The organism is Dysgonomonas sp. 37-18 (genome assembly GCF_001899125.1).
Lineage (GTDB): Bacteria > Bacteroidota > Bacteroidia > Bacteroidales > Dysgonomonadaceae > Dysgonomonas.
Genome location: NZ_MKVC01000030.1, coordinates 173,015 through 368,914 on the forward strand (window position 1 = coordinate 173,015; position 195,900 = coordinate 368,914).

165 protein-coding genes (1 of these 165 running past the window's edge) are annotated in these 195,900 nt (G+C 37.7%); 91 read left to right on the plus strand and 74 right to left on the minus strand.

Translation table 11 applies throughout. From position 1 onward, the window contains the following. A protein-coding gene (locus BGO84_RS11625) for an alpha/beta hydrolase (protein ID WP_291029367.1) crosses the window boundary here: on the plus strand, window positions 1–793 show its 3' portion. 173 nt of this gene lie to the left of the window's left edge; the window shows 793 of its 966 coding nt (coding positions 174–966); its start codon lies beyond the left edge, outside the window; it ends in the stop codon at window positions 791–793. Window positions 794–814: 21 nt separating this feature from the next. On the opposite strand, the gene BGO84_RS11630 is transcribed toward BGO84_RS11625, so the two are convergent. Beyond that, complete coding sequence (locus BGO84_RS11630; RefSeq protein WP_291029369.1) at window positions 815–2,227, minus strand: AAA family ATPase; 1,413 nt, start codon at window positions 2,225–2,227, stop codon at window positions 815–817. Between the two features lie 83 nt (window positions 2,228–2,310). Between BGO84_RS11630 and BGO84_RS11635 the strand changes: the two genes are divergently transcribed. Then, window positions 2,311–3,120, plus strand: coding sequence for a DUF3822 family protein (locus BGO84_RS11635; RefSeq protein WP_291029371.1), 810 nt, complete (start codon window positions 2,311–2,313; stop codon window positions 3,118–3,120). Beyond that, window positions 3,117–3,662 carry an RsmD family RNA methyltransferase gene (locus BGO84_RS11640; RefSeq protein ID WP_291029373.1) on the plus strand — a complete coding sequence of 182 codons (546 nt, stop codon included), beginning with the start codon at window positions 3,117–3,119 and terminating at the stop codon, window positions 3,660–3,662. Before BGO84_RS11635 ends, BGO84_RS11640 begins: the two co-directional genes overlap by 4 nt. 589 nt (window positions 3,663–4,251) lie before the next feature. Here BGO84_RS11640 and rmuC read toward each other — a convergent pair. Then, window positions 4,252–5,511 carry a DNA recombination protein RmuC gene (rmuC, locus tag BGO84_RS11645; RefSeq protein ID WP_291029375.1) on the minus strand — a complete coding sequence of 420 codons (1,260 nt, stop codon included), beginning with the start codon at window positions 5,509–5,511 and terminating at the stop codon, window positions 4,252–4,254. Window positions 5,512–5,628: 117 nt separating this feature from the next. On the opposite strand from rmuC, the gene BGO84_RS11650 reads away from it, so the two are divergent. From BGO84_RS11650 to BGO84_RS11660, 3 genes are all read left to right on the plus strand, one after another. Beyond that, window positions 5,629–5,967 carry a hypothetical protein gene (locus BGO84_RS11650; protein ID WP_135103752.1) on the plus strand — a complete coding sequence of 113 codons (339 nt, stop codon included), beginning with the start codon at window positions 5,629–5,631 and terminating at the stop codon, window positions 5,965–5,967. Further along, on the plus strand, window positions 5,964–6,908 hold the full coding sequence (locus BGO84_RS11655; RefSeq protein ID WP_291029377.1) for a bifunctional methionine sulfoxide reductase B/A protein: 945 nt from the start codon (window positions 5,964–5,966) through the stop codon (window positions 6,906–6,908). The genes BGO84_RS11650 and BGO84_RS11655 overlap by 4 nt, the downstream gene beginning before the upstream one ends. Window positions 6,909–7,046: 138 nt before the next feature. Beyond that, the gene (locus BGO84_RS11660; RefSeq protein ID WP_291029379.1) at window positions 7,047–7,472 is read left to right on the plus strand and encodes a DUF5606 domain-containing protein; all 426 of its coding nucleotides are present in this window, start codon (window positions 7,047–7,049) and stop codon (window positions 7,470–7,472) included. Window positions 7,473–7,753: 281 nt separating this feature from the next. On the opposite strand, the gene secG is transcribed toward BGO84_RS11660, so the two are convergent. From secG to menA, 7 genes are all read right to left on the minus strand, one after another. After that, window positions 7,754–8,137 carry a preprotein translocase subunit SecG gene (secG, locus tag BGO84_RS11665; RefSeq protein ID WP_135103754.1) on the minus strand — a complete coding sequence of 128 codons (384 nt, stop codon included), beginning with the start codon at window positions 8,135–8,137 and terminating at the stop codon, window positions 7,754–7,756. Next, window positions 8,134–8,913 carry a hypothetical protein gene (locus BGO84_RS11670; protein ID WP_291029381.1) on the minus strand — a complete coding sequence of 260 codons (780 nt, stop codon included), beginning with the start codon at window positions 8,911–8,913 and terminating at the stop codon, window positions 8,134–8,136. The genes secG and BGO84_RS11670 overlap by 4 nt, the downstream gene beginning before the upstream one ends. A 38-nt stretch (window positions 8,914–8,951) precedes the next feature. Further along, window positions 8,952–9,455: an LptE family protein gene (locus tag BGO84_RS11675; protein WP_006842353.1), complete on the minus strand. Its 504-nt coding sequence runs from the start codon at window positions 9,453–9,455 to the stop codon at window positions 8,952–8,954. Continuing rightward, window positions 9,452–10,738, minus strand: coding sequence for a sigma 54-interacting transcriptional regulator (locus BGO84_RS11680; protein WP_291029383.1), 1,287 nt, complete (start codon window positions 10,736–10,738; stop codon window positions 9,452–9,454). Before BGO84_RS11680 ends, BGO84_RS11675 begins: the two co-directional genes overlap by 4 nt. Before the next feature lie 127 nt (window positions 10,739–10,865). Next, entirely contained in the window at window positions 10,866–11,702 is an 837-nt protein-coding gene (locus BGO84_RS11685; RefSeq protein ID WP_252637661.1) for a lysophospholipid acyltransferase family protein, read from the minus strand. A gap of 59 nt (window positions 11,703–11,761) precedes the next feature. Then, window positions 11,762–12,262: a metallophosphoesterase family protein gene (locus BGO84_RS11690; protein ID WP_291029385.1), complete on the minus strand. Its 501-nt coding sequence runs from the start codon at window positions 12,260–12,262 to the stop codon at window positions 11,762–11,764. Then, complete coding sequence (gene menA, locus BGO84_RS11695) at window positions 12,262–13,167, minus strand: 1,4-dihydroxy-2-naphthoate octaprenyltransferase (RefSeq protein WP_291029387.1); 906 nt, start codon at window positions 13,165–13,167, stop codon at window positions 12,262–12,264. Before menA ends, BGO84_RS11690 begins: the two co-directional genes overlap by 1 nt. Window positions 13,168–13,373: 206 nt before the next feature. On the opposite strand from menA, the gene BGO84_RS11700 reads away from it, so the two are divergent. Further along, window positions 13,374–13,967: a hypothetical protein gene (locus BGO84_RS11700; protein WP_291029389.1), complete on the plus strand. Its 594-nt coding sequence runs from the start codon at window positions 13,374–13,376 to the stop codon at window positions 13,965–13,967. A 69-nt stretch (window positions 13,968–14,036) separates the two neighbouring features. Here the strand turns inward: BGO84_RS11700 and BGO84_RS11705 are convergent, their stop codons facing one another. Beyond that, window positions 14,037–16,484, minus strand: a complete 2,448-nt coding sequence (locus BGO84_RS11705; RefSeq protein WP_291029390.1) for a DUF5686 and carboxypeptidase regulatory-like domain-containing protein — start codon at window positions 16,482–16,484, stop codon at window positions 14,037–14,039. Window positions 16,485–16,679: 195 nt separating this feature from the next. Between BGO84_RS11705 and BGO84_RS11710 the strand changes: the two genes are divergently transcribed. The 12 genes from BGO84_RS11710 to BGO84_RS11765 all read left to right on the plus strand — a co-directional run bounded on the left by BGO84_RS11710 (window position 16,680) and on the right by BGO84_RS11765 (window position 28,498). Continuing rightward, window positions 16,680–18,065 carry an aspartate kinase gene (locus tag BGO84_RS11710; protein ID WP_135103762.1) on the plus strand — a complete coding sequence of 462 codons (1,386 nt, stop codon included), beginning with the start codon at window positions 16,680–16,682 and terminating at the stop codon, window positions 18,063–18,065. A 410-nt stretch (window positions 18,066–18,475) separates the two neighbouring features. Further along, window positions 18,476–19,297, plus strand: coding sequence for a MotA/TolQ/ExbB proton channel family protein (locus BGO84_RS11715; RefSeq protein WP_291029392.1), 822 nt, complete (start codon window positions 18,476–18,478; stop codon window positions 19,295–19,297). Between the two features lie 70 nt (window positions 19,298–19,367). Then, window positions 19,368–19,979: a biopolymer transporter ExbD gene (locus tag BGO84_RS11720; RefSeq protein ID WP_135103764.1), complete on the plus strand. Its 612-nt coding sequence runs from the start codon at window positions 19,368–19,370 to the stop codon at window positions 19,977–19,979. Between the two features lie 33 nt (window positions 19,980–20,012). Next, window positions 20,013–20,675, plus strand: coding sequence for a biopolymer transporter ExbD (locus BGO84_RS11725; protein WP_135103765.1), 663 nt, complete (start codon window positions 20,013–20,015; stop codon window positions 20,673–20,675). Between the two features lie 24 nt (window positions 20,676–20,699). Continuing rightward, window positions 20,700–21,536: an energy transducer TonB gene (locus BGO84_RS11730; RefSeq protein ID WP_135103766.1), complete on the plus strand. Its 837-nt coding sequence runs from the start codon at window positions 20,700–20,702 to the stop codon at window positions 21,534–21,536. Window positions 21,537–21,648: 112 nt separating this feature from the next. Next, entirely contained in the window at window positions 21,649–21,843 is a 195-nt protein-coding gene (locus BGO84_RS11735) for a hypothetical protein (protein WP_228093666.1), read from the plus strand. A 21-nt stretch (window positions 21,844–21,864) separates the two neighbouring features. Further along, a complete protein-coding gene (locus BGO84_RS11740; RefSeq protein ID WP_291029393.1) occupies window positions 21,865–22,848 on the plus strand; it encodes a substrate-binding domain-containing protein in 984 nt (327 codons plus the stop codon). A gap of 55 nt (window positions 22,849–22,903) precedes the next feature. Then, window positions 22,904–24,556 carry a tetratricopeptide repeat protein gene (locus tag BGO84_RS11745; RefSeq protein WP_283686242.1) on the plus strand — a complete coding sequence of 551 codons (1,653 nt, stop codon included), beginning with the start codon at window positions 22,904–22,906 and terminating at the stop codon, window positions 24,554–24,556. A gap of 218 nt (window positions 24,557–24,774) precedes the next feature. Beyond that, entirely contained in the window at window positions 24,775–26,043 is a 1,269-nt protein-coding gene (gene metK, locus BGO84_RS11750) for a methionine adenosyltransferase (protein WP_291029395.1), read from the plus strand. Between the two features lie 99 nt (window positions 26,044–26,142). Then, the gene (locus tag BGO84_RS11755) at window positions 26,143–26,982 is read left to right on the plus strand and encodes a DUF4271 domain-containing protein (protein WP_291029397.1); all 840 of its coding nucleotides are present in this window, start codon (window positions 26,143–26,145) and stop codon (window positions 26,980–26,982) included. After that, entirely contained in the window at window positions 26,979–27,737 is a 759-nt protein-coding gene (locus BGO84_RS11760; RefSeq protein ID WP_135103772.1) for a uroporphyrinogen-III synthase, read from the plus strand. Before BGO84_RS11755 ends, BGO84_RS11760 begins: the two co-directional genes overlap by 4 nt. A 62-nt stretch (window positions 27,738–27,799) precedes the next feature. Beyond that, window positions 27,800–28,498 (plus strand): M48 family metallopeptidase, encoded by a 699-nt coding sequence (locus tag BGO84_RS11765; RefSeq protein WP_291029399.1) that lies wholly within the window; start codon window positions 27,800–27,802, stop codon window positions 28,496–28,498. Between the two features lies 1 nt (window position 28,499). Here the strand turns inward: BGO84_RS11765 and BGO84_RS11770 are convergent, their stop codons facing one another. Further along, the gene (locus tag BGO84_RS11770; RefSeq protein ID WP_291029401.1) at window positions 28,500–28,982 is read right to left on the minus strand and encodes a cytidine deaminase; all 483 of its coding nucleotides are present in this window, start codon (window positions 28,980–28,982) and stop codon (window positions 28,500–28,502) included. Between the two features lie 35 nt (window positions 28,983–29,017). Between BGO84_RS11770 and BGO84_RS11775 the strand changes: the two genes are divergently transcribed. The 5 genes from BGO84_RS11775 to trmD all read left to right on the plus strand — a co-directional run bounded on the left by BGO84_RS11775 (window position 29,018) and on the right by trmD (window position 34,414). Continuing rightward, window positions 29,018–29,956, plus strand: coding sequence for a glucosaminidase domain-containing protein (locus BGO84_RS11775; protein ID WP_252637672.1), 939 nt, complete (start codon window positions 29,018–29,020; stop codon window positions 29,954–29,956). 152 nt (window positions 29,957–30,108) lie between these two features. Further along, the gene (locus tag BGO84_RS11780) at window positions 30,109–31,389 is read left to right on the plus strand and encodes a DUF4468 domain-containing protein (RefSeq protein ID WP_291029403.1); all 1,281 of its coding nucleotides are present in this window, start codon (window positions 30,109–30,111) and stop codon (window positions 31,387–31,389) included. Between the two features lie 6 nt (window positions 31,390–31,395). Continuing rightward, window positions 31,396–32,160, plus strand: a complete 765-nt coding sequence (locus tag BGO84_RS11785) for an SDR family oxidoreductase (RefSeq protein WP_283686248.1) — start codon at window positions 31,396–31,398, stop codon at window positions 32,158–32,160. A 234-nt stretch (window positions 32,161–32,394) separates the two neighbouring features. After that, window positions 32,395–33,306, plus strand: a complete 912-nt coding sequence (locus BGO84_RS11790; protein ID WP_291029405.1) for a DMT family transporter — start codon at window positions 32,395–32,397, stop codon at window positions 33,304–33,306. A gap of 424 nt (window positions 33,307–33,730) precedes the next feature. Further along, window positions 33,731–34,414: a tRNA (guanosine(37)-N1)-methyltransferase TrmD gene (trmD, locus tag BGO84_RS11795; RefSeq protein WP_291029407.1), complete on the plus strand. Its 684-nt coding sequence runs from the start codon at window positions 33,731–33,733 to the stop codon at window positions 34,412–34,414. Here trmD and BGO84_RS11800 read toward each other — a convergent pair. Together BGO84_RS11800 and BGO84_RS11805 are read right to left on the minus strand one after the other, a co-directional pair. Next, window positions 34,411–35,229, minus strand: coding sequence for a hypothetical protein (locus tag BGO84_RS11800; RefSeq protein WP_291029409.1), 819 nt, complete (start codon window positions 35,227–35,229; stop codon window positions 34,411–34,413). The two genes, trmD and BGO84_RS11800, sit on opposite strands and share 4 nt — an antisense overlap. Beyond that, window positions 35,226–35,819 carry a sigma-70 family RNA polymerase sigma factor gene (locus BGO84_RS11805; RefSeq protein WP_291029411.1) on the minus strand — a complete coding sequence of 198 codons (594 nt, stop codon included), beginning with the start codon at window positions 35,817–35,819 and terminating at the stop codon, window positions 35,226–35,228. The genes BGO84_RS11800 and BGO84_RS11805 overlap by 4 nt, the downstream gene beginning before the upstream one ends. Window positions 35,820–35,989: 170 nt before the next feature. Here BGO84_RS11805 and BGO84_RS11810 point away from each other — a divergent pair, with 170 nt between their 5' ends. From BGO84_RS11810 to BGO84_RS11865, 12 genes are all read left to right on the plus strand, one after another. Beyond that, window positions 35,990–36,187: a winged helix-turn-helix domain-containing protein gene (locus BGO84_RS11810; protein ID WP_006842379.1), complete on the plus strand. Its 198-nt coding sequence runs from the start codon at window positions 35,990–35,992 to the stop codon at window positions 36,185–36,187. 160 nt (window positions 36,188–36,347) lie between these two features. Then, window positions 36,348–36,644, plus strand: coding sequence for a hypothetical protein (locus tag BGO84_RS11815; protein WP_135103781.1), 297 nt, complete (start codon window positions 36,348–36,350; stop codon window positions 36,642–36,644). Between the two features lie 15 nt (window positions 36,645–36,659). Further along, a complete protein-coding gene (locus BGO84_RS11820) occupies window positions 36,660–36,965 on the plus strand; it encodes a cell division protein ZapA (protein WP_006842381.1) in 306 nt (101 codons plus the stop codon). Between the two features lie 114 nt (window positions 36,966–37,079). Beyond that, a complete protein-coding gene (gene rny, locus BGO84_RS11825) occupies window positions 37,080–38,609 on the plus strand; it encodes a ribonuclease Y (protein ID WP_006842382.1) in 1,530 nt (509 codons plus the stop codon). 252 nt (window positions 38,610–38,861) lie between these two features. Further along, a complete protein-coding gene (locus BGO84_RS11830) occupies window positions 38,862–39,869 on the plus strand; it encodes a 2-hydroxyacid dehydrogenase (RefSeq protein ID WP_135103782.1) in 1,008 nt (335 codons plus the stop codon). A 24-nt stretch (window positions 39,870–39,893) separates the two neighbouring features. After that, the gene (locus BGO84_RS11835; RefSeq protein ID WP_291029413.1) at window positions 39,894–41,063 is read left to right on the plus strand and encodes an N-acetylmuramoyl-L-alanine amidase; all 1,170 of its coding nucleotides are present in this window, start codon (window positions 39,894–39,896) and stop codon (window positions 41,061–41,063) included. Window positions 41,064–41,101: 38 nt separating this feature from the next. Next, window positions 41,102–41,989 (plus strand): MlaD family protein, encoded by an 888-nt coding sequence (locus tag BGO84_RS11840; RefSeq protein ID WP_291029415.1) that lies wholly within the window; start codon window positions 41,102–41,104, stop codon window positions 41,987–41,989. A gap of 322 nt (window positions 41,990–42,311) precedes the next feature. Continuing rightward, window positions 42,312–43,715: a chromosomal replication initiator protein DnaA gene (dnaA, locus tag BGO84_RS11845; RefSeq protein ID WP_252637680.1), complete on the plus strand. Its 1,404-nt coding sequence runs from the start codon at window positions 42,312–42,314 to the stop codon at window positions 43,713–43,715. A 217-nt stretch (window positions 43,716–43,932) separates the two neighbouring features. After that, the gene (smpB, locus tag BGO84_RS11850; protein WP_006842387.1) at window positions 43,933–44,385 is read left to right on the plus strand and encodes an SsrA-binding protein; all 453 of its coding nucleotides are present in this window, start codon (window positions 43,933–43,935) and stop codon (window positions 44,383–44,385) included. A gap of 11 nt (window positions 44,386–44,396) precedes the next feature. Then, window positions 44,397–45,770: a DUF6056 family protein gene (locus BGO84_RS11855; RefSeq protein WP_291029417.1), complete on the plus strand. Its 1,374-nt coding sequence runs from the start codon at window positions 44,397–44,399 to the stop codon at window positions 45,768–45,770. Window positions 45,771–45,774: 4 nt separating this feature from the next. Then, window positions 45,775–49,467 carry a methionine synthase gene (metH, locus tag BGO84_RS11860; RefSeq protein WP_291029419.1) on the plus strand — a complete coding sequence of 1,231 codons (3,693 nt, stop codon included), beginning with the start codon at window positions 45,775–45,777 and terminating at the stop codon, window positions 49,465–49,467. Between the two features lie 137 nt (window positions 49,468–49,604). Then, window positions 49,605–50,438: a metal ABC transporter permease gene (locus tag BGO84_RS11865; RefSeq protein ID WP_291029421.1), complete on the plus strand. Its 834-nt coding sequence runs from the start codon at window positions 49,605–49,607 to the stop codon at window positions 50,436–50,438. Between the two features lie 35 nt (window positions 50,439–50,473). On the opposite strand, the gene BGO84_RS11870 is transcribed toward BGO84_RS11865, so the two are convergent. Beyond that, window positions 50,474–50,983, minus strand: a complete 510-nt coding sequence (locus BGO84_RS11870) for a threonine/serine exporter family protein (RefSeq protein ID WP_006842391.1) — start codon at window positions 50,981–50,983, stop codon at window positions 50,474–50,476. Between the two features lie 8 nt (window positions 50,984–50,991). Next, the gene (locus BGO84_RS11875; RefSeq protein ID WP_291029423.1) at window positions 50,992–51,792 is read right to left on the minus strand and encodes a threonine/serine exporter family protein; all 801 of its coding nucleotides are present in this window, start codon (window positions 51,790–51,792) and stop codon (window positions 50,992–50,994) included. A 130-nt stretch (window positions 51,793–51,922) separates the two neighbouring features. Between BGO84_RS11875 and BGO84_RS11880 the strand changes: the two genes are divergently transcribed. Then, window positions 51,923–53,815, plus strand: a complete 1,893-nt coding sequence (locus BGO84_RS11880) for a beta-galactosidase family protein (protein ID WP_291029425.1) — start codon at window positions 51,923–51,925, stop codon at window positions 53,813–53,815. Window positions 53,816–53,867: 52 nt separating this feature from the next. On the opposite strand, the gene BGO84_RS11885 is transcribed toward BGO84_RS11880, so the two are convergent. After that, window positions 53,868–54,764 carry a LysR family transcriptional regulator gene (locus BGO84_RS11885; protein ID WP_291029427.1) on the minus strand — a complete coding sequence of 299 codons (897 nt, stop codon included), beginning with the start codon at window positions 54,762–54,764 and terminating at the stop codon, window positions 53,868–53,870. 109 nt (window positions 54,765–54,873) lie between these two features. On the opposite strand from BGO84_RS11885, the gene BGO84_RS11890 reads away from it, so the two are divergent. Beyond that, window positions 54,874–55,458 (plus strand): NAD(P)H-dependent oxidoreductase, encoded by a 585-nt coding sequence (locus BGO84_RS11890; RefSeq protein ID WP_291029429.1) that lies wholly within the window; start codon window positions 54,874–54,876, stop codon window positions 55,456–55,458. A gap of 98 nt (window positions 55,459–55,556) precedes the next feature. Here the strand turns inward: BGO84_RS11890 and BGO84_RS11895 are convergent, their stop codons facing one another. From BGO84_RS11895 to recO, 9 genes are all read right to left on the minus strand, one after another. Next, complete coding sequence (locus tag BGO84_RS11895) at window positions 55,557–56,111, minus strand: 2-oxoacid:acceptor oxidoreductase family protein (protein WP_006842394.1); 555 nt, start codon at window positions 56,109–56,111, stop codon at window positions 55,557–55,559. 10 nt (window positions 56,112–56,121) lie between these two features. Next, window positions 56,122–56,880 carry a thiamine pyrophosphate-dependent enzyme gene (locus BGO84_RS11900; protein ID WP_006842395.1) on the minus strand — a complete coding sequence of 253 codons (759 nt, stop codon included), beginning with the start codon at window positions 56,878–56,880 and terminating at the stop codon, window positions 56,122–56,124. A gap of 88 nt (window positions 56,881–56,968) precedes the next feature. After that, window positions 56,969–58,051, minus strand: coding sequence for a 3-methyl-2-oxobutanoate dehydrogenase subunit VorB (locus tag BGO84_RS11905; protein ID WP_006842396.1), 1,083 nt, complete (start codon window positions 58,049–58,051; stop codon window positions 56,969–56,971). Between the two features lie 63 nt (window positions 58,052–58,114). Further along, complete coding sequence (locus tag BGO84_RS11910) at window positions 58,115–58,345, minus strand: 4Fe-4S dicluster domain-containing protein (protein ID WP_006842397.1); 231 nt, start codon at window positions 58,343–58,345, stop codon at window positions 58,115–58,117. Window positions 58,346–58,547: 202 nt separating this feature from the next. Continuing rightward, complete coding sequence (gene ybaK, locus BGO84_RS11915; RefSeq protein ID WP_291029431.1) at window positions 58,548–59,024, minus strand: Cys-tRNA(Pro) deacylase; 477 nt, start codon at window positions 59,022–59,024, stop codon at window positions 58,548–58,550. Window positions 59,025–59,150: 126 nt separating this feature from the next. Next, window positions 59,151–60,365 (minus strand): DUF6051 family protein, encoded by a 1,215-nt coding sequence (locus BGO84_RS11920; protein WP_135103794.1) that lies wholly within the window; start codon window positions 60,363–60,365, stop codon window positions 59,151–59,153. A gap of 7 nt (window positions 60,366–60,372) precedes the next feature. Next, a complete protein-coding gene (locus tag BGO84_RS11925; RefSeq protein ID WP_283686265.1) occupies window positions 60,373–61,638 on the minus strand; it encodes a DUF2851 family protein in 1,266 nt (421 codons plus the stop codon). Between the two features lie 22 nt (window positions 61,639–61,660). After that, the gene (locus BGO84_RS11930) at window positions 61,661–63,454 is read right to left on the minus strand and encodes a MutS family DNA mismatch repair protein (protein WP_291029433.1); all 1,794 of its coding nucleotides are present in this window, start codon (window positions 63,452–63,454) and stop codon (window positions 61,661–61,663) included. 38 nt (window positions 63,455–63,492) lie between these two features. Then, the gene (gene recO, locus BGO84_RS11935; RefSeq protein WP_291029435.1) at window positions 63,493–64,215 is read right to left on the minus strand and encodes a DNA repair protein RecO; all 723 of its coding nucleotides are present in this window, start codon (window positions 64,213–64,215) and stop codon (window positions 63,493–63,495) included. A gap of 322 nt (window positions 64,216–64,537) precedes the next feature. Between recO and BGO84_RS11940 the strand changes: the two genes are divergently transcribed. The 3 genes from BGO84_RS11940 (at window position 64,538) to BGO84_RS11950 (ending at window position 66,699) form a co-directional block, all read left to right on the plus strand. Beyond that, complete coding sequence (locus tag BGO84_RS11940) at window positions 64,538–65,170, plus strand: HAD family phosphatase (protein ID WP_291029437.1); 633 nt, start codon at window positions 64,538–64,540, stop codon at window positions 65,168–65,170. A gap of 15 nt (window positions 65,171–65,185) precedes the next feature. After that, window positions 65,186–66,127, plus strand: a complete 942-nt coding sequence (ribF, locus tag BGO84_RS11945; RefSeq protein WP_291029439.1) for a riboflavin biosynthesis protein RibF — start codon at window positions 65,186–65,188, stop codon at window positions 66,125–66,127. A gap of 251 nt (window positions 66,128–66,378) precedes the next feature. Further along, complete coding sequence (locus BGO84_RS11950) at window positions 66,379–66,699, plus strand: RNA-binding protein (RefSeq protein ID WP_006842405.1); 321 nt, start codon at window positions 66,379–66,381, stop codon at window positions 66,697–66,699. 72 nt (window positions 66,700–66,771) lie between these two features. On the opposite strand, the gene BGO84_RS11955 is transcribed toward BGO84_RS11950, so the two are convergent. From BGO84_RS11955 to mce, 7 genes are all read right to left on the minus strand, one after another. Next, window positions 66,772–67,755 carry a beta-ketoacyl-ACP synthase III gene (locus tag BGO84_RS11955; RefSeq protein WP_135103800.1) on the minus strand — a complete coding sequence of 328 codons (984 nt, stop codon included), beginning with the start codon at window positions 67,753–67,755 and terminating at the stop codon, window positions 66,772–66,774. Between the two features lie 74 nt (window positions 67,756–67,829). Continuing rightward, the gene (rpmF, locus tag BGO84_RS11960) at window positions 67,830–68,015 is read right to left on the minus strand and encodes a 50S ribosomal protein L32 (RefSeq protein WP_006842407.1); all 186 of its coding nucleotides are present in this window, start codon (window positions 68,013–68,015) and stop codon (window positions 67,830–67,832) included. Window positions 68,016–68,077: 62 nt separating this feature from the next. After that, entirely contained in the window at window positions 68,078–68,656 is a 579-nt protein-coding gene (locus tag BGO84_RS11965) for a DUF177 domain-containing protein (RefSeq protein WP_291029441.1), read from the minus strand. Between the two features lie 519 nt (window positions 68,657–69,175). Further along, on the minus strand, window positions 69,176–69,622 hold the full coding sequence (locus BGO84_RS11970) for a biotin/lipoyl-containing protein (RefSeq protein ID WP_252637693.1): 447 nt from the start codon (window positions 69,620–69,622) through the stop codon (window positions 69,176–69,178). A gap of 16 nt (window positions 69,623–69,638) precedes the next feature. Further along, on the minus strand, window positions 69,639–69,815 hold the full coding sequence (locus BGO84_RS11975) for a hypothetical protein (RefSeq protein WP_167755417.1): 177 nt from the start codon (window positions 69,813–69,815) through the stop codon (window positions 69,639–69,641). A 20-nt stretch (window positions 69,816–69,835) separates the two neighbouring features. Next, the gene (locus BGO84_RS11980; RefSeq protein WP_135103803.1) at window positions 69,836–71,386 is read right to left on the minus strand and encodes an acyl-CoA carboxylase subunit beta; all 1,551 of its coding nucleotides are present in this window, start codon (window positions 71,384–71,386) and stop codon (window positions 69,836–69,838) included. A 92-nt stretch (window positions 71,387–71,478) separates the two neighbouring features. Continuing rightward, on the minus strand, window positions 71,479–71,892 hold the full coding sequence (mce, locus tag BGO84_RS11985) for a methylmalonyl-CoA epimerase (protein ID WP_006842412.1): 414 nt from the start codon (window positions 71,890–71,892) through the stop codon (window positions 71,479–71,481). A gap of 342 nt (window positions 71,893–72,234) precedes the next feature. Here mce and BGO84_RS11990 point away from each other — a divergent pair, with 342 nt between their 5' ends. Further along, a complete protein-coding gene (locus BGO84_RS11990; protein ID WP_135103804.1) occupies window positions 72,235–72,498 on the plus strand; it encodes a hypothetical protein in 264 nt (87 codons plus the stop codon). Window positions 72,499–72,590: 92 nt separating this feature from the next. On the opposite strand, the gene BGO84_RS11995 is transcribed toward BGO84_RS11990, so the two are convergent. From BGO84_RS11995 to BGO84_RS12020, 6 genes are all read right to left on the minus strand, one after another. Continuing rightward, window positions 72,591–73,307, minus strand: a complete 717-nt coding sequence (locus BGO84_RS11995; protein WP_135103805.1) for a head GIN domain-containing protein — start codon at window positions 73,305–73,307, stop codon at window positions 72,591–72,593. A gap of 80 nt (window positions 73,308–73,387) precedes the next feature. Continuing rightward, complete coding sequence (locus tag BGO84_RS12000) at window positions 73,388–73,777, minus strand: DUF423 domain-containing protein (protein ID WP_291029443.1); 390 nt, start codon at window positions 73,775–73,777, stop codon at window positions 73,388–73,390. After that, window positions 73,777–75,135, minus strand: coding sequence for a citrate synthase (locus tag BGO84_RS12005; protein WP_291029445.1), 1,359 nt, complete (start codon window positions 75,133–75,135; stop codon window positions 73,777–73,779). Before BGO84_RS12005 ends, BGO84_RS12000 begins: the two co-directional genes overlap by 1 nt. 84 nt (window positions 75,136–75,219) lie before the next feature. Continuing rightward, window positions 75,220–75,657: a GNAT family N-acetyltransferase gene (locus BGO84_RS12010; RefSeq protein WP_291029447.1), complete on the minus strand. Its 438-nt coding sequence runs from the start codon at window positions 75,655–75,657 to the stop codon at window positions 75,220–75,222. Between the two features lie 10 nt (window positions 75,658–75,667). Then, window positions 75,668–76,252 carry a DJ-1/PfpI family protein gene (locus BGO84_RS12015; protein WP_291029449.1) on the minus strand — a complete coding sequence of 195 codons (585 nt, stop codon included), beginning with the start codon at window positions 76,250–76,252 and terminating at the stop codon, window positions 75,668–75,670. Window positions 76,253–76,360: 108 nt separating this feature from the next. Next, on the minus strand, window positions 76,361–78,628 hold the full coding sequence (locus tag BGO84_RS12020; protein WP_291029451.1) for an aconitate hydratase: 2,268 nt from the start codon (window positions 78,626–78,628) through the stop codon (window positions 76,361–76,363). Window positions 78,629–78,916: 288 nt separating this feature from the next. Between BGO84_RS12020 and BGO84_RS12025 the strand changes: the two genes are divergently transcribed. From BGO84_RS12025 to gldN, 21 genes are all read left to right on the plus strand, one after another. Further along, on the plus strand, window positions 78,917–79,951 hold the full coding sequence (locus BGO84_RS12025) for a tetratricopeptide repeat protein (RefSeq protein ID WP_006842420.1): 1,035 nt from the start codon (window positions 78,917–78,919) through the stop codon (window positions 79,949–79,951). A gap of 33 nt (window positions 79,952–79,984) precedes the next feature. After that, window positions 79,985–80,536 (plus strand): sigma-70 family RNA polymerase sigma factor, encoded by a 552-nt coding sequence (locus tag BGO84_RS12030; protein WP_135103811.1) that lies wholly within the window; start codon window positions 79,985–79,987, stop codon window positions 80,534–80,536. A gap of 58 nt (window positions 80,537–80,594) precedes the next feature. Further along, window positions 80,595–80,960 (plus strand): hypothetical protein, encoded by a 366-nt coding sequence (locus BGO84_RS12035; RefSeq protein WP_291029453.1) that lies wholly within the window; start codon window positions 80,595–80,597, stop codon window positions 80,958–80,960. A gap of 2 nt (window positions 80,961–80,962) precedes the next feature. After that, a complete protein-coding gene (locus BGO84_RS12040; RefSeq protein ID WP_291029455.1) occupies window positions 80,963–81,451 on the plus strand; it encodes a hypothetical protein in 489 nt (162 codons plus the stop codon). Window positions 81,452–81,678: 227 nt separating this feature from the next. Next, window positions 81,679–82,533 carry an ATP phosphoribosyltransferase gene (hisG, locus tag BGO84_RS12045; RefSeq protein WP_135103814.1) on the plus strand — a complete coding sequence of 285 codons (855 nt, stop codon included), beginning with the start codon at window positions 81,679–81,681 and terminating at the stop codon, window positions 82,531–82,533. After that, a complete protein-coding gene (locus BGO84_RS12050; protein WP_291029457.1) occupies window positions 82,530–83,057 on the plus strand; it encodes a GNAT family protein in 528 nt (175 codons plus the stop codon). The genes hisG and BGO84_RS12050 overlap by 4 nt, the downstream gene beginning before the upstream one ends. A 3-nt stretch (window positions 83,058–83,060) precedes the next feature. After that, window positions 83,061–84,347: a histidinol dehydrogenase gene (gene hisD / locus BGO84_RS12055; protein ID WP_291029459.1), complete on the plus strand. Its 1,287-nt coding sequence runs from the start codon at window positions 83,061–83,063 to the stop codon at window positions 84,345–84,347. Continuing rightward, window positions 84,344–84,694: a hypothetical protein gene (locus tag BGO84_RS12060; protein ID WP_135103817.1), complete on the plus strand. Its 351-nt coding sequence runs from the start codon at window positions 84,344–84,346 to the stop codon at window positions 84,692–84,694. Before hisD ends, BGO84_RS12060 begins: the two co-directional genes overlap by 4 nt. After that, on the plus strand, window positions 84,691–85,122 hold the full coding sequence (locus tag BGO84_RS12065; RefSeq protein ID WP_291029460.1) for a GNAT family N-acetyltransferase: 432 nt from the start codon (window positions 84,691–84,693) through the stop codon (window positions 85,120–85,122). The genes BGO84_RS12060 and BGO84_RS12065 overlap by 4 nt, the downstream gene beginning before the upstream one ends. A gap of 46 nt (window positions 85,123–85,168) precedes the next feature. Next, entirely contained in the window at window positions 85,169–85,624 is a 456-nt protein-coding gene (locus BGO84_RS12070) for a cupin domain-containing protein (RefSeq protein ID WP_135103819.1), read from the plus strand. Window positions 85,625–85,712: 88 nt separating this feature from the next. After that, window positions 85,713–86,291, plus strand: a complete 579-nt coding sequence (locus tag BGO84_RS12075) for a DJ-1/PfpI family protein (protein WP_135103820.1) — start codon at window positions 85,713–85,715, stop codon at window positions 86,289–86,291. A 148-nt stretch (window positions 86,292–86,439) separates the two neighbouring features. Next, the gene (hisC, locus tag BGO84_RS12080; protein ID WP_291029462.1) at window positions 86,440–87,468 is read left to right on the plus strand and encodes a histidinol-phosphate transaminase; all 1,029 of its coding nucleotides are present in this window, start codon (window positions 86,440–86,442) and stop codon (window positions 87,466–87,468) included. 52 nt (window positions 87,469–87,520) lie between these two features. Further along, window positions 87,521–88,636 carry a bifunctional histidinol-phosphatase/imidazoleglycerol-phosphate dehydratase HisB gene (gene hisB, locus BGO84_RS12085; protein WP_291029464.1) on the plus strand — a complete coding sequence of 372 codons (1,116 nt, stop codon included), beginning with the start codon at window positions 87,521–87,523 and terminating at the stop codon, window positions 88,634–88,636. Window positions 88,637–88,733: 97 nt separating this feature from the next. Then, on the plus strand, window positions 88,734–90,839 hold the full coding sequence (locus BGO84_RS12090) for a putative porin (RefSeq protein WP_291029466.1): 2,106 nt from the start codon (window positions 88,734–88,736) through the stop codon (window positions 90,837–90,839). 7 nt (window positions 90,840–90,846) lie between these two features. Continuing rightward, window positions 90,847–91,659, plus strand: coding sequence for a transporter substrate-binding domain-containing protein (locus BGO84_RS12095; RefSeq protein ID WP_291029468.1), 813 nt, complete (start codon window positions 90,847–90,849; stop codon window positions 91,657–91,659). Between the two features lie 188 nt (window positions 91,660–91,847). Next, the gene (locus BGO84_RS12100) at window positions 91,848–93,041 is read left to right on the plus strand and encodes an AAA family ATPase (RefSeq protein ID WP_291029470.1); all 1,194 of its coding nucleotides are present in this window, start codon (window positions 91,848–91,850) and stop codon (window positions 93,039–93,041) included. Window positions 93,042–93,129: 88 nt separating this feature from the next. Beyond that, window positions 93,130–96,693 (plus strand): pyruvate:ferredoxin (flavodoxin) oxidoreductase, encoded by a 3,564-nt coding sequence (gene nifJ, locus BGO84_RS12105; protein ID WP_135103826.1) that lies wholly within the window; start codon window positions 93,130–93,132, stop codon window positions 96,691–96,693. A gap of 185 nt (window positions 96,694–96,878) precedes the next feature. Next, the gene (locus BGO84_RS12110; protein ID WP_291029474.1) at window positions 96,879–99,041 is read left to right on the plus strand and encodes an SUMF1/EgtB/PvdO family nonheme iron enzyme; all 2,163 of its coding nucleotides are present in this window, start codon (window positions 96,879–96,881) and stop codon (window positions 99,039–99,041) included. A gap of 27 nt (window positions 99,042–99,068) precedes the next feature. Then, window positions 99,069–99,947 carry a gliding motility protein GldL gene (gldL, locus tag BGO84_RS12115; protein WP_291029476.1) on the plus strand — a complete coding sequence of 293 codons (879 nt, stop codon included), beginning with the start codon at window positions 99,069–99,071 and terminating at the stop codon, window positions 99,945–99,947. A gap of 53 nt (window positions 99,948–100,000) precedes the next feature. Further along, window positions 100,001–101,569, plus strand: coding sequence for a gliding motility protein GldM (gldM, locus tag BGO84_RS12120; protein ID WP_291029478.1), 1,569 nt, complete (start codon window positions 100,001–100,003; stop codon window positions 101,567–101,569). Between the two features lie 21 nt (window positions 101,570–101,590). Then, window positions 101,591–102,463 carry a gliding motility protein GldN gene (gene gldN, locus BGO84_RS12125; RefSeq protein WP_291029480.1) on the plus strand — a complete coding sequence of 291 codons (873 nt, stop codon included), beginning with the start codon at window positions 101,591–101,593 and terminating at the stop codon, window positions 102,461–102,463. Between the two features lie 245 nt (window positions 102,464–102,708). On the opposite strand, the gene BGO84_RS12130 is transcribed toward gldN, so the two are convergent. The 16 genes from BGO84_RS12130 to BGO84_RS12205 form a co-directional block, all read right to left on the minus strand. Beyond that, window positions 102,709–104,079: an alpha-amylase family glycosyl hydrolase gene (locus tag BGO84_RS12130; RefSeq protein WP_291029482.1), complete on the minus strand. Its 1,371-nt coding sequence runs from the start codon at window positions 104,077–104,079 to the stop codon at window positions 102,709–102,711. 35 nt (window positions 104,080–104,114) lie between these two features. After that, window positions 104,115–105,452 (minus strand): SLC45 family MFS transporter, encoded by a 1,338-nt coding sequence (locus BGO84_RS12135; RefSeq protein ID WP_283686292.1) that lies wholly within the window; start codon window positions 105,450–105,452, stop codon window positions 104,115–104,117. Window positions 105,453–105,486: 34 nt separating this feature from the next. Beyond that, window positions 105,487–106,512 carry a LacI family DNA-binding transcriptional regulator gene (locus BGO84_RS12140; RefSeq protein ID WP_135103833.1) on the minus strand — a complete coding sequence of 342 codons (1,026 nt, stop codon included), beginning with the start codon at window positions 106,510–106,512 and terminating at the stop codon, window positions 105,487–105,489. Window positions 106,513–106,548: 36 nt separating this feature from the next. After that, entirely contained in the window at window positions 106,549–108,393 is a 1,845-nt protein-coding gene (locus BGO84_RS12145) for a glycoside hydrolase family 13 protein (RefSeq protein ID WP_291029484.1), read from the minus strand. A 22-nt stretch (window positions 108,394–108,415) separates the two neighbouring features. Continuing rightward, window positions 108,416–111,082 (minus strand): 4-alpha-glucanotransferase, encoded by a 2,667-nt coding sequence (locus BGO84_RS12150; RefSeq protein ID WP_291029486.1) that lies wholly within the window; start codon window positions 111,080–111,082, stop codon window positions 108,416–108,418. Between the two features lie 235 nt (window positions 111,083–111,317). Beyond that, on the minus strand, window positions 111,318–112,862 hold the full coding sequence (locus BGO84_RS12155; protein ID WP_291029488.1) for a 4Fe-4S binding protein: 1,545 nt from the start codon (window positions 112,860–112,862) through the stop codon (window positions 111,318–111,320). Between the two features lie 21 nt (window positions 112,863–112,883). Beyond that, window positions 112,884–113,822, minus strand: a complete 939-nt coding sequence (locus BGO84_RS12160; protein WP_291029490.1) for a DUF362 domain-containing protein — start codon at window positions 113,820–113,822, stop codon at window positions 112,884–112,886. A 29-nt stretch (window positions 113,823–113,851) separates the two neighbouring features. Then, a complete protein-coding gene (locus BGO84_RS12165; RefSeq protein ID WP_291029492.1) occupies window positions 113,852–115,753 on the minus strand; it encodes a TonB-dependent receptor in 1,902 nt (633 codons plus the stop codon). Window positions 115,754–115,759: 6 nt separating this feature from the next. Next, window positions 115,760–116,161, minus strand: coding sequence for a phosphoribosyltransferase (locus BGO84_RS12170; protein WP_291029494.1), 402 nt, complete (start codon window positions 116,159–116,161; stop codon window positions 115,760–115,762). Between the two features lie 9 nt (window positions 116,162–116,170). Beyond that, a complete protein-coding gene (locus BGO84_RS12175) occupies window positions 116,171–116,680 on the minus strand; it encodes an ECF transporter S component (RefSeq protein WP_283686300.1) in 510 nt (169 codons plus the stop codon). Window positions 116,681–117,009: 329 nt separating this feature from the next. Then, entirely contained in the window at window positions 117,010–117,648 is a 639-nt protein-coding gene (pdxH, locus tag BGO84_RS12180; RefSeq protein ID WP_291029496.1) for a pyridoxamine 5'-phosphate oxidase, read from the minus strand. Window positions 117,649–117,997: 349 nt separating this feature from the next. Then, entirely contained in the window at window positions 117,998–118,342 is a 345-nt protein-coding gene (locus tag BGO84_RS12185) for a DUF2023 family protein (RefSeq protein WP_006842452.1), read from the minus strand. 14 nt (window positions 118,343–118,356) lie between these two features. Further along, on the minus strand, window positions 118,357–118,857 hold the full coding sequence (gene fldA / locus BGO84_RS12190) for a flavodoxin FldA (RefSeq protein ID WP_291029498.1): 501 nt from the start codon (window positions 118,855–118,857) through the stop codon (window positions 118,357–118,359). A gap of 213 nt (window positions 118,858–119,070) precedes the next feature. Then, complete coding sequence (gene rpmA, locus BGO84_RS12195; RefSeq protein ID WP_006842455.1) at window positions 119,071–119,334, minus strand: 50S ribosomal protein L27; 264 nt, start codon at window positions 119,332–119,334, stop codon at window positions 119,071–119,073. A gap of 20 nt (window positions 119,335–119,354) precedes the next feature. Further along, complete coding sequence (rplU, locus tag BGO84_RS12200; RefSeq protein ID WP_252637731.1) at window positions 119,355–119,666, minus strand: 50S ribosomal protein L21; 312 nt, start codon at window positions 119,664–119,666, stop codon at window positions 119,355–119,357. A gap of 129 nt (window positions 119,667–119,795) precedes the next feature. After that, a complete protein-coding gene (locus BGO84_RS12205; protein WP_291029500.1) occupies window positions 119,796–120,296 on the minus strand; it encodes a hypothetical protein in 501 nt (166 codons plus the stop codon). Between the two features lie 261 nt (window positions 120,297–120,557). Between BGO84_RS12205 and asnB the strand changes: the two genes are divergently transcribed. The 10 genes from asnB to BGO84_RS12255 all read left to right on the plus strand — a co-directional run bounded on the left by asnB (window position 120,558) and on the right by BGO84_RS12255 (window position 136,014). Further along, window positions 120,558–122,228 carry an asparagine synthase B gene (asnB, locus tag BGO84_RS12210; protein WP_291029502.1) on the plus strand — a complete coding sequence of 557 codons (1,671 nt, stop codon included), beginning with the start codon at window positions 120,558–120,560 and terminating at the stop codon, window positions 122,226–122,228. 406 nt (window positions 122,229–122,634) lie between these two features. Then, the gene (gene dapF, locus BGO84_RS12215) at window positions 122,635–123,474 is read left to right on the plus strand and encodes a diaminopimelate epimerase (RefSeq protein WP_291029504.1); all 840 of its coding nucleotides are present in this window, start codon (window positions 122,635–122,637) and stop codon (window positions 123,472–123,474) included. A 47-nt stretch (window positions 123,475–123,521) separates the two neighbouring features. Further along, entirely contained in the window at window positions 123,522–124,754 is a 1,233-nt protein-coding gene (locus BGO84_RS12220; protein ID WP_135103847.1) for an LL-diaminopimelate aminotransferase, read from the plus strand. Window positions 124,755–124,787: 33 nt separating this feature from the next. Next, window positions 124,788–126,965, plus strand: a complete 2,178-nt coding sequence (locus BGO84_RS12225) for a glutamine synthetase III (protein ID WP_135103848.1) — start codon at window positions 124,788–124,790, stop codon at window positions 126,963–126,965. A gap of 307 nt (window positions 126,966–127,272) precedes the next feature. Continuing rightward, on the plus strand, window positions 127,273–131,790 hold the full coding sequence (gltB, locus tag BGO84_RS12230) for a glutamate synthase large subunit (RefSeq protein ID WP_291029506.1): 4,518 nt from the start codon (window positions 127,273–127,275) through the stop codon (window positions 131,788–131,790). 17 nt (window positions 131,791–131,807) lie between these two features. Next, window positions 131,808–133,235 carry a glutamate synthase subunit beta gene (locus BGO84_RS12235; RefSeq protein WP_291029508.1) on the plus strand — a complete coding sequence of 476 codons (1,428 nt, stop codon included), beginning with the start codon at window positions 131,808–131,810 and terminating at the stop codon, window positions 133,233–133,235. Between the two features lie 146 nt (window positions 133,236–133,381). Next, on the plus strand, window positions 133,382–133,876 hold the full coding sequence (locus BGO84_RS12240) for a calycin-like domain-containing protein (protein ID WP_291029510.1): 495 nt from the start codon (window positions 133,382–133,384) through the stop codon (window positions 133,874–133,876). 114 nt (window positions 133,877–133,990) lie between these two features. After that, on the plus strand, window positions 133,991–134,536 hold the full coding sequence (locus tag BGO84_RS12245) for a C40 family peptidase (RefSeq protein WP_291029512.1): 546 nt from the start codon (window positions 133,991–133,993) through the stop codon (window positions 134,534–134,536). 94 nt (window positions 134,537–134,630) lie between these two features. After that, window positions 134,631–135,392, plus strand: a complete 762-nt coding sequence (locus BGO84_RS12250) for a C40 family peptidase (protein WP_135103853.1) — start codon at window positions 134,631–134,633, stop codon at window positions 135,390–135,392. A 142-nt stretch (window positions 135,393–135,534) separates the two neighbouring features. Beyond that, window positions 135,535–136,014, plus strand: coding sequence for a methylglyoxal synthase (locus tag BGO84_RS12255; RefSeq protein ID WP_006842469.1), 480 nt, complete (start codon window positions 135,535–135,537; stop codon window positions 136,012–136,014). Window positions 136,015–136,047: 33 nt separating this feature from the next. On the opposite strand, the gene BGO84_RS12260 is transcribed toward BGO84_RS12255, so the two are convergent. After that, on the minus strand, window positions 136,048–136,650 hold the full coding sequence (locus BGO84_RS12260) for a YigZ family protein (RefSeq protein WP_291029514.1): 603 nt from the start codon (window positions 136,648–136,650) through the stop codon (window positions 136,048–136,050). Between the two features lie 826 nt (window positions 136,651–137,476). Between BGO84_RS12260 and BGO84_RS12265 the strand changes: the two genes are divergently transcribed. Continuing rightward, window positions 137,477–139,993, plus strand: coding sequence for an ATP-dependent Clp protease ATP-binding subunit (locus tag BGO84_RS12265; RefSeq protein ID WP_252636663.1), 2,517 nt, complete (start codon window positions 137,477–137,479; stop codon window positions 139,991–139,993). Window positions 139,994–140,093: 100 nt separating this feature from the next. Next, window positions 140,094–140,528, plus strand: coding sequence for a VOC family protein (locus BGO84_RS12270; RefSeq protein ID WP_291029517.1), 435 nt, complete (start codon window positions 140,094–140,096; stop codon window positions 140,526–140,528). Between the two features lie 4 nt (window positions 140,529–140,532). Here the strand turns inward: BGO84_RS12270 and BGO84_RS12275 are convergent, their stop codons facing one another. Beyond that, window positions 140,533–141,132: a hypothetical protein gene (locus tag BGO84_RS12275; protein ID WP_291029519.1), complete on the minus strand. Its 600-nt coding sequence runs from the start codon at window positions 141,130–141,132 to the stop codon at window positions 140,533–140,535. A gap of 69 nt (window positions 141,133–141,201) precedes the next feature. Here BGO84_RS12275 and BGO84_RS12280 point away from each other — a divergent pair, with 69 nt between their 5' ends. After that, complete coding sequence (locus BGO84_RS12280) at window positions 141,202–141,957, plus strand: creatininase family protein (RefSeq protein ID WP_291029521.1); 756 nt, start codon at window positions 141,202–141,204, stop codon at window positions 141,955–141,957. Window positions 141,958–142,103: 146 nt separating this feature from the next. On the opposite strand, the gene BGO84_RS12285 is transcribed toward BGO84_RS12280, so the two are convergent. From BGO84_RS12285 to BGO84_RS12310, 6 genes are all read right to left on the minus strand, one after another. Continuing rightward, window positions 142,104–143,696 carry a glycoside hydrolase family 43 protein gene (locus BGO84_RS12285; protein ID WP_291029524.1) on the minus strand — a complete coding sequence of 531 codons (1,593 nt, stop codon included), beginning with the start codon at window positions 143,694–143,696 and terminating at the stop codon, window positions 142,104–142,106. 123 nt (window positions 143,697–143,819) lie between these two features. Then, on the minus strand, window positions 143,820–146,021 hold the full coding sequence (locus BGO84_RS12290) for a glycoside hydrolase family 3 C-terminal domain-containing protein (RefSeq protein WP_291029525.1): 2,202 nt from the start codon (window positions 146,019–146,021) through the stop codon (window positions 143,820–143,822). A 22-nt stretch (window positions 146,022–146,043) separates the two neighbouring features. Then, complete coding sequence (locus BGO84_RS12295) at window positions 146,044–148,410, minus strand: glycoside hydrolase family 95 protein (protein ID WP_291029527.1); 2,367 nt, start codon at window positions 148,408–148,410, stop codon at window positions 146,044–146,046. Window positions 148,411–148,413: 3 nt separating this feature from the next. Further along, a complete protein-coding gene (locus tag BGO84_RS12300; RefSeq protein WP_291029590.1) occupies window positions 148,414–150,678 on the minus strand; it encodes an alpha-xylosidase in 2,265 nt (754 codons plus the stop codon). 104 nt (window positions 150,679–150,782) lie between these two features. Continuing rightward, a complete protein-coding gene (locus BGO84_RS12305) occupies window positions 150,783–152,966 on the minus strand; it encodes a glycoside hydrolase family 3 C-terminal domain-containing protein (protein WP_291029529.1) in 2,184 nt (727 codons plus the stop codon). A gap of 95 nt (window positions 152,967–153,061) precedes the next feature. Then, a complete protein-coding gene (locus BGO84_RS12310; protein ID WP_291029530.1) occupies window positions 153,062–157,183 on the minus strand; it encodes a two-component regulator propeller domain-containing protein in 4,122 nt (1,373 codons plus the stop codon). Between the two features lie 238 nt (window positions 157,184–157,421). Between BGO84_RS12310 and BGO84_RS12315 the strand changes: the two genes are divergently transcribed. The 10 genes from BGO84_RS12315 (at window position 157,422) to xylE (ending at window position 177,016) form a co-directional block, all read left to right on the plus strand. Beyond that, a complete protein-coding gene (locus tag BGO84_RS12315) occupies window positions 157,422–160,217 on the plus strand; it encodes a TIM-barrel domain-containing protein (RefSeq protein WP_366246701.1) in 2,796 nt (931 codons plus the stop codon). A gap of 76 nt (window positions 160,218–160,293) precedes the next feature. Further along, on the plus strand, window positions 160,294–163,461 hold the full coding sequence (locus BGO84_RS12320) for a TonB-dependent receptor (RefSeq protein ID WP_135103864.1): 3,168 nt from the start codon (window positions 160,294–160,296) through the stop codon (window positions 163,459–163,461). Between the two features lie 21 nt (window positions 163,462–163,482). Further along, window positions 163,483–165,099, plus strand: coding sequence for a RagB/SusD family nutrient uptake outer membrane protein (locus BGO84_RS12325; RefSeq protein ID WP_135103865.1), 1,617 nt, complete (start codon window positions 163,483–163,485; stop codon window positions 165,097–165,099). Between the two features lie 19 nt (window positions 165,100–165,118). Beyond that, window positions 165,119–166,993 carry a hypothetical protein gene (locus BGO84_RS12330; RefSeq protein ID WP_291029533.1) on the plus strand — a complete coding sequence of 625 codons (1,875 nt, stop codon included), beginning with the start codon at window positions 165,119–165,121 and terminating at the stop codon, window positions 166,991–166,993. Between the two features lie 106 nt (window positions 166,994–167,099). Further along, window positions 167,100–168,800, plus strand: a complete 1,701-nt coding sequence (locus tag BGO84_RS12335) for a cellulase family glycosylhydrolase (RefSeq protein WP_291029535.1) — start codon at window positions 167,100–167,102, stop codon at window positions 168,798–168,800. Window positions 168,801–168,923: 123 nt separating this feature from the next. After that, on the plus strand, window positions 168,924–171,422 hold the full coding sequence (locus BGO84_RS12340) for a glycoside hydrolase family 2 TIM barrel-domain containing protein (RefSeq protein ID WP_291029537.1): 2,499 nt from the start codon (window positions 168,924–168,926) through the stop codon (window positions 171,420–171,422). Window positions 171,423–171,692: 270 nt separating this feature from the next. Then, window positions 171,693–172,409: an NUDIX domain-containing protein gene (locus BGO84_RS12345; RefSeq protein WP_135103868.1), complete on the plus strand. Its 717-nt coding sequence runs from the start codon at window positions 171,693–171,695 to the stop codon at window positions 172,407–172,409. A gap of 33 nt (window positions 172,410–172,442) precedes the next feature. Next, complete coding sequence (locus tag BGO84_RS12350; protein ID WP_291029539.1) at window positions 172,443–173,924, plus strand: FGGY family carbohydrate kinase; 1,482 nt, start codon at window positions 172,443–172,445, stop codon at window positions 173,922–173,924. Window positions 173,925–173,957: 33 nt separating this feature from the next. Continuing rightward, on the plus strand, window positions 173,958–175,286 hold the full coding sequence (xylA, locus tag BGO84_RS12355) for a xylose isomerase (RefSeq protein ID WP_291029541.1): 1,329 nt from the start codon (window positions 173,958–173,960) through the stop codon (window positions 175,284–175,286). Between the two features lie 173 nt (window positions 175,287–175,459). Then, a complete protein-coding gene (xylE, locus tag BGO84_RS12360; protein ID WP_283686323.1) occupies window positions 175,460–177,016 on the plus strand; it encodes a D-xylose transporter XylE in 1,557 nt (518 codons plus the stop codon). 74 nt (window positions 177,017–177,090) lie between these two features. On the opposite strand, the gene BGO84_RS12365 is transcribed toward xylE, so the two are convergent. Genes BGO84_RS12365 through BGO84_RS12400 form a run of 8 tightly spaced genes read right to left on the minus strand, consistent with a single transcriptional unit; the run spans window position 177,091 to window position 184,046 of the window. Continuing rightward, on the minus strand, window positions 177,091–178,203 hold the full coding sequence (locus BGO84_RS12365) for an ABC transporter permease (RefSeq protein ID WP_291029543.1): 1,113 nt from the start codon (window positions 178,201–178,203) through the stop codon (window positions 177,091–177,093). A 5-nt stretch (window positions 178,204–178,208) separates the two neighbouring features. Beyond that, entirely contained in the window at window positions 178,209–179,315 is a 1,107-nt protein-coding gene (locus BGO84_RS12370) for an ABC transporter permease (RefSeq protein ID WP_291029591.1), read from the minus strand. Window positions 179,316–179,319: 4 nt separating this feature from the next. After that, window positions 179,320–180,063 carry an ABC transporter ATP-binding protein gene (locus BGO84_RS12375; protein WP_291029545.1) on the minus strand — a complete coding sequence of 248 codons (744 nt, stop codon included), beginning with the start codon at window positions 180,061–180,063 and terminating at the stop codon, window positions 179,320–179,322. Beyond that, on the minus strand, window positions 180,060–180,974 hold the full coding sequence (locus tag BGO84_RS12380) for an ABC transporter ATP-binding protein (protein WP_291029547.1): 915 nt from the start codon (window positions 180,972–180,974) through the stop codon (window positions 180,060–180,062). The genes BGO84_RS12375 and BGO84_RS12380 overlap by 4 nt, the downstream gene beginning before the upstream one ends. 3 nt (window positions 180,975–180,977) lie before the next feature. Continuing rightward, on the minus strand, window positions 180,978–181,181 hold the full coding sequence (locus BGO84_RS12385; RefSeq protein WP_006842497.1) for a winged helix-turn-helix domain-containing protein: 204 nt from the start codon (window positions 181,179–181,181) through the stop codon (window positions 180,978–180,980). 11 nt (window positions 181,182–181,192) lie between these two features. Continuing rightward, entirely contained in the window at window positions 181,193–182,092 is a 900-nt protein-coding gene (locus BGO84_RS12390; protein WP_291029549.1) for an HlyD family efflux transporter periplasmic adaptor subunit, read from the minus strand. 57 nt (window positions 182,093–182,149) lie between these two features. Continuing rightward, a complete protein-coding gene (locus BGO84_RS12395) occupies window positions 182,150–183,415 on the minus strand; it encodes a TolC family protein (RefSeq protein ID WP_291029552.1) in 1,266 nt (421 codons plus the stop codon). A 10-nt stretch (window positions 183,416–183,425) separates the two neighbouring features. Beyond that, complete coding sequence (locus BGO84_RS12400) at window positions 183,426–184,046, minus strand: TetR/AcrR family transcriptional regulator (RefSeq protein ID WP_291029554.1); 621 nt, start codon at window positions 184,044–184,046, stop codon at window positions 183,426–183,428. 375 nt (window positions 184,047–184,421) lie between these two features. Between BGO84_RS12400 and BGO84_RS12405 the strand changes: the two genes are divergently transcribed. From BGO84_RS12405 to BGO84_RS12420, 4 genes are read left to right on the plus strand one after another with little or no spacing between them, the layout of a single operon-like run. Next, window positions 184,422–184,928, plus strand: coding sequence for an RNA polymerase sigma factor (locus BGO84_RS12405; RefSeq protein WP_291029557.1), 507 nt, complete (start codon window positions 184,422–184,424; stop codon window positions 184,926–184,928). A 1-nt stretch (window position 184,929) separates the two neighbouring features. Then, window positions 184,930–185,358 (plus strand): hypothetical protein, encoded by a 429-nt coding sequence (locus BGO84_RS12410; protein WP_291029574.1) that lies wholly within the window; start codon window positions 184,930–184,932, stop codon window positions 185,356–185,358. A gap of 11 nt (window positions 185,359–185,369) precedes the next feature. Further along, window positions 185,370–185,855, plus strand: coding sequence for a hypothetical protein (locus BGO84_RS12415; protein ID WP_135103881.1), 486 nt, complete (start codon window positions 185,370–185,372; stop codon window positions 185,853–185,855). A gap of 4 nt (window positions 185,856–185,859) precedes the next feature. Continuing rightward, window positions 185,860–186,699 (plus strand): hypothetical protein, encoded by an 840-nt coding sequence (locus BGO84_RS12420; RefSeq protein ID WP_291029576.1) that lies wholly within the window; start codon window positions 185,860–185,862, stop codon window positions 186,697–186,699. Window positions 186,700–186,792: 93 nt separating this feature from the next. On the opposite strand, the gene BGO84_RS12425 is transcribed toward BGO84_RS12420, so the two are convergent. From BGO84_RS12425 to BGO84_RS12435, 3 genes are all read right to left on the minus strand, one after another. After that, on the minus strand, window positions 186,793–190,302 hold the full coding sequence (locus BGO84_RS12425) for a bifunctional proline dehydrogenase/L-glutamate gamma-semialdehyde dehydrogenase (RefSeq protein WP_291029578.1): 3,510 nt from the start codon (window positions 190,300–190,302) through the stop codon (window positions 186,793–186,795). 174 nt (window positions 190,303–190,476) lie between these two features. After that, a complete protein-coding gene (locus BGO84_RS12430) occupies window positions 190,477–191,061 on the minus strand; it encodes a hypothetical protein (RefSeq protein WP_291029580.1) in 585 nt (194 codons plus the stop codon). A gap of 73 nt (window positions 191,062–191,134) precedes the next feature. Then, the gene (locus tag BGO84_RS12435; RefSeq protein WP_291029582.1) at window positions 191,135–191,719 is read right to left on the minus strand and encodes a Crp/Fnr family transcriptional regulator; all 585 of its coding nucleotides are present in this window, start codon (window positions 191,717–191,719) and stop codon (window positions 191,135–191,137) included. 218 nt (window positions 191,720–191,937) lie between these two features. Between BGO84_RS12435 and BGO84_RS12440 the strand changes: the two genes are divergently transcribed. Next, window positions 191,938–194,097, plus strand: a complete 2,160-nt coding sequence (locus BGO84_RS12440; RefSeq protein ID WP_291029584.1) for an elongation factor G — start codon at window positions 191,938–191,940, stop codon at window positions 194,095–194,097. Window positions 194,098–194,178: 81 nt separating this feature from the next. On the opposite strand, the gene BGO84_RS12445 is transcribed toward BGO84_RS12440, so the two are convergent. After that, window positions 194,179–195,567 carry an aspartate ammonia-lyase gene (locus tag BGO84_RS12445; protein ID WP_291029587.1) on the minus strand — a complete coding sequence of 463 codons (1,389 nt, stop codon included), beginning with the start codon at window positions 195,565–195,567 and terminating at the stop codon, window positions 194,179–194,181. Window positions 195,568–195,900: the final 333 nt, after the last annotated feature.

Consider the following 195,900-nt stretch of genomic DNA (forward strand, 5'->3'; position numbering starts at 1 on the left):
GCCTTGTATTGTTTTTATGTTTGGAGGTGGTTTTGCAGCCGGTGAACGTGATGGAGAACAGTATGTGGATTATTTTCGCAAGCTGGTAGAAAGAGGATATCAGGTTGTATCTATAGATTATCGGCTCGGAATGAAAAATATAGGTGATGGCTCGCAGATAGATCCGATGCGTTTTGCAGCACTATTGACCAATAGCATAACGATGGCTGTGGAGGATCTTTTTGATGCAACAACCTTTGTTTATAATCATGCTGAGGATTGGAATATCCAAAAAGATGAGATTATTACAAATGGTTCGAGTGCCGGAGCTGTTGCCGTTCTGCACGGAGAATATGCAATATGTAATAACAGTAAGCTTGCAGAGAGACTCCCTCAAGGGTTTAATTATGCAGGGACAATTGCTTTTGCCGGAGCTATCTTTAGTACAAGTGGAGATTTGAAATGGCAAACAGCACCCTCGCCTATACAGATGTTTCACGGAGATGCTGACAGGAATGTTCCATTTGATAAGACTGAAATGCTTCAGGTTGGGCTGTATGGATCGAAACATATTGCAAAACAGCTTCAAGAATTAAATACCCCATATTATTTCTACAAAATAGAAAATGCTGCACATGAAATTGCCGAACGACCGATGAAAGAAAATATAAATGAGATCTGCTCATTTATTGATAAGTTGATTATAGGTAAAGGCAACCTAATAATAAATACAGGTGAGATGGAAATCGGCAAACCCGAACTGAAAAAAGATTTCGACTTAATGGATTATATAAAAGCAAACTTTGGAGGGTAGCTTTTTTATCGTTATCTCATTTTATACAAACTCGTCGGGAAGATTTACTAAATACAGTTTCTTCCCGGCTCGGGTAATTGCCGTGTAGAGCCAACGATAAAAATTTATCCCTAAGTGTTCTTCCGAAATATAGCCTAAGTCAAGAAAAACGGTACTCCATTCACCTCCCTGTGCCTTATGACAGGTGACAGCATAGGCAAATTTTACTTGTACAGCATTATAGAAAGGGTCGGTTTTAAGCTTTTTCATTTTCCCTGCCTTTGTAGATATATCAGAGTAATCTTCTAATATATTTAGGAATAATTCTTCTGCACGCTCACGAGGTAATCCCGAAACATCAGAGTAAAGCGTATCCATAAGTATCTTGATTTCGAACTCTATATCATAATCGAGGCTCCTAACCAAGACATCACAAAAGCGGAATCCATACAATTCTTGTTCACGGCGAACACGAAGCACTTCTACTATTTCACCATTCGCTAAGAAATCTATTCCTTCTATATTTTCTGTCCAATAATAATTGTTTTTGGTGATCATCAGCATATCTCCCGTCGATAACTCCTCCTCTCTGTACAGAATCCTGTTGCGCACCCCCTGATTGTAGATGTTGCATCGCTTATTGGAGCGGGAAACAATCATCGTATTGTCTAGCCCTTCCCTATCATAAGATGCGGATATCTCATCGATAAGATCTTCTCCATTAATGCGTACAATATCGTTAAAATTATCGAGTAGGAGCTTGGGGTATGCTCCGGTTTCCCCCTTGCTTAACAGATTACGTATATTGGTGGCATTATAAAGGATGCCGGAACTTTCAGCTTGTCGCACGATCTGTGACAACATAGCCTCATAAACATCGAGTCCGTAACCTTCGAGTACAGCTGTTTGCAGGGCGGGGCTGTCTTCTTCCATAACGGGTGGCAGCTGAGCCGAGTCGCCAATAAGCAGTAAGCGGCAGTTTTCGCCTGAATAGACATAATGAATCAGATCATCGAGCAGATGCCCTGTACCAAAGAAGGACGCATCCACTCCACTATTGCTGATCATAGAAGCTTCATCTACAATAAAAAGCGTGTCTTTATGCAGATTATCCATCAGTCCAAAGCTTCCGAAGTCTCCTGCATACTTCTGTTGTCGGTATATTTTCTTGTGAATGGTAAAAGCCGGATGGCTGGCATAGGATGAAAACACTTTCGCTGCTCGTCCTGTAGGTGCTAGTAATACTGTTTTTTGCTTAAACTCAGTCATTGTTTTCACTAAGGCTCCCAGCAAGGATGACTTTCCCGTTCCTGCATATCCCCGCAACAAAAACAGAGTCTCTTCTTTTTGCAAAAATAAGAAGTTTACGATCCTCTCCAAGGCTTCATTTTGTTGGCTTGTGGGTTCGAATGGGAAATTCTCTATTATCTTACTGCGAAAGAAATCATTGATCATAGCGGAAGGAAATGGTGAATTGAAGATCAAAAATAGCAGATAAAAATATCTTTTTCTAACTTTGTGTATAGAAATACCAAAATATGTTTTTACCGGAAAGTATAGACCTCGGACAATCAGATAGATATGTGTTATCGATACGAATAACGTCGTATAGCTTTATGTTCTCTATTTCAGATCCTGAGACAAAAGAGAATTATTGTCTGCGTGAAACATCTTTTTCGATGAGCGATAACCTTCTGGCAAATATTCAACGTATCATTTTTGATTTTAATTTTCTTACGCAGGAGTTTAAGCAGACGAATGTCATTTTCGTTTCTTCAAGCTATGATCTGATTCCTGCCCGATATTTTGATCTTAAGGATAAAGAGCATTTGTATAATTTTACACATGTTGAGAAAGCAAGCCATCTATCTACGGGTTTTATCAAAAACCAGGATGTGACTACATTGTTTAATTTGAATAAAGATATTTTTGACTTTCTATCCAGAAGCCTTTGGGCTCCACACTTTTTTCATCATACCAATTTGCTTATCAATTACTTTGAAGACAAAAATAAGCTTACAGGGAATGCTTCGAGAATGTATTTAAACTTTCACGATAACTTCCTTGATATTATTTGTTTTACCGGGCCAAAGTTGGTTCATAGCTTAACGTATACGAATGAACAAATAACAAATCAGCTATATTATATTCTTAAACTTTGGGAGCAATGCAGATTTAGCCAATTGGATGATTATCTCTTTATAGTCGGTAATCCCGATCTGCAATTGGTGAAACTTCTGCAACAATATATAAAAAACATTGAGCAACAGAATATTCCAAGTGAGATTTTCTTGTGGAATGAAGATGCTCAAAAAGCTCCATTAGACTTACTAACATTATCATTATGAGAATTATCAGTGGGAAATATAAAGGGCGTAGATTTGATCCTCCCAAAAGTTTCAAAGCACGTCCTACAACAGACTTTGCAAAAGAAAATATATTCAACGTCCTGAACAACTCTATAGACTGGGAAGAAACTACAGCATTAGACCTTTTTGGAGGTACAGGTAGTATTAGTTTCGAATTGGTTTCGCGAGGGTGTCCACGTGTTGTATGTGTAGAGAAAAACTTTGCTCATGCATCATTCATCGAAAAAACAAAAGCGGAATTACAAATACAATCGGAGCTAATGCTCTCCAAGATGGATGTATTCAGTTATTTGGCGCATTGTAAAGAGCAGTTTAATTTTATTTTTGCCGACCCTCCTTATGATTTAAAGCATTTTGAAGATGTGCCTAAGCTTGTATTTGAAAAAGAATTGATAAAGCCGGGGGGAATATTTATTCTAGAACATTCTAAGGATTATAATTTCTCTAATTATCCTTTATTCGAAGATCAACGAGTATATGGAAGTGTAAATTTCAGCGTATTTAGGAATGGTTCTATATAAAAAAGAAAAGGTTGTCATCTCGACAACCAATCTTCATTGTTAACCTTAAATCTAATACCATGAAAAACACAGTACAAAGATAGTATATTTTTCATGTTGTAAAACATATTATATAGTTTTTTTTAATCATTTTTTTCTATATTACAATAAATGTATATTATAACGTATAATTAACGTTATATAAAACAATAACTTAGCAGATTTTATCCCGATAATAAGGATTCTATCAATACCTCAATTTTTTTTATAAAGACTTTATTTGTAAATATCGTTTCCTCTTAATCTGATAGGATAGGGGATGGTTTATTTTGTAATGTTCTCTTTATGTGTTGTTTGTCTGTGTGTTTTTGAGGGGATTTATTCCCTGAATTTATTTTCGATGAAAAATTTAGTGACGAGAAAGGAAGTTTAAATTATATCTTTATAGAACGGATGCTATATAAAAAAGAAAAGGCTGTCATCACGACAACCAATCTTCATTGTTAACCTTAAATCTAATACCATGAAAAACACAGTACAAAGATAAGTGAATTTTTATGTTGTAAAACATGTTTCACTGTCTTTCTTTATTCGTTTAACTCTATTTAACTTATTCAATGCTGTCCGGTAGTTCTTTTTGAGCTTTAACTCCTAGATCTTTAAGCATTTCTGCCTGTCGTATGAGATTACCATTGCCTTCTTTTAATTGAGAAAGAGCTTTATCGTATGCTTTCTGAGAACGTTCTATGTTTTTTCCTACATCTTGAAGCGTTTCTACAAAGCCCGCAAACTTATCGTATAAGGCAGCTCCTCGTTTGGCTATCTCTATGGCATTGCGGCTTTGGTATTCACGTTTCCACAGGTCGGCTACGACTTTTAATGAGGCTACCAAGTTTGTAGGACTGATCAATAAGATACGTTTGCGATATGCATAATCCCACAAAGTGGAATCGAGCTGCATCGCTAATATATAAGCCGGTTCGTTAGGGATAAACATCATCACAAAGTCGAGAGATTCTACATAGTCTTGATATGCTTTTTGGCTCAGTTCATCAATGTGTTGCCTTACAGAAGTAATATGTTCTTTTTCAGCAGAGATTTTTACTGCATCTATTTCAGCTTCCACATACTTTATATAAGCACTTAGGGATACTTTGGAATCTATGATAATTTTTCGTCCACCGGGATAAACAACTGTAACATCAGGCTGCATATATTTATTTTGCGTGTTCTGAATGCGTGTTCCGTTTTCGTCCGTAATAAATTCCTGAGTGAAATATTCTTCTCCTTTTTTGAGTCCCGATTTTTCTAATATAGATTCCAGAATCATTTCGCCCCAGTTACCCTGTATCTTATTGCTGCCTTTCAGCGCTTTCGTTAAGTTATTAGCATCTTCGCTTATCTGATTATTCAGAGCAACTAGATCTTTGATACGTTCTTCGAGCGAAAAACGCTGCTTCGATTCTTTATCGTAAGTTTCTTCTACTTTTACTTTAAACTCAACCAGTTTTTCGTTCAGCGGTTTCAGTATAGCCTCCATATTCGCCTTGTTCACATCGGTGAAGCGAAGGGTTTTTTCTTCCAATATCTGTGTGGCTAATATTTGGAAATCTTTATTTAGCTGAGTCCGTGTATTCAATAGCTCTTCTTGTTGAATGCGTAATTGTTCTTCTCTGGACTGTAGTAAAGCTTTATTTTCTGCAATCTCTTTCACATGCTCTAATTGAGCCATTTGTAAAGACTCCTTATCGCGAGTTAAGCGAACAACTTCTTCCTTTAGTTCAGATTCTCTCTGCCTATTGTTTCTTTGGATTAAATAAATAACAATTGTAGCCAGGATCAATATTACGCCGGCATAAACTAATTCCATATTGATTTGTTTTAAAAGAAACGGAAAGTTATTTAAAAGATTCCCTTTAACAAAATTTGCCTCAAAAAACTTGTGAACATCTTTGTTCAAAGATATTTTTGTCTGGTAAATGAAGGAATGAAAATATTATACAGTAAACATTTTCCTCCGGGGAACTTCGGAGCAATCAACCTGTTTGGAATAATCATTGCTCGTAAGGATTATGGTAGGCTGACTGATGCCGAAATAAACCATGAGTGTATACATACACGACAAATGGCTGAAATGCTCGTCATATTCTTTTATATAAGTTATTTGATAGAGTGGATCGTTCGCTTGATACAATATAGGAATATGTTTGATGCTTATGTAAACATTTCGTACGAACGCGAGGCGTATAGCAATATGTATAATATTGAATATCTGAAGAAGAGAAGACCTTTTACTTTTAAAAATTATTATAAAAAAACGGTATGAAACTTAGATTATTCATATATTTATTATGTACCGTGATCGTAGGGGGAGTATCATGCGTACAGAGTCAAAATAAAATAGAACAAGGTAATATGAAATACAATAAACTGACACCCGAAGAAGAAAGGGTAATAATACATAAAGGCACAGAAGCTCCTTATACAGGAGAGTATGTGAATAATAAGCGGGCTGGAGTGTATGTGTGTAGAAGATGCAACGCCCCTTTGTATAATTCATCTGATAAATTTGATTCTCATTGTGGATGGCCTTCTTTTGATGATGAAATAAAGGGTGCTGTAAAACGTGTTCCTGATGCCGATGGAAGACGAACTGAAATAATATGTACAAACTGCGGTGCTCATCTAGGACATGTATTCCTCAACGAAGGCTTCACGGCAAAAGAGACAAGGCACTGTGTAAACTCGATATCACTAAAATTTATACCTCAAGAGAATAAAATGATTAAGAAAGCTTATTTTGCCTCCGGTTGTTTTTGGGGCACAGAGTATTATTTCATGAAAGCTAAAGGTGTGGCACATACCGCTGTAGGCTTTATGGGTGGGCATGTAGATCATCCTAGTTACGAACAAGTTTGTCAGAAAAATACCGGACATTTAGAAACAACAGAAGTGGAATATGATACTTCGAAAACATCGTATGAAGATCTTGTAAAGCTGTTTTTCGAAACGCATGACTTTACTCAAACAAATGGGCAAGGTCCGGATATTGGGCCTCAGTATCTGTCTTGTATATTTTATGCCGATGAGAATGAAAAAAATATTGCTGAAAAATATATATCGATTCTACAAAAAAAGGGATATAAGGTTGCAACAATGCTAAAGCCCTTATCTACATTCTGGAAAGCTGAAGATTATCATCAGCAATATTACGAGCACAAAGGAACAACTCCTTATTGTCATGTATATAAAAAGATATTTGAATAGTTGGATTGCCTATTAATTAATAGGTTAATAAATATATTGTTAATTTGAATACATTAAATTATTATATTTAATGTATTCATATTATTTTTGTGGCTTAACTAAAAATCAGAAAAGTATTTTAATTAAATTATTTTTTTTATGCTTAAAACAATCTTATCTATTTCTGGAAAACCCGGACTTTACAAACTTGTATCGAACAGTAAGAATATGGTTATTGTAGAGTCTCTCGCAGATAACAAAAAGATTCCTATTCATCCACGTGATAAAGTTGTATCATTGGGAGATATCTCTATATACACAGAAACTGATGATGTGCCTTTAAAAAGCATTCTTGCTTCTATCAAAGAGAAAGAAAATGGGGCTAAAGTATCAATCAGTGCAAATTCTAAGCCTGAAGAATTAAAGAGATACTTCGAAGAGGTATTACCGGAGTTTGACAAGGATCGTGTTTACCCGACAGATATCAAGAAAATAATAAACTGGTATAATATAATTATCGAGTCCGGTTTCGACTTCGAACAAGAAGATAACAGCAGCGAAGAGAATACGGAAGATAGCGAGTAGTATTTGCTGTAGTTGATAATGTTTTCAGACCTCTAAAGTATTCATTATGTATTTCTAAGGTCTACGTTTTATAATAGGAACCCCTTCAAAGGCCTCCCCGAAAATGGAGAAGTTTGGAGGGATTCTTATTTTGTGGGCTCTCTATTTTTCCAAAGATAGTTGCGACTATTGTCCTATATTTTATAGATAAGCCTCTTTCTATTTCCGATGTGTAGGTATACAAAAAAAGCTTATCTGATTGCAGATAAGCTTTCTTATATTATATGATTTTTATATTTTCCTTATTCAGTAGGAGGTGTTGTCGGCTGTTGCGTAGGAGCCGGAGTAGTTGTACTTGCTGCACCTTGACCTTGATTAAGAGGTAAAGTAGTAGACATATCAGGTGTTCCTGTAGCAGGAGTAGTTGGTATGCTTATATCCGGTTTTGCTGTTCCTAAACCACCTTTAGGTCTGATCATAACACAAACAATACTCATTATCATGATGAAACCAGCCAATCCCCAAGTTGCTTTCTCTAAGAAGTCTGTGGTTTTACGAACTCCCATGATTGCATTTGAAGATGAAAATCCTGATGAAAGGCCTCCGCCTTTTGAGTTTTGAACAAGAACTATAAGTACCAAGGCTATAGCTGCTATCACAATTAATATGGTAATAAGTGCGATCATTTTTTATCTTTAGATTTTGAATTTATAATCAATTTTTCGAGAAAACTCAATTGGTCTGCAAAGTAAATATTTTTTTTTGGATAATTCAAACTTAAATGTTTAATTATTTTGTATGCTTTCTCATACTTCTGCTGCTTTATATATATTTTGGCAAGGGTCTCGGTGAAAAACAAGTCTTCATTTAATTCATCCTGATCTTCATTGCTGTCTTTTATTTCATAAGTATGATCTCGGAGCGACTCATCTTCTTTCTCTATTTGGATGTGGATGCCATCTTCTTCCGATTTAGTAATGAAGGTATCTATAATATCTTGATGCTTGAGTTGCAGGTTACTCTCTTTTTTGTTCTCTTCTTCCTGAGGCTGATACTGTATGTATGAAAAATAATCGGTTGTGGCTATGCTCGAATGGGATATACTATACTCCAGTTGCATGTCATCGCTGATTGTTTCGCCTCGAGACTCAAAAAAAGCATTTAATAGAATGTTCGTCTTATCTTCAGCAATTTCTTTTTTACCTGTTTCTGCAAAGAATTGTTGATATTCTTCACTGAATATATAATAGAATAGAGCTCTTCTGTCAGCTATTGTAATACTGAGCCTTTCCAGTTCTGTTTTATATCTTTCAGGTTCGTGTATATACACAGCTTTTAGATATATGAAAATGGCAGCTTGAAAAAAAGGGTATTCGAAAGCAATTCTCTCCAGACTTCCGATATCGGATTTGGAAGGAGAATTTTTTTGAATAATAAATTCATTAAGCTTCTGAATATCCATGTTTAAGATCTTATAGCAATATTTATGATGATTGTTTATTACCAATTAGACATGGTTGCATTAAATATCTGGTCTACTATTTCCTTTGTGAGTTCTTCTCCGAGTTTATCTTGTACATCGGTAAGCATTTTGCTGCTCTCAAAATCTCGATATGCCGAGATTGTCTCCTCTTTATCCTCCTCTGGTCTCACATTGTTTCTAAATCGGAATTTAACCGCCATCGTAAGTCGAGTCTGCGATGCCAGATTGTTTTCCTGCACAGCCAGAGGTGTCAGATCCCAACGTACAATTTCGCCTTCTATTTCCATTGACGGTGCTACACTGGTAAACTGTAGTTTGGTTCCGCGTATAAACACATCTTTCATCTCCTCGTTAAACATTTGAGCTAACATAGGATATACGTTAGGCGACTGGTTTTGGAAGTCGCGAATCTCTAAAGTGGGTGTTTCGGAATAGTTAATGTTCGAACCGTTAAACTTGTATGAGATTGTACAAGCTGTCATCATGATTGACACTAGGATCAACAGACCGATTTTTTTCATAAATTTTCCAGATTATATTCTTTTATTTTTCTGTATAGTGTACGTTCCGATATTTTCAGGTCTTGAGCCGCATTCTTACGCTTTCCGTTATGACGATCCAACGCTTTTATGATCATGTCTTTTTCTACATCCTGTAGCGAAAGTGTTTCTTCTTCATATTCGGGAGCTTCTATTATATCTACGTCAGCAATATCATTTCTGGTAGGGGTAATAGTATGAGGATCATTTTTTATAGTAAGAGGTGTAGTTGCTCCTTTGTCAGCTGCACTTACTACCATAGTGGGTAAAGTGTTATCGCTTTTGCTGATTGTGGATGCAGAGACAGCATCTGAGGCTTTTAGATTTCCGGCAACAATATCATGAACAATTTTTTTCAACTCGTTCATGTCTTTTTTCATATCAAAAAGTACCTGATAGAGTATTTCTCGCTCATTACTAAAGCTTTTAGGATCATTATGTCCCGTTGAAGTGTGGATGGGAATTAAGCCAACCTCGTTTGCCGGAAGATAAAGTTTTAGTATATCCGGAGTTATTTCTCTTGCCTGTTCTATAATTGATATCTGTTCGGTAATGTTCTTTAGCTGGCGAATATTCCCCGGCCAATAGTAGTCTTTGAGCATTTGCTTTGCCGATTCGGTTAAAACAATAGACGGCATGTTATATTTTTCAGCACAGTCGCTTGCAAATTTTCTAAAGAGTAGAGGAATGTCGTCTTTCCTGTCTCTTAGTGCAGGTATCCGAATGGGGACAGTGTTTAAGCGATAATACAAGTCTTCACGAAAACGTCCGTTTCGTGTAGCAGTTATCATGTCCAGATTTGTAGCCGCAACAACACGTACATCTGTTTTCTCTACTTTTGATGATCCTACTTTTATAAATTCACCCGTCTCGAGTACACGAAGTAAACGAGCCTGTGTAGAAAGAGGTAATTCTCCCACTTCGTCAAGAAATAGTGTACCTCCATTCGCTACTTCGAAATACCCTTTTCGTTCGCCTGTCGCTCCGGTAAAGGATCCTTTTTCGTGTCCGAAAAGTTCTGAATCTATAGTACCTTCGGGGATAGACCCACAGTTGACCGCAATATAAGTTCCATGTTTGCGATGGCTGAACTGATGGATAATCTGCGGAAAACTTTCTTTACCCACTCCGCTCTCTCCTGTCACCAGTACAGACATATCGGTAGGTGCTACCTGAAGCGCTATGTCTATAGCCCGGTTGAGATCGGGTGTGTTCCCTATGATGCCGAAGCGTTGTTTTACCTGTTGTATATCTGGTCTTGCCATTTTATTAGATAGATAAGTCACAAATAAACAAAAGTTTATATGTGAAGTTTAACGAAACCTGACAAAATTACATATTAATTTCAGTTTTGTCAGTCTTTTTTAGTGAAGATTTCTAAAGGTGATGAGTTTAATCTGTAGATTTAGCTAAAGCGTATGTTTTAGCCTTCAAAAACTCTCCGAATTCCTTTATATCTGTATGTTTTGCCTGTTCTTCCGGTGATATTGGTTCACCTAATCGTAAGTATATCGTTTTACCCTTTTTATTATATACTTCATGTCCTAACCTCAATGAACGGAGTCTCCAATTTACAAGATCAAGAAAGTTAAAGAACCAAGAATTTTTACCACTAAAGTACATTGGTATCACAGGTACTTTAGACTTTTTTATCAGCTTTAGCACCGGTTCTTGCCATTCACGGTCTTCAACCTCCATCCTGAAGTTTCTTACTTTTGTCTTAGATACAGCACCGGCAGGGAAGAATCCCAATGGATGTCCGCTTTTGATATGTTCGATGGATTGTTTTATCCCTTCGAGGCTTGACTTACTTGCCATCTTTCCGCTTTGGAAAGGATTAACCGCAATGAAGTTGGGGGACATTGTGTCTATCATGCCGAGAATGAAATTTACCATCATTTTATAGTCGGGACGAACCGATGCGATTGTGGCAATGGCGGCAATACCATCTATGTGACCGTATGCATGGTTCGAGACAGTGATAAACGAAGCTCCTTCGTATTGGTTAAGCACTTCTATGTTTTCGACTACTATATTGACACCAACGTCTTGTAATAAATGTTTGCAAAATTCAGGGCCTTCGTATTGCTTCGAAGTATCGTAGATGCGGTTGACTTTATTCATTCCGGTCAGCCACATAGCAAATTTTATAAGTATATTTCCAAATGGACCACGCAAAATAGGGCTCATTTTGCGAACATCATCATAGCTCAGTAATTTTTCCTTCATGTTGCTGTTTTTTTACTGTTGCAAATTTCGTTAAAATTAGAATATTAGACAAGTATTAATTAAGATTCGTCATGAAGTTCGATGATATCCAAGTCGGAGATATTGCCTTCACTCAAGTTAAACTTAAGAAGGGTTCTGACTTTATGTATTCCATATTTGCCTGCTGCACCCGGATTGATGAATAATCCGTTTATTTTTTTATCGAATATGACTTTCAGTATATGTGAGTGCCCGGTTATAAATAATTTGGGCGGATTCATAAGTAATATTGATTGTACTTTTCGTTCATACCTACCCGGAGAGCCTCCGATATGAATCATAAACACATCTACACCTTCGAGCGTGAAGCGTAACGTTTCGGGGTATGCTGCACGTATACGACTATCATCGATATTCCCGTACACTGCCCGAAAGGGTTTGCCTAAAGCTTCGAACTTTAAAGCCAACTCCATTGAACCTATATCTCCCGCATGCCATATTTCGTCACAGTCGGAAAAATATTTTGCAAACTTCTCATCCCACCAGTTATGGGTGTCAGAAAGTAATCCTATCTTTTTCATTATAGATTGATACAAATACAAAAACAAACAGATAGGATAAATGTTCCCATCGAAGTATATTTCAAGTATGGGTCGAGTAGACGATTCTCTTTTATTTTGATAATGTTAATTAACAATTTAAAAAATACAAGAAAACTTAATAGGTAGATATATTGATACCAGTGGGTACTATATAATATAGAATATGCCGTAAGGGAAACGAACGCTCCTATAATTAATAGGGCGTGGTATATCTTAGCATTCTTGATTCCTATCCGTACAGGGATTGTTATTTTCCCCGATTTTCTATCATTGTCTATGTCGCGCATATTGTTAAGATTGAGTACGGCAGCTGTTAGCAAACCCAAAGCTATAGCAGGTAGCCACGGCTTGAAATCTATGGCGTGGATATGTAAAAAATATGTTCCAACTACCGATACAAGTCCAAAAAAGATAAAAGAGAAAATATCTCCCAATCCCTTGTATCCATAAGGATTTTTTCCGGCTGTATATTTTATTGCAGCGACAATACTACCCAGTCCCAAGCCTAGAAAGAGTAAAATATATTGCCATGCCATAAACTGAAGAGCAACGTAAACAAGCAATATCCCGATCACAATAGCACATGCTATAGCTATTTTTATAGCTTTAGCCATCTCTTCGGGAGTAATGGCTCCGCTTTGAACTGTTCGTTGAGGTCCTATTCTTTCGCCTGTGATATCTGTGCCTTGTTGGTAATCACCAAGGTCGTTTGCCATATTGGATAGCAGTTGTAATACATTCGCTACCAAAATAGTCAGAATAAATACAAATATGCTGAATTTTCCTGTGCTATATGCGATCCCGCTGCCACATAGTGCTGTAGCTCCCGCCAAGAATAGTGTGCGTGGACGCAGAGCCGATACCCAAGATTTTACAGATGCCATAATTAAATTTGTGCAAAGGTATGTATTTTAGTCTGATGAGAAAAATATTATTATCCTGTCAAATTCTAATATTACCTAAATAAACATATGAATTTTGATGTTTTTTATTTTAAATTATTTATAGTTTGTGTGTTTAAAATTTATAGTTTTGTAGAAATTGTTAAAAATACAACTTTGATTGTTTAATGCCTTTGCAAGTGATTGTTATGACAAAAAGAAATAAAAATAAAGAATGGATTGCCCCAGCCTTATTCTTTGGGGGTGTGGCTTTAATCGTAATTTATTTTTATGTTGATAGTTATAAGCGAAACATTTACAATGTAAATAAACATTTGTTCGAAAATGATAATCGCAAGCAAGTGTTTGAATGTTACAAAGATACACTTTATGTCCTTAAAAAAGGAATGGTCTATACATTATCATCCCCAAATGGAAATAAAATACTAAACAAGCAAGCAACGGATTTTTATAAAATAGATACTTATTATAGCTTGACAACACAAGATAAAGTAAAGATTATCAAAAGAGATAATAATTGGATAGAGATTGAACACAGTCAATTTCCCGAGAATAAAGGATGGGTTAAGAGAGAGTTATTTAAAAATTGTGACAGTATAATCACTACACAAGGATCTACGGTAAAATATGATGATGTTGCTACATCATCAGCCGATATTTATAATATAGATGAGGAAAGGCATCGTAAGGCAGAAGAAATAAGGAGTCAGTGGAGAAAAGGGAAGATAGCTGCTGAAAACCAAAGGCAGCTTAATAAGTTGAAAAAGGAAATCAATAAATAAAAAAGTACTTGACTATAATATTTACACTTGCAAAAAAAATTAAATAGAAAGGAGACGTTACACTTACTTCTATCTGTTTATAGTTTTCTTTATATTGTCTAAATCGAATAATACTCTTATTCCGAAATCCTGATATTTTGTTTTCTTGAATGACGCGAATACTCCTACATTAAGCAGCTTTGTGAAGTTTAGTGAGTAGCCCATCTCACTATATTTCATGTCGGCGGTGTATAGGTTTTTTAGATGTAGGCTTTCTGTAAACATTTTTCCTTGAAGAAATGGCAGTCGCTTAATTAATATATACTTGCTTTCGTAGTTGAAATTGGTTCTGACCCAATATCTATTTGTTGAAGCAACATAATTGTCTAACAGCATAAAGGATACAAAGGGAGACTTTAGGTTCACTGTTACATTCGATGTGTTGAAATGTTGATAATCCACAAAGTGTATTTTGTTTCTTTCGCCCAGAAAGTGACCTCCTTCGAGTTGGTAGTTGAAGTTGCTGAATTCACTTAGCTTTATATTTTGTTTTATGCCTCCCGATAATTTTTGATATTGAGCATTGTTGGTTTGCCATCCGGAGAATGCCTGCTCATAATTAATATAGAATGTAGGAGAAGCGTATTTTTCATATTTTTTCGCTCCATCTTTTATCGAGTAATAAGCGTAAGGGGTGTATTCTATGCCTAAGTTGAATGCTGTTTTGTCAAACCTGTCGTCTGGGTATATGTTAGGCGTGATTTTACTTTTCTTACCCCAGGTGTAATCCGTATTATTCGATAATCCATGACGCCTGTCTATCTCCAGTCCTACAGATACAGATAATCCATTCGAAATATCTATACTATTCGTTGCGGAAATAAAATCTTTCTGATAAAAATAGTTATAATTCTTACCTCTTATTAGTGAATTTGAAAAGTTATTGAAGCGGTGAATACCTAGTGGGTTGAAATCTTCACTTGTGCTTCCTATAGAGATAGTAAGGTTGCCTAATCTTAAAGGTGCATACGTAAAATTTATATTACCTCCACCTATCAATCTTTTCCTTGATAAGGCATAATATATATAAGGTGTTAGTTCAAGCTTGTTGTGTTTTCCGATATTACTCGTTAACCTGAATGATTGTCCCATCCATAGCCCATCTACAAAATTATACTCATAGATACTACCTTCGAGTAGCCCGTTGAATTTAATTTTTACTTTGCTGGAGTCACTTCCTATCTGCCCTCCGTTCATTATATTCGAAAATGTCAGCTTTGGATTACGGTGCTTCTCTCTCGCCGAATCGAGATGTTGCTGTATGGAATCCCTTTTAATTAATGTTTTTATCTCCCGTTCTCCCAAGGGTATCGTTCTTACATTGTTCCAATATGCCGTATCACGCTTGGATGCCAAACTATCAGATTTTACTATATATAAGGAGTCTTGACGTGCGATTTCAAAGGTTCTTTTCTCTTTTTTGCTTTTTGTACCACTTATTACCGATTCATTCGTTTTAATATTACTATAGGTTAGAGATGTGTAGTAGTTCATTGTAGCTTTAATTCCGAAGATGTCAATATCAGATGCTATCAAATAAGTGATCGGCAGATATACATTCGGTGCTAATTCCTGAAACGAGATTGTATATGCTTGCTTTGCTCCGTATGGATTAGAACGAAGTTCCGCAGAATATATATGCCATGTATAATCTGCTATATATATGTAGCCTTCAAAAAGCGAAGGGTCTTTTAGCTTTGGTTCTATTTTGATTTTATTTATTGTTAATCCATTCTCTTCTATAAATCCTTCGTATCTGAATTTGTAATAAGAAAATGCTTGAGGATGCAAGGGTGAAATGTATGAACCAATCTTCGGATTGTACAAGGAAGTGCTTAATATTCCCATCACGTCTTTCGAATCTATATTGTCGGGAATACTGCTTGAGAATGCTTTTACTGTTTGTTCGTACTTATTGGGTGCTGTAAAACGTATTTCGTTGAAGGATTCTTGTGTAAATAACAACTCTTTAAAATCTGATAGTTTAACCCCTTCTTCTCTTTTTGCCATTTTGTCTATCAATGACGAAACTTTAAGCAATTCAGCGTTTACCTTTATGTAGGCTTCGGCAGTATACTCTTTTACTGAAGCGGCATATAATGGTGCTTTTTCTATTGCTTTCCGCATAATAGGGTGGGCCGGGTCTTCCTGATTTGATACGGTAATTTCTTTCAGGTTGAAAGGTGTTTCATATAGTACTATATCTAATGTAGTTACTTTATCTGTACTGATCTTGATTATTTGCACTTCGGGTTTAAACCCCAAACATTTATATTCAACTTCGTATTCTCCGTTGGGTATAGTCGTTTGATAGCTTCCTGTTTCGTTACATACCAACCCTTGATTTACACCTTTTATATATACTGTGCTTCCATATAACGGTTCGCCGTTTGTGTCTGTAATTTTTCCTTTAAAGTTTTGTGCGTCCAAATGTATGAAGCAAAAAAAGGATAAAACCAAGGCAATATATAATCTCATTATTAGTTTATTATTTAGGGACACTTTTTAACATTCTCTACAAATATATCGGAAATATCGATTTATTCTTTACTTATTTCCTGTTTTTATTCGATTTAATGTTACAAAGGAGTGACATTATTCTATATTCCCCTGTGAAATAAGATTATTTTATTATTTTTGCGCTAAATTTTTTTCAAAATATTAAAGATTAAAATGCTTACAGTTGAGAAAATTGGCGGAACCTCCATGTCGCAGTTTAAAGATGTGCTGGAGAACGTCATTGTAGGAAAGAGAAAGCCGGAAGAAATGTACAATCGGATATTTGTTGTATCCGCATATAATAATGTCACTAACTGGCTATTGGAACATAAAAAAACAGGAGAGCCCGGAGTATATGTTCAATTTCTCGAAAATGCAGATTATAGCATCGGATTAGATAGTCTGTGTCAAAGGCTTCTGCTTATAAATAAGGGTTTTGAAGAAATCGGCCTGAATCTATTAGAAGCAAGAGAATTTATTACCTTTCGCCTCAAACAGGCTAAAACAATGCTTCATAGTTTGAGCAAAGTTTTGGCTTCAGGATACGTAAATGCCGAAGATATCTGTTTAGCCGCACGCGAAATTTTAGCTTCGATAGGAGAGGCCCATTCAGCGTGGAATACTGTAAATATTTTGAATAACAATGGTATCTCTGCTCGGTTTATCGATCTTTGCGGATTTAATGACTCTCTGCCTCTTACAATAGATGAGCGTATTCATAGAGCATTCAAAGGTGTTGATTTTAGTAAGGATGTTTGTGTTGCTACCGGCTATACGAAAGGTACTGAGGGTATTATGCGCGCATTCGATAGGGGTTATACAGAGGTTACTTTTAGTAAAATTGCCGTAGAAGTAAATGCCGACGAGGCTATTATCCATAAAGAATATCACTTGTCGAGCGCTGATCCGAATATAGTAGGTGTGGATAAGGTGGTTCCTGTAGGACGAACAAATTTTATTGTTGCCGATCAGTTGGCTGATATTGGTATGGAGGCTATTCATCCGAAAGCGTCTAAGCCTTTGGAACTTGCAAATATCGATATCCGTATCAAAAATACCTTTGAGCCCGAACATCCGGGAACATTGATAACAAAAGAGTATGTGTCGGAAATACCGAAGATAGAGATCGTTTCAGGTACAGATAAGGTGCTAGCTGTAGAAATTCATGATCCAATGATGGTTGGAGAGGTTGGGTTTGACTTGAGAATCATGCAGATATTTGCCAAATATAATGTGAGTTACATTCTCAAATCTACAAATGCAAACTCTATTACAATGGTGGTTTGGGACAATTATAAATCACGCGAAATGATAACAGACCTGGAGGCGACATTCTATCAGGTTATTGTAGAGCGTGTAGCTTTAGTATGTGTAATGGGTACCAATATTGCATTGCCCGGATTCTTGTATAGAGCCTCGAAAGCTCTGTTTCAAAAAGGAATCAATGTCGAGAGTTTTGCTCAATCTCTACGGCAGGTGAATATGCAGTTTGTAATAAAAAGAGAATTTTATAAAGACGCGGTAATTGCACTGAATGATGAATTGTGTATAGAGAAATAGGTTAATAAGGGTTTTTTTATATTTTTTTTATTGTGTGAATTGATTTTTAGTTCTATTTTTGTTTGCTGAAACTAGAGTGATCGTTTAATACCTTGTGGGGCACTTAAATAAAAAAGAATATCCACAATTACAGATATATAGACCTTTGAATTTGCTTGAACATTCTCTATTACAAAAGTTGCTTTTATTGGAAAATAAAAAACTGATTTCACCGTTACATTTGATTAGAAGTGTGAATAAAAGTGCAATGTTAGATGCGAAATACTTAAAAAATCAAAATAATAGTATATTTGCATCCTATAATAATTGACACTGTGTAATTTTATTGTTTTAAAATAAGGAGACTATTGAAAATTAAAAGATATAAATTTAAAAATTGATTCACTAAACTTAAATTATTTATTATCATTATGGAAACTAAAAAACAACAACCAAAACAAAAACCAAGATCTAAAGGCGTTTCAGCTATGATAGTCGTTATTGGATGTGCGATTGTAGCTCACCTATTCTTCTACCTAGTTGCCGGGGATAAGGCTAACTTTGACGAAAAAGGTCTTCCACTACCAGGCAATTCACTAGGTGCATTATTCCAAGGAGGATGGGTAATTCCTATCGTTATCACGCTGTTACTAACAACACTTACTCTTTCTGTAGAGAGATTCTTTGCATTGAACAGAGCTAGTGGAAAAGGAAACACAGCTAAATTTGTGATGAATGCTAAAGCTAAATTAGAAGCTGGTGACATCGCAGGTGCAACAAAGCTATGTGACGAACAAAAAGGATCTGTGGCTAATATACTAAAAGCAGGATTAATCAGATATGCAGATGTTGAGAAAATTGCTGACAAGAACAATGACGAAAAAGCAGCAATGATTCAAAAAGAATTGGAAGAAGCTACAACTCTTGAACTTCCATATCTACAACAAAACTTATCAGTTATCGCTACTATCTCTACTCTAGGTACTTTGATGGGACTATTCGGAACAGTACTTGGTATGATCCGTTCGTTTGGTGCGATGGGTCAAGAAGGAGCTCCGGACTCTACAGCTCTTGCAGTAGGTATCTCTGAAGCACTTTACAATACAGCTATGGGTATCGGTACTGGTGCTGCATCTATCATTTCTTATTCTTATTTCTCTGGAAAAGTTGAAGATATAACTAACGCTGTTGATGAAGTAGGTTTTGCTATCGGTCAAACTTATACTACTCTTCACGGAGGTCTATCTAAATAATTAACAATTTTTTTCAGAACAATTTGTGGAATTCATATAAGATTCCACTCTAATAAGTAAAAGTAAGAAAATGGGAAAGACAAAAGTAAAAAAACAGAGCACATTCATCGACATGACGGCGATGAGTGACGTTACTGTACTCTTGCTCACATTCTTTATGCTTACTGCTACCTTCTTACCAAAAGAACCGGTACAGGTAATGACTCCACAGTCAGTATCTGAGGTGAAAGTGCCTGAATATAATGTGTTGAATATATTGATAGATCCACAAGGAAAGGTATTCTTGAATATAGACAAACCAGAAAATAAAAAGGCGGTATTGGAAAAGATGGGGCAAGATTATGGTATTACATTCACCGATAAGCAGATTAGATCTTTCATAGAACAAACACACATTGGTGTGCCTATGAACAGAATGGCTGCTTTCCTTGATATGCCATTGAGCACTCAAGATAGTGAGATAAAGAAATGGGGTGTGCCATCTGATAGTGTAAACGATCAGTTTTCACGTTGGGTGCAACATGCACGCGAAATTGGAGGCGATGATATGGGTATTGCTATCAAAGCAGACCAGTCAACAGCTTATCCATTGGTGGATAAGGTATTGAAAAGTCTTGTGAAGATGAAAGAAAACCGTTATAGCCTCATAACATCTCTAAGGGGAATGCCGGAAGGCGTATAAAACATGATTTAAACATTAAAAAAAGAAAAAATTATGGCAGAAGTACAACAGTCCGGTGGTGGAGAAGAGAAAAAAGGTAAACCCAAGAAACAGACCCTGAGAGTAGACTTTACTCCGATGGTGGATATGAACATGCTCTTGATTACATTCTTCATGTTCTGTACTACATTGAGTAAACCGCAAATCATGGATATTGCGATGCCTACAGATCAGAAACTTACTGAAGAGGATGAAGTGAAGGTCAAGGAGTCTAAAGCTATTACTTTGATTCTAGGAGAAGACAATAAAGTATATTACTATACAGGTATGCCTAACTATAGTGACTATACTACCTTGAAAGAAACTGATTATTCCCCTGAAGGACTTCGTAAAGTTTTACTGGAACGCAATGCCCCTATCGTAGCAAAAATGAGGGAATTGAGACAGGAGAAGTTTGAGAAGAAAAATAAAATGTCAGAGGAAGAATTTAAAACAAGATCGAAAACAATAAAAGAAGATAAGGATGGACAAGTAGTGGTTATTAAACCAACATCCGAAGCTAGTTATAAAAATCTTGTTGATGCTCTTGATGAAATGCAAATTTGCAGTATTGCAAAATATGCAATTGTGGATATGACCGAGGGTGACCAATTCTTGCTTGAGAACCTGAAAAGTAAAGGGGCTTATGGCGCTAGTGCTGCACCACCAAAAAATTAATCACATTAAGAAAGGAGTAAAATTATGGGAAAAGATATAAAATTGAATTCCTCCGAATGGTGTGATGTAGTTTTTGAAGGTAAGAATAAAAACTATGGAGCTTACAAGCTACGTCAATCATCATCGAAGAGACATATCGTTGCGTTTTTAGTAATCCTTGCGCTTGCAATATTTGTGTCGGCTTTACCGAGTCTGGTATCAGTAGTAAAGAGCCTTACTCAAAGCAATACAGGGCCAATGGAGGATACTTTCGAGTTATCTAATATTCCGGTAGATCAAGAAATCCCGGAAGAGAATAAGATTAAACAAGAAACAGCTCCGCCGCCTCCACCGTTGAAAACAACAGTGAAGTTTGTGCCTCCTAAGATTGCAAAAGACGACGAGGTGCGTGAAGATCAGGAAATGAAGTCACAGGATGAAATTCAGGAAACTAAAATCCAAATTTCGGTGGCTGACGTGAAAGGTACAAATGATAAGACAGGTGTCGATATCGCTGAGTTGAGAGAACACAAGGTGATAGTAGAAGAAAAACCTGCCGTTGAAAAACCTTTCGTTACTGTAGAACAGATGCCAACTTTCCCGGGAGGCGAGATGGAAATGCAAAAGTATATTGCTTCCAATCTCAAATATCCGGTAGTGGCTCAAGAATCAGGTATTCAAGGACGTGTAACAGTACGTTTCGTTGTTTCTAAAACAGGAGCAATTGAAGATGTAAACGTGATTCGTGGAATCGACCCATCGTGCGACAAAGAAGCTGTACGTGTGGTTAAATCGATGCCGAAATGGATACCGGGAAAACAAAATGGATTGAATGTACCTGTGTACTTTACTCTCCCTATCGTATTCCGTTTGAAACAGTAAAAGTGAATATCTATTGAGATTTTTATAAAAAAATTGTAAATAAGACTTAGTAAAGAAGAGAAGTTGGAGTATGAAAGACACATCTTCTCTTCTTTTTCCAATAAAAAAAGGTATGAAAGAAGGAAAAAAAATATCGGGAAAAGCAATATTTGGTATATTTATGGTATTGTTTTATCTATGTGTGTCAGTTTTGATGGTATTTACCCCTATTTTCGATAATGTACATATCTTGCTTCGTGTGGCCATGGGTGTGCTGTTGTTTTTGTATGGCATATTTAGAGGATACCGTGCATGGAAACAATTTTAAACGAATTATCTGTTTTTTGTTATGAAAAATCTTAGTCTTATTGTATGTATTTTTGCTTTTATCTTTCTCTTTTCTTGTAGCGACCAGAGAAAGATAACACGAACAGATACGCCCACAAGTGGTATAGCTGAGATAGCTGTTGATGAATGCTTTGCTCCTGTAATACAAGAACAGGTTGATGTTTTTGGAGCTTTAAATCACGAAGCTCTGGTTATTCCCATATTTACCAGTGAAAATGAAGCATTTAATTTATTTATGAAAGATAGCTTGCGTGTAATAATTGCTACACGACAACTTACTGTCAACGAAACACAAATTATAAAAGAACGCAAACAAGCACTACGTACACAGCGGCTTGCTATTGATGGTATTGCCCTTATTGTAAACAAAGAAAATATGGACACTTTGATTACAGTGTCTGATATTAAAAAAATAATGACAGGTAAGATTAAGGATTGGAAGGAGATAAATCCGAAATCTAAACTGGGTGAAATATCGGTCGTATTCGATAGCCCTAATTCCAGTACTGTCAGATTTATAAAAGATTCGATCTGTGGAGGCGAGCCTCTCAGTCAGAATGTGAAAGCGAGATCGGCAGACAGCGTTAAAAATGTCAACCTGCAAGAACGTACACCCAATCAGCAAGTGATAGATTATGTTGCTGCTGTCCCTAATGCGATAGGTGTTATCGGTGTCAACTGGATTAGCAATCCATCCGATCCTAAAAATTTAAGCTTTATTAATAGTATAAATGTTATGTCGGTAAGCTCAGAAGATAAAGCCACTGAGGAAAACAGTTTTAAACCATTTGCCGCATATTTAGTCTTAAAAAAATACCCGCTAACGAGAGATATTTTTATTATAATCTCAGATGTCAAAGGTGGATTACCTTCAGGTTTTGTTACCTTTGCTGCAGGAGAGAAAGGACAACGTATTATACTCAAGGCCGGGCTTTATCCCGCAAATGTACCTACCAGACTGGTAAGAGCAAACCCAACATTTTAGGATAGGCCTGATATCTGTCACATATAAATAAATATTAATAAAAATAGTATAGAAGATGAAAATGAAGTATTTAGTGAGCGCATTTTTGAGCTTAGCGATAAGCTTGTCGGCATTTGCGCAAAATAGCCCGGGAGCAGATTATCTGAGCCTTGGTGAAACCAAACTAGCGAAAGAATATTTTACTAAAAACGTAGGGCAGAATCCTGAAGAATCTCATTATTATCTGGGAGAAATTGCAATTCTGGAAAATAACTTGACTGAAGCTAAGTCTCAGTTTGAGCAAAGTGCGGCAGCAACTACTGAACTAGGTCTTGGTGCTGTAGGATTGGCTAAATTGCAATTAAAGTCAAATCCTAAGGTTGCAGAAGATCAATTAAAAGAAGTTCAAAAAAAGAATAAAAAGAATGTAACTGTTCTTTTAGCAATAGCAAAAGCATATTTTGATAATGGCATGAAAGACAAAGCCACTTTGATGATTGCTGAAGCTAAGAAGGCAGATAAGAAATCACCATATTCATACATTCTCGAAGGAGATATGTTAGCTAAAGAAAACAATCCGGGCGGAGCAGCAGGTCAGTACGATCAGGCTATCAACTTTGATCCTAACTGTGTATTGGCTTATATGAAAGGTGCTAAGGTATATGAATATATTAATCGTAATACAGCAGCCGATTTGTTGAAAAAAGCGATAGAAATCAAACCTGAATATAAGATTGCTTACAAAGATCTTGCTGACTTGTATTACAGAGACGGTTTTTATCCGGATGCTATTGCTGCATACAAAGAATTCTTCAAGGGGGGCGATTACACCGTAGATGATATTACTCGTTATGCTGCATCAGAGTACTTTACACAAGGATATTCAGGTGCAAAGAATCTGATTAATGAAGGTCTGAAACGCGAACCAAACAGCTTCGTGTTGAATCGTTTGTTGATGTATATCGAAAATGAAACAAAAAACTATCAGGACGGTTTAGCTGCAGGAGACAAGTTCTTCAGTATACCTAGATCAGAGGTTGATACAGTGAAATATCTGGTTTCAGACTATATGGCTTATGGAAATATACTATCTGAAACAGGCAATAAAGCGAAGGCTATAGAGCAATATCAGAAAGCTATAAAATTAGATCCGAGCAAAGTAAGTTTGTTTAAAGAGATCGCTACAGCTTCTGCCAGAGATCAGATGTACGCTGAAGCAGCTAATTATTACAAAGAATACATCCAGATGCTTGGAGAAAGAGCAGAAGCAACTGATTATTATCAATTAGGTAGCTACTATCTATCTGCAGCATCTAAAGTTGAATCTGATAAATCGTTAACTCCGGAGCAAGTAAAAGAACAATCTATTGCGCTATACAAACAAGCAGATGCAGCTTTTGCTGTAGTTGCAGAACGTAAGCCGGATAGTTATTTAGGATTCTATCAGAGAGCACGTACAAACTATCAGATGGACCCGGACTCGGAGCAAGGGTTGGCAAAACCATTCTATGAAGAAACAATTAAAGTTCTGTTGGCAGATCCGGAACCAAGTAGCAAAATATTGATAGAAGCATATAGCTATTTGAGCTACTATTATTATTTACAGTTCGAGAAAAGCAAAAAGGCTGATGATAAAGCAAATGTAAAACTATATGCAGAAAAGGTTCTTGAACTAGATCCTGAAAATGCAAATGGTAAAGCTTTATTTGAATTTGCTAATGGCAAGTAAATAAATAGATATAAAATATGAGAAACAGCCTGTATCAATTTTGATGCAGGCTGTTTTTTTATATAGAATAATTTTAAATTGAGAAAAAGATGTATCTTTGCACTCAATTAAGTGGATAGATTTGTATTGATTGCAACCACATGAAAAAATGCTAAACCATTTTCTGCACTGCATTATAATACATATCTTCCTGTTTTTATTACAATAAAACAATATTTATGAGTTATTTATTTACATCTGAATCTGTATCAGAAGGTCACCCTGATAAAGTGGCAGATCAGATATCAGACTCCTTATTGGACGAATTCTTGGCCTATGATGCTGATTCGAAGGTCGCATGCGAAACATTGGTAACTACCGGACAGGTGGTTTTGGCAGGAGAAGTAAAATCAAAAGCATATATCGATATTCCCGAAACGGCACGTAAAGTGATTGAGCGTATAGGGTATACTAAAAGTGAATACCAGTTTGAGGCTCAATCTTGCGGGGTGCTGTCTGCCATACATGAGCAATCCGATGATATCAACAGAGGTGTTGATGGCAAATCTGATCCAATGGATCAGGGAGCGGGAGATCAGGGTATGATGTTTGGCTACGCAACAAACGAAACAGACAATTATATGCCATTAGCACTAGACTTGTCTCATGCATTGTTGAGAGAATTAGCCGTTATACGCAAAAATGAATTGCATTTGATGCCATACCTTCGTCCTGATGCCAAATCGCAGGTAACGATCGAGTATGATGACAACGGCACGCCTTTGAGAATAGATACAATCGTTATTTCTACTCAGCATGATGATTTTGCTGACGACGAGGCAATGCAAGCTAAAATAAAAGAAGATGTGATCAATATCCTTATACCTCGTGTGAAGGAGAAGTATAAGTTCAGAGATGATATTACGAAGCTCTTTACAACGGATATTATTTATCATGTAAACCCTACCGGACGTTTTGTTATAGGAGGGCCTCATGGAGATACCGGCCTGACAGGACGTAAAATCATAGTTGATACTTACGGAGGTAAGGGTGCGCATGGCGGTGGTGCTTTTTCGGGTAAAGATCCTTCAAAAGTAGACCGTTCGGCTGCTTATGCGGCACGTCATATTGCAAAAAACCTTGTTGCTGCCGGTGTGTCTTCCGAAATACTTGTTCAGGTATCGTATGCGATCGGTGTTGCCAAACCTATGAATATTTATGTAAATACATATGGCAAGGGCACAGTAAATCTTTCGGATGGAGAGATAGCGGTTAAGGTAGAGGAGCTGTTCGACATGCGACCAAAAGCAATCGAGCAACGCCTGAAATTACGCAATCCTATCTATGCTGAGACTGCTGCTTATGGGCATATGGGTCGTGAGCCGGAAACCGTAACTAAACATTTTCAATCACGCTACAATCCTCAGGGAATAACTCGCGAAGTAGAGTTGTTTACATGGGAGAAGCTAGACTATGTAGATGTGATAAAGAAAGAGTTTAATCTGTAATATAATAATATAGCACATACTTGTTCTGCAATAGAGCAAGTATGTGCTTTCAACTATATAAGAGCTTTGATTAACGATACAGTACCATACATAGGTGTAATGAAAGATAGTGTCTTGTTGCAGGATACTATCTATATTCATCGTTTTTCATTAAATCCAGTAGAAGGTGAGATTGTGAATATGACTAACAAACAATTATATTCTGCTCATCAAGATAGCATTGGAGATGTTGTAAGATATTCCGGCGATCTTCTGCCTTTCAATCTGGAACAAGTAGATGGGATTTTCTGCCTGTTGCTTTTATGCTTATTTCTTTTTACATATATATATAGTGGCGGGTTATCTTTCTTGAAAGAGAGTATCTCCTTCCTGTTTACTCCTGTAAAGGCCTCAAGAATACATAGTCAGACTACATCGAGGGAAATGATATATAGCTATTTCCTTATTTTTCAATCTGCTGTTTTATCTGCAATATGTATTTATGATGTTTTTGTAGAGTATGAATCTTCTGTGCAAAGCAATAGTAAAGCTTTTCTGACTATTGTCACATTTATCGTTGCCATAGCTTTGTTTTTTGGAATCAAAGATTTTATTTACAAACTGATAGGTTATATCTTTAATCAGAAGAAAGCAATGAATTCGTGGCGAAGAATGCATATGGTGTCTATCGAGGTGCTGGGTATACTATATTTTCTGCCTACGTTGCTCTTGATTTATTCTAATTTTTATCATACTGAGATATTAATACTTATATTAATACTCTTCTTAATTGTTCAAATAACACTTTTTTATCAAATAATAGTCTTTTTTATTGGTCAAAAATTTAACTTTTTGTATTTGATTGCCTACCTTTGCACCTTTGAAATATTACCTTATGTGTATTTAGCGATAGGATTGATTCAATTATATAGAACCGACGTATTTAACACACTATTATGACCTTGAAAGTAAAGAAGATATTAATCTCTCAACCTGCTCCGACAACAGAGAAATCGCCTTACTTTGATATTGCCGAGAAATATCATGTGCAAATGGATTTTCGTCCGTTTATTCGTGTAGATGGCATTGATGTAAAAGAGTTTAGGCAACAGCGTATTAATATACAAGATTATACAGCAGTCGTTTTTACAGCAAGGATTGCAATAGATCATTTCTTCTCTCTGTGTGAGGAACTTAGAGTAACAATGCCCGAAACAATGAAATATTTTTGTATATCGGAAGCAGTCGCTTTGTATCTGCAAAAATATATTGTTTACAGAAAGCGCAAGATATTCTTTAGTGCAACAGGTAAGATGGATGGTCTGGCAACAGCTTTAACAAAACACAACAAAGAAAAATTTATTGTACCTGTCTCGGATGTACATACAGAAGACCTTACGGCAGTATTGGACGAGAAAAAAGTTGATTATACAAAATCAGTGATGTACAGAACTGTGAGTAATGAAATAACCGAGTCTGAGATCTTATCTTACGATATGATGATATTTTTTACTCCGGCCGGTATTGTTTCTTTATTTAAGAATATGCCTAATTTTGAACAAGGAGAGAGGGCTATCGGCTGTTTTGGTACCGCTACCGCAAAAGCTGTTCGCGATGCGGGCTTGAGGCTCGATTGTGAAGCTCCGCTTCCGGGCATGCCATCTATGACGGCTGCATTAGAAGCGTTTATAAAGGAAAATCATAAAGCCAAATAGGTTTGAAGCAAATAAAATATAAAGCTTAACTTTTGGGTTAAGCTTTTTTTATATCATTTCTGATGGTTATTGTAGATAAAGATCTGGGGGAAATAAGGCTTGTTAAGAATGCGAGAGCCAAAAGGATAATCGTTCGAAAAAAAGATGGTTATCTACAACTTACATATCCACCATCAGTAAGTATGTCCTTTGTAGAGAAGACTATTCGTGAAATGAAGCCTCGCCTGATGTCTTTAGTAGAAAAAAAGACTACCCGTATTTTATTTACTCCCGATATAGAATTTAAGACCTTTAGTTTTACCTTGAAGTTGATTACCGGAACATCGACCAAGAATTATTATATGAGTCTGAAAGAAGGCGTACTATCCATCTCATGTCCGGCTGATATAAATTACAATGATTCAACAGTTCAATCGACAATAAAAGGATTTGTAGAAAAAGCCCTTCGCTATGAGGCAAACAGGCTATTTCCTGCAAAAGTGAAATCATTTGCAGAAAGGTACGGTTTTAAATATACCGAAGTAAAGATTAATAAGAGTCGTACCCGATGGGGAAGCTGTTCATCAAAGAAGACAATAAACCTGTCGTTTTACTGTATGCTCTTACCTGAATACCTTGTGGATTTTGTAATCTTGCACGAACTATGCCATACGATAGAAATGAATCATGGAGAACGTTTTTGGCAATTGCTGGATAAAGTATCGGATGATAAAGCAAAAGAGTTGACAAAGGCTTTAAAAGACCATAAAACAATGTTATAAATTAGTCGTCTAGCGATTCCTTCCCAAATCCTACAGGAAGAAGTGCTTTGGCAGATTTTAATTCATAGATTTTACTTTCACCGTACAGTATTACTCTCATTGGGGAACTATGTCTATTCTCTGTTTCTAACAAAACTTGCCTGCAACCGCCACACGGGCTACAAGGGTTTACAGTAAAGGCTCCGTCATGACAAGCGGCAACCGCAATTGCTTCAATCGAAGCCTCCGGATATTGTGCATTTGCATAAAACATAGCAACCCGTTCGGCACATAAGCCTGAAGGGTAAGCCGCATTTTCCTGATTGTTGCCCGTAACAATTTTTCCATTGGAAAGAAGAACTGCCGCTCCTACATGAAAGCCTGAGTAGGGCGCATATGCTTTTTCTGCAACCGCTTTAGCCTCTATTATAAGTTTTTTTATACTTTCGGTAGCCTCATCAAAGGTGTAAACGAGTATCTTTGTTGTTAAATTTAAATTTTCCATTTTATTACTGTTACAAATAAAATACTTCTAAATATATGAAAAAAGCAAATAGCTCGGATATATCTCTCAAATTTATTATCCTTTCTGTACTTGTTTTTCTGTCTACTACATCTGCCTATTCTCAGGCAAAACGATACAAGATATACGAAGAGTATATTGAGACTTACAAAGGCATAGCTGTAGATCACATGAGAAAATATAAAATTCCGGCAAGTATAACGCTCGCTCAGGGGCTGTTAGAATCAGGTGCGGGTAAAAGTGCTTTGACTAAAAATTCGAATAATCACTTTGGTATTAAGTGTCACAACGATTGGACAGGAGGAAAAGTCTATCAAGCGGATGATACCCCGAATGATTGTTTCAGAAAATATAAAAGAGCTGAAGATTCATTTGAAGATCATTCGAGATTTCTAGCCGATAAACCACGATATAAAAGTCTGTTTGCTTTGGAAATTACTGATTATAGAGGATGGGCAAAAGGATTGCAGCAAGCAGGGTATGCAACTGATAAAGCTTATGCGAACAAACTGATAAAGCTAATTGAAGATTATGAACTTTACCAACACGATAAAAGAGGATTCTCCAAGGAGAAAATAAGAGAAATAGAAGAGACTCAGGTAAGAAATAAAGAATATCGTCATATTCCATATAAAACACACAATCTGGTTTATGTGATAGCAGAGGCGGGTGATACGTACGAGGGTATTGCGGGCGAATTTGATTTTAAGCCAAAAGACTTGTATAAATACAATGAAGTACCCGAAGGCTTCCCTTTGAAGGCAGGTGATTTGGTCTATTTTGAGAAGAAAAAATCGAAAGCCGATAAACCATATTATGAGCACGAAGTTCAGGTGGGAGAGTCTATGTATAGTATTTCTCAGCTGTATGGCATCAAGGTGAAAAACTTGTACAAAATGAACAAAAAAGATTTTGAATATGTCCCTACCGAAGGAGATGTCTTAAAACTAAGATAAATTTTATAATACAGTAAAAAAAAATAATAAATATAGACTAAAATGGTATTGACAGTAATCAGTCGATACCATTTTTTTTGTTTTAATATTCTATTGTCTTGTTTCTGAAATTATACTACTTTTATGGTATATAACATAATAACTCTGATAAAATGAAAAATAGTCTTCTGTTTTTTTTATGTGCAGTTTTCTCGTTGGTAGTGAGTGCACAAGACAACCCGAAATATCTAGTAGGAGCTGTCCCCGAAGTGGACGGTAAGATTGTTTTTTCGAAGAAGATACCTGTAAAGGGGCAAATCTCCGACGAACAGCTTTTTTCATTGATGGAAAAATGGGCAATAAACAACTATGATAATGCACAGACTGATGAGAAAGATTTGAATAATCGGGTTCTGCTAAGTAAGGCTGACGATAAAATGATCGCATGTTTTGGAGAGAAATATCTTGAGTTTAAGCGAAGTTCTCTTGTGCTTGATCGGGCTAAGATGATTTATCAGTTGATCTTGGAAACGAAAGATGGGGCATGCGAAGTAACGTTGAGGAATATAAAATATAGCTATTCTGATAGTAAGAAACTGCTTCCGGCAGAGGAGATGATCTCCGACAAAATAGCTCTCAACAAAAAAGGAGATAAACTAAATCGCTATTATGATAAATTCAGAATACATACTGTAGATTCTGTAAACAGCATATACAAATCTATAGACATTTATCTGAACGGTATTAATACAACAGGTGCAACCACTTCATTGCAAGCAGAGGCGAAAACATATTCAGCTCCTGCAGTACCACAGAAAGACAGTTCGGTAGAAGTGCCTTTAGCCGCTGCCGCTCAATCTATACCTAATCCTGTTCAGGTTGCGTCATCGATTCCGGTAACATCTAATAATACCCCGCAAACGATTGCCGCTGGAGGGGTTGCTGCGATGGAAGGATTCAGACAGATAACTCCCGATAAAATACCGGGCAATATTATCAAGCTGTTAGGAGATTGGACATTGATCACTTCGGGTACTGCCGATCAAATGAATGTGATGACTGCCTCGTGGGGTGGACTTGGTACATTCTGGGAAAAGCCTGTATCATTCTGTTTCCTCAATCCTTCACGCTACTCGGTACAAACAATGGATAAAGGAGAAACCTATACAATATCTTTTTACACTGAAGCGTATAAAGATGCTTTACGATATTGTGGTTCGGTAAGTGGGCGTACTACAGATAAAATAAAAGGATCGGGATTGACACCGATCAAAACACCATCAGGTGCTACAGCATTTGCTGAAGCCTGGATGATCTTTGAATGTAAGAAAATAGTAGTGCAGCCAATTACTCCGGAAGCTGTAGTTGATAAATCTTTACCTAACAAAGATTGGAGTAAAAGCGGATATCATAAAATGTATATCGGTGAAATATTGAATGTTTGGATTAAATAAACTCAAATGAAAAAAATAGCATTAATAACCGGTGCTACGTCCGGTTTGGGCAGGGCAATTGCTTTGCGGCTGGGCAAGGAAGGGTATAACCTTATTATTACCGGACGAAGAAAGGATAAATTAGAAGAACTGGATAAAGAAATAAGCATAAACTATGGTTCTGCGGTTCTCCCTCTATGCTTTGATGTAAGAAAATACGATGAGGTAGAGGCTGCTTTGGGCAACCTTCCCGAAAAATGGAAAAATATTGATGTCCTTGTCAATAATGCGGGGCTTGCTGTAGGGTTAGACCCAATTTATAAAGGCGAAGTTGACGACTGGGAAAGAATGATAGATACAAATGTCAAGGGTTTGTTGTATGTTACTCGGGTGGTTACTCCGGTTATGGTAGAACGTTGTTCGGGACATATAATCAATATAGGGTCTATTGCCGGAAAGGCAGTTTATCCGAATGGTGCTGTATATTGTGCGACTAAGTATGCAGTGAATGCATTGCATCAAGGTATGCGTATGGATCTGCTGCCTTATAATATTCGGGTGACTCAGATTTGTCCCGGAGCTGTGGAAACGGAATTCTCGTTGGTTCGCTTCAAAGGAGACAAAGGGCGTGCCGATCAGGTATATACAGGTTATGAGAATTTGGTTGCCGACGATATTGCTGAATCTGTTTATTTTGCTATATCACAACCTCCGCACGTGGATATTCAGGATATGCTGGTGATGCCTACGGCACAGGCTACAGGGAATATGTTCCATAAAAAGGAGAAGTAGGAAGAGCAGAGCATAAAAGGTGCAGTTTCTTGTTGTAAAGAAATATATAAACTTTCCGATGTGTTTTGCATGAAGAAATAAATATTGTAATTTTGCAGTACCAAAGCGTATATAATAAGTCTTGAGTTTATTGTATGCGAACGAAAATGTAAATGGAGGGGGTATCCGAAAAAGGGTATTCCTTTTTTTTGTGTTTACCTTTGAGGTATAATGATTTAGAACTTAACATAAATAATGGATCAAAGAATAAAAGGCGGATTGTTAGTGTTTATTGGAGCGGCAAGCTTCGGACTACTTTCCACTATCGTAAAATTTGCATATGCCGAAGGTTACACACTCGGCGAAATCACAGGAACGCAATCTTTCTCGGGAATGGTCATTTTATGGCTATTGTATTTTATTACCAAATCGGTAAAGAAAGGTGATAAAAAAGAAACGATTGATAATACTCAACCTAATACTAAATGGTGGAAAATAATCATTGCCGGAACCTTTACCGGGCTGGTTGGTATATTCTATTACCAATGTGTGAAACTATTGCCTGCATCGGTCGCTATTATATTGCTGATGCAGTATCTGTGGATAAGTATGCTTATAGAGGCTGTGGTTTTCAGGAAGAAACCCGGACGTAAGCAATTGCTGCTGCTTGGCATTGTTTTGATAGGGACACTGCTTGCCGGTGGAATATTCAGTCAGGAAATTATGCTCAATTTCAAAGGAGTCGTTTTCGGCTTGCTGGCGGCTACTAGTTATGCTATTTTCTTGATGACAAGCGGACGTGTAGGTAACGATCAGCCCGTACTGAAAAAGAGCGCTTTGATGATTACCGGATCATGCGTTATTACATGGATAATTTTTCCTCCATTATTCTTCTTTAATGGTGTGTATTTCGGTGGGCTTGTTTTTTGGGGGCTGGCGCTGGCTCTGTTGGGTACGGTGGTTCCTCCTCTTTTCTTTTCGATGGGTATGCCCCGTGTGGGTGTCTCGATAGGTGCAATCCTTAGTGCTGTCGAGTTGCCTGTCGCAATATCGTCTTCGGCGTTTATATTGCAAGAATCGGTAGATGCACTTCGCTGGCTTGGAGTAGCCCTCATTTTGTCGGCTATAGTGGCTACAAATATTAGAACAAAAGGAATAAGCGGTTGAGTGTAATTTAAACTACAGTATAGGAAGAAAAGTAACAATGAGAGCTTATAGTTTATATGAAAAAGATTATCTATTATAAACGCTCTTTGATTTATTGGATCGTAAAAGAGGAATTGTTGTCGCATTTGCTCTTATCTATTCTTTTTAACTACAGAGTAAAAAGAGTAATACGGAGTTTCTCGCTTCGTTCCTAAAGCATGTAAGAACGACGTATAGTATTAATTATTAGTGACTTCTTCGAAAGAAGAAAAAGTGACAAATAAAAACAACTTAAAAAGTGTCACTTTTGTCACCTTTTGTCTGTAATGTGCTGATTATTTGTGTTGTGATGTTTTGTGTATTTGTCACTTTTTTACTTATAATCCGGGCTCTTATTTATTAATTGAAAGAAAACTCTACCTTTGCAATTCATTTTACTATAAGTATGCGCATAGATATAATAAGTGTTTTGCCTGAAATGTTTACAGGTCTTTTGGATTGTTCTATTCTTAAGAGAGCTCAAGACAAAAGCTTGGTAGAGATAGTTGTTCACAATCTTCGTGATTATACAACGAACAAACACCGACGTGTGGATGATTATCCTTTTGGAGGCGAAGCAGGCATGGTAATGCAGATAGAACCTATCGATAATGCTATTTCAGCATTAAAGGAACAACGAGTGTACGATGAAGTGATCTATACATCACCCGATGGAGAAGTATTTGATCAGAAAATAGCAAACCAAATGTCGTCGTATAACAATATTATTATCCTGTGTGGGCATTACAAAGGTATCGACTATCGCGTGCGCGAACATCTGATAACTCGCGAAATATCTATAGGTGATTATGTTCTTACGGGAGGAGAATTGGCTGCTGCTGTTATGACTGATGCTATTGTACGGCTTTTACCCGGCGCAATAGGGGATGAGCAATCGGCTTTGTCCGATTCTTTTCAGGATAATTTACTGGCTCCGCCTGTTTATACACGTCCGGCAGAATATAAGGGTTGGCGCGTGCCTGATATTTTGTTGTCGGGACATCAGGCTAAGGTAGGTGAATGGCGCTTGCAGCAAGCTTTGGAGCGCACCGAACGTTTGCGTCCAGATTTGCTCGAAAAGAAAGATTAAAACATTACCCTCACCATAACACGCTCAGTACCAGTAGTCCATTTGGCTCCGTTTTGTATCAGGCGAATAGCTTCATTGTCGCAAGTTCCGCAAAGGCTTTGTTTTACTTCAAATAGATATGGGCGTCCTTGTTCGTCAACTGAGAATTCAATGGCTACTTTTCCTTTCCTGTCTTTGCACGAATCGTCGGTAGGTCGCCGCATTGCCGTTTTTAAATAGGCATTGTATCTGTTATATCCACCTATTGGTTCAGGTTTCCCTTTCTTTATAGTAAGAGAAGTATTTGCTTCGTCTTTGAAGTTCTCGGGCGCATAAACCTCTACCATGCCATCATCCTCTTGTTGGGATAATACAGTCAGAGCTTCGGTATTGATAGACTCTTCTTTGTCTAGTCTGAACTTGCTTATGTTGGGCTTATATGTTTTGGTTGCTTCGGTATTGTGTTTTGCTATTACAACTATATTCTCTACATAGTACTCTTCAGGTACGTATATGTTGATAATAGAGCTCATGCCTTTATCTTGTGCCTGTAGGTCGTTAGACTCATGGTATCCGATAATCATATATCCGGCTATAGCAAAAATCACAACAGCAGCTGCCGCTACACTTTGCCATATAGGATGATGTTTCTTGATTGTTTTTGTTTTGGCATTCAGGCGTTCGTGTATATTGTTGATACTTGCCAAGTGATCATCGTCGATACTGTCGAAACCTTCTATAGCCTCATACATAAACGGATCTTTCATCGAATCTTTTTCGATCCGATGAGCATCAACGCCTTTCCTTTGTCCTTTTATGTAATCTAAAAAATTCATTCTTTCAGGTTTTTCTCAATGCAGATTTTTAAATTCCTTTTTCCGTTTTGGATATAACTTTTTACACTCTTCAGATGAAATCCTGTTTCATTTACAATCTCAGCATAGGATTTGTCTTCGTAGAAGAACTTCTCCACCGATATGCGCTGAGGCTCGGGAAGCTGTTCCAAGCATTTGTTCAACGCATCTTCTTTGTCTTCATTCGCATTCTCGCTTAATAGATCCAAAATAGGTTCAGATTCCATAAGTTGAGAGTCGAAATTTACTATAATTTCTCTTTTATTTTCTTTTAAAATGTGAAAACAGTGATTTTTAACAACACTATACAGCCAGTTCTTGAAAATCTTTATTTCATAGCCTTGTATTTTCTGAGAGAGGTTCTCAAATATATCTATTACAGCGTCTTGCGATTGTTCGGTGTTTTGCAGATACTTCAGGCACAACCCATAGATGAGAGGTATGTAGCGTTCGTAAAGCTGTTGGAAATATTCAGCTTTACTCGTATCTTTAAACAGTGACAAAAGTTCTTCGTCACTATACTCCTTTCTCTTATGCAGACTAAAAAAACGCAAGGCAATTATTTTTATCACAAAACTACAAGAATTTGGTTAAAATCCAAATAAATGATCCCTTTAACTACTTTGTCATAATATTATCTATTTGCTAATAAATGTAATATTAAATTGTTGGGGTAGTTAATTTTATGTATTTTTGTAAGTGATAATTAATGATGAGTTTAATTTTTTAACTTACACCCATTATGAAAGAAAAAATTGGAACAAATGCAGGAATCATTTGGACTTATCTTGATGCGGAAGGTAGTAAATCTTTAAAGGAAATCAAGAAAGCCTGCAAACTTACAGAAAAAGACATGTATGCAGCTCTTGGCTGGCTAGCCAGAGAAGGAAAAATTGCGTTTAACGAATTAAAGGACGACTTACAAGTCGTTTTGCTTTGAAAGACCTAAACAAGCTTACAAAAGAGGGGTGCTTATTACATATAGTAAGTGCCCCTCTTTGTTTTTTTTCGGTATAATGTATTTTTCAATAATTAAGGAGCGTAATAATTTTGTTAATTCGTTGGTATTATCTATTTTTGTGTAGCATTTTGGCTATTATATGACTGAAAATGATGAAAAACTTCTTGCCGAGTTTGAGATAAGAATGAGGCAGTTAATGTATCTCTGTGATATGCTTAAAGAGGAAAATGCACAGATGAAGCAGGAATTGAAGCAAAAAGAAACAGCGATAGAAGCATTATCATTAAAGTTGGATGCGTTAAATGCTAAATATGACAATTTGAAGTTTGCAAAATCTTTTTCATCAGCAGACCCAGAGGAGAGGATGAATGCTAAAAAACGGTTGTCGAAATTAGTGCGAGATGTAGATAAATGTATCACCATGCTGAAAGCGTAAAAGAAAAATGATGTTATGGATGAGCATTTAATTATTAATCTACGAGTGGCTGATATGAGATACCCTCTTCGTATAAAACGTAGAGATGAGGAAGTTTATCGTAGAGCTGCAGACGAAATAGATTATAAGTTAGTACAATATAAAAATTATTTTACAGGAGTTTCTACTCAGCCGTTGAGGGATGTCGACTATATGGCAATGACATCAATTCAGGCAGTGGCAGAGAAAGTTGAACATCAACTGCGAGCCGAAACTTTCGAGCATAGAATCCAAAGTTTGACAAATGAACTGGATGAATATTTGAAAGCGCAGGTAAAGTAAAGTTTTAAATTGATGATATATAAAGCACTAATTTCAGATATGAGATAAGTTTCATATTTGGGTTGGTGTTTTTTTGTTTATTGAATATAAGTTTTTATCAAAGAAAAATAGAATATGGATATATTATTGTATGGAATTACCTTTCTTGTTGGAGCAATACTGACTTGGGTGGTTTTGAATTTTATGGCGAATTCAAAATTCAAACGTCAAGTAAAAGAGGCGGAACAAGAAGCAGAGGTGATCAAGAAAAATAAACTACTTGAAGTAAAAGAGCAGGCTTTACAGATGAAGTCTGAATTTGAAAAGCAAGTGAATAGTAGGAACTCGAAACTGCAAGCTGCTGAGGCTAAGATTAAGCAACGAGAATTAAGTTTGACCCAAAAGCAGGAAGAACTCCAACGCAAGCGTAGCGAGGTAGATACAATCAAAACTAATCTAGAGGCTCAATTAGAGGTGATAGATAAGAAAAAGCAAGATTTGGATAAGCTTCACAAGCAAGAGGTGGAAAGGCTTGAGGCATTGTCGGGATTGTCGGCAGAAGAAGTGAAAGAAAAACTGGTAGAAGCTTTGAAAGATGAGGCTCAGTCTCATGCTCAGTCTTATATCAGTGAGATAATGGAAGAGGCTAAAATGACAGCCAATAAAGAAGCGAAGAAGATTGTTATCCAATCTATTCAGCGTGTGGCAACAGAAACTGCAATTGAAAATGCCATAACAGTATTCCATATAGAATCAGACGAAATAAAAGGTCGTATAATCGGACGTGAAGGACGTAATATTCGTGCATTAGAGGCTGCTACAGGGATTGAAATCGTAGTTGATGATACTCCCGAAGCAATTGTTCTTTCAGGATTTGATCCTGTGAGACGTGAGGTTGCGCGTTTGGCTTTGCATCAGTTGGTTGCAGACGGACGTATTCACCCGGCACGTATCGAGGAGGTTGTAGCCAAAGTGAGAAAGCAAATCGAAGAGGAAATAATAGAAACAGGAAAGCGTACGACTATTGACTTAGGTATACACGGTTTGCACCCAGAGTTGATACGCTTAGTTGGTAAGATGAAGTATCGTTCATCTTATGGACAGAACCTGTTGCAGCATGCTCGTGAAACTGCTAATCTTTGTGCGATTATGGCATCCGAACTAGGATTGAATGTGAAAAAAGCAAAAAGAGCCGGATTGTTACACGATATAGGTAAAGTTCCAGATGATGAACCGGAACTTCCACACGCTTTGCTTGGTATGAAGCTGGCTGAAAAATATAAAGAAAAAGCCGACGTTTGTAACGCGATAGGATCTCACCACGATGAAGTGGAAATGACAAGCTTATTGGCACCTATCGTGCAAGTTTGTGATGCTATATCCGGTGCTCGTCCGGGTGCTCGTCGTGAAATTGTTGAGGCTTATATCAAACGTTTGAATGATCTGGAGCAATTAGCTCTTTCGTATCCGGGCGTATTGAAAACTTATGCTATTCAGGCTGGTCGTGAGTTGAGAGTTATAGTTGGAGCAGATAAGATTGATGATGTGGAAACTGAAAAACTGTCTGCAGATATCGCTAAACGTATTCAGGATGAGATGACTTATCCGGGACAAGTGAAAATCACTGTCATTCGTGAAACCCGTGCAGTAAGTTATGCTAAATAATAAATTAGACTTAAGATTATAAATGAAGGGAGCTTTTTCGCTCCCTTTGTTGTTTTTATAGTGTTACGGGGTGGAGGGCTAGTTATATATACTTTCTGATTGTATAGCAGGATTGACTAATGAGTGGGGTATATGTGAAAAATATTTTAAATGTAATACTGTAAAACAAATAGCTCAATGATAGTTTTGAGGATAAAAGTTATTTTGTTTACTTTTGTGACTTAGTGTTATAAGAAATAAAAAAATAAAATCATGGCGTACAAAATCGCAGTTTTTGATGCAAAACCATATGACAGAGTTACTTTTGATAGAGTAAATGAAAAATATGGATTCGAACTAACATATCACAAAGAACATCTCGATATAAATAATGTTGTGCTGGCTAACGGTGCAGATGCTGTATGTATTTTTGTTAATGCTGTCGTTGATTCAGACGTTGTAGCAAAATTGAAATCATATGGAATTAATCTGATAGCATTACGTTGTGCCGGTTTCAATAATGTAGATATTTTGGCTGCTGAAAAGCATGGAGTAAAGGTGGTACGTGTACCCGATTATTCTCCGCATGCTATTGCTGAACATACTTTGGCTTTGATGCTTTGTCTTAACCGCAAAGTTCACCGTGCTTTTTTAAGAACACGCGACGGAAACTTTTCTCTTGTTGGGTTCGAAGGTTTTGATATGTACGGAAAGACTGTCGGAGTAATCGGTACAGGCAAGATTGGTAAGGTAGCTATAGGGTTGTTCAAAGGTTTAGGAATGAATGTGCTGGCTTATGATCTGTATCCTGATAATGCTTTTGCCGAAGCAGAAGGTATTAAATATGTTACTTTGGATGAGTTGTATGCCAATTCTGATATAATTACCTTGCATTGCCCGTTGACAAAAGAAACAGAGTATCTCATCTGCGATGAATCTATCAACAAAATGAAAGACGGCGTGATGATTGTTAATACAGGTAGAGGAAAGTTGATTCATACAAGACATCTGATTGATGGATTGTTAAGCCGAAAGATTGGCTATGCCGGATTAGATGTATATGAAGAAGAAGGAGCATACTTCTACGAAGACCACTCTGATGCTGTGATGACAGATGATGTATTGGCTCGACTTTTGTCTTTTAACAATGTGATAGTAACTTCGCATCAGGCATTCTTTACTCAGGAGGCGATGGAGAATATCGCAAATACGACAATGAATAGTATTTCTGATTTCTTTGCAGGCAAAGAACTTAAAAACCAAGTAGTTTATAAAGCGTAACTTTATACATCGATTAATTTCCTTATGAACAAAGTTTTGAGTCTTCTTATTTTACTCTTTATTGCAAATGTAACTTATGCAATAGACTCAAGATTTGTTGTAGTAATTGATGCCGGGCACGGAGGAAAAGATACCGGGGCAACCAGAGGTGGATATAAAGAGAAAGATATAAATCTTGGTGTTGTCTTAGCTTTAGGACAATTGATAGAGCGAAATCATAAAGATGTAAAAGTTGTATATACTCGAAAATCAGATGTTTTTGTAGATCTTGATAAGAGAGCTGATATAGCAAATAAGGCTAAAGCTAATTTATTTATCTCAGTTCATACCAACTCTACAGCAGCAAAGTCAACTACAGTATCAGGCGCTGATACTTATATTTTGGGGTTGGCTCGTAGTGAAGAAAACCTACAAGTAGCCAAGCGCGAAAACTCTGTGATATTATTAGAAGATAATTACAAAACCAAATATGAGGGCTTTGATCCGAATTCGCCCGAATCGTATATTATTTTTGAATTCATGACGAACACCTTTATGGAGCAAAGTCTACAATTTGCTTCTTTTGTTCAGTCTGATTTTAGGAATGTAGCAAAGCGAGTGGATAGAGGGGTTCGTCAGGCCGGATTTTTGGTGTTAAGAAAAACAAGTGCTCCGAGTGTGCTGATTGAGCTAGGTTTTATAAATAATCAATCGGAGGCACAGTTTTTATCAACAAAGTCGGGACAACAGTCGATGGCTACAGCTATCTACTCCGGTTTTAGAAAATACAAACGTGACTTTGATAAAAAACAAGGGAAATTAGTTGTAGGATCTACAGAAGTAGAAGATATTAGTTTTGATGATGTAGAAGAAGAAACGATAACCGTTAAGAATGATCAGAATGAAGACAGGATATCTCAAGTGTCAGTTTCTGAAAAAGTAAGAAACAATACTGCGTCATCAAATAAAAAAATAGAAAAAGATCAAATAGAATATAGAGTGCAGTTTCTTGTATCGCCTCGCAAGTTATCTGGAAATTCACCGGCTCTGAAGGGATTGTCTCCCGTGTCTTTTTATAAAGATGGTAGTGTGTATAGATATACATACGGTTCTACTACCAATTTTAATGAAATAACAAAGATACAGAATCAGGTAAGGTTGAAATTTAAAGATGCATTTGTTATAAGAATGAAGAATGGGAAGCGTATAAAGTAATAAGCACCGGATTAACTAACATACAATAGAGATACATTATGGGTAAAATATCTAAAGAAGTAAAAATAGGCATGGCTTTTGTAATTGCAATATTTATATTGTATTACGGAATCAGTTTCTTGAAAGGAATTAACTTGTTCAGGCCGTCTAATTCGTATATGGTAGTTTTTGACGATGTTGCCGGATTAACACAGGCTACGCCGGTAACTCTAAACGGTTATCCGATCGGTTTGGTATCTTCTATGAAATTGGATACAGAACACGGAAATCGTATCATTACTTATTTGGATATGAACAAAGGAGTGCAACTACCTAAAGGTAGTCAAATGATATTAGATGTATCTATGTTGGGTTCTGCCACAATAATTGTTAAAGAAAGCGATAATAAGACAGAGTTTATTTCTCCTTCGGACACTATAATTGGCATTCGAAATAAAGGCATGCTGGATGCTGCAGGGGGGATGATCCCTCAAATACAGAATCTCATGCCGAAGATAGATTCTATTTTGACCGGTATAAATGTGCTGGTCAATAATCCTGCTTTATCTCAATCTTTGTCTGATGTGAATCAAATAACAGGAGATTTAGCTAAAACAACAAAACAGCTGAATGTAATGATGGCAGCATTAAATAAAGATGTGCCTACAATTACCGGAAACCTTAGTCAGGCTTCAACCGATTTTGCTACTATGTCGAAACAATTCAACCAAATTGATTTGGCTTCTACTTATAAGTCTGTTGATGCAACCGTGAAAAGCTTAGAAAATCTTTCAGCAAAAATGAATTCGAAAGACGGATCTATTGGTCTGTTGCTGAATGATAGACAACTCTATGATAGTATTGTCAATACCATGAGTAACGCATCTCTACTTCTTAAAGATGTAAAAGAAAACCCTTCCCGTTATATTAATGTCAAGGTGTTTTAAGGTCATTGTTTAGAATTATTCTAAATAAGCAAAAAACATTATTTTTTGTAAAGGTGTAACACGAATGCTTTCTGAGAGATATTTCGGAATTGTTAAAATTTTGTTACATTTCATTATTGGCTACTAAGGTCTTGATTTAGATAGGCTTTTGAAGGTACTTCCCCTCTGATTGGGTTAAAGCTCTATAAGTGGTTGATATTAAACGAGATGCTTGCTTGTGGCGAATTCCAAATTTATACCCACTTTTTTTTATTGAAAATATTTTAGAAATTTACATTCGGAAGCAATTAATAAATATTCAAATTCATATTAAATAACGTAAATGGAACAAGTGTCAGCTCAGAAATTATGGTCAAATTGTTTGAAGGTTTTTCAGGATAATGTAACTGAGGCCGCTTTCAAGACATGGTTTCTGCCTATTGTCCCACTCTCGTACGAAAACAGGGTGTTTACGATACAAGTTCCCAGCCAATTCTTTTACGAATATTTAGAAGACAAGTTCATTGATTTGCTCAAAGCCACATTATATAGAGAAATAGGCAGCGATACGATATTGCAATATCGCATACTTATGGAAAATACAACGAATACATTAGTAGACTATCGTGGCGATGCAAAATCTTCTACAGATAAGATTGTACTAGGAAAGAATACAAACAAAGTACCTAATCCATTCCAAAAAGTAGTGGCGGATGATTTCGATTCGCAACTGAATAATAAATATACATTCGATAACTTTTTTGAAGGAGAAAGTAACAAGCTGGCTCGTACCGCAGGGGAAACTATAACAAGAAATCCAGGGAAGACAGCCTTCAATCCTTTGTTTGTTCATGGAACATCAGGTGTGGGTAAAACACATTTGTGTCATGCAATAGGAAATAGCATTAAGGAACAATATCCGGAGAAACGTGTATTGTATGTATCTGCTCATTTGTTTAAAGTACAATATGCAGATGCGGGACGATACAATACGACCAATGATTTTATTAATTTCTATCAGGGCATAGATGTCCTTATCATAGATGATATCCACGAATTGGCCGGAATAGAGAAAACGCAGAATACATTATTTCATATATTCAATCATTTACATCAGAACAATAAGCAGCTTATTCTCACTTGCGACAAGTCTCCTTCGGAGCTACACGGAGTTGAAGAACGATTGCTGACTCGCTTTAGATGGGGTTTGACTACTAAAGTTGATAATCCGGACAAGCTGTTAAGATTGAAAATCCTTCAGAATAAGATATTACACGATGGATTGTCTATTCCTGAGGATGTAGTAGATTATATAGCTGAAAATGTAACAGATAATGCTCGTGACTTAGAGGGTATCATTGTCTCTATAATGGCTCATTCTTTGGTGTATAACAAAGAGATCGACTTGCCATTGGCCAGACGAGTTATTGGTCAGGCAATAAAGAAGATAGAAGCAAAGAAAATCACAATTAATACAATAGAATCTGCTGTTTGTGATTTCTACAATATCAAAAGCGAGCTTATTCATACAGCATCAAGGAAACGTCAGATTGTGCAAGCAAGACAGGTAGCAATGTATCTTTCTAAAAGCTATACGGAAATGTCTCTTGCTCAGATTGGTTCTCTGATAGGTAAGAAAAACCATGCGACGGTACTCCACGCATGTAGAACAGTACGGGAGCAAATGGAAGTAGATAAAACATTCCGAGAGGAAGTTGCTGAAATAGAAAAGAAATTAAAAGGTTGAATTTGAGAATTCAACCTTTTTTCTTCACCACCTTTTTTTAGCAAAATCATGTGTCTGCGGACTAACTTTACAATATCAAAAATCTTCTTTTTTTCATAATCAACGCTTAAGATTATCTTGTTCTGAATGCATCAACTAAGAATATTCAGGTTGAAATAGATACTTAAGCCTAATATTTAGTATTTTTGTAAGTTTGGATAAGAATGCTTATATAATTATGAATCAATCAAACATAAATATAAAAAATAAACGTGCAAGTTTTGATTATGAATTTATCGAAACATATACTGCCGGCATTGTGCTTACAGGAACAGAAATAAAATCTATTCGCCTTGGTAAAGCCAGTCTGGTGGATACATTTTGTATGTTCGAAAAGAATGAGCTGTGGGTACGTAATATGTACATTGCAGAATATTTTTATGGTTCGTATAACAATCATGCTGCACGTAGTGATCGCAAACTTTTGTTGAATAAGAAAGAGCTGAAAAAAATACAGCGATTGGTAAAAGAAACAGGATATACGATCGTACCTACCCGTATTTTCTTAAATGAACGGGGTTTAGCTAAGGTAAATATAGCTGTAGCACGAGGTAAAAAACAATATGATAAACGTCAGTCGCTACGCGAGAAAGACGATAAGCGCGCTATGGATCGTGCTATGAAGCATTAATTGTATAGGTAATGTTGCAGGGATTTAAAAGGATTTTATTCGAACAAAAATACATTGTTCTGGCTTCCATATTACTGTTCTTCGGTATTTATGGACTGAATCATTATTTCCCTATTACCCTCGATGATTGGACATACAGTATGACAGCCGAAGGCAATAGAGTCGGTTTTTCTGACATTATTCCGTATCAATATGTTCATTATTTCAAGTGGGGAGGACGTTCAGTTGTTCATGCGATAGCTCAGTTTATGCTTGCTGCAGGTGTTTTCTGGGGTGATATCATCAATAGCATTGGGTATATAGTATTAGTTGTAACAATCTATTATATAACAAATAAGGGAAACAAGAGTAATTTGTTACTTTTTGTTGGAATAAATCTGTTGATCTGGTTTCTTACGCCTGCATTGATCGAAAATGTTTTTTGGATTACGGGGAGTGCAAACTATATGTGGGGAACCTTACTTATTCTGTTGTTTCTATCTTTCTATTGCTCTGCTTACCTTACAGGAAAGTCTAACGATAGTTGGATAAAAGCCTGTGCAATGTTTTTGCTTGGTATTATCGCCGGATGGACAAATGAGAATATGGCTGTGGCGATGATCTTCTTCGTTGTATGCTTAATTATATTAGCGAAAAAGGAAAAGCAAACGCTACACAAATGGATGATATTAGGGTTTATAGGAGCTATTGTAGGGTGTGCTTTTATGCTGTTAGCGCCAGGTAATTATATAAGAAATGCAGGAGAACTTAGCAACCTGAATTCGGGAGGCACTGAACCTATATACATGTTTTATGTTTATAGGTTTACAAGCATTTTGAAAATGTCTACTTGGTATGCACTTATTCCAACAGTTATATATGCAATCTTTTTATTTCTATATTTCAAATTCAAAAAGAAAGATAGTAATAAGAAGATACTGTTTCTGTCCTTGTTATTTGCCTTTACAGCAGGTGTGGGAACGTTGGCTATGACTGGTGCTCCAACTTTTCCTACTCGGGTGTGGTTTGCTATACTGATATTCCTGTTTATTGCTACAGGATTTTTATATGCCAATCTTGATTTCTCCATTTTATTTATAAAGAGGTCTTTATACTCAATTATTGGAGTTGCTTCTTTAGTGTTTATTTATTCATATTGGCTAAGTCTCGAAGACTTTAAACGAATACATGGAATATGGGCAGAAAGAGATCGGATTGTGCTTGCTGAAAAACAAAAAGGAATAAAAGATATTATAATATATGGACGTTTTAATGCATCTGAATCGCTATTGGTACGTCCTAAAACGGGAGATATTCCTTTAGATTCGATTGTGTGGATGCAGAATGCGTATGGAAATTATATGGGTGTAAACTCAGTTAAAATTTTTGATTTAGAAAATAAATAAATTGATGCAAAAGATACAAGATATATTGAAAGAGAGGATACTTATCCTTGATGGTGCTATGGGGAGCCTTATTCAACAGTATAAACTGAAAGAAGAGGATTTCAGGGGCGAGCGTTTTTGTGATAGCGTAATATTACAAAAAGGGAATAATGATCTGCTTAATCTCACACGCCCCGATATAATAGAAGAAATTCATCGAAAGTATCTGGATGCGGGAGCTGATATTATTGAAACAAATACATTCAATGCAACAGCTATATCCCTAGAGGACTATAACATGTCGCATCTGGCAAAAGAAATAAACAAAGAGGCAGCGAAAATTGCAAAAAAAGCTGCTATAGATTATACAAAGCAGAATCCGGATAAACCTCGTTTTGTTGCGGGTTCTATTGGACCGACCAATAAAACAGCATCAATGAGTCCTAAGGTTGAAAATCCGATCTATCGTGCTGTTACTTTTGACGACTTGTCTTCTGCTTATAAGGAGCAGATAGAGGGGCTTGCGGATGGCGGTGTCGATCTATTGCTTATAGAAACGATATTTGATACGCTAAATGCAAAGGCTGCCTTATTCGCTGCCGAAGAGGTTCTCAAAGAACGAAATATTGAGTTGCCGATAATGATATCTGTAACCTTATCAGATAAAGCAGGGCGTACATTATCAGGGCAAACAATAGGAGGATTTTTGGCATCGGTCAATCATATAGACTATCTTTCGGTCGGGCTTAATTGTTCTTTTGGAGCATCGGATATGAAGCCATTCTTAAAAGAATTGGCTAGAATGGCTCCAAGCTTTATATCAGCATATCCAAATGCGGGGTTGCCAAACCAGTTTGGAGAATATGACCAGACACCTGATATAATGGCTGAGCAAATTAGCGAATTCATTGGAGAAGGATTAGTAAATATTATTGGTGGCTGTTGTGGTACGACACCCGAGCATATTGCAAAATATGCTGATTTGGTGAAGGATGCAAAACCTCATAAACCAGCTGAAAAGCCAAAATATATGTGGCTCTCAGGTTTAGAGTTGCTAGAGGCTAAGCCTGAAATTAATTTTATCAATATAGGAGAACGTCTCAATGTAGCAGGTTCTCGCAAGTTTCTTCGCCTGATAAAAGAAGAAAAATATGAAGAGGCTCTAACTATTGCTCATAAGCAAGTAGAAGATGGGGCGCAGGTACTCGATGTGAATATGGATGAAGGGCTGCTTGATGGAGTAAAAGAAATGACTACTTTCCTTAACCTGATGGCTTCCGATCCTGATGTCTCTCGTATTCCTGTGATGATTGACTCCTCGAAGTGGGAAGTGTTGGAAGCCGGTCTAAAATGTGTTCAAGGTAAAGCAATTGTAAATTCAATATCGCTGAAAGGAGGGGAGGAAGAATTTCTTCGTCACGCTCGTCTTGTCAGACAATATGGTGCAGCAGTTATCATAATGGCTTTTGATGAAACAGGACAAGCTGATACATTCTCTCGTAGAATCGAAATCTGTGAGAGAGCATACAAGTTGTTGATAAATGACGGATTCGATCCGCTTGATATAATATTCGACCCTAATATTTTGGCTATAGCTACCGGCATAGAAGAACACCGTAATTATGCTGTTGATTTCCTAGAAACTATTACATGGATAAAGAAAAACCTTCCGCATGCAAAGATTAGTGGGGGAGTAAGTAATTTATCTTTCTCTTTCCGTGGCAACGATTATGTGCGTGAAGCGATGCATGCCGTATTCCTCTATTATGCTATTCAGAGGGGTATGGATATGGGTATTGTTAATCCGGGGCAATCAGTGGTGTATGATGATATTCCACTCGAACTTAAAAATCTGGTAGAAGATGTGATCTTTAACCGTAGACCGGAAGCCACTGACGAACTTATCGAATATGCAGAGCGCATTAAAAATGAAAAGACCGGGCAGGCTGAACAAAAAGTGGAAGAATGGAGATCATTCCCGCTTGATGAACGTATTCAGTACTCATTAATAAAGGGTATTAGCGATCACTTGGAAGAAGACTTGGAAGAAGCTCTCAAAGTATATCTTAAGGCTGTGGATATAATTGATAAGCCTCTGATGGACGGTATGAACAAGGTCGGAGACTTGTTTGGCTCGGGTAAGATGTTCTTACCGCAAGTGGTTAAAACAGCTCGCACAATGAAACGTGCTGTGGCTATTCTTCAACCAACATTGGAAGCGCAGAAATCATCTTCGGCAGGGAGTAATAAAGCAGGAAAGCTTGTTATTGCGACTGTGAAAGGCGATGTACATGATATAGGTAAAAACATAGTAGCCATAATTCTTGCATGTAATAACTATGAAGTCATAGACTTAGGGGTTATGACTCCTCCTGAGGTTATTATTCAGAAAGTAAAGGAAGAGCAACCAGATATTCTTTGTCTAAGCGGACTGATTACACCATCGCTGGAAGAAATGAGTATTGTTGCTCACGAGATGGAAAAGGCAGGATTCTCTATTCCATTAATGATTGGCGGTGCAACTACATCTAAACTGCATACTGCAATAAAGATAGATCCTAAGTACAATAATGGGTCGGTAGTGTATGTGAAAGATGCATCTCAGGCTCCTGCTGCTGTAAGTAAATTAATAAATCCGAATACAAAAGAAAATTATATAAACGAAGTAAAACAGGAATACTCTCAGTTGAGAGATAATGCCGGAGATAAGAAGGCTGACCTGTTACCTTTGACTCAAGTTTTAGATAAAGGAATGCCAATAGACTGGTCTGAATATAAAACACCTGAGCCGAGAGTAAAAGGGCGACAGGTTTTGAAGCGTATACCGGTGGATGAGATAGTTCCGTATATCGACTGGAAGTTCTTCTTCCATTCTTGGAATTTATCGGCTCGTTATGCATCGGTACAGCATATTGATGATTGTTCTTCGTGTAGTACGACATGGTTGAATTCTTTTCCCGAGCAGGAACGAGAAAAAGCAGCCGAAGGCATGCAGCTTTATAAAGATGCTAAGGCTTTGTTAGACCAATTGATATTTGAGAAAGTAGAGTATATAAATGCTGTTTTTGGTGTTTTTGAGGCATATAGCGAAAATGAATGTCTCTACATCAATGACGTCTGTTTTCCGATGCTGCGTCAGCAAAAAAAGAATGACAGAGGAGAATATTTGTCTCTTTGCGATTTTGTTGCACCTAAATCATCAGGGAAGAAGGACTATGTAGGAGGTTTTACAGTAACTGCCGGAGTCGGCTCGAATGAATTGATGAGCGAATTCGAGCAGCAGGGTGACGAATACAAGGTTCTATTACTAAAATCAGTTTTAGACCGATTGGCAGAAGCCACAACCGAGTGGTTGCATGCAAAAATAAGAAGAGAGTATTGGGGCTTTGCTGCCGAGGAAAATATTTCTGTAAATGACATGTTTACTCTTAAATATCAGGGTATTCGTCCGGCAGTAGGCTATCCGTCTATTCCCGATCAGTCTATTAATTTTTTGTTGAATAATGACCTGCTACAATCGAAAGAAATAGGAGTAGAACTTACCGAAAATGGCGTTATGTTACCCAATGCTTCTGTAAGTGGAATAATTATATCTCATCCTAAATCGAAATATTTTAATATTGGAAATATCCTTGATGATCAGATGGAATCCTATGTTGAAAGAAGAGGAGAGGACGCAGAGGTTATTCGCAAATTTTTAAGTGCGAATCTGATATAAATATAAAATAAGTGACAAAACAGGTAAATAAGAAACCTTCAATAAAGTGTTACTTTTGTCACTTTTCTGGAAAATAGAAATGATGATTATTTCTCATTCTAGAAATGTCTGATTCAGAAAAAAATAATATTATCACAATGGAATTTTTTGATCTTCTATCCTATAGCTTTTTTCAGAATGCTCTTCTAGGTAGTCTTTTTGCCTCTATTGCATGTGGAATTATAGGATCGTATGTTGTTATCCGCAGATTAGTTTTTATTAGTGGAGGGATAACACATGCTTCGCTCGGCGGTATTGGAATGGGCTTCTATTTTGGATGGAATCCAATTCTGTCTGCAATGATTTTTTCTATACTGTCGGCGTTTGGTATTGAGTGGCTTTCTTCAAGGCAGGGGGTTAGAGAAGATTCTGCTATTGGTTCATTCTGGTCTTTAGGGATGGCTGTTGGTATTATTTTTATCTATCTTAAGCCCGGGTTTGCACCCAACCTTTCCGATTATCTCTTTGGGAATATTTTAACTATAACAAAACCAGATATTATATATCTGGCTGTTTTATCATTGGTGCTTATCATTGTTTTCCTGCTTTTTGGGCGACAAATACTTTTTGCAGCATTCGATCCTGATTTTGCAAAGACACGCAATCTTTCTGTCAATCTGATTAAGTATGCGATGATGATGGGTATCGCAATAACAATCGTTTTGTCTATCCGTTTGGTTGGAATTGTTTTACTTATGTCTATATTGACGGTTCCTCAGATGACAGCTAATCTATTCACTTCTAATTTTGTGAAGATGATTTTGCTGTCTATTCTTATAGGATTCTTGGGTTGTTTGGTCGGATTATTTCTTTCTGCTGTTTTGGATGTACCGTCCGGTGTTTTTATTATTTTTACTCAGATAATAGTATTCCTTATATCCCGATGGATCGTCAAATTAATACATAAGAAACAATTAATCGGTTCTTTATAGGGGAACTGAGATAGATAATAAAGTAAACTAGAGTATCAGCCTTTTCCTATTATATCTTTCAGCGATATATTTTTCACACTCGATTTTCGGAAAAGCAGCGCACTGATACATATTCCTATTGCCAAGGTGAATAAAAGAGACATTGTCAGCATAAGATTGTGTGACATCTCTATTAGTATCCGAGGGTTCTGCTCTACAATCGTTAGATCTGTAACCTTTATTCCGGCAAGCATCGTTTTATAAGCAAACATACCCGGTATCATCGTAATACAGGCCGGCATTGTAAATACAACAGGTGGACTGTCTACCTTATGCGCAGCAAAAATGCCTATCAGTCCTATTAGTACAGACCCTGCCAGAGTTGCGGTTATTAACCCGAAATCGAGTTGAACTAAAATAAAACGGATACAATGTCCCATCCCTCCAAGCAGGCCGGCTACCCATAACAAACGTTTAGGTGAACCAAATAATATAGCCCAACAGAAGCCGACGATGAATGCAATGCCAAAGTCGCGTAGTATATTTATAATAGTAAGCTCTTCCATTTTTTTTTCTAAAAATTATTGATCCCCATTAGTGTAATACATAAGGTCATTCCTGCGGCAATACAAAGTAAAATAAACCCTCCGAATAAGGCTCTGTTGATTGCAGACGAGAGGTAGCCTTCTATCAGGTCTATAACACAATTTATAAGAGGGACTCCGGGTATAAGATATAATACGCCTGTAGCCATGGCAGCTTCGGGGTGTGCTCCGATTCCATATAGTCTTCCAAGCCCTGTAATCAGAGTGGTAACAAAAGCTGCTATCGAGATACAAATCATAGAGTTGAAATTCTTCTTAGAGAAGGCAACACGGACAAAATATCCTAAAAAAGCGGCAACAAAAGCAACCGTAGCGTTCATCGAATCTCCTAATGAGAAAAGGCATAGCCCTGCGCATGAAAGTCCGACAGCTATAGCAACATATATATCTTTATAATATGGTTTAGCTTTGATTGCAGCAAATTCATTTTCTGCTTCAGTGATGGAAAGTTTCTCTTCTTTTACTTTCCACGACAAATGTGATATTTCAGTCAAAACAGCAAGGTGGACATTGTGAGGGGGCGAATTCTTAAATCTGGTGACTGTATTTGCAGGGTCGTTCATATCTTTTACAGTAATTAACAGCCCTTTGAACGTAGGATCTATATGTAGATCAAACTCCCATGTCGAAGCCATTCTCCCCAGATTACTATTGAGTCTTCCGCAATGCGCTCCCGATGCAAGTAGATAAGTACCTATATCTAAAATGAGATCGGCTAAGCGTTGCGCTGGTATTTTTACTTTTTCTGTTGTATCTTTATACTCTAACATTCCAACCTTAATTTTACGACAAAGATATTAAAGAATATTTAATGTAGTAAACACTTATAATTGAGTTTATAAACGTGAATTTAATTTATAATAATATATAGCTTTAAATTAGTAATTTAAAAAGAAAACCATGTTTAAAAAGATTTGTTCAACCTTTTTTATATTATTATTCGTTTTTTCCATCAGTTCTTTTGCTCAGAAGAAACATACGTTTGAGATTAAGAACGGAGATTTTGTATATGACGGAAAACCGGTAAGAATAATTTCAGGCGAAATGCATTATCCGCGTATTCCTCATCAATATTGGCGTCATCGTATGCAGATGCTTAAAGCAATGGGACTGAATGCTGTGGCTACTTATGTATTCTGGAATATTCATGAACCCGAACCTGGTAAGTGGGATTTTACAGGAGATAAGAATCTTGCGGAATATATAAAAATAGCTGGCGAAGAAGGATTGATGGTGATACTTCGTCCCGGTCCGTATGTATGTGCTGAGTGGGAATTTGGAGGTTATCCTTGGTGGCTTCAGAATGTAGAGGGTTTGGAATTGAGACGTGATAACGAACAATTTCTAAAATATACCCAGTTATATATAAATAGATTGTATAAGGAAGTTGGAAACTTGCAAATAACTAAAGGTGGCCCTATTGTTATGGTGCAGGCAGAGAATGAGTTCGGATCTTATGTCTCCCAACGTAAAGATATTCCATTAGAAGAACATCGTCGATATAATGCAAAAATCGTTCAGCAATTAAAAGATGCAGGTTTCGATGTTCCATCTTTTACTTCGGATGGAAGCTGGTTATTTGAAGGAGGCGCTGTTCCAGGGGCTTTACCAACTGCAAATGGGGAAAGTAATATAGAGAATTTAAAAAAAGCCGTAGATAAGTATAATGGAGGACAAGGACCTTATATGGTTGCAGAGTTTTATCCCGGATGGCTTGCTCACTGGCTCGAACCTCATCCACAAATAAGTGCTACAAGTATAGCCCGTCAAACAGAAAAGTATTTACAAAATAATGTGTCTATCAACTATTACATGGTGCATGGCGGAACTAATTTTGGTTTTACCAGTGGTGCTAACTATGATAAGAAACATGATATTCAGCCCGATCTCACTAGCTACGATTACGATGCACCTATAAGCGAAGCGGGATGGGTAACGCCAAAATACGACTCGCTTCGTAATGTAATTAAAAAATATGTCAATTACTCTTTGCCTAAGGCTCCCGATGCTATTCCTGTGATAGAGATCCCGTCTATTAAACTTGACAAGATAGCTACATTAGACGGATTGAACTCAAAAGTAGTGGAAAATAATAAACCTATGACTTTCGAGCAGTTGAACCAAGGCTACGGTTATGTTCTGTATAAAAAGCACTTCAATCAGCCAATAAATGGAACTCTGGAAATAAATGGATTACGTGATTATGCCACTGTATATGCAAATGATGAAAAAGTAGGGGAACTTAATCGATACTTTAATAAATATTCTATAGATGTCGAAATACCATTCAATTCTACGTTAGAAATCTTAGTGGAGAACATGGGACGTATCAATTACGGATCTGAGATTGTTCATAACACAAAAGGAATCATCAGCCCAGTTGTAATAAACGGAATGGAGATAGAAGGTGATTGGCAAATGTATCAGATACCGATGGATGAAGCTCCTGATTTTAGTAAGATGCAACAATCAAGTGTATATAGTAATACAGAATCAGCTGCTAAACGTCTTCTGGGTGCTCCGGCTTTATATAAAGGAACATTCAATCTGACAGAAACCGGAGATACATTCCTCGATATGGAAGATTGGGAGAAAGGTATTGTCTTTATAAATGGTAAGAACATCGGGCGTTATTGGAATGTAGGTCCTCAACAAACGTTATATGTTCCCGGTGTATGGCTGAAAAAAGGACAAAATGAGATTGTAATTTTTGAACAACAGCATGATAAGCATCACACAGAAGTAAGAACAACAAAAGTTCCTGTGTTGACAAATCTTAAGCTGCCTCAATAAGGTAACTACTATAGAATGAAAGGGTGAGAAATCACCCTTTCTTACTTTTATGTTACTCAATAGACATTTGCGTCATAAAAATCTCCTGTAGTATATCTAGCTCTTTCTTATAGATTGTCTTCTTGCGTTGGGCGAAATATAATATGTTCTCGAGAGGCGTATACCCTTCCCATACCAGTTGTATATTACCATCTTCTAATTCCTTTTTTGCTAAAAAGTCCGGTATAATGGCAAATCCTTCTTTGCCTGAGATACAACGTATAATAGAGCTTATATTGGGTACAATATAATTCGGTTTAAAGTCCGGCCTTTTCTTGAAATTATGTAGCCAGAAATTTCGCAAATGTTCCATATCCCCAGTTGTGCCAAACCACGTTTGTTTATTTAACCAATCTTCTGCTTTTTCAGGTTTTTGCATTACCTTATAGAATTCCGTAATATTACTTTTCGATCCCGCTATCAATGTGATTTTTTCTTTCGAAAATGGAATATACTGTATATTAAAAGATTCATCTTTTTGGGGTGATATCACAAAATCCAGTAAACCTTTATCCAGATCACTCAACATATCCTGATATATACCGAATTTAGATATGAGGTTAAATGGAAGTTCACTTATAAAAGGCTCCAGTACGTGTTGGAATGTTTCAAAACACATGCCAATACTAATACTCGATTTGCCTGAATCGGCATTCCTGTAAAAATGTTTTTCTGCTTCCTCCAGTTTTTTTACGGCATCCACAATTGAGTTATAGAGCATGTTGCCATGTTCGGTGGGTAGCATCTTCCGTGTTCCTCTGTCAAACAATTTATTTCCGATATGTGCCTCTAAAGAATTCAGATGCAGACTTACTCCGGGTTGTGATATATATAACTTATTCGCTGCTGATGTGAGGGAACCGGTTTCATATATTGCTTTAAAGGTTCGGAACCATTCAAAATTTACCACTTTATTTTGTTATTATAATTATAATGCAAATGTATAATTTATATTATTTTACTGATTAATAAAAAGGCTTTATTTTTGTAATACTAAATATTAAAACGTAAGAATAAGCATGAAGAAAATATTTGTAATTAATGGAGCTCCTAAATTTGCCCATTCGGGCGGAGAATTTAATAAGACATTGTCAGATTGGACTGTAGATTACTTTAAAGATAAAGATTATGATGTGAAATATACTGATATCAATGATGAATATAATCTATCTGATGAAGTTGAAAAGTTTGTATGGGCAGATGTTATTGTATACCATACCCCTATTTGGTGGTTTCAGATTCCGAATGATTTTAAACGATACATTGACGAGGTCTTTACCGAAGGTCATCAAAAAGGGATTTATTTTAGCGATGGTAGGCGCTCGGCTAATCCCACCCGCAATTATGGTACGGGAGGTTCATTGCAAGGGCGTAAGTATATGCTTACTACGACATGGAATGCTCCTTTAGAGGCATTTACTATCGAAGGTGAGTTTTTTAAGCAACATAGTGTTGACGAAGGTGTTATGTTCGGGTTTCATCGGATGAATGCTTTTGTAGGAATGGAGCCTGTAAAGAGTTTTCACTTCTATGACGTGATGAAGAACCCCAATATAAAACAATCTCAAGAAAATTATGTAAGACATTTGAATGATGTGTTCTAAATATTATTTTCTGCTCTAAGATTAATTAACGGTACTTATATAGAAAAAGGATAGTAATTTTTTTTACTATCCTTTTTTATTTTCAAAGAAACGGAATCTTATTCAGATTTTTGAACTTCTTGTATTATCTCCATACCTTTCATTATTGCCTGCTCATTCATAGGCAGTAAACCATGGTGACGTTCCGGCAAAGATTTTTTCAATCCTTTCATAACGTTTTCGAGTTTTACCATTGGGCTTACTTTCAATAATCCACCTAGAACAATCATATTGAATGCTTTCGTATTTTTCATCAATATAGCTGTATCCACAGCTTCAACTTTATAGATATTGATATCCTTACGTGTTGGTGGATGTTGAAATCCGTTCGGGTCATAAATTAATATTCCTCCCGGTTTTACATGCGATTCGAATTTATCCAATGACGGCTGATTTAAAATAATCGCAATATCAAACTCATTTACTATCGGCGAGCTGATGGGGCTGTCGCTCAATATTACAGTCACGTTAGCTGTACCACCACGTTGCTCCGGTCCGTAAGAAGGGAACCATGAAACTTCTTTATCTTCCATCAGACCTGAATAAGCAAGGATTTTACCCATAGATAATACACCCTGTCCTCCAAAACCTGCTATAATTATTTCTTGTGTCATGTTTCTTTGTTTAAATATTTTTCAAATCGCCTAATGGATATGCAGGAAACATATTTTCTACCATCCAATCGTTAGCTGCCTGAGGAGACATTTTCCATCCTGCATTACATGTAGATACAATTTCTACAATAGATGTGCCTTTATTCTCCATCGAGTTTTCGAACGCTTTGCGTATCATGCGTTTTGCTTTCTTTACAGAGGCTGCCGTATGAACGCTCTGACGAGTAGCCAGACAAACACCTTGTAACTGAGCCAACAAATCGAGAATCTTGAGAGGGTAACCACTCTCGTGAGTATCGCGTCCGTTAGGAGATGTTGATGTTATCATTTGGCTAAGGGTTGTTGGAGCCATTTGTCCTCCGGTCATGCCATAAATTCCGTTATTTATAAAGATTATAGCAATATTTTCACCTCTATTTGCCGCATGTATTGTTTCACCTGTACCAATGGCAGCTAAGTCTCCGTCTCCCTGATATGTAAATACCATTTTATCGGGATTCAGTCGTTTTGCTGCTGTAGCCAGTGCCGGAGCACGTCCGTGTGCAGCTTCCTGCCAGTCGATATCCAAATAGTTGTATGCAAACACAGCACAACCAACCGGAGCTATACCGATTGTTTTATCACGCAATTCCATATCATCAATAACCTCAGCTATCAACTTATGAACTACACCATGTGAACAACCCGGGCAGTAATGCATGTCCACATCGTTCATCAACGCAGGCTTGGCATATACTAGGTTAGCCGGATCTATAATATTTGTACTCATAATTGTTTAAACTTTGAATTTTAAGGTCTCAGACCTACTTACTATTCTCGCAAATGCGATAAACACTTGCCTCTCTTAATATCGTTTTTCAACAGTCAAATTTATTCTGCAAGGCGTCTACTACTTCGCTTGGAGTAGGAACAATTCCACCCAAACGTCCGTAATGTTCAACCTTAACTTTACCGTTTACAGCCAAACGAACATCCTCGACCATCTGTCCGGCGTTCATTTCCACTGTAAGCATTCCTTTTACCTTTGTTGAATATTTGTCAATCTCCTTCGATGGGAACGGCCACAAAGTTATTGGGCGTATAAGACCCACCTTTATTCCTTGAGCACGTGCTATTTCCATTGCCTTTTGGCATATGCGGGCAGCAGACCCAAAAGCAACAAGAATATAATCTGCATCTTCGCAGTTTACTTCCTGATGCAAACAAACATCTTTCTCTATCTTCTTAAACTTAGCTTGAAAACGGAGGTTATTTATCTCCATCTTATACGGATCAAGTTCCAGCGAAGTTATTACATTCGGTTTTCTATCAGCAGGTTTTCCAAGAGTAGCCCAAGGACATTGTTCGCGTATTTCTTTTTCGGTTCTTCTTCGTTTAAATTCCGGAAGTTTTACCTTTTCCATCATTTGCCCGATAACACCATCGGTAAGTATCATAGCCGGTGTTTGATATTTGAATGCGAGATCGAATCCCAATGCAACAAAGTCCACCATTTCTTGTACCGATGCAGGAGCAAGAGTTATCAGGTTATAATCGCCATGCCCTCCTCCTTTTACAGTTTGGAAATAATCGGCTTGCGATGGCTGTATTGTACCCAATCCGGGTCCCCCACGCATAACATTCACTAACAAACAAGGCAATTCGGCTCCGGCAAGATAAGACACCCCTTCGAGCATTAAACTCATACCCGGACTTGAAGATGAGGTCATCACGGCTTTGCCGCATCCGGCTCCCCCGTAAACCATATTTATAGATGCTATTTCGCTTTCAGCCTGAAGTACAACCATACCGGTAGTATTCCACGGTGCTTCGGCCATCAACGTTTCCATTATCTCCGATTGAGGAGTAATAGGATAGCCAAAATATCCGTCTGTCCCATATCTAATTGCAGCATGAGCTATGGCTTCATTGCCTTTCATTAAAACTATTTCTTCTGACATAATTTTTGGTTAATTAAAAAAACGAATCTACTAAGCGAAAAGGCTGTATTGATTCGTCATCATTTATTCAAATTTTTTCTTGTAGACTGTGAGACATCCGTCAGGACATACATAACCACAATTGGCACAACCTATACAAGCATCTGGATTTTTCATGTAAACGTAGTGATAGCCCCGGCTGTTAACTTCACGAGGTTGAAGTTCTAAAACATCACAAGGACATGAAACCACACAGAGGTCACAGCCCTTACAACGTTCTTCGTTTACAACTACTGTTCCTTTTATTTTGGCCATTTTTTCTTTATAATAATTTTTTTAGTAATCGCTAACTATAATAAAGTTCTCATTTGATCCCCACGCAAAGGTAGAGGTTATTCTTATTATATTCCTTTTTTTTATGAATAAAGATGTTAAAAAAAAGATGTCTTAAAACATATTGAGATAGCATTTTATCATACAAGATCTAATAATCTATGTCTTTAGAGATGTTTAATCTTTATTTAGTGAGGCTGCCGGTTGTTATGCTTACTATTTGTATTAAATCCAGCGGATTTAACTGAATTTGTAAACCTCTTTTTCCGGCACTTATGTAAATATATTCGAACACTTCATAAGATTTATCGATATAGGTCGGGAACAATTTTTTCATACCAATAGGAGAGCAAGCGCCTCTTATATATCCTGTGATGTTAATAAGCTCTTTCATTGGTATCATATCACAACTCTTATTTCCTGAGATTTTCGCAGCTGCTTTCAAATCGAGCTCTTCAGCTCCCGGTATAATACAAACAAAATAACCGGATTTATCTCCTTTCAGTACCAGTGTTTTAAAAACCTGTTCAACAGGCTCGTGTAACTGTTCGGCAACATGTATGGCACTAAGATCGGACTCGTCGACCTGATATGGAATAAGCTTATATTCTATTTTCTCTTTATCCAAAAGCCGGACGGCGTTTGTTTTATCAATCTTCATTTCTACTTATTTTTCTGCAAATAAAACAACTAAACACGATAGATGTTTACAAAGTATGTTTTGTACTCATATTAATTGCCCTTATTGCTTTCTCATATATTAAGTTCAGAAAGAAAAAATACAGCACTAAGATTGGAGAAAAGCACTGATTTTGTCAAATGTAAATCTGAATTGCTCGTCTACTTCATCTGCGATTTTTGGTAGTGCAGGGAATGGATCTTCATGTATATATTTGTATGGATAATCCAGAATTTCGATATTGATCGGGATATCCCTGCGTGAACCTTGCAGTGTATTTATCACTTCATAGGCCGGAACAACTTCATCCTTTGCCAATGTTATAGCATAAAATTGATGGCTCATTTTTCGGAATACTTCCTCCCGGCATTCTGTCAGTACTCTATAATTCAGCATGCTTCTGAAGTTATTGCCTTCCGGATGTGTATGCATATAATGACGAAGCACTTCGTCGCGCTTCATGTGGCTATCCAGATGTTCTACGACATAGGAATAAAGACTTACATTGGCTTCACTGTCGAGAATAAATTTTGAGACGGGTGATAGTCTGTTGAATACTGCTCCTCCACAAAAAGTAGCATACTTGGAGTTAGAGAAATGCCCGTCTTTGTTACTCATCATCAGTATTTCGCCTAGGAATGTACCTATAGAATATGAAAAGAAATCGATAGAAGCATCCTTATCTATAGCGGGATGTAGTCCTTCCTTGAAATTCTCTACAAAGTCGATTACATCATAGTAAGTTTGCAACCCCGACCAAATAAAACGTTGAGGCTTATTATGCAAACGTGTACTGATAGCTACATTGGATAAACTGGAACAGATAACATCGGGGTGGCGCATTTTTCGTTGCTCGCTTACTCTGTACATTTCACGCGTACTACTCCAAACCGCAGGAGCACGATTCATATGAAATGCTATAGGGAACATAACTATTGATTTACCCGTTTTGTCGACTATATGCTTCGCCCACGGTAAATATTTATACCAGGTTTTCTCATTAAAGCCGTGAAACATGAGTATAATGCCTTTCGCTTTTGTTTCTTTTTTAGGCATTATCATGTGATATCTGAACTTGATATTCTCTAATATTTCAGCGTCTCTCTTGTTCAACATTTCCTGAATCACATCGGGTTCATAATCTTCAGGTACACTCGGTATAAATTCATAATCATCGTTATTGCCCAATCCTCCGGGAAGGATAAAACGATAATTGGAGTCGAAGGTAAAGTTACGCATTACCAAATTTTGATCTATCTCGATCTCACTATCTGTATAGTTCTCGATCTTCTTTAGATGATTAAAAAGGTCTATGTACTTCATTTTATTTTTATTTTTCTACCAGTAATTGATGTCCTATTCTACAAAACAAACATTTGCGAAGTTCGCAATATTCTCTCTTCAGTTGAATCATGGCCTGTGAGTCGGCTGCACTGTTTAATGGCATTTTCAATTTAGCAAAAAGCTTGGTTATACTATTTTGTTCAGGTTTTAGCATTTCCAAAAACTTTAGAGCCCGTTCGCAAAGGGTTTCATTGTCTATACTTTTCCCATATATAAATAATATCGGAGCTACAGTATTGATCAGTAAAATGTCGAGAGACGAATCACCTAGATATTTAGACTTGCGTTCCGATGTTACTCCAAATGCGTAATGGGTTTGCCAATACTCAGAGGCATTGACATGAAACATCAGCCGGATACGTCCGATATCATCACAAGCTGTAATTTTAGAAAATAATCCATGTGAACTATGCAACAAAGAAGCCAGTTGGGCAATTCTTATCTGAGGAAAAGCCGTAGGCCGTGATCTCATACTTTTGAATATATATGAATCTAACGGTTTCAGATCATATTTATTTTTCAGAAACTCATATTCTTTTTTCAACAAAGAGAAGTAATCGTCTTCAACTTTCACATTATCAAGCATACCGGCCTGTCCGAATAAAAGAGCTTCTATTTGAATAATATTGTCTCCTTGTTTTTGAATGCACCTCAATGGCAGACTAAGCGCTAATCGCTCAAAAGAGTCGGAGTTGAGGCCAAATCCAAAATTTCTGGTAAGCAGCACATAAAAAGCATCTTCCCACGAGTTCTGGAAACGCTTAAGTAAGCTTTCTATATGATTAGCCTTTCTTTCGAGACGCTCTATCAGTAAGGTATTCATCCACGAGTTGAGGTGAAAAGGCGGAACGTTTCCTATATAGTTGCGGCACGGAATGTCTGTATTGGAATGAATGAGGAAATCATAGTTCTCTTTTATATGCTGCGGATACGTTATCTCGCATTGGATAACAGATTGTCCCAGTTCATTAAATACTTCACAATTAGCCTTCTCTACTACATGAAGTATCACCGAATTATAGCTTTTGTTTTTATGATGGTTATGTGCTTTCCATTGATCTGAGCTTGTATGTATTTCTATGTTTCCTGCCCATAGTTCACCATCTATTTTTATTTTAGCATTAAAATAGTCGGGACCCTCATTCGTATTTGGCAAGCCTACGTCTAAAACTTCTATCTGACGACCATCAGTCGTTTTCAGTTCTTTCTGATAGAGTTTGAATTTCCAGATGTAGTGTAAAATGTCTTCCATAAGTTAAGTGTTAGGTTGTTGATCATAATCCGGTAATACCCATTTTCTTCATCAGAAAGCTTGCGTTCATATTTTGAGCTACTCCTTCCCTGATTTTGTAGGTAAATGACAGATGATCGTCTTTAATATCCGCCTCAAAGCGGTAATTCTTTATAGCATCGGGAAACTCTTTTTCAAGGTCGCCCAACAATAAATCGTGTGTAGCGATGATACCATTCGCCTCAAGTGACACCAATTGTTTCATCAAGGCAATAGAGCCTTTTTGCTTATCTTCCGAGTTGGTACCTTTCAGTATCTCGTCGAGGATAATAAATAACGGCTCGCCCGATTGCAGACGGTCGATTATCATCTTCAGACGCTTAAGTTCTGCAAAAAAGTAAGATTCGTTGTCTGTAAGAGAATCGGAGGTGCGAAGATTGGTTACTAGCTTGTATGGATAGAATTTCAATGAAGAGGCACACACCGGAGCACCGGCGCAAGCCAGCATGAGGTTTATGCCTACGGTTCGCAAGTATGTACTTTTTCCTGCCATATTTGCTCCTGTAACTACAAGGAAAAAGGGATGGCTCTCTATTGTTACATCGTTGCTTACGCACATCTCTCGATTGAGCATTGGGTGACCAAGGTTTTTACCTTCCAATATATATGTTTCAGATGCCTCTGGATAAATATAATTCGGATGGTTGTACGCATATACAGCAAAAGATATCAGGCTGTCAAACTCTGCCAAAACTTTTAACCAGCTTCCGATATTTTCTTGATGGCGGCTTATCCACTTTTCAATCTTTATTGAATAAATAATATTCCAGAAGAAAATGGGATTGAGAAGAAGCAACCCCAAGACATTGGATGACTGATCGAGATTGTTACTATATGATTTTAGCTGGCGGATAGCTAGTGAGGCAAGTTCCCCATCTTTAATTTTATTTTGCAATTCGATTAATAACGGTGATTTAAACTCTTCGGTCTCTATTATTTCAAATAGGCTTGAGTATGTTTGTAGGGTCTCTATTTTCTTCTCAAAAAAACTCATCTTCAGCCGAATGTCTTTCATCGGAGTAAGGCTTGCTATAAAGAAAATAGTCCAACAAGATCCTAGTATTGGAATAGGCATCAATCCAAAAGAACTTAGAATAATAGATAGAGTAAACACAGCAGGGGCGATATATACAAAGTATCGCCAATAGCTTTCAGATAATAAGCGAGTTTGCATAAATTGACGGGAGAAGTGATCTATATCCAGTCCCTCGGTTTCGCTCATCTGTCCTGTTGCTCTCAGGTGGTTGAGTAGCCGTGGGTTACGACTCAATTCTTTTACGGCTTCTTGATGTGCAATAATATCATCTTTTTTCTCAAAGGGCTTTAGCAGGGAGTCTGCTAGTTTGTTCTTGCCAAAAGAAGTAAGAGTACGGTTTATAGACTGAAAGAATGAGTGATTTCCAAATAAGTCGAGATCTACACTATAGCTATGGCTACCATTAACCTTTTCAGGTGCTCCATCGAAAGTTGAAAAATCATAATCGATACCTTTCAGCTCACTTTCGGCATTCTTAATCAATAATTCACAATATCTTTTTTTGAGAAATAGTTTGTTGTGATATTTTAGCAGATAGAGAAAGATGACGACTGTTATCAAAATAATAGAGACAACGGCAACAGTATGTCCCCACATTACCCAGCAAAGGAGGATACATCCCAAGATAGTAACTAACCGCAAAGTTCCGATCTGGAAAATAGCACTTTTTAGTTTGGTCAGCTTTTCGTCTTCTCTTTTTATAAGATCCTTATATGATTCTTGTACTTCTTCTAGTGTCATTCGCTAAAGTTATAGATTTTATTATAATTAATCGTATGCTAAAACAATTCGTGTAAGACATCGAGTGACTTCAGTGCCGGAAAGTCGTACAGATGCAAACGGTAGTATTCCAATATTCTATTTATGATGTTAATCCGATCTTGCCGAGAGAAAACAAAATGATGCATATTTTCGTACGTAATACGAGCCAGCATAGATAAAGCTTTACTGTCGTACCTATTAAGATAATGATTATGCAAAGGTTGATAATGAACAAACTCGCCGTTTATCATATCAAACAAATTATTTTCCCTGTATTCTTCAAGGTTAGGATAAAATCCCATAAAGTGGCTCAGTTTGAGCATAAATACCAAATGGAAATTGGCTATGCTTTTATCCGTCATCTCGAGTATCTGTACCGACTGCTCAAGAAAGTCGAATAGCAATTGGCTGGTGTCGGCATCTTTTAAGACCCTTGACAAAAACTCGGAAAGGAAAAAAGTCATTGACGTTTTACCCATATCTCCGGCTATCTCATATAAATAAAAATCGGAGCGGGCTTCTCTGATTCGTTGGATCTCTCTATTGCTTTGATGCTCAACTTCCATATCGAGTATCGCTAAAGGCGAAAATAAAGATTTGGGAACTTTTGAGCCCTTACCTCTTGCTTTGGACACCATATACGTTACTCGCCCGAAGGATTCGGTGAATAACTGAGCAAGCAAATACTTGTCGTTGTAGTTTATGGTATTCAGTACCAGTCCTCTTGTCTTATAAAGCACTTCGATAATGTTTAGCTAGACAAAAATACTATTTTTTATCCGAGTGAGATTCGTTATCTCTACAAAGAAGATAAAAGGGGATAGTAAAAAAGTAATAAATTCGTTTAGCTTTATCTTCAATTATTATCTTATTATAAAGAGCCGTTCGATGTGTGATAAATATTGTAAAGGGTAAAAGTAACATCGAAAAACAAGTAAAATACTGTCACTTTTGTCCCTTTTTACAATTTCTGATCTATGGAGGTTATTTATTAAACATGCATGAATTATCTCAGCCATGTAAAAATAATTGACTAACTTCGCATATAATAAATATAACGTTATGTCTCAAAAAATAAAAAATATACTTTTTGATCTGGGAGGAGTTATTATAAGCCTCAATAAACAGGAAGCGTTGAACCGTTTTACGGCTATTGGCTTCCCTAATATTGAAGATTATTTAGGTGAGTTTCGTCAAGAAGGAATATTTCTGGAGTACGAAGAAGGTAAAATAAGTCCTGAAGGTTTTTATAAAGAATTCCGCAAGTTATGCGGTAATGATAATATTGCCGCCGAAGATATCGATAATGGTTGGTTAGGCTTTTTAGCGGGGATTCCTCCATACAAATTTGAACTTTTGAAAGAGCTTCGCAAAAAGTATAAAGTATATTTATTAAGCAATACAAATCCATCTGTAGTGAAATGGGCTTCAAGTGAGGCTTTCTCACCCGAAGGTTTGCCTATTCAGGCATATTTCGATAAATGCTATCTTTCTTTTGAGATAGGGCATGCAAAACCCGACAGGGAGATATTTGACTTTATACTTGCCGATTCGGGAATGATTCCGTCCGAGACTCTGTTTCTTGATGATGGCAAAGCGAATATAGAAATAGGTAAAGAGATTGGCTTTGAAACTTGTCTGGTCGATCAAACAGAAGACCTAAGAAAAGTGTTTACTGATAGAGACCTATTATAAGTTAATACTTAGGATATGCAGTTAGTGGATAAGACAAACAAGATAGAACTTCCGTCATTAGTGGCTACTATTGGCTTTTTCGATGGTGTACATACCGGACATCGGTATCTTATTGATCAGGTGAAAGAAGAAGCCGCCAAGCGAGGTTTACCCTCTGCCGTCATAACTTTTCCTGTACATCCGCGAAAGGTGTTGCAAAAAGACTATCAGCCGTCTTTACTTTGTGGCTATGACGAAAAGATAGAGCGTCTGGCTACTACCGGAATTGATTATTGTATTTGTCTCGACTTTACGGTTGAGATATCACAAATGTCTGCGAAGAGATTTATGCAAGATATCCTGAAAGAAAAACTGAATGTTGATTCTCTCATCATAGGCTACGATCATCGTTTTGGACACAATAGAGAAGATGACTTTTCTGATTACGAACGATATGGCAGTGAAATAAAAATGCAAGTCATAGAAGCTAAAGCTTTACCGGGGCTCGAACATGTTAGTTCGTCACGTATACGCAAGCTTCTGGCAGAAGGATATATCCGTAAAGCGGGGAAGCTATTATCATATAACTACACTATCTCAGGAAAGATTGTGGAAGGATTTAAAGTAGGCAGGACGATAGGTTTCCCAACTGCCAATATACAGATATGGGAGACTTATAAGGTAGTTCCTGCATTTGGTATATATGCAGTCTATGTACATGTCGAAGGTGTTAAATATGATGGTATGCTTTACATTGGCAAACGTCCTACGCTGCATAATGGAGATAATATAAGTATAGAGGTTAATCTCTTCGATTTTGACGGAGATCTGTATAATAAAACCCTCACGGCAGAATTTCTTGATTTTGTGCGTCCTGACGAAAAATTCTCAGATATTGCTACTTTAAAGGATCAGATTAGTAGAGATAAAGAGACTGTAATAAAAGTTATTGAAAATTATAAAGGGCTTAATACCTAGTCTCTAAACCATATCTCAGTTATATAATCCTAAAATATTAACTTATAACAAAAAAATAATAGATAAAGAGTTAAATAACTGATTTTTATTTTTATATTTGTGGAGCATTAGAGTTCTTAACAGTATGGTTTAAATTTTTCTTCGCAAGTCACTTCCCTTCTTGGTAACCTTTCTTGTCTAGTTTATTTTAGCTTTTTATTCTTATTTACTTCTTCTGCAAAGTATTAAATTTTAAATTTTATTTTTTTACAATGAACATTTTTATTGCAGGGTTGAGCTACAGCATCAACGACAATGATTTGAGAGATTTATTCAACGAATACGGTGAAATTTCCTCAGCAAAAGTTATTATGGACAAGGCTACAGGCCGTTCTAAAGGTTATGGATTTGTTGAACTTGAAGACAATGCAGCCGGACAAAAAGCTATTGAAGAATTAAATGGTGCTGAATATGACGGAAGAACTATTTCTGTTTCAGAAGCTCGTCCTCGTACAGAAGGTGGAGACCGCCCACGCAGAAACTTCGATAACAACAGAGGTGGAAACGGTGGTTTTAGAAGACGTGAATATTAATTAGTATTCTACATAAACAATAAAAGGTGCCATTTGGCACCTTTTTTGTTTTTATTAATTGACAGGCGATAATCAATATGCCCATTTTAAGTATAAAGCTCCCCATGTAAATCCTCCGCCAAATGCTGTAAGGATGAGGTTGTCTCCTTTCTTAAGCTGAGATTCCCATTCGTGTATGCAGACAGGAATTGTGGCAGCACTTGTATTACCATACTTTTGTATGTTTACCATAACCTTGTTTGGCGAAAGTCCCATACGATTTCCTACAGCCTCGATAATGCGAATGTTTGCCTGATGAGGAACTAACCAGTCTACCGATTCGTTTGATAGATTGTTACGTTCCATTATCTCTACAGAAACATCAGCCATTTTAGATACGGCATGTTTGAATACTACTTGTCCTTCTTGATAAACATAGTGCATGTCTTTATCTACGGTCTCGTGTGAAGCCGGATAAGCCGAACCCCCTCCATATTGGTGGAGATGAGTTATTCCAATTCCATCGAGATGAAGAATACTATCCATAATGCCAAACTCTTCTTCGGTAGGCTCCAGCATTACAGCACCTGCAGCATCTCCAAATAGAGGACATGTAGCACGATCTTTATAGTTGGCTATAGATGTCATTTTATCTCCTGCAGCTACAATTACTTTTTTGTACTTGCCTGATTTGATAAAGTTAGAGCCAACCTCTAATGCATATATAAAGCCTGAACATGCAGCTTGGATATCAAACCCTAAAGCATTTTTTATTCCACAAGCTTCAGCTGTCATTGCAGCCGTTGATGGAAATACATAGTCAGGTGTAGTAGTGGCAAAAATGATTACCTCAACCTCTTCTGGTTTGGTATTTGTTTTCTTCAATAATTCTTTCACAGCTTCGGCTCCCATAACAGAAGTTCCTTTGCCTTCGCCTTTGAGTACACGACGTTCTTTGATTCCGACACGGGTCATGATCCATTCGTCTGTAGTATCCACCAATTTTTCAATATCACTGTTGGTGAGAATATCCTCAGGGACATATGCTCCTATACCGGTAATTGCAGCTCGAATCATTGTATTTTTTGGTTTTGTGAGTATTTATAAAAAAAATGCCCTAATATTAGGGCTTAAAGTCTTGGTTTAAGATATTAAACCGCCGCTCCTTTTTCTATTGCCAATTTACCTCTGTAGTATCCGCACTCAGGGCAAACTGTGTGGAATACATGCCAAGAGCCGCAATTAGAGCATACAGCTAATGTTGGAGCTACTGCTTTGTCATGAGTTCTTCTTTTAGCTGTTCTAGACTTTGACTGTCTTCGTTTCGGATGTGCCATCTTTTTGTTTTATTTAGTTATTTCTATATATCTGAATTAAAAAATCAAATTCCTGTTCTTATTTAATCCTCGTCAATAGAGACATCTTTCAATGCGTCCCAACGAGAATCTGTAAGGGATGAGTCGTCCTCAATTTCGATATCATCCAAGTCGTCTTCGTCCGAATCTTCATCGGAAGAACTTTTAGCCCGATGCTTATTTAACTTAGAAGACATTGTTTTATTGCATGTGCCCGGAGGATGTATTCGTTTTGCCGGTAAACTGAGTACGATAAATTCATACAAAAACCATGCGATATTAATTTCTCCATCATCTTCAGGGATGATAACAATCTCATCACTTTCTTCAGAGTATTCTTTACCGAATTTAACGACAAGCTTATTTTTTGTTTCCACATTCATGTTGATGTCGTCTAAACATCTGTCGCATGGAACTAAAACAAATCCGGTAATATCAAAATTGAGCTCAAAAATAGTACTGGTCTTTTTTAAAGATACTACTACTTTTAAGTTGCCCCTTTTTATATCGGCTGTGCCGTCATCAATAAGAGCAAAGTACTTATTATTCAAGTCATACTTGAATTCATGTTTCCCTTCGGTTAAACTTCTCAAAGGGATATTATATAAGCTAAACTTTCCCACGTATTGTATTTAAAACTCAAAAGAACGGCGCAAAGGTATAAAGTTTTTTTGGAATAAATAAATATTTTAAGTCTAATCTTGAAACAAAGTGGGTGAGGGGATTCAAATGTAAATGATATGATTTTGAATTTGTATATAAAAAAGCTACATAAAAATTAATTTATGTAGCTTTCTCTTAATTAGCGTAGTAATGTTGTTTGTTTTCTCTTTTAATATACCTTTAAAAATAAAGAATATATAGTTTTAATTATGTAGTGTAGCTTTGTTTTTTAAGTATTGTTCTAGTGCTCATTTAGTATATAGATGGTAGGGATATAAAAACGTTGCATATAAATTTTCTTTTTTTTTGTTTTTTAACAAAGTGGATGCTATGTAAATTGTTGACAGATAGTTATCTAGTTTAATTATACTATAGAGTTATAGGAGATAGGAAAATATTCTATAGCGTAAGGTGAGATAAAAAGAGAGCGCCGCATAAAAATTAATTTATGCGGCGCTACTTTATAGATAGTTATTGTTTTATCCGATTGTAATCAGAGCAACTCCTTCTAGTACAGAGTCTCCTTTAGATACATGTATACCGGTAACCTTTCCGTCTTGAGTAGCTTGTATAGCATTCTCCATTTTCATAGCCTCAAGCATAACTACAGTTTGTCCTTTCTTCACTTCGTCACCTTCATTAACTAATACGTCAATGATGATGCCCGGAAGCGGAGATTTTACACTGCCTGCACCACCACTTGCTGGTTTGGTTGGTGCCGAAGTTGTAGCTTTAGGTGCTGCTGTGGCAGTAGCTGCCGGTGCTTTCGAAGCCGGACGAGTAACAAGAGTGATTTCTTCCTCGTTGTTTACCAATTCTACTTTATAGTTGCTTCCGTTTACTGCAACTTCAGCAAGACCGTTATCCATCTTGTTTACGGCTACTATGTATTCCTGTCCGTTTATTCTATATATGAACTGTTTCATAATAATTTATCAAATTTTATTTTCTTACTGGCATTTGAAGCATAGCTTTACTTTTGTCAGCCCATGGTAGATAATCTTTCGACACATGTTTGATCGTTAGCACATTGCTTTCTATGTCGTGCTGGTTTTGCACATCATATATGGCTAAGGCTATAGCTGCTAATACTTCTGACGGTATATTATTATTACTCATAATACTAATTCGTTTAGAGATTATAGAGGCAGGTTGTCATGCTTCTTAGAAGGATTGACTTGCTTTTTAGTTCTCAGTTGTTCCAAAGCACGGATAACGCGGAAACGAGTATTTCTCGGTTCTATTACGTCATCGATATATCCATAGCGTGCAGCGTTGAAAGGATTACAGAATAATTTGTTGTATTCTGCTTTCTTTGCAGCAAGTGCTTCAGCTGGATTCTCAGATTCTTTGATTTCTTTCGCGTAAAGAACTTCTGCTGCTCCATCAGCACCCATAACTGCGATTTCGGCAGTAGGCCATGCATAGTTGATGTCGCCACGAAGTTGTTTACAGCTCATTACGATGTGTGAACCTCCGTAAGACTTACGTAGAGTAACTGTTACTTTAGGTACTGTAGCTTCTCCGTATGCATAAAGAAGTTTTGCGCCATGAGTAATTACACCGCCGTATTCTTGACCTGTTCCAGGAAGGAATCCCGGTACGTCTACCAATGTTACCAACGGAATATTGAAGGCATCGCAGAAGCGTACAAAACGAGCTGCTTTGCGTGAGGCGTTGATATCTAGTACTCCGGCAAGGTATTTAGGTTGGTTAGCCACGATACCAACAGATTGACCATTCATGCGGGCAAAACCAATTATTATGTTCTTAGCATAGTTTCCATGTACCTCAAGGAATTCGCCATTGTCGACAACCGCACCGATTACTTCAAACATATCGTATGGTTTATTCGGATTGTCAGGGATGATTTCATTTAGTAAATCTTCCATTCTGGCAGCTGGGTCTGTACATTCTTTACGAGGAGCTTCTTCCATATTGTTTTGAGGAAGGAAGCTATATAAGTGACGGATCAAAGATAATCCATCATCTTCGTTCGCTACAGAGAAATGAGCAACACCCGATTTAGTAGTGTGTACGCTTGCTCCACCAAGTTCTTCTTGTGTTACGTCTTCTCCGGTTACAGTTTTTACAACTTTAGGTCCTGTAAGGAACATATAAGATGTGCCTTCTGTCATCAAGACAAAGTCTGTCAAAGCTGGTGAATATACTGCTCCACCGGCACATGGACCGAAGATTCCTGATATTTGAGGTATTACACCTGAAGCTAAGATATTGCGTTGGAAAATTTCTGAATAGCCGGCAAGAGCGTTAACCCCTTCTTGTATACGTGCACCTCCCGAGTCGTTGATGCCGATTACCGGAGCACCTACTTTCATTGCCATATCCATTACTTTACAGATCTTTAATGCCATAGTTTCGGAAAGTGATCCTCCTATAACAGTAAAGTCTTGAGCGAAGACATAAACAAGACGACCTTCGATCGTGCCACAGCCTGTTACGACTCCGTCTCCAAGGAATTTTTGTTTGTCCATTCCGAAGTTTGTACTGCGGTGTTCAACGAACATGTCAAATTCTTCGAAACTGCCTTCATCCAATAAGATGGCTAAGCGTTCGCGTGCAGTATACTTGCCTTTTGCATGTTGAGCTTCTATTCTCTTTTCTCCTCCACCGAGGCGTGCCTTTGCGCGGAGCTCTATCAGCTCTTTTACTTTTTCAAGTTGGCCCATGTTTTAATATTTTAGATTCTAATTAAATTATAGGATAATGCAAAAATGACTTTACTTCATTGTGGGTTTAATGAGTAAAGTCATTTTCTTATTTATTTTTTTGGAGTCTCACAAAGTTCTGTAAGAACGCTTCCTGTTGATTTCGGGTGAAGGAATGCGATGTCAAGACCTTCAGCACCACGGCGAGGGGCTTTGTCTATTAGTTGAACTCCTTTAGCTTCTACTTCAGCTAAAGCGTTTGCTACGCCGTCTTGAACACACCATGCAATGTGGTGAATTCCTTCTCCTTTTTTCTCAATAAATTTAGCAATTGTGCTGTCTGGACTTGTCGGTTCAAGCAGTTCGATTTTTGTTTGGCCTACTTTAAAAAAAGCGGTCTTTACTTTTTGATCTTCAACAACCTCTATGCTGTAGCATTTTAAGCCTAAAACTCCTTCATAATAAGGAAGTTGTTCTTCGATGCTTTTCACAGCAATACCTAGATGTTCAATGTGCGAAATATCCATATTATATTTGAATAAAAAGTTATTATTTAGTTCGCCCCAAAGGTACTATTAAAATATAAGACAACGAAATTAAAATTATAAAAAAACTTGCATTGTGCACAAAAAACAAGAAACTGTGCATTTGTGGAAATATGTTACTGTTTGTGTTGATATTGTACTCCTTGAGCTTGTGTGAGGTACTAATATATCCATATTTAGTACTAATTGCTATGTTATTAATATTAATCATATATTCCCTATACTCATATCTCTTTTATATCAAATAGATAATTTTGTGAACAATGTGTTATAGATGGTTGTTATAATATGACCTATTGTTCCATCTTTTAAAATGATATTGCTATGAGACTTAGAGATGTTTTGAAGGTAGGGGATATATTATATAGAGTTGACCCCAAAAAGTTGTCTATAAAGGTGTTTAAGATTGACTCTCCTGACGAAGTTGTAAATTTTACGACGACCAATTATGAGGACTTTTCCGTAACGTGTGAAAAGAAGCGTTTCTCTTTGCCTTTCGATAACTTCCCGTTTGAATTTAAAGGGCTTATATATTTCCAGAGTGAAGATGAAGCGAATAACTTTATAAAAACTCAAATAGGATTATAGTTGTTTAGTTTTATACAATTGCTATTGTATTATAATACAAAAAGATTATCCCGGTCGGGATAATCTTTTTTGTTTTTATAGCTTTAGTTTTCTTATTCTTGTCTCGAAATCTTACCGCTTCCGGATATTGACTGATCTATTTGCGGGTTGCCCTTGTATTTAACGCTACCACTGCCAGAAATGCTTACGTCCAGATATTTGTTGGCATATACAAAAAAGTCTCCGCTACCTGATACCGAACATTTAACAGAGTCGGCAACTAGATCTGTAGCTATTACTTTACCGCTACCTGATATTCTGGAGTCTATGTTTGTTACTTTACCTTTTGCATTTACATCGCCCGATCCTGATACTCTTGTTGACAATGAGTGACATATAAGGCTGTCTATAATGATGTTGCCACTCCCTGATACAGATATATCTAATTTTGAAGTTTCTAACTTGCCTTTTAAGTGAGCTTTCATAGAACCGCTGATGCTTAGGCTTGTCAGGTCTTTCGAATTAGTATATATTTTGTATGTTGTAGGGTTGATGTTTTCTTTGCTCTTGAAAGACAGTACATCTCCATCTGTTTTTATTATCAACAACGGATAAATATTTTCATCAGTTTCTACGCGTACATATGGTGCTGTGTCCGGCTTTTGTTCATAAATGAGTTCACCGCCCCCACCAAATTCAATGGCTTTATAGTCAGATATACTAACTTCGTTTTCTACTATTGTTCCGTTACCTCTTACCGAATTGAAATTACAAGACTGGGCAACAAATATTAATAAACTAATGCTGATTGTGTATAAAATAGATTTCATTTCTATAATAATTTAAAATTGTTAACTTATAGATATGACGGCATAACTATGTTTTTGGTTACAGAAAAAATCAAAAAAAATTAAATAATTTTATTTTTAATGAAAAATACAACCAGCATCACCCATCCTGCAATCATAAACATACCTCCGATAGGGGTAATAGGACCTAAAAATTTTAAGTTCACATTCCAATATTCGGAGAAGGCTAGAAAATAAATACTAAACGAAAATAAGAATACACCCACAATGATGGAGATAGCAGCCCACTTCTCGAGAGAGGATGTGAAAGATAGAGTCAGGCCTATTACCAGCAATACAATCGCATGATACATCTGATAACGCACCCCTGTGTCGAAGCTCGCTAGCTTATCGGGAGTTAGCATCGCCTTGAAGGCATGTGCTCCAAAAGCTCCAAGTATAACAGATATAGTACCGTATACACTTGCTGCAATTAATACGAGTTGCTTCATTATCTTTTATCTATAGGTATGTATTCACGAACGTCAGCTGCATTTTTGTATGCAGGACGGATGATTCGTTTTTGCTTAAAGTTTAGTTCTTCGATGCGGTGTGCTGTCCATCCTACAATACGAGCCATAGCAAACAACGGAGTATAAATTTCCTGCGGAAGACCAATCATATCGTATACAAATCCGGAGTAAAAGTCCACATTGGCACATACCTGTTTGTTTACATTTTTTCCTTTCGTTTCCATGAAGTTGAAGATCGCCCGTTCTTCTAATAAGGTGTAGAAATTATACTCAGCTTCGCGACCTTTTTCGATTGCCAAATCTCGAGCCATTTCTTTCAGGAGAACAGTGCGAGGATCTGATATGGTATATATAGCGTGCCCGATACCGTAAATAAGCCCAGTGCGGTCATAAGCTTCTTTATTCAATATCTTACAAAGGTAATTGTCTATTTCTTCAACGCTGGTCCAGTCTTTAACCTCACTCTTGATAGTTTGTATCATGTCTATAACCTTCAGGTTTGCTCCTCCATGAAGAGGCCCTTTCAGTGAGCCTATGCCTGCGGCAATAGTAGAATAGGTATCGGTTCCTGTCGAGCTGGTTACGCGTACCGTAAATGTAGAGTTGTTCCCTCCACCGTGATCGGCGTGTACCATCATGGCAAGGTCTAGTATTTTTACATCCAGTGGAGTATAGTGGCGTCCTTTCATCATGTAAAGGAAATTCTCGGCAAGAGAAACGTCCGGCTGAGGGTGTCTTATATGTAACGACTTACCTTGTCCATGTCGTATGGCATTATGTGCATAGGCTACTATGGTAGGGAATGTTGCAATCAGATTGATGGATTGCTTGATTAGATTTTCGGGAGTCGTATCGTCCGGATTCTCATCGAATGTGTATAGCTCAAGCACGCACCTTGATAAATAGTTCATGATGTCTTTTCCTACCAAGTCTAATATATGCATTACGATTTTAGGATTCAAATCCATAGTTCTGCTTATTACACCCGAAAACTCTTTTAGCTCTACTTTGCTTGGCAGATTGCCCGATAGAATAAGATAAACGACTTCTTCAAATCCTAGTCGGTCTTCTTTTTGAGCTCCTTTTACTATATCTTCAAGGCTAATTCCCCTGTATATCAGTCTTCCCGGTATCGGTGTCAGATTTCCCTCAGCATCACGTTCGTACCCAACAACGTCACCTACCTTTGTGAGACCAACAACAACCCCTGTATGGTCTTCATTTCTAAGTCCACGTTTTACATTGAAAGTTTTGAAAAGTTCATTGTCAATGTTGCATGTTGTTTCTACTGTTTTTGATATTTTTTTTATTGTTTCACTATCTTTTAATCTATCCATAATATCTGGTTTTAATTGTTTGTCAATGGTACTTATTAGGAACAAAAAATTATTCAAATAGGTTCTTGAATAATATAAATATATTTAGAATATTATGTCGCAATTTTTTTCTGTTTCGTCTATTTTTGCTCCTAAACTTTTGTAAAAGGATATCGCAGGCTTGTTCCATTCAGAAACTTGCCACCTTAACCTGTCGCACTTCTCTTTCTCGGCATGTTTGATAACAGTATTGATGAGTAGCGTGCCGATTCCCTTCCCTCTATATTGTTCTTTTATGTAAAGGTCATCCATATATAAGGATTTACCCACCCATGTGTAATATGCAAAGAAAAAAGTAGCATATCCTATAATCCTATCATCTTCATCTCTGGCTGTAAAACCATGAAGGAAGTCTTTCTCGGATATCATCTTTTCTACCGAATTTTTCATCTTTTCCGGTTGGTTCTGGAATGTTGCAAATTCAAGAAAAAGAGCAACTAATTCTTCGAAATCATTCTCTTCAATGTTTTTTATTGTTACCATATTTTGATCTTTAATCAGTGAAGTTATCAACGGTTTTATCTTCCTGCCAGTTGTATTCTATTCTTTTTGCTATTTCTCTAGCTTTCTCTAGTCCCTTTATGTCTGCTATAAAGCCTAAAGCCATATCTATTCCTGCGCTAATACCTGAAGATGTATAGTATTTGCCATCTACTACCCATCGGGCTTGTTTTATCCAAGTGACTTGATCGGAGCTTTGTTTTACCCAACCGAAAGACCGTTTGTTTGACGTTGCTTTTCTTCCGTCCAATAGCCCCGTCTTTGCGAGTAGTGCACTTCCTGTGCAGACAGTGATAACGAATTGGCTTTTGGCCGCCAGATGTTTTATTGTGTCAATAAAGCCGGAGTTGTTTATTTCATCCCTTGCGCCTATTCCCCCGGGAAGAAACAATACCTGATCGGAGATAAACTGATCAAGTTTTTCTGTCGCGATGTGTATATTGTCTTGATTCGAAATCAAACCGCCATCCAGAGAATAATATTTGATTTCCCATCCGTCTGCTTTGCCAAAAACTTCCACAGGACCAAATACGTCAAGGGTTTCAAAGTTGTGAAATAGTACAACGTTTATGATCATTGCTACATTGTGTTTCTATGTAAAAGGTGACAAAAGTAACAGGTTAATGATGTTTTCGTAATGTCACCTTTTACTATAGGTGTAACTTTATAATGAGATAAATAAAAATTATTTTTGTTTCATATAGTTCAGGGCACTACCGGCTTTAAACCAAGCTATCTGCACCTCATTATACGTATGGGCAACCTCAAAAGATTCTTTTATCCCATTCTTGTGTGTTAGTTCAACAGTCAGGTTTTTACCGGGTTTAAATTCAGTGAGACCGATTATGCTGATTTTGTCGTCTTCCTTTATTTTTTCATAGTCATTCTTATCCACAAAGGTAAGCGCCAGCATCCCTTGCTTTTTTAGATTTGTTTCGTGTATACGAGCGAAAGACTTGACTAGTATAGCTTTTACATTCAAGAAACGAGGTTCCATCGCAGCATGTTCACGAGAAGATCCTTCTCCATAATTTTCTTCGGCAACAACAACTGACCCTAACCCCTCGGCTTTAAACTTACGGGCTAGTTTTGGAACTGGTATGTATTCGTTCGTTTCCTGATCAAGTACTGCATTTGTTTTATCATTGAAAGCGTTTACTGCCCCAATGAGCATATTGTCGGAGATGTTATCCAGATGTCCTCTGAATCGAAGCCACGGGCCTGCCATCGAAATATGGTCTGTTGTACACTTTCCTTTTACCTTAATAAGAAGCGGTTGTTCTATAATGTCTTTACCATTCCATGCAGCAAATGGCGCTAATTCTTGGAGCCGTTGCGAATCTTTTGCTATGCTAATTTCGATATCCGATCCATCTGCAATAGGAGCTAAAAATCCGGATTCTTTCAATTCATATCCCAACGGAGGTAATTCATATCCTTTTGGCTCTTCCAATTTTACTTTCTCCCCCTCACTATTTACTAAGGTGTCAGTCATCGGGTTGAAACAAAGATCACCGGCAATGCTCAATGCGGCAACAATCTCAGGAGATGTAACAAATGCGTGTGTATTTGGGTTTCCATCGTTTCTTTTTGCAAAGTTCCTGTTAAAAGAGGTAACGATAGAATTCGCACGCTCAGGGTCTTTACTTTCACGCTTCCATTGTCCTATGCATGGGCCGCAGGCATTCGCCATTATGGTAGCGCCCACTTCTTCGAAGGCCGGAAGTATGCCGTCTCTTTCGGCTGTATAACGTACTTGTTCCGATCCGGGGTTGATAATGAATTGTGCTTTAACTTCTACATGCTTTTGTTTTGCGTCTTTTACGATCGATACTGCTCGTGATAAGTCTTCATACGATGAGTTCGTACACGACCCTATCAAGCCCACCTCCATTTTTTGAGGATAGCCTTTTTCTTTCACTACTTTGGCAAATTCCGAAATCGGATGAGCTGCGTCGGGAGTGAAAGGGCCATTTACGTATGGTTCGAGTGTCGATAAGTCTATTTCTATTACCTGATCGAAGTATTCTTTCGGATTGTTTACTGTTTCTGTATCCGGTTGAAGATACTCGATTACTTTATCTGCAAGTTCAGACACATCGGTGCGTTCTGTTGCTTTTAGGTAATCAGATGATTTTTTGTCGTAAGGGAAGATGGATGTGGTTGCACCTACTTCTGCTCCCATATTACATATAGTTGCTTTTCCCGTAGCAGATAGCGAACTTGTTCCATCTCCGAAATATTCTATAATAGCATTGGTGCCTCCTTTTACGGTAAGTATTCCTGCCAATTTCAGTATTACATCTTTTGGCGAAGTCCACCCGGATAGTTTTCCTGTGAGTTTTACACCGATCAGTTTAGGCATTTTTAGTTCCCAAGGCATTCCTGCCATAACGTCAACTGCATCGGCGCCACCCACGCCTATGGCTATCATGCCCAATCCTCCGGCATTAGGTGTATGAGAGTCCGTTCCTATCATCATTCCTCCCGGGAAGGCATAGTTCTCGAGTACTACTTGGTGTATGATGCCGGCTCCCGGCTTCCAAAAGCCGATGCCGAATTTATTTGATACGGCACTCAGAAAGTCATATACTTCTTTGTTTGTTACTTCGGCCGTGTTCAGGTCTTCTTTTGCCGATTTATGAGCTTGTATCAGGTGGTCGCAGTGTACGGTGGAAGGCACAGCCACTTTTGTTCGCCCTGAATTCATTAGTTGTAATAAAGCCATTTGAGCTGTAGCATCCTGCATAGCAACCCTATCGGGTGAAAAGTTTACATAATCGGTGGCACGGACATAGTTTTTTAAAGGCTCATCTGTTGATAGGTGAGCGTATAGGATTTTCTCGCTAAGGGTTAATGGTCGCTTAAGAATCTTCTTTGCTTCATCAACTTTTTTGGGGTAAGATTCATAGAATTTACGAATCATCTTTATGTCAAACGTATTACTTTTCATCGATCATTGTTTTTTTAGTTATGTCCAAATACCTAGAATAACAAAAATAATAAAAATGTTCTATTATGTGACGTCTTTCATATAGAAAGATTATATTACGCATAGATAAAGTAAGCTAAAATTGAATATCTATATATAAATGTAAGATGTGGATAAAATCGTTGTTTTTAGATAATATGAAATAGCTGTATATTAAACCTCGGTCTTTTAAAAAAGTCTAAGAATTTTAGTTAAAGGCTTATTTTAGCAGGATTTTCTTATTTTTGTAGCTCTAAACAATTTTATGGCATGAAGAATATCATCTTTATATTAATTCTATTATTCGCAACATTATCTATAAAGGCCCAGTCTTCCTCCGAAAAACTCATTAGAGAAGGGGTTAGCCTTCATGATAAGGGGCGTTATAAAGAAGCCATATCTTCTTATGAAGAGGCATTGAAGGTAAATCCTTCGTCAATGTCTGCTGTTTACGAAATGTCTTTGTCTTATTTGAAGCTTAATAATTATGAGCGTGCGGTAAGCTTAAGCTCAAAAGTTATTAATGCCAACTTTCAGCCTTTACTTATGGATGCCTATATTGTAAAGGGTACGGCGCTGGCTAATATGGATAAGATGAGCGATGCAATTAAAACATTGAACGATGCGGTTGTCAGATGTGGAGATGAGTATTTGCTTCACTTCAACTTAGGACTCTGCTACTTCAATAGCAAGGACAATAAAATGGCTGCGCATCACTTGCGTAAAGCGATAGAAATAGATGCAACGCACTCGAGTGCATTCTTGTTGTATGCTTATGCTTTGAACGACTTGGATCAGTGGGTGCAGAGTTTTTATGCATTCCATTTCTTTTTATTGTTGGAGCCCAATACCGAAAGATCGAAAGATGCTTTCAGTGAGATGTTGGATATATTGAATGCCAAACTAGAACCCGGTTCTGTAAGGCTGACTCCTGAAGATGGAATAGATCGGGAATGGCTGTATAAGAATATACAATTGAAGAAACCGCAAGGCACGGATAGTGCTTCTGAATATTCTTATTTTGTAGAGGCTTCGAAGCTTATATTCTTTACTATAGCGCAAATGCAGAATGACTCTCAAAGTGGATTGTTGTGGTTTTTCTTTGTTCCTACCTATGAAGAAATCTTAGGTTCGGGACATTTTGATACTTATTGCCGCTATGTGAGTGTTGCTTATTTCCCCGAATCGCTTACATGGTGGGATAAAAATAAGACGCAAGTTGATAATTTTATCGAATGGTTCGAGCATGGTCAGGGTGAAGCCGATGAAGAAGCCGATTTTGGTGATGATTCGGATTTAGAATAATAGAGTAATTGATATTTGGAAGATTTATAGTAAATGTCACGGGAGGCAGAAGAACAACTTATAGAGAGGCTTCACGAGCCCAAAACTCAGCAGGCGGCATTTGCCGAACTGGTGAAGGAGTATAGTGAGCCTTTGTATTGGCAGATACGAAAAATTGTATTGAGCCATGATGATACGGATGATGTCTTGCAAAATACATTTATAAAAGTATGGACAAGTATCGAAAATTTCCGGGGAGACTCCAAACTGTCTACCTGGCTTTATCGTATAGCTGTTAATGAAGCTATTACATTTCTCAATAAGCAGCGATCTCTGAACAATGTTTCGATAGATGATGCAGATACGTTCTTATTGGGTAAGCTCGAAGGTGATGAGTACTTTGACGGAGACGAAGCTCAACTGAAACTACAGAAAGCAATTCTTCTTTTACCGGAGAAGCAGCGTATTGTTTTCAATATGAAATATTTTGATGAAATGAAATATGAAGATATGTCCGAAATTTTAGAAACCTCTGTGGGTGCGCTAAAAGCGTCTTATCATCATGCGGTAAAAAAAATAGAGGAATTTTTAACAACAGAGAATTAAACCTTTTATCTAAATAATAGTCTATACTACAGATAAGGAATCTAAAGATTAAACAATCATGTTGGATAATTTTGACAAAAGCAAAAAACCTTTTAAAGTTCCCGAAAATTACTTCGAGAATTTTAATAACAGGATAATGGATCAACTGCCTTCTAAAGAAGAACCAAAGGTAAAGATTGTTCCGTTGTGGAAGAAGGTATTGCCTTGGACAGCAGCTGCGGCAGCAATTGTTGGTGTTTTGTTCACAGTTGGTGTTTTTGACAAAAACAATATGCCTTCGGATAAACAATATGCCAATCAAAAGACGGATATGACCGGAGAAACTATTGCATATACCAGTGCTCAGGACGAAGAGGATTACTATCTTTTTTTGCAGGATGAGGTAAGGAAATCTCAATTTAAGGAAATGTTATATAACTATTAATAATGAATACCGATATGAAGTTGAAAAGTATTCTGGTTTTGTTCTTGCTGTTCTGTTTTACGTTTTCAGTTGCAGCCCAGAATAGACCGAGACAAGGTGGAGGACGGTTCGATATACAAGCATTCAACCAAAAGAAAGCAGAGTATTTAAAAAAAGAACTTAACTTAACAGATGCGGAAGCTAAAGCATTTTTGCCGTTGGAAGCAGAGTTTTCAATGAAAAAATATGAAGCTAACCGTGAGGCACGAAGGGAGACCCGCGAACTGAAGCGTAAAAAAGACAAAACGGATGCAGATTATAAAAGAATTGTTCAATTGAATCTGGAATCGGAACAAAGGGATTCTCAGTTACAAATCGAATATTATAAGAAGTTTGCAAAAGTACTCTCGGCTGAGAAGTTGGAAAAGTATAGATCAGTTGATATTCGATTCAAAGAAGACGAATTGAAGCGCCACAGGGAAAGATTCAATTCTGGTGGAGATTCTGATTAAAAGTGAAAAAATAATGACATAAAGTTTGGTTTATTGCAAATAATGTATACTTTTGTTTTTATAAAAATAAAATTATGAGCAATAAATTTCATCATCATCATTATAGTGTTACTCCCGTTGGGTAAGTAAGTATATTGATGTGGTGTTTGCCAAAATATAGAAGAGCTTGCCTGATAGAGGTAAGCTCTTTTTTTTGTTGCTGGAAAATAATATAAAATTAATATATCATGGTATTAAGAATTGCTGTTCAGTCGAAAGGTCGGCTATTTGAGGAAACGATGGCGCTTTTACAAGAAGCCGGTATAAAACTGAATAATATTAAGCGCACGCTGCTTATTCCTGCAAAGGATTTTCCCGTAGAGATTCTCTTTTTGCGTGACGATGATATCCCGCAAGCTGTAGCTACAGGGGTTGCCGATATCGGTGTGGTAGGAGAAAATGAATATAAGGAAAAAGCCGAGGCTGCGGATGTCGTAAAAGGCTTAGGGTTTAGCAAATGCCGCTTATCGCTGGCTATTCCAAAGGATGAAAAATACGAAGGTGTGCAATGGTTTGAAGGGAAGAAGATAGCCACATCTTATCCTCATATCTTAAACCAGTATTTAGCAGAACAGGGTATTAAATCAGAGATTCATATTATTACCGGATCGGTAGAGATTTCGCCTAGTATAGGTCTCTCCGATGCTATTTTTGATATAGTGAGTTCCGGAGGGACATTGGTCAGTAATCGTCTGAAAGAGGTTGAGGTTGTAATGCAATCGCAAGCCTTATTGATAGCAACAAAAAACTTACCACAGGAGAAAAAGGATATTCTTGATGAGCTAATATTCAGGATAGAAGCTGTTCAGAGTGCAGAAGGGAAAAAATATGTACTTCTGAATGCACCCGAAGATAAGCTTGAAGAAATATTTGATATCTTGCCGGGTATGAGAAGTCCTACAGTTACCCCACTAGCTACAAAGGGTTGGTGTTCTGTTCAGTCGGTTATCGAAGATAAACGTTTTTGGGAGGTTATCACCAAACTAAAAGCATGTGGTGCTGAAGGCATTATTGTATTACCTATAGAAAAAATGATTTTATGATAGACGTCTCAGAAGATATTGTATTATATCCTTTGTCTGTAGATGATATCTTTAAGATATTCAATACGCTCAACAACGAACGAGAATATATGCGTGAATGGTTGCCGTTTGTAGATGCTACAAAAGAAGCGGAAGATACGGGTAACTATGTGAGATATGTATTGCAGACAGCTGACAAACAATTTACTATATACTATAAGGATCAGTTTGTAGGACTGATTGGTTTCAAAGATACGGATTCAGATAATAAGAAGACAGAAATAGGATACTGGTTGTCACAATATGCTCAAGGTAAAGGCATCATGATACAATCGGTTGCCAAACTTATAGAACATGCCTTCGGTGAACTGGATATGAATCGTATTCAGATAAAGGTTGCGGTAGGTAATGATAAGAGCCGCCGTATTCCTGAAAAGCTTGGCTTTCAGATGGAGGGTATAGAGCGTGATGGCGAATTGTTGGTAGATAATGTGTTTACTGATATAGCTGTTTACAGCTTGTTGAGGAAAGAATATAAGAAGTAAATTATGCAGATAATAAAATATCCTTTACGCAGCCAGTGGACAGAAATCTTGGCACGTCCTGTTTTCGATACTTCAGTATTGAACAGCACAGTTAGTTCTGTACTTGATGATATAAAAGAAAGAGGGGATCAGGCTGTCTTTGAATATGAAGAAAAGTTTGATAAAGTGACGCTTCTCTCTCTGGCAGTTTCGTCAGAAGAAATAGCAGAAGCCGAGAATTTAGTTTCTCAAGAATTAAAGGGAGCTATCAGACAAGCAAAAGAGAATATCGAGGTATTTCATCGTAGTCAGATATTTGAGACTAAAAAAATAGAGACAAGCAAAGGTGTCTCTTGTTGGCAAAAAGCCGTCGCTATCGAAAAAGTAGGACTTTATATTCCGGGGGGGACAGCTCCTTTGTTTTCTACTGTCTTGATGCTTGCCATTCCGGCTAAAATTGCAGGTTGTAAAGAGATTATTCTTTGTACACCACCCAATAAAGAAGGTAATATACATCCGGCTATATTGTATGCAGCAAAAGAAGCCGGTGTGGATAAAGTATTTAAGGCGGGAGGAATACAGGCTATTGGAGCCATGGCTTACGGTACGGAATCTGTACCTAAAGTATATAAAATATTCGGACCGGGGAATCAATATGTAATGGCTGCGAAACAGCTTGTAAGCCTCAGAGATGTAGCGATAGATATGCCGGCAGGACCATCCGAGGTACAAGTGATTGCTGATGAGACATCCATACCTGCATTTGTTGCTGCCGATTTATTGTCGCAGGCAGAGCACGGAGCAGATAGTCAGGTGATATTAACAACAACCAGCGAATCTCTTATCTCTGAAGTTTTGCACGAGATAGAGCGACAATTGTTTGAGCTTCCTCGTCGAGAGATTGCTGAAAAGGCATTAGAAAATAGTAAGCTGATCCTATTAAAGGATAATAGGGAAATTATAGATATAACCAATGAATATGCACCCGAACACCTTATTATAGAAACGGCAGACTATGCAGATATTGCAGACGAAGTAGTAAATGCAGGTTCTGTTTTTCTTGGAAATTATACGCCGGAGAGTGCCGGAGATTATGCTTCAGGGACAAATCACACGTTACCTACTAATGGTTATGCTAAGGCTTATAGCGGCGTTAATTTGGATAGTTTTGTGAAAAAGATAACTTTCCAGAAGATTACAAAAGATGGCATTCACAATCTTGGCAAAACGATTGAAGTAATGGCAGAGAACGAACAATTGTTTGCTCATAAAAATGCAGTAACTTTACGTCTAAAGGACAAAGAAAAATGAAATCACTTAGTTTATTAGTTACAATCGTACTATTGGTAAGCTGTTCGGCCTTTGAGAAAACAATCAATAAGGCTCAATATGTAAATGCCGACAAGGTAATTTACGAAAAATATTTTGGGGAGAGAGTTGAAATACGAAACAAGGCTCAAATAGCCAGATTAGTTGATATCATAGGTTCGGCACAGAAGGAGGCTGTAGACTTTATTCCGAAAGATCAGTTTGTATTTATTCGAAGTAAAGATACTATCTCCATACAGCGAAACGGAGCATTGCTGAGAGACGGAAATGGTACATATCGCTTAGGTGCTTACATGTCGACAGAACTAAATAAACTGTTAGAAAAATGATTCAGGCCAGAATTATAAAATATGGTACATCAGACTACGATAAGATGGTTGCTCTTCGTTATAAAATATTGAGAGCGCCTCTAGGACTTACATTTTCTGCTGAATATCTCGAAAAGGAGAAAGAGGATATGCTCTGTGTCTGCGAAAATGAAGGGCAGATTGTAGGATGTTGTATTCTTACACCAATAGATAAAAATATAGTTCAATTGCGTCAAATGGCAGTAGATGACTCTGTTCAGAAAAAAGGAATAGGTGCAAAGTTGCTCTTGTTCGCAGAAGAGTCTGCAAAAGCGAACGGATTTGATAAGATTGTACTGCATGCCCGAAAGGTTGCGATAGGATTCTACCTGAAATATAACTATGGTATAGTTGGTGACGAGTTTGAAGAAGTTGGTATTCCTCATTTTGAAATGCAGAAAATACTCTAAACATACCAAGAAAAATATTCGTATAAAGACATATATAAATTGAATAATGATGGAAAACGAAAAAAAACAAGTACTGGAAACAGTCTCAAAATATGTAGATATTACATTAACTCCTTTTGGAAAACCTCAACGGACAGTTATAGATATAGAAAAGAGAGATCCGATGTATGATGGTAATGGCGTTGTGTACATGCTGTCTATATTCGAGAAAGGAGAATTGGTGAATAACCGTATTGGTACTTACATGGTTTTGTTGAATAAGGGTGATCAGGCTGGATTTCATGAGCATGGCACTAAGAAAGAACAAGAGTTATATGTATTGGTTCATGGCGAAGGAGAATATATAGAACGTGAAGGATTGGACAAAATTACCCGAAAGTTCAACTTGAAAAAAGGAAACGTAACATCTATTCAAGGAGATAATAATTATCACTCTATAATCAATACGGGGGACGAGCCTCTGATCGTATTTGTTGTGACTACATATCAGCCTAATATATAAATAACTTTAACTCATAGAGCCTTTTGTTAAAATATTATTTATATTTATTGGAATTAATTGATTGTCTAATTATAAAATCTGTTTTATCATGAATAAAAGAATATTGATGCTAGCGGGCGATTTTGTTGAGGATTACGAATTGATGGTTCCTTATCAGGCACTGGTGAGTGTAGGATTCCATGTAGATGTAGTATGTCCGGGTAAGAAAGCCGGAGAACAGGTTGCTACGGCAATACATGATTTTGTAGGATTTCAGACTTATGCAGAGCTGAGAGGTCATAACTTCACATTGAATAAGACTTTTGATAATGTAAAAATTGAAGATTACGCAGGATTGTATATTACAGGTGGTCGAGCTCCTGAATATATTCGTCTCGATCCTAAAGTAATAGAATATACAAAGTATTTCTTCGAAAAAAATCTGCCTGTTGCAGCTATTTGCCACGGTATACAGGTGCTTACTGCCGCAGATGTGGTTAAAGGAAAGACGCTTACCTGTTATGTAGCTGTAGGGCCTGAAGTTAAGTTGGCCGGCGGTAATTACAAAGATATTCCCGCTACCGAAGCTATTACAGACGGTAATCTGACTACCTCCCCTGCATGGCCCGGACATCCGGCTATATTAAAAGAGTTTTATAAACTTCTTGGGGTTAAAATTGAATTGTAAAATATACAAGTATAAGAGAATAGGAGTGCTCAAAAGTGTGTTCTTCTCTTTTGGGCACTTTCTTAGCTCTGATATATGGCAGTGCTTGCTGCGTAGTTAAGTTAAATAAATAAGATAAAAAGACATCTAAACTAAACAGTTTAAAGGAATGAATTTACAGCAGCTTGTGCGCAAAAATGTGTGGAATATGAAGCCTTATTCATCGGCTAGAGATGAATTTAAAGGAGAAGCATCAGTGTTTTTAGATGCCAATGAAAATCCTCTGAATGATAAGTATAATCGTTATCCCGATCCTTTACAGTGGTCTTTGAAACAAAAGATCGCTAAGGTAAAAAATATAGCTTCCGAAAATATCTTCTTAGGCAATGGTAGTGATGAGCCTATCGATCTGGTTATTCGTATCTTCTGCGAACCTCGCATTGATAATATTGTTGCCGTTGATCCTACTTACGGGATGTATCAGGTTTGCGCAGAGGTGAACGATATAGAGTATCGGAAGGTATTGCTGAACGAAAACTTCGATCTGGATGCTCAGAAGCTACTTGAAAAAACAGATCGTAATACAAAGTTGATATTTTTATGTTCTCCTAACAACCCTACAGGAAACTTGTTAAGCAGGGAAGAAATAAAAAAGGTATTAGATTCTTTTGCGGGTATTGTAGTCGTTGATGAGGCTTATATTGACTTTGCTTCTGAAGCGACATGGCTGAATGACCTTGAGAAATATCCTAATCTGATAATTCTGCAAACATTTTCTAAAGCATGGGGATTGGCTGCTGTACGTCTAGGCATGGCTTTTGCTTCGGCTGAAATAATCAAGTTGTTCAATAAAGTTAAGTATCCATATAATGTAAATATTCTGACTCAAAATTTTGTTGGAGATGAATTAGACAAACTTGAATTAAGGAAGCAGTGGATTGCTACCTTGCTCGAAGGACGAAATTATCTGATAAATGAGTTGCCAAAATTACCTTTTGTAGAGAAAATATATCCCACGGATGCCAATTTTATATTGGTAAAGGTTGAGGATGCCAATAGCCTGTACAAGCAATTAGCAGATAAAGGTGTAATTGTTCGCAACAGGAATTCGGTCTCTTTGTGCGCCGGGTGTTTGCGTATAACAGTAGGTACTGATAAAGAAAATGAGATGTTAATTAAAACTTTGCGAACGTTATAAACATATCAATAGAGAGGGAAATCCGATCTAAAAGCATATCCAATATATTATAATGAAAAAGAAAGCTCTATTTATAGACCGTGATGGGACATTGGTTATAGAACCACCGATAGATTATCAACTGGATAGCCTCGATAAACTTGAGTTTTATCCTAAGGTTTTTCGTAATCTTTATTTTATCCGAAAGAATCTCGATTTTGAATTTGTGATGGTTACCAATCAAGATGGATTGGGTACCCCATCCTTTCCCGAGGATACATTCTGGCCGGCACATAACAAAATGCTTAAGACGCTGGAAGGAGAAGGAATCGTATTTGATGATATCCTTATTGATAAAAGTTTTCCTGAAGATAATGCCCCGACACGAAAACCTCGTACAGGTATGTTAAGCAAATATATGACAGGGGATTATGATCTTGAGCATTCTTTTGTGATTGGAGACAGGCAAACAGATGTTGAGCTAGCAAAAAATCTAGGTTGTAAAGCTATCTTTATGCAAGATGAATTTGTTTTACCTGATGAGCTAAACGATATATGTGTACTCCAAACTACCGATTGGGATGTCATCTCTGAGTTTCTGTTTGCCGGAGAGCGCAAAGCAGAGGTAAAAAGAACGACCAAAGAAACAGATATATATGTCGCACTCAATCTGGACGGAAAAGGGTATTGTCAGATATCTACAGGTTTAGGCTTTTTCGATCATATGCTTGAGCAAATAGGAAAACATTCGGGGATGGATCTTACCATACAGGTAAAAGGAGATCTGCATGTAGATGAACATCATACAATAGAAGATACCGCTATTGCTTTAGGTGAAGCAATATATAAGGCATTAGGAGATAAAAGAGGTATAGAACGTTATGGCTATAGCTTGCCTATGGATGATTGTTTGTGTTCCGTTGCGCTTGACTTTGGAGGTCGGGCTTGGTTGGTTTGGGATGCAGAGTTTCATCGTGAGAAAGTAGGAGATATGCCTGCCGAAATGTTTCTACACTTTTTCAAATCTTTGAGTGATTCAGCAAAAATGAACCTCAATATAAAGGCAGAAGGCGCGAATGAGCATCACAAAATAGAAGGTATTTTCAAGGCGTTGGCCAGAGCTTTGAAGATGGCGAAGAAGAGAGATATCTTCAATTACGAACTACCTTCTACCAAAGGGGTGATTTGACTATTTAATGTGAAATTGATGCAATAAATAAAGCAAGAGCCTGTTTTTAAAGGTACATTAACTACTCATTTTTCATTTTTTGTGTAAGTTTGCACCAATGAAAAAATATACAGTATTTCTTTTGTTATTTCTTTTCGCTTCTCTTGTTGCGGAAGCACAAAACAAGAAAGCTTTACAGTCTCCCGCAATAGTGGAGAAAGCGGATTCTATATCTGCAAGTCTTGGTAAATTGCCTCCGAGTGGACGAAAAATAGATACAGTAAAAGTTGAAGTTCCTAATATATATGTGTGGAAAATAACACCACGTTTGGGAGAACGTATATTTATTCCTCGCGATTCGGCTGTAATAGATTTTCATAAAAGTATGTTAGTGGATGGAAAAGGTGTAGCTATTGGCTATTTGGGTAATGTAGGCTCTCCTTTACAATCTAAAATATTTTTTGAACGACCCGAGCCTTCCCGTTTTATTTTTCAAGACCCGGTGCGTGCATGGCGAAAAGGGCCGGAGGATCAGATATTCTATAATACAAAAGTACCTTACTCTGAGATTAAATATCAAAGTGGGGGTGGAGGTGAAAGCGCTGAAAATCGTTTTCAGGGAGAGATATCCATGAATATGGGTAAAAAGTTGAATGTCGGTTTTGATTTTGACTATATATATTCTCGTGGATTTTACAACTCTTTGTCAAATAAAGGAGTAAGTTATGATTTATATGCCAGTTATATAGGTGATAAGTATAAGATGCATGCTTACTTCCAAAATAATAATTTTACTATTATCGAGAATGGAGGTATATCCGATACATTATATATTTCAAACCCTGATCATCCCAATGTAGTCAATAATGGAAACTTCAAAGGTAGTTCGTTGGATATTCCTACACGAATGCAGGATACTTGGAACAGACTCAGAGGTCGTAATCTGTATGTGACTAACAGATATGATCTGGGTGATGATACAGAAACATATCCTGTAAATGACAGCGTGATGGGAACACGGAAAAAGAAGGACTATGTTTCGTTAGCAAGTGTGATCTTTACAACGCACTATACAGATCAACGTCGCAGATTTAATTCAAACTATAGTAATATCGCGAATGTATATACCCCACAGCTTTGGAATGGGGAGAAGGGCTGGACTACTCTTTCGGATCCGAAGTATGAGGCGAATATTGATGATTATATGTCATATTATTCTTTCAAGAATACATTGGCATTGGCGATGAATGAAGGCTTCCAAAAATGGACGAAATTTGGTTTAACAGCCTTCATTGAGCATGATCTGCGTAAATATTCCATGCCTTTTTTAGGTATCGAGGAATCAGGGACTATGTATGGTCTTCCAGGTGCATCGATGAAAGAAAGTGAATATTCATTGCTTGTAGGAGGAGTATTAACGAAGGAAAAGGGGAAGTTTTTAAGATATAGGGCTACGGCCGAAAAAGATTTACATAATAGTGATTACAGGCTCGAAGGAGAAATTACAACTCGATTGAATTTCAGAAATAAAGACTTTTCGGTAAAAGCTAATGCTTATATAAAAAATATAAGTCCAAGTTTTTTTCAGAACAATTTTTCATCTAAGTATTGGAACTGGAAGGATATGGGTTTGAAAGATACACGTCGTGTTTATATAGGTGGCGAGATTATTTTTCCAGAACTGTCATTTTCTCAGACTCGGATAAGTGGAGGTGTTGAAAATATAACAGGGTTGATATATTATAATCAGGAAAAGAAAATAGCTCAAAGTAATGAAGAAATACAAGTGATAGCTTTACGCCTCGATCAGAATTTCAGATCCGGAATTTTCCACTGGGACAATCAGGCTGTATATCAATATACCAAGAATGAAAAAGCTTTACCATTACCTCAATGGAGTTTGTACTCGAATATATACCTGACTACTAAACTGGCTAAAGTATTGACTCTGCAGTTGGGTGCTGATGCTTATATTCATGCAAAATATCATATACCGGGCTATGAGCCTTTGACTATGCAGTTTTATAATCAACAAGATATGAAACTCGGAGAGTTTCCTGTTGTAAGTGCCTATCTGAACCTTCATCTGAAATATACTCGCTTTTTTGTTATGATGTATAATATTGCCGAAGGAATGGGTAATGGACAGTCGTTTTCTCTATATCGTTATCCGGTAAATCCGAGGGTTTTAAAATTAGGAATTTCATGGCAATTCAATAATTAGTAAAGTTATGAAGAATAAGGCTTTCTTATCGGTTCCCATAATTGTTATTATTCTGATTGTTGTTTGGATTTTTATACGGAATAATGCTACAGATAAGGATTCTCGTGACTACCCTCAAATTCAGCATGAAGGAGTGCTTCGAGTAGTTACAGATTATAACTCTGTTGGTTATTTTGTGTTAGGGGATACGATTGCCGGTTTCAATCACGATCTTATTGAATTATTACAGGAGAATATTCCTTTAAAAATAGATATTCAGCTAGAATCCAGTATAGATAAAAGTATGGATGGATTGAGAACCGGAAAGTACGATATTGTGGCTAGGAATATACCTGTTACTTCAGAGTTGCGTGACTCTGTAAATTTCACAGAAGCCATTGCTCAGAACAGGCAGGTGTTGATTCAACGTAAAAAAAAGTATAATGATAATATAGAGCCGATTAGAAGTCATTTAGACTTGGCTAAGAAAACGCTTTATGTTCCTGCTAAGTCTCCGGTTATCCTTCGGATACAAAACTTGGCTCATGAAATAGGGGACACAATATATATAAAGGAAGATCCGGCCTATGGTTCTGAGCAGTTGGCTATGATGGTAGCATCAGGAGATATCGATTTTGCAGTTTGTGACGAAAAGGTAGCAGCTAATATTGCCAAAACATCGCCCGAAATAGATTATTCTACTTTTGTAGGGTTTACTCATTTAGAGGCCTGGGCTGTGAGGAAAAGCTCTCCTGTCTTGCTTGATTCTCTGAATGTTTGGATCAGCCGTATAAAGGGGACGGAAGCATATAATAAAATATACAAAAAATACTATAATTGAGTTTTTTTAAGCACTATTTTAGTAGAACTAATAGAGTTTGTTATTCATCATTGAAAAATACACCATGCGAATATAAAATTTTTCTGCATTTTTATATGCTGTTTCAAGAAAAATGATTAAAATTGCTAAGTGGACTTTGCAATGACATAAAAAAAAGTTACCTTCGTCGGGGTTTTAAGGAGTATCGAGTGGAATCTTTTTTTCGGACACATAAGTATTTAGTTGAACATCTTTTCGAAGATGCAACTCCCAGACTGTTAATGCAACAGGTTGACTGGTCGCGCCGTTTGATTGGAATCAAGGGGGCGAGAGGTGTCGGGAAGACTACATTCCTTCTGCAATATGCTAAAGAGTTCTTTGAGCTAGACAAACGAGACTGTTTATATATCAATATGAATCAGTTTTATTTTACAGTCAGAACAATCTTTAGTTTTGCAAAAGAGTTTGTAGAAAAAGGGGGTAAGACGCTTCTACTCGATCAGGTATATAAGTATCCGGGGTGGTCTAAAGAATTGAGAGAATGTTACGAATGTCTTCCTCAACTGAAGATCGTATTTACAGGTTCTACTGTAAACAAGCTCGGAGAAGATACAGAGTTGGCATCTATTGTAGATGTATATAATCTGAGAGGTTTTTCCTATCGAGAATTCTTAAATATTCAATTTGGAAAGAATTTCAAACCCTATGGTTTGGATGACATAATAAATAATCACCGTGAAATAGCTGAGGATATATTCTCAGAGATCAACCCTTTAGAACATCTGTGGGGTTATATACATCACGGTTATTATCCGTTTTTTCTTGAAAAAAGAAATTTTTCGGAAAATTTACTCAAAACGGTAAATATGATGTTGGAGGTAGATGTATTGTCTATCAAACAAATAGAAATGTCTTATTTGCCTAAATTAAGAAAATTGCTGTATCTATTGTCTTTGTCTGCACCGGGCAAACCCAATATCAGCCAATTGAGTACCGACTGTGAGATATCCAGAGCTACAGTGACTAATTATCTGGAATATTTGCGTAGCGCCAGATTGATAAATATGCTTTATAGGGAAGGAGAGGAGTTTCCAAAGAAACCCGATATGGTCTATATGCATAATACGAATCTGATTTTCCCTCTGAAAATATCAGATGTAAATGATCAAGAGCTGCGTGAAACATTTTTCTACAATCAGGTGCATCACAGCGATAGCAAATTGAAGAAAGGAGCTAAAAGCGGAATGTTTATTGTCGAAAATGATGACAAGAAATATAAATTTAAGATAGATGGTCAAAAAACCAGAGGCAAACATAAACCGGAGATGATTTACGTAATAGCAAATCTAGAGAGGGGTGATAGAAATATTATTCCTTTATGGCTGTTTGGTTTTTTATATTAAAAGAATAAGGAGCTGATAATTGAAAAGTTGTCAACTTAGCCAAATCAAAAAAATGTAAACTAAAAAAGATAATCAACTATTAAAAAGTATGGCTAAACAAAAAAAATTCATTACATGTGATGGAAATCAGGCCGCAGCACATATTTCTTATATGTTCAGCGAAGTGGCTTCGATATATCCAATCACACCATCGTCAACTATGGCAGAGTATGTTGATGAATGGGCAGCAGCCGGACGCAAAAATATATTCGGCGAAATCCTCAGAGTGCAGGAAATGCAGTCGGAGGCTGGTGCTGCTGGTGCAGTTCACGGATCATTACAGGCTGGAGCTCTAACAACTACTTATACGGCATCGCAGGGATTGTTGTTGATGATCCCTAATATGTACAAAATAGCAGGAGAGTTACTCCCTAGCGTTTTCCACGTATCGGCACGTGCTTTGGCGGCACAGGCTTTGTCTATCTTTGGAGACCATCAGGATGTTATGGCAGCTCGTCAGACCGGGTTCGCTATGTTCTTCTCCGGCTCGGTGCAAGAAGTTATGGACTTGTCTGCTGTTCCTCATTTGGCAACTCTCGAGTCTCGTATTCCTTTTATGAATATTTTTGATGGATTCCGTACATCTCACGAAATACAGAAAGTGGAAGAAATGAGTCAGGATGACTTAATTCCTCTTGTTAACCAAGAGGCTCTTAAAGGATTCCGTGATAGAGCATTGAATCCAGAAAATCCTGTAACTCGTGGTACAGCCCAGAATGATGATATTTATTTCCAATCGCGTGAAGCTGCTAATAAATTCTATGATGCAGTACCTGCTATTGTTGAAAAATATTTAGAAGAAATCAATAAGATTACAGGTCGCAAATACGGCTTGTTTGATTATTACGGAGCTGAAGATGCTGACCGTGTGATTATAGCTATGGGTTCGGTAACAGAAGCAATTAAAGAAACTGTAGACTTCTTGAATGCCAAAGGAGAGAAAGTCGGCTTAGTAGCAGTTCACCTTTATCGTCCATTCAAAGCTGAAGCTTTCCTTTCTGCAGTTCCTAAAACTGCAACAAGAATAGCTGTACTTGACCGTACAAAAGAACCGGGAGCTCTTGGACAGCCATTGTATATGGATGTAAAAGACTGTTTCTTCGGTAAAGCTGATGCCCCTACAATTGTTGGCGGTATTTATGGACTTTCTTCTAAAGATACTACTCCTGCTCAGATTATGTCTGTGTACGAAAATCTGGCGATGAACCTACCTAAGAACGATTTTACAATCGGTATCGTAGATGATGTTACATTCAAATCATTACCTCTTAAAGAAGAAGTTTCTGTAGATGATACTACTTATGAAGCTAAATTCTATGGTTTAGGATCGGATGGTACAGTAGGTGCAAACAAAAATACAGTTAAGATTATCGGTGACAATACCAATAAATATTGTCAGGCTTATTTTGCATACGACTCTAAAAAATCAGGAGGATTTACAGCATCGCATCTTCGCTTTGGTGATAATCCTATCCGTTCTACATATTTGGTAAATACTCCAAACTTTGTAGCATGTCACGTTCCTGCTTATTTGCATTTGTATGATGTAACTAAAGGATTGAAGAAAAACGGAACATTCCTTCTCAACTCTGTATGGAGCAAAGAAGAAGTAGGAAACTACCTTCCTGATAATGTAAAAAAATATCTTGCAGTCAACAATATCAATTTCTATATCATCAACGCAACTCAGATTGCAACAGAAATTGGTCTTGGAGGCCGTACAAATACAATCCTTCAATCAGCATTCTTTAAGATTTCGAATGTAATCCCTTACGATTTGGCTGTAGAACAAATGAAGAAATTCATTGTGAAATCATACGGACGTAAAGGTGAAGACGTTATCAATAAGAATTATGCTGCGGTTGATCGTGGTATCGAACTCGAAAAAGTTGAGGTTCCCGCAGAATGGGCAAATATCGTAATTGGTAAAGCTGAAGAAGATGACGCTCCTGAGTTTATCAAAAACGTAGTTCGTCCAATAAATGCACAACGTGGTTACGATCTTCCTGTATCTGTTTTCGTAGGTCGCGAAGATGGTACATGGGATCATGGTACTACAGAGTATGAAAAACGCGGTGTTGCTGCTTTTGTACCTGTATGGGATGCCGAAAACTGTATACAGTGTAACCAGTGTGCTTATGTTTGTCCTCATGCTACTATACGTCCGTTTGTTTTGGACGCAGAAGAGCAAGCTCAAGTTCCGGGCGATGTTACTTTGTTGAAAGCACAGGGTAAACAATTTGATGGTATGGGCTTCCGTATTCAAGTGGATGTGCTAGACTGCCTTGGTTGCGGTAACTGTGCTGATATCTGTCCGGGTAAGAAAGGAAACTCTGCTCTTACAATGGTTGAGATCGGATCACAATTCCCTGAGCAAGACAACTGGGATTTCATGGTCAAGAATGTAACAAGCAAGGCTCACCTTGTTGATACTAAGTTGAATGTGAAGAACTCTCAATTTGCAACTCCGCTGTTTGAGTTCTCGGGTGCATGTTCTGGTTGTGGAGAAACTCCATATATCAAACTTGTGACTCAGTTGTTTGGTGATCGTATGTTAATTGCCAACGCTACAGGTTGTACATCAATATATGGTGGTTCAGCTCCATCTACTCCATACCGTAAGAATGAAGAAGGTAAAGGGCCGGCATGGGCTAATTCACTATTCGAAGATAATGCAGAGTATGGTCTTGGTTTTGCCTTGGCTAATATTACTATGCGCAACAGACTCGAAAAACTGATGAACCAAGCTCAGGATTGCGATAAATGTTCACCTGAAATAAAAGCTCTATACAAAGAATGGGTAGAAAATAAAGATGAGGCTGACAAGACAAAAGAACTTACAGCTGCAATGTTACCATTACTGGAAGTAGAGAAAGATAAATGTGATTACTGCAAAGAGATATATTCATTGAAACAATATCTAATCAAACGTTCTATCTGGATATTTGGTGGTGACGGTTGGGCATATGATATAGGTTTCGGCGGATTGGATCATGTATTGGCTACAGGCGAAGATATCAATATTTTGGTATTGGATACAGAGGTGTACTCTAATACAGGAGGCCAGTCTTCTAAATCTACTCCGATAGCAGCGGTTGCTAAATTTGCTGCAGCAGGAAAGAAGATTCGCAAGAAAGACCTAGGTATGATAGCTACTACATACGGTTATGTATATGTAGCACAGATTGCTATGGGTGCTAACCAAGGACAATGCCTGAAAGCGATCAAAGAAGCTGAAGAATATAAAGGCCCATCATTAGTTATTGCATACTCTCCTTGTATCAGCCATGGTCTGAGAAAAGGAATGGGACATGCACAGGATGAAGAGAAAGCAGCAGTTGCTTGCGGATACTGGCATCTATGGCGCTACAACCCGATGTTGGAAGAGGAAGGTAAAAATCCATTTACAATGGATAGCAAAGAGCCTGACTGGTCTAAATTCCAAGCGTTCTTAGGTAACGAGGTTCGCTATACATCTCTACAAAAATCAAATCCTTCTGAAGCTTCTGAACTATATGAAGCAGCACAGAACAATGCGATGTGGAGATATAATAGTTATCAGCGTTTAGCTAATAGCAGTTTTGGCAAATTTGACGAGACAAAAGAACTGTAAAATTAATAAATATTATCGATGAGAGGGGAGCCTGGAAAGGCTTCCCTTTTATGTTTTTAAAAACACGCAAAATCCAATCGTTTATTGAGTTAAGTTATTATTTGATAAGAAAATAAATAAATATTAAAAAAAAATATTATCTTTGCCACACTTGATATATCGTTACTATAACTGTTACAAAACAAATGAACAAAAAAACTTTACTGACTTCACTGCTATTGGTCTGTGTATCAATAGTCTCTTATGCTCAACGTCAAAGCTCAGAGCAATATTCAGTTCCTTCGAGGAATGAATATTTGTTAAAAGATCCAGTGTGGTTCATATCCATTGGAGGTGGTGCCCAATTATATGTGGGTGAGGATGATAATGGTGTTCCGTGGAATAGGACGTCATTTTCTAGTAGATTAACCTTTGCTCCAACACTTTCCGTTGGTCGTAGAATGAGTACATTGATTACTCTACGAGCTCAAATATCAGGAGGAAGCATACATGGCTTCAATGATGGTTGGAGCGGAACTTACGATAGATGGTGGAAACATGGAACGAATGGCGAAGGGTTAAAAATGTTAACTAAAGACCCTGCCTGGGATTATATGGGTTGGATTGAAGGTGTTGATTATGAGTATAGTGCTGTTGATGAGAGTGGAGTGCCTGTTTGGCATCCTACAAAATATCAACCAAACGAACAATATTATATGCAACATTTACGTTATATGAGTATAACTGGAGATGTGCAGTTAAATTTTCTTAATCTTATAAATGGATATAGGCCCGAACGTAAGTTCGAAATAAATCCTTTTGTAGGTGTAGGCATGTATCAGCGCTTTGCTCATAGAGGAAATCTTCAGGGTACTTTCTTTGGTGGAAGCGGCGGTTTGAACTTAGGCTTTAATTTAACTCGTAACTGGCAAATATTTGGAGAGGGAAGAGTCGTTTTACTTAGTGATACCTTTGATGGACAAAAAGGGGATAAAAGTAATAATGGGCTAGCTCAGGCAACGCTAGGTGTAACCTATAAGTTCACAAATCCAAAATATATTGACCCTGCTATTGAAACTCGTTTACGTTTACCTTACAATATAGCCCGTGCCTGTGACAATATGGTTCTTGTTCCGGGAGGTAATATAGAGTTAGGGACAGGTATTGATCCTTTATGGGGAGATGAAGTACCTCGTAAACTTGTTGCTGTCAGCCCATTTTGGATGGATGAAACCGAAGTTACAAATAAGCAGTATCGTGAGTTTGTATATTGGGTCCGTGACTCTATTATAAGAGAACGTTTGGCAGATCCGGCGTATGGAGGAGACCCAACGTTTAAAGTTTTGGTAAGACCTGAAGATCAAAATAGTGCTGTTGGGCAGCGTTTAAACTGGAGTAAGCCAATTCCTTGGAAAAATCCAACTCAACGCGAACAGGCTGCTATAAACAGTGTGATAGGAGGAAATCCTTTTGCTGCGGATAAATCCGGATTGATAAATACTGCTTTGAATTTTAAATATGACTGGTTTGACGTAAAAAGTTATAATGCGTTTTTGGCAAAACTAAAAGAAGGCGATGCACGTTCTATAGTTATATCCAAGGATACAGCTTATGTAAATCAAAGAGGTGATATTATTCGCGAAACATTAGCAAGATCATCGCACGGAGATAAGATTGATTTTACAAATACATATATTGTAAATGTTTACCCTGATGTGATGGCATGGATGACAGATTTTGCTAATGCTAAGAGTGAACAATATGTAGGCAAATATTTTAATGATAAGGCTTATAATAATCATCCTGTGGTAGGTGTATCGTGGGAACAAGCCGATGCTTATTGTTCATGGCGTACAGATCGCTATTTGGCTGAAAAGAAGTGTAGCTTAGACGGTTTCGAAGGGTATCGTTTGCCTACAGAAGCTGAATGGGAATTTGCGGCAAGAAACGGACGTTCGGAGTTGATTTATCCGTGGTATTCGGATAAAACGCATACAACCGATGGGCTGGCTCATGCTAACTTCAGAGCATCAAAAGATTTGAAAGACTTAATGTCTCCTGTAGCAAGCTTCTTGCCTAATCGTTTTGGACTTTACGATATGGCGGGTAATGCGGCAGAATGGACAACTACAACATTTACGGAATCTGTAGATCGTATGGCTGATGAGGCTAATCCTGATTTCAGCTATAGAGCAGTACTTGCAGACCCAAGAGTGTTGAAACGTAAAATTGTAAAAGGCGGTTCATGGAAAGACTCTACGGTTAAATCCGGAGATCGTTCTGTTGAATTTCAAGATAAAGGCCGTTCATTCATTGGTTTCAGATGTGTAAGAACATGGAGCTTTGATGAAAGGGGTAAATTCTATTAAAAAATAATTTTTAAGAGAGCTCTCAAAATGGGAAAAGCGTGGCATAGTTTTAGGCGATTTATTGCAAGTAGAAGAGGACAGACAGTGTTTAATATTCTTTATAGTTGGGGTGCTGCTGTAGTCATCCTGGGGGCAATGTTTAAAATTATGCATGTACCGGCAGGGAACATCGTTCTGATGATCGGAATGATTGTCGAGGTTATTGTTTTTATTGCCGCAGGGTTCGACTACTCATCTCCATCGAGTGATGAGGTCGGAGCGAATGCTTTATCCGGAGTAATAGTAAGTGGTGGGGTTGGATATGACGAATCCCCTTCTAATATAAAACTAGCAGAGGCAAGGAAATCCGGAGATTCTATAAAATCCTCCGGAGTTTCCGGCTCTTCGGTCGTTGTTCTTGGCGGTTCGGGTGGAAATGGAGTAACAGCTGTTTCTGGCAGTGGATCATCTTCATCATCGCCTACAGGGCAAACTTCTGCTGCTCGTACAGGTTCGGCAGATTATGGACAGACCGCAGCAAATACAGCTCAAAATTTAGAAGAATTCTCCACTACAATTAACTCGTTGAATGAGGCTTCTCAAAAACTATTGAAAGCATATAATCAAATCACCGAAACAAATGGTTTTGTAGACAATCTGACTACATTAAATCAGAATGTGAGTGGTTTGAACGATGTATTTAATGCACAATTACAGACTATAACTGAACAAATGTCGGCTATCAGGTATATTAATGACAGTTTGGCAAGGATGAAGAATTTATATGATGGAGCTATTGGTGATAGTTACATGTTCAGAGAAGAGTCTGCGAAAATGACCAAACACATTGAGGCTTTGAACAATGTATATGCTCGTTTATTACAAGCTATGACAACGAATAACAATCCAAATCAACCTAAATTCTAAAATAATCGGGGAAATAGAAAACAGAATTAGAAACCTAAAGAAGAGAATATAAGATGGCTTTAAGTAAAGGGCAATTGACTAGGCAGAAGATGATTAATCTCATGTATCTGGTGTTTATTGCGATGCTAGCTCTAAATGTTTCTACCGAGGTATTGGATGGATTTGTGATGATTAACGATAATATTCAAGAATCTATTGTTGTCACAGATGAAAGAAATAAACAGATATACGCAGATATAGCTGCTTCTTATGAGACTAACAGAGACAAAACTCAGGACTCATATAATAGGGCACAAAGTGTAAAAGCTAAGACCGATTCTATTTTCGATTATTTGCAGTATCTAAAACTGGAAATTGCAAAAAAGACAGATGGAGCCGATGCTGATATAAATAATTTGAAATCGAAAGATAATCTCGATGCTTCTTCCGAAGTAATGATTTCACCAGTGGGTGGTCAGGGAAAGAAGCTGAAAAAAATATTAGACACGTATCGGGAAGCTATGGTGGCGCAGATTCCTGACGAGAGCAAACGTAAGATCGTAAGCAGTACTTTATCTACTGAACCTTCTGCAAGAGCAAAGAAGGATCATAAAGATTGGATAACTTCGTCTTTTGACGGTATGCCAAGTATTGCTGTGCTGACTTTCCTTTCAGAATTGCAAATGAATGTGAAGCAGGCCGAGGGTGAAGTTCTGAATGATCTTGCTAAAAATATCGACTTGAAAGATATTCGTGTGAATGAACTGAGTGCTTTTGTTGTTCCGCAATCAAATATGGTGATGAAAGGTGTACCTTACAAAGCCAATATTATAATGGCGGCGGTAGATACAACACAACGACCTCGTATTGTTATAAATGGTAAAGAATTACCATCCGAGAAAAATGGTTTGTATGAAGTTGGTACAGGAGCTTCCGGTACATATAAATTCGATGGATTTATCGAGCTTATGGATAGGAGTGGATTGCCTGTAAGACGTAATTTCTCTCAGGAATATACAGTAATGGAACCTATGGCCACAGTAGCGCCATTCTGGATGGATGTGCTATATGCCGGGGTTCAGAATATGTTGACTATTGCTGTGCCGGGTGTAGCCAGTCAGGACGTACAGGCTACAGTGGTAAGTGGGGGGACATTAACTCCTTCGGGCAAAGATTGGGTTGCAGTGCCTTCACCATCTCTGATAGGTCAGAAGTTTATAATTTCTGTATCTGCAAAGGTGAATGGAACACAACAATTCATAGCAAGGAAGGAATTGAGGATTCGTCCGTTACCGGAACCATTAGCGTTTATCTCATATACAGATCAGAACGGTGCACCAAAAGTATTTAGAAAAGGAGTTATAGCCAGATCTATACTGCTGGGCACACAGGGTATAAAAGCTTCTATCGATGATGGTATTCTGAATATTCCATTTCAGGTTTTGAGTTTCAGAACAATGTCTGTGGACGCTATGGGAAATGTAACTCCTGAAATGTCAAGTGGTGCTAATTTCTCATCTCGTCAGATAGAACAAATGCGAAGAATGACTAGAGGTACAATTTTAATAATATCAGGAATAAAAGCCAAAGGCCCCGATGGTATAGAAAGAGATCTATACCCAATGGAAGTAAGAATTAATTAATTAACACAAAATACACATCCTATGAAATATATTGTTTCATTAATGTTGGGTGGACTGCTCTCGGCAAGTTCACTCTCTGCACAAAACTCAGCAAATAACGCATTCAGAATGATGAATGGAGCACCTGTTACATCGTCCACGGAAGATATGATTACAGAGATTTCGTCCAGAGAGCTTTTTCTTATGGAGAATTCGATGAACGATTACTCGTCTGCTACATGGACTAGAGATATATACAGGGAAGTATATGATGTAGAAGGCAACGAATCGTTGTTTTATCCAACAGTTTCAACCGAAAAACGTGCAAATTTGTTTTCTCTTCTGATTAATCTTTTATCAGATAATACAATTGCCGCATATAAATTCGAAGATCAACCCGACTTCAATGATGATAGTAAATATACAGCAAAAGAGGTGATGGATCAGAATCGCATTGGATATACAGTAAATGACAATCATACACTTTCTATAAAAAGGGAAGATTTGGCAAATATGCAAATCACTTGTTACCTTGTAAAGGAAAAATGGTATTATGATATTGCAACAGGAAAAGGAGATGTCCGTGTAGAAGCTATTTGCCCTGTGATTTGCGACAGAGGAAGAGAATATCCGATGTTTTGGGTAATGTTTGACGATATTAGTGTATATCTCGCCAGGGCCATATCTCCCGTAGCTGTAGCTAATGTTACTCCGGTACTAAGCAATGCTTCTTTTTACGATATCTTCAGAAACAGATATTATAGAGGGTGTATATACCGTGTAGGGGTGCGAGACTTAGCTAAATATTTTACGACCCCTGAAAGTCTTACAAAAGAACGCAAACGTATTGAAAGCGAACTTGACTTTGTGCAATCCCGTTTTGACGCTGTAGCAACAGCTCATCAGAAGAATTAAGGAATTATGAGTTTTATATAGCCGAATTGAAGGGGGGGATCCGTATGGATACCCCTTTTCTTTTGCTAGTTTTTTTTGTGCAAATTAAGTTGCAAAAAGGAATTATTGTTGCATTCGCTCTTATCTGTTTTTTATCACAGAGTAAAAAGTACCACAGAATTTTTGTATTATATACTTATATACAAGAAAAAAGCTTAAAAGTTTCCTCTTAAGCTTTCTTTATGAATAAATATAAGTAATTCTGATTATTTTGGTCTTACAAATACTTTATACTCCCATGCTTTTAGAGACTGGGGTAATTCCGGAACATTCACTCCCGCAAAATAATCGGTATAGCTGCCACGTCCTATGGCGTCATTGCTAGTATAATTAATATCTTTGTTCGATAAGTTGAGCATTACAACAATCTCTTGTCCTGCTCTTTCTCTCGAATATATCAACAGCTCCTTATTTGCAGAAGTATTATATTTCTTGAATGTGCCACCCTGTCCGGCTTGTAGCGCAGGATGGGTATGTTTTAATTGGTTTAGCTTCTTATAGAACTGTGTTGTGCTATTTTCTGCCCATGAAGGAACCATATCTTTTTCGAAGAATGACAAGCGTTTCTTGAGTCCTACTTCCTGACCAGTATATATCATCGGCATGCCATTCAACGTGTAGGTAAGAACAGCAAACACTTCAACACCTTTTCCGTAGCGTTCAAACTCTGTTCCATTCCATGAATTTTCATCATGGTTTGTTAAGAAGAGCATTTTATAAGCGTCCGGGCACATTATAGTATCCAGCTTTTGAATATATGATGTAATATCTTCTGCACTCTTTGTACCTTTGTTTACATCAGCCATCATGTGCATCAACTCCCATGAGTAGTTTGCATCAAATGCGTGTTCCAATAAATCATAATTTTCGGATTCAGCAAGCATAAATACAGGCTTGATACTATCTAAAGTTTTACGTACATCGTTCCAGAAATCGGTAGGTATTTCATGAGCCATATCGCAGCGATATCCATCTATATTGAAATCCTTTATCCAGTATTTCAGGGCATCTGTCATTGCGGCTCTCATATCTTTATTGTCATAATTCAGTTCGTAGGTATCAGTCCAGTCATACGGGCTTTTGATATTACCAAGACTATCTTTCATATACCAATCGGGATGTTCTGTAGTCCAGGCATTATCGCAACCGGTATGATTTGCAACCCAGTCCAGTATTACTTTAAAGCCCATTTCATGCGCTTTATCTACCAGCTTTTTGAAATCCTCTTTTGTTCCAAATTCAGGGTTGATCTCTTTATAGTCTCTTACAGCATAGTAACTTCCGAGTGGACCTTTTCTATTCTTTTCCGAAATAGGATGTACAGGCATAAACCAAAGCACGTCTACACCCAGCTCTTTGAGTCGGGGAAGATGTTGTTCGAAAGCGGCAAAGGTTCCCTCTTTGGTATACTGTCTTACATTAACTTCATATATTACGGCGTTCCGAGTCCAATCCAAGTGTTTGACTGTACATTTCTCTTCTTGTTGTTCTTGAGAAGTTTCTGTTTGAGTTTTTGGTTTACATGCATAGCTGGTAAGAGCTATTAATGTGATTACAAATAATAATTTATTTTTCATAAATATTTATTCTTTCAGATAATTATATTTTCTAATTATTTAGCGGATTCGGGTTTAAGTTCTTTATGTGAGTCTTCGACAAAAGATACCGATATAGCAGCCAAAAGCATGGCTATCCCTGCAACCACCAACATCATTATAGAGCTGCCGCCAACCACATGCTTTAATATAAGTCCGCCTGTCAGCCCTGCTACGATCTGAGGTATGGTAATCGTTGCATTAAAGATTCCCATGTATAACCCCATTTTGCTAGCCGGTAACACGGCTGATAGTATAGCGTAAGGCATAGCCAGTATACTTGCCCAAGCAATACCGACACCTACCATAGAAACAAGCAATAGGTATTTGTCCTCAAATACATACATAGACATCAGCCCTAAAGCACCAAGCAGTAATGAAAAAGAATATACTTTTTTGCGACCGAGCTTATCAGCGATTTTAGCCATAAAAATAGCAAAGATTGCCGCAAAGATACCGTATACACCACTTAATACCCCATTCCAGTTTCCGGCTTCGTTATATGCCGCAGAGAGAGGGTCTGTTGTATGCCACACATTCTCTGCAATTCCGCCGATTGCATACACCCACATGATGAAGAGTGCAAACCATGAGAAAAACTGTACTATAGCCAGTTGTAACATCGTTTTTGGTGTGGCCTTGAGTACATCTATAAAAGATTTTTTTTGTTTTTCTTCTTCTGTTATATTATTATATTCTTCATACTCTTTCGGGGCATATTCTTTGACACGAATACTTGTCCATAACACTGTCAGTAAAAGTGCTGAACCTCCTATATAAAAAGACCAGATAACAGATGGTGCAACCTTTTCCCCCACACCGGGAATATTCTGAATACCTATCCAAGTAAGTATAAATGGTAGGAATGAACCAACTACAGCTCCAATGTTTGTAAGGAAGCTTTGAGTTGAATATCCTAGATTTCGTTGTTTGTCATTCACCATATCGCCAACCAAAGAGCGGAATGGCTGCATAGAAACATTAAACGCACAATCCATAAATAACAGCATGAATGCTCCAAAAAATACAGGAGGCATAATAGCTGCTACAAACTCGGAATTTGGCATAAAGAACATGGCAATGGCCGAAACTATAGCTCCTCCCAAAATAAATGGAATACGACGTCCTAGACGTGTCCATGTACGGTCACTCGACATCCCGATGATTGGTTGTACAATGAGCCCGGCAATAGGGGCAGCCAGCCAGAATAATGGAAGATGATGAGGGTCAGCACCTAAAGCTGATAAGATACGACTTGTTTGAGAACTTTGTAAAGAATATCCGATTTGTATTCCTAAGAATCCGAAACTGAGGTTCCAGATTTGCCAAAATGTTAGACTTGGTTTTTGTTTCATGGTTTGTCCGATTATCTAAATAAACTTATTGTTATTAGCCATCAGACAAATTTCGTGTTGTCTGCCTGACAATTAATGAAGTTTTTATTATTTTGTTTTTCCTTGAGGTATTCTCAGGGTTTTCTATTTTTTCTAAAATCAGTTTCATCGCTTCCATTCCGACCTCTATAGGGTGTTGATCCATAGTTGTTAACATTGGGTCGGTATCTTGAGATATATTAGAATTCGAAAATCCGCAGATAGAGATTTCTTCAGGAACCTTGAATCCTAACTTTTTACAAGCAAGCAATATTCCCGAAGCCGTATAATCATTCATCGCCATGAAGGCATCAGGATGATTGGGCTCTTGTAAGATTTCCATTGCTTTCTCATATCCAAGCTGTTTTGTGTCTGCGGTACGTATCAGTTGTTCATCAACAGGTATCTGATGTTTCCTCAGAGCATCCAAATAGCCGTTTTTCCTGTTTTTCGAAATCTCAAGATGTGAAGGAGCTGAAAAGAAGGCTATACGCTTACAGCCTGTTTTTATCATATAATCTACAGCAGTAAGTGTTCCATTATAGTCGTCCACTACTACTTTATCTGAATCGATTCCGGTACATATCCTATCGAAGAAGATGACGGGAATATCATTGTCTATCAGTTCCTGAAAATGATCGTATTTTGTTGTTGTCTTCGACTGAGAGATTAAAATCCCACATACTCGAGCCTTTATTAGTGTTTGCACATTTCTTGCCTCTTTTTTATAGTCTTCAAGCGATTGGCAAACAATTACATGGTAATCTTTTTCCTCAGCCACTGTTTCCATTCCGGAAAGGACACCCGAAAAAAAGTGATTAGCCAGTTCAGGTACAATAACTCCAATAATATTGTTGTGTTGAGTTCTGAGACTTAAAGCCAACGCATTTGGCTTATACTTATGCTTTTTTGCATAATCCTGTACTATTCTCCGTGTTTCAGGGCTAATGTCCGGATTATCTTTCAGCGCCCTCGATACTGTCGAGGGCGATATATTAAGATCCTTTGCAATATCTTTAATAGTAAGAGGCCCTTTTTTCATGCACTAGAATTTTGATGATACTTTCTATAAAAGTAATCAAAATTCTAATATAAAAACACTTCTTGGCCTAATTGTTAACGTCTCACCATCCAAGTTTATAATATTTTCAGTGATAATATCTTTAGCCTGACTTTTAGGCAGTATTTCTTTGTAAGTAGCCAGATTAATTGTCTTTTCACTATCCGAGCCACTTAATATAACAACTACCGATTTTCCATTATACTTACGCTCATAAACGTAAACGCCATTGGTTGGTGCAAAATGCTTTAGAGTCCCTTTTGCTATTATTTCATTCCCTTTGCGCCAGTTTAATATCTTCTTCATATAATCGAAGGCCTCGTTTTGTTGAGCCGTTCTTTCATTCGCCTTAAACATATTCACTGCATCACCTTGCCATCCACCGGGGAAGTCGCGACGAAGATATCCATCACCTTCACTTTTGTCTGCCGCCATTAATATTTCTGTACCGTAATATATTTCAGGTATGCCGCGAGTCGTTAGCAGAAAAGCAATAGCTTGTTTATATCTGTTTAGATTTGATGTTTGTTTTTCATTCTTGAAAAAGCGTGAGGTATCATGATTGTCAAGAAATATCAATAGGTCATGAGTGTTTTCATAAACAATATCTTGTCCTAAATATTCGTATATGCGAGATAGCCCCAAATCCCATGTTGTTTCTTCGTCAAAAGCTTTTTCCATCACAGACAATAGAGGGAAGTCCATCACACTGCGAAGGTTAGAGTTTCTTGGTGCAGCCAGTTTGCTGTCTTTTTGCCAGAAAGCAATGGCTACGTTGTTGTTTAACCAAGTTTCGCCTACAATATTGAAATCAGGATATTCTTCTGTAACTTCTTTACACCAACGAGACATCATATCGTAGTCGGCATAAGGGTGGGTATCTTGACGGATGCCATCAATACCACTATATTCTATCCACCAGATACTGTTTTGAATTAGATACTTTGCTACATGTTCGTTACGTTGATTGAAATCCGGCATAGATTCAACAAACCATCCGTCAATAGCTAGTTTTTTGTCTGCTGCTGAAGCATAAGGATCATGTTGCGTTGTAGTCTTATAAGATGTTTGAACGTATTTATCCGGATAATTAAACCAGTCTCTGGATGGCTTATCTGTAAATAGATAATGTTCGCTGCCACAGTGATTAAATATCATATCCATAACTACTTTCATACCCTTCGCATGAGTCTTGTCCACGAGATCAACAAATTCTTGGTTCGAACCAAAGCGACGGTCTACTTTGTAGTAGTCAGTTGCTGCATACCCATGATAAGAACCTTCCGGCATATCATTTTCCAGTACTGGATTGAACCAGATAGCTGTCACGCCTAAATCATTTATATAATCCAGATTATCGGCTACCCCTTTGAAGTCTCCGCCATGGCGGGCATATTGTTGATTTCTATCTACTTTGGTTTCACGCATTCCCGAAATCACATCATTTGTAGGATCTCCGTTCGCAAATCGATCCGGCATGATGAGATATAAAACATCACTTGAGTTAAATCCAACCCTTTCGGATGAACCCGCTTTACGTTGTTTAATCTCATAAGGAATAACTTTCTTGTCTTTACCTTGCTGTAAGATAATATCAAATTTCTCAGGTTGGGCATTCGAAAGATCCAAATATAAAATAAGATAGTTAGGATTTTCAAGCTTTACAGTTTCTTTTATTCTGGCCGTTTTGGAAGTAATACTTACATCACATTTAGATATATTATTTCCGTGAATCAGCACTTGCAGTTCGGGGTTTTTCATTCCCGCCCACCAGAAAGCCGGATCTACAGTCTTTATATCAATTGCTAGAATTGATTGACTTACAAAAACAAGAAGTAATAAAATTAAACAGTTTCTTTTCATCGGTATATTTATATATATAGGTTTATTCTCTTCCGGATGATTTTACCATGTTTTTTACATGTGCATTATATTCTTTGGCATCTAATAATTCCTCTAAACTGAGGTGCATGCGATATCTCCAATAATGTTGTGCAATCGCCGGAATGTTTATACGTTCTTCTTCCGGGTTCTCTCTTTTCAGCTTATCATCTATCGAGAGCCAGTCTTGAAGAGGGAGGATAGCAAGCATTGAAGGTGAATTTAAGTGATTGGTTACAATCTGCGAGCATAACTCAGAATTACAGTCTTCCGGAGCTGCTCCGTTTTTCCATAATATTTGATTGTAATACTTCTGCGTTGTTTCTCTGTTTTCGTTCCACCATGCTCTTATCGGAGCCATGTCATGAGTAGATGTAGTACAAACACTCATATATGGCAAGTTGCCCAGATAGTTGAAAGCCATATCTTTTACTTTAGGCATACGTTCTATCTCCAGACTCAGTATTTGCAACTCGTTCATTACAGACGGAACAGATTCAGGAACCATCCCAAGGTCTTCTCCACATACAAGCATGCGTGTAGAAGCTATCAGGCTGGGCAATTTGCTCATAGCTTGCTCTCTCCAGAATTGGGAGTGGCGACGATAGAAGAATTCGTCATAAAGTCTGTTGAACGCGAGTTTTGCATTATTGTCTAAATCGGCATACGAATGGGTGTACTGTGCAGTAATACGAGGATGATATTTCCAAGGTTCACGTTTATCTTTAATAAACAAGACCTCGTTACATAAACTGTACAGTCCGTTTCGTATAACATTGCTTTTATTATCGGTCTTATTTTCAAATAGAGCTTTAATCTTCACTTGAGTATTGCAAGAGTCTTTCAATTTGAAAGTTTGCCAAGCAATTGGAGTTAGATATCTATCAATAACATCTTGAGTATATTCTCCAAATACATCATGCAGGAAATGTTCGTGAATATAAGGACTGGTCATTCTATACTCGTCAAACCACATACCCCACGATTGTATTTCTTCCACAGTCATCGGTATCGCAGGGCTAAAATACCCTAAGAGACCTTGTACTGATGATAGAGGTATTTCCCATATACGGAAAAATCCTAATATATGGTCAATCCGATATGCGTCGAAATAATCGGCCATTTTGCGGAAGCGCTTTACCCACCATTGGTAGCCGTCTTTTGCCATTTCATCCCAATTGTATGTAGGGAATCCCCAGTTTTGACCGAAAAACGAGAAATCATCAGGTGGCGCACCCGTTTGTACATCCAGATTGAAAAGGTGAGGTTCTACCCATGCTTCAACGCTGTTGCGGCTTATACCGATAGGTATATCACCTTTTAATACAACTTCATGTTGATGAGCATACTCTTTTACTTCTTTTAATTGTATATGTAGCAGATATTGAGTAAAGCAAAGCATCTCTACGCTTTCTTTTGCTTCTTTATTTGATTTTATAAATGCAGTTAACTTCTTTTTATCAAAAGAGTTTTGGGTTTTCCATAAAGAGAAGTTTGCCGTTTTGTACACATCACGGAAGTACGAAAAACAAGCATAAGGGAACAGCCATTCTTCATTTTGCTTATAGAAAGTGAGATAGTCTTTACTTTTGAGGGTTGATGTTCCGATCTCTTTAAATAAATCTTTTATATATGACGACTTAAAGACTAAAACTTTATCATAGTCTATTTCTTTTAATGCATTTAGCTCTTTAGCCTCACTTTCGTATTTTTTGTATAATTTCTCATCCTTGAGCGGATAACTCTTTAAGCCTAAATAGATAGGGTGGAGAGCATAAATAGATATCGCATTATATGGGTATGAATCAATCCACGTGTGCGTGATTGTAGTATCGTTGATCGGTAATATTTGTATGATTTTCTGTCCCGTGAGGGTAGACCAATCAACCATTTTTTTGAGGTCGGAAAATTCACCGATACCAAAGCTATCGTTTGATCGTAGCGAGAATACAGGGATAGATACTCCGGCAGCTTTCCAACTCATCCATTCGTGGCGATAGTCAAGTGCCTCTACTCTTACTGTATCTTCCTTTTCCGCGATGGGTGAGAGTACTCTGTTTGAGCCCTTTTCCCAATGGATTATCTTGTTCTCTGAATTGTCGTATATAGCTAATTTATACTCCTGGGGAGTTTTTATAGGGGTTGCATTGATTGCCACTTGCCATTCTCCAAAATTAGCAGGATTAAGGTGTATCGCCTTTTCGATGTTCCATTCGCCTAAAGCTTTTGACGAACCGGAAAGAACCATCGTCTGATTTTTCTTTATATATGGGCAATTTACCTTGAGTAAAATAGTTTTTTTATAATATTTCAGTTTTGAAGCATTGTCATGATGGAAAAAGCTTTCCGAAAATCCTGAAGTATAAAGATATCTTTGAGATGGAACTCCACGCCATGAATCCAATACATCGAAAGTCTTACTTGAATCCAGTAATAACGTATGAGGATCTCCCCACTCTTGTGCAGTAACTATTTCATTTTCTTTTACAATATAGCGATATTCTATAGATGTATCATTTGTTTCGAAATCAACAATCCATTCACTTGAAGAGATACATGTCATTTTCAGAGCCTTCTTCTCGTCCCAGTTGCCTAACTCGGGGCAAGATCCGCAGACATAGATGTTTTGTCCCCAGACAGTATGATAGTCGATATGTAACTTTATTTTCATGTTGCAGTTTTTATGGTTATAGATTAATGGTCTTTTTATGCAAAAGAGTATATCTGCTAAACAAAACTACATATTAAAGCATCATACTATAGCTTTAGAGGATTCTTTTTTTATAAAAATGATTTGCAAACGATTGCATTAGAACATAAAAAGCACAGAATCAGTTCTGTGCTTTCAATGCTTCTGTTGATTATTATTGAGGTTGAAAATATTTTCCGATCTTTTCGAATTGGAATCAGAAACCAAAGCCATCAATGACAACATCTTCTTTCTTTTCTTCCTTAAAAGCTTTACGCTGTTTGTGCTCCTTGTTCCCTTCCACGTATATAGCTCTGTATGGGCGAACCGGACAAATATATTCACAGCCACCACATCCAACACAGATATCAGGGGTGATGAATGGGATAGTTAAACCTTCGTGACCTTCGTACGGAATCATCGTTACGGCTTGAGTAGGGCAATGCTCTGCACAGGCTCCGCAATTTGTCCCTTCGGTATGAACTACGCATATATCTTCGTGAAAAGTCACACGTCCAATTTGAGTCATATGTTTTTCTTCTATCGTAAGCGATTTTAGAGCATGACTTGGGCAAACATCAGAGCAAACAGTACAATTGTAATTGCAAAAACCCTTATCGTAGTTCATCATAGGTTGCATCATCCCCCCTAAACCATATTCCATAAAGGCCGGCTTGATAACTTTTGATGGGCATCGGCTGATGCAAAGATGGCATGCCGTACAATGTTCTAGTAAATGTTCTGCACTTACCGCACCCGGAGGGCAAATAGCATTCTTGCGGATGTACTTATGGTTACCGGTCAACTCTGCAGCTTTGTTTTGAGCATACCCAGCAGGAACAGCTATTGCTGTAGTGAGTCCGGCAAAAAGGAATTGTCTTTTATTTTTATCTGTTTTGTTATCCGCTTCCGCTCTTGTTGCACGTTTTTTCTTGAAAGATGGAGAAAACGCAAGTGCATTTTTTGAGCAACTACTTAAACAATTGAAACAATCTACACAACGAGTATAATCCACAGTGTGATTTTTGCTGTCGATGCACGAAGCTTTACATTTCGTAGCACATGAACCACAGCTGTTGCACAAGCTTTCGTCTATCCTGATTTTAAATAAGGAAAACTTGCTTAAGAAACCCAATACTGTGCCTACCGGACAGATGGTGTTACAATATGTTCTTCCATATCTCCAAGCAAAAAAGCCGATAGTAAAGAATGTAATCAATGCCACAACAAAAGAAAATAGGCTAAGCATGACTATTTCGACTTTATAGAAAGTATAATTGCCAAAGCTTGTAAAAATAGATTCTAAAACATTGTTGCCACCCATATAGACCGGGCGGAATGCATTCGAGATAATTCTTCCCCATGCACTGTAAGGATCTATTAATCCAAGTAGGATAGGGAATCCGGCGAAGAAGGCAATAATTGTCGCAGCGAGAACAGTCCAGCGAAGAATGTTTTTTGCTTTACTGTAATTGTAGCGTTTCTTTTTCTTTGAGAATAATCGTCGTTTTGATATCCAGCTCACAATATCTTGATATATTCCCATTGGGCATATAGACGAGCAGTAGATGCGCCCGAAAAGTAAGGTTAGGATAGCTAAAAAAAGAAGGATAAGCAAACTACCTCCCAGTATTGCGGGAACTAGTTGTATCTGGGCTAACCCGTGAAAACTTTCGGGGAGTAAGGCTGCAAAGTCTAGAAAATAGAATGTTATGAGAGTGAATATCACAATAGATATCCCTACTCGCAAGTACTTAAGCATTTGATGATAGTTATAGTTTAATTATATTTTTATTCTCTTGATGTTCAGTTTTTCAATATCCATTGTTCCCAGTTTCAGCTTTTGTCCGTTAGCCAAGTGACCTACATGGTCGAGTGGTATCTCTCGTACCTGACCAAAGAATTTAGTAGCGGCAGTATCTACTGCAACAATATCTTGTGAGACGAACAATCCCTTTGTCGTTACCACATCGGAGGCCGATCTTCCCTGAGGCCCGTTGGTTTTCACGATACGGTATGCGTCCACTACATTCAATACCGGTTTTTTAGAATATGTACACACGTCAGCAATACATTGTTGCAGTCCGCTTGCATGAAATATTCTTCTATCCCATACAATGCCCATATAGTTTTTCATCGAGATAGTGAGATTCGCTCCACCATGATGTTTCAGTACAGGCACGTTGATCCATGCATCACAGTCGAGAATGGCTTGATGTATCTTTGTGTTTTTCAGGGTAACACCGTTAGGCAACGACACACTTTTGTAGTATGACTCCTCATGAGCAGGTACAACCTTTGCGCCGGCAGCCTTTGCAGCAGCTTCTATGCCGCTATTCTTGTAGCATTTGAGCCAGTCGTCACAGGTGTGATCAAATACAGTAACTTCTTTAGCTCCGGCAGCAAAGCATTGTCTAACAATCTCGCTGACCAGTTTAGGGTTCGTATTTCCGGCAAGCTCGGGAGCTTTGTCCCATCCAATGTTGGGCTTAACTACAACTTTATATCCTTTCTTTATAAATTTACCCATACCTCCCAGTTCTGAGATGGCACGTTTAAACATAGCGTCAGGTTCTCCGCCCATTACGGCTACCATATCCACCGGCTTACCTGTTTGAGTGTTTTCAAGCGTTTGGGCCAGTACGTCCATACCTGCGCTTGTCTTTATTGTTGCTGCAGCACCGGTGATGGCTATTGCTCTTAGAAAATTTCGTCTGTCCATAGTTAATCTTTATTTAATAAAACCTTATTTTAAAATCTTAAATTGACACCACCAAACACTGTTGCTCTAGGCATGGGGTATCCTGCATTTATTTCATATTTCTGAGCCAGAAGGTTTTCTCCTCTTGCAAATATTTCCAGCATACTTATAGGCTTGTAAGCTGCTCTGATATTCCATAGAGTAAATGTTTCTTTCTTTGCTTCTGTATTTGTCACTTTGTTCTCAAGCACGGTATATAGCCCATCTATAAACTGAATACCTGTAGATAACATCCATTTGTTATACGAATAGTTTACCCCTGCATATAATTTATGTTCAGGAGATGCCAGAACTTTATATTTCATATGCAAGAAGCTGTAGTTTGCAGACAGATTTACATGCGGGGCTATTCTATATTGAGTTGCAAATTCCAGTCCATAGTTTTTTATCTTTCCTGTATTTACATTCAATGGCTTGTTGTTTACTATCACGGTTTGTATGCTGTTACTACCGTCTATATAATACAGACTTAGATCAAAATTTAATGCTCTGTTAAGTAGCTTTTGAGATGCTGATATTTCGTAATTCATCAATCGCTCGGCTTTTAAGTCGGGATTCTGAGGAGGGAACATGTACATTTCACGTATAGTAGGGTTACGAAAACCTTTACTTACGATTCCTTTTATTATTGTATTCTCCGTAGCTATATAACTCACTCCGGCTTGTGGAATGTATTCTGTACCGGTAATGGCATGATGATCTATTCTTATTCCCGCATTTAGTACTACTTTAGAAGCCACTGTTTGCTGGAAGTTTATATATCCTGCAACTTCATTTATGCTTTTCTTGGTTATGTCTACATCATCTCTGTTATCCAGAAATTTGTTCCACGCATGTCCTCCGAAATGTTGAAAATCGAATCCTGCGGTTGTTTGGTTTCCTTTAAAGAAGCTGTAATTCTGATATAAAGTAATGCCTACCATCTTATCATTTGACCTGAATCTATAATCTTTGGCTTCTTCTGTAGGCGGATACCCGTCATTGATCTTGTGCGAGCCGAAGTTGTAATAGAGTTTAAGAGCTCCTGATGTTTTCTCGTAGTTATTTTCAAGAGAAAAGGATGTTACTCCACGAGTAATATTGGCATCATTATCGATGACCGGACTATTCACCGTTCCGGGATTTGAGGCTTTGAAATTAGTCAAGTCAAGATCAATAAAAGTTTTCCAGTTTGGAGTGAAATCATAACCGACTTTTGCATATCCACTATATTGCTCAAAATCCATATTTTCTCGCTGTCCGTCCGAACGGTTGTAACTTAAAGATACGTAGCTGCTGAACTTACCCGAACGAATAGCATTGTTCGCCTCTGTACTGAGTGTGTTGTATGAGCCATACATGGCTCTAACGTTTGTCTTCACCCCATCTTGCAGTTGCTTCTTAGTTATAATGTTGATGACACCACCCATTGCATTCGATCCGTACAAAACGGACGCTGGTCCACGCACTACTTCTACTCGTTCTGCCATTAATGACTGATACGAATCGGCTAGGGGATGTCCCATCAATCCCATATATTGTGGGTGTCCGTCTATCAACATCAGCATTTGTGTGGTAGGGCTTCCGCCTATACCACGTATTGTCATACCTCCGGCAGATCCTGCTGCAACACCGTAGCCCATAATGCTTCGTGAAGTAACGAACAAGCCCGGGACTTCTTCTGTAATGATAGGTAATAATGATTGTTCAAACCGACTCTCGATTTGTTTACTTCCCACTATGCTTACACTCATCGGAAGATTGTTGATATTTACCGCAGGACGGGTTCCGGTGACAATAACATCTCCTAGTTGGATAGAATCCCGAGGCGCTGAAATTGGATTGTTATCTATGGCATAAGTAAGCTGAGCAAATAATAAAACAGAAGCAATGGCACTAATTGTTTTCTTCATTCATTTTTATAATAGCCACGGGAACTTGAAGCAATCTTCATCATATAGGGCATAATCTGCTTTTCCGTTTACCGCGAATGTTTTAACTAGTCTGGCACCTTCGAGCAACTTACATGCCAACGCCAGAGATGCGCCCGTCTTCACTCTGTCTTCTACCAGCAATATAGATTTGCCTTGGAAGTCGAAGTCGATGGGAGCTATCAATTGCGGACTTTCATATTTGGCCTTTTGGTAAGCGTCGCGTAGGTTTATTTTTAACAGATGGATATCGATATTTAGTCTTTGATTGAGAATAGCAGCAGGTATTATCCCGCCATTAGCGATAGCGACAATCATATCGAAGCTTTCATAAAAAGCAATGTCGCGGAAGCGTTCTAATACTTCCGAAAAAGACTTGTTGTCAGACATTTTTGTATCTTATATTTTAGCGATAGCTTTCAATAAAGCGTACCCCCCGAATATTTGTATTAACATTCCCGGAATACCAATACGGAAATCTTGTACTGCTGTAAAGAAATCTTTTACGATAGCCCATTCTATCAATGTACCTGCTATCTGATATGTCAAAACAGCGGCAATTATTCCTAATAGAGAAATTTTTCCGAGTCGATGTGCTGCATAAGCTGCTGCTCCTGCTAATAAGGTGGACTTGATTAGTATGGCAGGGAGTAAAGCCACCGGAGGCATACCAAATAAAACACTATTGATAAGTGGAGATAATATTGCAGTTAACAAACCAACCCGTAGACCGTATTTGTACGCTGCTATCAGAGTGAAAAAGTAGATAGGAAGCCAGGTTAAGCCTCCACCAGGTATCAAATGGCATATCTGAGGAAGTGCAATGTTTCCAACAACGAATAACAATGCAAACAAATATGTTTTAATCTCTTTGTAAGTTAAGGAATAAAGTTTTACTGTTGTTTCCATAATTATAGTAAATTAAAGTATATGTAATTATTTATTTTATTCGTTGTCCTTTTCCGGATACCTGAGCCGGAATAAATATAAGTTTATGTAAAATAATGAGGAGTGTTATTTTATCTTACTGGCATTCTCTATATTGGTGTTAACGAATACAATACTAAAAATAATTATTGAAACGAACAAATATTATAATATCTTTTCACTTTTAGGCATAATGATTATAGTATCAGCGTAAAAATAGAAATTAATAATCAAACCTTCTATAATATCTGATAAAATATTTTTTCTTCTCGAAGCTTAATGCATAGATATTGTAGTATATCTATTTTAACTTATGGCGCGAGACGCTCAACTTCCCAAACTCCATCTTCAAGCACATATTGTATTCTGTCGTGCAGTCTGTTGCTGCGTCCTTGCCAGAATTCGATAAGATAAGGTTTAACGATATATCCTCCCCAGTTTTGAGGACGTACTATATTTTTGTCTTTAAACTTAGATTCATATTCTTTTATCAGTCCTTCCAAGTATTTTCTGTCGGGTATCGCACGGCTTTGGGGGGATGCCCAAGCTCCCAACTTGCTCTTTGCCGGACGGACTTCGAAGTAAGAGTCTGATTCTGCATCTGACGTTTTTTCAACAATACCTTCTATTCTTACTTGTCTTTCCAATTCATTCCAAACAAAAGTTAAGGCACAATACTTGTTTAGTGTAATTTGATAAGCTTTCTTGCTATCATAATTAGTAAAAAAAACGAATCCTTGTGGTTTAATCTGCTTGAGTAGTATCATACGCGAAGATGGTTTCCCATCGGGAGTTGCTGTTGCCAGATTCATCGCATTTGGTTCAAGGGCTTTCGCTATAATAGCTTCGTTAAGCCATTGTTCGAACATATCCATTGGGTCGGATAGGACATCGCTCTCGTCTAGTGTTTTTAAAGTAAAATCTCTTCGTATATTAAATAAATCTGTCATAAATTATGGTTAAAATAGTAGTGAGTTTATTATTGTATATATAACATAACAAAAAAGCAGTCTTTTTGTTGTTTTTTTATTTCTTTTTGGCTATTAAAGTTTTGATAAATAGTTTATTGTGTTTTTATTTTACTCTTTGTTTATCTTCTTTTTTTTTGTTAAAAGGTGACAAAAGTGACACATTTTACTTCCTTTTATCTTGTCACTTTTTTACTTCAGTATTCGTAAATATTATTTGCGGAAAGCTTGTGTATAATAAGATAATAGTTGTGTATAAAAATGAAAAATCCTCACTGACATCACGTCTGCGAGGATCTAGATCAACTAAAAAAACTATCCAATAGAAAAGTTATGCCAAACAAAGTGTATTAATACTTTTCTTTTGTCTCTTGCTGTATCTGTTGCATTGTTCACAGACACTATATCCTAATAATATTCCTAATATAAAATCTTCTTCAGGTGTTAATAAGTTCAACGGTTTGTCTCCACATATTGCGTTGGCTACTAAGAGGCATTCCTCTTTGCCGAAAAAGACATTTATATTACCGTTTTTCAGATGGCTTATTTTATAATTAATCGAGTTTTTTCCCAATTTCCATCTGACTTTATCTTCATATTCTCCGGGTAGTGTACACAGTACCAAGCTGCGCACCCCTTTTTTGTATTCGTAAATCAGGTGAAAGAAAACACGCATATTGATTTACTTTGTTAAATTGCTTTTTTAAGGTCTTCTGTCCAAATTGCAATGCGTTGATCTGTAAGGTTCGACTCGTTGTCGTTATCGATGAGTAAACCAAGAAATTCGCCGTCAACAACAGATTCAGAACTGTCGAAAGTATATCCCTCTGTGCTTACCTTACCGATTAGCTCGCAACCTTTACCCTTTATTACACTGTATATTTTTGATAGTGCGTCGCCAAATGTATCGCTATACGAAGATGAATCACCACATCCAAACAGAGCTACTTTTTTACCATTCAGATCGGCAGCCTTTATTTTGTCGATATAGTATTCCCAATCGTCTTGAAGGTCACCCAATCCTAATGTTGAAGAACCGAATAATATTACATCGTAAGCTGAAAAGTCTGTATTGGCCTTTGATACATCATGTAAGTCAGCCTTACTTACTTCCAATTTTTTTGCTATTTCTTCCGCTACTTCTTGTGTATTGCCTGTTGTTGAGCCGTAGTATATTCCTATTTTTGACATTCTGATAAATTTAAAATGATTAAATATCTAATTTTCTGTTTACAAAGTAATGACAACCAAGAAATGTATACAATACCAAGTAATAATGATATTTATGTCACTTTTTCACTATTTATAAGTAGGAATCATCGGTTGATGTAAGATTATCAGTTATATAAACAAAAAAAGCAGCCTGATTATCAGACTGCTTTCTCTATGTTTTAAGCTTGTTTCTTAAGCTTCTGCTTTAGGAAGTACAGAAACAAATGATCTGTCATTTCTTTTTTTGCGGAAAACCACTGTACCATCTACAAGAGCAAATAATGTATGGTCTTTACCAATACCTACATTTTCTCCCGGATGATGAGTTGTTCCTCTCTGACGAACTATGATGTTTCCTGCTTTTACAACTTCTCCACCAAATGCTTTAACGCCCAATCGTTTACTTTCCGATTCACGGCCGTTTTTCGAACTACCTACACCTTTCTTGTGTGCCATTGTCTTCTGTTTTTAACTGATTAAGCAATAATTTCTTTTACTATAACTTCTGAAAATTGTTGACGGTGACCGTTTAGTTTACGGTGTCCTTTTCTTCTTTTCTTGTGGAAAATAAGAACTTTATCCCCTTTTGCTTGAGAAACAACCTCAAGAACTACTTTTGCACCATTTACAGTCGGTGTACCTACTGTTACTGTGCCGCCGTTGTCAACTAATAATACTTTATCGAACTCAACTGTTGAGCCATTTTCTGCATTGATTCTATGAACAAACAACTTTTGGTCTTTTTCAACTTTCATTTGTTGTCCTTGAATGTCTACAATTACGTACATCTGTTTTGTTATTTACAGGTTATGTGCCTGAGGCGAACCGTTTTATATACAGTTTCTTGTTAGCCTATTAGCAATCGGGTGGCAAAGATAATCAATCGCTACTAAAAATTCAAATATTTGTGGAAAAGATTATCGTATTTCTTTGATTTTTAATTCACCTGTCAGGTCATTAGGGATTGTTGCGGGGTCTACTCCCATAATGGTAACGATGTTTCTAATGTCTTGTGAGGTTACCTTACGGTAAGTGGTGAGGGTATTGGGCGTTATAAGATATTTACTAGCCGCTGTGCCTCCATGCAATGAACTTTGTATAAATATAGAGTCTCCTTTAGCTTCATATGTGTCGGTAGACTCTCTGATAAGTCCGTCAGAGCCCGAAGATCCTTTTTTTCTGATCGTAGTTTTTACATTTAATTCAGTAAAAGCTCTGGTTGTTTGATTTTCTTTTAAGTCCAGACTGAAAACAGTATTTAGCATATTGTCAAAGCTGGAATCGGATGTTTTTATTGTCTGCTCGCGCATTAGCCATTCGCCCTGTAGGGTTACAGCTTCCTCCTCGTTGTCTCCGCATGATGTCATCAAAGTGCAGGCGCTCAGTAAAATTGTAAAGGATAGGATGAAATTCTTCATTGTAATGTGTTCGTTATGCAAATATTTGTGGTGCAAATATATACATATTTTACTTAATTATATATAGTTCACGCTTTATATAAGATATTAAAACCGAAATTAACAAAAGTGTTTAGTTTGTTGTATTTTTAGTTTTGTTGTCATAATGAGATTTAATAGTGTTTTTTATTAACAAAAAGTCTTATTTATTTTTTATTTACGAATAAAATGATATAAATTTGCCAGACTGTTCAAATTTTAAACAAAACAGGTGATAAATATATGTGTGGATTTGTAGGAGCTTTTGATTTAATACAAGATATAAGCGTTTTGCGGGGGCAGGTTCTTCGCATGGCAAAAAAAATCCGTCATCGCGGTCCGGATTGGTCGGGAATATATTGTGGTGAGAAATCTATTCTTGCTCACGAAAGATTGTCTATTGTAGGAGTAGACTCTGGTAAACAACCTCTTTATAGTAAAGATGGTAATTTGGTTTTGGCTGTCAATGGTGAGATCTACAATCACAAAGAAATAAGAAGTCGCTATCCCGACTACGAATTTCTTACACACTCAGACTGCGAAGTAATCTTAGCTTTGTATAAAGATAAAGGGGTTGATCTCTTTGAAGATTTAAATGGCATCTTTGCTTTTGCGCTTTATGATGTTGAAAATGATATTTGTCTTATTGGACGTGACCATATGGGGATAATTCCTCTTTATATGGGGTATGACGATCACGGACAATTTTATGTGGCAAGCGAATTAAAAGCTTTGGAAGGTGTTTGTCCCAACGTGCAGGAGTTCTTACCCGGTTATTATATGTGTAGTGCCGAGGGGAATGATTTGAAACGTTGGTATAAACGTGACTGGATGGAGTATGACGATGTAAAAGATAATGAATCTGATGAAAATGAGTTGAGAGTAGCTTTGGAGAGCGCTGTGCATCGCCAATTGATGTCGGATGTTCCTTATGGTGTTTTACTTTCAGGAGGATTGGATTCGTCTATAATATCAGCTATCGCAAAACGATATGCAGCTCGCAGAATAGAGGATGATAACCAGACCGAAGCTTGGTGGCCTCAATTGCATTCATTTGCTGTTGGGTTGAAAGATTCTCCGGACTTGGTGGCCTCAAAAAAGGTGGCAGAGTATATCGGAACAGTACATCATGAAATAAATTTCACGGTCGAAGAGGCTCTTGATGCCCTCAGTGATGTGATTTATCATATCGAAACCTATGATGTTACTACCGTTCGTGCATCTACCCCTATGTATTTGTTGGCTCGTTTTATAAAATCGATGGGAGTGAAGATGGTGCTTTCCGGCGAAGGTGCAGATGAGTTGTTTGGTGGTTACTTATATTTTCATAAGGCTCCCGATGCAAAAGCTTTTCATGAAGAAACCGTACGGAAGTTGGATAGATTGCATTTGTATGATTGCTTGCGTGCGAATAAGTCGTTAGCTGCATGGGGAGTAGAAGGGCGTGTGCCTTTTCTCGATAAAGAATTTATGGACGTTGCTATGCGTTTAAATCCTCAGGATAAAATGTGTGGTAATGGTAAAATAGAAAAATATATATTAAGAAAAACATTTCAGGATTATTTGCCTGAAAGTGTTGCTTGGAGACAAAAAGAGCAATTTTCTGACGGAGTTGGCTATAATTGGATAGACTCGTTGAAGGAAATGGCTGAAAAGAAAGTCTCAGATAAGCAGATGATGCATGCTTCGGAGCGTTTTCCGATCAATCCTCCAATGTCAAAGGAAGAGTATTGGTATCGTACAATGTTTGAAGAGCATTTCCCGTCAGCTTCGGCTGCTCATACGGTTCCGTCCGTTCCGTCCGTTGCCTGCAGTACGGCTGTGGCGCTGGAGTGGGATGCGTCTTTCAAGAATAGAGTTGACCCGTCAGGTAGGGCGGTGAAGGCTGTTCATGCAGAAGCATATGATAAATAGTATATTTTAAGGAGGCGGTTGCCTCCTTTTTGTTTTATTCTTATCGGTAAAATAAGAGAAATGAAAAACAATTGATTATCGTGATTGTTTTTATTTCGAAATTAAGTTTTGATTCGAGAGGAATAGTGGCATATAGTTGAAAAGGATGTTGTGTGAGAAGTATTTTGTTGCAGAATTTTTGTAAAGAGCATTAAAGAGACGTGATATTAAATATAAACCTATCATTTGTAAATCAATTAAACCTTCATAATGTCTTTATGTTTTGTTTTTAAGTTGAAAATAAAACAAAAAGATTTTTTTGTTTTATTAAAGATGAAAAAATGTTATGGATTTCTTGCAAAAACGAATAATTTGTATGAAATTTGTCCCTTGAAAAGATAAAGTAAAAAAAGACGAAATATAGAGAATGAAGAAGTTGAAATTCACCAAAATGCACGGCGCGGGCAATGATTATATTTATATGAACGGATTTGTTCAGGAGATAGAAAATCCTTCAGCATTAGCAATCCGCCTTAGCAGTCGTAATTTTGGTATTGGCTCGGATGGTTTAGTGCTTATATTGCCATCGGAGAATTCAGATTTTAGAATGCAGATGTTCAATTCCGATGGTTCTGAAGCCGAGATGTGTGGTAATGCTTCTCGTTGTGTAGGGAAATATGTATACGACAACGGATTGACAACAAAAAAGGAAATTGCGCTGGAAACAAAAGCCGGCGTTAAATATATAACTTTGCTGGAAGGAGACGAAAAAGCTCGTAAGGTGACAGTGGATATGGGTGAGCCGATCCTTGATCCTGTACAAATTCCGGTAAAGGTGGATAAAGAGCCTGTACTTAATTTCCCGTTGGATATCGATGGCAAAATATGGGAAATATCTTGCGTATCCATGGGGAACCCTCATGCGGTTGTTTTTACAACAGGAATAAAAGAGCTTGATTTGCCTGTAATAGGACCTAAGTTTGAAAAACATCCGATATTCCCTCGAAAAACAAATACTGAGTTCATTGAAGTCGTTGATCGTAAAACGTTGAATATGCGTGTGTGGGAACGTGGAGCAGGAGAGACTCTGGCTTGTGGCACAGGAGCCTGTGCTGCGGCTGTTGCTGCCATACTGAACGGATATTGCGACCGTAAAATAACAATTCACCTGATAGGCGGAGATCTCGAGATAGAATGGGATGAGCAAAATAATCACGTGTATATGACCGGTGAGGCTGTGACAGTTTTTGAAGGAGAGATTTTTTAATACTGCGGCCATATAATAGAAGAACCCGAAATTATTAATATATAAAAATGGCATTCATAAACGAAAATTATACTAAACTACCGGGAAGTTACTTGTTCTCGGATATTGCAAAAAAAGTAAATGAATTTAAGGCCGCCCATCCTGAAGCCAATGTTATTCGTTTGGGAATCGGTGATGTTACAAAGCCTCTACCTTCGGCGATAATAAACGCAATGCATGCCGCTGTAGATGAAATGGCGAATGCATCTACTTTTAGAGGATACGGACCTGAACAAGGGTACGACTTTTTGGTAAATACAATTGTAGAAAATGATTATAAAGCACGTGGCTTGGATATTTCTGCTGACGAAATATTTGTAAGCGATGGCTCTAAAAGTGATACCGGTAATATCGGCGATATTCTTGGACTTGATAATATTGTTGCTGTTACAGATCCTGTTTATCCTGTCTACGTAGATACAAACGTAATGGCTGGTCGTGCAGGAGAATTGCAGGCAAATGGCAAATGGAATAAGCTTGTTTATATTCCATGTACATCAGAGAATGACTTTATTCCGTCATTGCCGACTGAGAAAGTAGATATCGTTTACTTGTGTTATCCTAACAACCCTACAGGTACTACATTGACGAAAGATCAATTGAAAGTATGGGTTGATTATGCTCTCCAAAATAAGGTACTTATCCTATTTGATGGCGCTTACAAAGAATTTATTACCGAAAGTGATGTTCCTCATAGTATATACGAGATAGAGGGAGCACGAGAAGTGGCTATCGAGTTTCGTAGTTTTTCTAAAACTGCCGGATTTACAGGTACTCGTTGTGCTTATACCGTTGTGCCTAAAACTGTGATGGGATACACCAAAACCGGAGAAAAGATTTCTTATAATAAATTGTGGAACAGACGCCATACTACTAAGTTTAACGGTGTTCCATATATTATTCAGCGTGCAGCTGAGGCTTGTTTTTCAGCTGAAGGTAAAAAGCAGATAAAAGATATCATCGACTATTATATGAATAATGCAAAGATCATTCGTGAGGGGCTCGCTTCCGAAGGATTGCAAGTATATGGTGGTGTGAACTCTCCTTATATTTGGGTAAAAACTCCAAAGGGAATGACATCGTGGGGATTCTTCGATTATCTATTGAATGATCTGCATGTTGTCGGAACTCCCGGTGTAGGTTTTGGCCCTAGTGGAGAAGGTTATTTAAGGTTAACGGCATTTGGTACTTTAGAAAATACCAAAGAGGCTGTTGGTCGATTAAAAAAGATTTCTATTTGATAAATCCTATATAAACTCAATAAAAGTAAATTTATGACAAAGTTACGTTTTAAAGCAGTAGCACTGGCCTCAGAGCGAAAGCCTCTTGAGGTAGAGAAACCTAAAAGTAAAACTTCAGAGTATTACGGGGAAAAGGTGTTCAATCGTAAAGCTATGACCAAATATCTTTCGAAAGAAACTTTTAAAGCGCTTAATGATGCAATTGAAAAAGGACAATCTGTAAATCGTAATCTGGCAGAGCATGTTGCAGCCGGAATGCGTATGTGGGCTCTGGAAAATGGTGTAACACACTATACTCACTGGTTTCATCCGTTGACAGACGGTACTGCCGAAAAGCATGATGCTTTTGTTGAACATGATGGTAATGGTGGACTGATTGAAGAATTTGAAGGAAAGCTTCTTGCTCAGCAAGAGCCTGATGCTTCAAGTTTTCCGTCGGGAGGTCTTCGTAATACATTCGAAGCACGTGGTTATTCTGCTTGGGATCCATCATCTCCTGCATTTATTGTAGGCGAAACATTGTGTATTCCTACTATCTTTATCTCATATACAGGTGAGGCTCTTGACTATAAGACTCCTTTGTTGAAAGCTCTTGCTGCGGTAGATAAAGCTGCAACAGGTGTCGTTCAGTATTTTAATGAAGATGTAACAAAGGTAATATCTAACCTTGGATGGGAACAAGAATATTTCCTTGTTGACGAAGACTTGTTTATGGCTCGTCCAGACTTAGCTTTGACAGGAAGAACGCTGATGAGTCACGAAAGTGCAAAAAATCAGCAGTTGGAAGACCATTACTTTGGTTCAATTCCTGAACGTGTTCAACGTTTTATGAAAGAGCTTGAGTACGAATCGTATGCTTTGGGTATTCCTGTAAAAACTCGTCACAACGAAGTAGCTCCAAATCAGTTTGAGCTGGCTCCTATATATGAAGAATGTAATCTTGCTGTAGACCACAACCTTTTGGTTATGTCTGTAATGGATAAGGTGGCGCGCAAGCACTCTTTCCGTATCCTATTCCACGAAAAACCATTCAAGGGAATCAACGGTTCGGGTAAGCATAACAACTGGTCTCTAGCTACGAATACAGGAATCAATCTTCTTTCTCCGGGTAAGGATAAAGTAGAAAACCTTCGCTTTATAACATTTGTGGTGAATATCTTGGCTGCTGTTTATAAGAATAACGGCCTGTTGAAAGCTTCAATATCTTCAGCTACAAATGCTCACCGTCTTGGTGCAAACGAAGCTCCTCCTGCTATCATATCAGTATTCTTGGGTACTCAGGTTAGTGATATTCTTGATAAGTTTGAGAAGAGCTCTGTAAAAGATGCTATCGTTGTTGACAATAAGAAACAGATTAGTTTAGGTGTAGGTCAAATTCCTGAAATCCTTTTGGATAATACAGACCGTAACCGTACTTCTCCATTCGCATTCACAGGAAACCGATTCGAGTTCCGTGCTGTGGGTTCTTCTGCTAACTGTGCTTCTGCTATGACAGCCTTGAATGCTTCTGTTGCAGAACAGCTAAGAGTGTTTAAAGACGAAGTTGATGCGCTAATCAGTAAAGGTAAATCGAAAGAAGAGGCTCTTTACGAAGTATTGAAGAAATATATCAAAGAATCTCGTTCTATTCGTTTCAACGGTAATGGATATAGTGAAGAATGGAAAGCAGAAGCTAAAAAACGTAAATTGGATTGCGAAACAAGCGTTCCTGTTATCTATGATAGCTATACTTCAAAACAAAGCATCAAAACATTTGCCGGTATTTTATCTGAAGTAGAGCTTCATGCTCGTAACGAGGTGAAGTGGGAAATGTATACAAAGAAAATCCAGATAGAATCGCGTGTATTAGGTGATTTGGCTTTAAATCATATCATTCCTGTAGCGATTTCATACCAATCTATATTGTTGACAAATGTTTCTAAGCTAAAAGACATCTCTGATGACTACAAGACTCTTGGTGCAGAGCAAATCCGTTTGATCGAAAAAGTATCTACGCATGTAAATGCCGTGAATGCAAAAGTTCATGAAATGATAGATGCTCGTAAAGCGGCTAATAACATTGAGAGTGAACGTGAGAAAGCTGTTGCTTATCATGATAATGTAGCTCCGTATTTGGACGAAATCCGCTATCATATCGACAAGCTTGAATTGATTGTTGATAATGAAATGTGGCCATTGGCTAAATATAGAGAATTATTGTTTATACGATAATTAAACATTATAAAGAAAAGAAGTCCCGATCTCTAACGAGTCGGGATTTCTTTTTTTTATACAGGTTTTGATCTTGCGGGTATAAATATGAAATAAAACAGGCTGAATTATTTATTTCGGGGTCTTTAATTTGCTTCTTTTTGTGTTCTTTTGTTAAATAAAATCGATTAAATATAGATTTTTTATTAAAAAGATGCATTTTTAAATCAAAAAGAAAATTTATTAAAGCGAAATTCGTACATTTGTCATTGTAAATAAATTAGGATAGAACCCGAAAATTCTTTCATTCACATATCAACTATTGACTATGCAAGATTTAAGATCAGCAATACAGCACGGACTATATGACCCAAACTACGAACACGATGCGTGTGGGGTAGGTATGGTGTTGCATATGAAGGGTGCAAAATCACATGCTATCGTTGAAAATGGTCTCCGTGTATTGGAGAACATGACTCACCGTGGAGCAGAAAACGCCGATAATAAAACCGGTGATGGTGCCGGTATTATGTTACAAATACCGCACGAGTTTATACTTCTACAAGGGATACCTGTCCCCGAGAAAGGGCACTACGGAACCGGATTGGTCTTCTTACCGAAGGGTGAGGCTGAGATGGAATCGTGTATGATAACTCTCACGCAATATATCGATAAGGAAGGCTTGAAGCTTTTGGCTGTTCGCGATGTACCTGTCAATAGTGAAATATTGGGAGAGATGGCAAAGTCGAATGAGCCTCATATAAAACAAATATTTGTACTCGGAGAAGAAGGTCTTTCCCAGGATGAATTAGAGCACAAACTCTATTTACTTCGTAAGAAAATAGAAAAAGAAATATTCAACTCTAAAATATTTTCATTAGAGACTAAGCGAGCTTTCTATATTGTCAGTTTGTCTACAAAGCGCCTTATATATAAAGGTATGTTGTCGTCTGAGCAACTTCGGCATTATTATCCCGATTTGCTGAATCCGCATCTTACAAGTGCTATTGCTTTGGTGCACTCACGTTTCAGTACCAATACCTTCCCTACATGGGATTTGGCACACCCATTCCGTATGGTGGCTCATAATGGTGAGATCAATACGATAAAGGGCAATCGCCTGTGGATGGAGGCTCGTGAGAGTATATTGAAATCAGATTTGTTAGGGAATATCAACGACTTGTGGCCAATTGTTCAGCCATTTATGAGTGATAGTGCGTCATTCGATAATGTGTTGGAATTCCTTGTCATGTCAGGGAAATCATTACCTCATGCAATGGCAATGATGGTTCCCGAATCGTGGAACGATCAGAATCCGATATCTGACGACTTGAAAGCTTTCTATGAATACCATAGCTTGTTTATGGAGCCTTGGGATGGACCGGCTACACTATTGTTCTCGGATGGACGTTATGCCGGAGGACTGTTAGACCGTAATGGTCTGCGCCCTGCCCGTTATTTGATAACTCATAATGACGTTATGGTCGTTGCTTCCGAAATGGGGGTATTGCCATTTGAGCCGTCCGAAATAAAAGAAAAAGGTCGCCTTCGTCCCGGTAAAATACTAATGGTAGATACCGAAAAAGGAACAATACAATATGATGCAGAGCTGAAGGAAAACCTTGCAAAAGCGTATCCGTATCGTGAATGGCTATCTAAGAACCGTATTTCATTAGATGACATATCTTCGGGGCGTGCACCAAAATATAGCGTGGATAACTACGATAAGCTGCTGAAAGTTTTTGGATATTACAAAGAAGATATAGAAAAGATAATGACGCCAATGGCTGTGGAGGGCAAAGAGCCTACTGCATCTATGGGAAACGATGCGCCTGTCGCTGTTTTATCTAACAAGCCACAGCGTTTATTTACATATTTCCGTCAATTATTTGCTCAGGTAACAAACCCGCCTATCGACCCTATTCGTGAGGAACTGGTGATGTCTCTTGCCGGATATATTGGTTCGCTTCATAAAAATATACTAGAACCAATGCCGGAGCATACCAAGATGGTTGGGCTATCGAATCCTTTCTTATCAAACAGGGAGCTCGATTTGTTAGTGCATCTTGGATATAAAGGCTTTAAGGCGGAAATCATTCCGATGCTGTTCGACCCGAAACAAGGTGGAGCCGGACTCGAAAAAGCGATAGAGCAAATGTGCCGCAATGCAGAAAAAGCTGTGGATAGCGGTAGTAATTATATCGTACTTAGCGATAGAGGGGTAAATCCGGATAATGCCGCCATTCCTTCATTATTGGCTGTTTCGGCAGTCCATCATTATCTGATCGAACGCCGCAAACGTATGCAAATAGATATAGTGGTAGAATCGGCAGAACCACGTGAGGTGATGCACTTCGCTTTATTGTTTGGTTATGGCGCTAATGCAGTGAATCCATATTTGGCTTTAGCTGTGATAGAAGATCTTGTTAAAAAAGGAGATATTCACTTAGATTTTCATACAGCCATGAAGAACTATGTGAAGTCTATAAATAAAGGCTTGTTGAAGACCATGTCGAAGATGGGTATCTCTACACTGAAAAGCTATATTGGCGCTCAGATATTCGAAGCTGTGGGTATCAGTACCGGAGTTATCGATAAATACTTTAAAGGGACTACATCTAAGATTGAAGGTATTGATATCAATGACATAGCAAGCGATACAATCGAAGCTTTTTATGAAGCCTTTGAGAGTGACTTTATCGATCCGTCATTAGTAAGTCAGGGTATATACGCATGGCGCCGCAATGGTGAATATCACGCATGGAACCCTGAAACGATAATGAATCTTCAGATGGCTACACGTTTGGGTAGTTATAAGAAGTTTAAAGAATATACCGACTCTATTGATAAAAAAACGGAAAAGATATTTTTGCGTGATTTCTTAGATTTTGATCCATCTAAGAATCCGATTGATGTTTCGGAAGTAGAACCTGTGTCAGCTATTACAAAACGCTTTGTGACAGGAGCCATGTCTTTTGGTTCTATCAGCCGTGAAGCCCATGAAGCAATGGCTGTAGCAATGAACGCTATCGGCGGTAAAAGTAATACCGGAGAGGGGGGTGAGTTGCCTGAACGTTTTGCTACCAATGCCCGTTCTTCTATTAAGCAAGTTGCTTCCGGTCGCTTTGGTGTAACAACAGAGTATTTGGTTAATGCAGATGAATTACAAATAAAAATAGCTCAGGGTGCAAAACCCGGAGAAGGGGGACAGTTACCGGGCTTTAAAGTAGATAAGATTATTGCTAAGACCCGTCATTCAATTCCCGGAATCTCTCTGATTTCGCCTCCTCCTCATCATGATATATATTCAATCGAGGATTTGGCTCAGTTAATATTTGACCTCAAAAATGTAAATCCTGCTGCTCAGATTAGTGTGAAATTAGTCTCTGAAAGTGGAGTCGGTACGATTGCTGCCGGTGTTGCCAAAGCTAAAGCGGATCGTATCGTTATCAGCGGATGTGAAGGTGGTACAGGTGCAAGTCCTGCCAGCTCGATTAAGCATGCAGGCCTTCCTTTAGAAATTGGTTTAGCGGAGGTTCAACAAACGTTAGTACTGAATGGGCTTCGTGGTCAGGTGTATCTACAGACAGACGGTCAGCTAAAAACCGGACATGATATCATTGTTGCGGCAATGCTTGGGGCTGAAGAGTTTGGATTTGCGACAAGCGCTTTGATTGTATTGGGATGTATAATGATGCGTAAGTGTCACTTAAATACATGTCCTGTAGGTGTTGCTACGCAAAACGAAGAGCTTAGGAAGAAGTTTATGGGACGCAGCGAGTATCTTATCAACTATTTCAATTTTTTAGCAGAAGAAGTACGTGAGCATTTGGCTGCCTTGGGTGTGAAATCACTTGATGAAGTCGTAGGGCGTGCCGATTTGTTGAAATATATGAAGAGTGACGCAAATAAGAAAGTTGAAAAACTAGATTTGTCTCGTTTGATGTATTTTCCTGTAGAAGCAAAAGAAAATGCGATTCATCGTATAAAAGATCAGGAACATAAGTTGGATGATGCGCTCGATATTTCATTGATTACTACATCTCGTATGGCTATCGATAAAGCCATGCCAACGGTAATGACCAAAACAATAAAGAATACGAATCGTACTGTGGGAGCGATGCTTTCGGGTGAGATTGCAAAGAAATATGGCAATGCGGGTCTTCCTGAAGATACTATACAATTTACATTCACCGGTTCGGCCGGACAAAGTTTTGGCGCATTTCTTGCGCATGGTGTAACCTTCAAGTTGGAAGGTGATGCAAATGACTATGTGGGTAAGGGTTTGTCGGGTGGTAAGATTATCATCGTGCCGCCAACAACATCGACATTTAAGCCTGAGGAGAATATTATTGCAGGTAATACATTGCTATATGGTGCTACATCGGGCGAAATATACATCAATGGACGAGTAGGAGAACGCTTCTGCGTACGTAATAGTGGTGCTGTCGCAGTTGTTGAAGGTGCAGGAGACCACTGTTGTGAATATATGACAGGAGGCCGTACTGTAGTGCTCGGCAAAACAGGACGCAATTTTGCTGCCGGTATGAGTGGCGGCGTCGCTTATGTATATAATATAGATGAAGATTTTGATTACTATTGCAATATGCAAATGGTAGAGTTGACACTGATAGAAGATACTTACGATAGTCGTGAACTTCGTCAGTTGATAACCAATCATTATAACTATACAAATAGTCCTCTGGCTAAATATATTCTTGATAACTGGAATACGGAAGTGGAGAAATTTATGAAAGTGACTCCGATCGAGTATAAGAAAGTGTTGCAAGATGAGAAATTGGAAGCTATTAAGAAAAAAATAGCACAAGTAGAATTTGATTATTAAAAGGAGGAGTACGAATCATGGGAAATCCAAAAGCATTTTTAACAGTAAAAAGAAAAGACGCAGGATATCGTCCTGCTCAGGAGCGTATTCTCGACTTTGGTGAAGTAGAACAAACACTAAATAGTGAAGATAGACGTGAACAAGCGTCACGCTGTATGGACTGTGGTATTCCTTTTTGCCACTGGGGATGTCCACTGGGAAATAAGATGCCTGAATGGCAAGAATATATATATAAGGGAAACTGGAAGCTGGCAGCAGAAGTATTGATGCAGACAAATGACTTTCCTGAATTTACAGGACGTATTTGTCCCGCACCATGTGAAAAATCGTGTGTACTCTCTATACACCGTGCACCTGTAACTATCCGCGAAAATGAAGCATCGGCTCTTGAGCACGCTTTTGGGGAAGGATTTATTCAACCTAAAGTTCCGGCTCATCGTACAGGTAAAAAAGTAGCCGTGATTGGTTCCGGTCCCTCAGGTCTTGCTGTTGCTAATCAGCTAAATCAGAAAGGACATGAAGTAACAGTCTATGAGAAGAGCTCTCATATCGGAGGTTTGCTTCGTTTCGGTATTCCTGACTTTAAGCTGAATAAAAATATTATCGATCGCCGATTGAAGCTAATGGAAGCTGAGGGGGTTAAGTTTGTAGTAAATACAGAGATCGGAAAAGATGTAAAAGGTAAAGACATCTTGAAAGATTATGATGCTGTATGTGTGGCTATAGGTTCGCAAGTACCTCGTAATCTCCCTGTCGAAGGGCGTGAACTGAAAGGTGTTTACTATGCTATGGAATACCTTACAGTTCAGAATAAGCTGATCGCAAAAGAGTCTGTTCCGGCCGATCAGGTGATTGATGCCAAAGGTAAGAATGTGCTTGTTATTGGTGGTGGTGATACGGGTTCAGACTGTATCGGTACTGCAAATCGTCAGGGTGCAGCGAATATATTGCAAATAGAAATATTACCTAAACCGGCAAAGCTGGAAGAAATTGAAAATCCTTGGCCTAATCCATTTCCGGTAGTGCTGAAGACTTCTTCCTCTCACATGGAGGGTTGTGAACGTCGCTGGGCGTTAAATACTAAACGCTTTATTGGAGAGGATGGTAAGCTGACAGCCGTGGAACTTGTAGAAGTAGCTTGGGAGAAAGACGAGAATGGTCGCCATGTTATGAAAGAAGTTGGACCGTCAGAGATTCATAAAGTAGATCTTGTGTTTCTTGCCCTTGGATTTGTTCATCCTATACAAGAAGGCTTACTGCAAGAATTGGATATAAAAACCGATGATGTTCGCCGTAATGTAATGACAGATAAGAATCGGGTTACAAATGTATCAAAGGTCTTTGGCGCAGGAGATTGCGTAAGCGGTCAATCTTTAGTGGTAACAAGCATCGCATCGGGACGCAAGACAGCTCAACATATTGATGAGTTCTTGAGTTCAAAATAGGCATTGTTAATAATCGTTTAAAGTTAGGGACGCATGTCTTTTTTTGTTAAAAATAAGGGTAGGACTCTATAAGTAATCTTACCTTTATGTCAACAAAATATAGACATGACACAAATTAACTCTATTATTAATTAAAATTCCTAATTATGAACAAAAAACTTATTTGCTTATTGATGTTTGTTTTTTCATTAAGTCTTGCTTTTACAGCTTGTAGCGATGATGACGATGACAAAGTAGATTATGCTAAGGAAGTAGCTGGTACTTATACTGGCTCATTAACATTGAAAATACCTGCGATGGAGATTGATGAAACTATTGCAGATAAAAAAATAGAATTGACAAGAATTTCCGACAATAAGGTAAATCTTAAACTTAAGGAATTTTCATATGGTACATTAACTTTAGGAGATATTCCTGTTGATGAAATTACTGTAACTAAGGATGGAAGTACTTATAAACTCGCAGATACATCAAAAAACATTGATTTGTTAGGAGGTCTTATGACCGCAACTGTTGCGATTTCTTCATCTACAGTAAAAGATGGTAAGCTAAATATGACCATTAAAGTAAACAATGTTAAGCAGGGTGGAAATGACATGCAATTAGGTGATATGAATATTGCATATTCAGGTTCAAAATAAAATAGCATCTTGTTAATTAATCTTTTTATTATATTTAGAAGGCGGTTTCTGGAGACAGAAATCGCTTTTGTTTTTAATAATTTTCTATCTTTATGTCAAGAACTTATTAATGTTATGTTTAGAGTAGTTGGCAGATGTGTTTCTGTCTTTATATTACTGGTTATCTTATTATCTTCCTGTGGTACACAAAAACCACAAGGCAAACTTTTATACGATCCTCGTGAGGTGGCTGAGCTTTCCTCTAAACTGGGTATTGGATTAAGTAATATTGATAAAGATGATGATCGTAATATGCCTCTTTATGCCGAAGTTTCGCAGTGGCTGGGCGTTCCTTATCGTTATGCAGGGTTATCGAGAAGAGGGCTAGACTGTTCCGGTTTTGCTTATCTTATTTATCAGAAAGTATATCGGAAATCAATACCTCGTTCTACGACAGATCAGTCGAAAATGAAAATGCATAATGTATCTAAAGGAGGTTTAGAGGCGGGCGACTTCGTTTTCTTTGCCACCTCGGGTAGAAATAAAATAAGCCATGTCGGTATTTATTTAAAAGATGGACGTTTTGTTCATGCCTCTACGTCCAATGGTGTAATAGTAAGCCATCTGGATGAGGAATATTATAAACGCACATGGAAGAAAGGCGGCAGATTAAAAAAATAGCTCACTAGAACTTAAAATTCTATAAAACTTTTACAAAGTTCCTATTTTATTAGACTGAATTTCCTATTTTTATTCGGCTAAAAAATAAAACAGCATGTCAATTTCGAAACGGATACTAGGAATATCAACATTTTTGTTAATGTGCTCCATGGCTTTTACGCCGGTTTCTGCTGTTACACCAAAGAAATCAAAAGCAGGGAAAAAGAAATCAAAAACGAGTGTATCTCATACTCCCAAATCGGTGAAAGTGGTACAGTCTTCACAAAATATGTCTGTAACAACAAATACTGGGGATAAGGTTTCCTTACCGGTATTTGATAAAATATTTGAGAATTCTAAATATAATGTGCCAAGCTCAGATGCTTTGTTAGCTGATGCAGGTGCTAGTGCTGCAGTCTCTATGGAAGTAATGAGACGCAGAATGATAGAACAAAAAGAAATGCAAGAGCTTTCTTCTCAATTAGGAATATCGATTAAAAATCCTGACAATTTAGATTTGTATCGTGAGGTAGCAGATTGGCTCGGTACACGTTATCGTAGAGGTGGCATGAGCCGCAAAGCTGTAGACTGTTCCGGCTTTACAAATATTATATATAAAACTGTATTTGGACAGCAGTTGGATAGAGTTAGTACAACAATAGCAAAGAATGTAAAAGAAACAATCACCAATAAAGAGGATTTAGAACCGGGCGATATGGTGTTTTTCTCTACTTTCAAAAAGAAATATATTAATCATGTAGGAGTATATATCGGCGATGGTAAATTCATTCATGCGTCGATAAAAAAAGGAGTAATAGTAAGCTCTTTGCGCGAAGGATATTATAGTACTGCATGGCGTAAAGGTGGAAGAAACTGATAGAAATAACAATAAAGAATAATATAGAGGGGATACGCAAGTGTCTCCTTTGTTGTTTTTATAAGTTTAATTGTATCGTTGTAGAAATGCAACATAAATATTGTATCTTTGAAATAATGATTACATATAACTATCGACAAATATGAGAAAGAGACTAACAATAGCCCTAGTGGCACATGATCACCGCAAAGCGGATATGGTAGAATGGTGTTATTATAATTCAGATTTCTTGTCAAAACATCAATTGGTTTGCACCGGAACAACAGGAACTCTTATTAAAGAGGCTTTTGAAGAAAAAGGTATAAAAGCAGATATTACACGTATGAACTCCGGTCCATTGGGTGGTGATGCTGAGATTGCAGCCATGGTAGTGCGCCATGAGGTGGATTTGGCTATTTTCTTGATAGATGATTTAAATCCACAACCCCATGAAGCCGATATAATGATGTTGCTTCGCCAATGCCGTGTGCATAATGTGCCAATTGCTTGTAATCGCTATAGTGCAGATCTTATGATCACAAGTACATTGTGGGACGATGATGATTATACGCCTACTTTGCCTCGATACGAAATTTTTGATCGAAGTAAATTTGATGCAAGTTTCAGAAGGAAAAAAGACTAAAAATAGAAAAAGGTAAGCTTATAAAGGCTTACCTTATTTTTTATCTGCGAACCGGAGGCTTTCCACTTTTTCTAGTCTGCTTACCAATTCATCGTATTGAGCTTTTCTTATCTGTAGTATCATGCTACAGTTCATATCGAAATCTTGATGTAAAATTTTAGGTTCCATATCTTTTACCAGTCGCATCACATCATTCATATATGGATACTCGAAAGTGAATGCTATTTCCAAGTCTACTGTTTTTTCTATAATCTCTGCCTCGGCAATGGCTTCTGCCGCTGCTTCTCTGTAGGCTACTATGAGTCCGCTTGTACCTAGCTTTATTCCGCCAAAGTAACGGACTACAGCAATTAAGATATTTGTAAGATCATTCGAGTTTATCTGCCCTAGTATTGGTTTGCCTGCTGTTCCGGATGGTTCTCCGTCGTCATTCGATCTGAATTCCTTCCGATCGGCTCCTAGCATATATGCCCAGCAAACATGTCGAGCGTCATAATATTCTTTACGAAGCTTATCTATTTCATTCTTGGCTTCTTCTGCAGATTGCACAGGAATGGCATAAGCAATAAATTTACTCCTTTTGTCAGTGTATATTGCTTTCGATAATTCCGTTATTGTTCTGAAAGTATCTTCCATAGACTACAAAGATACAAATTATGAAATAAAGCATTCTTTAGACAAAGTAATAATTAATGACAGAATTTCCGAGCAGAATGATATCTGATGCTCTAAAGATTTCAAATTGTATAAAATGAGGTGAAAGATAGGTAATGCTTAAAAGTGGGACGTTTTGATTGATAATCAAGGATAAATATTTTAGAAACCGGTATAAAATAGGAATGGTTGTCTCACGACAACCAATCTTCACTCCTAACCATAAATCTAATACCATGAAAAATACTTTACAAAAGTATGTATAATTTTTTATAAAACAAACTTAATGATATAAAAAATATAATTTTAACATTAATATAATTTTATTGTTTCGTTTTTAGAATCAAAATGTAATATATTTGTTTCTGTAAATAGTTAGTCTAAATTATAACTATCTGAGTCTTTGGCTCGAAGAATCGCATAAGAGATATTAACTATTTATATGGAATTTAAACATCGGGTTTTTATGACTAAAACCTTACAAATATTTATATTTGTTATTAGTATGCTTGATTGATAAATAGATCTTATTATTCTTTAAATACTTAATTAGCTCTCTAATTCTATAGCATAAATTTAGATTGTAATTGTTACAAAGCTAACACAGAGAAGTTAAGTTGTAATTAAAAGATTGTCCGCTTCAAGATTTTTTTATCATTTAAAGAATAAATTTAGCAAGTATCTAAAAAACATTATGGCATAGTTTTTGTTTCAATATTATAAATAGGTATTTTATTTTAATCTAAAAGGCTATTAGAAATAAAGCTTATATTTGCAACATACGCAAAGAACATCAAATAAGACGGTTATGGAAAATAATTTTTCACAGAGAGTTCGCAAAATCATGGGGTATAGCCGTGAGGAGGCCGGACGTCTTCAAACCAATTATCTGGCACCCGAACATTTGATGCTTGGTATACTTCGTAATGCAGAAGGATTGGCCATACAGGCATTAAAGGATTTTGGAATAGATTTGGTTGAATTAAAAGATAGTATTGATAATAATATATTAAAGCAGCAGGAAGATGCATATCCAAACAGTGAAGTCGTATTAAGTAAAAGTACTGAAAAGATTTTAAAGATGAGTATACTTGAAGCCAGGCTTACAAAAAGTCAGGAAACTGATTCCGAGCACTTACTTCTTGCCATTCTTAAAGATCATGACAATATAGCGGCGATGCTGTTGGAAGAATATCATATGGATTATAACGGAGCTTTCACTTATATAAAAAGTATGGGTGATATAATGCATGAAAATAAAAAGCAGTCGCCTCGTATGGGCGCCGACTTTACAGATGATGACGATGAGGATGATGAACCAATAAGCAGTGGAAACTCGAACGTTGGCACACAACAACCTCGTCAGGCTACAGATACACCTGTACTCGATAATTTCGGTATAGACATGACGAAGTCGGCTTTGGAAAATAAGCTAGACCCAATTGTAGGTCGTGAAAAAGAAATTGAACGTTTAGCTCAGATTCTCAGCCGTCGTAAGAAAAACAATCCTATATTAATAGGAGAACCGGGGGTTGGTAAGTCTGCCATCGTTGAAGGTTTGGCATTACGAATCGTACAGAAAAAAGTATCTCGAGTATTGTTCGATAAGCGTGTTATTGCCCTTGATATGGCTTCGGTTGTAGCCGGGACCAAATATCGTGGACAATTTGAAGAACGAATAAAAGCTATTTTGAACGAGCTATCAAAGAATCCTAATATTATATTGTTTATTGATGAGATACATACGATAGTAGGAGCGGGTGGAGCTACAGGCTCACTGGATGCTGCTAATATGTTGAAACCCGCTTTGGCCAGAGGCGAAATACAATGTATTGGTGCAACTACCCTCGATGAATATCGTAAGAATATAGAAAAAGATGGAGCTTTAGAACGTCGTTTCCAAAAGGTGATGGTAGATCCTACTACAGCAGAAGAAACACTACAGATATTGCATAATATCAAAGAGCGTTACGAAGAGCATCACAATGTGAAATATACTGAAGGTGCACTTGAGGCTTGTGTAAAACTCACCGATAGATATATTACAGATCGTAATTTCCCCGATAAAGCTATCGATGCTTTGGATGAAGCAGGTTCACGTATGCATATTGCAAATATACAGGTGCCTGTAGAAATTGAAGAAATCGAGAGCGAACTCAAAAATGTGATAGAGCAAAAAGGGGAGGCTGTAAAAGCACAGAAATATGAGTTGGCAGCGAGTTTCCGAGATACACAACGTCAATTGATGGCTAAGCTTGACAAGGCTGAAGTAGACTGGAAAGCATCGTTGAAAGAGAAACCGGAAACAGTAGACGCCGAAATGGTGGCTGAGGTAGTTTCTATGATGTCGGGAGTTCCTGTTCAACGTATTGGTGAATCGGAAGGCTTGAAGCTTGTAGGTATGAAAGATAGCCTCAAAGCTGCTGTAATTGGGCAAGATGAGGCTGTAAGTAAAATCGTAAAAGCTATTCAGCGTAACCGTATAGGTCTTAAAGACCCTAACCGTCCGATTGGTTCATTTATGTTCCTTGGGCCTACTGGTGTAGGTAAGACTCACTTAGCTAAGAAGATTGCAGAACAATTGTTTGACTCTGCTGATGCCCTTATCCGTATAGACATGAGTGAATACATGGAGAAATTCAATGTATCGCGTTTGGTCGGAGCACCTCCGGGATATGTGGGATACGAAGAAGGCGGATTGTTGAGCGAGAAAGTACGTCGCAAACCTTATTCTGTAGTACTGCTTGATGAGATAGAAAAGGCACATCCAGATGTGTATAATATCTTGTTACAGGTGATGGACGAAGGTCACTTGACAGACAGTATGGGACGTAAGATAGACTTCAAGAATACGATACTGATTATGACCTCCAATGTAGGTACACGCCAGTTGAAAGATTTTGGAGGTGGTATTGGTTTTAATAAGCAATCTGCCGCCAACAAAGAATTCTCGAGAAGTGTGCTTCAAAAGGCATTGAATAAGTCTTTCTCTCCCGAGTTCTTGAATCGTGTAGATGATATAATAACATTCGATCAGTTAGATAAGTCTTCTATCGAGAAGATCATCGATATAGAACTAAAAGGCTTCTATAAACGTATGTCGGAGCTAGGGTATACTATCGAGCTAAGTCAGGAAGCGAAGGATTTCCTTACTGATAAAGGGTATGATGTGCAATTTGGCGCTCGTCCGTTGAAACGTGCTATTCAGAACTACGTGGAAGATGAGATTGCTGAGTTAATCCTTTCAGGTGGAGTCGCAGAAAACGGGACTATAACTTTTGAAGTAGATAAAGAAAAAGATAAATTGAAAGCAATAGCAAAATAAATTTTCTTAAATATTTTTTGAAAGAGGAGTGGATACGTCCACTCCTCTTCTTTTATACAATATATAATCTTATATTTGGATATATTAAAGAATTACTATAATGAATCGGATAAATATTATTACACTGGGAGTAAAAGATGTAAAAGCCTCTTGTGCGTTTTATAAGAAGCTTGGCTTTGCAACTCCCAATATAGAAGACAATCCTGCAATTGTCTTTTTTAATAACGGCGGGACAAAATTAGCTCTTTACCCCCTGAAAATGTTAGCGGAGGATATCGACAGTTCAGCTACACCTGAGCTAAACACAGGATTCGCGGGATTTACATTGGCATATAATGCAAAATCGAAGGAAGAAGTAGATGCTATCTTTGCCGATGTAGAGAGTTTTGGCGGTAAGGTAATAAAAAATCCCCAAGCTGTTTTTTGGGGAGGTTATAGCGGATATTTCCGAGACTTAGACGGATATTATTGGGAGGTTGCTTATGCTGAATCTTGGCAGTTCGATGAAAATGATATGCTCCTTATAACAGAGTAACTTATTATAAGTTTCGAGCATGTCGCATCAACTCTTCTCTTATAATAGTGAGCTTTAAGTTTACTATACGATCCGCTTTTTGAAATTCTTCGCTGTCGTCAAGCTTTTTGTAGCGGCGAACAAACTCGTCCAGGCTATCGGTGTCTGAATATCCTTCGAAAATGATATCCTTAGCATCTTTTGCCTTTCGGATTGTTTCTGCGGTCTCTTTCAATGGAGGGATTAACAGCAATGTATCCAATACTATATTGAGATACGAGAAGTCTAATGACAGCCCGAAGTCTTTATCTTCAATAAGTCTTAGCCATTGATATATCAAACTGATATTCTCTTTGGTTACTCCCTCTATATGCATATAATTCTTGTCGAAAAGATCTTCCCTTATAGCCGATACTGCTCTGTTGAAATCATACTTCTCTGCTTCATAATACTTATTAGCCATTTCTTCGTCGCAGCCGGTAAGAGATTGGATTTCCTTTATCGATTTAGCTTTGAAGAGGTAGACACATTTTTCTACATCATTATCATTGTCTTTCAACATTTGTATGGCTTCACCCATTGGTATGGGAAGTATTTTTCTGAGCTCTATGATCTTTTCTTTCATCTGTTTGTTTTTTACCCAACAAAGATAAAAAGCTATTGTTATCTTTACAAATAATAAAAAAATAAGGATATGAACACGCGATTTGATATGCTGTCAGCAATATACAACGACACGAAGAATGAAAAGTACGATTATGCAGTGCAGCCATGGGGTGCTACCGAACCTCATAATTATCATTTACCTTATATGACAGATTGCTATCTGGCTCACGATTTGTCAGTAGATGCGGTCATTAAGGCATACGAAAAACAAAAAGTGAAAGGGATGGTATTGCCTGTAATACATCTTGGCTCGCAGAATCCGGGGCAAAGAGAACTACCTTTTTGTTTGCATGCCGGTTATGAGACGCAAAAAGCCATACTGTCGGATATCGTCTCTTCGCTGAACTATCAAGGCATACATAAACTTGTTATTGTAAACGGACATGGTGGAAATAGCTTTAAGAATATGATACGTGATCTGGCTGTTCAATATCCTGATTTTTTGATTGTGATAAGTAATCTGTTCGCCATTGTTCCTCAGACTGGGTATTTTGAAGAAAAAGACGACCATGCCGGCGAAATGGAAACCTCAATGATGATGCATTACCATCCGGAGTTGGTGAACCTATCTGTTGCAGGAGACGGAGCGTCTAAAACCTTTAGTGCTGAATCTCTTAGAGACGGTACTGGCTGGACACCAAGAAATTGGGCGAAGGTATCTCATGATACAGGGATTGGAAACCCTAAAAAGTCAACAGCAGAGAAAGGTAGGAAGTATGCCGATGCTGTCAGCCGGAAATTGTCTGAACTGTTTATCGATGTAGCTAAAGAGAGTATTTATTGATACAGTAAAGAGGTGGAATAATTGCTGTTGTTTTCTTTGTCATGTTGAACGAAGTGAAACTTCTCGTGTATTGAAGGTGGAGATTCTTCGTTACACTCAGAATGACAAAAATAGAACAATAACAATTATCCCACCTTCATCTTATATTATCTTTTTGCATCGTAATCGAACCAATCAAAATAGGCTTTGGCTTTACTTGGCTTCCCATTCGAAGATGTGTAAAGTCCTATCATCACTCCTGTAAAGCCACCTGCAACCTCAGTACTTAGGTACCGGGTATCTAGCCTTCCCAATTCATTGAAGTTATCGCTATCAGCTTCTGCGCAATAAAAAGCGTATTGCGAAGGTGTACCTTCAATCTTCAACTTCAGTTTATTACTTTTAACTTGTTTTTCTCCTGCAATGTAAGAAAGTGATCCCACTTTTACACGTAATTGCACTATATATTGACTGCCCGATTTTTTCAATAACAAGTCGTAGTGATGCGTATTATTTTGTATCAATGTCATTCCCGCTTCCTCGTTATTAGCAGATGAATTGAACTCTAAAAGAGTTTCAGCTCTGAAATCATGCTCTGTTTGTCGGCGGCAGATCATTGATATTGCCTCAGTTTCGTCTAATGTATATGGAGATGTACTGATTCTTATCCATCCTTTCTTTTCTGTCAACGAATAGTTTTCTCTGACAGGATTACGTACATATTGCCACTCGAAACCAAGTTTGTCTGCATCAAAGTTTGTACGTATAGCTGCTTTTTCTACCGGATGGAGTGGGAGTGTAGGAACGTCCATATTTAGCGATACAGTTCCGTTTCCGTTCACTTGTGGCCAGCCACCTTTAGGCCAGTCTACAGGAGCTAAGAATGTTTCACGTCCCAATACATGATAATATGCCCATTGATGCGTTACTCTGAATCCTAGAAATACCATCCACCAAGAGCCGTCTTTTGCCTGTACAAGATCTGCATGTCCTACACCCTGTATAGTATTGCTTTGCCCTCTTCTGTTGGCATGAGTCAGTATCGGATTTAATGGACATGATTCGTAAGGGCCGAATATATTCTTGCTGCGTCCTATCGTGGCACTATGCATATATTCTGTTCCTCCTTCACCCAGCAAAAGATAATAGAAACCATCTTTTTTGTAAATGTGGGGAGCTTCAGGGAAACGACCTCCTATGCCGCCCCAAACAAGACGTTCGGGAGATAATACCTTACCTGTTTTAATATCGATTTCTGTAACTCGGATACCTTCGTCTCCTTGAGTTACAAAATATGTTTTACCATCTTCATCCCAGAAGATATCAGGATCTATGCTTTTTATATCTACCCAGATAGGGTCGCTCCAAGGGCCTGCCGGATCGGTAGCTGTACAGTAAAAATTACCTTTGTCCGATACGTTTGTACAAATGACATAGAATAGCCCATCGTGGTAACGTATAGACGGAGCATATAGTCCTCCAGATGCTGAAACTTTTTGTAATGACAATTGCGAATCTCTTGTTAGGCAATGTCCTATTTGTTTCCAGTTTATAAGATCCTTGCTATGATAGATAGGTAGCCCCGGAAAATATTCGAATGATGAAGTTACAAGATAGAAATCGTCTCCTACTCTGCAAACACTCGGATCGGGATTGAACCCCGGTATTATAGGATTTTTGTATCCCGTTTGCGAAAAAGCCTGACTGATTAACAAAGTAGTGAGGCAAAAGAGAAAGAATGCTCTAAAAACGCTTTTCATGGTCTTCTGTTATATGATTGTTTTTCAATTTAATATAATAAAAAGGTGACAAAAGTGACACTTTTTTTAAAGATTCTGTTTGTCACCTTTCCATTTCTGTCAGGTTCCTATATAAAGATAATTTTACTTCACATTTATTGTTACAGAGCTTTTTACATCGGCAGATGATGCAGCACAATGCAATGTGAACTTATCCGATTCTACGACCCATTCGTGTGCTTTGTCATTGAAGAAAGCAAGGTCTTTGACAGGTATTGACAGTTCTACATTTTTAGTCTCTCCGGCTTTTAGGAAAACTTTTTTGAATGCTTTCAATTCTTTAGCAGGGCGTTCCATCGAAGGTTTTTGCTGTGATGCATATATCTGTACTGATTCAGCACCGTCAACATTTCCTTTGTTAGTAAGAGTTAGGCTTATTTTAATTTCGTCATTTTTAGTGTACTCTTTCTTGTCTGTAGAAGCTTTACCATACTCGAATGTGGTATATGACAATCCATAGCCGAAAGGAAATAATGCCGGAATTTTCTTTGTATCGTGCCAACGATAACCAACCAAGATATCTTCTTTGTATATCTGTTTGATGCTATCTCCCGGATAGGAAATTGTACCGAAAGACATAGCACCGTTATCTTCTAACTTCTTCGGAATACTGAATGGTAACTTTCCGGAAGGATTGATGTCACCTGCAATTACATTCGCTGTCGCATTTCCTGCTTCCGAACCAAGATACCATGACTGCATCAAGGTAGGTACTTTATCCAACCACGGCATAGCCACGGCGTTGCCACTGACGATAACGATTCCCATGTTCTTATTTACTTTCAACAAGTCTTCGATCAGTTCGTTCTGACCAAATGGCAGGTCGTAAGAAGTACGGTCTCCGCCTTCGCAGTCTTGTTGATAGTTCTTGTTTAACCCGCCGAAGAATAAAACAACGTCTGCATCTTTAACCAAAGCCAAAGCTTCTCGCTTCAATGAATCCGCGTTGTATGGAGACGGAATGAAATGATCATATACGCTAGGTCCTGAACCATACCCCATCGTGTAGAATACTTTATCAGCACCATATTTAATTTTTAATCCTTCGAGAGGAGAAACTTCTTTCTTTACTTTCAGTTCAGACGATCCTCCACCTACGGTTAAAGAACGGGTTGCATTTTCTCCGATTACAACAATTTTCTTGTAGCGGTCTTTAGCTATCGGGAAAAAGTTATTTGTATTTTTCATCAATACAATACCTTGCTCAGCCACTTCACGGCTTACAGCTGCATGTTCGGGTGTCGCAAAACTACCGTATGGACGGTTTCTGTCCATATTTGTTCTAAAGTTTAGACGTAATACTCTACGAACCTTATCATCGAGGGTAGACATCGGCAATTCGCCCTTTTCCAACATCTTCAGATATGGTTTTGCCAGATAGTAATTGTCGTAAGCAAAACTTTGACCCCATGTGAGCCCGTTAGTCCAAGTTCCCATTTCTATATCAAGACCGTACAACGCTGCTTCACGTGTGTCGTGGGCACTTCCCCAGTCTGTAACTACCACACCGTCATATTTCCATTCTCCTTTTAGTATCTGATTGATAAGTCTTTCGTGATGGCTGCAATACTGACCTCTGTATTTGTTATAAGAACCCATTATCGCCCATACCTTGCCTTCTTCTACTCCGGCTTTGAATGCAGGCAGGTATATTTCATATAATGCTCTGTCGCTCACTTCTACATCTATATGCCCGCGCCATAGTTCTTGGTTATTTAGGGCAAAGTGTTTCATCGTTGCAGCTACTCCGTTTTGTTGTACCCCTTTAACGAAAGGAACAACCATCTTAGAGGCTAAGTAAGGGTCTTCACCCATATATTCAAAGTTACGGCCATTCATCGGCGTGCGATAAATATTGACACCGGGGCCAAGAATCATTTCTTTTTTTCTGAAACGAGCTTCTTCTCCCAGTGCATTTCCGTATTTCAGAGAAAGCTCGGGGTTGAATGTCGCAGCTAAACATGTTAATGCAGGGAAAGCTGTACATGAGTCGTTTGTCCATCCTGCATGGTTCCATGTGTCCCAATCTATTTCCATACGTACTCCATGAGGGCCGTCGCTCATCCATATTTCAGGAATACCCAGACGAGGAACTCCGGGTGTACTAAATTTAGATTGAGCATGTATCATCGCAATCTTTTCTTCCAAAGTCATTCTTGATAGAGCATCTTCTATTCTGACCTCCATAGGTTTACTATCGTCGAGGTAGACCGGAATCTGTTTTGTTTGCCCGTTTGCTTGCAATAAGAGTAAGCCGAATAATACATAAAAAAATAGTTTCTTCATGTTTTCTGTAATTGTTTAATATTTATTTGTTTAACGTAATTTCAATTTTATTTCCCTTATTCAATGTCAGGTATAATCTATTACTTTCTATTTTATAGTTCTTTGTTCCTGCAATCAAAGGCTTTCCGCTAGGTAGTTTAATCACAAACTGATTGCTTGCAGTTGCCGTGATATGTATATATTGGATCTTGTTATCTTTCCATTTAAAGGAAATTTCTGCACCCCCTCTTACTTTCATGCCTCTCACTTCTCCGTTCTTCCACCCGTCGGGTATAGCAGGCAGTAGTTCTATAAAACCTTCATGGCTTTGTAGAAGCATTTCCCCTATTCCGGCTGATCCGCCAAAGTTGCCATCTATTTGCATCGGAGGATGTGCACTGAACAGATTTGGATAGGTGCCCCAGTTATTTTCAGCGGGTTTCAACAGGTCGCCAATCAGTTTATAAGCTTTATTTCCGTCTTTGAGCCGTGCCCAGAAATTAATTTTCCATGCCATAGACCATCCTGTCGACTGATCTCCTCGTCTTGTCAGGGTGACTTTAGCCGCTTGCATCAGTTCGGGAGTCTTTTCATACGTAAGTTCATTTCCCGGATGTAGTCCATACAGTTGTGATACATGGCGATGGTGGATTTCACTCTCTTCATAATCTTCGAGCCATTCCATTACCTGTCCGTATTTTCCGATTGAAGTAGGTGCTAGTCGTTCTTTCTTCGCTGAGATATCTTTGATCCACTCATTATCTACCTCTAATATTTTTGCAGCATTCACCACGTTTGTAAATAATTCACGAATAATCTGATTGTCCATCGCTGAACCTGCACAGATACTTACCACGTCTCCCGATGGTGTTATGTAAGCATTCTCAGGAGAAGTAGTCGGAGCCGTAACCAAATAGCCGTTGTTAGGGTCTTCGATCAGCATGTCCTCAAAGAATAAAGCCGCACCTTTCATTGTCGGATATACAGATTTTAGATATTCTTTGTCCTGAGTGTATAAGTAGTGTTCCCAGAGATGCTGGCACATCCATGCGCCGGCCGTGTTGGTTGCTCCCCATGAAGGGTGTTCTCCGGGAGAAGTGAAGCCCCATATATTACTCAAAATATGAACGACCCATCCACGGCTGTTATAATATATTTTTGCTGTTTTTTCTCCCGGCTCTACCAACGATTTCACAAATTCTATAGTCGGTTTGTGGAGCTCAGAAAGATTAAACATTTCAGCTCCCCAAAGATTCATCTGTAGATTGATATTCAAATGATAATCAGCATTCCAAGGGGTGTTTATTTGTGGAGCCCACAGTCCTTGCAGGTTAGGAGGGAGGCTTCCCTCTCGGGTAGACGATATCAATAGATAACGACCGTACTGCATATATAAGGCAGCCAGATCGTAATCTGTTTTGTCTGTTGCAAATGCTTCCAGTCGCTTATCTATTGCTAGTGAGGAATTCTTATTTTTTTCTAAAGTGAGATCTACACGATTAAAAAGAGCCTGATATTTTGCAATATGTTTCTTTTTTAGTTTCTCGTAATTGACTCCGGCATTGTTCAATAGCTCAGAAGCTGCTTTTTCATGATTTGTACCGTTGTAGTTAGTGGCTAATGAAACATATAGGGTGACTTCATTCGCATTCTTGATATCTATCTCCTTGTCTGTCGCGGATAATTCTCCACCCTTGTTTATCACCTTCACCATTCCCAGATATTTCATCCCCGAATGGTTTTCTCCTGCTTCCAATTGTCCAAAGATATAAAGCGTATTGCCACTCGCATAAGTTTTAAAATTCTCATCACGTTGCAATGATATTTTTAGGCTTAATGCTCCCGGCTTACTTGCTGCATATTTTACTAATCCGATGTCATCCGAGAAAGACGTAAAGTATTCTCGTTTGTATTCTACATCATTTTTAGAGAAAGAAACAGTAGACAGTGCATTATTCATGTCCAGCACCCTTTTATACTGTGTCGCTTCAGATTTGTCAGGGTATATAAAGTCTACATACAGATTCGCAAAAATCTGAAATTTACCATATTCCAAACCTGCACTTCCTTTGCCTTTGCAGGTGAAAGTTTTGTACATTAATTCCTGAGCCTCTTTATTCTTTTTCTCAAATAGAAGTCTTCTTATTTCACCTAGATATTTATAAGCTTCGGGATTATCAGCATCCTGCTTGTTGCCCGACCATAGAGAAATTTCATTTAATACGACTCGTTCCTTTTCTATTCCACCCCAAGGCATCATCCCGATTCTGCCATTTCCTAATGGGATTGATTCTTCCCATATGGATGCCGGCTTATCGAAATAGTATTGCCATTCGTTTTGTTTCTTTTGAGCAGAAAGTCCACTCCATGAAAAAATAAATAATAATAAAAATAGTTTGTAGAACTTCATTTTTTACTTGTTTATCCTATAATGCACACCTTGTATTTGTCCTTTTTCCAGCTGATAATTACTACCCGATTTTGTAAGAATAATATCTGTTAGTTTATTGTCTGACGGAAGACAAACGAATCCTGTCGCTTTTTCTTTGTCTCCATAAACTTTTAGTTCTATATCAGACCAATTGATTTTATCTGTAGATTGAGCGAGTTGGGCATGCGGGATAACAGCACCTTCGCGCACCAGAATGATAGCAGGAATTTTGCCGGCTTCTATCACATTCCATCCTTGTTGATATGTTTTTCCACTTTGATAATCGATCCAGTTGCCTTTGGGTAGATATACATTTCGTTCCGTTCCGGCTTCCATCATCGGAGCAACTAATATGTCAGACCCAAAGAGATACTGATCTTCTATGAGCCACGCTCCAGGATCGTCGGGATATTCCACAAACAAAGCCCGAACCATAGGCAACCCTTTTTCGGTACATAATTTAGCTTGTGCATAAATGTACGGCATTAATTTGTATTTCATTTCGGCCGATTCTCGAAAAGCTTTTACAAAGTTATCGTTATATAACCAAGGCTCTTTTGGTGGTGCTCCATGTGCACGGCTATGCGATGTCAAAAATCCGAAAGGTAACCAACGTCGGTACAGATTCTCGGGAGCAGCAACCACAAATCCTCCTATGTCGTGACTCCAGAAAGAGAAGCCGCTTAGCCCGAATGAGAGACCTCCGCGTAATGTCGCATCCATACCGATATCTGTATTCGCAGCATCGCCACCCCAATGGAGAGGATAGCGTTGGCTTCCTGCCCAAGCACTGCGAGCCCAGATAATATTTTCATTGTTGACTTCTTTGGTGATGTCTGCAACAGCTTTGTTGTAACGCAGTGGATACAGATTGTGTTCGTACCATCCACCACGCCCTGACGCATAAAATCCTTCCATTGGTGCGGCTTCTCCGAAGTCTACTTTTATTGCACCAACTCCCATTTTTAGTAATCCTGCAAGTTTGTCCTGATACCATTTTACAGTCTCAAGGTTGGAAAAGTCTAAAACTGCATCTTCATAAGGCATTTCTCCTTTTGAGTTTTTTACATGCAGGTTTTTCTCTATTATTTCATTGAAAAATTTATTTTTAGGTGTAAAATAAGTCAGCTGCCAAAGCGAGATATGGAATCCATCTTTCTTTAGATCGTCAATCATTTTCTGAGGATTGGAAAACCTTGATGGCGCAAATTTATAGTCGCATTGCCAGTCTGTTTCGAACCATCCTGTATCGAAATGAATAACATCGGACGGTATTTTATACGAGCGTAGCTTGGCTGCGACATCATAACCCTCGCTTTGCTCAAAGTAAGTGATTCGGCTCATCCATGTGCCAAACGACCAAAGTGGAGGCATAGATGGCTTTCCTACTATTTCGGTATATTCATTCAGTATGTCTTTCGGTTCGCCGATAAATATGAACAGATCGAGTGCTTCATCTCCCATGAACAGCTTGTTTGCACCTACATAGGTATTCCCGAAATCGCAAGTGACAGGGGCTGATGTGTGCATGAACATACCGTAACCTCGATTACTCATAAAAAAAGGAACAGGCTTGTACATTTGATCTGTTTCGGGACCTTGCGGATCAGTAACAAAAAGATTAACCTTTTGTCCTCTTTTGTCTAACTTGGTTACAGATTCGCCGCAACCAAATATTTTTTCTCCCGGAGACAATGAAAATACAGGGTTTATTGCCCGGCTATTATCCAATCCCCGTTTGATGAAGTTGAAAGGGATAACCTTTACTTGCGAAGAATCATTGTCGCACCAACGCCATGTATCGGTCAATCGTTTTCCTTTTTCGTCTCTCAACGTGATACGGAATGGATTTTCTTCAATTTCTATACTGCCGTAATTGCTTTTGTAAGTATGGGTATTTCCTGTTTTAAAATATTTCCACGAACTGTCTTTGCCCGGTTCTTTGACTAACATAGGAGAGTCGAACGGTTTAGGTTGGACAGGGGTTGTCAACATTCTTATTCGCAATGTGCGTGGTGTGACAAAATCTACCGAGAAGTCTAATTCGGGGTTTTGTTCATAGGCTTCGCCCGGAAAATCTAACATCTTTAAATCTTGTGGTAAGATTGTATTTACATTAAAAGCCTGACGAGTGTACAATGATGTTCGTTTCCACGAGATTTTCCCTTTCCCTTCTGCTCCGTTAAATGAAGCCACTTTGTCGGCAAAGAAAAATGTATTGTGAAAATCTTTAAAGTCGATACTCATGTCGATAGGTTCACCTAATATGCGTTTTTGTTGAGCCGCAAGCTGCGTGCTGAAGCAAATGATGAGGCAAAGAATAATTCGTATTTTCATAGGTCTTAGATTGGTTATTTTAGTTGTATTTCTTTTGTCAGCCTGATATCTTCCGAAGATGATCCTATCAAGAGATTCACAGTTCCGGGTTCTATTACAAACGAGTCTTTATCGTTGTCCCAATATGCTAGTTCTTCGGCTCTTAGTGTGAATTCAAAAGTTTTATTTTCTCCTTTTTTGACCATAATGCGATCGAAGCCTTTTAGTTGCTTAATCGGTCGTACAACTTTTGACTGAGGAAACGATACATATAGTTGGGCTACTTCTTCTCCATCCACATCTCCTGTATTTTTTACATTTATGGATAATTTTAGATCTTTTCCTTTAGAAAGAGTAGAAGAAGATAAAGCCATATCGGAGTAGGTGAAATTTGTGTAGCTAAGACCATATCCGAAAGGGTATAGCGGCTTTTCTTTTGCATACATGTATGTGCGGCCGTTCCGTATATCATAATCCATCATCGGGGGTAGGTCGGCAATGGATTTTACCCAAGTCTGATTTGTTCTGCCCGCAGGATTATAATCGCCGAAGATTACGTCAGCCAGACCGTTTCCGAGTTCCTGACTGTTGTTTGTAATATGCAGTATCGCCGGTATATTTTCTTGCGACCAGTTTATAGCAAAAGGGAAGCTGCTGACCACTACCATTAGGGTATTTGGATTCGCTTTGTGTACAATCTTTACTAAGTCTTCTTGTTCGAGTGATAAAGCTTTACGATCCACAGCCTCACGTCCGTCGCTCGGCACGGGTGAATATTTCCATTTAGGATCAGTACCATATACATGATTTCCAACGCATACTATGGCTATATCTGCTTTCTGTGCGGCAAGATAGGCTTTGTCCATTTCATTGGAAGGCTCGTATATAACTTCGACATTGTTACCGGCTGCATTTTTTATACCTTGTAGTATGGAAACTGTATAAGGCGGAGTGCCGCTATACCAGTCTAGTAATACTTCGTTGGCTCGTGGACCAATAACTGCAATCCTCTTGATGTTTCCCTTATTTAAAGGCAATAGTTTTTTCTCATTTTTTAGTAGCACGACAGATTTTGCAGTAACCAGACGTACAAAATCTTGTATCTCTTTATTTCTCCATACCGAAACTGTATCGGTAACTCCTATATGAGCATAAGGTAGTTTTGTCTGATCTCCATCTAGTAGGCCTAGCTTCAATGCGATATAGAAATTTCCCCGTATAGCCTTGTCTATATCTGCTTCTGTCAGCATCCCTTTTTCTAAGGCTTCGTATATGTATGGACGAAAATTATCAAGGAATTGTCCTACACCGGCTTTTACGATGGCGGCACTACCTTCTGTGTGAGTTGGGAATGTCTTATGTGCTTTTATCAACAGATCAAGAGCTCCTCCGTCGGTACAGATTATTCCTTTAAAGTTCCAGTCTTTACGGATGTCTTTCAAAATAGGGTGGATTGTCATGGGTATTCCGTTCCAGCTATTATAAGCTGCCATGAAAGCCTGAGAGCCGCCCTTTTCTATACCTTTTCGGAAAGGATATGAATAATACTCGTGAAACAGTCGATTATCAAAATTAGAGGATGTCGAATCGCGCCCATCTTCATTACTGTTTGCAAGGAAATGTTTCATTAAGGATGCCGATTTCCAGTATCGGGGATTGTCTCCTTGTAGTCCTTTTATAAAGGCTACCGCCATCTCCGATACCAGAAAAGGGTCTTCTCCAAAACTCTCCTCCGTGCGTCCCCAACGTGGGTCCCGGGCTAAGTCTGCATTGGGGGCACGCATCACCAAACCTCCTTTTGTATATCTTTCGTTTTGTGTGTAATATCTTATTTCTGTGGCTTCTATGTCAGCTACTTTTTTTATCAGTTCTGTATCCCATGTCTCACCTAGCCCATAGGCCTGAGGAAATGTAGTTGTAGGATATACATCCGGCACACGCTGATAATTTACCATTGTGAAACCACCCCAGTTACCCGGGCCTCCCAGTGCCATCCCGTGCAATCCTTCAGAATGTCCTGTGTTTCTAATTCCTAAGCGTGGAACGCCTAAGTTTGTGGATAGTGCATTTATTTTCTCGTCAATTGTCATTATAGACAGTAGATTGTCGAGGCGTTTTTCGTCGCTTAAGCTTGTGTTTTGGAACGGATAGACATATTGTGCAAATACCTCGGTATTCGCAAACAAAATAGATAGCAGAATAAGTAATAGTTTTTTCATGGAATAGATTTTAACCGTACAATACAAAAATATTACATTTTTAGCTTTAAATCTATTCCGTATGTTTCATAAAGGAGGGTAATATGTTTACTGGATCATTTCGATACGTTTTTTTTATACTCATTGGGGGTTACACCAAATTCCTCTTTAAAATACTTGCGGAAATATTTGGGATCATTAAATCCTACCTGAAAGGCAATTTCATTGACAAACATCTGGCTTTTTTCCAATAAATCAGCTGCTCTCTTTAAACGAATAAAGCGGATAAACTCAGAAGGGGTCTTGTCTGTCAGAGCCAATATTTTTTTGTAAAAATATACCCGGCTCATACCCATCTCTTTGCAAAGGTCTTCTACAAGAAATTCAGGATTTCCAATGTTTTCTTCCACAATCGAGATTGTTTTTTGTACAAACTTTTCGTCCATAGATGTTATCTCTATTTCGCTCAGGGAAATATCTATTTTCTTCTTGAAGTTGCTATGTATCTTTTTCTGCCTCTCGATGATCTTGGCTATTTTTAGTTTCAGCATGTCAATGTTGAAAGGCTTGGAGATATAATCATCTGCTCCTGCCTCAATACCCGAATATTTGCTTTCTTCCGACGATTTGGCCGTAAGTAGTATGATCGGAATATGTGATGTTCGTATATCACCTTTTACATGCCTGCAAAACTCATATCCATCCATCTTTGGCATCATAACATCGCATAATATAATATCCGGTAGTTGATCGAGTACAATGCTGTATCCTTCTTCTCCATCATTTGCTATAACGGTGCGATAATCGTCTATAAACAAGCTGGTGATAAATTCACAAAAGTCTTCATTGTCGTCTACTATTAGTAGAAGCGGAAGATGTGCCCGTTGCGCCGACTTTAAATCGAGCTCGGCTCCTTCTTTTATTTCGCTAATAGAAATATCTCCCGAATGTATAATGTCTTGGTTGCTTAACTCCTTATATGTCGAATTTTGTATAGGCAGTAATATTGTGAAAGTAGAACCCTTTCCTTCTGTACTTTCCACTTGTATTTCGCCTCCATGTAATTTTACATATTCACTGGCTAAATGGAGTCCAACTCCGGTTCCCGATTGATTGTTTTTTTCTGCTTTTTCTATTCTGAAGAAGCGTTCAAATATTTTCTCGAGATATTCTTTCTCTATGCCAACGCCTGTATCAGAAACTTTTAGGCATAGCTGTTTGGTTGGTGTATCTGTTTGTAACAGTTCGGAAATGCCAATACTGACATCTATCTGTCCATCTTCTGTATATTTGAATGCATTGGAAATCAGATTGGATATGATTTTATGCATCTTTTCTTTATCAAACTCCATCTGCAGTTCTTGCAGATACGTTGTGAATGTAAGTTTTATTGATTTCTCTCCTGCCAATGCCGAAAACGACTGACATATTTCTTTTGTAAATTCTATAATATTCCCTCGTGAAATATTGAGAGTCATCTTGTTTTGGTCAAACTTCCTGAAATCAAGTATTTCGTTCACCATGTTCAGCAAGTTTTTAGCATTCTTGTGCATGATGCTCATCGTTGCTTTTTGCTCGTCCGATACAGATGATTTCATAAGTTTCTCCAACGGTGTAAGAATGAGCGTGAGCGGAGTCTTGAATTCATGGCTTATATTGGTAAAGAACTTGAATTTCAATTCGTCTACTTCATGTATTTTCTGAGCTTCCAGTATTTTTTGAGCCTGTTCGTATTCTTCTTTTTGTTTATTCAACTTATATTTTATGAAAAACCTTAAGACCGTGATCGTGATGAGTATGTATATAATGGTTGCCCACCATGATAGCCAAAATGGGGGTTTTACTACGATTGTCAAAACAATAGGCTCACTGCTCCATACATTATCGTCATTGCTGGCGTAAACAATAAGTTTGTATGTGCCGGCATTAAGGTTGGAATATGACGCCGAGCCGATTCCGGTGCTTGTTTCAGTCCATTTGTTATCCAATCCTTCCAACATGTATTTATACCGATTCTTCTCGGGATGGATGTAATTTAGGGATGAAAATTGTATTGTAAAATTGGTTTCACCGTAATGTAAAACAATCTCATCGAGGTCTGTTATTGATTTTTCGAGAATAACACGTCCATTGTATTTTGTATTCGGTTTAATCACCTGATTGGTAATAAGAAGATCTGTGAAATGCGGTTTAGGTACATTTTTATTAAACACTATTTTTCTTGGATCGAAAGATGTATATCCTTTAGTGCTGCCTATGTAGATAATTCCGTCTTTGTCTTTAAATATAGCATTCGTATTAAATACCGAACCCGGCAGTCCGTCGTTAACATCGAAAGATGCGATTGTATACGTCAGTTTCTGATTGTCATACTTACAGTAGAAACAGACCAGTCCGTTTCGGGTTCCTGCCCATATATTGCCATCATTATCTTCTATGAGTGATACAACTTCATCACCCGGTAGTCCCTCGTTGGTTGTAATGTATTCAAATCGTTGTTTTGTAGGATAATATACATTGATCCCTTTGTCCGTAGCAATCCATAAAAGACCTCTTGAATCTACAATCAGATTGTTTATGACAATGCTGGTAAGGGAATCGAGAAATGTGTTGTTCGGAAAGTATTTTCTTACTTCTTTTTTACTTTCGTCTAATACGCATATTCCTCTGTCGGTACTTAGAAATATATTATTTTGAGTATCTACAAACATAGATACAATATAATTGGATAAAAGATCTTTACTGTTACTCATATTGTGATGAGTAAACGTATCCCTTGCTGGATTTAATTGATCTATACCGCCCCCAAGAGTTGCGATCCATAAATTATGGTCGTTGTCCTCGGTAAGGCTATAAACACTTTTGCTCGAAAGTGAATTTGGGTTTGTCTCATTCAATTGGAATTTTTTGAAACTTTTACCGTCAAAGGCGTTCAGCCCTCCCATAAAAGTTCCAATCCAAAGTGTTTGTCTGTGATCTTCGTATATTGATGTGATAATATCAGACGAGATACTTCCCGCATCGTTAGGATTATTACGAAAACGTTCTACTTTCTCCGTGCTTTGATCGTATTTGATAAGACCGGTTCCATTTGTCCCTATCCAAAGATTATTACTCTTGTCTTTGTATAAACTATTGCAGTCGAATATCTCTGCATTTTTGTTGAACATATAAAAGAGAGGCGATTTCCTAAATTTGAAAAGGTTTGGATGGTAATAAGATGCACCACTTTTGTATGTTCCTACCCATACTGTTCCGTTAGGTTCACTATAGAAACTGATGATAGAGTTCTGACTGATAGAATTATGATTGTATATATCATTTTTAAGAACCGTTATCTTTTGATTCTTTTTGTCCAGAATGCTTATTCCACCGTGATCTGTTCCTATCCATATCAGTCCGTTAATATCCTGTCCCACACATCTGACAAAGCTACTCGATAATGCAACCTTACTGTTGGTGTCCAGTAAAGTCCATTGTCCTTCTTTTGTATTTAGATATACTACGCCTTTATCCGCTATACTTGGATAAACCCAAATATCGTTATCAGAATCTATAAATAAGGATTTCTGTATTGTAGAGTTTTGGTTGTTGTCTTTAAAGAACGTATTTCGCATATCCACTTTGTTTGTCTGCATGTTTACACGTTCCAAAAGTCCGTCGTTGTGAAGAACCCAAATGTAGCTATCCTTTATTTTTATATCGGAGATATCAGACAGAGCCAGATCGTTTGTATTCTTCGATTGCTTGTAGATTGTTATTTTGTTAGTAGTTGCATCGTATTTGTGAATACCCTTTCCTGGATATGAAATGTATAAATCTTTCTTCTTGTCAATTTCTATAATAGCTGGTGCCGGAGGTAACCCTATATCGCTTAGCAGTGAATCTATATTGTTTATAAAAGATTCCGATTTCCAGTCATATAGCATATAAACCCCTGCACTCGACTGCAACCATAGGTTTCCCTTTATATCTTCTTGTATTCCTGTAAAGCGGTCGTACGATGGACTTTTACTATCATTCTTTATATTCTTATATGTTTTAAAGTTTATCCCGTCGTACCTGTTGAGCCCCATATTTGTACCAAACCATATAAAACCACGGCTGTCTTTCAAGATTGCTTCCACCTGATTGTTTGATAAGCCGTTTGTATTATTCAAATGAGAGAATTCAAATTGCTGGGCTTTTATGATAAAAGAGAATAAGAAGAATAGAAGGGTGTATAATGGTTTTTTCATTGCTAGGTATTCAGGTTCGATGGATACAAATTTATATAAATAAAGCGATTCCTAATGTTTTGTTAGCATTTTAATCCCTAAATGGAAACATTTAAACCCCTGTAGAGAATCTTTAACGGTTGCATTAAAAACATTTAAGAATGCCTCTCTGCATATTCAGGGATATTTTTGTATCAATGAAACTTAAACCATAATAACCATGAAAAGAAATCAACTGCTTTTGGTCGGTTTATTGTCGATGGCTCTATTCATCGGCTGTAAAAGCGGACCATATCAGAGAACGAGTGACGGAATAATTGTAAACCTGAAAACGGACAATGCTTTAGCTACAAAAAACATCAGATTGCAAGTTGTCAATGATGATGTAATACATGTTTCGGCTACTCCCGGCTATAAGTTTTCTGACAAAAAAAGTCTTATCACCATATATGATAAAACACAAACAACAGGATGGGATGCTAAAGAGGAAAACGGAAATGTTGTTCTTAAAACAGCTTCTACCATTGCTACGGTATCTTTGACTACAGGAGAGGTTACTTTCTCTGATATAAATGGTAATGTGCTTCTAGCTGAAAATAAAGGAGGAGGTAAATCATTTTCTGATATCGAAGTCGAAGGAACAAAAGCATATACTATGCAGCAAGTCTTTGAATCTCCTGCCGATGAGGCTTTTTATGGACTTGGACAACATCAGGCTGATGAGTTTAACTACAAGGGAAAGAATGAGGTTCTTTTCCAATATAATACAAAAGTGTCTGTTCCGTTTGTTTTATCGAGCAAAAACTATGGGATACTTTGGGATAACTACTCATTGACTAAGTTCGGTGATTCTCGTGATTATCTCGACTTGGATCAATTTAAGCTATATGACAAAACCGGAAAAGAAGGCGGGCTGACCGCTACTTATATGGTAAATGCCGATCCAAATAAAGTTTTTGTAGAAAGATCAGAATCACAGATTGATTACGAAAATCTGGAAACAATAAAGAAGTTTCCTCAAGACTTTCCGTTCTTTAATTCTCGCATCACTTGGGAAGGAGATATAGAGGCAAAGGAAACTGGTAAATATCATTTTATACTTTATTATGCAGGTTATACAACTATATCATTAGATAATGAGGTAATAGTGCCTGAAAGATGGCGTACGGCATGGAATCCGAATAGCTATAAGTTCACAGTGGATATGAAAGCCGGTGAAAAACGTAAAATAAAACTCGATTGGAAACCCGATGGCGGTATATCATATATAGGACTTAAAGCTTTGAGCCCGAAATCTCAGGAAGAACAAAACAAGTTGGCTCTTTGGTCAGAGATGGGCGATCAGATCGACTATTATTTTATTCGTGGAAACAGTGCCGATGATGTGATCAAAGGATATAGGACTGTTACAGGAAAATCGCAAATTATGCCTAAATGGGCAATGGGATTCTGGCAAAGTCGTGAAAGATATAAAACTCAGACAGAATTGCTTGGCGTTGTAGATGAATACCGCAAGAGAAATATACCCCTAGATAACATAATATTAGATTGGTCGTATTGGCCGAAAGATGCATGGGGAAGCCATGATTTTGATACCGAGCGTTTCCCTGATGCAAAAGGAATGATGGATAGCGTACATGCAAAAGATGCACATATTATGATTTCTGTATGGCCTAAATTTTATTATACGACAGATAATTACAAGGCTTTTGACGAAAAAGGATGGATGTTTAACCGTGCTGTGAAAGATAGTATTCGCGATTGGATCAGCCCGGGTTACATTGGAGGATTTTATGATGCTTACAGCGAAGGTGCTCGCAAACTATTTTGGGATCAGTTGAACGAAAAGCTATATTCTAAAGGTATTGATGCTTGGTGGATGGATGCTTCCGAGCCGGATATTTTATCAAATGCAAGTATGCAGTATCGTAAAGAGCTAATGACTCCTACAGCTTTAGGTCCATCAGTTGAGTACTTTAACGCTTACGCTCTTGTTAATGCACAGGGTATTTATGAAGGTCAGCGTTCTACTAATCCTAACAACCGTGTCTTCTTGCTTACCCGTTCTGGCTTTGCCGGACTACAACGTTACTCTACAGCTACATGGAGTGGCGATATCGGTACTCGTTGGGAAGATATGAAAGCTCAGATTTCAGCCGGACTTAACTTTGCTATGTCGGGTATTCCTTATTGGACAATGGATATCGGTGGTTTTTGTGTCGAAAAACGTTATGAAAATGCGAAAGAAGGCTCAGAAGATATGAAAGAATGGAGAGAGCTGAATGCTCGTTGGTTCCAGTTTGGTGCATTCTGTCCGCTATTCCGTAGTCATGGACAATATCCTTATCGTGAGATCTATAATATTGCTCCTGAAGGTCATCCTGCATATAATAGCATGGTTCATTATACCAAGCTTCGTTATCAGATGATGCCATACATCTATTCATTGGCCGGAATGACATACTTCAATGATTATACCATTATGCGTGCTTTGGTAATGGATTTCGGAAAAGATGCAGCTACTCATAATATAAGCGATCAATATATGTTTGGGCCGAACCTGATGGTTTGTCCGGTATATCAATACAAAGCAACATCTCGTGACGTATATTTTCCTGCCGGTACAAATTGGTACAACTATGATACAGGAGAATATGTTACCGGAGGAAAAAGCATAAAAGTATCTGCACCCTACGAACGTATGCCTCTCTTTGTACAAGAAGGTTCTATTTTGCCTATGGGAAATGATATTCAGACTACCAAAGAAGCTCAAACAGATCTCACCATAAAAGTATATACAGGTAAAAACGGAGAGTTTACTTTATACGAAGACGAAGGGGTAAACTACAACTATGAGAATGGGGCATATTCGACTATTAAGTTCAGTTATGATGAAGCCTCTCAGCAGCTTACTGTCGATGATATTAAAGGCGAATATGCGGGTATGGCTAAAGATAGAATATTGAAAGTAGAATGGATTACCAAAGGAAAGAAAAACACAATATCTGAAGTGAAATACTCAGGAAAGAAGATCTCTGTAAAAAGGACAGAATAAAGCAGAATTATTGTTATTACATAAATCACTTTTAGTTCAGATTCACTAATACTATTAAAAAACCATGAATGAGAAAATGACTAGATTTTTTCGGCAAACAAGTTGCATTTGTTTGCGGAGGGTATATCTGATGCTTATTATCAGCTTACTCTCAGTTGCTGCGCTTTATGCACAGTCAGTACGTGGAATATCGGGAACCGTAACCTCAGATGGCGAACCTCTTATTGGCGCCTCTGTTGTAGAAAAAGGTACAACAAATGGTACCTTGACTGATGTTGACGGAAAGTTTACCTTAAGTGTGAAAGAAAATGCGACGATCGAAGTGTCCTATATTGGATTCACTTCTAAAACGTTTGCAGTTGGGCAACAAACAGTATTCAACGTAGAGTTGAAAGAAGAAGCCAATGTGTTGAATGAAGTTGTAGCCATAGGTTATGGTGTTCAGAAGAAAAAGCTGAATACAGGTGCTACGTTACAAGTAAAAGGCGATGAGGTAGCTAAATTAAACACTACTAATCCTCTTCAGGCTCTTCAGGGGCAAGCTCCGGGAGTACAGATTTCTTCTACGTCCGGACAACCGGGTGCAGATATGAAAGTTACTATACGTGGACTTGGTACAGTAGGAAATTCAGGGCCGCTTTATATTATCGATGGAATTGAAGGAGATATCAGTGTATTGAATGCCGCAGATATTCAATCTATCGATGTTTTGAAAGATGCTGCTTCTGCTGCCATATATGGTGCTCAGGCTGCAAATGGTGTTATTTTAGTAACTACAAAACAAGGATCGAAAGGAAAAGGACAAGTTTCTTTTGATGCATATTATGGGGTGCAGAATGTTGCACGTAAAGCCAAAATGCTCAACGCCAATGAATATATGGCAATAATGAATGAGCAAGCATTAAATTCGGGATCGGCTTTGTTTGACTTTGATTCGATGGGTACTCTTGCCAATACAAACTGGATTAACCAAATGTTTAAAGATGATGCTAAAACTGAAAACTATTCGTTGAATGTGAATGGTGGTCCAGAGGCTTCTCGATATGCCCTTTCATTGAATTATACGTCTCAAGAAGGTGTCGTTGGAGGTAAAGATGTCTCTAATTATGAACGTTATGGTTTCCGTATCAATACAGAGCATAAGTTATATAAGGAGATATTGACGGTGGGGCAGCACTTAAACTTTAACTATATCAAAAATAGAGGTATAAGTGTTGGAAACCAATATAATAATACTTTACGTGGAGCTTTTACCACATCTCCTTTGTCACCTGTATATAGCGATAATAATATCTATGACAGTCCGTATAATGATACAAGCAACTCTCCATGGTATAATGGAGATAGTAATCCATACGGTTTAATGATGACTAACTCAAACAATAAGAATGATTCTCAAAAATTGATGGCTGATGTATATGCAGAATTAGAACCAGTTAAAAACCTTAAGTTAAGATCAGTATTCGGTATTAATTATTATGCATCCGAATATCGCAGTTTTGAGCCATTCTACCAGTTCTCTGTATATACTTATAATAAAGATCATACGACTACATTACAGAATATGAGTAAAGGTCATACGCTGACTTGGACTAATACAGCAGGTTATGATTTTACTTTGGCCGATGATCATGCCATCAATGCTTTAGTCGGTATGGAGGCAACACGTTATCAGGGAACATTCCTTTCTGGATCTAACTGGAATCTATTATCTCAGTTTAATGATTTCTCCCATGCATACTTGGATAATACAACAGGACAGGCCCATTTGGATAGTGATGGCAATGTTGTAGAAACAAGAAATGTAGGAGGTAGGCCTGAACACGATTATCGTCGTGTGTCTTATTTCGGACGTGTTGGCTACAACTATAAAGAGAAGTACATGTTCAATGCAACTTTGCGAGCTGATGGTTCATCCAAGTTTGCAAAAGGTAACAGATGGGGATACTTCCCTTCGTTCTCTGCAGGATGGGTGATTACAAATGAAGACTTTATGCAAAGTATGGTAGAGAGCCGAACTTTAGATTTTCTGAAACTTCGTTTAAGTTGGGGACAGGTTGGTAACCAAAATATTAGTGATGATCAATATCTTGCACCAATAAATACGTCTACAGCTTATACAAGTAGTGATCCTGCTGCATATTACAACTTCGGCACAAACAAAACAAACGTTGCCGGTGCTTATCCAAGCCGTTTGTCTAACCAAAACGTTAAGTGGGAGACTTCAGAACAGCTCAATATTGGGTTTGATGCCTATATGTTAAAAAATAGATTAGGAATCAATGCTGATTTTTACACAAAGAAAACAAAAGATTGGCTGGTTGTAGCTCCTATATTGGCTACTGCGGGAGCCGGAGCTCCATATATAAATGGTGGTGATGTAAAAAATACAGGGATTGAACTTGGCTTAACATGGAGAGATAATATCGGTCAAGTAAACTATAATATAGGCGTAAACGGATCTTATAATAAGAATAAAGTGGGTAATATCCCAACAGATGATGGCATAATTCATGGTCTCACAGGAATGCTTTATGATAACTCAGAGGAGTTTTACAGAGCTCAAAATGGTTATGCAATTGGTTATTTCTGGGGTTATAAAACCGCTGGGGTATTCCAAAGTGAGGAAGATATCGAGGCTTGGAAAGCTGCCGGTAATGGTATTCTACAGGCTGACGTAAAACCGGGAGATGTTAAGTATGTTGATCTCGATAAAAATGGAAAAATAGACGCTACAGACAAAACCGATTTGGGAAATGGTATGCCTGATTTCTCTTTTGGATTTAATATCGGATTCGAATATAAAGGATTTGATTTCAATCTGAATGCGAATGGAGTAATGGGCAATAAGATTGTTCAATCCTATCGTAACCATACCAACAAACAGGCCAACTATACAACTGCAATCCTTAATCGTTGGACAGGTGAAGGTACTTCAAACAAAATTCCTCGTGTAACAGAGACAAATATAAACTGGCAATTCTCTGACCTGTATCTGCAAGATGGTGATTTCTTACGTATAAGCAATATAAGTATTGGTTATGATTTTGCGAAACTAATCAACCTGAAATGCATCAGCCAGTGTCGTCTGTATGCATCAGTACAAAATGCATTCACATTTACTAAATATGATGGAATGGATCCGGAGATCGGTTATGGTACATCAGACTGGGTGTCAGGAATAGACTTAGGTTATTATCCTCGCCCGAGGACTTATTTATTCGGTGTGAACCTTAAATTTTAACCATTAAACGAGATATAAACTATGAATAAGTTTAAACATATATTAGTAGCAGTAGCTGTAAGTATGGGACTATTCTCCTGTTCTGATAGTTATCTTGATACAGAATCTAAAACAAATCTGACTGATGGCAGTTTTTATAAGACTGTCGCAGATATGGAAATGGCATTGATCGGTTGCTATGACGGATACCAGCGTACTACTTCTGATGGAGGGGTTGCGCATTATGTTACCTCAGAACTTCTATCTGATAATTGTTTTGGCGGAACCGGTAATACTGACGGACGTGCTTATCAGGCTTTAGACCGCTTCGATATTACACAATCGCCTTCTGATAATAATATATTCAACCAGACTTGGATAAGCTATTATGCAGGCATTTTTCGTTGCAATACGTTATTGACTAAGATGGAGGCTTCAGATTGGAGCGATCAGGCAGCAACAGTAAACCGCATCGCAGGCGAAGCTCGCTTCATTAGAGCTCTTTTGTATTTCGATCTTGTTCGTTTGTTTGAACGTGTTCCTCTTCTTACTGCACCAACAACCGATAATGTACCTCAGGCTGATCCTACCGATACATACAAGCTGATCGTTGAAGATTTGAAATTTGCTGCAGCTAATATTCCTGCCGATGCTTATCCTAAAGCTAAAGCTAGTGAGAATGACGGTCGTGTAACCAGTTTTGCTGCAAAAGCTTTATTGGCTCGTGTATATTTATTCTATACAGGTTATTATGCTAAAGATGATTTGGGTGTAACCAAGGCTGAGGTATTAGCCGGATTGGAAGATATTGTTGATAGTGGAGAGTTTGATCTATTGCCCACATATAAAGAAATGTGGCCTGCAGCAAGCTATATACCGAATGCAGACGATAATAAATTAGATAAGTCGGGGTATGCAGGAGCAGGAAATGTAGAGGTAATTTTTGCAGAAAAATTCAATAATACATCCGACTATAACGGAATGGTAGATGGAAACCGTTGGTTGGTTATGTTGGGAATGCGTAATACAAACTGGTCGCCTTATGGTAAAGGCTGGGGAGCGTGTACTGTAAATCCTAAATTAGTGAATGCTTTTGCTGCTAACGACCAAAGAAAGACAGCATCAATAATTGACATAGCTAAAGAAGGAATTGAAGCTAAGTATGATAAGAAAGACCAACGCGAGTATACCGGATATTCAAATAAGAAATATACGCCAACAGCTTTGCCTGATGGTACTTCTGATACCGGAGGTGATAATGACTTTCAGATTTCTCAAGATCAGGATTATATTATTATACGCTATGCGGATGTGCTGTTAATGGCTGCCGAATTGGGGTCAAATAATGCACAAAATTATTATGACCAAGTGCGTAAGCGTGCAGGACTTACAACTAAGACAGTCTCTCAGGCTAACATCCTGGAAGAGCGTCGTTTCGAATTTGCATTCGAAGGCCTTCGTTATTGGGACTTACTTCGTCAGGGGCTTGATGTTGCTGCTTCTACTATCGCCCAGTCACAAAAAGTATTGAGTGGCAATGCAGAAGATGAAGTTGTAATCACTGCTGAGAATATTAAGAAAACAAGAGGTTTCATGCAGATACCGAATACTCAGATTACATTATCGAAGAATGTTCTTACTCAAAATGCAGGTTGGTAACAAACAAAAACTAATAATTATGAAGAAACTGATTAATATATTTACATTATTCGCTCTTTTCGCGATGATGTTTGTTTCTTGCTCTCCTGATGATTATAGTTTAGGAAGTAAGAATGTAAAAGCAGAAGATTTGGTTGAAGGTATAGCCTTCAAGATTGAACACGATGCTTCAAACCCCAATATTATTTATCTGACAAGTTTGATGGGAAATGGTTATACTCCACTATGGAATCATCCTCAGGGACGTAGCCAGAAACAAAAAGTGACGTTGAAAATGCCTTTTCCAGGTACTTACAATGTAACATTCGGGGTAGAAACACCCGGAGGAATTGTATATGGAGAACCTGTTACTTTTACGGTTGATGATTTCTATGCAGACTTTGTAAATGACGATGTGTGGACTATGATCTCGGGAGGAGTAGGTAAATCCAAAACATGGTACCTAGACCTTGATGCCGAAGGAGTTAGTCGTCATTTCTTAGCTCCGATGTATTTCTTCACAGGTACATATAACTGGGATGCCCTTCACACAGCTTCAGGAGATAATTATCTTGATGCAGATGCATGGGATTGGAAAAAAGCTATCACACCTCTTGCCGGAGACGATGGTAATGCTTTATGGTATTGGCTTGCAGACTGGCCGGGTAATAAATGGATGTGCGATGCAGCTGACTTTGGAACAATGACATTCGACCTGATTGGCGGTGCAAATATCAAGGTAGACCAACAGGCTTATGGCTTAGGATCTTACAATGGTTCGTATATGGTTAATGTGGATGAACATACTATTGCCTTTACCGATGCTTATCCTGTAAATGTAACTAGCAGAAATGGAGAAGTATTGGCAGCTACCGAATTCAGGATATTATATTTGTCGGAAGACTTTATGCAGATTATGCTTGTTCCGTCGGGCACATGTTTCAACTATATTTCTAAGGAATATAAAGATAATTGGGTTGCAGGAGATCCGGAACCTCCGTATAATGGAAATGCAAATGATGATTTAACATCGACATTTACAAAGAAATGGAAGTTGTCTGTTAATACTCCATATAACTGGACTGGTCTGGATGGTACATTCCTGAATAATTGGAGTTCGTCGGCTGACTATTCTGTTGCAGGCTATCCATACAATAAGAGTATGATTGATAATATTTCTTTGTCGATGACAAAAACAGGAGAGAAAACCGGAAGCTATATACTTACCGATGGCACAGCTAAAGAAATGAAAGGTACATATAAGACTGATGCTAATAACAATATAATTTTTGATACAGACATAAGTTTTGCTATTTCTGGGTCACAGATGTTATCTACAACAGGGGATAAAGCTTTAAGAATTATTCGTTCAGAAAAAGATGAATCAGGAGAATTATCAGGCTTATGGTTAGGTAGACGTGACAATACCGATGCTAAATACATGGTATATCATTTTGAACTAATGAAAGCAGCATCAGAAGATGAGGGTACTAGTATGACTATTGATCAATCTAAGATAGTTCATGGGGATCTTGAGTCTAACGGGAATCTAAGGATTGAAATTTATAATGCATACGGAAGTACTGCAGCCAGTCCTCCTGTGAAGCCTTCGGATTTTATTTTTGATAAGAGTATTTCTGTTACTTTCACGCTTGGTGGGGTTACCTTAAAAGCAGGAGCAATTGGAAGTTACAAAGCTGCTTTGTCTTTTGCCGATGGTGATTGGTCTGCTCAATACTGGGGTGGGGGATCAGGTGATACGAATGTTTCTGGAAATGGGACGTATACTGTATGGTGTGCTCCCGGAGTATCTGATGGGCTGATGGTTTTCACTGTTGATGTGAAAGATTTGGCTAACGATATTGTCGACTTAAGTGCTGTTACTGTTAAAGTCGATAAAATAACAATAAAATAAATATCTAAGGATCTGGATAATACAAAATATTGTCCAGATTCTTATTATTAAAACAGGGAATTAGGCTGATCATTATTGATAGCTTATTTTCTATTATAAAAAAAATATGAAAAAGTATATTATTTTATTATTGTTATGTCTAGGTGTGAGTATAGCTAACTGGAGTTGTTCCGGCGACGAAGATAAACCCGATCCGGAGTTAATTGTTTCAACAGATAATCTGACTTTCACAAAAGATGGTGGAGATAATACCATACATATAAAGACAAACCAAAAATGGACTGTAGCTAGTTCTGAGTCTTGGTGTACTGTTTTGCCTGCATCCGGAGAAGGAACAGGGACTATAAAACTCACTGTGTCAGCTCAGGCTAATACCACAACAGATATTCGGAATGCGACCTTGACAATAACTGCCGGAAATATAAAAAAGGAAGTAGCCGTTACACAGGCTCTGACAAATCTACTTGTTGTAAAGAAGAATATATATGATGTAAAATCAGAAGGAGAAAATATAACTGTCGAGCTACAAACATCAGGCTCTCACGAAATAGTAATAAATGGAGATTGGATTACAAAATCCTCAACGAAAGCAGTTTCGGACGTTTCCGAAGTTTTTCTTATTGCTCCTAACAAGAATATTTTTGAAAGAGAAGGTACTATTGTATTCAAAGTCGGTAATTTGTCAGAAACAGTTACAATTGCTCAAGCAGCAACAAGTCTGAATATTGTGGCTGATAAGACAGGAATGAATAACGATGCTCCGGCTCTTGCTGCAAAAATGGGACTTGGCTGGAATTTAGGCAATACGCTCGAAGCGACAGATGGAACTACTGCCGGAGAAACAACATGGGGCAACCCAAAGGCGTCTAAAGCTTTGATAGATGGAGTAAAAGCAGCCGGATTTAATACCGTGCGTATACCATGCGCGTGGAATGCATATATCGAAGATCAGACTACATATAAAATATCGGATGCAAGACTTGCTCGAGTGAAAGAAGTTGTAGACTATTGTATTGATAACAATATGTATGCAATAATTAATATCCATTGGGATGGTGGCTGGCTTGAAGAAAATCCAACCTACGACAAACAGGTCGAAGTAAATAAAAAGCAAAAGGCATTGTGGGAACAAATTGCTGTTTATTTCCGTGACTATGACGAACACCTTCTTTTTGCAGGGACAAACGAAGTTCATGCCAATTATAATACCCCATCGGCAGAAAATATAGAAGTACAGCAGTCATACAACCAGACATTTATTAATGCAGTGCGTTCTACCGGAGGAAAAAATACTTGGCGTAACCTTATTGTTCAGTCATACAATACGAATATAGACTATGCAGTAAACTATATGAAAATGCCTACAGATCCTACAGCCAATCGTATCATGGCAGAAGTTCATTACTATGACCCTTACGATTTTACATTAGCTGAAGAAAATACAATTTTCCTCTGGGGTAAAGATTTCTCAGGTGCCGGAGTCTCCACATGGGGACAAGAAGATTGGGCTGATACGCAATTTGGAAAAATTAAAACAAATTTTGTAGATAAGGGAATCCCTGTAATCTTAGGTGAATATGCTGCAACATTAAGAGCATCGTTGAGTACTGCCGATTATGCAAATCATGTAAAGGCTCGTAATTACTATCTGAATTATATAACTAAAGTGGCAGTTCAGAATGGACTGATTCCTGTTTATTGGGATAATGGTCCTACAGGTGATAAAGCTTCCGGTCTCTTCAATAGAACTACCGGAGAGCAAGTACATACAGATGCTATTAATGCTATTATTAGCGCAGGGAAATAAAGTGTAGAAAAAGATTGTGAAATCTTTATTGGTTTTTATGGGTTTTTTAAGGTTGAAATTGATAGAGGTCGGATATGTATCTTCCGACCTTTATTTCTAAATTTAAGGATTATAATATCAGACATGAAAAAACATTATCTATTTCTTTTTATTTGTACAGTTCTCTTTTCGTGTTCTTCGTCAAAGAAAGTAAGAGAAAATGTAGACTTTACCGAAGGTTGGAAATTCTATCTGGGAGATGATTCTATAGCATATAATGCTCAATATGACGATGCAAAGTGGCGAATTCTTGATCTTCCTCACGACTGGAGTATAGAAGCAGATTTCTCACTAAAGAATCCGGCTACTCCCGGAGGTGGAGCATTACCGGGTGGTATAGGTTGGTATCGTAAAGACTTTATGGTAGATAAATCCGATGAAGGAAAGAATGTATATATCGATTTTGATGGTATCTATTGGAACAGTAAAGTGTGGATAAACGGACATCTTTTGGGAGAGCGTCCCAATGGATATATTTCGTTTCGTTACGACTTGACTCCATATATTAAAGTCGGAGAAAGGAATGTTATTGCTGTTCGTGTAGACAACTCGAAACAGCCGAATTCACGCTGGTATTCGGGATCGGGCATTTATCGTAATGTGAGGTTAGTAACTACAAATGCTTTACATGTTGATCTTTGGGGTACTTATGTAACTACACCTAAAGTAACAAAAGATAATGCCGAGATTAAAATAGAAACGAATATAAAAAATTCATCAGATCTTAGTCAAACATTTGAACTATATTCTATCCTGATAGATAAAGATGGAAAAGAGATTGCTGGAATAAATAATTCAGAAAGTGTTGGTGTTGGAGAAAATATTTCTATGAACCAAAGTTTGAAAGTCTCAAATCCAATCTTATGGTCGATAGACAATCCATATCTCTATAAAATAGTAACCCGTATAGAGCAAAATCGGAAAGTTGTAGATGAATATGAAACTCCGTTAGGTATTCGCTATTTTTCTTTCGATCCGAATAAAGGATTCTTTCTTAATGGCGAATCTATAAAGATAAAAGGAGTGTGCAATCACCACGATTTAGGATTCTTAGGAGCAGCCGTTAATACCAGGGCTATTGAGCGTCAGCTCGAAATTCTGAAAGAGATGGGATGTAATGGTATTCGTACCTCTCATAATCCACCTGCCCCAGAATTGCTTGACTTGTGCGACAAAATGGGGTTCATCGTTATGGATGAGGCTTTCGATATGTGGCGAAAGAAGAAATCACCGTACGATTATTCTCAATATTTCCCCGAATGGCACGAACGGGATTTGACCGATCTAATTCTTCGTGATCGCAATCATCCTTCTATCTTCATGTGGAGTATAGGAAATGAAATTCTCGAACAATGGTCTCATATAAATGCCGATACATTAGATTTGCAACAGGCTAACATGGTCTTAAATTTTGCCAATACATTAAACAAAAAAGATATTGACGCAAAAGAGCTTCACGTAAATTCTCTTTTGACTATAAAGCTGGCTGATATTGCCAAAAAGCTTGATCCTACACGACCGATTACAACAGGAAATAATGAAACAGAACCATCCAATCATATCTTCCGATCGGGTGCGATGGATATTATCGGTTTCAATTACCATGAAAATAATTGGGTGAATTTTCATGAGAAATTTCCGAATCAAAAGCTGATTATTACAGAGTCTACATCGGGACTAATGTCTCGTGGATATTACGAAATGCCTTCCGATAGTATGAACATTTGGCCCGAGAGATGGGATAAGCCTTTCGAACGTCCTGTGCATCATTGTTCATCATATGATAATTGTCATGTACCTTGGGGGAGCACTCACGAAGATACATGGAGACTCGTGAAAAACTATGATCATATTTCGGGTGTCTATCTGTGGACAGGTTTCGACTATTTGGGTGAGCCTACTCCATTCTGGTGGCCGTCTCGCAGTTCCTATTTCGGAGTAATTGACCTTGCTGGATTTCCTAAAGATATATATTATATGTATCAGAGTGAATGGACAAATAAGGATGTTCTTCATATCTTTCCGCATTGGAATTGGAAAGAGGGGCAAACTGTAGATATATGGGCATATTTCAATAATGCTGATGAGGTAGAGTTGTTTTTGAACGGTTTGTCTCTAGGCAAGAAAGCCAAAGAAAAAGATGTATATCATGTCTTTTGGCGTGTTCCTTTCCAAAAAGGTACTCTGAAAGCTGTTTCTTATAAAGATGGAAAAGAAGTGCTGACAAGGGAAGTTAAAACAACAGGTGATCCTATTTCCATAAAGCTTACAGCAGATAGGCAGACAATAAAAGCTGATGGGAAAGATTTATCTTTTATTACGGTTGAGGCTTTGGATGCAGAAGGTAATCCTGTTCCTGTAGCTGATAATCTTATAAACTTTACGATAGAAGGAGATGGTTTTATAGCCGGAACTGATAATGGAGATCCTACTGATCCGAATTCTTTGAAAAAGCCTTCAAGAAAACTGTTTAGTGGAAAAGCTTTGGCTGTTGTGCAGTCTCATAAAAAGGCAGGGAAGATAATATTAAAAGCGACCTCTTCTAATTTGAAGCAAGCTTCTATAGAAATAAATAGCAAATAATATACTTTTTTATTTAAACATCTTATTGTGGTAATTAACATATAGGCTTTCGGGCTTATATGTTAATTTGTTTTCGTGTAACGTATTTATTAATAGGTGTTTATTAATGTGTAAATTACAATATCTACCTTATTCTTATTGTACTATGTATGATATGTAATTAATTGTAATACAAATATTTAACTAAAAATTAGTGTAGTATTATTGTTGTGTTTTAAAATGAAGTTATATATTTGTACTTAGTACAATAAGTTTTATAGCCGGATTGCCATGAAAATAAACTTCATTCACACTTATGTCTCTGTCGATTGCGTTGTGTTCGGATTCGAGAACGACAAGTTGAATATATTATTGGTACAGCGTAATACTGATAAAAGAAGGAAAAAAGACCTGAAACTTCCCGGAAGCCTTATATATGATCAAGAAGATGTGGATGACGCTGCAAATCGTGTATTATTTGAGCTTACAGGGATAAAGAGGATGTCGTTAAAGCAATTTCGTTGTTTTGCTTCACCGGGCAGATCCAATAACCCGGATGATAGAAAGTGGCTCGACACGGCTTATCAGCCAAATATCAATCGCCTGATTACTGTTGCGTATTTATCTCTTTGTAAGGTGGATAGGAAATTGAATAATGTTTCGAAATATAAGCAAACAGAATGGTGTCCGATTGATAAAATACCACAAATGCCATTTGACCATAATCAGATTGTGAAAGAATCACTCGTAGAGATCTGCCGATGGATAGAATACAATCCTGTTATAGTTTTTGAGCTTTTACCTCAGAAGTTTACGATAAGTCAGTTGCATAAACTGTATGAAGCAATATATAATAAGAAAATTGATATACGCAATTTCCATAAGAAGGTAGCAGCTATGAGTTATGTTATTCCTTTGGAGGAGAAACAAAAAGATGTATCTCATCGTGCGGCCCGTTATTATAAATTTGACAAAAAGGCTTATAATAAGTTGAAAACAAGTATATAATCGATTTAAAAAACATAAAAACACTCATCTATCATGTATTTATTAGGATATGATATTGGTAGCTCTTCGGTAAAAGCTTGTCTGGTAAATGCCAGTACAGGTAAAATTGTTGCTTCAGACTTTTTTCCGAAAGAGGAAATGAAAATTACAGCTGTAAAATCGGGATGGGCAGAACAAGAACCTGCCGACTGGTGGGCAAACCTGAAACTTGCACATCAATCTGTGATGCAAAAGTCGGGGGCAAAAGGAGACGATATACAAGCTATCGGTATTACCTGGCAAATGCATGGACTAGTTCTTGTAGATAAAGATAAGAATGTACTCCGTCCCTCTATAATATGGTGCGACAGCCGTGCTGTACCTTATGGCGAAAGGGCATTTAAAGCCATCGGTGAGGAAAAATGTCTGAGTCATTTGCTCAACTCTCCGGGTAATTTTACTGCATCTAAACTAGCATGGGTAAAGGAAAATGAACCTCATATCTATGAAAAAATAGATAAACTGATGCTACCGGGTGATTATATCGGGATGAAATTAACAAATGATATTGTTGTTACTATCGAGGGAATGTCAGAAGGTATCTTCTGGGATTTTAAGACAAATACGTTATCCGAAGATGTACTGAATCACTATGGAATACCGAAGAGCTTTTTCCCTGAGATAAAACCTATTTTTGGAATACAAGGCTATGTTTCATCTTCGGCAGCCAAAGAACTTGGATTAAAAGAAGGTATCCCGGTTTCTTATCGGGCAGGTGATCAGCCTAACAATGCTCTTTCTCTCAATGTGTTTGAGCCGGGCGAAATAGCTTCTACCGCCGGAACATCGGGTGTCGTATATGGAGTGTTGGATCAGCTGAACTATGATAAACTATCGCGTGTAAATACTTTTGCGCATGTTAATTATACGCCGGAACAAATCAGACTTGGAGTGCTGCTTTGTATCAACGGAACAGGTATTCTTAACTCATGGCTGAAACGAAATTTGGCTCTTGAAGGCTTATCGTACAGCGAAATGAACGCTCTGGCTGCTCAATCACCTATTGGAGCGAAAGGTATTAGTATTATTCCTTTTGGTAATGGAGCCGAGCGTGTATTGGAAAATAAGGATGTTAATTGCTCGATACATGGAATCAATTTTAATATTCATGACAAGAAAGACATTCTTCGTGCAGCACAAGAAGGTATCGTGTTCTCTTACGAATATGGTATGGAAATTATGCGCGAGATGGGTATGAATATTTCTACCGTGAAAGCCGGATATGCGAACATGTTTCTAAGCCCGATTTTCTCGCAAACACTAGCCAGTGTAAGTGATGTGACTATCGAGTTGTATAATACAGATGGTGCTGCCGGAGCAGCTAAAGGAGCCGGTATTGGTATAGGGCTTTATGCCACACCTCAGGAAGCTTTTGCTTCTCTCGAAAAATTAGCAGTCATAGAACCTGAGAAAGATAAGAGAGATCAATATAGAGAGGCATATCAACAATGGCGTAATCTTGTAACTAAAAAATAAAATTATTAATCATTTAAAATAAAAACTATAATCATGGAAATTTTAAAAGGAACAAAAGAATTTTTTCCCGGTATTGGAAAAATCAAATTTGAAGGAAAAGAAAGTAAAAATCCGTTAGCATTTCGTTTTTATGACGAAAACAAAGTGGTAATGGGAAAGACAATGAAAGATTGGACTCGTTTTGCAATGGCATATTGGCATACACTATGTGCTAATGGTGGCGATCCATTTGGTGGAGCAACTATTCATCACCCGTGGAATATCGGAGACGATGCTATCAGCCGTGCAAAATATAAAATGGATGCAGCTTTCGAATTCATGACCAAAATGGGAATCAACTATTATTGCTTCCATGATGTAGACTTGGTAGATGCAGGGAATTCTTGGACAGAATATGAAAAGAACTTGCATATAATAGTAGACTATGCAAAAGAAAAACAAGCAGCTTCGGGAGTAAAACTTCTTTGGGGTACAGCAAATGTTTTCAGCCACGAACGTTATATGAATGGTGCTGCAACAAACCCTGATTTTAATGTAGTTGCAAGTGCGGGAACTCAAATAAAGAATGCTATTGATGCTACTATCGCTCTTGGCGGATCTAACTATGTGTTCTGGGGAGGTCGTGAAGGTTATATGAGCTTGTTGAATACCGACATGAAGCGTGAAAAAGATCACTTGGCTCAAATGTTGACAATGGCTCGTGACTATGCTCGCAAACAAGGATTCAAAGGTACATTCCTTATCGAACCTAAACCAATGGAACCTACTAAACACCAATATGACTTCGATACAGAAACTGTTATCGGCTTCCTTCGTCACTATGGTTTAGACAAAGATTTCAAAGTGAATATTGAGGTTAACCACGCTACTCTTGCAGGTCACACATTCGAACACGAATTGCAGGCTGCTGCTGATGCGGGTCTATTGGGTAGTATCGATGCTAACCGCGGAGATTATCAGAATGGTTGGGATACAGACCAGTTCCCTCTCGATATCTATGATTTTGCTCATGCATGGTTGGTATTGTTACCTTATGGCGGATTAGGAAATGGTGGTGTGAACTTCGATGCTAAGATACGTCGTAATTCTACAGATATGGACGATTTGTTTATTGCTCATATCTCGGGTATGGATGTATTTGCACGTGGCTTATTGGTTGCTGCAGATATTCTTCAAAGCTCAGATTACAACAAATTACGTAAAGAGCGTTATGCTTCATTCGATGGTGGAGATGGTAAAGCTTTTGAAGATGGCAAGTTAACTCTTGAAGATTTACGCACAATTGCACATAAAGTTGGCGAACCTAAGCAAATAAGCGGTAAGCAAGAGCTTTATGAGGCTATTGTAAATATGTATATCTAAACATATAACTAGGGATTGTTTTTTTTAAGTAATAGCATTCTTATCAAAAGTTCCTCACTTTTGTCATTCTGAGTGTAACGAAGATTTTTCAATTCACTTCGTTCAACATGGCAACTAGAAAATATAAATTGCTTTTAAAACAATCCCTTTGTTCCTTAAATAATTATTGACCAATGAAAAATGAAGCGAGTAAATCATATACGCTAAAACTGACACTGATTGCCACACTGGGTGGATTGCTGTTCGGTTACGACACGGCAGTTATCTCAGGTACGGTAGAGTCGCTCCGGCACTTTTTTATAGAGCCGATGGGATTATCATTGAACGAGGCCAATGCAATGGAAGGCTTCGTGATAAGTAGCGCTCTGATTGGCTGTATCTTTGGTGCGGCTATGGCAGGTTGGGTAAGTCAGACTTTTGGACGTAAAAAAGCATTGTTTGCTGCGGCTATTTTGTTTCTATTAGCAGCAATTGGGTCTGCATGGCCTGAAATAGGTTTCCAGATGCCTAGTGCAGGAGATCACTCTTTTGTATATCATTTTGTTTTTTATCGTATAATCGGTGGTGTAGGAGTTGGTATAGCTTCGATGGTCTCTCCTATGTACATCGCAGAAATAGCACCTCCCAGCAAGAGAGGTAGCCTTGTAGGGCTCAATCAGTTTGCCATTATATTTGGTATGTTGGTAGTATATTTTGTAAATTATTTTATAGCAAAACAAGGAGACACAGAGTGGCTTCATACAACAGGATGGAGATGGATGTTTGCTTCGCTAGCTATTCCATCAGTCATATTCTTCTTGTTATTGTTTATTGCACCCGAAACACCAAGATGGCTTGTGATGAAAGGTCACACCGCAAAGGCAGAAGGTATTCTTACCAAGCTTGTAGGTAGCACAATGGCTAAGCAGGAAATGGTAGAGATAAGACAAAGTTTTGATAATGAAGAAACAGCATCTTTAAAACCATATTATCGTTTTATGATGACATGGCTTATCTTATTTGTTGTGGGTCTTATTTCGCTATCGTTGGTCGGAGTTTCAAGTGCATTGGAAATCTCTATGATAGCCAGCTTTGTAATAGCATTGTATGTTCCTGTTAAATCTTACGGATTCCTGATTATAATGACAGGTGTATTGTTATCTGCATTTCAGCAATTTGTGGGTATCAATGTTGTGTTATACTACGCTCCCGAAATATTTAAGAGTATGGGATCGGGTACAGACTCGGCTCTGTTACAAACTATCATAGTAGGTATTATCAATCTGTCGTTTACAGTATTGGCTATTATGACTGTTGATAAATTCGGACGTAAGCCGCTGTTGATTACAGGAGCTTTAGTGATGGCAGTATCTATGCTTGGCTTGGGAACATCTTTTTCTCAAGGATTACCCGGTACATTGAAACTTGTGTTTATGCTTACATATACAGCCGGTTTCGCTATGTCATGGGGGCCTGTTTGTTGGGTTATGCTCGCAGAGATATTCCCTAACTCGGTGCGTTCGAGTGTGATGTCTATTGCTGTAGCTGCACAATGGGTATCAAACTTCTTAATTTCTTGGACATTCCCTATCATGGACAAGAACGATACATTAGTAACTATGTTCAATCACGGATTTGCATACTGGGTATATGGCTCACTTGCCGTTATTGCTGCATTATTTGTATGGAAACGTTTACCTGAAACAAAAGGTAAGACGTTAGAAGATATGGAAAAATTATGGAAAAAATAGAATAACATTTTGAATGTTAAAATAGGTTGATAAAGTAGGAGATTTGTTGAGATAATAAGCCTCCTACTACTTTTTTAGTTTGTCTTTTTATAACTGATAATAGCCCAAGTATTGAAAAAAACTACAAATCCCAGTAATGCAAACATCTGTGTGGTTAAGTCCATAAATACACTACCCTTGAGATAAACCATTCGCATCACTTGTATGAAATACTTCAAAGGATTGAAGATCGTAACAATCTTAGCCCATTCGGGCATACTGCTTATTGGAGTAAACAGACCACTCATCAATATCAGAATCATTATAAAAAAGAACATCACGAACATAGCTTGCTGCATGGTATTTGAATAGTTGGAGATAACCAGTCCGAATCCGGATACCACCAGAATATAAATTCCCGAAAAAAGATAGATTGTCAACAGGCTGCCAACGGGTAATATATTATAGACAAATGCTGCGAACCCAAAACAGATAGTAAGCACCGTGAATCCGATAACCCAGTACGGAATAAGCTTTGCTAAAATGAATGTAAATTTATTTACGGGAGTTACGTTCATCTGCTCTATTGTACCCATTTCCTTTTCGCTCACAATGTTTAGTGCCGGTAGAAAGCCGGTTAGCAGTGTAAGTAGTATTACCATCAATGCCGGAACCATAAATACTTTATAATCCAAATTAGGATTGAATTTGTACTGAGGGACGACGTTGATAAGGGGTAATGCTGCACCCTCTCTTTTGGGAGACCATTCTTCTCTGATATCCGATGAAAAATCGGATAGTATAGCACCCATATATGAAGAGCTTAGTGAGCCTTTCACGCCATTGACCGTGTTTGCTGATATCATAACATTAGCCACTCCTGTTTTTACGAGGTTTTTCTCAAAATCGGTTTGTATTTCGAGTATAACATCTGCTTTACCCGACTCGATACTATGCAAAGCTTTATCACCCGATAGAGAGACATCCGTAAGATGAAAATATCCGGATGAGGTTGCCTTGCGGACTAATCTTTCGGAATAAGTGCTATGATCATTATCTACAATACTTAGCTTAATGTTTTTTATCTCCTGATTGGCAGCCCAAGGCATAATGAGCATCATCATAATTGGCATGCCTATGATTAATCTCGGAAGAAATGAGTTCCGCATAATCTGTTTAAACTCTTTTTCGATCAAAAATTTTATCATGATAATCAGACTAATCTAACTTTAAACTTTTTCAAACTTATTGTAATCAGTAATATGAACATAGATAAGAGAATAGCCATATCTTTCAATATAAATTCGACACCTACGCCCTGTATCATCAGTTTTTTTATGGCATCGATATACCATTTAGCAGGAATAATATTTGATATCCATTGTAGTACTTCAGGCATACTTTCTATCGGATATATCATACCTGATAACAACATGACGGGCATCATAAAACCCATTCCCGAAATCAGCATCGCTGTTACTTGCGTATTTGCAATAGTAGATACAAACAGCCCCAGCGAAAGTGCTACCGCAATAAATATGAACGATATTGCAGCAAGCCAAAACAAGCTTCCGGCTACAGGTACTTTGAGGACGAAATATGATAATAACAATATTGAAGTGAGATTCACTACCGATAGCGTAAAATATGGTACTGCTTTAGCCAGAATGATATAAATAGGCTTTATCGGCGAAGCGAGCAAAACTTCCATTGTGCCCATTTCTTTTTCGCGTACAATGGCTATAGATGTCATCATGGCACATATCAGCATAAGGATAAGTCCCATAACGCCGGGTACGAAATTGTATGCGCCTTTTAACTGAGGATTATACAGCATTTTTACTTCGGGTACTATGCGGAAAGGAACGTTATGCTCACGCATCAATTCTTGTTGATACGATGTTATTATATTTGTAGCATACCCTGTTTGCATAAGCGATTGATTGGGGTCTGTAGCATCGGCTATAAGTTGTATAGAAGCCTCTCCTGTGTGTAACAAGTTGTTGTTGAAATTTTCACCGAATGCAACTACCATGTTTACTTTTCCTTGCCTGAAAACCTGTTCAATATCATCGGAACTATTCAAAACTTGCGAGACTGTAAAGTATTCGCTTGCTTCAAGTTGTTCGATGATGCGCTGTGTTGAAATATCCTTCGAGAGGTCGAATACTGCAATCTCTGTATTTTTGAGCTCTGTGGTTATAGCAAAGCCAAATATAATGATTTGCACAATGGGCATTCCCAGCAAGATCAGCATAGTGCGCTTATCGCGGAATATATGATAGAATTCTTTTTTTACAAAAGAGAGAAATTGTTTCATAATATCAATTATCAGAGCGTTTTGCTTTTCGTGCCAGTTGTTGGAAAACTTCATCCATATTTTTGGCATTGAACCGGTGACGCAGATTCTTTGGTGTATCCAACGCTTCTATTTTGCCATCTACCATAATTGAAATACGATTGCAATACTCGGCTTCGTCCATATAATGGGTTGTAACAAATACGGTAATTCCTCTGTTGGCAGCCTGATATATCAGTTCCCAAAATTGTCTGCGGGTAGCGGGATCTACTCCACCTGTGGGTTCGTCCAGAAATACAATTTTGGGTTCATGGAATATAGACACAGAGAAAGCAAGCTTTTGTTTCCAACCCAACGGTAATTCCTTTACCAGTGTATTCCGTTCTTTTGCAAAGCCCAGTTCCTCCAGCGTTTGGGCGGTTTTAGTTTCAATAGTCTTTTCTTTCATTCCGTATATTCCTCCAAATAGCCTGATGTTTTCCCATACTTTCAAGTCTTCGTACAAAGAAAATTTTTGACTCATATAGCCGATGCTCTTCTTCACTGCTTCTTGTTGCTTCGAGATGTCGTATCCGGCTACGAAGCCTTTCCCCGAACTTGGATAGCTTAATCCGCAAAGCATACGCATGGCTGTGGTTTTGCCCGCACCATTAGCTCCTAAGAATCCAAAAATTTCACCTTTTTCTACACTAAAAGATATATTATCTACAGCTGTAAAATTTCCGAATTTCTTTGTCAGTTTTTCTGTATGTATAACCGTTTCGTTCATTGTTTTTCGTTTTGAGCCAATAGCATGTAACAATCTTCTATACTTGGTTTTATTTCGTGTATATCAATGCCCGTATGTCCGCTGTTTGCGAGATATTTATTCAGTTCATTTATAGAGAAATCTTTATTTACTGTGATATGGTGTACTTCTCCAAACGCAAAACATGTTTTTATCATACTATGATTTCTGAGGTCTTTTAGGAGTTTATACATATCATCAGACTGTACAGACCATAATATTTCCGGATATCGTTTTATTATATTCTGTGGTGTTTCTACATCGAGGAAAGACCCGTTTTGAATAAGAGCTATACGATCACAGAGCTTAGCCTCGTCCATATATGGAGTGGATACAAGTATCGTAATATTTTGCTCCTTTAACTTCTTAAGCATATCCCAAAATTCTTTCCGTGACACAGGGTCTACTCCTGTAGTAGGCTCGTCCAGAAATAGGACGGCAGGCTTATGTATCAATGCACAGCACAATGCCAACTTTTGTTTCATACCGCCGGATAGTTTTCCTGCTTTTCTATCTTTAAAAGGCTCTATTTGTTGGTATATATCTTTTATCAGGTGATAATTTTCCTGTATGGTTGTATTAAATACCGTAGCAAAAAACTCTAAATTCTCTTCCACGCTTAAATCCTGATAGAGCGAGAATCTTCCCGGCATATAGCCTATTCTGTTCCGTATTTCTTTATAGTCTTTCACAATGTCCAAACCATCTACCGTGGCATTGCCACTATCTGCAAGCAGCAAGGTAGTAAGTATCCTGAAAAGGCTTGTTTTGCCGGCGCCATCGGGTCCTATAATGCCATATATCTCTCCTTGCTCTACATCGAAGCTTATGTCGTTGAGAGCCTGTACAGATTTATAGCTTTTTTTTATATTTTGAACTGAAACAGCTTTCATATTTTATGCATTCAATTCAATGTACAAGTCATCATCTTTCTCCACATAGTTAATCTTATTTTCTTTAGATAACCATCCAAGAGCCAGATAAATATACATTTCTCTATAGCCTGTTATTACCTCGAGATCATGTATCGTAAGCATCCCTTTTTCGGCAAGCGTATCACAAATAAGTTTTGTGTCACTATTTATCAACTCTTTCAACATAACTTTGTGTTTTAATTCAATTTTAACTCTCCGTACATTCCATACTTTAGATATCCATCGTTCTTTACAGCTACTTTTACGGCATATACCAAGTTGGCTCGTTCGTCACGAGTCTGTATTGTTTTAGGCGTAAACTCTGATTTATCCGATATCCAGGTTATAGTCCCTGAATATTCTTTCATTTCTTTCTCTCCAAAATCTGCATATACTTTTACGGCTTGTCCTATTTTCACTTGTGTCAACTGGCTTGCTGTAATGTATGCCCGAAGGAACATGTGTTCGATATCTGCTACTTTAAATAAAGCTCTTCCCTGTGTTGCGAGTTCTCCTTGTTCTGCATATTTAGACAGGATAGTCCCATTGATAGGGCTGCTGATAATAGATTTCTGTATCTGATCATTTATTTGGACTACCTGCACTTCCAGCCCAGAGCTTTGTTCCGATATGTTTTTATTCGAATTTTCTAATAATTCCGTTTGTGCAGTTAACTGCCTTTCAAGAACAAGTATCTGTGCATTTATATCATCTAATTGCTTTTGGTTTGCAGCGTTTGCCTTTACCAAGTTCTCGAATCGTTTCTGCTCGTTTTTCTGGGTTGCAATTTGTTGCTTTATAGCTGCTATCTGTCTGGGTACATCTACACGCCCGCTCTTTACTGCACTAGTATTAGTCAGTAATTGCATCTTTTTTAGATATAATTGTACGGTGTCTATATACCCGAGAGGCTTTCCTTGTTCTACTTGTTGCCCTTCAATGAAATTGAGCTGCATAATCTTTCCGTTTGCTTCGGCTGATACAATTACCTCAGTAGTCTCAAAAACGCCGGATGCATCATAGTCTCCATTTCCTTTTCCACAAGCTGTAAGCAAGAGTATGATGCTTGCATAAACTATATTTTTTATTGTTTTCATATATTATTTTTCATTTGATGTAGAGAGAAAAGTATATCGTTGTTTCTTACTTCTTGTTTAATTGTTTGTTGTATATTTTAAATTGTAAATAGCTTGAAGCAATTCTATCTCATGTTGTATTCTGTCTTGCTTTGCAAGATCTTCTGCATTTACATCACGCATGAGGTCAATGACGGTTGATGTTCCATTTGTCACCTTTGCTTCAGTTGCCCGCTTTACATTGTTGCGAAGGGTGACTATATCGTCATCATATTTTAGCAGGTCTTTATTTTTGTTTATTTCGTTTTGTTCTTGAGAGGTTTCCAAACTTGTATTGAAAAGAAATGTTTCTCGTGAAGTTGCAATATTATCCTTATTCGTTTCTATTAGTTTTCTGTCGTTTTTTTGTGTGTACAAGCTTCCAAAATTCCAAGACAAACGTATTCCTCCGATGTAGTATGCCGAGAAATCATTATTGAGCATATTCAGTGCGGGTTTTCCATACCCACCTGTGAGAAATAGTCCCAATTTGGGCATATAACCGGCTTTTATTGCTTTCTTCTGCGTTTCTAGATTTACTAATTGTGCGTCGAACAACTCGAGCTCAGGTCGTTTTACTTGCGATGATATGGTCAAGTTGTCGGCATTTGGTTTTGGCAAGATGATGTTTTCGTTTAGCTTTTGCCCGATAAGAATACCTAGCATGTCTAAATAAGCTTTTTTATTGGAAACGATCTGCGCCTTATTTTGTACAGTTTTCAGTTGCTCCACTTTTATCGCATCCAAATCTGATTGATTCGCTATTCCATTGATTATATAGCTTGATATCAGGTCAAAATTTCGTTGTAACTCTTCTTGTAAAAGTGTGTTCTGCTTCAACCTTGCATCGAGGAGTAAGATGCCAAAGTACATTTGATTTACCTGATAGACTATCTTATACATATCAACGTCCAGCTGTTTTTGTTCAGCATAGGATGATGCTTTTGTGATATCTTTTTTGCTGCTTATTACGCCTCCGTCCCATATCGTTTGGGTAACATCTATTGTAGCAGAATACTGATCTTTGCTCAGCCCTTTGATATCTATGCCCTGAATATCAATAGGAATTTTTGTCACTTCCGATTGATAAGAGGCTTTAGCCGATAATGAGAATTGAGGTAAATAGCCTTTTCCGGCATTTGAGAGATTATACTCTTTCGACCGCTCAATCAACCCGTACCGTTTTATAAGCGGATAATTTTCTTTTGCCATTTGCTGACATTGCTCTATGGTAAGTGTGCTTTGAGCAAAAGCCATTGCAGAAAAGAAAAGCGAATATGTGATGATGATTAATGATTTTTTCATACTTATTCTATTATTCATCTATTTGAAGCATCATTTTTATCCATTGTGGAATTAATGCTTTTCGTTCTTCTATGAATATTTCATACTCTTTTTCTCCGAAAGGAGCATGCAAGTTCATTAATAAGGGCTTTCCTACGATAGGAAAAATGGACATAGATACTATATTTATAAAAATCTGAAGTGGTGTTACTCCTTTTATCCCTTTTTTGTCTATTTGTTCCTGTATCTGTTTAAATAGGAAATTATTTGCGATAGATTTTCCTTTAAGCCCCACATTTTCTATTATTTTGTGAGGATTGGCTTGTATTTCACTTAGTACAAATAGGGGTAAATTTGGATTCTTTGAGATAGAATCTATATAGCGCGCAACAATCATGTCTATCTTATCAGAAAGATTAATATCTTCTGCGTTTACAAGATTTACTATTAGTCCAAACATTTCTTGTAAGCTTTCTTTCATAATTATATCAAAGAGCTTTTCCTTACTCCTGAAATAATAATTGAGCAGGGCAAGGTTTATTCCCGCTTCTTCTGCTATGTCGCGTGTTCGGGCTTGCCCATATCCTTTTTCATGAAATACTTTTCGGGCTGCATTTTTTATTTTTTCTTCTGTCGAAATATCTTTTTCCATTTTGTGATGTATTCCTTTTACTTCTTAATCGAGCTGCAAACATAAATTAAAATATTGATTTAATCAAATGATTAAATATTATTTTTAAATGCTCTAATCAAATTCTTTTAATTCGTCGGTTGTAATGTTTTTATAAATAAATTTGTCTTATATAAGTAAGTCGCTTATAAAAAAGTAACAGAAAAGTGACAAGTAAAAAGAGTGAAATAAGTGTCACTTTTGTCATCTTTTTATTTTTAATTTCTTTGTATACTATTGTATATGTGTTTGTTATGTTGGTTTTTTGGCAAGGTGATAATTGAGGCGTTTTTGGTGATATAATTAAAATGTTACTTTTTATGTTACAAATTTCAGTGTGGTTCGTTATCTAGATACATGGAGTTAGAAAAGTTCAAATCGGATGTTGTACCTCTACGCAACAAGCTGCAGAATGTTGCAAAGAATATGCTGGCTAATGAGGTAGATGCTGAGGATGCTGTTCAGGAAACCTTTTTGAGGTTATGGAATCAGCGATCTCAGTTGGGCAATCATCCTAATGTTGGTGGATTTGCAATGCAGACGTTGAAAAATATATGTATTGATAAGTTGAGGGCGGAGAGGCATAATGTTTCGCTCGATGGTATATCCATTGCCGGAAATTCGATAACTCCATATACATTTACTGAACAACAAGACAGTGTGTTGATCATCAGGAATATTATCGACTCTTTGCCCGAAACTCAACGCCAAATTATAACATTGCGAGATGTAGATGGATATGAATTGGGCGAAATCGCAGCAATTATAGGCTCAGAGGAAAGTACTGTAAGGGTAAACCTTTCGAGGGCACGTAAGGCTGTTAGAGACAAATTTTTGAGTATGAATAATGTAATACGAAAATAGGATGAGTGATATAGATTTGCTTTTAGAAAAATACTTTGAGGGGCAAACTACCCTGAAAGAGGAAAGTATCTTACGAAATTATTTTCGTCAGTCCGAGATCGAAGATCGGCATAAGGTATATGCACCTATGTTCAACTATTTTTCAGCAGAAAGAAAAGAGGTTGCCGTAGAAAGGAAAAAGAAGAAAATACCTTTTTATGTATGGATAAGTGTTGCCGCTAGTATATTATTGATAATAGGCATCAGATCATTCAATTCAGTATCGGTTGGCAATGATATGGGCGGAACATTTGTATATGTTGATGGTGAGAAAGTTACGGATGAGGCTGAGGTCAGTGTTGCTGCACTCAATTCTATTCGCGTTGTATCAGAAGTCGATAATGATGTGGTGAGCACCCAAATCGGGATTTTGGATTCTTTTACTGAATAAATTAGAAAATTATGAAATATAAAGTGTTGATGTTATATTGTTTATTGCAGATTGTATCCATGTCTGCTTTAGCACAAGATCACCTGAATATAAAAAGCATATTTGACAAATATGGCAAACAAGAGGGATCAGTGCTCGTACAACTATCGTCCGACATACTTTCACAGGGCAGTAATATTACTTTTTACAAAAGCCTCATTATGAATAATGATGTAGCCAAAGAAAGAGATGTTCTCAATCTCCTGAAACTTGATATCGATAAAAATGTGATAGTATCGGAGGTTAAGAAAAATGGAAAAGTGGAGTCGGGGACATATTATGTAGGCAAAGACAAATCGGGCAAAACAGGTGAATATATTTTGTATAAGAATAAACCTGATAAGATAACAATCGTTTATCTGAAAGGGAACTTCCCACCTGCAAGGCTCGATTCGGAGCTGAAAAAATTGAAAGATCTTTTTATTTATGTGAATGATAAACGTTTAAAAATACAATAGAAATATGAAAAAAATAGTTGTGTTCTTAGCTTTTTGTTTTGTTGTAATATCCGCAAATGCCGATGAGATTGTATTGCAGGATACGATAGTAAAAACAGTACAGATCATCAAGGAGATAAATAGGAATACAGGAGATACCGTTATTGTATCTATGACAGAAACTCAGGAGTTAATACCGAAGGATGATAACGAGAGCAGTGTTCTTTACAATGGATCGACCTACAATTTTATCTTTTCGTGGAATAAACGAAAAAGTTTGAGTTCTCACTGGACAGGATTCGGTATGGGATTTATGAACTATAGTGACAAAGATATTCCTTTTGGAAAATTGAAAATGAGTAGCTCTCATAATTTCACAGTCAACCTTTTCGATTTTCATAAGCAGATCGGAAAAACCAATTGGTTATTTGTTAGTGGAATAGGAACAGAATGGTCTCGTTATCATTTTGATGACAACGCCGCTTTGACTCAAGTGAATGGCGTTACGTCTTTTGTTCCTGCTCCGGAGGGTGTTAATTATAAATCGACAAAGCTATTGGCATATTACATAACTATTCCTCTCTTGTTGGAATATCAGGTATCAGATTTTCATATATCCGGCGGGGTAGTGGGCTTCTTCAAATACTATTCCAAATCGCAAGTTAAATATTATGAAAACGATAAGAAGCAAGTCGTGAATATGGGGCGCGATCTGAATATACGTCCTATAGATATGAGATTGAGGTTGCAAGTTGGGATAAGGGATGTTAGTGTATATGGTTACTATGCTCCATTCTCGATGTTTGAGAAAGATAAAGGGCCTGATCTGAATACTTACACCATCGGCGTTATGCTAGGTATATAGAGATTGATTGTTTAGTCATTCCCAATGAAAAAAGAGCCCTTTAACCTAATAACCTAGGTCGGGGGCTCTTCTCTTCATTCAAAAAAATTGGACTTATTTATTATCTTCACCAAAGATGCTGCCGTAACGATGGTATTCGTAAGCAATACTTTGTTCTTTCAAGTAGTGTAACAGTTCGATACGTCCTTCAATTAAAGGCTTGTCGGATGCAATATGCTTTCCTAATTTTGCCGCTTTCCGATAGATTGCATCAGAAAGGTCTGAGGTACAAGTGCGGACACGTTCGTATGAATCCATTTCTTCTACAAACTTTTCTTCGTCTTGTATCTTGATGTGGACACCGGACAGCATGCTTGAAGCTTTTTCTATAGCCTCTAATTTTTCGTCGCTACCCGAAATGCTAACTACAACAGGAGTTCCCGACCTGTTGGAAGCTAACAAAATTAACAGAATATCGCACAAAGAGTCTGATTCTTGTATGCGCAAACCTATACTCTTGAGAGGTAAATAGCGGAAGATGTTTTCTTCACCATAAAGATGATTAACATCTCTTGCTTTCGAGAATTCATTTAGCCACGCTTTTGAATAACTGTCGTAAGCAAAGTTTAGGCGAGCCTTTTCTTTTATATCAGTCAGAAGATCACCTATATTGTATTTATATTCAGATCCACCCGTTACATCTTTTTCTGTGAATTCGACAAAGCATGATACATAATTAGGACCTCCGGCTTTGATGCCTCCGCCAAAGGCAGAACGTTTCATTCCTCCAAATGGTTGACGGTTTACGATGGCTCCGGTTATCCCTCTGTTGATATATAGGTTTCCGGCCTCAATACTGTTTTTCCAGAGATCGTGCTCTGCTTCATCCAGACTTTGCAATCCGGCAGTAAGACCATACTCTGATGAATTGGCATAATCTATTCCTTCTTTCAGTCCATCTATGCATACAACAGATAATAGAGGGGCAAACAACTCATTCTTAAACGTAAAGCTACCTGGTTTAACACCCCATTTTACAGTAGGCTTGAGTATATATTTCTTATCATCCAAAAACTCCGGAGCTACGAGCCACGATTCACCCGGTTCGAGATTGTTGATGGCATGTATCAACTTCTCGTTGTCGTTAGTTATCATTGGGCCTACCATATTCATCGTATCCCATACACTACCTGTACGCAGGCTTGTTACAGCATCTCGAAGTTTCGACTTGAAGTTCTCGTCATTGTATATTGTTTTGTCTACCAGGAATAGAGAACATGCCGAGCATTTTTGTCCTGCATTTCCGAAGGCCGATGACACCACATTTTGTATGGCATGATCCTGATCACCATTCGCCGTGAGTATGATTGCGTTCTTACCGCCTGTTTCTGCCGATAATGGAGTCTTAGGGCTGTTTTCCAATAGGCGGAATGCTGTATCAGTACCTCCGGTAAGTATTATATGTTTTACAGAAGGGTGAGCAGTAAGATAGTCTAACAAAGAGCGATCTGCACTGCATACAACTTGTAGCGCATCTTTAGGTACACCCGCATCCCAGAAGCATTTCGCAAACTCCCATGCTATTGGTAATGCTACTGTAGCAGGCTTTAGGATAACTGTATTTCCTCCGGCTAAAGCAGCGGCAACGCCACCTACAGGGATTGCAAGCGGGAAGTTCCAAGGTGGAATCACCAAGATTATACCCTTCGGTTTGTACTCAACAGTACTTAGTACTGCAAACTGCTTCATCGTAATCGGATAAAAACGGCAGAAGTCGATAGCTTCAGATACTTCTACGTCTCCCTCGCCGAATGTCTTTCCGGTGATAGCTGCCATACATCCGATAAGATCTCCTCGCTTCGCACTTAAATTTTCGGCTACTTGGTGGAGTATCTCATTTCGTTTGTTTACATCCGTTTTTCTCCAGCCCGATTTGTCTTCTTCGGCAATACTTATTATTTCTTTTATCTGATCGAGTGACGATAGATTTGCTTCGCAGAAACAAACCTGATCATTTCGGCTGCGATCATAGTACTTCTTTTTGTGTTCGGTAATAACTTCTTTATCTCCTATCTGAACAGGTACAACAAAGTTTTTGTCGTCTACAAGCGTACCCCATTTGCGCAGTGCTTCTAATGCCCATTCTCTATTTGCACCTAAGTCAAGATCGGTGTCGGGTTCGTTATGGAATACATTTATATCTACAGGGATAGGTTTTTCTTTCCTGTTCTGTGTCCTGAATGATTTTGGAACTATACTATCTTTCAACTTATATGCTTCGAGGAACTGATTTGTTAGGAAGTTCCACTGAGGGCTATCAAGCTTCAGGTTGAATGAATAGCTAAGGAAGTTGTCTTTTCCTGTATTTTCATCCAGACGCCGAACGAGATAGGAAATAGCGTTAAGGAAGTGTGCCTTTTTAACTACCGGGGTGTACAGAATGATTTGTTTATTGAGCCCTCTTATTACTCGCGGAAGATTGTTTGCCATTCCCTCTAGCATCTCGAAAGTGACACAATCGCCAACGCCATTCTTTTCACTGAGCAGATAGGCATAAGCAATACTAAAGAAATTGTGCGATGCCACACCTACATGTAATGCTTTTGCATTTTCAGGCTCTAAGGCTATGTCAAGAATGTGCATATAGTTGGCATCTACTTCTACCTTTGTAGATAGTATAGGATTTGGCCAGCCTTTTAGTGAAGATACAATACTTTCCATCTGAAGGTTTGCTCCTTTTACCAAGCGCATTTTTAATGGAGAGCCTCCTGCGTCCACACGCTTTTTCGCAAACTTCAATAAGCGTTCCTGAAATAATCCCGCATCGGGTAGATAGGCTTGTATTACAATACCTGCCATGTAATTCTTGAATTGAGGCATGCTCAATACTTCTTCGAATACATCGAGCGTAAGGTGTGTATCTTTATATTCTTCCATATCCAGATTCACAAATTTAGGTCGGGTTACTCCCTCCTGATCTGTATATGGATAATCTATTGCCTGCTGGTAAATTGTTGCGACTAATTCACAAAGCTCTTTTTTGTTTTGCTCGTAGCTCAGCGAATGTATTTGAGCATATATGCCTGATAGCTTGATTGAAATATAATTTATATCCGGTTCTTTCAATGCTTCCAGATAATGTTCGTATCTGTTCCTTGCTTCGCCATCGCCAAGAACAACTTCACCTAATAAATTAACATTTTGCCCTATTTTGGAATTCCATCTGCCTGATAAATGACCTGTAAGTGTAGGGCGTTCTTCCGCTATGATTATTTTATTAGTCTCCTCACGCAATCTTCTATTAAATAAAGGAACTGCTATTCCCGGAGCCAGAGAGCCAAAGTTCATAAAAAGTTTTAGCTGGAGCCGATCGAATGAGCTAAAGAAATCAGGAACGCCATATTCGTTGATAAGCTCTTTCATTCGCTTAACAACAAGTTTTTTATCTCTTATCTGTGACGATTCGTCGAGCATTTTAGATAAGACAGTTTTATTAGAAGGGGTTTGAATGAGTGAAGCAAACTTTTTTTGTTCTTTGACTTCCTCGGGGGTTAACTCTTTTTCTGCTCTTACGAGAAAGTCTTTTGCCCATTCAAGGACTTCTTTAGTCGTGATTTTTTCCATAGGTGTATATGCTGTTAACAAGGTTTTATTTAGAAACCTAAAGTTATATCAAAAGCTTGATAAAATGACTCTGATAAGTGAAAAAATATCACAATTTTAAGAGTGGTGGCTATAAAACAATAGAAGGCTCTTAATTAAATAATTAAGAGCCTTCTGCGCGGTTGTGTAGATAAATTATTTACTCCATATTCTGTATCCTATCCTGAGCACGGGTGAGATATCCATATTGGGGATATTGTATTGTACCTGATCAAAATCAAGACTTTTATCTTTTCTCAAATATATATGTATGGCCGGTTGTATATAAAGGTTGCGCCATATAAAAAATTGGTAACCAATCCCGCCTCCAAAATCAAAGCTTCTCATATCCTTTTTAACACCTGTACCTTTTTGCTCAATTTCAAACTTATGAGCCTCTATAAATGTATATATATCAAGATTCTTCCATACATTATACCCTAAGAATAAACCCGGAGCGGTTTTGTAATATCTTTTAAAGTCGTCGGCTGAATTATTTATCCCCGCTCTCTCGGCATTGTACGATCCCCCGTTAATAACACTAACTCTTACTCTCCATCTTTCATATCTATACCCTAAGGCAAAATGATAACCTCCGGTAAGAAACATGGGAAATAAACTTTCTGCTTCAAAAGCTTGCTTTACTTCATGGCTTTGCTTGTTTTTCAGGGGTATTGTTTCTTGTGCAGAGATACTAACTGCCAATCCAAGAAGAATGAATACTATTAATTGCTTTTTCATATTCTGATATTTTAATAATTATGACAAATATCCGGATAGAAAAGCAATTGATTACTCCGCATTTGTTACCAAATTACTCTTTCTTGAAAATCGTATTTCTTATACGGCTTAATGATTTAGGCGCAATTCCAAGGTAATTAGCAATATAGTGCAGGGGAATTCTTTGAAATATTTCAGGATAATTACGGAATAGCTTTAAATATCTTTCTTTTGCAGATAGAGTTTGTAAATCGATACTCATTTGAGTCATTTTTATAAAAGCTTGTTCTGTAAGTATTCTCCCAAAACGTTCGAGAGAAGGTATTCTTTGATAAAGATAAGGCAGATCTTTTTCTTTTATTATCCAGAGTTCACAATCCTCAATAGCTTTTATATTAAGATGAGAAGGGAGTCTTTTAAGGCGGCTATAATTATCAGTTACCCACTCTCCTTCAAAAGCCATATCTGTAGTCATATCATTGCCATTCTCCAGTTCTTTGCAGTATATCAATACGCCTTTATTAATGAAGGCTATAAAATTGCAGATCACACCCTCATACAAGAGATATTCATTCTTTTTCAGAATTTTATATTCAATATGGGTACTCAATATTTCCCATTCTTCGTCTGAGAGGGAAATGATAGTTTCGATATAGCTTTTTATTTTTTCGGTATCCATCTATTCATCTATCTCAATATGAGCAAAGGTAAGCAATCGTAGATAATTTATTTTGAATCTTTTGGTTGAAATTCATTATATGCTAACTTTTATAACTAAATAACATACGTTTTTTTGCTATTTCATCAGAACATTTCATTAATTTTGGAAAACATCGCCTCAAAATGGAGGCAATTTGGTAAAAGGAATAATATTAACCATGTAAAAAACATTTAGCCATGAGAACTTACCAAACACAAGAAATCAAGAACATCGCAATTCTTGGTAGTTCGGGAGCGGGCAAAACCACTCTCGCCGAAGCCATGCTCTTTGAAGCCGGCGTCATTAAACGCAGAGGAAGTGTTAAAGATGGAAATACTGTCTCGGACTATTTCCCTGTGGAAAAAGAATATGGATATTCCGTTTTTTCCAGCATTTTCTCTGTGGAATGGATGAACCGAAAATTGAATTTTATTGATTGTCCGGGATCTGATGATTTTGTCGGAAATGTTGTTACGTCACTCAATGTAACAGACACTGCACTTATGGTACTTAATGCACAGTATGGCATGGAAGTGGGTACTATAAATCAATTGAGATATACTCAAAAGCTTCAAAAGCCTGTTATTTTCATCGTTAATCAACTTGATCATCCTAAGGCTGACTTTGATAACGTTGTCGCTCAACTCAAAGCTGAGTATGGCGAAAAGGCAGTACAAATACAATACCCTATCAATTGTGGCGAAGGTTTTAATGCTGTGATTGATATATTAAAATATAAAATGCTCAGATGGAAACCCGAAGGTGGAGCTCCTGAGGTGCTTGATATTCCGGATGAAGAACTGGAAAAAGCAAGAGAATTAAAGCAGAAGTTAGTAGAAGCCGCAGCAGAAAATGAAGAGTCTCTGATGGAAAAATTCTTTGATCAGGGAACACTCACCGAAGATGAGATGCGTATGGGAATCCGTTGGGGATTGGTGCATCGCGATTTATATCCGATTTTCTGTGTGTCGGCCGAAAAAGATATGTGTGTGCGTCGTACAATGGAGTTTTTAGGAAATGTAGTTCCTTACGTACGCGATTTACCGGCTCCGGTAAATACAGAAGGAGAAGAAATAAAACCGGATTCGGAAGCTCCAACCAGCTTGTTTTTCTTTAAAACAACCGTTGAACCTCATGTAGGTGAAGTGTCCTACTTTAAAGTAATGAGCGGAAAGGTGCATGAGGGAGATGATCTTATCAATACAAATAGGGGCTCTAAAGAACGTATGGGGCAAATATTCGCTCCTGCAGGACAACAACGTACAAAAATAGAAGAGCTTGTAGCGGGCGACATCGGTGCGGCAGTGAAGCTCAAAGATGTTCGTACGGGGAATACACTGAATGCAAAAGGCGTTGATAATAAATTCGACTTTATAAAATATCCTGATCCTAAGTATCGTCGTGCAATAAAAGCTGAAAACGAAAAAGATACTGAAAAAATGAATGAAGTATTGCAGCGTATGCGCGAAGAAGATCCTACATGGTTAATAGAAAATTCGAAAGAGCTAAAACAGTTGATCGTATCAGGACAAGGAGAGTTCCATCTTAAAACGTTGAAATGGAGAATTGAAAACAATGATAAGATTCCAATTGTTTTCTCAGAACCTAGGATTCCTTATCGTGAAACAATTACCAAAGCAGCTCGTGCAGACTACCGTCATAAAAAACAATCGGGAGGAGCCGGACAATTTGGAGAGGTGCATCTCGTTGTAGAGCCATATACAGAAGGTATGCCTGCACCTGATGTATATAGATTTAATGGTCAGGAATTTAAAGTGCAGGCACGTGATACCCAAACGTATAATTTGGATTGGGGGGGCAAACTCGTATTTGTGAATAGTATTGTAGGGGGTGCAATTGATGCTCGTTTCCTTCCTGCTATCCTCAAAGGTATCATGTCTCGCCTAGAACAAGGACCGCTAACAGGATCTTATGCACGTGACGTTCGTGTAGTTGTATATGATGGTAAAATGCACCCGGTAGATTCGAATGAAATATCATTTATGCTTGCTGGTCGCAATGCCTTTAGTGAAGCATTTAAAAATGCAGGACCTAAAATTCTTGAACCTATATATGATATATCTGTATTTGTCCCTTCGGACAAAATGGGGGATGTGATGAGTGACTTGCAAGGGCGTCGAGCTATGATCATGGGAATGGAAAGCGAACGAGGAATAGAAGTCTTGAAGGCAAAAGTTCCTTTGAAAGAAATGTCTAATTATTCTATTTCACTCAGTTCCTTAACAGGAGGCCGTGCTTCATTTACGATGAAGTTTGCCAGCTATGAACTCGTACCTTCAGATGTTCAGGATAAGCTGTTGAAAGAATATGCAGAAAGCCAGAAAGACGAAGATTAATAGAAATAAGTTTTTTGTCGAAATAAGAATAAGGAGTGGAAAAAATATTTTCACTCCTTTTCCATTTTCTAAAGGGAGGGGTTATTTCACTCCTGTCATATTTTCCGGATTTAATATCCTATCCAAATCATCTTTAGATAGTATATTCTTTTTCAGTACCAGATTATACACATTCGCTCCTGTTTCCAAAGCTTCTTTTGCTATAGCCGTGCTATTCTCATAGCCTATATATGGATTCAATGCAGTCACGAGTCCGATACTGTTCATAACAAGACTTTTGCAATGTTCTTCATTAGCAGTAATACCCTCGATACAGTTTTTTGTGAGGCAAACTATTGCATTGTTAAGCAGGTTTTGCGATTCGAGTAAAGTATACGTTATAATAGGTTCCATAACATTCAGTTGTAGCTGACCTGCTTCAGCAGCCATTGTAACCGCAAAATCATTTGCCAATACTCTAAAGCATGTTTGAGAAACAACTTCAGGAATAACCGGATTTACTTTCCCGGGCATAATAGAAGAACCTGCTTGCATCGGTGGTAGATTTATTTCGTGTACTCCGCAGCGTGGCCCTGATGCCAGTATTCTAAGATCGTTACATATTTTGGAGAGCTTTGTCGCTAGCTTTTTCAATGCAGAAGAATAGGCTACGAAACTACCTGTATTTGATGTGGCTTCTACCAGATTCTTTGCAGAAGTAAAATTGAATCGAGTGAGACGTGTCAGGTTTTTAGCACATAATGCGTCATAACCGGGAATAGCATTCAGTCCTGTACCTACAGCTGTTGCTCCCATGTTTATTTCGAGGCACAAATTTACGCTTTGTCTCAGAGAAGTCTTCTCCTTCTCTAGAGTCGCAGCGTATGCGTCAAATTGTTGTCCCAATGTCATTGGTATGGCATCTTGCAGATGAGTACGCCCCATTGTTATCACATGCTTCAATTCCTGTCCTTTTTGCTTGAGGGCTGTTATTAGCTCAATCAAGGTGTCTTCTATCATTTCATTGTAAAAGAGAATTCCTAGCTTTACGCCTGTCGGATAAGCATCGTTTGTCGACTGAGAAAGATTTACGTGGTCGTAAGGAGAACAGTATTGATATTCACCTTTTTTGTGCCCCATAATCTCTAAGGCAATATTTGCTACTACCTCGTTGATATTCATGTTGGTTGAGGTTCCTGCACCTCCTTGTAGCATATCACTCGGAAACTGGCCGTTGTAATCTCCTTCTATAACTTTTTTACAGGCTTCTATTATTGCATCGTGAATGTCTTTATCCAAGACTTCAAGTTCATAATTCGCTTCGGCTGCTGCCCATTTTACATAGGCTAAAGCTTTAATGAACTGAGGATAATGTGATAACTTTATTCCTGAAATATTAAAATTGTTGATTGCTCTTTGAGTGTGTATTCCATAATAAGCATTATCAGGAACAAGCAGACTGCTAATAAGGTCATTTTCTATTCTACTCATGATGTGATATTTTGAAAGTTATTAAATGGGTATTCGGTTAACAATCGCTCACTAAGTTATGTATTTATTCTTAATTAAAATATTTATTCTATTAAAATGTCATATTTTATTAGTTCTAAAGTTATTCGTTATTTTTTTGTGTAAAGAAACGAGAGCTTCTTTACCTAAGTTTTGTATCTTTGTCGTATGAGACATATGAGATTGATCGCTTTGACTCTAACTCTGATGGCTAGCATGTTTATGTTAGCTCATGCTATTATGCCTCATTCGCATCATGATGGTGTTATCTGGGCTCTTTCCTAAAAGTTGTGGAGATATAATTTTTCCTAACTT

Bases quoted from the DNA above. Each gene is read 5' to 3' on its own strand.
- BGO84_RS11630 (WP_291029369.1), bottom strand. From the start codon at position 2,227: ATGATCAATGATTTCTTTCGCAGTAAGATAATAGAGAATTTCCCATTC.
- BGO84_RS11635 (WP_291029371.1), top strand. From the start codon at position 2,311: ATGTTTTTACCGGAAAGTATAGACCTCGGACAATCAGATAGATATGTG.
- BGO84_RS11640 (WP_291029373.1), top strand. From the start codon at position 3,117: ATGAGAATTATCAGTGGGAAATATAAAGGGCGTAGATTTGATCCTCCC.
- rmuC (WP_291029375.1), bottom strand. From the start codon at position 5,511: ATGGAATTAGTTTATGCCGGCGTAATATTGATCCTGGCTACAATTGTT.
- BGO84_RS11650 (WP_135103752.1), top strand. From the start codon at position 5,629: ATGAAAATATTATACAGTAAACATTTTCCTCCGGGGAACTTCGGAGCA.
- BGO84_RS11655 (WP_291029377.1), top strand. From the start codon at position 5,964: ATGAAACTTAGATTATTCATATATTTATTATGTACCGTGATCGTAGGG.
- BGO84_RS11660 (WP_291029379.1), top strand. From the start codon at position 7,047: ATGCTTAAAACAATCTTATCTATTTCTGGAAAACCCGGACTTTACAAA.
- secG (WP_135103754.1), bottom strand. From the start codon at position 8,137: ATGATCGCACTTATTACCATATTAATTGTGATAGCAGCTATAGCCTTG.
- BGO84_RS11670 (WP_291029381.1), bottom strand. From the start codon at position 8,913: ATGGATATTCAGAAGCTTAATGAATTTATTATTCAAAAAAATTCTCCT.
- BGO84_RS11675 (WP_006842353.1), bottom strand. From the start codon at position 9,455: ATGAAAAAAATCGGTCTGTTGATCCTAGTGTCAATCATGATGACAGCT.
- BGO84_RS11680 (WP_291029383.1), bottom strand. From the start codon at position 10,738: ATGGCAAGACCAGATATACAACAGGTAAAACAACGCTTCGGCATCATA.
- BGO84_RS11685 (WP_252637661.1), bottom strand. From the start codon at position 11,702: ATGAAGGAAAAATTACTGAGCTATGATGATGTTCGCAAAATGAGCCCT.
- BGO84_RS11690 (WP_291029385.1), bottom strand. From the start codon at position 12,262: ATGAAAAAGATAGGATTACTTTCTGACACCCATAACTGGTGGGATGAG.
- menA (WP_291029387.1), bottom strand. From the start codon at position 13,167: ATGGCATCTGTAAAATCTTGGGTATCGGCTCTGCGTCCACGCACACTA.
- BGO84_RS11700 (WP_291029389.1), top strand. From the start codon at position 13,374: ATGACAAAAAGAAATAAAAATAAAGAATGGATTGCCCCAGCCTTATTC.
- BGO84_RS11705 (WP_291029390.1), bottom strand. From the start codon at position 16,484: ATGAGATTATATATTGCCTTGGTTTTATCCTTTTTTTGCTTCATACAT.
- BGO84_RS11710 (WP_135103762.1), top strand. From the start codon at position 16,680: ATGCTTACAGTTGAGAAAATTGGCGGAACCTCCATGTCGCAGTTTAAA.
- BGO84_RS11715 (WP_291029392.1), top strand. From the start codon at position 18,476: ATGGAAACTAAAAAACAACAACCAAAACAAAAACCAAGATCTAAAGGC.
- BGO84_RS11720 (WP_135103764.1), top strand. From the start codon at position 19,368: ATGGGAAAGACAAAAGTAAAAAAACAGAGCACATTCATCGACATGACG.
- BGO84_RS11725 (WP_135103765.1), top strand. From the start codon at position 20,013: ATGGCAGAAGTACAACAGTCCGGTGGTGGAGAAGAGAAAAAAGGTAAA.
- BGO84_RS11730 (WP_135103766.1), top strand. From the start codon at position 20,700: ATGGGAAAAGATATAAAATTGAATTCCTCCGAATGGTGTGATGTAGTT.
- BGO84_RS11735 (WP_228093666.1), top strand. From the start codon at position 21,649: ATGAAAGAAGGAAAAAAAATATCGGGAAAAGCAATATTTGGTATATTT.
- BGO84_RS11740 (WP_291029393.1), top strand. From the start codon at position 21,865: ATGAAAAATCTTAGTCTTATTGTATGTATTTTTGCTTTTATCTTTCTC.
- BGO84_RS11745 (WP_283686242.1), top strand. From the start codon at position 22,904: ATGAAAATGAAGTATTTAGTGAGCGCATTTTTGAGCTTAGCGATAAGC.
- metK (WP_291029395.1), top strand. From the start codon at position 24,775: ATGAGTTATTTATTTACATCTGAATCTGTATCAGAAGGTCACCCTGAT.
- BGO84_RS11755 (WP_291029397.1), top strand. From the start codon at position 26,143: ATGAAAGATAGTGTCTTGTTGCAGGATACTATCTATATTCATCGTTTT.
- BGO84_RS11760 (WP_135103772.1), top strand. From the start codon at position 26,979: ATGACCTTGAAAGTAAAGAAGATATTAATCTCTCAACCTGCTCCGACA.
- BGO84_RS11765 (WP_291029399.1), top strand. From the start codon at position 27,800: ATGGTTATTGTAGATAAAGATCTGGGGGAAATAAGGCTTGTTAAGAAT.
- BGO84_RS11770 (WP_291029401.1), bottom strand. From the start codon at position 28,982: ATGGAAAATTTAAATTTAACAACAAAGATACTCGTTTACACCTTTGAT.
- BGO84_RS11775 (WP_252637672.1), top strand. From the start codon at position 29,018: ATGAAAAAAGCAAATAGCTCGGATATATCTCTCAAATTTATTATCCTT.
- BGO84_RS11780 (WP_291029403.1), top strand. From the start codon at position 30,109: ATGAAAAATAGTCTTCTGTTTTTTTTATGTGCAGTTTTCTCGTTGGTA.
- BGO84_RS11785 (WP_283686248.1), top strand. From the start codon at position 31,396: ATGAAAAAAATAGCATTAATAACCGGTGCTACGTCCGGTTTGGGCAGG.
- BGO84_RS11790 (WP_291029405.1), top strand. From the start codon at position 32,395: ATGGATCAAAGAATAAAAGGCGGATTGTTAGTGTTTATTGGAGCGGCA.
- trmD (WP_291029407.1), top strand. From the start codon at position 33,731: ATGCGCATAGATATAATAAGTGTTTTGCCTGAAATGTTTACAGGTCTT.
- BGO84_RS11800 (WP_291029409.1), bottom strand. From the start codon at position 35,229: ATGAATTTTTTAGATTACATAAAAGGACAAAGGAAAGGCGTTGATGCT.
- BGO84_RS11810 (WP_006842379.1), top strand. From the start codon at position 35,990: ATGAAAGAAAAAATTGGAACAAATGCAGGAATCATTTGGACTTATCTT.
- BGO84_RS11815 (WP_135103781.1), top strand. From the start codon at position 36,348: ATGACTGAAAATGATGAAAAACTTCTTGCCGAGTTTGAGATAAGAATG.
- BGO84_RS11820 (WP_006842381.1), top strand. From the start codon at position 36,660: ATGGATGAGCATTTAATTATTAATCTACGAGTGGCTGATATGAGATAC.
- rny (WP_006842382.1), top strand. From the start codon at position 37,080: ATGGATATATTATTGTATGGAATTACCTTTCTTGTTGGAGCAATACTG.
- BGO84_RS11830 (WP_135103782.1), top strand. From the start codon at position 38,862: ATGGCGTACAAAATCGCAGTTTTTGATGCAAAACCATATGACAGAGTT.
- BGO84_RS11835 (WP_291029413.1), top strand. From the start codon at position 39,894: ATGAACAAAGTTTTGAGTCTTCTTATTTTACTCTTTATTGCAAATGTA.
- BGO84_RS11840 (WP_291029415.1), top strand. From the start codon at position 41,102: ATGGGTAAAATATCTAAAGAAGTAAAAATAGGCATGGCTTTTGTAATT.
- dnaA (WP_252637680.1), top strand. From the start codon at position 42,312: ATGGAACAAGTGTCAGCTCAGAAATTATGGTCAAATTGTTTGAAGGTT.
- smpB (WP_006842387.1), top strand. From the start codon at position 43,933: ATGAATCAATCAAACATAAATATAAAAAATAAACGTGCAAGTTTTGAT.
- BGO84_RS11855 (WP_291029417.1), top strand. From the start codon at position 44,397: ATGTTGCAGGGATTTAAAAGGATTTTATTCGAACAAAAATACATTGTT.
- metH (WP_291029419.1), top strand. From the start codon at position 45,775: ATGCAAAAGATACAAGATATATTGAAAGAGAGGATACTTATCCTTGAT.
- BGO84_RS11865 (WP_291029421.1), top strand. From the start codon at position 49,605: ATGGAATTTTTTGATCTTCTATCCTATAGCTTTTTTCAGAATGCTCTT.
- BGO84_RS11870 (WP_006842391.1), bottom strand. From the start codon at position 50,983: ATGGAAGAGCTTACTATTATAAATATACTACGCGACTTTGGCATTGCA.
- BGO84_RS11875 (WP_291029423.1), bottom strand. From the start codon at position 51,792: ATGTTAGAGTATAAAGATACAACAGAAAAAGTAAAAATACCAGCGCAA.
- BGO84_RS11880 (WP_291029425.1), top strand. From the start codon at position 51,923: ATGTTTAAAAAGATTTGTTCAACCTTTTTTATATTATTATTCGTTTTT.
- BGO84_RS11890 (WP_291029429.1), top strand. From the start codon at position 54,874: ATGAAGAAAATATTTGTAATTAATGGAGCTCCTAAATTTGCCCATTCG.
- BGO84_RS11895 (WP_006842394.1), bottom strand. From the start codon at position 56,111: ATGACACAAGAAATAATTATAGCAGGTTTTGGAGGACAGGGTGTATTA.
- BGO84_RS11900 (WP_006842395.1), bottom strand. From the start codon at position 56,880: ATGAGTACAAATATTATAGATCCGGCTAACCTAGTATATGCCAAGCCT.
- BGO84_RS11905 (WP_006842396.1), bottom strand. From the start codon at position 58,051: ATGTCAGAAGAAATAGTTTTAATGAAAGGCAATGAAGCCATAGCTCAT.
- BGO84_RS11910 (WP_006842397.1), bottom strand. From the start codon at position 58,345: ATGGCCAAAATAAAAGGAACAGTAGTTGTAAACGAAGAACGTTGTAAG.
- ybaK (WP_291029431.1), bottom strand. From the start codon at position 59,024: ATGAAGATTGATAAAACAAACGCCGTCCGGCTTTTGGATAAAGAGAAA.
- BGO84_RS11920 (WP_135103794.1), bottom strand. From the start codon at position 60,365: ATGAAGTACATAGACCTTTTTAATCATCTAAAGAAGATCGAGAACTAT.
- BGO84_RS11925 (WP_283686265.1), bottom strand. From the start codon at position 61,638: ATGGAAGACATTTTACACTACATCTGGAAATTCAAACTCTATCAGAAA.
- BGO84_RS11930 (WP_291029433.1), bottom strand. From the start codon at position 63,454: ATGACACTAGAAGAAGTACAAGAATCATATAAGGATCTTATAAAAAGA.
- BGO84_RS11940 (WP_291029437.1), top strand. From the start codon at position 64,538: ATGTCTCAAAAAATAAAAAATATACTTTTTGATCTGGGAGGAGTTATT.
- ribF (WP_291029439.1), top strand. From the start codon at position 65,186: ATGCAGTTAGTGGATAAGACAAACAAGATAGAACTTCCGTCATTAGTG.
- BGO84_RS11950 (WP_006842405.1), top strand. From the start codon at position 66,379: ATGAACATTTTTATTGCAGGGTTGAGCTACAGCATCAACGACAATGAT.
- BGO84_RS11955 (WP_135103800.1), bottom strand. From the start codon at position 67,755: ATGATTCGAGCTGCAATTACCGGTATAGGAGCATATGTCCCTGAGGAT.
- rpmF (WP_006842407.1), bottom strand. From the start codon at position 68,015: ATGGCACATCCGAAACGAAGACAGTCAAAGTCTAGAACAGCTAAAAGA.
- BGO84_RS11970 (WP_252637693.1), bottom strand. From the start codon at position 69,622: ATGAAACAGTTCATATATAGAATAAACGGACAGGAATACATAGTAGCC.
- BGO84_RS11975 (WP_167755417.1), bottom strand. From the start codon at position 69,815: ATGAGTAATAATAATATACCGTCAGAAGTATTAGCAGCTATAGCCTTA.
- BGO84_RS11980 (WP_135103803.1), bottom strand. From the start codon at position 71,386: ATGGGCCAACTTGAAAAAGTAAAAGAGCTGATAGAGCTCCGCGCAAAG.
- mce (WP_006842412.1), bottom strand. From the start codon at position 71,892: ATGGATATTTCGCACATTGAACATCTAGGTATTGCTGTGAAAAGCATC.
- BGO84_RS11990 (WP_135103804.1), top strand. From the start codon at position 72,235: ATGAGACTTAGAGATGTTTTGAAGGTAGGGGATATATTATATAGAGTT.
- BGO84_RS11995 (WP_135103805.1), bottom strand. From the start codon at position 73,307: ATGAAATCTATTTTATACACAATCAGCATTAGTTTATTAATATTTGTT.
- BGO84_RS12000 (WP_291029443.1), bottom strand. From the start codon at position 73,777: ATGAAGCAACTCGTATTAATTGCAGCAAGTGTATACGGTACTATATCT.
- BGO84_RS12005 (WP_291029445.1), bottom strand. From the start codon at position 75,135: ATGGATAGATTAAAAGATAGTGAAACAATAAAAAAAATATCAAAAACA.
- BGO84_RS12010 (WP_291029447.1), bottom strand. From the start codon at position 75,657: ATGGTAACAATAAAAAACATTGAAGAGAATGATTTCGAAGAATTAGTT.
- BGO84_RS12015 (WP_291029449.1), bottom strand. From the start codon at position 76,252: ATGATCATAAACGTTGTACTATTTCACAACTTTGAAACCCTTGACGTA.
- BGO84_RS12020 (WP_291029451.1), bottom strand. From the start codon at position 78,628: ATGAAAAGTAATACGTTTGACATAAAGATGATTCGTAAATTCTATGAA.
- BGO84_RS12025 (WP_006842420.1), top strand. From the start codon at position 78,917: ATGAAGAATATCATCTTTATATTAATTCTATTATTCGCAACATTATCT.
- BGO84_RS12030 (WP_135103811.1), top strand. From the start codon at position 79,985: ATGTCACGGGAGGCAGAAGAACAACTTATAGAGAGGCTTCACGAGCCC.
- BGO84_RS12035 (WP_291029453.1), top strand. From the start codon at position 80,595: ATGTTGGATAATTTTGACAAAAGCAAAAAACCTTTTAAAGTTCCCGAA.
- BGO84_RS12040 (WP_291029455.1), top strand. From the start codon at position 80,963: ATGAATACCGATATGAAGTTGAAAAGTATTCTGGTTTTGTTCTTGCTG.
- hisG (WP_135103814.1), top strand. From the start codon at position 81,679: ATGGTATTAAGAATTGCTGTTCAGTCGAAAGGTCGGCTATTTGAGGAA.
- BGO84_RS12050 (WP_291029457.1), top strand. From the start codon at position 82,530: ATGATAGACGTCTCAGAAGATATTGTATTATATCCTTTGTCTGTAGAT.
- hisD (WP_291029459.1), top strand. From the start codon at position 83,061: ATGCAGATAATAAAATATCCTTTACGCAGCCAGTGGACAGAAATCTTG.
- BGO84_RS12060 (WP_135103817.1), top strand. From the start codon at position 84,344: ATGAAATCACTTAGTTTATTAGTTACAATCGTACTATTGGTAAGCTGT.
- BGO84_RS12065 (WP_291029460.1), top strand. From the start codon at position 84,691: ATGATTCAGGCCAGAATTATAAAATATGGTACATCAGACTACGATAAG.
- BGO84_RS12070 (WP_135103819.1), top strand. From the start codon at position 85,169: ATGATGGAAAACGAAAAAAAACAAGTACTGGAAACAGTCTCAAAATAT.
- BGO84_RS12075 (WP_135103820.1), top strand. From the start codon at position 85,713: ATGAATAAAAGAATATTGATGCTAGCGGGCGATTTTGTTGAGGATTAC.
- hisC (WP_291029462.1), top strand. From the start codon at position 86,440: ATGAATTTACAGCAGCTTGTGCGCAAAAATGTGTGGAATATGAAGCCT.
- hisB (WP_291029464.1), top strand. From the start codon at position 87,521: ATGAAAAAGAAAGCTCTATTTATAGACCGTGATGGGACATTGGTTATA.
- BGO84_RS12090 (WP_291029466.1), top strand. From the start codon at position 88,734: ATGAAAAAATATACAGTATTTCTTTTGTTATTTCTTTTCGCTTCTCTT.
- BGO84_RS12095 (WP_291029468.1), top strand. From the start codon at position 90,847: ATGAAGAATAAGGCTTTCTTATCGGTTCCCATAATTGTTATTATTCTG.
- nifJ (WP_135103826.1), top strand. From the start codon at position 93,130: ATGGCTAAACAAAAAAAATTCATTACATGTGATGGAAATCAGGCCGCA.
- BGO84_RS12110 (WP_291029474.1), top strand. From the start codon at position 96,879: ATGAACAAAAAAACTTTACTGACTTCACTGCTATTGGTCTGTGTATCA.
- gldL (WP_291029476.1), top strand. From the start codon at position 99,069: ATGGGAAAAGCGTGGCATAGTTTTAGGCGATTTATTGCAAGTAGAAGA.
- gldM (WP_291029478.1), top strand. From the start codon at position 100,001: ATGGCTTTAAGTAAAGGGCAATTGACTAGGCAGAAGATGATTAATCTC.
- gldN (WP_291029480.1), top strand. From the start codon at position 101,591: ATGAAATATATTGTTTCATTAATGTTGGGTGGACTGCTCTCGGCAAGT.
- BGO84_RS12130 (WP_291029482.1), bottom strand. From the start codon at position 104,079: ATGAAAAATAAATTATTATTTGTAATCACATTAATAGCTCTTACCAGC.
- BGO84_RS12135 (WP_283686292.1), bottom strand. From the start codon at position 105,452: ATGAAACAAAAACCAAGTCTAACATTTTGGCAAATCTGGAACCTCAGT.
- BGO84_RS12140 (WP_135103833.1), bottom strand. From the start codon at position 106,512: ATGAAAAAAGGGCCTCTTACTATTAAAGATATTGCAAAGGATCTTAAT.
- BGO84_RS12145 (WP_291029484.1), bottom strand. From the start codon at position 108,393: ATGAAAAGAAACTGTTTAATTTTATTACTTCTTGTTTTTGTAAGTCAA.
- BGO84_RS12150 (WP_291029486.1), bottom strand. From the start codon at position 111,082: ATGAAAATAAAGTTACATATCGACTATCATACTGTCTGGGGACAAAAC.
- BGO84_RS12155 (WP_291029488.1), bottom strand. From the start codon at position 112,862: ATGCTTAAGTACTTGCGAGTAGGGATATCTATTGTGATATTCACTCTC.
- BGO84_RS12160 (WP_291029490.1), bottom strand. From the start codon at position 113,822: ATGGACAGACGAAATTTTCTAAGAGCAATAGCCATCACCGGTGCTGCA.
- BGO84_RS12165 (WP_291029492.1), bottom strand. From the start codon at position 115,753: ATGAAGAAAACAATTAGTGCCATTGCTTCTGTTTTATTATTTGCTCAG.
- BGO84_RS12170 (WP_291029494.1), bottom strand. From the start codon at position 116,161: ATGTCTGACAACAAGTCTTTTTCGGAAGTATTAGAACGCTTCCGCGAC.
- BGO84_RS12175 (WP_283686300.1), bottom strand. From the start codon at position 116,680: ATGGAAACAACAGTAAAACTTTATTCCTTAACTTACAAAGAGATTAAA.
- pdxH (WP_291029496.1), bottom strand. From the start codon at position 117,648: ATGACAGATTTATTTAATATACGAAGAGATTTTACTTTAAAAACACTA.
- BGO84_RS12185 (WP_006842452.1), bottom strand. From the start codon at position 118,342: ATGCGTGTTTTCTTTCACCTGATTTACGAATACAAAAAAGGGGTGCGC.
- fldA (WP_291029498.1), bottom strand. From the start codon at position 118,857: ATGTCAAAAATAGGAATATACTACGGCTCAACAACAGGCAATACACAA.
- rpmA (WP_006842455.1), bottom strand. From the start codon at position 119,334: ATGGCACACAAGAAAGGTGTAGGTAGTTCGAAAAACGGCCGTGAATCG.
- rplU (WP_252637731.1), bottom strand. From the start codon at position 119,666: ATGTACGTAATTGTAGACATTCAAGGACAACAAATGAAAGTTGAAAAA.
- BGO84_RS12205 (WP_291029500.1), bottom strand. From the start codon at position 120,296: ATGAAGAATTTCATCCTATCCTTTACAATTTTACTGAGCGCCTGCACT.
- asnB (WP_291029502.1), top strand. From the start codon at position 120,558: ATGTGTGGATTTGTAGGAGCTTTTGATTTAATACAAGATATAAGCGTT.
- dapF (WP_291029504.1), top strand. From the start codon at position 122,635: ATGAAGAAGTTGAAATTCACCAAAATGCACGGCGCGGGCAATGATTAT.
- BGO84_RS12220 (WP_135103847.1), top strand. From the start codon at position 123,522: ATGGCATTCATAAACGAAAATTATACTAAACTACCGGGAAGTTACTTG.
- BGO84_RS12225 (WP_135103848.1), top strand. From the start codon at position 124,788: ATGACAAAGTTACGTTTTAAAGCAGTAGCACTGGCCTCAGAGCGAAAG.
- gltB (WP_291029506.1), top strand. From the start codon at position 127,273: ATGCAAGATTTAAGATCAGCAATACAGCACGGACTATATGACCCAAAC.
- BGO84_RS12235 (WP_291029508.1), top strand. From the start codon at position 131,808: ATGGGAAATCCAAAAGCATTTTTAACAGTAAAAAGAAAAGACGCAGGA.
- BGO84_RS12240 (WP_291029510.1), top strand. From the start codon at position 133,382: ATGAACAAAAAACTTATTTGCTTATTGATGTTTGTTTTTTCATTAAGT.
- BGO84_RS12245 (WP_291029512.1), top strand. From the start codon at position 133,991: ATGTTTAGAGTAGTTGGCAGATGTGTTTCTGTCTTTATATTACTGGTT.
- BGO84_RS12250 (WP_135103853.1), top strand. From the start codon at position 134,631: ATGTCAATTTCGAAACGGATACTAGGAATATCAACATTTTTGTTAATG.
- BGO84_RS12255 (WP_006842469.1), top strand. From the start codon at position 135,535: ATGAGAAAGAGACTAACAATAGCCCTAGTGGCACATGATCACCGCAAA.
- BGO84_RS12260 (WP_291029514.1), bottom strand. From the start codon at position 136,650: ATGGAAGATACTTTCAGAACAATAACGGAATTATCGAAAGCAATATAC.
- BGO84_RS12265 (WP_252636663.1), top strand. From the start codon at position 137,477: ATGGAAAATAATTTTTCACAGAGAGTTCGCAAAATCATGGGGTATAGC.
- BGO84_RS12270 (WP_291029517.1), top strand. From the start codon at position 140,094: ATGAATCGGATAAATATTATTACACTGGGAGTAAAAGATGTAAAAGCC.
- BGO84_RS12275 (WP_291029519.1), bottom strand. From the start codon at position 141,132: ATGAAAGAAAAGATCATAGAGCTCAGAAAAATACTTCCCATACCAATG.
- BGO84_RS12280 (WP_291029521.1), top strand. From the start codon at position 141,202: ATGAACACGCGATTTGATATGCTGTCAGCAATATACAACGACACGAAG.
- BGO84_RS12285 (WP_291029524.1), bottom strand. From the start codon at position 143,696: ATGAAAAGCGTTTTTAGAGCATTCTTTCTCTTTTGCCTCACTACTTTG.
- BGO84_RS12290 (WP_291029525.1), bottom strand. From the start codon at position 146,021: ATGAAGAAACTATTTTTTTATGTATTATTCGGCTTACTCTTATTGCAA.
- BGO84_RS12295 (WP_291029527.1), bottom strand. From the start codon at position 148,410: ATGAAGTTCTACAAACTATTTTTATTATTATTTATTTTTTCATGGAGT.
- BGO84_RS12300 (WP_291029590.1), bottom strand. From the start codon at position 150,678: ATGAGTATCGACTTTAAAGATTTTCACAATACATTTTTCTTTGCCGAC.
- BGO84_RS12305 (WP_291029529.1), bottom strand. From the start codon at position 152,966: ATGAAAAAACTATTACTTATTCTGCTATCTATTTTGTTTGCGAATACC.
- BGO84_RS12310 (WP_291029530.1), bottom strand. From the start codon at position 157,183: ATGAAAAAACCATTATACACCCTTCTATTCTTCTTATTCTCTTTTATC.
- BGO84_RS12315 (WP_366246701.1), top strand. From the start codon at position 157,422: ATGGCTCTATTCATCGGCTGTAAAAGCGGACCATATCAGAGAACGAGT.
- BGO84_RS12320 (WP_135103864.1), top strand. From the start codon at position 160,294: ATGACTAGATTTTTTCGGCAAACAAGTTGCATTTGTTTGCGGAGGGTA.
- BGO84_RS12325 (WP_135103865.1), top strand. From the start codon at position 163,483: ATGAATAAGTTTAAACATATATTAGTAGCAGTAGCTGTAAGTATGGGA.
- BGO84_RS12330 (WP_291029533.1), top strand. From the start codon at position 165,119: ATGAAGAAACTGATTAATATATTTACATTATTCGCTCTTTTCGCGATG.
- BGO84_RS12335 (WP_291029535.1), top strand. From the start codon at position 167,100: ATGAAAAAGTATATTATTTTATTATTGTTATGTCTAGGTGTGAGTATA.
- BGO84_RS12340 (WP_291029537.1), top strand. From the start codon at position 168,924: ATGAAAAAACATTATCTATTTCTTTTTATTTGTACAGTTCTCTTTTCG.
- BGO84_RS12345 (WP_135103868.1), top strand. From the start codon at position 171,693: ATGAAAATAAACTTCATTCACACTTATGTCTCTGTCGATTGCGTTGTG.
- BGO84_RS12350 (WP_291029539.1), top strand. From the start codon at position 172,443: ATGTATTTATTAGGATATGATATTGGTAGCTCTTCGGTAAAAGCTTGT.
- xylA (WP_291029541.1), top strand. From the start codon at position 173,958: ATGGAAATTTTAAAAGGAACAAAAGAATTTTTTCCCGGTATTGGAAAA.
- xylE (WP_283686323.1), top strand. From the start codon at position 175,460: ATGAAAAATGAAGCGAGTAAATCATATACGCTAAAACTGACACTGATT.
- BGO84_RS12365 (WP_291029543.1), bottom strand. From the start codon at position 178,203: ATGATAAAATTTTTGATCGAAAAAGAGTTTAAACAGATTATGCGGAAC.
- BGO84_RS12370 (WP_291029591.1), bottom strand. From the start codon at position 179,315: ATGAAACAATTTCTCTCTTTTGTAAAAAAAGAATTCTATCATATATTC.
- BGO84_RS12375 (WP_291029545.1), bottom strand. From the start codon at position 180,063: ATGAACGAAACGGTTATACATACAGAAAAACTGACAAAGAAATTCGGA.
- BGO84_RS12380 (WP_291029547.1), bottom strand. From the start codon at position 180,974: ATGAAAGCTGTTTCAGTTCAAAATATAAAAAAAAGCTATAAATCTGTA.
- BGO84_RS12385 (WP_006842497.1), bottom strand. From the start codon at position 181,181: ATGTTGAAAGAGTTGATAAATAGTGACACAAAACTTATTTGTGATACG.
- BGO84_RS12390 (WP_291029549.1), bottom strand. From the start codon at position 182,092: ATGAAAACAATAAAAAATATAGTTTATGCAAGCATCATACTCTTGCTT.
- BGO84_RS12395 (WP_291029552.1), bottom strand. From the start codon at position 183,415: ATGAAAAAATCATTAATCATCATCACATATTCGCTTTTCTTTTCTGCA.
- BGO84_RS12400 (WP_291029554.1), bottom strand. From the start codon at position 184,046: ATGGAAAAAGATATTTCGACAGAAGAAAAAATAAAAAATGCAGCCCGA.
- BGO84_RS12405 (WP_291029557.1), top strand. From the start codon at position 184,422: ATGGAGTTAGAAAAGTTCAAATCGGATGTTGTACCTCTACGCAACAAG.
- BGO84_RS12410 (WP_291029574.1), top strand. From the start codon at position 184,930: ATGAGTGATATAGATTTGCTTTTAGAAAAATACTTTGAGGGGCAAACT.
- BGO84_RS12415 (WP_135103881.1), top strand. From the start codon at position 185,370: ATGAAATATAAAGTGTTGATGTTATATTGTTTATTGCAGATTGTATCC.
- BGO84_RS12420 (WP_291029576.1), top strand. From the start codon at position 185,860: ATGAAAAAAATAGTTGTGTTCTTAGCTTTTTGTTTTGTTGTAATATCC.
- BGO84_RS12425 (WP_291029578.1), bottom strand. From the start codon at position 190,302: ATGGAAAAAATCACGACTAAAGAAGTCCTTGAATGGGCAAAAGACTTT.
- BGO84_RS12430 (WP_291029580.1), bottom strand. From the start codon at position 191,061: ATGAAAAAGCAATTAATAGTATTCATTCTTCTTGGATTGGCAGTTAGT.
- BGO84_RS12435 (WP_291029582.1), bottom strand. From the start codon at position 191,719: ATGGATACCGAAAAAATAAAAAGCTATATCGAAACTATCATTTCCCTC.
- BGO84_RS12440 (WP_291029584.1), top strand. From the start codon at position 191,938: ATGAGAACTTACCAAACACAAGAAATCAAGAACATCGCAATTCTTGGT.
- BGO84_RS12445 (WP_291029587.1), bottom strand. From the start codon at position 195,567: ATGAGTAGAATAGAAAATGACCTTATTAGCAGTCTGCTTGTTCCTGAT.